The organism is Pseudomonas fluvialis (assembly GCF_002835605.1).
Classification (GTDB): Bacteria; Pseudomonadota; Gammaproteobacteria; order Pseudomonadales; family Pseudomonadaceae; genus Aquipseudomonas; species Aquipseudomonas fluvialis.
In genome coordinates this window covers 56,128-227,130 of sequence record NZ_PIYS01000002.1, presented here as the reverse complement: position 1 = coordinate 227,130, position 171,003 = coordinate 56,128, and the positions used below count along the sequence as shown (strand labels likewise).

General features: G+C 60.8%; 161 protein-coding genes, 1 tRNA gene, 2 other RNA genes and 2 pseudogenes (1 of these 166 only partly in view). 42 read left to right on the top strand and 124 right to left on the bottom strand.

Annotated features, from left to right (window positions below; translation table 11 throughout):
• The 16 genes from ccoO to CW360_RS01700 all read left to right on the top strand — a co-directional run.
• Window positions 1–593 (top strand): cytochrome-c oxidase, cbb3-type subunit II (gene ccoO, locus CW360_RS01775; protein ID WP_101192526.1); only part of this gene is annotated, 593 nt, incomplete at its 5' end.
• 6 nt (window positions 594–599) lie between these two features.
• Window positions 600–788 carry a cbb3-type cytochrome oxidase subunit 3 gene (locus tag CW360_RS01770; RefSeq protein ID WP_093985352.1) on the top strand — a complete coding sequence of 63 codons (189 nt, stop codon included), beginning with the start codon at window positions 600–602 and terminating at the stop codon, window positions 786–788.
• Window positions 785–1,705, top strand: coding sequence for a cytochrome-c oxidase, cbb3-type subunit III (ccoP, locus tag CW360_RS01765; RefSeq protein ID WP_093985307.1), 921 nt, complete (start codon window positions 785–787; stop codon window positions 1,703–1,705). Before CW360_RS01770 ends, ccoP begins: the two co-directional genes overlap by 4 nt.
• A gap of 127 nt (window positions 1,706–1,832) precedes the next feature.
• On the top strand, window positions 1,833–3,245 hold the full coding sequence (ccoG, locus tag CW360_RS01760; RefSeq protein ID WP_101192525.1) for a cytochrome c oxidase accessory protein CcoG: 1,413 nt from the start codon (window positions 1,833–1,835) through the stop codon (window positions 3,243–3,245).
• 12 nt (window positions 3,246–3,257) lie between these two features.
• On the top strand, window positions 3,258–3,764 hold the full coding sequence (locus CW360_RS01755) for a FixH family protein (RefSeq protein WP_101192524.1): 507 nt from the start codon (window positions 3,258–3,260) through the stop codon (window positions 3,762–3,764).
• A 7-nt stretch (window positions 3,765–3,771) separates the two neighbouring features.
• Window positions 3,772–6,225: a heavy metal translocating P-type ATPase gene (locus CW360_RS01750; protein WP_101192523.1), complete on the top strand. Its 2,454-nt coding sequence runs from the start codon at window positions 3,772–3,774 to the stop codon at window positions 6,223–6,225.
• On the top strand, window positions 6,222–6,431 hold the full coding sequence (ccoS, locus tag CW360_RS01745; protein ID WP_093985311.1) for a cbb3-type cytochrome oxidase assembly protein CcoS: 210 nt from the start codon (window positions 6,222–6,224) through the stop codon (window positions 6,429–6,431). The genes CW360_RS01750 and ccoS overlap by 4 nt, the downstream gene beginning before the upstream one ends.
• Entirely contained in the window at window positions 6,421–7,098 is a 678-nt protein-coding gene (locus CW360_RS01740; protein WP_101192522.1) for a sulfite exporter TauE/SafE family protein, read from the top strand. Before ccoS ends, CW360_RS01740 begins: the two co-directional genes overlap by 11 nt.
• Before the next feature lie 120 nt (window positions 7,099–7,218).
• Window positions 7,219–8,583, top strand: coding sequence for an oxygen-independent coproporphyrinogen III oxidase (gene hemN / locus CW360_RS01735; protein ID WP_101192521.1), 1,365 nt, complete (start codon window positions 7,219–7,221; stop codon window positions 8,581–8,583).
• Between the two features lie 270 nt (window positions 8,584–8,853).
• Complete coding sequence (gene fnr, locus CW360_RS01730) at window positions 8,854–9,588, top strand: fumarate/nitrate reduction transcriptional regulator Fnr (RefSeq protein ID WP_093985314.1); 735 nt, start codon at window positions 8,854–8,856, stop codon at window positions 9,586–9,588.
• Window positions 9,589–9,737: 149 nt separating this feature from the next.
• Window positions 9,738–10,286 carry an adenine phosphoribosyltransferase gene (locus CW360_RS01725; protein ID WP_093985315.1) on the top strand — a complete coding sequence of 183 codons (549 nt, stop codon included), beginning with the start codon at window positions 9,738–9,740 and terminating at the stop codon, window positions 10,284–10,286.
• Window positions 10,287–10,573: 287 nt separating this feature from the next.
• Window positions 10,574–10,870 carry a cytochrome oxidase putative small subunit CydP gene (gene cydP, locus CW360_RS16885; protein WP_093985316.1) on the top strand — a complete coding sequence of 99 codons (297 nt, stop codon included), beginning with the start codon at window positions 10,574–10,576 and terminating at the stop codon, window positions 10,868–10,870.
• A complete protein-coding gene (locus tag CW360_RS01715; protein WP_101192520.1) occupies window positions 10,848–12,413 on the top strand; it encodes a cytochrome ubiquinol oxidase subunit I in 1,566 nt (521 codons plus the stop codon). Before cydP ends, CW360_RS01715 begins: the two co-directional genes overlap by 23 nt.
• Before the next feature lie 10 nt (window positions 12,414–12,423).
• Window positions 12,424–13,566 carry a cytochrome d ubiquinol oxidase subunit II gene (gene cydB / locus CW360_RS01710; protein ID WP_093985318.1) on the top strand — a complete coding sequence of 381 codons (1,143 nt, stop codon included), beginning with the start codon at window positions 12,424–12,426 and terminating at the stop codon, window positions 13,564–13,566.
• A 49-nt stretch (window positions 13,567–13,615) separates the two neighbouring features.
• Window positions 13,616–13,723: a cytochrome bd-I oxidase subunit CydX gene (gene cydX, locus CW360_RS01705; protein WP_093985319.1), complete on the top strand. Its 108-nt coding sequence runs from the start codon at window positions 13,616–13,618 to the stop codon at window positions 13,721–13,723.
• Entirely contained in the window at window positions 13,713–14,006 is a 294-nt protein-coding gene (locus CW360_RS01700; RefSeq protein WP_101192519.1) for a cyd operon YbgE family protein, read from the top strand. Before cydX ends, CW360_RS01700 begins: the two co-directional genes overlap by 11 nt.
• 3 nt (window positions 14,007–14,009) lie before the next feature.
• Here the strand turns inward: CW360_RS01700 and CW360_RS01695 are convergent, their stop codons facing one another.
• Window positions 14,010–14,693: a glutathione S-transferase family protein gene (locus tag CW360_RS01695; RefSeq protein WP_093985321.1), complete on the bottom strand. Its 684-nt coding sequence runs from the start codon at window positions 14,691–14,693 to the stop codon at window positions 14,010–14,012.
• A 195-nt stretch (window positions 14,694–14,888) separates the two neighbouring features.
• On the opposite strand from CW360_RS01695, the gene chrA reads away from it, so the two are divergent.
• Window positions 14,889–16,094, top strand: coding sequence for a chromate efflux transporter (gene chrA / locus CW360_RS01690; RefSeq protein ID WP_101192518.1), 1,206 nt, complete (start codon window positions 14,889–14,891; stop codon window positions 16,092–16,094).
• A 13-nt stretch (window positions 16,095–16,107) separates the two neighbouring features.
• Here chrA and CW360_RS01685 read toward each other — a convergent pair whose 3' ends face one another.
• From CW360_RS01685 to ffs (CW360_RS01655), 7 genes are all read right to left on the bottom strand, one after another.
• Entirely contained in the window at window positions 16,108–17,454 is a 1,347-nt protein-coding gene (locus CW360_RS01685; protein WP_101192517.1) for a glutamine synthetase family protein, read from the bottom strand.
• 33 nt (window positions 17,455–17,487) lie between these two features.
• Window positions 17,488–18,045, bottom strand: coding sequence for an XRE family transcriptional regulator (locus CW360_RS01680; RefSeq protein WP_093985324.1), 558 nt, complete (start codon window positions 18,043–18,045; stop codon window positions 17,488–17,490).
• Between the two features lie 121 nt (window positions 18,046–18,166).
• Entirely contained in the window at window positions 18,167–19,315 is a 1,149-nt protein-coding gene (locus tag CW360_RS01675; RefSeq protein ID WP_101192516.1) for an acyl-CoA dehydrogenase family protein, read from the bottom strand.
• A gap of 182 nt (window positions 19,316–19,497) precedes the next feature.
• Window positions 19,498–20,097: a recombination mediator RecR gene (gene recR, locus CW360_RS01670; protein ID WP_101192515.1), complete on the bottom strand. Its 600-nt coding sequence runs from the start codon at window positions 20,095–20,097 to the stop codon at window positions 19,498–19,500.
• A gap of 87 nt (window positions 20,098–20,184) precedes the next feature.
• Complete coding sequence (locus tag CW360_RS01665; protein ID WP_101192514.1) at window positions 20,185–20,511, bottom strand: YbaB/EbfC family nucleoid-associated protein; 327 nt, start codon at window positions 20,509–20,511, stop codon at window positions 20,185–20,187.
• 10 nt (window positions 20,512–20,521) lie between these two features.
• Window positions 20,522–22,525 carry a DNA polymerase III subunit gamma/tau gene (gene dnaX / locus CW360_RS01660; RefSeq protein ID WP_101192513.1) on the bottom strand — a complete coding sequence of 668 codons (2,004 nt, stop codon included), beginning with the start codon at window positions 22,523–22,525 and terminating at the stop codon, window positions 20,522–20,524.
• 143 nt (window positions 22,526–22,668) lie between these two features.
• An RNA gene (gene ffs, locus CW360_RS01655) (signal recognition particle sRNA small type) lies at window positions 22,669–22,765 on the bottom strand.
• A 607-nt stretch (window positions 22,766–23,372) separates the two neighbouring features.
• On the opposite strand from ffs (CW360_RS01655), the gene CW360_RS01650 reads away from it, so the two are divergent.
• Entirely contained in the window at window positions 23,373–23,957 is a 585-nt protein-coding gene (locus tag CW360_RS01650) for a recombinase family protein (RefSeq protein WP_101192512.1), read from the top strand.
• A 51-nt stretch (window positions 23,958–24,008) separates the two neighbouring features.
• On the opposite strand, the gene CW360_RS01645 is transcribed toward CW360_RS01650, so the two are convergent.
• The 3 genes from CW360_RS01645 to CW360_RS01635 are packed head-to-tail and all read right to left on the bottom strand — an operon-like array spanning window position 24,009 to window position 29,901.
• On the bottom strand, window positions 24,009–27,191 hold the full coding sequence (locus tag CW360_RS01645; RefSeq protein ID WP_101192511.1) for a type I restriction endonuclease subunit R: 3,183 nt from the start codon (window positions 27,189–27,191) through the stop codon (window positions 24,009–24,011).
• Between the two features lie 15 nt (window positions 27,192–27,206).
• Window positions 27,207–28,367 (bottom strand): restriction endonuclease subunit S, encoded by a 1,161-nt coding sequence (locus tag CW360_RS01640; RefSeq protein WP_101192510.1) that lies wholly within the window; start codon window positions 28,365–28,367, stop codon window positions 27,207–27,209.
• A 1-nt stretch (window position 28,368) separates the two neighbouring features.
• Window positions 28,369–29,901: a type I restriction-modification system subunit M gene (locus CW360_RS01635; RefSeq protein WP_281255596.1), complete on the bottom strand. Its 1,533-nt coding sequence runs from the start codon at window positions 29,899–29,901 to the stop codon at window positions 28,369–28,371.
• A gap of 1,098 nt (window positions 29,902–30,999) precedes the next feature.
• Here CW360_RS01635 and CW360_RS01630 point away from each other — a divergent pair.
• The gene (locus CW360_RS01630) at window positions 31,000–31,818 is read left to right on the top strand and encodes an antA/AntB antirepressor family protein (RefSeq protein WP_212633276.1); all 819 of its coding nucleotides are present in this window, start codon (window positions 31,000–31,002) and stop codon (window positions 31,816–31,818) included.
• Window positions 31,818–31,961, top strand: coding sequence for a hypothetical protein (locus CW360_RS16880; RefSeq protein ID WP_170307340.1), 144 nt, complete (start codon window positions 31,818–31,820; stop codon window positions 31,959–31,961). Before CW360_RS01630 ends, CW360_RS16880 begins: the two co-directional genes overlap by 1 nt.
• Before the next feature lie 260 nt (window positions 31,962–32,221).
• On the opposite strand, the gene CW360_RS01620 is transcribed toward CW360_RS16880, so the two are convergent.
• A complete protein-coding gene (locus CW360_RS01620) occupies window positions 32,222–32,596 on the bottom strand; it encodes a MarR family winged helix-turn-helix transcriptional regulator (protein WP_101192508.1) in 375 nt (124 codons plus the stop codon).
• Window positions 32,597–32,982: 386 nt separating this feature from the next.
• Here CW360_RS01620 and CW360_RS01615 point away from each other — a divergent pair, with 386 nt between their 5' ends.
• The 3 genes from CW360_RS01615 (at window position 32,983) to CW360_RS01605 (ending at window position 34,118) form a co-directional block, all read left to right on the top strand.
• The gene (locus tag CW360_RS01615; protein ID WP_101192507.1) at window positions 32,983–33,291 is read left to right on the top strand and encodes a hypothetical protein; all 309 of its coding nucleotides are present in this window, start codon (window positions 32,983–32,985) and stop codon (window positions 33,289–33,291) included.
• A gap of 84 nt (window positions 33,292–33,375) precedes the next feature.
• Window positions 33,376–33,666, top strand: coding sequence for a hypothetical protein (locus CW360_RS01610; RefSeq protein ID WP_101192506.1), 291 nt, complete (start codon window positions 33,376–33,378; stop codon window positions 33,664–33,666).
• A complete protein-coding gene (locus tag CW360_RS01605) occupies window positions 33,666–34,118 on the top strand; it encodes a PIN domain-containing protein (RefSeq protein ID WP_101192505.1) in 453 nt (150 codons plus the stop codon). The genes CW360_RS01610 and CW360_RS01605 overlap by 1 nt, the downstream gene beginning before the upstream one ends.
• Before the next feature lie 63 nt (window positions 34,119–34,181).
• On the opposite strand, the gene CW360_RS01600 is transcribed toward CW360_RS01605, so the two are convergent.
• From CW360_RS01600 to ffs (CW360_RS01595), 3 genes and pseudogenes are all read right to left on the bottom strand, one after another.
• Window positions 34,182–35,165 carry a site-specific integrase gene (locus tag CW360_RS01600; protein WP_245874643.1) on the bottom strand — a complete coding sequence of 328 codons (984 nt, stop codon included), beginning with the start codon at window positions 35,163–35,165 and terminating at the stop codon, window positions 34,182–34,184.
• Window positions 35,166–35,525: 360 nt separating this feature from the next.
• Window positions 35,526–35,594: pseudogene (locus CW360_RS17395) on the bottom strand (hypothetical protein); the annotation flags it as partial.
• Between the two features lie 143 nt (window positions 35,595–35,737).
• Window positions 35,738–35,834, bottom strand: an RNA gene (ffs, locus tag CW360_RS01595) — signal recognition particle sRNA small type.
• Window positions 35,835–36,052: 218 nt separating this feature from the next.
• On the opposite strand from ffs (CW360_RS01595), the gene CW360_RS01590 reads away from it, so the two are divergent.
• Window positions 36,053–36,334: an HU family DNA-binding protein gene (locus CW360_RS01590; protein ID WP_093985329.1), complete on the top strand. Its 282-nt coding sequence runs from the start codon at window positions 36,053–36,055 to the stop codon at window positions 36,332–36,334.
• Window positions 36,335–36,380: 46 nt separating this feature from the next.
• On the opposite strand, the gene fpr is transcribed toward CW360_RS01590, so the two are convergent.
• Window positions 36,381–37,160, bottom strand: a complete 780-nt coding sequence (gene fpr, locus CW360_RS01585; RefSeq protein WP_093985330.1) for a ferredoxin-NADP reductase — start codon at window positions 37,158–37,160, stop codon at window positions 36,381–36,383.
• 108 nt (window positions 37,161–37,268) lie between these two features.
• Here fpr and CW360_RS01580 point away from each other — a divergent pair, with 108 nt between their 5' ends.
• Entirely contained in the window at window positions 37,269–38,195 is a 927-nt protein-coding gene (locus CW360_RS01580) for a LysR family transcriptional regulator (protein WP_101192503.1), read from the top strand.
• Here the strand turns inward: CW360_RS01580 and CW360_RS01575 are convergent, their stop codons facing one another.
• Both CW360_RS01575 and erdR read right to left on the bottom strand, forming a co-directional pair.
• A complete protein-coding gene (locus CW360_RS01575) occupies window positions 38,196–38,561 on the bottom strand; it encodes a diacylglycerol kinase (RefSeq protein WP_093985332.1) in 366 nt (121 codons plus the stop codon).
• Between the two features lie 14 nt (window positions 38,562–38,575).
• Window positions 38,576–39,226: a response regulator transcription factor ErdR gene (erdR, locus tag CW360_RS01570; protein ID WP_093985333.1), complete on the bottom strand. Its 651-nt coding sequence runs from the start codon at window positions 39,224–39,226 to the stop codon at window positions 38,576–38,578.
• 123 nt (window positions 39,227–39,349) lie between these two features.
• Between erdR and CW360_RS01565 the strand changes: the two genes are divergently transcribed.
• Entirely contained in the window at window positions 39,350–40,228 is an 879-nt protein-coding gene (locus CW360_RS01565; RefSeq protein WP_093985334.1) for a DMT family transporter, read from the top strand.
• Here the strand turns inward: CW360_RS01565 and CW360_RS01560 are convergent, their stop codons facing one another.
• Window positions 40,229–40,960, bottom strand: coding sequence for a tRNA-uridine aminocarboxypropyltransferase (locus tag CW360_RS01560; RefSeq protein ID WP_101192502.1), 732 nt, complete (start codon window positions 40,958–40,960; stop codon window positions 40,229–40,231).
• Between the two features lie 107 nt (window positions 40,961–41,067).
• Between CW360_RS01560 and CW360_RS01555 the strand changes: the two genes are divergently transcribed.
• Window positions 41,068–41,463 carry a PA3611 family quorum-sensing-regulated virulence factor gene (locus CW360_RS01555; protein WP_093985336.1) on the top strand — a complete coding sequence of 132 codons (396 nt, stop codon included), beginning with the start codon at window positions 41,068–41,070 and terminating at the stop codon, window positions 41,461–41,463.
• A gap of 12 nt (window positions 41,464–41,475) precedes the next feature.
• Here the strand turns inward: CW360_RS01555 and CW360_RS01550 are convergent, their stop codons facing one another.
• Together CW360_RS01550 and CW360_RS01545 are read right to left on the bottom strand one after the other, a co-directional pair.
• Window positions 41,476–41,679 (bottom strand): hypothetical protein, encoded by a 204-nt coding sequence (locus CW360_RS01550; protein WP_093985337.1) that lies wholly within the window; start codon window positions 41,677–41,679, stop codon window positions 41,476–41,478.
• Window positions 41,680–41,715: 36 nt separating this feature from the next.
• Window positions 41,716–44,121 carry a phosphoketolase family protein gene (locus tag CW360_RS01545; RefSeq protein WP_101192501.1) on the bottom strand — a complete coding sequence of 802 codons (2,406 nt, stop codon included), beginning with the start codon at window positions 44,119–44,121 and terminating at the stop codon, window positions 41,716–41,718.
• 127 nt (window positions 44,122–44,248) lie between these two features.
• Between CW360_RS01545 and CW360_RS01540 the strand changes: the two genes are divergently transcribed.
• Complete coding sequence (locus tag CW360_RS01540) at window positions 44,249–45,652, top strand: MBL fold metallo-hydrolase RNA specificity domain-containing protein (protein WP_101192500.1); 1,404 nt, start codon at window positions 44,249–44,251, stop codon at window positions 45,650–45,652.
• A 27-nt stretch (window positions 45,653–45,679) separates the two neighbouring features.
• Window positions 45,680–46,759: an LOG family protein gene (locus CW360_RS01535; protein ID WP_093985340.1), complete on the top strand. Its 1,080-nt coding sequence runs from the start codon at window positions 45,680–45,682 to the stop codon at window positions 46,757–46,759.
• A 52-nt stretch (window positions 46,760–46,811) separates the two neighbouring features.
• Here the strand turns inward: CW360_RS01535 and CW360_RS01530 are convergent, their stop codons facing one another.
• The 5 genes from CW360_RS01530 to CW360_RS01510 all read right to left on the bottom strand — a co-directional run bounded on the left by CW360_RS01530 (window position 46,812) and on the right by CW360_RS01510 (window position 50,963).
• Window positions 46,812–47,252 carry an acyl-CoA thioesterase gene (locus tag CW360_RS01530; RefSeq protein ID WP_101192499.1) on the bottom strand — a complete coding sequence of 147 codons (441 nt, stop codon included), beginning with the start codon at window positions 47,250–47,252 and terminating at the stop codon, window positions 46,812–46,814.
• A complete protein-coding gene (locus CW360_RS01525; RefSeq protein ID WP_093985342.1) occupies window positions 47,249–47,899 on the bottom strand; it encodes a bifunctional 4-hydroxy-2-oxoglutarate aldolase/2-dehydro-3-deoxy-phosphogluconate aldolase in 651 nt (216 codons plus the stop codon). Before CW360_RS01525 ends, CW360_RS01530 begins: the two co-directional genes overlap by 4 nt.
• A 1-nt stretch (window position 47,900) precedes the next feature.
• On the bottom strand, window positions 47,901–49,712 hold the full coding sequence (gene edd, locus CW360_RS01520) for a phosphogluconate dehydratase (RefSeq protein WP_392529422.1): 1,812 nt from the start codon (window positions 49,710–49,712) through the stop codon (window positions 47,901–47,903).
• A gap of 42 nt (window positions 49,713–49,754) precedes the next feature.
• Window positions 49,755–50,426, bottom strand: a complete 672-nt coding sequence (locus CW360_RS01515) for a 6-phosphogluconolactonase (protein ID WP_157825242.1) — start codon at window positions 50,424–50,426, stop codon at window positions 49,755–49,757.
• A gap of 75 nt (window positions 50,427–50,501) precedes the next feature.
• The gene (locus CW360_RS01510; RefSeq protein ID WP_101192496.1) at window positions 50,502–50,963 is read right to left on the bottom strand and encodes a hypothetical protein; all 462 of its coding nucleotides are present in this window, start codon (window positions 50,961–50,963) and stop codon (window positions 50,502–50,504) included.
• A 159-nt stretch (window positions 50,964–51,122) separates the two neighbouring features.
• Here CW360_RS01510 and CW360_RS01505 point away from each other — a divergent pair, with 159 nt between their 5' ends.
• The 3 genes from CW360_RS01505 to CW360_RS01495 all read left to right on the top strand — a co-directional run bounded on the left by CW360_RS01505 (window position 51,123) and on the right by CW360_RS01495 (window position 53,378).
• A complete protein-coding gene (locus CW360_RS01505; RefSeq protein WP_101192495.1) occupies window positions 51,123–51,431 on the top strand; it encodes a PepSY domain-containing protein in 309 nt (102 codons plus the stop codon).
• 337 nt (window positions 51,432–51,768) lie between these two features.
• Entirely contained in the window at window positions 51,769–52,896 is a 1,128-nt protein-coding gene (locus CW360_RS01500) for an alkene reductase (protein ID WP_101192494.1), read from the top strand.
• Window positions 52,897–53,072: 176 nt separating this feature from the next.
• Window positions 53,073–53,378, top strand: a complete 306-nt coding sequence (locus CW360_RS01495; RefSeq protein WP_093985348.1) for an ArsR/SmtB family transcription factor — start codon at window positions 53,073–53,075, stop codon at window positions 53,376–53,378.
• Between the two features lie 45 nt (window positions 53,379–53,423).
• Here the strand turns inward: CW360_RS01495 and rlmE are convergent, their stop codons facing one another.
• Window positions 53,424–54,044 carry a 23S rRNA (uridine(2552)-2'-O)-methyltransferase RlmE gene (rlmE, locus tag CW360_RS01490; RefSeq protein WP_093985349.1) on the bottom strand — a complete coding sequence of 207 codons (621 nt, stop codon included), beginning with the start codon at window positions 54,042–54,044 and terminating at the stop codon, window positions 53,424–53,426.
• A gap of 220 nt (window positions 54,045–54,264) precedes the next feature.
• On the opposite strand from rlmE, the gene CW360_RS01485 reads away from it, so the two are divergent.
• Both CW360_RS01485 and CW360_RS01480 read left to right on the top strand, forming a co-directional pair.
• The gene (locus CW360_RS01485; protein WP_101192493.1) at window positions 54,265–55,887 is read left to right on the top strand and encodes an NAD(P)/FAD-dependent oxidoreductase; all 1,623 of its coding nucleotides are present in this window, start codon (window positions 54,265–54,267) and stop codon (window positions 55,885–55,887) included.
• Window positions 55,884–56,609 (top strand): TrmH family RNA methyltransferase, encoded by a 726-nt coding sequence (locus CW360_RS01480; RefSeq protein ID WP_101192492.1) that lies wholly within the window; start codon window positions 55,884–55,886, stop codon window positions 56,607–56,609. The genes CW360_RS01485 and CW360_RS01480 overlap by 4 nt, the downstream gene beginning before the upstream one ends.
• Window positions 56,610–56,700: 91 nt before the next feature.
• On the opposite strand, the gene CW360_RS01475 is transcribed toward CW360_RS01480, so the two are convergent.
• The 10 genes from CW360_RS01475 to CW360_RS01430 form a co-directional block, all read right to left on the bottom strand.
• Window positions 56,701–56,790: transfer RNA gene (locus CW360_RS01475), tRNA-Ser, on the bottom strand.
• Window positions 56,791–56,900: 110 nt separating this feature from the next.
• Window positions 56,901–57,905 (bottom strand): RNA polymerase sigma factor RpoS, encoded by a 1,005-nt coding sequence (gene rpoS, locus CW360_RS01470; protein ID WP_101192491.1) that lies wholly within the window; start codon window positions 57,903–57,905, stop codon window positions 56,901–56,903.
• A gap of 177 nt (window positions 57,906–58,082) precedes the next feature.
• The gene (locus tag CW360_RS01465; protein WP_101192490.1) at window positions 58,083–58,925 is read right to left on the bottom strand and encodes a peptidoglycan DD-metalloendopeptidase family protein; all 843 of its coding nucleotides are present in this window, start codon (window positions 58,923–58,925) and stop codon (window positions 58,083–58,085) included.
• 7 nt (window positions 58,926–58,932) lie between these two features.
• Window positions 58,933–59,868, bottom strand: coding sequence for a polyprenyl-phosphate transporter (locus CW360_RS01460; protein ID WP_101192489.1), 936 nt, complete (start codon window positions 59,866–59,868; stop codon window positions 58,933–58,935).
• Window positions 59,869–59,886: 18 nt separating this feature from the next.
• Entirely contained in the window at window positions 59,887–60,522 is a 636-nt protein-coding gene (locus tag CW360_RS01455) for a protein-L-isoaspartate(D-aspartate) O-methyltransferase (protein ID WP_170307342.1), read from the bottom strand.
• 38 nt (window positions 60,523–60,560) lie between these two features.
• Window positions 60,561–61,310, bottom strand: coding sequence for a 5'/3'-nucleotidase SurE (gene surE / locus CW360_RS01450; protein ID WP_093987171.1), 750 nt, complete (start codon window positions 61,308–61,310; stop codon window positions 60,561–60,563).
• Window positions 61,298–62,356 carry a tRNA pseudouridine(13) synthase TruD gene (gene truD, locus CW360_RS01445; protein WP_101192487.1) on the bottom strand — a complete coding sequence of 353 codons (1,059 nt, stop codon included), beginning with the start codon at window positions 62,354–62,356 and terminating at the stop codon, window positions 61,298–61,300. The genes surE and truD overlap by 13 nt, the downstream gene beginning before the upstream one ends.
• Window positions 62,353–62,826 (bottom strand): 2-C-methyl-D-erythritol 2,4-cyclodiphosphate synthase, encoded by a 474-nt coding sequence (gene ispF, locus CW360_RS01440; RefSeq protein ID WP_093987173.1) that lies wholly within the window; start codon window positions 62,824–62,826, stop codon window positions 62,353–62,355. The genes truD and ispF overlap by 4 nt, the downstream gene beginning before the upstream one ends.
• Before the next feature lie 136 nt (window positions 62,827–62,962).
• The gene (fghA, locus tag CW360_RS01435; protein WP_101192486.1) at window positions 62,963–63,811 is read right to left on the bottom strand and encodes an S-formylglutathione hydrolase; all 849 of its coding nucleotides are present in this window, start codon (window positions 63,809–63,811) and stop codon (window positions 62,963–62,965) included.
• Window positions 63,812–63,821: 10 nt separating this feature from the next.
• Window positions 63,822–64,934 carry an S-(hydroxymethyl)glutathione dehydrogenase/class III alcohol dehydrogenase gene (locus CW360_RS01430; RefSeq protein ID WP_093985677.1) on the bottom strand — a complete coding sequence of 371 codons (1,113 nt, stop codon included), beginning with the start codon at window positions 64,932–64,934 and terminating at the stop codon, window positions 63,822–63,824.
• A gap of 106 nt (window positions 64,935–65,040) precedes the next feature.
• Here CW360_RS01430 and CW360_RS01425 point away from each other — a divergent pair, with 106 nt between their 5' ends.
• Window positions 65,041–65,937: a LysR family transcriptional regulator gene (locus CW360_RS01425; protein ID WP_093985678.1), complete on the top strand. Its 897-nt coding sequence runs from the start codon at window positions 65,041–65,043 to the stop codon at window positions 65,935–65,937.
• Here the strand turns inward: CW360_RS01425 and ispD are convergent.
• The 10 genes from ispD to metE form a co-directional block, all read right to left on the bottom strand.
• The gene (gene ispD, locus CW360_RS01420) at window positions 65,910–66,620 is read right to left on the bottom strand and encodes a 2-C-methyl-D-erythritol 4-phosphate cytidylyltransferase (protein ID WP_101192485.1); all 711 of its coding nucleotides are present in this window, start codon (window positions 66,618–66,620) and stop codon (window positions 65,910–65,912) included. The two genes, CW360_RS01425 and ispD, sit on opposite strands and share 28 nt — an antisense overlap.
• Complete coding sequence (gene ftsB / locus CW360_RS01415; protein WP_371870537.1) at window positions 66,617–66,898, bottom strand: cell division protein FtsB; 282 nt, start codon at window positions 66,896–66,898, stop codon at window positions 66,617–66,619. Before ftsB ends, ispD begins: the two co-directional genes overlap by 4 nt.
• A 129-nt stretch (window positions 66,899–67,027) precedes the next feature.
• Window positions 67,028–68,317 (bottom strand): phosphopyruvate hydratase, encoded by a 1,290-nt coding sequence (eno, locus tag CW360_RS01410; protein ID WP_101192484.1) that lies wholly within the window; start codon window positions 68,315–68,317, stop codon window positions 67,028–67,030.
• A 54-nt stretch (window positions 68,318–68,371) separates the two neighbouring features.
• A complete protein-coding gene (gene kdsA, locus CW360_RS01405; RefSeq protein WP_093985681.1) occupies window positions 68,372–69,217 on the bottom strand; it encodes a 3-deoxy-8-phosphooctulonate synthase in 846 nt (281 codons plus the stop codon).
• Window positions 69,214–70,845, bottom strand: a complete 1,632-nt coding sequence (locus CW360_RS01400) for a CTP synthase (protein ID WP_101192483.1) — start codon at window positions 70,843–70,845, stop codon at window positions 69,214–69,216. The genes kdsA and CW360_RS01400 overlap by 4 nt, the downstream gene beginning before the upstream one ends.
• Window positions 70,846–71,032: 187 nt before the next feature.
• Window positions 71,033–72,331, bottom strand: coding sequence for a tRNA lysidine(34) synthetase TilS (tilS, locus tag CW360_RS01395; RefSeq protein ID WP_101192482.1), 1,299 nt, complete (start codon window positions 72,329–72,331; stop codon window positions 71,033–71,035).
• A gap of 70 nt (window positions 72,332–72,401) precedes the next feature.
• Window positions 72,402–73,352: an acetyl-CoA carboxylase carboxyl transferase subunit alpha gene (accA, locus tag CW360_RS01390; RefSeq protein ID WP_101192481.1), complete on the bottom strand. Its 951-nt coding sequence runs from the start codon at window positions 73,350–73,352 to the stop codon at window positions 72,402–72,404.
• Between the two features lie 98 nt (window positions 73,353–73,450).
• A complete protein-coding gene (gene dnaE, locus CW360_RS01385; protein ID WP_101192480.1) occupies window positions 73,451–76,981 on the bottom strand; it encodes a DNA polymerase III subunit alpha in 3,531 nt (1,176 codons plus the stop codon).
• Window positions 76,982–77,058: 77 nt separating this feature from the next.
• Entirely contained in the window at window positions 77,059–78,033 is a 975-nt protein-coding gene (locus CW360_RS01380; protein ID WP_101192479.1) for an alpha/beta fold hydrolase, read from the bottom strand.
• A 125-nt stretch (window positions 78,034–78,158) separates the two neighbouring features.
• Complete coding sequence (gene metE / locus CW360_RS01375) at window positions 78,159–80,453, bottom strand: 5-methyltetrahydropteroyltriglutamate--homocysteine S-methyltransferase (RefSeq protein ID WP_101192478.1); 2,295 nt, start codon at window positions 80,451–80,453, stop codon at window positions 78,159–78,161.
• 110 nt (window positions 80,454–80,563) lie between these two features.
• Between metE and metR the strand changes: the two genes are divergently transcribed.
• The gene (gene metR / locus CW360_RS01370) at window positions 80,564–81,484 is read left to right on the top strand and encodes a transcriptional regulator MetR (protein ID WP_101192477.1); all 921 of its coding nucleotides are present in this window, start codon (window positions 80,564–80,566) and stop codon (window positions 81,482–81,484) included.
• A gap of 2 nt (window positions 81,485–81,486) precedes the next feature.
• Entirely contained in the window at window positions 81,487–82,176 is a 690-nt protein-coding gene (tsaA, locus tag CW360_RS01365) for a tRNA (N6-threonylcarbamoyladenosine(37)-N6)-methyltransferase TrmO (RefSeq protein ID WP_170307341.1), read from the top strand.
• Between the two features lie 11 nt (window positions 82,177–82,187).
• On the opposite strand, the gene CW360_RS01360 is transcribed toward tsaA, so the two are convergent.
• The 6 genes from CW360_RS01360 to CW360_RS01335 form a co-directional block, all read right to left on the bottom strand.
• Window positions 82,188–82,658, bottom strand: coding sequence for a phosphate-starvation-inducible PsiE family protein (locus CW360_RS01360; protein ID WP_093985690.1), 471 nt, complete (start codon window positions 82,656–82,658; stop codon window positions 82,188–82,190).
• Window positions 82,659–82,757: 99 nt separating this feature from the next.
• Window positions 82,758–85,133, bottom strand: a complete 2,376-nt coding sequence (gene ligA / locus CW360_RS01355; protein WP_101192475.1) for an NAD-dependent DNA ligase LigA — start codon at window positions 85,131–85,133, stop codon at window positions 82,758–82,760.
• A 103-nt stretch (window positions 85,134–85,236) separates the two neighbouring features.
• Window positions 85,237–86,058 carry a cell division protein ZipA gene (gene zipA, locus CW360_RS01350; protein WP_101192474.1) on the bottom strand — a complete coding sequence of 274 codons (822 nt, stop codon included), beginning with the start codon at window positions 86,056–86,058 and terminating at the stop codon, window positions 85,237–85,239.
• Window positions 86,059–86,295: 237 nt separating this feature from the next.
• Complete coding sequence (gene smc / locus CW360_RS01345) at window positions 86,296–89,784, bottom strand: chromosome segregation protein SMC (protein WP_101192473.1); 3,489 nt, start codon at window positions 89,782–89,784, stop codon at window positions 86,296–86,298.
• Window positions 89,775–90,452 carry a GntR family transcriptional regulator gene (locus CW360_RS01340; RefSeq protein WP_101192472.1) on the bottom strand — a complete coding sequence of 226 codons (678 nt, stop codon included), beginning with the start codon at window positions 90,450–90,452 and terminating at the stop codon, window positions 89,775–89,777. The genes smc and CW360_RS01340 overlap by 10 nt, the downstream gene beginning before the upstream one ends.
• Before the next feature lie 37 nt (window positions 90,453–90,489).
• A complete protein-coding gene (locus tag CW360_RS01335; RefSeq protein ID WP_101192471.1) occupies window positions 90,490–91,536 on the bottom strand; it encodes an AraC family transcriptional regulator in 1,047 nt (348 codons plus the stop codon).
• Window positions 91,537–91,681: 145 nt separating this feature from the next.
• Between CW360_RS01335 and CW360_RS01330 the strand changes: the two genes are divergently transcribed.
• From CW360_RS01330 to CW360_RS01320, 3 genes are all read left to right on the top strand, one after another.
• Window positions 91,682–92,683, top strand: a complete 1,002-nt coding sequence (locus tag CW360_RS01330) for a 2Fe-2S iron-sulfur cluster-binding protein (RefSeq protein WP_101192470.1) — start codon at window positions 91,682–91,684, stop codon at window positions 92,681–92,683.
• 10 nt (window positions 92,684–92,693) lie between these two features.
• A complete protein-coding gene (locus CW360_RS01325) occupies window positions 92,694–93,866 on the top strand; it encodes an alkane 1-monooxygenase (protein ID WP_101192469.1) in 1,173 nt (390 codons plus the stop codon).
• A gap of 72 nt (window positions 93,867–93,938) precedes the next feature.
• Window positions 93,939–94,784: an ion transporter gene (locus tag CW360_RS01320; RefSeq protein ID WP_101192468.1), complete on the top strand. Its 846-nt coding sequence runs from the start codon at window positions 93,939–93,941 to the stop codon at window positions 94,782–94,784.
• Window positions 94,785–94,812: 28 nt separating this feature from the next.
• On the opposite strand, the gene ccmI is transcribed toward CW360_RS01320, so the two are convergent.
• The 9 genes from ccmI to ccmA form a co-directional block, all read right to left on the bottom strand.
• Window positions 94,813–96,018: a c-type cytochrome biogenesis protein CcmI gene (gene ccmI / locus CW360_RS01315; RefSeq protein ID WP_101192467.1), complete on the bottom strand. Its 1,206-nt coding sequence runs from the start codon at window positions 96,016–96,018 to the stop codon at window positions 94,813–94,815.
• Window positions 96,015–96,515, bottom strand: a complete 501-nt coding sequence (locus tag CW360_RS01310; RefSeq protein WP_093985700.1) for a cytochrome c-type biogenesis protein — start codon at window positions 96,513–96,515, stop codon at window positions 96,015–96,017. The genes ccmI and CW360_RS01310 overlap by 4 nt, the downstream gene beginning before the upstream one ends.
• Window positions 96,512–97,051 (bottom strand): DsbE family thiol:disulfide interchange protein, encoded by a 540-nt coding sequence (locus CW360_RS01305; protein ID WP_101192466.1) that lies wholly within the window; start codon window positions 97,049–97,051, stop codon window positions 96,512–96,514. Before CW360_RS01305 ends, CW360_RS01310 begins: the two co-directional genes overlap by 4 nt.
• Window positions 97,048–99,021, bottom strand: coding sequence for a heme lyase CcmF/NrfE family subunit (locus CW360_RS01300; RefSeq protein ID WP_093985848.1), 1,974 nt, complete (start codon window positions 99,019–99,021; stop codon window positions 97,048–97,050). Before CW360_RS01300 ends, CW360_RS01305 begins: the two co-directional genes overlap by 4 nt.
• Before the next feature lie 17 nt (window positions 99,022–99,038).
• Window positions 99,039–99,494: a cytochrome c maturation protein CcmE gene (ccmE, locus tag CW360_RS01295; protein WP_093985702.1), complete on the bottom strand. Its 456-nt coding sequence runs from the start codon at window positions 99,492–99,494 to the stop codon at window positions 99,039–99,041.
• The gene (ccmD, locus tag CW360_RS01290; RefSeq protein WP_093985703.1) at window positions 99,491–99,667 is read right to left on the bottom strand and encodes a heme exporter protein CcmD; all 177 of its coding nucleotides are present in this window, start codon (window positions 99,665–99,667) and stop codon (window positions 99,491–99,493) included. Before ccmD ends, ccmE begins: the two co-directional genes overlap by 4 nt.
• A complete protein-coding gene (locus tag CW360_RS01285) occupies window positions 99,664–100,419 on the bottom strand; it encodes a heme ABC transporter permease (RefSeq protein ID WP_101192465.1) in 756 nt (251 codons plus the stop codon). The genes ccmD and CW360_RS01285 overlap by 4 nt, the downstream gene beginning before the upstream one ends.
• A gap of 77 nt (window positions 100,420–100,496) precedes the next feature.
• Entirely contained in the window at window positions 100,497–101,168 is a 672-nt protein-coding gene (ccmB, locus tag CW360_RS01280; protein WP_093985705.1) for a heme exporter protein CcmB, read from the bottom strand.
• Window positions 101,165–101,800 (bottom strand): cytochrome c biogenesis heme-transporting ATPase CcmA, encoded by a 636-nt coding sequence (gene ccmA / locus CW360_RS01275; RefSeq protein WP_093985706.1) that lies wholly within the window; start codon window positions 101,798–101,800, stop codon window positions 101,165–101,167. The genes ccmB and ccmA overlap by 4 nt, the downstream gene beginning before the upstream one ends.
• Before the next feature lie 139 nt (window positions 101,801–101,939).
• Between ccmA and fliK the strand changes: the two genes are divergently transcribed.
• Window positions 101,940–103,469: a flagellar hook-length control protein FliK gene (gene fliK, locus CW360_RS01270; RefSeq protein ID WP_101192464.1), complete on the top strand. Its 1,530-nt coding sequence runs from the start codon at window positions 101,940–101,942 to the stop codon at window positions 103,467–103,469.
• Window positions 103,466–103,816 carry an EscU/YscU/HrcU family type III secretion system export apparatus switch protein gene (locus CW360_RS01265; protein ID WP_101192463.1) on the top strand — a complete coding sequence of 117 codons (351 nt, stop codon included), beginning with the start codon at window positions 103,466–103,468 and terminating at the stop codon, window positions 103,814–103,816. Before fliK ends, CW360_RS01265 begins: the two co-directional genes overlap by 4 nt.
• 35 nt (window positions 103,817–103,851) lie before the next feature.
• Here the strand turns inward: CW360_RS01265 and CW360_RS01260 are convergent, their stop codons facing one another.
• The 62 genes and pseudogenes from CW360_RS01260 to flgD form a co-directional block, all read right to left on the bottom strand.
• On the bottom strand, window positions 103,852–104,241 hold the full coding sequence (locus tag CW360_RS01260) for a DUF2802 domain-containing protein (protein WP_093985849.1): 390 nt from the start codon (window positions 104,239–104,241) through the stop codon (window positions 103,852–103,854).
• A gap of 10 nt (window positions 104,242–104,251) precedes the next feature.
• Window positions 104,252–104,731, bottom strand: coding sequence for a chemotaxis protein CheW (locus CW360_RS01255; RefSeq protein WP_093985709.1), 480 nt, complete (start codon window positions 104,729–104,731; stop codon window positions 104,252–104,254).
• A 99-nt stretch (window positions 104,732–104,830) separates the two neighbouring features.
• Window positions 104,831–105,619, bottom strand: a complete 789-nt coding sequence (locus tag CW360_RS01250) for a CheW domain-containing protein (RefSeq protein ID WP_093985710.1) — start codon at window positions 105,617–105,619, stop codon at window positions 104,831–104,833.
• A gap of 67 nt (window positions 105,620–105,686) precedes the next feature.
• Window positions 105,687–106,475 (bottom strand): ParA family protein, encoded by a 789-nt coding sequence (locus CW360_RS01245; RefSeq protein WP_093985711.1) that lies wholly within the window; start codon window positions 106,473–106,475, stop codon window positions 105,687–105,689.
• Window positions 106,476–106,559: 84 nt separating this feature from the next.
• Window positions 106,560–107,402, bottom strand: a complete 843-nt coding sequence (gene motD / locus CW360_RS01240; protein WP_101192462.1) for a flagellar motor protein MotD — start codon at window positions 107,400–107,402, stop codon at window positions 106,560–106,562.
• A gap of 11 nt (window positions 107,403–107,413) precedes the next feature.
• Window positions 107,414–108,154: a flagellar motor protein gene (locus tag CW360_RS01235; RefSeq protein WP_093985713.1), complete on the bottom strand. Its 741-nt coding sequence runs from the start codon at window positions 108,152–108,154 to the stop codon at window positions 107,414–107,416.
• Window positions 108,154–109,263, bottom strand: a complete 1,110-nt coding sequence (locus tag CW360_RS01230) for a protein-glutamate methylesterase/protein-glutamine glutaminase (RefSeq protein ID WP_093985714.1) — start codon at window positions 109,261–109,263, stop codon at window positions 108,154–108,156. Before CW360_RS01230 ends, CW360_RS01235 begins: the two co-directional genes overlap by 1 nt.
• A gap of 42 nt (window positions 109,264–109,305) precedes the next feature.
• Window positions 109,306–111,579: a chemotaxis protein CheA gene (locus CW360_RS01225; RefSeq protein ID WP_093985715.1), complete on the bottom strand. Its 2,274-nt coding sequence runs from the start codon at window positions 111,577–111,579 to the stop codon at window positions 109,306–109,308.
• Between the two features lie 11 nt (window positions 111,580–111,590).
• Complete coding sequence (locus CW360_RS01220) at window positions 111,591–112,379, bottom strand: protein phosphatase CheZ (RefSeq protein WP_093985716.1); 789 nt, start codon at window positions 112,377–112,379, stop codon at window positions 111,591–111,593.
• 19 nt (window positions 112,380–112,398) lie between these two features.
• Window positions 112,399–112,773 (bottom strand): chemotaxis response regulator CheY, encoded by a 375-nt coding sequence (locus CW360_RS01215; RefSeq protein WP_170307339.1) that lies wholly within the window; start codon window positions 112,771–112,773, stop codon window positions 112,399–112,401.
• Window positions 112,774–112,855: 82 nt separating this feature from the next.
• Window positions 112,856–113,602 (bottom strand): RNA polymerase sigma factor FliA, encoded by a 747-nt coding sequence (gene fliA, locus CW360_RS01210; protein ID WP_093985718.1) that lies wholly within the window; start codon window positions 113,600–113,602, stop codon window positions 112,856–112,858.
• Window positions 113,599–114,435: a flagellar synthesis regulator FleN gene (fleN, locus tag CW360_RS01205; RefSeq protein ID WP_093985719.1), complete on the bottom strand. Its 837-nt coding sequence runs from the start codon at window positions 114,433–114,435 to the stop codon at window positions 113,599–113,601. Before fleN ends, fliA begins: the two co-directional genes overlap by 4 nt.
• Before the next feature lie 72 nt (window positions 114,436–114,507).
• Window positions 114,508–115,791: a flagellar biosynthesis GTPase FlhF gene (gene flhF / locus CW360_RS01200; RefSeq protein ID WP_101192461.1), complete on the bottom strand. Its 1,284-nt coding sequence runs from the start codon at window positions 115,789–115,791 to the stop codon at window positions 114,508–114,510.
• 15 nt (window positions 115,792–115,806) lie between these two features.
• Window positions 115,807–117,930: a flagellar biosynthesis protein FlhA gene (gene flhA / locus CW360_RS01195; protein WP_101192529.1), complete on the bottom strand. Its 2,124-nt coding sequence runs from the start codon at window positions 117,928–117,930 to the stop codon at window positions 115,807–115,809.
• A gap of 92 nt (window positions 117,931–118,022) precedes the next feature.
• Window positions 118,023–119,159: a flagellar biosynthesis protein FlhB gene (flhB, locus tag CW360_RS01190; protein ID WP_093985722.1), complete on the bottom strand. Its 1,137-nt coding sequence runs from the start codon at window positions 119,157–119,159 to the stop codon at window positions 118,023–118,025.
• Window positions 119,160–119,936, bottom strand: a complete 777-nt coding sequence (gene fliR, locus CW360_RS01185) for a flagellar biosynthetic protein FliR (RefSeq protein ID WP_093985723.1) — start codon at window positions 119,934–119,936, stop codon at window positions 119,160–119,162.
• Window position 119,937: 1 nt separating this feature from the next.
• Window positions 119,938–120,207, bottom strand: coding sequence for a flagellar biosynthesis protein FliQ (gene fliQ / locus CW360_RS01180; protein ID WP_093985724.1), 270 nt, complete (start codon window positions 120,205–120,207; stop codon window positions 119,938–119,940).
• Between the two features lie 12 nt (window positions 120,208–120,219).
• Window positions 120,220–120,939: a flagellar type III secretion system pore protein FliP gene (gene fliP / locus CW360_RS01175; protein WP_245874646.1), complete on the bottom strand. Its 720-nt coding sequence runs from the start codon at window positions 120,937–120,939 to the stop codon at window positions 120,220–120,222.
• Between the two features lie 35 nt (window positions 120,940–120,974).
• Window positions 120,975–121,400 carry a flagellar biosynthetic protein FliO gene (gene fliO / locus CW360_RS01170; protein WP_101192459.1) on the bottom strand — a complete coding sequence of 142 codons (426 nt, stop codon included), beginning with the start codon at window positions 121,398–121,400 and terminating at the stop codon, window positions 120,975–120,977.
• A 4-nt stretch (window positions 121,401–121,404) separates the two neighbouring features.
• Entirely contained in the window at window positions 121,405–121,881 is a 477-nt protein-coding gene (gene fliN, locus CW360_RS01165) for a flagellar motor switch protein FliN (RefSeq protein ID WP_093985727.1), read from the bottom strand.
• Between the two features lie 41 nt (window positions 121,882–121,922).
• The gene (gene fliM, locus CW360_RS01160) at window positions 121,923–122,894 is read right to left on the bottom strand and encodes a flagellar motor switch protein FliM (protein ID WP_093985728.1); all 972 of its coding nucleotides are present in this window, start codon (window positions 122,892–122,894) and stop codon (window positions 121,923–121,925) included.
• 12 nt (window positions 122,895–122,906) lie between these two features.
• Complete coding sequence (fliL, locus tag CW360_RS01155) at window positions 122,907–123,428, bottom strand: flagellar basal body-associated protein FliL (protein WP_093985729.1); 522 nt, start codon at window positions 123,426–123,428, stop codon at window positions 122,907–122,909.
• A gap of 189 nt (window positions 123,429–123,617) precedes the next feature.
• Window positions 123,618–124,904: a flagellar hook-length control protein FliK gene (locus CW360_RS01150; RefSeq protein WP_101192458.1), complete on the bottom strand. Its 1,287-nt coding sequence runs from the start codon at window positions 124,902–124,904 to the stop codon at window positions 123,618–123,620.
• 65 nt (window positions 124,905–124,969) lie between these two features.
• Complete coding sequence (locus CW360_RS01145) at window positions 124,970–125,323, bottom strand: Hpt domain-containing protein (protein WP_093985731.1); 354 nt, start codon at window positions 125,321–125,323, stop codon at window positions 124,970–124,972.
• A 30-nt stretch (window positions 125,324–125,353) separates the two neighbouring features.
• On the bottom strand, window positions 125,354–127,003 hold the full coding sequence (locus CW360_RS01140) for an ATP-binding SpoIIE family protein phosphatase (protein WP_245874645.1): 1,650 nt from the start codon (window positions 127,001–127,003) through the stop codon (window positions 125,354–125,356).
• Between the two features lie 55 nt (window positions 127,004–127,058).
• Window positions 127,059–127,364, bottom strand: a complete 306-nt coding sequence (locus CW360_RS01135) for an STAS domain-containing protein (protein ID WP_093985733.1) — start codon at window positions 127,362–127,364, stop codon at window positions 127,059–127,061.
• Between the two features lie 79 nt (window positions 127,365–127,443).
• Window positions 127,444–127,893: a flagellar export protein FliJ gene (fliJ, locus tag CW360_RS01130; RefSeq protein WP_101192456.1), complete on the bottom strand. Its 450-nt coding sequence runs from the start codon at window positions 127,891–127,893 to the stop codon at window positions 127,444–127,446.
• Between the two features lie 12 nt (window positions 127,894–127,905).
• Window positions 127,906–129,264 (bottom strand): flagellar protein export ATPase FliI, encoded by a 1,359-nt coding sequence (gene fliI / locus CW360_RS01125; RefSeq protein WP_093985735.1) that lies wholly within the window; start codon window positions 129,262–129,264, stop codon window positions 127,906–127,908.
• Window positions 129,254–130,069 carry a flagellar assembly protein FliH gene (fliH, locus tag CW360_RS01120; RefSeq protein WP_101192455.1) on the bottom strand — a complete coding sequence of 272 codons (816 nt, stop codon included), beginning with the start codon at window positions 130,067–130,069 and terminating at the stop codon, window positions 129,254–129,256. The genes fliI and fliH overlap by 11 nt, the downstream gene beginning before the upstream one ends.
• Window positions 130,070–130,085: 16 nt before the next feature.
• Window positions 130,086–131,099 carry a flagellar motor switch protein FliG gene (fliG, locus tag CW360_RS01115; protein ID WP_093985737.1) on the bottom strand — a complete coding sequence of 338 codons (1,014 nt, stop codon included), beginning with the start codon at window positions 131,097–131,099 and terminating at the stop codon, window positions 130,086–130,088.
• Window positions 131,092–132,882 (bottom strand): flagellar basal-body MS-ring/collar protein FliF, encoded by a 1,791-nt coding sequence (fliF, locus tag CW360_RS01110; RefSeq protein ID WP_101192454.1) that lies wholly within the window; start codon window positions 132,880–132,882, stop codon window positions 131,092–131,094. The genes fliG and fliF overlap by 8 nt, the downstream gene beginning before the upstream one ends.
• Window positions 132,883–132,896: 14 nt before the next feature.
• The gene (gene fliE / locus CW360_RS01105) at window positions 132,897–133,226 is read right to left on the bottom strand and encodes a flagellar hook-basal body complex protein FliE (RefSeq protein ID WP_101192453.1); all 330 of its coding nucleotides are present in this window, start codon (window positions 133,224–133,226) and stop codon (window positions 132,897–132,899) included.
• 185 nt (window positions 133,227–133,411) lie between these two features.
• Complete coding sequence (locus CW360_RS01100) at window positions 133,412–134,785, bottom strand: sigma-54-dependent transcriptional regulator (RefSeq protein ID WP_101192452.1); 1,374 nt, start codon at window positions 134,783–134,785, stop codon at window positions 133,412–133,414.
• On the bottom strand, window positions 134,773–135,975 hold the full coding sequence (locus CW360_RS01095; protein WP_170307338.1) for a sensor histidine kinase: 1,203 nt from the start codon (window positions 135,973–135,975) through the stop codon (window positions 134,773–134,775). The genes CW360_RS01100 and CW360_RS01095 overlap by 13 nt, the downstream gene beginning before the upstream one ends.
• 153 nt (window positions 135,976–136,128) lie before the next feature.
• Window positions 136,129–137,598, bottom strand: coding sequence for a sigma-54 dependent transcriptional regulator (locus CW360_RS01090; RefSeq protein WP_101192450.1), 1,470 nt, complete (start codon window positions 137,596–137,598; stop codon window positions 136,129–136,131).
• 214 nt (window positions 137,599–137,812) lie between these two features.
• A complete protein-coding gene (gene fliT, locus CW360_RS01085; RefSeq protein ID WP_101192449.1) occupies window positions 137,813–138,109 on the bottom strand; it encodes a flagellar protein FliT in 297 nt (98 codons plus the stop codon).
• An 18-nt stretch (window positions 138,110–138,127) separates the two neighbouring features.
• Window positions 138,128–138,514, bottom strand: coding sequence for a flagellar export chaperone FliS (fliS, locus tag CW360_RS01080; protein WP_101192448.1), 387 nt, complete (start codon window positions 138,512–138,514; stop codon window positions 138,128–138,130).
• A gap of 113 nt (window positions 138,515–138,627) precedes the next feature.
• Window positions 138,628–139,017 carry a flagellar export chaperone FliS gene (gene fliS, locus CW360_RS01075; protein ID WP_093985745.1) on the bottom strand — a complete coding sequence of 130 codons (390 nt, stop codon included), beginning with the start codon at window positions 139,015–139,017 and terminating at the stop codon, window positions 138,628–138,630.
• Between the two features lie 3 nt (window positions 139,018–139,020).
• Complete coding sequence (gene fliD / locus CW360_RS01070) at window positions 139,021–140,451, bottom strand: flagellar filament capping protein FliD (protein WP_101192447.1); 1,431 nt, start codon at window positions 140,449–140,451, stop codon at window positions 139,021–139,023.
• 92 nt (window positions 140,452–140,543) lie between these two features.
• Window positions 140,544–140,915, bottom strand: coding sequence for a flagellar protein FlaG (locus CW360_RS01065; protein ID WP_101192446.1), 372 nt, complete (start codon window positions 140,913–140,915; stop codon window positions 140,544–140,546).
• Between the two features lie 77 nt (window positions 140,916–140,992).
• The gene (locus CW360_RS01060; RefSeq protein ID WP_101192445.1) at window positions 140,993–142,168 is read right to left on the bottom strand and encodes a flagellin; all 1,176 of its coding nucleotides are present in this window, start codon (window positions 142,166–142,168) and stop codon (window positions 140,993–140,995) included.
• Window positions 142,169–142,409: 241 nt separating this feature from the next.
• Window positions 142,410–147,242 (bottom strand): glycosyltransferase, encoded by a 4,833-nt coding sequence (locus tag CW360_RS01055; protein ID WP_245874642.1) that lies wholly within the window; start codon window positions 147,240–147,242, stop codon window positions 142,410–142,412.
• 62 nt (window positions 147,243–147,304) lie between these two features.
• Window positions 147,305–148,354 (bottom strand): NAD-dependent epimerase/dehydratase family protein, encoded by a 1,050-nt coding sequence (locus CW360_RS01050; RefSeq protein ID WP_245874641.1) that lies wholly within the window; start codon window positions 148,352–148,354, stop codon window positions 147,305–147,307.
• Window positions 148,355–148,362: 8 nt separating this feature from the next.
• Window positions 148,363–149,661, bottom strand: coding sequence for an FkbM family methyltransferase (locus tag CW360_RS01045; protein WP_157825241.1), 1,299 nt, complete (start codon window positions 149,659–149,661; stop codon window positions 148,363–148,365).
• Window positions 149,661–151,061, bottom strand: a complete 1,401-nt coding sequence (locus CW360_RS01040) for a glycosyltransferase family 2 protein (protein ID WP_101192442.1) — start codon at window positions 151,059–151,061, stop codon at window positions 149,661–149,663. The genes CW360_RS01045 and CW360_RS01040 overlap by 1 nt, the downstream gene beginning before the upstream one ends.
• A 78-nt stretch (window positions 151,062–151,139) precedes the next feature.
• Window positions 151,140–152,270, bottom strand: a complete 1,131-nt coding sequence (locus tag CW360_RS01035; RefSeq protein ID WP_101192441.1) for an FkbM family methyltransferase — start codon at window positions 152,268–152,270, stop codon at window positions 151,140–151,142.
• A 220-nt stretch (window positions 152,271–152,490) separates the two neighbouring features.
• Window positions 152,491–153,471: an IS5 family transposase gene (locus CW360_RS01030; RefSeq protein ID WP_101192440.1), complete on the bottom strand. Its 981-nt coding sequence runs from the start codon at window positions 153,469–153,471 to the stop codon at window positions 152,491–152,493.
• Window positions 153,472–153,528: 57 nt separating this feature from the next.
• Window positions 153,529–154,164, bottom strand: coding sequence for an HAD family hydrolase (locus tag CW360_RS01025; protein ID WP_101192439.1), 636 nt, complete (start codon window positions 154,162–154,164; stop codon window positions 153,529–153,531).
• On the bottom strand, window positions 154,161–155,993 hold the full coding sequence (locus CW360_RS01020) for a thiamine pyrophosphate-binding protein (protein WP_101192438.1): 1,833 nt from the start codon (window positions 155,991–155,993) through the stop codon (window positions 154,161–154,163). The genes CW360_RS01025 and CW360_RS01020 overlap by 4 nt, the downstream gene beginning before the upstream one ends.
• A gap of 1 nt (window position 155,994) precedes the next feature.
• The gene (locus CW360_RS01015) at window positions 155,995–157,509 is read right to left on the bottom strand and encodes an N-acetylneuraminate synthase family protein (RefSeq protein WP_101192437.1); all 1,515 of its coding nucleotides are present in this window, start codon (window positions 157,507–157,509) and stop codon (window positions 155,995–155,997) included.
• Window positions 157,506–158,830: pseudogene (rfbH, locus tag CW360_RS01010) on the bottom strand (lipopolysaccharide biosynthesis protein RfbH). The gene CW360_RS01015 and the pseudogene rfbH overlap by 4 nt, the downstream one beginning before the upstream one ends.
• A gap of 49 nt (window positions 158,831–158,879) precedes the next feature.
• The gene (locus CW360_RS01005; protein ID WP_101192436.1) at window positions 158,880–159,926 is read right to left on the bottom strand and encodes an NAD-dependent epimerase/dehydratase family protein; all 1,047 of its coding nucleotides are present in this window, start codon (window positions 159,924–159,926) and stop codon (window positions 158,880–158,882) included.
• 52 nt (window positions 159,927–159,978) lie between these two features.
• Window positions 159,979–160,749 carry a glucose-1-phosphate cytidylyltransferase gene (gene rfbF / locus CW360_RS01000; RefSeq protein ID WP_101192435.1) on the bottom strand — a complete coding sequence of 257 codons (771 nt, stop codon included), beginning with the start codon at window positions 160,747–160,749 and terminating at the stop codon, window positions 159,979–159,981.
• A 163-nt stretch (window positions 160,750–160,912) separates the two neighbouring features.
• Window positions 160,913–162,169 (bottom strand): flagellar hook-associated protein FlgL, encoded by a 1,257-nt coding sequence (gene flgL / locus CW360_RS00995; protein WP_101192434.1) that lies wholly within the window; start codon window positions 162,167–162,169, stop codon window positions 160,913–160,915.
• Between the two features lie 120 nt (window positions 162,170–162,289).
• Complete coding sequence (gene flgK, locus CW360_RS00990; RefSeq protein ID WP_101192433.1) at window positions 162,290–164,440, bottom strand: flagellar hook-associated protein FlgK; 2,151 nt, start codon at window positions 164,438–164,440, stop codon at window positions 162,290–162,292.
• 3 nt (window positions 164,441–164,443) lie between these two features.
• On the bottom strand, window positions 164,444–165,595 hold the full coding sequence (gene flgJ / locus CW360_RS00985; RefSeq protein WP_101192432.1) for a flagellar assembly peptidoglycan hydrolase FlgJ: 1,152 nt from the start codon (window positions 165,593–165,595) through the stop codon (window positions 164,444–164,446).
• A gap of 10 nt (window positions 165,596–165,605) precedes the next feature.
• Entirely contained in the window at window positions 165,606–166,742 is a 1,137-nt protein-coding gene (locus tag CW360_RS00980) for a flagellar basal body P-ring protein FlgI (protein WP_101192431.1), read from the bottom strand.
• Window positions 166,743–166,755: 13 nt separating this feature from the next.
• The gene (gene flgH / locus CW360_RS00975) at window positions 166,756–167,472 is read right to left on the bottom strand and encodes a flagellar basal body L-ring protein FlgH (RefSeq protein ID WP_101192430.1); all 717 of its coding nucleotides are present in this window, start codon (window positions 167,470–167,472) and stop codon (window positions 166,756–166,758) included.
• A gap of 17 nt (window positions 167,473–167,489) precedes the next feature.
• On the bottom strand, window positions 167,490–168,275 hold the full coding sequence (gene flgG, locus CW360_RS00970) for a flagellar basal-body rod protein FlgG (protein ID WP_093985753.1): 786 nt from the start codon (window positions 168,273–168,275) through the stop codon (window positions 167,490–167,492).
• Between the two features lie 46 nt (window positions 168,276–168,321).
• Window positions 168,322–169,065, bottom strand: a complete 744-nt coding sequence (locus tag CW360_RS00965) for a flagellar basal body rod protein FlgF (RefSeq protein ID WP_093985754.1) — start codon at window positions 169,063–169,065, stop codon at window positions 168,322–168,324.
• Between the two features lie 245 nt (window positions 169,066–169,310).
• The gene (locus CW360_RS00960) at window positions 169,311–170,846 is read right to left on the bottom strand and encodes a flagellar hook protein FlgE (protein WP_101192429.1); all 1,536 of its coding nucleotides are present in this window, start codon (window positions 170,844–170,846) and stop codon (window positions 169,311–169,313) included.
• 27 nt (window positions 170,847–170,873) lie between these two features.
• A protein-coding gene (flgD, locus tag CW360_RS00955; protein ID WP_093985756.1) for a flagellar hook assembly protein FlgD crosses the window boundary here: on the bottom strand, window positions 170,874–171,003 show its final stretch. 542 nt of this gene lie beyond the right edge of the window; the window shows 130 of its 672 coding nt (coding positions 543–672); the start codon falls outside the window, past its right edge — the gene reads right to left on this strand; its stop codon occupies window positions 170,874–170,876.

Below are 171,003 nucleotides of genomic sequence, written 5' to 3'. Positions count from 1 at the left end.
TCGAGAAGAACGTCGGCCTGCTGGCCCTGTTCATGGTCCTGGCCGTCTCCATCGGCGGCCTGGTGCAAATCGTCCCGCTGTTCTTCCAGAACGAAGTGAACGAGCCGGTAGAAGGCATGAAGCCCTACACCGCCCTGCAACTGGAAGGTCGTGACATCTACATCAAGGAAGGCTGCGTGGGCTGCCATTCGCAGATGATCCGTCCGTTCCGCGCGGAAACCGAACGCTACGGCCACTACTCGGTCGCCGGTGAGAGCGTCTGGGACCACCCCTTCCTGTGGGGTTCCAAGCGGACCGGTCCGGACCTGGCCCGCGTCGGCGGCCGCTACTCCGACGACTGGCACCGTGCGCACCTGTACAACCCGCGCAACGTCGTGCCCGAGTCGAAGATGCCCGCCTATCCCTGGCTGGTCGAAAACACCCTGGATGGCAAGGACACTGCCGCCAAGATGAAAGCGCTGCGCACCCTGGGTGTGCCCTACAGCGCCGACGACATCGCAGGCGCACGTGAAGCCGTACAAGGCAAGACTGAAATGGACGCCCTGGTTGCCTACTTGCAGGTTCTGGGCACCTCTATCAAGAACAAACGGTAACGCATGATGGATATCGGGACACTTCGTGGCCTCGGCACCCTGCTGGTGTTCGTAGCCTTTATCGGCGTCGTGCTGTGGGCCTACAGCAACAAGCGCAAATCGAGCTTCGACGAAGCGGCCAATCTGCCCTTCGCCGACGAAGAGACCCGCACCCCTTCGCGTGACGAGCACTCTTCCAGGAGCAACAACGAATGACCTCATTCTGGAGCTGGTACATCATCCTCCTGACAGGCGGCACCCTGGTGGCGCTGACCTGGCTGATCTTTGCCACCCGCAAAGGCCAGCGCAAAGACACAACCGAAGAAACCCTTGGCCACGCCTTCGATGGCATCGAGGAATACGACAACCCGCTGCCGCGCTGGTGGTTCATGCTGTTCGTGGCCACCCTGGTATTCGCCGTGGGCTATCTGATCCTTTACCCGGGCATGGGTACCTGGAAAGGTATTTTCCCGGGCTACGAGGGCGGCTGGACCCAGGTCAAGCAGTGGGAAAAGGAGATGGACAAGGCCGACGAGAAGTACGGGCCGATCTTCGCCAAATATGCCGCGATGCCCATCGAGGAAGTCGCCAAGGACGAGCAGGCATTGAAAATGGGCGGTCGCCTGTTTGCTTCCAACTGCTCGGTATGCCACGGCTCCGATGCCAAGGGCGCTTATGGTTTCCCCAACCTGACCGACCACGACTGGTTGTGGGGCGGTGAGCCAGAGGCCATCAAAACCACCATCCTCAATGGTCGCCAGGCTGTCATGCCGGCCTGGGGAGAAATCCTTGGCGAGCCAGGCATCCGCAATGTTGCCGGCTATGTGCGCAGCCTCTCTGGCCTGAAGAATCCTGAAGACCTCGGCATCGACATTGCCGCAGGTCAACAGATCTACCAGACCAATTGTGTAGTCTGCCATGGTGCTGAAGGCAAAGGTATGCAAGCCATGGGGGCGCCGAACCTGACCGACAAAGTCTGGTTGTATGGCTCCAGTTTTGCCCAGGTGCAGCAAACCCTGCGCTATGGCCGTAATGGCCAGATGCCCGCCCAGAAGGACTTCCTTGGCAATGACAAGGTGCACCTGCTGGCTGCGTACGTGTATAGCCTGTCGCAGAACAATAAAGATCAATGATCCTGTCCAGAGGTGCGACAGCCTGTCGCACCTCTTCTCAGACAGACAGGCGTACCATTAATGCAGTTATAAGATTATTCCTGCAAGTTATAAGCAGGAGTCTCATAAACCGCCGTGGTAAGCCGTGATGACTGAACAAATTCCTGTAAAAAACATAACCCCGAATGGCAAGGGCAACGCTGGCGTTGATCTCTATGCCAAACGGCCGGCCATCTACACCAAGGCCTTTACCGGCCTGTTCCGCACTATCCGCATGGGTGGTGGCGCACTTCTGTTCATCCTCTACTTCGGCACTGTCTGGCTCAACTGGGGCGACCGCCAGGCCGTCTGGTGGGATCTGCCCGGCCGCAAGTTCCATGTCTTTGGCGCAACCTTCTGGCCGCAGGACTTCATGTTGCTGTCCTGGCTGCTGATTATCTGCGCCTTCGGCCTGTTCTTCATTACCGTCTTCGCCGGACGCGTGTGGTGCGGTTATACCTGCCCACAAAGTGTCTGGACCTGGGTATTCATGTGGTGCGAGAAAGTCACCGAAGGTGATCGCAACCAGCGCATGAAACTCGACAAGCAGCCCATGAGCGCCGAGAAGCTGGCACGCAAGACAGCCAAGCATTCACTGTGGTTGCTGATTGGCCTGGTCACCGGCCTGACCTTCGTGGGCTATTTTGCGCCCATCCGTGAACTGATCCCGGAACTACTTAATGGCCAGGCCAATGGCTGGGCCTATTTCTGGATTGGCATGTTCACACTCGGCACCTACGGTAACGCCGGCTGGCTGCGTGAGCAGGTCTGCATCTACATGTGCCCTTATGCGCGCTTCCAGAGCGTGATGTTCGACAAGGACACGCTAATCGTCTCCTACGATGCCGGACGCGGCGAAAATCGCGGCCCGCGCAAGAAGGATGCCGACTACAAGGCTGACGGCCTGGGTGACTGTATCGACTGCAAGATGTGCGTGCATGTATGCCCCACCGGCATCGACATCCGCAATGGCCTGCAAATTGAATGCATCGGCTGCGCAGCCTGTGTCGACGCCTGCGACAGCATCATGGACAAAATGGGCTACCCGCGTGGCCTGGTCAGCTACACAACCGAACACAATCTTTCCGGACAGAAGACCCACCTGCTGCGCCCGCGCCTGATAGGCTATGCCATCGCCCTGTGCGTAATGAGCAGCCTGTTCGGCTATGCAGTGTTCAACCGTTCGCTGACGGAGCTCGACGTACTCAAGGATCGCGTGCTGTATCGCGAGAACGAAGAAGGGCGCATCGAAAACGTTTACACCCTGAAGATCATGAACAAAGCCCAGCGCGATCTTACCTTCAGCATCACTGCCAGCGGTCTGGATGGCCTGGTCTATGAAGGCAAGCAACAGGTCGCCGCCAAGGCGGGCGAAATTCTCTCGCTGCCTGTCGAGCTGTCGCTGGATCCGGAGAAGCTGCCCTCGAGCACCAACACCATCGCCTTCACAATCCAGGCGGTTGAAGACCCGAGCATCAGCGACGAATCCGAAAGCCGCTTCATCGGTCCCACCCTGCGCTAATCAAGGAGCCCCATGTCGCACGCTGACGATCTTTCTCTGCAGCCCTGGTACAAGCAGTTCTGGCCGTGGTTCATCATCGGCATACTGCTCTCCTCGGTCATCCTCGGCCTGTCGCTGCTGACCATCGCCACGCGCGGTGCCGACACACTGGTCGTCAGCAACTACTACGATGCCGGCAAGGGCATCAACCAGTCGCTGGACCGGGAGAAGTTTGCCGAACAGCTGTCCATTCGTGGACAGCTGAGCCTGGACAACGCCACCGGGACCGCCGAGTTGCAGCTGGAGGGCTACAGCAATCCGCAGCAACTGGTGCTCAACCTGATCTCGCCGACCCAGGAAAGCAAGGATCGCCGGGTCATCCTGCAGCCTGTCGAAGGCAAGCGCTATCGCGGCTTGCTACAAGATGAGGTAGAGGGTCGTCGCTTCGTGGAAATCCTCGGCGAAGAAGGTGGGCGTCAGTGGCGACTGTTCGAAGAGGAAGAGCTGGTCGATGGCCAGGTGATCCTCCTCGGTCACTGAACGTTCCATGAGTGCCCCCCTACCCTGCTACCACTGCGGCTTGCCGGTTCCGCCCGGCAGCCGCTTCCAGGCCAGCGTACTGCAGCAGACGCGAGACTTTTGCTGTCCGGGCTGCCAGGCCGTTGCCGAAGCCATCGTCCAGGGTGGCCTTGAAAGCTATTACCAGCATCGTAGTGAAACCGCCAGCAACCCCGAAGCCCTCCCGCGCGAACTGGCTGACGAACTGGCACTCTACGATCGCGCTGAAGTACAGCAACCATTTGTACGCCATGAGGGTGAGCTGGCCGAAACCTGCCTGTTGATCGAAGGGATCAGCTGTGCCGCCTGCGGCTGGTTGATCGAACGCCACCTGCGTACCCTCCCAGGCATCGCCGAGGCCCACCTCAACCTATCCAACCAGCGCCTGCAGGTGCGTTGGCAGTCCAGCCAGCTAGCCCTAAGCGGCATCCTCAAGAGCCTGCGGCGCATCGGCTATGCCGGGCATCCCTATCAGCCTGACCAGGCGGCCGAGCAACTGCACCAGGAAAATCGCCGTGCGCTTCGCCAGCTGGGTGTCGCCGGGCTGCTGTGGATGCAGGTAATGATGGCCAGCATGGCCACCTGGCCTGAGTTCAACCTCGACCTGTCCAGCGATATGGACCGCATCCTGCGCTGGGTCAGCCTGTTCCTCACCACGCCCATCGTTTTCTATTGCTGCACCGGCTTTTTCAAGGGTGCGCTGCGCGACCTGCGCACCCACCACCTGACCATGGACGTGTCGGTTTCCCTGGCCATTGGCGGCGCCTACCTGGCCGGTATCTGGTCAACGGTCAGCGGGCGTGGCGAACTGTATTTCGATGCCGTGGGTATGTTCGCCCTGTTCCTGCTGGCCGGACGCTACCTGGAGCGTCGTGCCCGTGAACGCACCGCCGCAGCGACCGCGCAGCTGGTCAACCTGCTGCCGGCCTCCTGTCTGCGCCTGGATGCCGAAGGTCATAGCCAGCGCATCCTGCTCAGCGAACTGCGCCGTGACGAACAGGTGCTGGTGCCGCCTGGTACCTTGCTGCCGGCCGACGGCATCATTCTCAGCGGACAATCGAGCATCGATGAATCGCTGCTCAGCGGTGAGTACTTGCCCCTGCCTCGCCAACCGGGTGATCGCGTGACCGCCGGCACACTGAATGTCGAAGGCCCGCTGACCGTACAGGTAGAGGCACTGGGCCAGGACACTCGACTATCCGCCATCGTCCGCCTGCTGGAGCGCGCGCAAAGCGAGAAACCGCGCCTGGCCGAACTAGCCGATCGCGTCGCACAGTGGTTCCTCATTACAGTGCTGATCGTCGCCGCGTTGGTTGGCCTGGTGTGGTGGCAGATCGACAGTGACCGCGCCTTCTGGATCGTTCTCGCCCTGCTGGTGGCCACCTGTCCCTGTGCCTTGTCGCTGGCCACCCCAACCGCGCTGACCACCGCTACCGGTGCCCTGCACCGTGCCGGCCTGCTGCTGACCCGTGGCCACGTGCTGGAAGGCTTGAACCATATCGATACGGTGATTTTCGACAAGACCGGCACCCTCACCGAGGGCCGCCTGACCCTGCGTCAGGTCGTGCCACTCGGAGCACTGGACAGTACACAGTGCCTGGCGCTGGCTGCGGCACTGGAAAATCGCTCAGAACACCCCATCGCCCGGGCATTCGGTCGTGCACCGCAAGCGGCAGAAGAGGTACGCAGCGAGCCAGGCAAGGGACTGCAGGGGCAAGTGGAGGCCCGCACGCTGCGTATCGGCCAGGCCGATTTCGTCTGTGCCCTGAGCGGCCAGATCGTGCCTGCCATGCCCAGCGATAGCGGCCAATGGCTGCTGCTGGGTGACCAGCAAGGGCCGCTGGCCTGGTTTGGCCTGGATGATCGCCTGCGCCAGGATGCCCCGGCACTGCTGGCAGCCTGCCGGGAACGCGGCTGGCAAACACTCCTGCTGTCCGGTGACAGCTCGCCGATGGTGGCCAGTGTCGCCGCACAACTGGGTATAGATGACGCACGCGGCGGCCTTACCCCCAATGACAAGCTCGCCGTACTTCGCCAGCTGCATGCCGAGGGTCGCCGTGTACTGATGCTCGGTGACGGCGTCAACGACGTGCCGGTGCTGGCTGCCGCCGATATCAGTGTTGCCATGGGCAGCGCGACCGACCTGGCCAAGACCAGTGCCGACGCGGTATTACTCAGTAATCGCCTGGACAGCCTGATCAGCGCCTTCGTCATGGCCCGTCGCACCCGGCGGATCATTATCGAGAACCTGTCCTGGGCCACACTGTACAACGGCCTGATCCTGCCCTTCGCCGCACTGGGCTGGGTGACCCCGGCCTGGGCAGCCCTGGGCATGTCGCTGAGTTCGTTGCTGGTGGTTGTCAACGCCCTGCGCCTGCAAGCACCTGACAAGGCGCCCAGTGCAACGTCCCACCCTCAGGCCCCCGTCCCGGAGTCCGTATGACCGCTCTCTATGTCATGATCCCGATTGCCGTGATCGTGGTCGCTCTGGCTATCTGGCTGTTCTTCTGGGCGGTAGATAGCGGCCAGTATGACGACCTCGAAGGCCCCGCACACAGCATCCTCTTCGATGACGAAGACCCAGCTCACCAGGCTGGACAAGCCGAGGCCAAGGGGCAGACAGAGGAAAAATCCTCGCATGACGCTTGAGCTGGTCATCCCCGCACTGGTACTCGGGCTACTGGGTGGCGGGCATTGCCTGGGCATGTGCGGCGGCCTGATGGGCGCCCTGACCCTGGCCATTCCGGCGCAGCAGCGCAGTCGTCGCCTGCGCCTGCTGCTGGCTTACAACCTGGGCCGCATCCTCAGCTATGCAACTGCCGGCTACCTACTCGGCCTGGCCGGCTGGGCCTTGGAGAACAGCCCACTGGCCATGCTGTTGCGCGTACTGGCAGCCCTCCTGCTGATCGCCATGGGCCTGTACCTGGCCGGCTGGTGGCATGGCCTGACGCGCATCGAGGCGATCGGTCGCGGACTCTGGCGGCACCTGCAACCCCTGGCCAGCCGACTGCTGCCCGTCAGCAGGCTGCCGCAGGCCTTGCTACTCGGTGCACTGTGGGGCTGGCTGCCCTGCGGGCTGGTCTACAGTACCCTGCTGTGGGCCGCCAGCCAGGGCAGTGCGCTGGACAGCGCGCTGCTGATGCTGGCCTTCGGCCTCGGCACCTGGCCGGTTCTGCTCGCCAGCGGCCTGGCCGCCGAGCGCCTGCTGGGCTTGCTCCGGCAGCGGGGTATACGTGCGGCTGCCGGCCTGCTGGTCATAGTGTTCGGCCTGTGGAGCCTACCCGGCCCACACCAGCATTGGCTGATGGGCCACTGAGCAGAGATTGCAGCGGACAAAACTTGCGACTTTTTGTCCCTTGACACAAGTCAAGTATTCCCTGGCGACTACCCCCTAGACTGGGCGCCATCGAATGACTTTGTCCTGGGTCGACTTTGCATGCTTGACGCCATCCGCTGGGATGCAAATCTCATCCGCCGCTACAACCGGGCCGGACCAGGCTATTGCTCCTACCCGTTGCAGCGACAGTTCCATGAAGATGTCAGCTCCTTCGAGCTACTGCATGCCCTGCGCGAAAGCCGCAAGGCACGTCGCCCGCTGTCCCTGTATGTCCACCTGCCCTTCTGCAACAGCGCCTGCTTTCATTGCGACCGTCTGCGCATCGTTACCCAGGATCGCGAACTCGCCGCACGCTACCTGCACTACCTGCAGCGGGAAATCGACCTGATCAGTTGCCACCTCGACCGTCAGCAGCAGGTCGAGCAACTGCATCTGGGCGGCGGTACGCCGACGTTCTTCAACCAGGAAGAATTGCGTCAGCTGATGGCTCATCTGCGGCAGCGTTTTACCCTGCTCAATGACAGCAGCACCGACTACAGCATCGACGTCGATCCGCGCTCTGCCTCCTGGTCGACCATGGGCCTGCTCCGCGAGCTGGGCTTCAACCGCGTCAACCTGGGCGTGGAAGACCTGGCCCCGCAGGTGCAAAGCGCCGTCAATCGCCAACAGAGCCTGGAGCAGACCTGCAATCTGGTAGAGGCCGCGCGCACCCTGCAATACCGCTCGATCAACATCGAGCTGACCTATGGCTTGCCACAGCAAACCCCGGAAAGCTTCGCCCATACCCTGCAGACCATCATGGCCCTGCAACCCGAGCGCTTGTCGCTACGCCACTATCAGCATCGTCCAGAACGTTTCCCGCTGCAGCAACGCATCAATGCGCTGGAGCTGCCGGGCGACGCAGGCAACCTGGCCATGCTGGAAAATAGCATCGAGCAGCTGACCCGCGCCGGTTATCGCTACATAGGCCTTGAACAGTTCGCCCTCAACGATGACGAGCTGGCGATTGCCCAGGAAGATGGCCTCCTGCAACGCAACGTGCATGGCTATACCAGTCACGGGCACTGTGACCTGATCGGCCTGGGCGTCTCGGCCATCAGCCAGGTGGGTGACCTGTACTGCCAGAACACCTGCGATCTCGAGCAGTACCTGACCCAGTTGCACAACGCCCAACTGAGTACCTGCCGCGGACATACCTGCAGCCTGGATGACCGCCTGCGACGCCACATCATCCAGCGCCTGCTGTGCGAGTTCGAGCTGGAGTTCAGCGATATCGAAAAGCCTTTTGGCATCGACTTCCGCAGCTACTTCGCCGACATCTGGAACGACCTCCAGCAAATGGCCAACGACGGCCTGATCGAACTGTGCGACCGGCGCCTCGATATCACGGCTTCCGGACGCCTCCTGGTGCGCTCGGTCTGCATGCTCTTCGATCGTTACCGCAAACCCCTGGCCTGCGCCTGAATCCTGCGACACGTCGTCGCTGACGTGCGCCACTTCACACCCCGCGACAACTGCAGGAGCTGCCTGACAGCAGACCACGCACGCCCGCACAAGCGCCGTCTGGCGCGGCTAGCAGGCCGGTTGTGGCAGACACCCACGCCGCAACTGATCCAGATCACTATGCGTCGCGGCCAAGCTATCGATAATCTTGCGGGGGGGAGTATGTCTAGCGGTGTAAGCCGCAGTGGGTTAACCTTGCTCGCACGTTAGCCCAGCCCCAAGGAACTTGCGATGAAAGAGCCGATCAGGGTTCGCACAACCCATCAAGCTCACTGCAACGACTGCAGCCTTGCACCGCTCTGTCTGCCGCTGTCGCTGAACATGGAAGATGTCGCCACGCTCGACGCGATCGTCAAGCGCGGACGCCCGCTGAAAAAAGGCGAATTCCTGTTTCGCCAGGGTGACCACTTCAATGCCATCTTTGCCGTACGCTCGGGCAGCCTGAAAACCTTCAGCGTTACCGATATCGGTGAAGAACAGATCACCGGCTTTCACCTGCCCAGCGAACTGGTTGGCCTGGCTGGCATGGACACAGAAGCCTATCCGGTGTCCGCACAGGCACTGGAAACCACCTCGGTCTGTGAGATTCCCTTCGACCGTCTCGACGAAATTGCCATCCAGCTGCCACAGCTGCGTCGCCAGCTGATGCGCGTGATGAGCCGGGAAATCCGCGACGACCAGCAGATGATGCTGCTGTTGTCGAAGAAGACCGCTGACGAGCGTATTGCCACCTTCCTGGTCAACCTGTCGGCACGCTTCCAGGCACGCGGCTTCTCCGCCAACCAATTCCGTCTGGCCATGTCGCGCAACGAAATTGGCACCTATCTGGGCCTCGCCGTGGAGACCGTTTCCCGGGTGTTCACCCGCTTCCAGCAGAATGGCCTACTGGAAAGCGAAGGCAAGGAAGTACGCATTCTCGACCCCATCGGGCTGTGCGCCCTGGCCGGTGGCAGCGCCGACCGCTAAGCCGCTGGCAAGCAACAACAACGGCCTGCACAGTCCACCTGTGCAGGCCGTTTTGCCATCCGGGCACGACGGACTTGATTTTCAACATGCAGTGTACAGGCGTACACGCCTATACTTCGCCGTCAACACGCGTTAACAGGTTTGTCTTCATGATCTTCGACGAATTTACCGTCAAATCCCTGATCCGTCCGGTGCCCGACTTTCCCAAACCCGGGGTCGTCTTCCGCGACATTACCCCGGTTTTCCAGTCACCGCGTGCCCTGCGCATGGTGGTGGACAGCTTTGCCCAGCGTTATGTGGAAGCTGACTTCAGCCACATCGGCGCCATGGATGCCCGCGGCTTCCTGCTTGGCAGCGTGCTGGCCTATCAACTGAACAAGCCACTGGTACTGTTCCGCAAAGCCGGCAAGCTGCCCGCCGACGTGCTAAGCGAAAGCTACCAGACCGAATACGGCGAAGCCTTGCTGGAGGTACATGCCGATAGCCTGTGTGACGGCGACAAGGTGCTGCTGCTCGATGACCTGATCGCCACCGGTGGCACGCTGCTGGCCGCTGCACGGCTGATTCGGCGCATGGGCGCCGAGCTGTTCGAGGCAGCCGCCATCATTGACCTACCGGAACTGGGTGGCTCGCAAAAGCTGCAGGATATGCACATCCCCACCTTCACCCTCACCGCCTTCGCCCTCGACGATCGCTGACAGAGCGCGGCAAGACAGCACAACTCGCTGCTCCAGGTAGGCCTTTGCACTGCGCGGCAATGCGTACGGCCTGCCCGGACAGCCTTCTGACAGCCCGCCACGTCCAGTCCCCAGTCAGCTCGCCCCTACCAGCACCCTGCAAACGCCCGCTCACCAAGGCAGGCCAAGCTGTACGCGACAAAAACGCCTGCGACAACACACCGCACACCCCATTGGCGATTATTGATTGAGCAGGTGGCTTTGCTACGACTAAAGTAGTACCGCGCAATACCCCACAGAGTATAAAGATGACAGCCTCTCCGTCGCCCAAGCCATGCACTACCCAGGCGGCCACATCGGCGCACGCAGGCCCTTCATCCTCACCCTGGCGAATCCCCCTGGTTCGTGAAATAGCGGTGATCGCCCTGATCAAGCTGGCTGTACTGCTGGCCATCAAGGCACTGTGGTTCCCCTCCCCGACCCTGCCGGTGGACGGTAGCGAGCGCGTCAGCCAACACCTGTTGACCGATACCCCGCAGCCGCCTGTTTCTTCTCGCCCTGCCGTATCCAAGGAGTACCGGGATGATCTCGGAACAACTCGTTGACCTATCGCGTTTGCAGTTCGCCATGACTGCCATGTACCACTTTCTCTTCGTCCCCCTCACACTCGGCCTGGCCTTCCTGCTGGCCATCATGGAGTCGGTCTATGTGATGACCGGCAAGCAGGTCTATCAGGACATGGTGAAGTTCTGGGGCAAGCTGTTCGGCATCAACTTCGCCCTCGGCGTCACCACCGGGCTGACCATGGAGTTCCAGTTCGGCACCAACTGGGCCTACTACAGCCACTACGTCGGCGACATCTTCGGCGCGCCGCTGGCTATCGAAGGGCTGATGGCGTTCTTCCTCGAATCAACCTTCATCGGCCTGTTCTTCTTCGGCTGGGAACGTCTGTCCAAGCTTCAGCACCTGGCCGTTACCTGGCTGGTTGCCCTGGGTTCGAATCTTTCGGCTCTATGGATTCTCATCGCCAATGGCTGGATGCAGAACCCGGTAGGCGCCGAATTCAACATCGACACCATGCGCATGGAGCTGACCGACTTCTCGGCGCTGCTGTTCAACCCGGTAGCGCAGGTCAAGTTCGTGCATACCGTAGCCGCCGGCTATGTGACAGGTGCCGTTTTCGTGCTGGCGATTTCCAGTTACTACCTGCTCAAGCGCCGCGACCTCGGCTTTGCCCGGCGTTCCTTCGCCATCGCCTCGGCCTTCGGCCTGGCGTCGATTCTCTCGGTCATCGTGCTGGGCGACGAATCCGGCTACGAGATTGGCGATGTGCAGAAGACCAAGCTGGCCGCTATCGAGGCCGAGTGGGATACCCATGAAGCACCGGCCGCGTTCACATTGTTCGGTCTGCCTGACCAGCAAGCCATGCGCACCGACTATGCCATCCGTATCCCCTATGCACTCGGCTTGATCGCCACCCGTTCGCTGGACGGCGAAGTGACCGGCATCAAGGACCTGCTGATACAGCACGAGGCGCGTATCCGCAACGGCATGCAAGCCTACGCGCTGTTGCAGCAACTACGCAGCGGTGATCGTAGCCCGGCCACGCTGCAGGCCTTCGACGCCGTGAAGGCCGACCTCGGCTATGGCCTGCTCCTGAAGAAATACACCGAGCAGGTGGTCGATGCCACGCCTGAGCAAATCGCCCAGGCCAGCCTCGACACCATCCCGGATGTTGCCAGCCTGTTCTGGACCTTCCGCATCATGGTCGGCTGCGGTGTGCTGATGCTCGCGCTGTTTATCTGCGCCTTCTGGGCATCCGCCAAACGCAATGAGGAGCACAAGCCCTGGCTGCTCAAATGGGCGCTGTTCAGCCTGCCCTTGCCATGGATTGCCGCGCAAACCGGCTGGTATGTCGCGGAGCACGGCCGTCAGCCCTGGTCGATTGGCGAAGTACTCCCCACCCACCTGTCGGTATCCAGTGTGTCCACCACGGACGTCTGGGGGTCGCTGATCGCGCTGGTGGCTTTCTACAGCGTGCTGCTGGTCATCGAGATGTACCTGATGATCCGCTTCGCGCGCCTTGGCCCAAGCAGCCTGCATACCGGCCGCTACCACTTCGAACGCACACAGCCGGCCATCGCCTGAGGAGAATGCCATGCTCGATTATGAAAGCCTCAAGCTGGTCTGGTGGATACTGGTCGGTGTCCTGTTGATCGGCTTTGCCCTGACCGATGGCTTCGATCTGGGAGCCGCCGCACTGTTGCCGCTGCTCGGCCGCGACGATGAAGAGCGCCGAGTCATCATCAACACCATCGCCCCGCACTGGGACGGCAACCAGGTCTGGCTGATCACCGCGGGCGGCGCCTTATTCGCCGCCTGGCCGTTGGTCTATGCCGCCTCGTTCTCCGGCTTCTACTGGGCAATGCTGGTCGTGCTGTTCGCCCTTTTCGTGCGCCCGGTCGGCTTCGATTACCGCAGCAAGCTGGAGAATACCCGCTGGCGACAGAGCTGGGACTGGGGGCTGTGCATCGGCGGGCTGGTACCGGCGCTGGTGTTCGGCGTGGCCTTCGGCAACCTGCTGCTGGGCGTGCCGATTCAGTTCGATGCCGACCTGCGCGTCAGCTACCACGGCAACTTCTGGCAGCTGCTCAATCCCTTCGGCCTGTTGGCAGGACTCGTCAGCCTGAGCATGCTCTGCCTGCACGGTGCCACCTGGCTGGGCATGCGCAGTGAGGGCGCCATCGCCCTGCGCAGTCGCCGTGCCGCACGGTACTGCGCGGTGCTTTACCTGGCCAGTTTTTCGGCTGCAGGCCTGTGGCTATGGCTGGGTGACATTCAGGGCCTGCAACTGGTCAGCGCAGTTGACGGTAACGCTGCCAGCAACCCACTAGCCAAGCAGGTGGCCGTGGGCAATCCGGGTTGGCTGGACAACTACAGCCGCCAACCACTCAGTCTGATCGCGCCATTGCTTGGCCTGGCCGGGGCCGCACTGGCCTGGCTCGGCGCCAGTGGCCGCCTGTTTGGCTGGGCATTCCTGGGCTCCAGCCTGGCCATCATCGGCACGCTGTGCACCGCAGGCTTTGCCTTGTTCCCCTTCGTCATGCCGTCCAGCATTGATCCGCAATCGAGCCTGACCCTATGGGATGCCGTATCCAGCCACAAGACGCTTGGCATCATGTTCGTAGTGGCCTGTCTGTTCGTCCCACTGATCCTGCTCTACACCCTGTGGAGCTACGCCAAGATGTGGGGCACGGTGACTACGGCACAAATCCGCAACAACCCCCACGGTCTTTATTGAAGCTAAACGGGCGATGCTACGCATCGCCCGCTGACGAGGAGCCTGACAGATGTGGTATTTCACCTGGATTCTTGGCGTATTACTGGCCTGCAGCCTGGCCATCATCAATGTCCTGTGGCTGGAAAGCACCCAGGATCTCGACAGCCATGAGCCGTAACAGACACTGGCTACAGCATGCGCTGGCGCGCGCTGTATCGCTGCTGCTGGCCAGCCCGCTGGCCCTGCTGCTGCTGATCCATCCAGCCGCCATGCTGGATAGCCAGGGGCGCTACAGCCATGGCTTGCTGATGCTGGTCATGCTGGGCATTTCCGGCGGTTTCGTGCATGGCGTGGGTTTCGACCCACGCCCGCTGCACTGGCGCCTGCTGTTCGGCCCACTCTGCGCCTGGCCACTACTGCTCTTGGGCTATGCGCTACTCTGGCAGGCGCAAACCACCTAGCCGTTACAGCCCCAGCACCGGACCACCCTTGGCCAGGGCGCGCTGATAAGCCGGACGTGCCTGCAGGCGCGCATGGTAGGCGCCCAGGCAGGGCGACTCGCTGGCCTGGCCACGCGCCAGCAAGGCTTCGATGGCAAAACTCATCTGGAAATCGGCCATGCTCAGTTGCTCACCGGCAAACCAGCGGTGCGTGGCCAGATGTGCTTCGATAAATGCCTGCGCGCTGCGCAGGTTCGGATCGATCAGGCTGGCTTGCACCTTGCTGCACAGGCCTCGCGCGATGGGACGCACAAAAAACGGCATAGGCTTGTTGGGAATCACCGTGAACACCAGCTTCATCACCAGCCAGTTCATCAACGACCCTTCGGCGTAATGCATCCAGAAGCGACACTGACGATGTGCCGGTGTACCAGGCGCAGGCTGTAGACCAGCCAACTCGCCACTGGCCTGGCTGGCGTAGCGTTCCACCAGATACTCGATGATTGCTCCGGACTCGGCGATGACTTCATCGCCATCCGTGATCACCGGCGACTTACCCAGCGGGTGGACAGCCTTCAGTTCTGCCGGTGCCAGGCGCGTCAGCGGATCACGGCGGTAAACCTTCAACTCATAGGGCACCCCCAGCTCTTCCAGCAACCAGAGGATGCGCTGCGAGCGCGAGAATTCGAGATGATGCAGGGTCAACATGGGGCAGTTATCCAGAGCAACCAAGGTGCGCCACGTTAACCAGACAGAATGCCGGCTGACAACGCTCATTCAGCAACGGATGCAGCCAGCATAGGCAGGCGGCATGATGCACAGTCACAAAACCGTCATCGCGGCTCGGCAGACTCGACCCGCCACGTTAAGCTGCCATCAGTTTTCTTCCTGATCATTTCCCCTATGTGCAAACCCCTAGCTGCGCCAGACTCGCCCTGGCAGGTTTTCCTGATTTTCCTGCGCCTGGGGCTAACCTCCTTCGGCGGCCCCTTGGCCCATCTGGGCTACTTCCGCCAGGCCCTGGTGGTGGAACGCCGCTGGCTCGACGAGGCACGCTATGCCGAACTGGTCGCGCTCTGCCAGTTCCTCCCCGGCCCCGCGAGCAGCCAGGTAGGCATGGCCCTGGGCCTGCAACGTGCCGGCTATGCCGGGGCCCTGGCCGCCTGGTGCGGCTTCACCCTGCCCTCGGCGGTGCTACTCATCGGCTTTGCCCTGGGTCTGCAAAACTGGTCGGACAGCCTGCCAAGCGGCGTACTGCAGGGCCTGAAGATCGTCACCGTGGCGGTAGTCGCCCAGGCTGTATGGGGCATGGGGCGTAGCCTCTGCCAGGGCGTGCGGCGGGCCAGCCTGATGGTGTTGGCCTGTCTGCTGATCTTGCTCTGGCCTTCAGCGTGGAATCAGCTGGTGGTCATTGGTCTGGCGGCCCTGGCCGGCATGCTGTGGCTGCAGGCGCCTGTCGAACCTGCTGCTGCGCCTGGCTCGCACGCCGCCGGCGCAGGTCCGGCATGGCTCTGCCTGCTGCTGTTCATCGTACTGCTGTTCGGTCTGCCACTGGCGGCCGACTCCAGTCAGTGGCAACCGTTGCAACTGGTGGATGCCTTTTACCGTGCCGGCTCCCTGGTGTTTGGTGGCGGCCACGTAGTGCTGCCGCTACTGCAGGCCGAAGTGGTACCCAACGGCTGGGTCAGCAACAGTGATTTTCTTGCCGGCTACGGCGCTGCGCAGGCGGTACCCGGTCCACTGTTTACCTTTGCCGCCTTCCTCGGTGCCGTCCAGCACGGCCCGTTGAATGGCTGGAGTGGCGGCCTGCTGTGCCTGCTGGCAGTGTTCCTGCCGTCCTTCCTGCTGGTCGCCGCCGCCCTGCCCTTCTGGGATCGCCTGCGTCACCTGGCCCTCATGCAGGCCGCCATGGCCGGGGTGGGTGCGGGGGTGGTCGGCCTGCTGCTGGCTGCGCTCTACCAGCCGATCTGGCATAGCGCGATTGCCGGCCCGCGCGACCTGGCGCTGGCCTTGCTCGCCTGGCTGGCTCTGCAGTACTGGCGCCTGCCGGCCTGGCTGGTGGTGCTGGGCTGCGCACTGTGCGGCGGCCTGCTCGGCCTGGGCCACTGACAGGCCGAGCAGGCTACAGATACCACTGGTATTCGCGTGGGCTGATTGCATGGAGAAAGGCCAGGTGATCCTGGCGCTTGTTCTCGCAATAAACCATCACGAACTCACGCCCCAACGCCGCCTGCACGGCAGCGCTGTGCTGCATGTTGCGTACGGCCTGCAGCAGATCAAGAGGGAAGTCGATGCCGCTGTGACGGTCCTCATTGAGCGGGGCAATGGGTTCACAGCCGGCCTGCAAGCCATGCTCGATGCTGGCCAACAGCGCCGCCAGCACCAGATAAGGATTGGCGTCGGCTCCCGGCAAACGGAACTCCAGGCGCAGGTTATGCGGATCCGCATCGGGAATGCGGATACAGGCATCGCGATCTTCGTAGCCCCAACTGGCCTTGCTGGCCGCGTTGACCGCCGCACCCAGGCGCCGGTAACTGTTGTGATTGGGCGCGTAGATCGGCATCAGCTGCGGCAGCAGCGCCAGGCAGCCGGCCACCGCGTGGCGCAGCGGGCGTTGCTCATCGGCTGCCAGCAGATTGGCACCGGCCGCATCGTACAGGCTGACATGCACATGCATGCCGCTGCCGGGGTACTGCAGGTAGGGCTTGGCCATGAAGCTGGCCCGATAGCCATGCTGACGTGCCACGCCACGCGTGCTGCGACAGAACAACGCCGAACTGTCGGCCGCCTGCATGGGATCCTGGCAATGGTTGAAGTTGATCTCGAACTGCCCAGGGCCGATTTCCGCAGTGATCACCGTAGCATCGATACCCTGCAGGCGTGCCGTGGCGGTCATGTCATCGAGTACATCGGCAAAACGAGACAGCCGCTCGATGTGCATGCTCGGCTGGTCATCGGCATCACCGCCATAGGGGTCGTGCGGGTACTGCGGCAGCCCCTCCTTGAGTGCCTTGTCGAACAGGTAGAACTCCAGCTCGAAGGCCACCACCGGATGAATGCCGCGTGCAGCAAGACGCTGTACCACTCGTGCCAGCACCTCACGGGGCTCAAACTCGATAGGCGCGGCGGTGCCATCGGAGGTGATCAGCATCTGCCCCAGCGGCTGGCTTTCCCAGGTCACCGGGCGCAAAGTGCCAGGCACCAGACGGCGCAGCGCATCCGGGTCGCCATCATGAAAGCAATAGTCGCCAATTTCATAGAGACCGCCCTGCGCGCCCAGCAGCACGCAATTCTGCGGCAGCTTGAGCGGGCTGCCGGCGGCCACCTTCTCCAGCAGTTCGATGGGATAGCGCTTGCCATAGAAATGCCCGGGAATGTCCAGGCAGATCAGGTCGACAAAGCGAACTTGCGGGTACTGCTGGCGAAATTGCCGGACTTCACTGAGCAGATCGGGAAAACAGGCTGTCATTGTTATTGTGTCCTGCAGGTGGCGAAGAAAACGTCAGGTGTATACCCACAACACGCGCGCCGGACTGTCGCCGAGGTTGGCATAGCGCAAGCGGGCATAACTGGGGATCTGGAAGGCATCGCCCGGGCCAAGGGTCACGCACTGTTCCGGCTCACCGAGCCACAGGGTGAGCTGCCCGGACAGCACGAAGCCGCCCTGTTCGGAACGGTCCTGCATCTGCCGCTCACCGCTCAGCGCGCCCGGCTCGAGCAGGCTGTCGAGCAAGGTAAAGGCACCCTGCAGGGTCGGCGAGGCCATAATGTCGGTAATCCCGTGGGCCAGGTACAGGGTGCGCCGCTCATGGGCCCGCGTCACCCAGGCTACGGCGCGTGGCTGGCTGAGGCTGTAGAAATAGCTGGTCGGCACATCCAGTGCTTCGCTGATGGCCGTCAGGTCGGCCACGCTGGGCTGGGACAGGCCGCGTTCGACCTGGGAGAGAAAGCCCACCGAGCGGCCGATGCGTTCGGCCAGCTGGCTGAGCGTAAGCTTTTTATGCTTGCGTAGATCGTGAATCAGGATGGCCAGTGCGGCCATCTCTTCCTGCTTGTCCATGGCGAAAGCCTATGGCGCGGCACACCCGCGCCTCATGAAATTGGCAAACTGCAATTTCATGAAAATCTAGGCTTATTTTTTCACAAAAGCCAATGCCGTTTCGGCATGGCCTGTCTGCACACTACAAACCCATCTGCTTACTGATGATCTCGTTCATCACTTCCCGGGTGCCTCCGCCAATCGACAGGATGCGGTTATCCCGATACAGCCGCTCGACCAGCGACTCTCGCATGAAGCCCATGCCACCGAGTATCTGCGTGGCGTCGTAGGTGATGCGATCGGACACATCGGTGGCAAAGTTCTTGGCCATGGAGATTTCCTTGATCACGCTCTTGCCGGCCGCCATCTTGGCCGCCTGCCGGTAGGTGAACTCGCGCGACACCTCCAGCTGCGTGGCCATTTCGGCCAGGCGGTGCTTGAGTACCTGGAACTTGCCGATCGGCTTACCGAAGGCCTGCCGCTCATGCGCCCAGCGCGTGGCCTCTTCCAGTGCCAGCTGCGCAGTCATGTTGGCCATGATCGCCAGGCTCAGCCGTTCGCTCTGGAAGTTCGCCATGATCCCGGCAAAACCCATGTTTTCCACGCCGATCAGGTTATCCACCGGCACCTTGCAGTCATCGAAGAACAGTTCGGCGGTATCCGAGCACCACCAGCCCATCTTTTTCAGCGAACGCCCAACGCTGAAGCCTGGCGTGCTCTTTTCGATCAGCAACAGACTGACGCCGCCAAAACCGTCGCCGCCGGTACGCACGGCTACCGTGTAGTAGTCGGCACGCACACCGCTGGTAATGAAGGTCTTGCTGCCGCTTACCCGGTAGTAGTCTCCCTCACGCAGCGCACGGGTCTTCAGGCTGGCCACGTCAGAACCGCCAGACGGTTCGGTAACCGCCAGGGCCATGATCTTCTCACCGGCCAGCACCTCGGCCACCACCCGGTCACGCAGAGCCGGCTTGGCCCACTTGAGCACTGGCGGCAGGCCGATATCCAGTGAGCCGAGCCCGGCCACCAGGCCACCCGAACCGCAACGCATCAGCTCTTCACTGGCGGCCACCTTGGCAAACAGATCGCCCTCGTAACTGCCACCAAAGCGCTCCGGATAACCAATACCCAGAATCCCGGCAGCACCGGCCTTCTGATACAGCTCGCACGGGAAGCTCTCAGCCTCTTCCCAGTCGGCAATATGCGGAAGAATTTCGCGCTCGACGAATCGGCGCACGCTGTCACGTACCTGCTGGTGCTCGGCGGTGAAATATTCCTGAAAGGCGGACATGACGGCTCCTGGGCACATAAAAGAGTAAGTGCCAGGACTATAACCAAGCGCTTGCTTGGTTAACAAGAAGGCATTCTCGCCAGCTAAGCCGTCATAACTGCCAGAAGCTACGCAGGTTGCAGACTACAACCACTGTCATGCTGCGTATGAGCTGCTGCGCACTGCCTGGAGTTACCCTGCACTCAGCCAAGCATGGGCCGCCGGCCGGCCAGAGCATGCGCCAGGGTACCGCCATCCACCAGTTCAAGCTCGCCCCCCAGCGGCACACCGTGGGCAATACGCGTCAGTGCCATCCCTTTACCTTGCAGCGACTGGGCGATGTAGTGCGCAGTCGCCTCGCCTTCCACCGTGGGATTGGTGGCGAGGATGATCTCGGCAAACTGCCCGGATTCGATACGCTGCAGCAGCTCGGGAATACCAATGGCCTCCGGGCCCAGGCCATCCAGGGGCGAGAGGTGACCTTTGAGCACAAAGTAGCGGCCGCGATAGCCGGTTTGCTCCACCGCATAGACATCCAGCGGCCCTTCCACCACGCACAGCAGGTTGTCGTCACGCCGCGTATCACTGCACAGGTTGCACAGCGCCTCCTCGCTGAGGGTGCGGCATTGCTGACAATAACCGACCCCCTGCATGGCTGCCGCCAACGCCTGCGACAGGCGCAGGCCACCGCTGCGATCGCGCTCAAGCAACTGCAAGGCCATGCGTTGCGCGGTCTTCTGCCCGACGCCGGGCAGGATGCGCAAGGCGTCGATCAACTGGCGAATCAGCGGGCTAAAGCTCATGACACCTCAGGCGAAAAAGGCAAAGAAGGAGGAAGGACGCCCGTCACAAACGCTGTTCGACGTGCCTGACGGGCGCTGGCAACGGCCTCAGAAGGGCATCTTGAAGCCTGGGGGCAACTGCATGCCGGCCGTCATGCCGGACATTTTCTCCTGGCTGTTCTGCTCGACCTTGCGTACCGCGTCATTGAGCGCGGCGGCAATCAGGTCTTCGAGAACCTCCTTGTCTTCCTGCAGCAGGCTGTCATCCAGGCTGACGCGCTTGACGTCGTGACGCCCGGTCATGACCACGCTCACCAGCCCGCCACCGGATTGCCCGGTGACCTCGGCGTTGGCCAGCTCTTCCTGCATTTTCTGCATTCTTTCCTGCATCTGCTGGGCCTGTTTCATCAACCCGGCCATGCCACCTTTCATCATGTCGTTGTCCTCAGCTGTTCAGGGGTTCGATGGAGTCGGCGCGCAACGTGGCACCGAACTGTTGAATCATTTGCTGGACCAGCGGGTCGGCGTGGATCGACGCCTCGGCGGCACGCTGGCGCTGGGCGCGCGCCGCGGCAGCCGCTTGCGCTGGCGTCTGTTGCTGCGGTGCAGCCACTTCAACACGCACCTGCAGTGGGCGACCCAGCTGCTGGCGAATCGCATCGCCCAGGCGCTGCAACTGGGTATTGTTGAACAGCGCACTGTGCGCCGGGTCCAGATGCAGCAGCCAGTCATCACCTTCGGCACTGACCAGGCTGCAATTGGCGGCAATGCTGCCCGTCAGCCCGCTCAGCCCCAGACGCGGATAAAGTGCCAGCCACTCCGCCGCCAGGCCGCTGGCAGGTGCCACGGCCAGCAACTCACTGGCCTGCGGCAGCACTTCTTCTTCCTCGGCAAAGTGATAGTCGAGGCTTTCGCCATCCGCTTCGTAATAGTCGTAATCACCCGGCGGCGGCTCATCGTCGTCCGGCGCTTCGACCAATGCTGCGGGCACAGGCGTGGATACAGGCAAAGACTCAGGCGCTGCCGGTACAGCCTGTGAGGCGCTAGCGCTCTGCTCCGCAGAAACAGGTTGCGCGGACGCCTCTTGCGTTTCGAGCACAACATCGGGCTCAGGCTCAGGCTCAGGCTCAGGCTCAGGCTCAGGCTCAGGCTCAGGCTCAGGCTCAGGATTGGCGGCCTGCCAGGGCAGGTCAAGCCCAGCAGACACTGCGCTGGGCGAGGCTGACGGGGTTTGCGGGACGGGTGCCGCCGACGCCTCGGCCACCACGGCGGCCGCCTGGACCACCGCCTGAACCGGCGAAGACGTGGTGGTCGCACGCTCCGCCTCAGACTTTAACGGTGTACTCGGCGGTATCAGGCTGGTGCCGGCCGGCCGAAAGGCCAGCATGCGCAGCAGGGCCATTTCAAAGCCGCTACGCGGGTCGGGCGCGAGAGGCAAATCGCGACGGCCGATCAGACCCATCTGGTAGTAAAACTGCACGTCCTCGGCCGGCAACGCCTGGGCCAGCGCCAGCACACGTTCGCGATCGCCCTGGCCGTTATCTACCGCATCCGGCAACACCTGGGCAATCGCCAGGCGATGCAACACATTGAGCAGCTCGGCCAACACCCCGTGCCAATCCGGGCCCTGTTCAGCCAGCTGGCGAACAGCCTCCAGTAAGGCCCGCGCATCACCGGCCAGCAAGGCTTCCAGCACCCCGTAGACCTGTCCGTGATCGAGGCTGCCAAGCATCGCACGCACATCGGCCGCCAGCACCTTGCCTTCGCCAAAGGCAATCGCCTGGTCGGTCAGGCTCATGGCGTCGCGCATCGAACCATCGGCCGCACGCCCCAGCAACCACAGCGCATCTTCCTCAAAGGGAATCTGCTCGGCTTTGAGCACATGAGCCAGGTGTTCCACGACACGCTCGGGCGGCATGCTCTTCAGAGAAAACTGCAAGCAACGCGACAGAATGGTCACCGGCAGCTTTTGCGGGTCGGTGGTTGCCAGCAGGAACTTGACGTAAGGCGGCGGCTCTTCAAGGGTCTTGAGCAGCGCATTGAAGGAATGCCCGGAGAGCATGTGCACTTCGTCGATCAGGTAGACCTTGAAACGCCCACGACTGGGTGCGTACTGCACGTTTTCCAGCAACTCACGAGTATCTTCGACCTTGGTACGACTGGCCGCGTCCACCTCGATGAGGTCGACAAAACGGCCTTCATCGATTTCCCGACAGATCGAGCATTGCCCGCAGGGCGTGGCGCTGATACCCGTTTCGCAGTTCAGGCACTTGGCGATGATCCGCGCAATGGTGGTCTTGCCCACGCCACGGGTACCGGTGAACAGGTAGGCATGGTGCAGACGCTGACTGTCCAGAGCGTTGACCAGGGCTTTGAGCACGTGCGCCTGGCCGACCATCTCGCCGAACGAACGCGGACGCCATTTGCGTGCAAGAACCTGATAACTCATGGAAAACCATCACCGGCAAAATCGCTGAAGGCGCCATGCTAGCGGAGCGACGGGCAAATTGCACCCAAGCCGCAGCGGCGAAAGGCAAAGGTGAGCAATGAAGCGAAAAGCGCAGGCAGAATAGCTGCAGAAGATGGAGGCGGCCCCGCCAGCCACACCCCGGCACACGATGTCACCGCTGCGGCTGCTCCCTTCCGGGCCTGACCGGGTTCACGGCTGATCGTTGCGAGGGGAAGGCCTGAAAGCCTCGCCATTCCTGACTTCTAGCGTTTTCTGCTCGTCGCACGACTATCAATCGGAGACCACATTCTATAGCGCTGACATGAGCCTTTGGGAGCGCTTTGGATCACCGTTTCGGATCACTTCTGGATCCCTTTTGGATCACTTGGCCACACCCCACCGGCCATTTTTTGCAAAAAATGCGAGCCCCTATCCATCGAGCCGTCCCACTCGATTCCCCCCGGTACCCACCCCTCCTCGCCTGAAAAAACAGGGCACCCCCTCCCCGATCAAACACGATGCTCAGGCTTCCCTGTCGACAGCGAGGGTGAGCCGGGGCACGACGACCACCCACGGGCCTCGATCTCACTTCCATGTGAACGAGTAGCGCGCTCTGGCCAGAGGTCTCGATGGAAGGACAGATCAGCCCGCAAGACCGCGAGATGGGTTCCCGTGCGTACTAAGGGAGTGGATCAGAAGGTGTGAACCCGTAACCAAGCAAACCGCCTCCAGAGGACAACGAGAGAATGCGGCTTCCGCATGGATCGCTTCTGTTGAAAATCACGGAGCCATCATGCACCATTCTGACCCTAGATAACGATCCATCTGGAGGTTGGAGTATCTATTCATGACTGCAGTACTTGCCTATGTCCGCGTCAGCACTTCTGAACAGAACAACGAAGCCCAGCGCCACGCCATCAGCCAGCGCTACAACATCCATGAGTGGTTCTCCGACGAGGCCACCAGCGGGGCCACCAAGGCTCTGCAACGCGAGGGCTTCAAGGCACTTCATGCCTACGCCAGGAAGGGAGACACGGTTGTCGTGGCAGCCATCGACCGCCTAGGCAGGGATACCATCGACGTACTGGAAACAGTGGAAGCTCTGAAAGCCAAGGGCGTGACCGTGGTCTCGATGCGCGAAGGCTTCGACCTCTCCAGCGCAGTCGGCAAGGCCATGCTCACCATGCTGGCTGCGGTAGCTGAGCTGGAGCGGGCCAATATCAAGGCACGTCAGATGGCCGGGATCGAGCGAGCCAGGGCACAGGGCAAGAAGCTGGGGGCACCGAAGGTGATCGATGATCAGGCCGTGGCCATCTGGAGGAAGGAGAACGAGGCCAGCATTGCGGATACCGCCAAGCACTGGGGGATCTCAACTGCTGCCGTGAAGCGGGCTTGCAGAGCGCTGCGAGTGCCACAGGGGGCAGCCGTATAGGCGAGGTTGCGTGTTTGGGGGGGCATTATTTTTTGCTCCCCCAAAGCACCGTTACCGCATGGCCGAGTACACGCTCTCACCAGCCCCGTAGTAGCTCGTGAAGATGTGGTGGAAGGCCAGCTCGCACTTCTCGTTGTAGATCCCCTCGTCGTAGCTCTCAGGCAAGCCCCGGTCGAAGACGATCTCCAGAGTGCGCCGCACATCACTCCTGGCTCTGTCTTTCTTGCGCCAGTCGAGCACCAGCTTCTCGGCCTTCAGTGTCTCCAGAAGCTCCTTACAGACCTTCTTCACCTGCGCCCTTTCCTTATCTGCAAGTTCAGGTACTGGCTTGGTCAGGATGTCGAACAGAGCCAGCTCTTCCTCCGAGAGGTTCTCGCGGATAGCTCGTTGATCCTCGACCTGCAGATCAGCAGTCAGATCCACCAGCTCCTTGAAGAACACCTCGATGTTCAGGCTGCCAGAGTTGTAGGCGTCGATCAGCTTCTGGAACTTCTCCATGAAGTCCTTGCGAGTGGGGTTCTCGGTCAGCATGGTTTCCAGTTTCATGCTCAGCAAGGCCCGGAGCTTCTCGGCCTCGGTGCGTTTGCGTCCCTGATTGAACTTCTCCTTGAGCTTCTCGAAGTCGATCTGGCTGAGGTCATGCAGTGGCTGATCGTCGTCTTCCTTGATGATGTAAGGCACCGGAGCGATGGAGCGATCCAGCAATTCCTCGACCTGCTGCATTACCTCGGAGATGTCGACAGGAGGGGCCAGTGCTTTGATCTTCTGGGCAATCACGGAGATCAGCACAGCATCAGAAGCAAGCTCATTGGCATCAGGATCAGGAAGAATCGCTCTGTAGACCCGAGACACAATACGGGCCTGACTCATGAAGCTGTTCTTCGTTTCCTCATTGGCAATCAGTTGCTCAACCGCATCATCCAGCTTGGCAACCTTCTCGAAGCCTTGAGCATCCTTGATGGCCTGGACATTCACACCATGCTCGGACAGGAACGAGATCCCCCTGGCAAGCAGGTGCTTCAAGTACTCGACCAGCTCGGCCTTGTTCTTGATTGGCTCACCTTCACCACCTTCGCCAGAAGAAGCCCCACCGTAGATCGCCAAGGCTTCCTGCAGTTTACGGAAGACCCCCACATAGTCGACGATCAGCCCCGCTTCCTTGCCCGGATACTTCCGGTTGGCCCGAGCGATGGTCTGCATCAGGGTGTGGTTCTTCATCGGCTTGTCGAGGTAGATGGTCGAGCAAGACGGTACATCAAAGCCGGTGATCCACATGGCGCACACGAAGACCAACCGCAGCGGATCCTTGGAGTCCTTGAACTTCTCGCCCAGGTTCTCCTCATTCATGCGCTTACGGTGCGGGATGATGTCCAGCCCTTTGTCGGCCAGCTCCTTCACCTCGTTCTGACCTTGGGAGACGACCACCGCCATATCGGTCGATGTCATCACCTGGATCTTGTGCTGCAGCTCTTCCTGCTGCTCCTTGGGAGCCTTTGCAAGTTGAGCCTTCAGTTCAGCCAGATACGTCTTCCAGTGATCCTGAACCTTGTTGTACATGCGAACGGCGGTGGCCTTGTCGATGCACACCAGCATGGCCTTGCCCTGATAACCACGTCCAACGAAGTGGTTCACCAGATCCTTGGCGATGGCTTCAAGGCGATCTTCTCGGGTGATCAGGTGGTACTCACGGGCGAAGACCTGCTCAACCTTGCGCTCCTGCTCCTCGTCCAGCTCGGCCTCTTCGAGTAGCGCCGCCATGTCCTCGTTGAGGTTGTCATTGATGAGCTGCATCTCGGGAATGCGGTTCTCGTAGTACAGCGGAACCGTGGCACCGTCAGCGATGGACTGGCCGAAGTCATAGACGGAGATGTAGTCACCGAAGACCTCTTTGGTCTTCTCCTCGCCAGCCATCAGTGGCGTCCCGGTGAAGCCCAAGAAGGCGGCATTGGGAAGTGCCGTCCTCATGTTCATGGCCAGGGTGTCGTACTGAGAACGGTGAGCTTCGTCCGTGATGACGATGATGTCCTGGCGATCAGAGAGCTGCGGGTAGACCTCGCCCTTCTTGGTGCCGAACTTCTGGATCAGCGTGAAGACGTAGCGGTGGTCTTCGCTGAGCAACTGCTTGAGGTGAGCACCGCTGGTGGCATGAGCCTCGACCTCACCCACAGCACCTGTAGCGGCGAAGGTCTTGTAGATTTGCTCGTCCAGTTCGTTGCGGTCGGTGACGATCACGAACGTCCAGTTGCCTGGGATCTTGCGTAGGATCTTCTGAGCGAAGAAGACCATCGACAGAGACTTGCCTGACCCCTGGGTGTGCCAGAAGACGCCCAGCCGCCCAGCCTGATCCTTGGGGCGATCCTTGGTGCGCCAGACCTCGGCGATGGCCTTATTGACCCCCAGGTACTGGTGATTCTTGGCGATCTTCTTGATCACACCACCAGCCACGTCCTCGAAGACGGTGAAGTTCTCGACGATATCCAGCAGCCTGGAAGGCTCACCGATGCCCCTGATGGCCGTCTCCAGGGAGACAACGCCCTTCTCACCTTCATCGTTGATCCGCTTCCACTCGAACAGATGCTCCCACGGGGAGAAGGTACTACCCACCACCGTCTGAGAACCGTTCGACAGCATCAGTGCGCCGTTGTAGGTGAAGAGCTGCGGGATGACCGTGCGGTAGTCGGTGAGGTTGTCGTCATAGGCGGCCTTGAGCGTCTTGTGGGTCGCCTTCAGTTCAACGAACAACAGCGGGATACCGTTCACGAAGCCCAGCAGGTCGGTGCGCCGGGTGTGGTAATCCCCTTTCACCCAGAACTGGGAGGCGAGGAAGAAGTCGTTCTCCTCGACATTGCCCCAGTCGATGACCCTGGCCACCTTGAGTGTGTTGTGCCCATGCTCATCGGTGACCGAGACAGGTACTCCATCCTTCAGCAGCCGGTAGACCTCCTGATTGGCGTTGACCGGCAGCAGCTTGGAGCGATCTCGGGCTAACTCCTCGACCACTAGATTGATGGCCTCGCTAGGCAGATCAGGATTGAGCTTGCTGAGCGCAGCCCGCAGACGCCCCTCCAGCACCACATCCTGCTGGGTCTGGCGACCTTCGCTGGAGGAACTACCTGTCCACTCTGCGTAGAGGTTCCCAGTTTCCCAGCCGAGAGACTCGAACAGCGCAATGGCTGGCTGCTCGACCAACGTGTCCTCGGAGTAGTCGTGCGAATGCGGTGCTGCTGGACTCATGCGCCTGAACTCCTTTTAGGTCGGCATGGGGATATCAGATACGTCGATCTCACCGGAGATTAGCTTGGGGAGGAGAAGATCACGTTGCGCTCGGAGGTTGGCGTTCTTCCTGTAAAGAGCAAAACATAGTGTCAAAAACGGAGTCACGGCCATCTCGAATTGCTCGTGTACCTCATCAGAAGCCCTCAATAACCTGAACTTCTTTATCACATCCTGACTAATGTTTTGCTGCGCAGCGCCGGCTCTGAGATCAATCAGAGCTTGACGCCTGGAAAAAAGACTTAGATAGGCGTAGCCCCACCCGCAACCTTGACTATTTGGCAGGATCGCACAACAGGCCTGATTCGTTGCAGACTCTTCTTGAAGAACTCCCAAACGACCAATAGTCGCGCCATACATAGCAATCAGTACAGTATTGCGAGGGAATAGCTTTGCTGACGATTTTTTAAGCCCCTCCTCACTGATCCTCTCCTCAGTATCGAAGACAGGACAATCCTGGAGTTCTTTTGTTTTTACCCAGCGATAATCACTGCCATAAAAATCAGGATTCTTGCGACTCGGAGTTCCTCCCGACCCTGTTCGGTAGATATCGCCCAATGGAAGGAAATCCCAGCCTTCAGGAATGAACCCAAACTCACTCTCCTTGAACTCCACCCCCTCATGTCCAGGAAAGCGGAACTGAACGAACCACTCCTCGTACAACCGCCGCGCCATTTCTTCGAGGATCTCGATGCGGCGCGTGTTGTTTTCGATGAGGTCGTCGTAAACTGAGAGGATTGACGCGATCTGGCTCTGTACAGCAAGCGGCGGTATTAGAAACTCTATCGGCTTCAAGCGAGACTGAGTCAAGAGGGGTTGTGCAGCCCCCCCTGCGTACCTATTAAGATCAGCGTGCTTCAACAAGTAATATAAGAACTTGAGAGTCACGCTATCTTCGACGGCCTGTACAACTATTGTGTTATCAGACGGCCAAAACCTACCCTCACACAACTCAACAGCGCCACAGTATGCCCCAACCCTTCCTAGTATCAGAGAGGACTCATACACCCATTCGTTAGCGCCACCGATTATTCCGTTAGCGCCATAAACTGGAAACTCACCAGAAAGCCCTGGCTTAATTGACTTGCCATTTTTGAACTTGGCGATATCACCAAAAGGCTTCAGAGCCCACCCCATGCTAGCGCCCCCCAGCCAATATCGCTGTAATACTCTCTGCGACGGACGCCTCAAGCTCTCTAGACTCGGCGTTCAGAACTTCCAGCTCCTCGGCAAGCTCCTCTAAACGCTCCGTGAAGTCGATATCCTCAGCCTCTGTAGTTGCCGCTCCTACATACCGCCCAGGATTCAGCGACCAGCCTTGCGCCTCAATCTCTTCCCGAGAGGCGACCTTGCATAGTCCCGGCACATCCACGTAACTATCGCCCAGTCCTCTCTCGGCCAGTAGTTCAGTGCTGCCTTGCTCCAACTCCGGGGCTTCACCACGGTATAGCCGCACGATGTTGGCTAGAAACTCGATCTGTTCCGGCAGCCAGTCACGGTGTGCCCGGTCGATCTGCCGGTAGATGTGGCGAGCGTCGATAAATAGAACCTTGTCTGCGCGCTCTGCATCACGCTCTTTCGCCCTGTCGAAGAACCAGAGCGTGCAAGGCAGAGTCACGGTGTAGAAGAAGTTCGAGCCGACCGAAACGATTACATCAACTGCGCCGCTCTCGATGAGCTTCTGCCGAATCACCTGCTCGCTGCCTCGGGCATCACCTGCCGAGTTCGCCATTACGAAACCAGCACGACCGTTCTTGTTCAGCGATGCGTAAAAGAGCTGGATCCAGAGGTAGTTGGCGTTGTCGGTCTTCGGTACGCCGAATGGGAACCGCAGGTCGCCCTCAAGACGCTCCTTATCGACACCCGATACGTTGAACGGCGGATTGGCCATAACAAAGTCGAAGCGCCCACCATCACGAGTTACGGCCTCATGCGGGTCTTCGTAGTAGGTGTTGGCAACACGCACATCACCCGACAAGCCATGCACAGCCAGGTTCATCTTGTTCAGATTGACCGTGACCTGCTCTTTCTCGGTGCCGAAGATGGAGATTTCTTCCATCGCCGTCTTGTGGTGGCGTTTCACGAAGTCAGCCGACTGGGCGAACATGCCGCCGGAACCACAAGCCGGGTCAAAGATTCGGCCATGGAACGGCTCGATGATCTCGACGATCAGCTTCACGATGGACTCGGGGGTGTAGAAGACCCCGCCTTTTTGGCCTTCCTTCAGCGCGAAGTTGCCCAGGAAGTACTCGTAGACCTTGCCGAAAGCGTCCCCGCTGAGATCCACAGGCCCGAGCAGCTTGATCAGCTCCAGCAGCACCTTGTTGCCAAGCTGGACGTAGTTGCGAGGCAGAGCGCCTTTGAGGTCGACGTTCTCTTCCTCAACGGCCTTCATGGCTTCGTTGATCGCCAACCCGATGACATCTCCCTCGGTGAGGCTCTGCAGATAGGAGAAGCGGGCCTTCTCTGGCAGGAAGATCACGCCCTCGGCCAGATAGTCATCCTTGCTGACCTTGCGGCGACCACCAGAGCCAATCGGCCCCAGCTTCTCTTCGGCAGCGGCGTACATCTTCTCGGCATATCGCAGGAAGATCAGCCCCAGGACAGGCACCGAGAACTCCCCCGGCCTCAACCCCGTGTTGGCCCATAGTTGGTCAGCTACAGCCCACAAACGCTTCTCTACATCTCCAGTGACCAAGGCACATCTCCACGCAGTAATACAGAAATGCCGAGAGCTTACTACAGACGTGAACCGATCAAACGCGTGGCTATAACCGGAGCAGACCAGAGTGCCATCACGCGCTCCGTTACCAAAGAGAAGCAGCCAGCTTGCCACCAAAGCGCTGTTAGCAAGATCGCAGCACGTTCGACGAAGATCGATTAACACACAGTTATGGAGGAAAGAACGCGCAATCTCGCACGTTCGATCTTCAACCATGACGCTCGATCTTCACCGCCGCAAACCGCCGGAGGAGCTGATCGAGCCAGGGAAAGGCAACAGCCCAGCGAGGCGACCGCCGAGTACCTACTGCTACTTTGAGCTTCAGGCGTACAGCCCCTCTCACTGCCCCGACAGATCGGCCAGCAGTCACGGGTGATGACGAACCTGACATAGCTGGCTGAGAGGTGATGGCACTCAGTCGAGGCTGGCTACCTGCGATGACTCGCGGGGTGTAGCGGTGGATGGCGAAGCCACTCTATGAGTGTCTTTGAGCTGTCCTTCATCCATGGTCATTACCATCAATCCATCAATGAAGAACGAAGCAATGAGACAGCATCAAGCCTGTCTTGCGGAGGACACTGGCAGGTGCTCTTCAAGCTGCACCGCAAGTTGCTCTTGATGCCTCCCCAACTCTGCTGACACAGGATCGATGATTACCGATGACGATGTTGTCAGTGACCATCCCCGTCAGTGGTTGTCAGGAAGTCCAAGCCCCTCTGTCAGTCCACCTCCTGCTCATCTTCATGCACCTCCAGATGACTCCGCCCAGGAGTTTCCCCTTTCGCCTCTGTCATCCATCAGCCCTGGCCTCAGCACAGTAGCGACCTAGGCAACCACTGCTGCCCAGGCTTTGGCCCATGGATGGCATCCAGGCACCGGGGAACTCCTGGGCAAGTCACCAAGCATCAACCCTGCATCCCTTGCAGATTCCCCTCAAACCCAGCCCGTTTTGTCCAGCCGTCCGAGCCGTCCATGTTTCCCCTGGTGTGGGGAGCTGGTGGCATGGATGGAAGGGACTCTGACGGCTGAACAAAAAGGAAACGCACCATGAAAAGCAAACGCACTGGCAAGACCTTCAACTACACCCCGGCTGACTGCCCGAAGCACGTCATGCAGACTCTTGGCTTCACCGACGAACAGGCCGAGAGGATGATCCGGGTTCGCCGGATACTTCCCTTTGTCGAGAGCAGAACAGAACCATGCATTGACGCCCGGAAGCTGTGGGAGAACATTGGCAAACCCTGGGGGAAGTTCCCCAGTTGGACAGATCATGAGGCAGAGACTTTTTCCGTGTTCATGGAAAAAGGTGAAGTGACCCCACACACCACGGCGACCAAGGGCCGCCCAAGAACAGACTACTCGCTCAGTCGCAACTGCTCAGCCCATCTGGCAATGATGGCAAGGACTACTGAGGGAGACGCTGTCCGCTCGTACTTACTCGACTTGGAAGAGCTGGCCTTCAAGCTCATCCGCTACACCCCGATCCGGGGCTCCATGCTCACGGAGATCGACAATCAGGTCGCTCATCGGGCGTATGTCATCGCTGGCGAGAAGGCTAAGTCTGGAGAGCTACCAAAGAGCATCGTCAGGCAGGAGGCTATGTCGATGAAAGCGTGCCTGATGTCGCTCGTATGCCGAGTGATGACCGGACTGTCCGCCAGCGAATGGCGAGCCAAGATAGGCCGCCCCATTCGGGACTCGCTTAACGCCGATGACCTCAATCAATACAGCCGAGCCTATGACGCCGCCCTGACCATGCTGGCTGGTGGCATGACACTGTCGCAGATCGAGGCAGTACTGAACCAGCCCTACGGAAACAGCGTCGACCCGAGCGACTACATCAAGACCCAAGCGGAGGTAGCCTGATGCGTCTGCCTGAACTGATCTTCCTGGGCGCTCTGTTGCTCTGGCCTTTGGTTCCCCTGGTCTATCTGCTCTGCATCGCCTGGCAGACCGACTTCAAGTTGGTTGCTCGATCCAAGCAGAGAACCTCAGAAGGGTCTCGCTGATGAAGAGCATCGCCAGCGAAGTGAGGAAGGCAAGGAGCCGGAGAGCTTCGGGCTTGGCTACGACTGCCGGAGGCACCGTCCAACATCCGTTGCTGAGCGAGATCCTGGCCGCAGACAAACGCAGATGGAAAGCAGCCCAACAGATGAACCTTCCGGTGCTCCGGCTGGCACCAACAAGCAGCGACTAACAGAACCCCCATCACCCTTCGCCTGGAGAGCCAGGAGGCCGACTTATCGGCTTGGTGCTGGGGGTTATTTTTTTACCGTGCCGCCTTCGAGAACGACGACAGTCGAACCGGGTTCATCACCGCCTCGGTCAGGGAGACGGCCAGTTGCTTCCCCTTATCGGTCAAGTGGACGACCTTCCTGCGACGCTCCATCGGATCTGGCGTTGCCACTATCAGTCCGAGTCCTGGCTTTTCGAGACGGTGCCACTCCGACAAGGCCGACACATTCCTTGAGCAGGACGCTTGGCTCATCCCGAGATTCGTCTGCAGATCCGTCATCGTGCAGCCTGGGTAGATCGCCGAATAGAGAAACAATGCAGCACCTTGTGATGGCATCTCAGGGTCAACGGCACGGAACTCTTCTATCGCTTTGAAAAGCTGGACAAGGGCATACCGATCATAAGCCATGTGCGTCACGCTCCGTCCTTACCGAAATAGAAGCCAGAGCCATTCCAGGCCAACTCAAAGCACCTTGGCATTCGGACGTACACGTCACCGATGAATAAGCAAAGACGTGCTTTGCCAATAGAGACGCTGAAGCCAAATTGATTGCCGCTCATTGGCTGAAACCTCCGATTCATTTGTCGTGTTCGCTACAGATAGCAAACCGTATCGGGGCGCTTCAACGTTTCCACTTTCGCGTTATTTACAGTGCTGAATTAAATGCACAACCCAATAGTTGGCAGCGCCAGTCTGTATAAGGACTGCAGCGGCATCGAGCCCGAACCGACCAGTCCAACTAACCGCACACGCATAGTTCGTCTCTCGACGTTACCTCCCGACGAGAGGCCCACATGATCCAGCTCAACAAGATCCTCAAGACCTTCACCAAGACCATCGACCAGCTCGAACAACTGACCACCACCAACAACATCGAGGCAAGCCGTAACACCGAGCGGATCGACCGACTGCAGAAGAAGAACCTGATCCTGATCGCGGAAGCCCAGGCGGCTAAAGTGACCGCCGAGCCGATGGCGATGGCGATGGCGATGGCGATGAAGGTGCCCCGGTTTCCGCGTGGCGCTCAGGCGCGCAAGGAGAGGCTGCTTGAAGCTGAGCTGCAGAGGCTCGCAAGGAGCGTCTTAGGACAAGTGCCAAGTTAACGACCTAGATGGTACCCTAACTGATAACAAGGGATGCCAGATGATAGGCATCCCCCCCTTCCTCTGCCACACAGGAATAATCGAATGCCCGTTGATCTCAAAGGAGCTGTAGCAGTAGCTATTGATGCCATTAGCGATTTGTTTGGCAGCCAAGGCATTACGAACGTATTACTTGAAGAAATCGAACCGTCGGGTGCTGGGCAGTGGAAAGTAACCATCGGTTTCGATCGTCCCGCCGACGCGTCGGACTCCCCGGCCGTCTCTCTGAGCCAAGGTTTGATGGCACTTGCCCGCCGGGGCAGAAAGTACAAGGTCGTCCTGGTTGATAGAGAAACTGGCGAAGTAGACGCAGTTCGTGATCGCCAATTCGAGTAATGAAGACGCTATTGCTAGACACCAATTTACTATTGGTTTGGACTGTTGGCCAATACGACAGGCAGGTCATTGAGAAACATAGAAGAACAAATGGTTATCGTATTGAAGACTTTGAAATGCTATTGCTGTACGTCGGGCAGTATCAGCGCATGGTCTCTACGCCAGGCATCCTAACGGAAACAAGCAATTTGATTGCTCAAACCGCTGAGCCGCTTGATAGAAAACTAAAAGGATTCATGGCGGAGCTTATTAGCAGCTTTATTGAAGTACATCAGCCCTCAACAAACTACAACTTGACGCCAGAGTTTTCTGAACTTGGCATGACCGACGCCGGCATCGTTTATCTATCTGAACCAGCAGACATGGTTCTAACAGTGGATTTGAAATTGTACTTGAGCTGCCTCTCGAAGGATCTGAACGTTGAGAATTTCAATCATTACAGATTTGCTTGATTGCCGCCCACTCTTAAGCACCATGGGTAACCTTACCCCGGTCAAAGGCTATGAGTAGTCAAATCAGCTCATCCATGCCACAGCATCAAAATCCACCGCCTCCACCACCGGAGCCAGTACTTCCGGCCTAAAGTCCTTCCCGTATCGACTGAAGGTGATCCCGCCGCTTTGGTGGCCAAGAATGCCGCCAACCAGCGATTCGACTATTCCCTTCTGCTTCAGGTGATCAGCAAGCGTGTGGCGGAAGCTGTGGAAGTCTTTTCGCTCTGCCCCATCACGGAAGCCCAACTGGTCACGAACCCGAGTGAACCACTTGGAGGGAGCGGCAGCGTAGCCATGCGACTTGTGCAAGGTCAGCTCCGCGAAAAGACGTTGGTGGCCAGCCTCCCGCTGTGCTTGGACAAACTCAAGGAACCCCAGCGCTTTCAACTTCGAGTGGATCGGCACGAGCCTTTCCGAGGTGACGGTTTTCAGCTTCTGATCGGGTCTGGTCGCTCGGATGTGTAGGCAGTCGATACCATTGATGCTGACCACGTCATCCAGATAGAGCTGGCATAGCTCATTGAGTCTCGCCCCGGTGTACAGGCCGAGCAACGGTAGCCAGTACTTGTGCGGCTGAGCTGAGTTGGCTGATGCGTAAACCTGCTTCGAGAACAGACGGCGCAGATCGTCCTCGCTGAAGACGCTGCGCTCCTCGCTGACCTTGCCGCGCTTTCTGACTCGAAGCCCATCGAAGGGATTGCGCTCGCAGTAGCCCTCACGAATGGCGTAGGAGAAGAAGGTTGTCAGGTTCTTCACATAGTTGTTGAACGTAGTATGGCTGATCGTGCTCGTTGCCGTCTTGATGATCTCCTCCAAGGACTGGCCTTCGGGGAGCTGATTGAGACGCGGGGGCAGCTTGAGGGCTGTCTCGCGGAACTTCCTGGCATCCTGGCGGGTGATCAGGTCAATGGGCATGTCACCGATGATCCGCACCAGTAGGGATGCAACGGATCGCTTGTCGTCGATGGTCTTGGTCGAGACGCCTTCCTGCTCCTGCTGCCCCAAGCACTCCTCGACCACCTTGGAGAAGCGAGGAGACGTACTGGGCGAATCTGGTACTAACCCCATACCCTGACCTGAAGAGGCTCTTGTAGAGGCTCTGCGGAGCTTCTGAGAGCCCTCTGCCGCTCTACCCTGCCCGACCTCGCCATTCGCTCCGGACTGCCCCCGCCAGGACGCTCCAGTAGCCGCCATCTCTACCAACTGCTGCTGACGGAGCCATGAGGCCCAACTGGCGACTCTCTTGCCTCCAGCCTCCCAGCCACCCCGCAAGGCATCAAGGCAAGGCCGAACACCTTGAAAGGCTTGGGTGTATAGGCGCTGAACCTGCAGGAGCAACTCACGGCCACGGATCAAGGCTTCGCGCTTGCAACGGGTCTGCAGGGAGCGACGGATCTCGGCACAGGGGAACAACGGACGAAGGACTTCTGGCACCACGATCCTGAAATAGAAGACCGAGTGTCGGGACAACCAGAGGTAGGAGGGAACGGTTGGCACGGTGGATCACCCTTTGGATCACTCGCGTGTCTCAGGGCAAAAAACCGTTAGAAATCAATTATTTACATAAATGGAGGCGGCCCCGCCAGCCACACCCCGGCACACGATGTCACCGCTGCGGCTGCTCCCTTCCGGGCCTGACCGGGTTCACGGCTGATCGTTGCGAGGGGACCGACAGGACCGCCATAACGACACCCGCCTGGCGGCGAGCGGCGCCATTGTACCGGCTTACCGGCAAGTTACAACCGTTGCGTGACATGCTTGGCCAGAAGCCTGGGGTGCGACAATTAGGCCGAGGTATTTTGTACTGCCCAGGGTACGCAAGCTGGGTTAGAGTGCGGGCTTGGCCCGTGCCGCCGACAGGCACGAGCACCGACTTATGGATGGAGCAGAGCATGGCCCTGAATAAAGACCAACTGATTACCGACATTGCCGAAGCCACCGACCTGAGCAAGACCAGCGTACGCGCGGTGCTCGACCAGCTGGCTCAGATTGCCGCGGACGAACTGGAACACAGCGGCGAAATCACCCTGCCCGGCCTCGGCAAGCTGAAGGTTGGCGAACGCCCGGCACGCACCGGCCGCAACCCGCAAACCGGTGCAAGCATCCAGATTGCCGCCAAGAAGGTCGTCAAGTACGTGCCGGCCAAAGCACTGGCCGACAGCCTCAACGCCTAACAGCAGTTTTGCAGAGGCCTGCCGCGCTCGCGGCAGGTTGTGCAGCTCACTTCTCGACGAACGCTCGTTCGATCAGATAGTCCCCGGGCTCGCCCAGGCGCGGGGAAATCTTCAGCCCGAACTCATCCAGCACCGCACTGGTTTCATCCAGCATGCTCGGGCTGCCACAGATCATCGCGCGGTCATCCTGCGGATTGATCGGCGGCAGGCCGATGTCTGCGAACAACTTGCCACTGCGCATCAGGTCGGTCAGACGCCCCTGGTTCTCAAAGGGCTCGCGGGTGACGGTCGGGTAGTAGATCAGCTTCTCGCGCACCGCCTCGCCAAAGTATTCGTTGTTGGGCAAATGCTCGGTAATGAACTGGCGGTAGGCCACCTCGTTCACATAACGCACCCCATGCACCAGGATCACCTTGTCGAAGCGCTCGTATACCGCCGGGTCCTGGATGACACTGATAAAGGGAGCCAGCCCAGTGCCGGTGGACAGCAGGTAGAGGTGCTTGCCCGGCAGCAGGTCGTCAAGCAACAGGGTGCCGGTGGGTTTCTTGCTGATCAGGATCGGATCACCTTCCTTGAGGTGCTGCAACTGCGAGGTCAGCGGACCATCCGGCACCTTGATGCTGAAAAACTCCAGGGTTTCCTCATAGTTCGGGCTGGCAATCGAGTAGGCACGCAACAACGGACGGCCAGTCTCCTGCTGCAAACCGATCATCACAAACTGGCCGTTCTCGAAACGCAGCCCTGGGTCACGGGTGCATTTGAAGCTGAACAGGGTGTCGTTCCAGTGATGCACGCTCAGCACGCGCTCGATGTTCAGGTTACTCATTGCCAGGGCTCCGCACAGCGATAGATCGAGGGGTTGCGCAGCATTCTAGGGAGCGGCACTCTATCCGTTAATCAGATAGTAAAGATAAGGCTTATCGAGAATACAGATATGAAGTTCACCCTGCGCCAGCTTGAAGTCTTCACCGCCGTAGCCAGCCACGAAAATGTCTCGCGCGCAGCCGAACAGCTCTCGCTCTCGCAGTCTGCCACCAGCACCTCACTGGCAGAACTGGAGCGACAGTTCGATTGCCAGCTGTTCGACCGCCTGGGCAAGCGCCTACTGCTCAATGCACTGGGTCGGCAACTGCTCCCCCAGGCGGTGGCCCTGCTCGACAGGGCTCGGGAAATCGAACAGCTGCTGCATCGTCATAGCGGCTACGGCTCCCTATCGGTAGGGGCCACCCTGACGGTTGGCAACTACCTGGCGACCCTGCTGCTCGCGCACTTCATGCAGCGCCATGGCGACTGCCGTGCCGCACTGCATGTGCACAACACCGCCAGCGTGGTGCAGCAGGTCGCCAACTTCGAGCTGGATCTGGGACTGATTGAAGGGGACTGCCAGCATCCGGACATCATCGTCGAGCCCTGGGTAGAGGATGAACTGGCCGTATTCTGCGCGCCTCACCACCCCCTGGCACAACAGCCCAGGATCAGTCTGGACAGACTGTTCGCACAGAGCTGGATCCTCCGCGAGCAAGGCTCCGGCACCCGCCTGACCTTCGACCGCGCCGTGCGCCACCACAATCGCCCCTTGAATATCCGTCTGGAGCTGGAGCATACCGAGGCCATCAAGCGCGCCGTGGAGTCAGGGCTGGGCGTGGGCTGCATTTCCCGCCTGGCGTTACGCGACGCGGTACGCCGTGGCAGCCTGGTGATCCTGGAAACCCCTGAGCTCGACCTGCGCCGGGCGTTCTGCTTCATCTGGCACCGCCACAAGTACCAGAGCGCGGCGATGCGCGAGTTCCTCGAACTGTGCCGGGCGCTCACCGCTGGCGTCAGCCGCAGCGATCAGATCGTACTCCCGGAGATTGCCTGATCAACCGAGCAGGACAATAGCCCACACGGCCGCAATCAAAGTGAGGGCACAGAACTGCGCAGCACTCCCCATGTCCTTGGCATTTTTCGACAGGGGATGCCGCTCCAGAGAGATACGATCGACAGCCGCTTCCAGCGCCGAGTTGAGCAACTCGACGATCAGCGCCAACAGGCACACCGCTACCAGCAGGGCACGTTCACCACGACTTACGGGCAAGTACAGTGCCAGCGGCACCAGCAGCAGGTTGAGCCAAAGCAACTGGCGAAACGCGGCTTCGCCCGTGTAGGCCGCACGCAAGCCAGCCAATGAATATCCGGCCGCATTGAGAACGCGCCGCACGCCAACCTGACCCTTGAAGGGCGACATACTCGACACCCCGGTCAACTGGCCGGCACGGACTCCATCTGCTGCAACAGCAACGCGGCCTGGGTTCGGGTACGCACGTTGAGCTTGCGGAAGATGGCCGTGACATGCGCCTTGATGGTTGCTTCCGAGACATTCAGCTCGTAGGCAATCTGTTTGTTGAGCAGGCCGTCACAGACCATCGCCAACACACGAAACTGCTGCGGCGTGAGACTGGCCAGGCCTTCACTGGCGGCACGTGCTTCGGCGCTCAACGCAGCCCCTTCCTGCAACTGCGGCGGCCACCAGACATCACCATCCAGCACCGCACGCACCGCCTCCTGCAGCACCGGCAAGGCACTGGATTTGGGGATGAAACCGCTGGCCCCGAACTCATGAGCTCGCGCCACCACGGCCGCCTCTTCCTGAGCGGAAATCATCACCACCGGGATCTGCGGATATTGTCCACGCAACAACACCAGGCCGGAGAAGCCATAGGCGCCTGGCATGTTGAGGTCAAGCAACACCAGATCCCAGTCGCTCTTCTGTGCCAGGCAGGCTTCCAGTTCGGCAATGCTGGCCGCTTCGACCAGATTGACCTCGCCGGCCAAGCCTTGGCTCAGCGCCTGATGCAGGGCGCTGCGAAACAACGGGTGGTCATCGGCGATGAGGATATCGAAAGCAGCCATGGGCAATTCCCTGTGTTTTTGTTGTGCGGCCGAAAAACCGGCACAGCATGCCGAGCGATGACGGGGTGGTCAAGTTTGCGCCTTTGCGGCAAAGTCTGCGCCTTTTCCGCACGAGCACAACACATGAACCGCCAAGCCCTGCGCGCCGATCTACTGATGCTGCTGACCGCGATGATCTGGGGCTCGGCCTTTGTCGCCCAGCGCCTGGGCATGGACTTCATTGGCCCCTTCCTGTTTACCGCTCTGCGCTTCTGCCTGGGCGCACTGATTCTGTTGCCGCTGTTCCTGCGCAAACCGCGCCATCGGCCGGCCGAGCCGCTCAACCGGGGACTGTTACTGGGCGGCATCGTCATGGGCCTGGCCTTGACGGTAGGTATCAACCTGCAACAGGTCGGCCTGCTGTTCACTACGGTCACCAACTCGGGCTTCATTACCGGGCTGTATGTCATCGTCGTGCCCTTGCTGGGCCTACTGATTGGTCAACGCGCCGGCCTGGGTACCTGGCTGGGCGCCAGCCTGGCGGTGGTTGGCATGTTCTTTCTCAGCGTCGGCGAAAACTTCCAGGTAGCCTCTGGCGACTGGCTACAACTGGCTGGTGCCTTTGTCTGGGGGCTGCATGTATTGCTGGTCGGGGTGTTCGCGCAGCGCCACGACCCGATTCGCCTGGCAGTCATCCAGTTCGCCACCTGCGGCCTGATCAGCCTGCTCCTGGCTGTACTACTGGAACCGATTGTCTGGTCGGCCATCGTCCAGGCCGCACCGGCCATCCTCTATGGCGGCATCATCGCGGTAGGCATCGGCTACACCCTGCAGGTAGTTGCCCAGCAGCACGCGATTGCCTCGCATGCGGCCATCCTTTTCTCACTGGAAGCCGTGTTTGCAGCACTGGCCGGCGCGTTCTTTCTCGATGAATCGCTGGCCTTGCGCGGTTATTTCGGCGCCGCGCTGATGTTCATCGGCATGCTGGTTGCACAACTGTGGCCACGCCGGCTAGCCAACTGATCAGCCGGCTGCTGGCTCGATGCAGGCTGCCAAGGCTTCGTGGGCGGCACTGCGCGGATTCAGCGGCCAGGCACGCTTGGCGGCGATATAGCGCTCGGTGAACACTTCCAGGTAAGCCTCCACTACGGCAGCGGCGCGAGGCGCGCCGGCCAGTTCCAGGCATAACCCGGCCACCTCCGCCGTACACAGATGCTCGGCATACTTGGAACGACGCAGTCGGTAACGCGACAGTTGCTCAGGCTGCAGGCTGAGCACCGGGAAGCCCTCCAGATAAGGGCTCTTGCGGAACATCTTGCGCGCCTCGCTCCAGGTTGCATCGAGCAGGATGAACAGCGGTTTCCCCGCGGTTTGCTCCGTAGGCAAGCTGTGCAGCACCCGCTGCGGCTCGACATATTCACCGGGGAACACCACATAGGGTTGCCACTGTGGATCAGCCAGCAACTGCAGGAGCGCCGGGTCAACCTCGGTACGCGACCAGCCAAAGGCAAAGGTGTCGGGCAACAGGTCGGCAATCAACCAACCGGTATTGCTCGGCTTGAGCGGCTCCACATCATGCATCAGCAGGCACACACCCGCATCGGCCTGCACGCGCGGGCGCAACTCACACATGCAATAGCTGGGCAACAAACGACAGCCGGCACAGCGCTCACAACGTGAACCACGTGCCAGGAAAGGTCGACTGCTGCGTGCCAGGCGAGCGGCACGCAGTCGGGATACAGCATGCTCGGTCATGCAAATACTCGACAAAAACCTGCCGCCCAGGTCGGGCAGGCAGACAAGGCGCGCCAGTTTAGTGACAATGAGTACCTACAACCAGTCAGCGAACCCGGAAAACCACCATGCTTCGACCGATGCTCGTACTGCTGTGCAGCCTGTTGCCACTCACCAGCCAGGCTGCGTCGCTGAAGACCCACGAACTCGAGCAGCTACTGGCACAGGTAGCCCGAGCCAGCAGCCAGGGAACCCCACGTGCGATCAATGAAGATATCCTCGACCAGGGCTTCCAGGCCGAAGGTCGCACCCTGATCAACTACCTGAGCGTGCGTGCCGAGCATGCCCGACAGATGCAGGCCAATCCCGATGCAGTACGTCGTCAGCTACAGGCCAGTGTCTGTGCCAATCCCGGCTTCGTACGCCTGCTGCGCCAGGGCGCGCAGTTGCGCTATGAATTCAGCGAATACCGCAGCAATCGCCCGGTGATCCGCGAGCAATTCAACGCAGCAGACTGCCCGTAATCAGGCACTGTCTCAGTCCGCTTTCTTCTGCACCAGGGGCTGCGCCTGCTGTTCCTGTTGCAACTCACTGAGCAGCGAGTGCAGGAAACGGGAGCGTCGCAAGCCGCCCTCCAGGCGTCGGATGCACTCGTCTTCCAGCTCACTGTGGTTTTCCCGCGCCGCCTGCAACAGCAGGCGGTACAGGTCCAGATCCACTTCCAACGTCAGCTTGGGCATGTTTTTCGTCCTTAAAATGCCACAGGGTGTACCCGCTTAACGCACTACCCGAGGGTCTCCCTTGCCAGCCACGGCAGCAGCCTCCTCCTGGGTCAGCAACGCCGTGCGCGGCAAGTCCAGCAAACGGGCACTGGCTGCCAGAACATTAGCCCAGCTGGCACGATTGGCAAACTGCATACCCGCCTCATCCAGCGTGCCGCCGCGATTGCGATAGCCCAACACGGCGCTGCTGGCTGCATTGGGCAACAACGGCCAAAGGTGGCCACGCGCCACTTCGGGGCGCATATGCGTCAGCAGAATGCGCTTCTCGCAAGCCGCAGGGAACAACTGTTCAACCAGTTCGGCAGGCGCCAGCGCGGCCTGCTCCCAGGTATCACGCGGCGCACGAAAACGTCCGGGCTCCTGCAGATATACCAGACGATAGGCAAAACCTGCCTCACCCAGACGAGTGGCAGCCCGACGCATCTGCGCCAGCTGGTAACTGCCATTGGCAATCAGCAGCAGAGGTTCGTTGCCCGCCACCTCCTCCACCAGCAGGGCACCATCGCGGGCCAGTTGCTCGGCCTGTAGCGGGGTGAAATGACAGGGTTGCTCACGCTTGGGCGCCACCACGCAGGCCAGTTGCCCGCGCGCCTGGTAGATCCCCGGCAAGAGTGCCAACAGGCTGTTGTGGTCTGCCGGAAAGAGCACCCGCAGCATGTCGCTCATCTCGCCGAGCAGGGCTTCACAAAAGGTAGTGTCCTGGTGGGATTGCTGGTTCTTGCCGTTCTCCCAGGTGTGCGAGGTAGCCACCAGCGGCCAGCCCAGCCAGCCGGCCGGACGGCCCACTTCCTTCTGCTGACGGGCATAGATGATGCTTTGCCGCACCGCACCCAGCATCTTCGGACAGAACGCCTCATAACTGGCAACCAGGTTCAGACCGCCCTGATTGGCCAGGCAGGCCGAGACCACCGCTTCTTCATTGAGCGCGGTGATGACCTTGCCATCCAGTGCTTCCAGCTCGCTCTCCGGTTGGCATACCCGATGACGCAAGGCTGCCAGCACGCCGCCCAGGCGATTGCTGGCCAGCTCGTCGGGATTGCCAACACGCGGGCGCAACTGCGGGTTGAGGGCCACCAGGTCAACAAAGAAACGATCCAGCGCCGCCATCGGCGAGCAGGCTTCTTCCCGGTAGTGCAGAGAGGGCAGCTGTGGTGCCTCGGGACGGCGATTGGCCAGCGCGGTATCCCGCTCGCTGACCCGTCCCTGACGCGCGCCGATCAGTCGCTGGCAGGCCTGCTGCAACTCCTGTGGCGGCACCCAGAGCGGTGCGGCATGTTCGTTGAACAACGCGCGCGCCTGTACATCGACATGCGGATTACCCGGCAACGGCAGGTTATGCGCGGCGTTGCTGCCGGCACCATAAAAACCAAAGCCCTTGAGGGTTTCGGCAATCCCGTAAGGGATCGGCAGCGGGTAATGCAGAATGCCACTGCGCAGCTCCTCGACGCGCCGAGTCAGACGCTGCTCCATTTCCCACAAGGCGCACACAAAAGCAGCCGGATCGCGGCCATCGAAGTGGATGGGGTCGAAGCCACAGCGCGCCAGATGCTGGCTGAAGCCCAACAACCCTTCATGGGTACCCATTTCCGTACGCTGTTCGATGCGCCGCCCATTGGCGATCATCACCGGGAAGGCCTGCCCGCAATCCTCGGCACGCCACCAGCGCGGAATCCAGTCACTGCCGCGCTGCTCCTCGGCCGCCCCATCGGACAGGAAGGCCACCAGTTTTTCCCCAGGCAGAGGCATGTGCGCGTATTGCAATTCGGCGAAGCCCAGGTAGCCACCTTCGATGACACCACCCGCCGTATGCGGATTGACGTGACTACCCAGTGGCGCCGCAGGGCTGCCATCCGCGGCCTGCGCATAGCCATAGAAATCCGTCAGCAAGCGTTCGGCAGCGTCCTCGCTGCCCTGGTAGCGGGCTTGCTGTTCGGCATGCTGGTTCTGCAACAACAGGTTGATGGCCTCGATGGCCGCCACGCAGTGCCCCTGCCCCATCAACCAGGCGCGCGTCTCGCCGGTCAGGGCATTGAGGGTCAGATAACCTGCATAGGCCGGCACCATGTTCAAGGCGCCGCCGGTGTGTCCTTCCGGCTGGGGCTTGAAATCTTCGGCGGCCAACGGTGCGCCATCCCAATGCAGGCGGCGCGCATAGGTCATATGGACGACCAACCAGAGCCCCGCGGCACTGACCCGATCCAGCGCAGTCAGCAATTCGTATACCGTAGCCAGGTCAGGCTGCTGGCCAGCCTGTACCAGTTGGTGAGCCAGGCGATAAACCGCTGCCTGGGTCGGCAGGCTATGCTGGATCACCCCGTACCCCTGGCGCCAGCGGGCAAAGGTGGCTTCTGTGGCGGCGTGCGCATCCAGTTCGCTTTGACTGGGGAGCAACTGTGACATGATGGGTCTCCATTGCAGAACTGGCAGCAGTCTAGACCGATACGCCCAGGGTGGCGCTGACCTGCATCAAGGGCCGGCCTGCCACACTCTGGCAAGCTGCAGCAGAAATACATGACGGAGAACACGCATGGCCTTGCTGACCTTTCTCGGAGCCATCCAACAGGTAACCGGCTCCTGCTACCTGATCGAAAGCCGCGACGGCGCCAAGGTGCTGCTGGAATGCGGCATGCGCCAGGGGCGCCGCGAAGATGTGGAAGGCAACCGTGCGCCCTTCCCCTTCGACCCTGCCAGCCTGCAGGCGGTGGTGATTTCGCACGCTCACCTCGACCACAGCGGGCTGCTGCCGCGCCTGGTAGCCAGCGGCTACAACGGCCCCATCTATGCCACCGAAGCCACCTGCGAACTGCTCGAACTGATGCTGCTCGACTCGGCGCATATCCAGGAGCATGACGCCGAGTGGGAAAACAAGTGGCGCGCACGCAGTGGCAAGCCCCCGGTGGTGCCGCTGTACACCACGCTGGATGCCGAGAAGACCCTCAAGGCTCGCCGCCCCCTTCCCTACGAACAGGCCACCGAAGTCGCCCCCGGGGTCAGCATCACCTACCACGATGCCGGGCACATCCTCGGTTCGGCCATCGTCGAAGTAGAGATCCACGACCACCACCTGACGCGTCACGTGGTGTTCTCCGGCGACCTGGGCAACACCTGTTCGCCGCTGATGCGTAACCCCAAGACACTCAAGCGTGCCGACCTGGTACTGATGGAATCAACCTACGGCGACCGTGACCATCGCTGCAGCGAGGCCACCCTCGACGAACTGGCTGAAATCCTCCAGCAAGCTCATCGCGATGGTGGCAATGTGCTGATTCCGTCCTTCGCGGTTGGCCGTACCCAGGACCTGATCTACCACCTTGGGCGTTTCTACCAGGAAGGCCGTTTGCCGCAGCAGGCCGTATTCCTCGACAGCCCCATGGCGATTCGTGCCAACGCCATCTACTCGCGCAACTATGACCAGTTTGCCGAGGCCGACCTGGCCATGCTGCGCGCCAAGAACGTCAAGCGCGTGGAGGACTGGCTGCCCATCCTGCGCTGCACGCCAACCCCGGAAGAGTCGATGGCCATCAACCGCATCAAGAGCGGCGCGATCATCATCGCCGGCAGCGGCATGTGCACCGGCGGAAGGATCGTCCACCACTTCAAGCACAACATCTGGCGCCAGGAATGCCATGTGGTTTTTCCGGGCTTCCAGGCCCGCGGCACGCTGGGCCGCAGCATTGTCGACGGCGCCGAGTTCATCAAGGTGCTGCACCAGCGCTTTGCCGTGCGTGCCAAAGTGCACACGCTGGGCGGTTTCTCCGCGCATGCCGGCCGCGCGCAACTGATCGACTGGGTCAGCCATTTTGACCACCACCCCGAACTGTACCTGGTACATGGCGAGCTGGAGAAAATGCAGGCCCTGCAAAAGACCCTCAAGGAGCAGTTGAACTGGGACGCGAGCATCCCGGAACCTGGCGAGCAAATCGCTATCTGAAGCCAGAAATAACGCAGGAGGAAACGCATGCCCTTTGAAGCTGACGACTACCTGTCGCGCCACTTCCAGACCAGTGGCGTCGACCTCAACCGCAAGCTTGATGAGCTGATCAGTCTGGCCGTCCCGCCGGGCAGCCCCAACCAGGCGCTATACCGGGAAATGCTGCTGAGCGTGACGCGCATGGCGCAGGCTGACCGCAACCGCTGGGACGCCAAGATCATGTTGCAGACCCTGCGCGAGATGGAGTCGGCCTTCAGCCGCCTGGAACAGTTCAAACGTCGCCGTAAGGTCACGGTGTTCGGCTCAGCCCGTACGCCAGGCAGCCATCCCCTCTACCAACTGGCCCGCGAGCTGGGACGGCATCTGGCCGAGCTGGACCTGATGGTGATTACCGGCGCGGGCGGCGGCATCATGGCCGCGGCCCACGAAGGTGCCGGACGCGAAAACAGCCTGGGATTCAATATCACCCTGCCCTTTGAACAGGGCGCCAATGCGGTGGTGGACGGCACCGGCAACCTGCTGGAATTCCACTTCTTCTTCCTGCGCAAGCTGTTCTTCGTCAAGGAGGCCGATGCCATGGTGCTCTGCCCGGGCGGCTTCGGCACCCTCGACGAGGCCCTGGAAGTACTGACACTGGTGCAAACCGGCAAAAGCCCGCTGGTGCCCATCGTGCTGCTCGACCAACCAGGCGGGCAGTACTGGCATGGCGCACTGCAATTCATGCGCGAGCAACTGGAGGCCAATCACTACATTCTGCCCAGCGACCTGCAGCTGATGCGCCTGGCACACAGTGCCGAGGAAGCCACCCAGGAAATCGCCCGTTTCTATCGCAACTTCCACTCGAGCCGCTGGCTGCGCGAGCTGTTCGTGATCCGCATGAACCACCCGCTAAGCGAGACGGCACTGGCCACCCTGCACAAGGAGTTTGCCGACCTGTGTGTCGAGGGCGGTTACCAGCAGCGCGCCTATTGCGAAAGCGAGAGCGATGAGCCGGAGTTTTGCGAGCTGATTCGCCTGGCGTTTCGCTTCAACGCCCGTGACCATGGCCGACTGCGCGAACTGGTCGACTTCATCAACCTGCCGCAAAACTGGGCACAAAACGGCTAGCCGCCATGCGCGGGTTCTTTTGCGCTCAGCTGAGGAGCCAGGGCTTGCCTGGCTAGGCCGGCAGCAGGGCTCGCCCATAGCCCTCGACAAACTCCGGCGGCATGCGTTTGGGCCTGCCGCTGGACAGCTCGATACACACGAAGGTGGTGCGTGCGCGCAACAGGGTGGCGGCATCACGACTGCGCCGCAGCTGGAAGTGCCGGGTCATTTTCAAACGCTGGTCAGACTCGATGATCCAAGTCGCCAGCTGCAGTTCGTCCCCCTGGTAGGCACTGGCCAGGTAATCGATTTCGTGGCGCAACACCGCCATGGCGCGATCGAGGCGTCGGTATTCCGCCAGATCCAGCCCCAGGCTTTGCGAATGACGCCAGGCACAACGCTCCAGCCAACTGACATACACCGCATTGTTGGCATGCCCGAGGCCATCGATATCCTCGGCCTGCACCTGCAGGTCGATCACAAAGGGCGCATCCACCCAGTCCCAGCCACTCATGCCGGCACCTCCAGGCTGCCCGCCAGTTGCCGGGCCTCCACAGCCAACTGGCTGATCTGATCCCAGGCGCGCGCGCGCACCAGGCTGTGCGGGGCAATCCAGGTCCCGCCGACACAGGCAACATTCGGCAAGCGCAGGAAGGTCAGCAGGTTATCGGCTGTCACGCCCCCGGTAGGGCAGAAACGAATGCCGGTAAACGGCCCCTTGAAGCTCTTGAGCATTTTCACACTGGTGGTGCCGTTGGCCGGAAACAGCTTCAGCGAGCGATAGCCGTATTCCAGGGCCAGGAGCACCTCGGAAGGCGTCATCACCCCTGGCAGATAGGGCAACCCACAGTCTTCCGCCGCCGCGGCCAGGCGCTCGGTACAGCCAGGACTGACACAGAACTGTGCACCGGCATCACGGGCCTCGGCAAATTGTTCGGTATGGATCAGCGTCCCCGCGCCCACCAGCAGCTCGGGAAACTGCCGGCGAATGGCCTGCAGCGCCTCCAGGGCGCGCGGCGTGCGCAGGGTGACTTCAAGCACCTCTATCCCTCCGGCCTGCAAGGCGGCGGCCAGGTCAAGCGCCAGGTCAACTTCCTCGATCACCAGCACCGGCAACACCGGGCGGGCGCGCTGCAATACCTGCTCCATCGTCAAGCTCATCTCAGTCATCCTCGTTCGGGCAACAGGCGCCCTGGTCGGCCGGGCCTACCAGGCGTCGCTGGGCGGCAAACAGTTCCAGACCATAGCCACTCGCCAACGCAGCCGCAGCACGCGCTGGCAAACGCTCGGCCAGTTGCTCATCCGGCACATGCAGGTGCAGGCAAGCGCTGTGCGCATCCAGGCTGATCAGGTCACCGTCGACGACCTGGGCCAATGCGCCACCGGCTGCCGCTTCCGGAGTCAGGTGCAAAGCCGCCAGCACCTGACCGGAGGCCCCCGACAGACGCCCGTCGGTAAGCAGGGCAACGCGCTGCCCGGCCGCCTGCAGGTTGGCCAGCAGCGGCATCAGCTTGTGCAGTTCGGGCATGCCATTGGCACGCGGTCCCTGGAAGCGCACCACCAGCACCAGGTCACCTTGTAGTGCACCGTTGGCATAAGCCTCCAGCACCGCGGCCTCGCTGGCAAAGACGCGGGCTGGTGCACAGATTTGCCAGTAGGCCGGATCAACTGCACTGGTCTTGAGCATGGCCCGCCCCAGGTTACCCTGCAGCAGCAGCATGCCTGCTTCGTCAGCAAAAGGGCTCGTACACGGACGCAGGATATCCGCAGGCGGCGGCGTGTCGGGTAATTCACGCCAGGCCAGACGCCCTGCCGCCAGCCAGGGTTCACGACAATAGTCCTGCAAGCCGTGCCCGGCGACGGTGGCGACGTCGCCGTGCAGCAGGCCCCCATCGAGCAGCTCGCCGAGCAGCCAGGCCGGGCCACCGGCGGCCTGAAACTGGTTCACATCAGCAGCACCATTGGGGTAAATGCGCGCCAGCAATGGCACCACCTTGGACAGGGCGGCAATATCTTCCCAGCGCAGCTCATAACCGGCAGCGCGGGCAATCGCCGGCAAGTGCAGGCAGTGGTTGGTCGATCCGCCACTGGCCAGCCAGGCCACCACGCCATTGACCAGCACCCGCGCATCAAGCATTTCAGCCAACGGCAAGGGGCGCGCGCCATGGCGGCTGTTGTGCACGATCAGGCGTGCGGCTTCGTCGGTCAGCGCCCCACGCAACGGCGAGTCTGGCGGCACAAAGGCACTGCCCGGCACATGCAGCCCCATAGCCTCCATCAGCAACTGATTGCTGTTGGCCGTACCGTAAAAGGTGCAGGTGCCTGCGCCATGGTAAGCCGCCAGCTCCGCTTCAAGCAGTTCTTCGCGGGAGGCTTCGCCACGCGCATAACGCTGACGCACGTCGGCCTTGGCCTTGTTCGGCAAGCCGGACGCCATAGGACCCGCTGGCACGAACAGTGCCGGCAGGTAGCCGAAGTGCAGTGCGCCAATCAGCAGGCCAGGAACAATCTTGTCGCAGACCCCGAGGTACAGCGCGCCATCAAAGATGCCGTGGCTCAAGCCAATGGCGGCTGCCTGGGCGATCAGGTCGCGAGAGAACAGCGATAGCTGCATGCCCGCCTCACCCTGGGTAATGCCATCACACATCGCTGGCACACCGGCGGCAAACTGGGCGCTGGCCCCCAGGCCGAGCAGGGTCGCCTTGAGTTGCTCGGGATACTCGCGCAACGGGGCATGCGCCGACAGCAGGTCGTTGTAGCTGGACACTATGCCGATATGCGCGGAGCGCCCCTGGCGCATGATCAACCGGGCCGATTCATTCTGCGCAGCCAGGGCATGGGCCAGGTTGGAGCAGCCCAGCGCCTGCGGCCTGGGTCGCTCGCGGGCCCCCTGCATGCGCTGCAGGTAAGCACTGCGCCGCGCCTGGGAGCGCAGCTCAATGGCCGCAGTGATCTGCTCGACGTGGGGATTCAACATGCTCTTTCCCAAGGCTGGCGAGAGGCCCAGTGTAACCCGTCAGGGTGCCCAGTAGACTGTCAGTGGACGATCACTGGCCGCCAACAGACGGGTAATCGGCAACGCGGCATAACACTGCGGCCGGGCCTGAATCTGCTGCAACAAGCGTTGCTTGGCCGTGCCGAACGCCAGCAGGCCCAGCCACTGGCTGCGTAACAGCAAGCCCAGCTGCAGGCTTATGCGCTGCACAGGCGGCTGCGCGGCGAGGCTGATGCAGGCCGCCTCGCCGCAGGCGGTCTGATCATCCAACGGAGGAAACAGCGAGGCCACATGACCGTCTTCACCCATGCCCAGCAACACCGCACTGAAGGGCGCCCAACTAGCCAGCTGCTCTCCCCAGTTCTGTGCTGCCTGTTCGATATGCTCGGCCTGTCGAGGATCCAGCACAAAGGCCTGTGGCAAGCCGCTGTACAGTAGCCGCCAGTTGCTCTGTGGCGCATCCGCCGCCACCCAGCGCTCGTCGGTCGGACTGATACGCAGCGCACGCCAGTCCAGCTCCTGCTCGGCCAGCAATGGCAACAATGCGGCTGGCGAACTGCCCCCGGGCAGCAACAGACTGACCATATCCTGTTCCTGCTGCGCTGCACGCAGCAGACGCCCGAGATCGTCGGCCAACTGTGTCAGACAGGCTTCGCGCGAGGTAAATATTTGCCAGGCTAGGTGGGCGGTCATGCGGCCATCCAAAAAGAAAGTCTTGGACATCATGCCTGTTGCGCAGGCTGCCCGTCGCCCTCGACCAAGGTCGGGTCAGAGGAAAAAGTTATTCTCGGCATGACAGTAGCCGGCCCCCTTCCCCGCTTTGCAACGCTCGACGAAATAACGTTTGGCTGCCTTGCGGCAGTCACGATAACTCAAGGACCCGGCACGGTAGTTGGCACACACCGAGGCGTAGTCGATCCAGCCATCCTGACTGCGCCAATGCGCGGTAAAGACCTGGCGACTGCGGTCATGCTGCTGCCAGTAGACCTTGGCCTGCTGCTTGACCCAGCGCGGCGGTGCCGGCTTGGCCGCGACCGGCAGGCGCGCTGGCGGCTGCATGCGATTAACAGCCGGTCGCGGCTGGTAGTTATACGTATTGAAATCGGTTTGCCGTGATGCGGCCTGCTCTTGCGCCTGCACATCGCGCTGCCACTGCAACGCCGGTTCCTCTCCGGCCAGCGCCTGGCCGCCCAGCCATAACAGCATCAGCCCCTGCATGATCTTGTGCATCCTGCACCTCCTGCTCCGTGATGACGGCCACCCTGGCCGCTACAGCAACGCTAGCACAGCATTACGCCAAGCACTGGGCCGTATATTCAGCTTGAATTCAGCCAGTATGGCTAAGCTGTCCTCACTGAAACGCAACATCCAGCCAATGAGGAACCTGTCATGAACAAGCTGACTACCCTGTTTACCACCACCCTGCTGATCGCCACCGCCGGCCTGGCCCAGGCCCGCGACCTCGGTCCGGACGAAGCGCTGCGTCTGCGCGATGCCGGCACCATCCAGTCCTTTGAAAAACTCAATGCGGCGGCACTGGCCAAGCACCCGGGCGCCAACGTCGAAGAGACCGAACTCGAAGAAGAGTACGGTCGCTATGTCTACCAGGTAGAGCTGCGCGACGAGAAAGGCGTGCAGTGGGACATGGAGCTGGACGCCAGCACCGGTGCCATTCTCAAGGACCAGATGGACGACTGATCGGAGACCGTCCCGTGCCCCCGCCACAGCCGTGTGGCGGGGTTTTCGTTGTTTAACCTGCCGGCTCACCCTCCTGGTTGCCCAGAGGCCACAGCACGGGCCACCGCACAAGATCATTCGCCAGCAACCAGCCAGGTATAGTCAGCCGCCGTCATGCCAAGCGACGTCTGGGTGCTTACCGACAGCATTGTTGCTGACAATTCTGTATATTTGCATTTCTCGATTTGACGATTATTATGCCGGCGCCTTGACGGTTGCATCAGCCTGGATAGGCCGGCTGGGCTGACCAGCCGCTTTCCACGCCATTAAATATATTTTTCGAGATATCAAGATTAATATGAGCCACTTTCCTGCACTCTTCACTCCTCTGCAGTTGGGCCCCTACACCCTGCGTAATCGCATCGTCCTGCCTCCGCTGACTCGCTCGCGCAGCGCACAGCCCGGCAATATCGCCAACGAATTGATGGCCGAGTACTACCAGCAACGCAGTAGTGCGGGTTTCATGGTCAGCGAAGGTACACAGATCGAGCCACGTGGCCAGGGCTACGCCTGGACACCCGGCATCCACAGCACCGAACAGATTGCCGGCTGGCAAAAGGTTACCCGTGCCGTGCATGGCGCCGGCGGCGTGATCTTTGCCCAACTCTGGCATGTTGGCCGGGTTTCCCACACTGCCTTGCAACCCGAGGGTCAGGCACCGGTAGCGCCTTCGGCGATTCCCGCCAGTCAGGTCAAGGTGTTCATTGAAACCGCGCCGGGTAGCGGCATGCTCAGTGAGCCCTCGATGCCCCGCGAACTGACTACCGCCGAGGTACGCGAACTGGTCCAGTACTATGCACAAGCGGCGCGCAATGCCCTGCAGGCTGGCTTCGACGGTGTAGAGCTGCACTGTGCCAATGGCTATCTGGTCAACCAGTTCATCTCCGCCCACAGCAACCAGCGCAGCGATGAGTACGGCGGATCACTGGACAATCGCCTGCGCTTTCTCCGCGAGATCACCCAGGCAGTCGCCGAGGTCGTCGGTCCACAACGCCTCGGTGTGCGTTTCGCGCCGCTGTTTAGCAGCACCGACGAGGAACGCGTCTATCTGGGGTTGGTAGAGGATGATCCCCAGGCCACCTACCTGGCCGCCATACGGCATCTGGAGGAGCTGGGTATCGCCTACCTGTCGCTGGCCGAAGCGGACTGGGAAGGCGCCGAGGAACTGCCGGAGAGCTTCCGCTGGGCAGTACGGCGGGCGTTCAGCGGGCGCATCCTGTATGCCGGGCGCTACGATGCACCACGTGCAGCAGCGGCCATTGAAGCCGGCTGGGCCGACCTGATCGGCTTCGGTCGTTCTTTCATCGCCAATCCCGACCTGCCAACGCGCATCGCCAATGGCTGGCCGCTCAATGCGCTGGACAGTGCCAGCATGTACGGCGGCACGGCACAGGGCTACACCGACTACCCGCGTTACACCGGCTAGACGCCGCGTGGCTTCTGCGCACGACAGCCAGCGAACGAGCGGAAAAATATCGTAAGATCGCCGGCAACCCGCCCTGCGCAGCATGCGTCCGGCGGATTGCCGGCAAGCCTCCTGCGATCAGGCAACCTGCCGGAGTATTTCATCCACCGAACAGACCCGCAGCGGCCCCTGCCCCCATGACTATCGATGTTAGCGAAGCGCTGAAGGCGCTAGACAACCCTACCCGCCTGGCCATCCTCAGCCTGCTCAAGGAGCCGCGCAAGAACTTCCCTGAACAGGAAGTCGATCCGCAACAGATAGGTGTTTGCGTGAGCATCATTCAGGAGAAGATCGGACTCTCGCAGTCCACCACCTCCAACTACCTGACCATCCTGCAACGCGCGCAACTGGTCAGCTCACAGCGCATCGGCCCTTGGACCTACTACAAGCGCGACGAAGCGAAAATCCAGGAACTCCTGCTGGCCCTGCAGGAACGTCTCTGAGCCGGGCGCAGCGCAACAGCAACAGTTTTTAGTGACTACCGCGCGTCAGCCCTTGAAGCCTTTCGCGACCAGATACACCTCACGCGAACGTGGGCGTGAAGCCTCTGGCTTGCGAATCATCACCTTCTCGAAAGAGCTGCGCACATCGCGCAGAAATTCGTCAGAACCCTCGCCCTGGAAGACCTTGACCGCGTAGTTGCCACCCGGCTTGAGTACCTGACGTACCATGTCCAGGGTCAGTTCGACCAGGTACATCGAAGCGGCCTGGTCGGCCGCTGCCACGCCACTGATGTTGGGCGCGATATCGGAAATGATCAGGTCCGGCTGGCGACCATTGAGCTTGGCGAGGATCTGCTGAAACACAGCTTCATCGGTGAAGTCGCCCTGGATGAAGTCGACGTTGTCCAGCGGGTCCATTGGCAGGATATCGCTGGCGATGACCCGACCATGATCACCGACGATCTTGCCAGCCACCTGTGACCAACCTCCTGGCGCCGATCCCAGATCCATGACCAGCATGCCCGGGCGGATCAGCTTGTCCTTGTCGTTCAGCTCGATCAGTTTGTAACTGGCGCGCGAGCGATAACCGTCCTTCTGTGCGCGTTTCACATAAGGATCGTTGACGTGTTCATTCAGCCAGCGGCTACTGCTTTTGGAGCGTTTCATGGGGACGACCGGACAATGCGGAAATGGGCAACACATGCCCTGAGAAATTCAGAACAGGTTCGTGTTGCAGGCAAATTGGCGGCAATTATAAGCGGATAATCGCCCATGGGCTAAATGCCCGGCGCTGAGCCCGCCTGACAGCCTGCCGGAGCACAGGTACAATCGCGACCTCCCACCCTTTCTATTCTCCTTTGCCGGAGTCACCGGCCAGGATTTCCCCATGATTCGCCTCACCGAGCTGTCCCTGCCCCTCGATCATGCTGCTGATGAATTGCCCCAGGCCATTGCCCGCCGCCTGGGCATCTCCGCCGCCGAGCTGCTGAACTTCAGTGTATTCAAGCGCAGCTACGACGCGCGCAAGAAGAACAGCGTGATCCTGTTCATCTACATCATCGACCTGGAAGTGCGCGACGAGGCGAGTGTGCTGGCGCGCTTCGCCGACGACCCGCACGTTCGCCCGGCACCGGACACGAATTACTACCCGGTCGGCCAGGCGCCGGCCGGCCTGAGCGAGCGCCCTATCGTGGTGGGTTTCGGCCCCTGCGGGTTGTTCGCCGCGCTGCTGCTGGCGCAGATGGGTTTCAAGCCGATCGTCTTGGAGCGCGGCAAGGATGTGCGCCGGCGCACCAAGGACACCTGGGCACTCTGGCGCAAGAAAACCCTGACTGCCGAGTCCAACGTGCAGTTTGGCGAGGGTGGTGCTGGCCTGTTCTCCGACGGCAAGCTGTACAGCCAGATCAAGGACCCGAAGTTCTACGGCCGCAAGGTGATGCACGAGTTCGTCCGTGCCGGCGCGCCGGAAGAGATCATGTACGTCAGCAAGCCACATATCGGCACCTTCCGCCTGACCGGCGTGGTGGCGGCCATGCGCGAAGAGATCATTGCCCTCGGCGGCGAAGTACGTTTCGAGAGCAAGGTGACTGATCTGCTGATCAACGACGGTCAACTCGAAGGCGTAGTACTGGCCAACGGCGAAACCCTGCGCAGCCGCCATGTGGTGCTGGCGCTGGGGCACAGCTCGCGCGACACCTTCCGCATGCTGCACCGCCAGGGCGTATTCATCGAGGCCAAGCCCTTCGCCATCGGCTTCCGTATCGAGCACCCGCAATCGCTGATCGACCAGGCGCGCCTGGGCAAGTACGCCGGCCATCCGGAGCTCGGCGCCGCCGACTACAAGCTGGTCTACCACGCCAAGAACGGTCGTGCCGTATACAGCTTCTGCATGTGCCCGGGCGGCACCGTGGTGGCCGCCACCTCCGAGCCGGAACGCGTGGTAACCAACGGCATGAGCCAGTACTCACGCAACGAGCGCAACGCCAACGCCGGCATCGTCGTCGGCATCAACCCGGAACAGGACTTCCCCGGCGGCCCGCTGGCCGGCGTGGAGTTCCAGGAGCGCCTGGAGTCGCGCGCCTATGAACTGGGTGGGCGTGACTACTGCGCACCGGCGCAACTGGTCGGCGATTTCATTCGCGGTGTGCCATCGAGCGAACTGGGCGAGGTGGAACCTTCCTACAAACCCGGCGTGCGCCTCGGCGACCTGGCAGCGTCGCTGCCTGACTACGCCATCGAGGCCATTCGCGAGGCACTGCCGGCCTTCGGCAAACAGATCCGTGGCTTCGACCGGGACGACGCGGTACTCACCGGCATCGAAACCCGCACCTCGTCGCCGGTGCGCATCACCCGTGACAACGAGACCCTGCAAAGCCTCAACCTCAAGGGCCTGTACCCGGCCGGCGAGGGTGCCGGCTACGCCGGCGGCATCCTCTCGGCGGGGGTAGATGGCATCAAGGTGGCCGAAGCGATAGCTCGTTCGATGCTGGCCGAGCACAGCCCGCAATGAAACTCGACGACATCAAGAAGCTGCAGCAGAAGAAGTACCGCGCCGAATTCGGCCACTTCCTGGTAGAGGGCGAGCACCTGCTGCTGGAGCTACATAAGGCCGCAGCGCGCAACCCTGCGTTGCTCGCCAGCCAGCTCTATGTCACCGCCGCCTATCAGCACTGGGAAAGCCCGTTCAAGACCCAACTGATCAGCGAACGACAGATGGCGCAGATCGCCGACACCCATACACCACAAGGCATTCTCGCCGTGGTGCCCATGGCAGCACTGACAACAACGGCGGCGACTACGCCTACACGGGCCGTCTACCTGCACGAAATCCAGGATCCGGGCAACCTTGGCACCATCTTGCGCACGTTGGCCTGGTTCGGCGGTTTCCGCTGCCTGCTCAGCCCCGGCAGCGTCGACCCCTACAACCCCAAGGTGGTTCGCGCCAGCATGGGGGCTATTTTTCATGTTCCCCTGGAGCTGGAGGTAAACTTGGAATCTCTGGCCAGTCGATTCCCACGCATTGCCTGCCTGGACATGCAAGGCGAGCCGGTGCAGTCGCCAGCCTTTGCCCGCTTCGACTGCTATCTGTTCGGCAACGAGGCGCGCGGCGTTCCCCGCGAACAGCTGACATCCCTCTACGCCCGCCCCTTCACCATCGCTGGTTGTGGCGCGATCGAATCACTCAATCTGGCGACAACGGTAAGCCTGTGTGCCTATGAGCTGAAAAAGTAAGTGTGTAGAACGGCACGCTTAACGCAGAGTCTTTCGCAAGTGCCATATAAACAAAAACCCCGGTGAAAAATCACCGGGGGTTTTGTTTATATGGCGGGAAGATAGGGATTTGAACCCTAGGTGCCATTGCTGACACAACGGATTTCGAATCCGTCCCGTTCGACCACTCCGGCATCTTCCCGAACGGCGCGCATGATAGCAGCAGTCGCGCCATTGGCGAAGCCCTGCGCAGCACTTTTTTCCGGAATTTCAGCTATTTGCCCTGCCGCTCAGCGAGCAGCAGGGTGATCGCTACTGGAATAGTGCATCGCTGGAAAGGCCGTTGGCCTCGAAGATTTCCCGCATACGTTTGAGCGCTTCGACCTGGATCTGCCGGACGCGCTCACGCGTCAGGCCAATTTCACGCCCGACCTCTTCCAGCGTGGCACTTTCATGACCACGCAAACCGAAACGACGCACCACCACATCGCGCTGTTTCTCACTCAGCTCGCCCAGCCATTGATCGATACTGGCGTTGAGATCATCTCCCTGCAGCAACTCACAGGGATCACTGGGACGCTCATCCGTCAGGGTATCGAGCAGCGTCTTGTCCGAGTCCGGCCCGATCGATACATCCACCGAGCTCACTCGCTCATTGAGCCCGAGCATACGCTTGACCTCCGCCACCGGTTTTTCCAACAGGTTGGCGATTTCTTCGGGTGATGGCTCATGATCAAGCTTCTGCGTCAGCTCACGAGCGGCTCGCAGGTAGACATTTAGTTCCTTGACCACATGGATAGGCAGGCGAATCGTGCGCGTCTGATTCATGATGGCGCGCTCTATGGTCTGGCGAATCCACCAGGTGGCATAGGTGGAGAAACGGAAACCCCGCTCGGGATCGAACTTCTCCACGGCACGAATCAGGCCCAGGTTGCCTTCCTCGATCAGGTCGAGCAGCGATAAGCCACGATTGATATAGCGCCGGGAAATTTTCACCACCAGGCGCAAGTTGCTTTCAATCATGCGCTTGCGGCCGGCCGGATCGCCTTTCTGCGCCAGGCGTGCGAAGTGCACTTCTTCCTGGGCACTGAGCAGAGGGGAAAAGCCAATTTCATTGAGATACAGCTGGGTGGCGTCCAATGCGCGGCTGTAATCAATGTACTTGTGTTGACTGCTGGCAGTGGCCCGTGTCTTGTTGACGAATACGGGGGCTTCGCTGCCCGATGCTTCGCTGTCGCTCATGACGTCTTCCGCTTCGAGAAGAAGCAGATCGTCGTCAACATCAAACTCCGGCGTTTTTATTTTTTTGAGTGCCATGTTTGTTGCCCCATGCTGAGTTGTCCAACCGGCCTGCGCTGCTCTTCCGTGACAGCGGCAGGCCCGTCCCCTGCGTGCGTGGCAAAAGTGAAGCTAGGATCTGTGCGGTTGTCTCCGCATCGACACGCCCTTAACCCCGTATAGCTGGCGTGTGTTGAATCTGGCAGACCTTGAAGGTCAACGACGTGGCAGGTACTGCAAGGGGTCTACAGGTTTGCCCTGGCGGCGAATCTCGAAGTGCAGCTTCACCCGGTCGGTTCCTGTGGAACCCATTTCAGCAATGGCTTGCCCGGCCTTGACCCTTTGCCCCTCCTTCACCAAGAGCCTGCGGTTATGTCCGTAGGCGCTCACGTAGATATCGTTGTGCTTGATGATCACCAGTTCGCCATATCCGCGCAAACCGCTGCCGGCGTATACCACCGAGCCATCAGAAGCAGCCAAAACAGGCTGGCCCAATTCACCAGCGATATCAATTCCTTTATTCAAACTGCCGTTTGAGGCAAAACGGCTGAGAACCGCGCCACTAGCCGGCCAGGCCCACCCGCCTACGACCTTTGGAGGGGCAACCGGTGGGCTCGGCGGTTTGCTTGCGGGAGGCGGAGCAACCACCACGGGGGCAGACACAGGCGGTACGACACGCGGCGGCTGGCTGACTACCGGTGGATTCCTGGGGATGACCGGTGGCGCCGTGCGTACAATTTGCGGCGCAGCCTGTTGCCCATCGAAACGAATGACTTGTCCAGGGCGAATCAGATAAGGAGGCGCGATCTGGTTGCGTGCCGCCAGGGCCTTCCAGTCCCAGCCGAAACGAAAAGCGATGGAATACAGGGTATCGCCACGCTGCACCACATACTGCCCCTGGGTTACGGGTTGCCGACTCTGTGCGGCATGACCTGGCGAGCGATCGACCACCTGTACCGTCCCGCTTTGCTTGCCCGCACAGCCGGCCAGCAGCAGGCTGCACAGGCCAAGCACGGCTAGCTGTCGCGAAAAGGCATGCTCTATCAATGCTGTCGTCATAATCCCGTCAGTCTCTCTCGCCACTCAGCGATAGGCGCTTGGCCAACCATTCCAGCCCCAGCACCAAGGTGATACCACCGGCCGCCAGCAGCAAGGCTGCCAGCAACTGCGGATCAGTGTCGAACTGCAAGGCGAACTGAGTCGGCCAGAGGTTTTCCTGCAATACCGGCTGCGACACACCGCTGCTATCGGTACGCCAGCTCAAGGTCTGCTTCCACGGCCAAACCTTGTTCAACGACCCCACCATCAGACCAGTCAGGAAAGCCAGGGTCATGTCGCGCCAGTGCTGCAAAAGCCAGCTGAGTACCCGGGCAAAACTCAACAAGCCCAGCACGCAACCCGAGGCGAAAAGCAGCAAGATATCCAGCTGCAAGTTTTTGACAGCGCCCAGCACCAGCGAATAAAGGCCCAGCAAGACCAGAATAAAACTGCCGGAAATCCCAGGCAGGATCATCGCGCAAATCGCCACGGCCCCGGCCAGGAATACAGTCAACGGCGTGCCTTCCAACTGTACCGGCGCGGCCACTGTGATCCACCAGGCCAACGCTCCCCCCGCTACAAAACTGGCCACGCGCGTCAGGTTCCAACGTTGTACCTCACGCCCGACCAGGTAGGTGGACACCAGGATCAATCCGAAGAAAAACGACCAGATGGCAATCGGTTGGCTCACCAGCAGCCAGGTAATCAGCTTGGCCAGCGACAACACGCTCAGCAGAATGCCGCCGAACAACACCAGCAGGAAGGTGGCATTGGCTTCTCGCCAGGCCTCCTGTACACGCCCGCGCAGCAGCAAAAGGCCAGCCTTGGGCAATTGAGCCAGCGACTTGAGCAGCTCATCGTAAATTCCCGTGATGAACGCCACGGTACCCCCGGACACACCCGGCACCACGTCCGCTGCCCCCATGGCCATACCCTTGAGAAACAGCAATAGATAACGCTTCATGGTTCCTTCCATTGACGATCAGGCCAGCGGCCCATTGAGCAGCGGCACGAAGCGCACCGCATCCAGCACATGGCGGGTATAGCCCTGTTCTTCACGGGTGATCAGCAGCAACTCCTGCACATCGCCTGCGCCTACCGGAATCACCAGGCGCCCACCAGGCGCCAGCTGCTCCAGCAGCGCTTGCGGCACCTCGGCGGCCGCTGCGGTAACGATGATGGCGTTATAGGGCGCCAGCGCCGGCCAGCCTTCCCAGCCATCCCCCCAGCGGAACACCACATTACGAATATTCAATTCGGCCAGGCGTTCCTTGGCGCGGTCCTGCAGAGCCTGGATACGTTCGACAGAGAACACCCGCTCGACCAGCTGCGCCAGCACCGCTGTCTGATAACCGGAGCCCGTGCCGATCTCCAGCACTTTGTCGAGCGGTCCGGCAGCCAGTAACAACTCGGTCATCCGCCCGACCATGTAGGGCTGGGAAATGGTCTGGTTGTGACCGATCGGCAAGGCAGTGTCTTCATAGGCGCGATGCGCCAGGGCTTCGTCGACGAACAGGTGACGCGGCGTACGCCGGATGACTTCCAGCACATGCGGATTGCTCAGGCCTTCCTCGTAAAGGCGCTCAATCAGTCGCTCGCGCGTGCGCTGCGAGGTCATGCCGATGCCATGACGCTGCAGGTGATCATGCCCACGCATCAGAACAGCCCCTCCAGACCATTGGCCAAACCGCTGAACGCCTCATGGAAGGTACGATCCAGCTGCAGCGGGGTAATCGATACATAGCCCTGCATGACCGCATGGAAATCAGTGCCGGCCCCACCATCCTCGGCATCGCCGGCTACCGAGATCCAGTAGCCCAGCTTGCCACGCGGATTGGCCACCTTGACCGGAGCGGCGGCACGGGCACGATGGCCCAGGCGGGTCAGTTGCACGCCACGGATCTTCTCCAGCGGCAGGTTGGGTACGTTGACGTTGAGGACAGTACGTGGTGGCAGATCAAGCCGTTCGTGAGCCGCCACCAGCAGACGGGCGAAATGTGCCGCCGTAGCCAGGTTGTCGGGCTGCCGCGAGACCAGCGAGAAGGCAAACGCCGGCTTGTTCAGGAAACGCCCTTCCAGGGCTGCCGCCACGGTACCGGAATAGAGCACGTCGTCACCCAGGTTGGCGCCCAGGTTGATACCTGACACCACCATGTCCGGGGTCTGTTCCAGCAGGCCGTTGAGCCCGAGGTGCACGCAGTCGGTGGGCGTGCCGTTCAGCGCAATGTAGCCATTGGGCAGCGTACTGGGATGCAGCGGCCGGTCCAGGGTCAGCGAGCTGCTGGCGCCACTCTTGTCTTCCAGCGGCGCGACGATGACGCACTCGCCCAGGTCGGCCAGCGCCGCATGCAGCGCAGCGATGCCCGGCGCCATGGCGCCGTCGTCATTGGATATCAGAATTCGCATGGAGTATCCGTCTGCCCCGCCGGTAGCAGATCGACCAGCTCGCGCACCAGGGCAGTGGCGAAGCATCCGGCCGGCAGGACGAAAGCCAGTTGCAAGATGTCAGGAGCGGGATAATGCCACGTCAGGCGCGCAATGGGGAGGCGCAGAATGCGCCGTTCGTGCGCCATGCCCGCCTTGGCCAGCCAGGCCACCAGCGCAGGTTCGGCCTGGGCAATCCGTGCTTCCAGAAGCTGCATGTCGCCCTCTGCGCTACTACTGCCCTCGCCCCACAGCGGGCCGGTAGGGTGCAGATCGAGTCGCGCCAGACGCTCATCGGCGCAATCGGCTTCACCCGCCAGAAAAAAGCTGCGGCTGTCGGTAAAGGCCAACAGGTCGCCCGGCTGTGCCAGCTGCCAGCTGCCATCGGCAACGCGCGCGGCCAGAGCCTGGTTGAACAGGTAGCTGCGCGCCGCGGACAACAACCGCGAGCGCAGGTTGCGCTGCACCGGCAGCTCAGCACGCTCGGCATACTGCCGCGCTTCGTGCAGATTGCCGCCCTGGTGACCGAAACGCTGCACACCGTAGTAGTTGGGAATACCCTGGCGAGCGATCTGCTGCAGACGCTCGTCAAGCGCGCTGTGATCAGCCTGCAGGGCCGTCAGGCGCAGGGTGAAACCGTTGGCGGCGTGCGCGCCACGCTGCAGTTTACGGTTGTGTCGCTGCTGACTGAGAATGCGCAAGGCCGGCCCCTCGGCATCCTGCAACTGCGGATCAGCCTTACCCGGCAGATGCAGGCTGAACCACTGACGAGTCAGCGCCTGGCGATCCTTCAGCCCGGCATAACTGACCAGGCGGAGCGGCAGACCGGCGGCACGCGCCAAACGTCGCGCAGCGTCCTCGGTATTCAGACCACGCTTCTCCACCCACAGCCACAGGTGCTCACCCTGCCCGCTGAGCGGGATATCCAGCACCTCATCAACCTGGAAGTCTTCGGCGCAGGCCTTAAGTTGCGCCCGCCCACAGGCTGCACCATAGGCACGCGGCCCGAGTAGCTGAAACTCGTTCATGCGCTCACCAGCAGAGCCACGGCATGCACGGCAATGCCTTCCTCGCGCCCGGTGAAACCCAGCTGTTCGGTGGTGGTGGCCTTGACGTTGACCTGATCCAGCGCGACCTGCAGATCCTCGGCAATGCACTGACGCATGTTCTCGATATGCGGGGCCATCTTCGGCGCCTGGGCTACGATGGTGGCATCGACATTGCCGACGCGGTAGCCCTTGGCCTGGACCAGGCCAAGCACATGACGCAGCAGCACACGGCTGTCGGCGCCCTTGAACGCCGGGTCATTGTCGGGGAAATGCTTGCCGATATCGCCGAGGGCCACCGCACCGAGCAGCGCATCGCTCAGGGCATGCAGCAGCACATCGCCGTCAGAATGGGCAATCAATCCGCAACGGTGGGGAATACGCACCCCGCCCAGGGTAATGAAGTCGCCCTCGCCAAACCGATGCACATCGTAGCCATGACCTATACGCATAAGAAAACGCCCTGAAAATGCCAGGGCGCGATTCTAACTGAAAGCTGCAAGCTGCAAGCTGCAAGCTGCAAGCGCATCATCCTGGCGCTCGACCTGAGGTTGGCATGTCCTTTTGCGCCTACCTGCAACTGGCCGCCTATGGCTGCCGTAAAGCGGCCGCATGATGACGCAGGTGGTCCTCGATAAAGCTGGCGATGAAGTAGTAGCTGTGGTCGTAACCCGGCTGCAGACGCAGGGTCAGTGGATAACCTACCGCCTCGGCCGCCACCTTGAGCGCCTGGGGCTTGAGCTGGGTGTCAAGGAAGCTGTCCGCCTCGCCCTGATCAACCAGGATCGGCAGCCTCTGCGTAGCACTCGCCAGCAGTGTGCAGGCATCCCACGCCTGCCAGGTGGCGCGATCCTCGCCCAGGTAGCGGGAAAACGCTTTCTCGCCCCAGGGACAATCCTGTGGATTACTGATCGGCGCGAAAGCCGACAGCGAGCGATAACGCCCCGGGTTGCGCAGCGCACAAACCAAGGCACCATGCCCGCCCATGGAGTGCCCGCTGATACCGCGCCGCTCACTAACCGGCAAGTGCGCTTCGATCAGCGCCGGCAGCTCATGCACCACGTAGTCGTGCATGCGGTAGTGGCGCGCCCAGGGCTGCTCGCTGGCATTCAGGTAGAAGCCGGCGCCGAGACCGAAGTCCCAGGCGCCATCCGGATCGCCCGGCACACCTTCGCCTCGCGGACTGGTGTCCGGCGCCACCAGCACCAGTCCCAGCTCGGCAGCGACGCGCTGGGCACCGGCCTTCTGCATGAAGTTCTCATCGGTACAGGTCAGCCCCGAGAGCCAGTAGAGAACCGGCAAGCGCTCCCCCTGCTCGGCCTGCGGTGGCAGGTAGACGGCAAACTGCATGTCGCAATCCAGCGTGCTGGAGCGATGGCGATAGCGCCGGTGCCAGCCGCCGAAACTGCGGTTACTGGAAAGAAGTTCCAGAGTCATCGCGGCGCCCTCAGAAGTGGATGACCGTACGGATGCTCTTGCCTTCGTGCATCAGCTCGAAGGCGCTGTTGATCTCGTCCAGGCCCATGGTGTGGGTGATGAAGGTATCCAGGGGAATCTCGCCCTTCTGCGATTTCTCCACATAGCCCGGCAGCTCGCTGCGCCCTTTCACGCCGCCGAAGGCGCTGCCGCGCCACACCCGTCCGGTGACCAGCTGGAACGGGCGGGTGCTGATCTCGGCGCCGGCCGGCGCCACGCCGATGATGGTCGACTCGCCCCAGCCCTTGTGGCAGCACTCCAGCGCCGCACGCATCAGCTGCACGTTGCCGACGCACTCAAAGGAATAATCGACGCCGCCATCGGTCATCTCGACGATCACCTCCTGAATCGGCTTGGCGTAGTCCTGCGGGTTGACGAAGTCGGTGGCGCCCAATTCACGCGCCACGTCGAACTTGGCCGGGTTGATATCGATGGCAATGATTCGCGCGGCCTTGGCCATCTTGGCGCCGATGATGGCTGCCAGGCCGATACCGCCCAGGCCGAAGATCGCCACCGTGGAGCCCTCGCTGACCTTGGCGGTGTTGAGCACCGCGCCGATGCCGGTGGTCACACCACAGCCGAGCAGACAGACCTTCTCCAGCGGTGCTTCCTTGGGAATCTTCGCCAGGGAGATTTCCGGCAGCACCGTGTACTCGGAAAAGGTCGAACAGCCCATGTAGTGATAGACCGGCTGGCCCTGGTAGGAGAAGCGCGTGGTGCCATCGGGCATCAGGCCCTTGCCCTGGGTGGCGCGCACCGCCTGGCACAGGTTGGTCTTGCCAGAAGTGCAGAATTTGCACTCGCGGCATTCGGCCGTGTACAGCGGGATCACGTGATCACCGACCGCCAGCGAGGTCACCCCCTCGCCCACCGCCTCGACGATGCCACCTCCCTCATGACCAAGGATGCACGGAAACACCCCCTCGCTGTCCTGACCGGACAGGGTGTAGGCGTCGGTGTGGCACACACCGCTGGCGACGATACGCACCAGTACCTCGCCAGCCCTGGGTGGCGCCACGTCGACCTCGACGATCTGCAGCGGCTGGTTGGGGGCAAAGGCCACGGCGGCACGGGATTTGATCATGGGAAAGGCTCCTGCAGGCGTTCTGAAGTGACGCCAGTGTAGATCACTGCCAATTCAGGGATAATCCGTCGCCCTACAAAACATTATTGCCAATAAGGAATAATCCATGAATCGCTGGGATGGTCTGGATGAGTTCGTCGCGGTCGCCGAATGCGGCCAGTTCGCGGCGGCCGGTAAACGCCTGGGACTGTCTACCTCGCAGGTCAGCCGTCAGGTCGCACGCCTGGAAGAGCGCCTGCAGACCCGTTTGTTCTACCGCAGCACCCGCCGCGTGGCGCTGACCGAGGCCGGACAGACCTTCCTGCTGCACTGCCGCCGCCTGCAGGATGCCCGCGAGGAAGCACTGCGTGCCGTGGGTGACCTGGCCGGTGAGCCCAAGGGGCTGCTGCGCATGACGTGCGCAGTCGCCTATGGTGAGCGCTTCATCGTGCCGCTGGTCAACCAGTTCATGTCCAGACACAGCCAATTGAGGGTAGATATCGAGCTGGACAACCGGCCACTCGACCTGCTGCAGGAAGGCCTGGACCTGGCTATCCGCCTGGGTCGCCTGCAGGACTCGCGCCTGGTAGCCACGCGCCTGGCGCCGCGGGTTATGTACCTGTGCGCCGCGCCGACCTACCTGCAGCGCGCCGGCCAGCCGGCCAACCTGAGCGCGCTAAGCGAGCACAACTGCCTGATTGGCAGCAGCGACCTGTGGCATTTCCAGGAGCAGGGCCGTGAAGTACAGGTGCGGGTAGCCGGCAACTGGCGCTGCAACAGCGGGCAGGCAGTCCTCGATGCCGCACTGCACGGCGTTGGCCTGTGCCAACTGCCGGACTACTACGTGCAAACGCATCTGCGCAGCGGCGCGCTGGTTTCCCTGCTGGAGCACCTGCGCCCGCCGAATACCGCCGTGTGGGCGCTGTATCCGCAACAACGCCACCTCTCACCCAAGGTACGTCTGCTGGTCGAGCACCTGCGCGAAGGGCTGTCTGCTCAGGCGTCGCGCAGCGCCCAGCGCTGACGAAGCCATTCGAGATCCTCCGGGCGGGTCACCTTGAGGTTGTCGGCACGCCCTTCGATAAGCAGCGGCGCCTGTCCGGCCCACTCCATGGCCGATGCCTCATCGGTAATCGCCACCCCCGCCGCCAGTGCTTCGGCCAATGCCTTGCGTAATGCTCCCAGGCGGAACATCTGCGGTGTGTAGGCCTGCCAGATGACACTGCGATCGACCGTTGCGCAAACTCGCCCGTCCGCCCCCGCACGCTTCAGCGTATCCCGCGCCGGCACGGCCAGCAGGCCACCTACCGGATCATCCGCCAGACTGTGCAGCAGCTTGTCCAGATCGCTGCGCGCCAGGTTGGGACGCGCCGCATCATGCACCAGCACCCAGCCCTCGGCCGGCGCCCCTATCCCGGCCAGATAATCCAGGCCGGCCAGCACCGAGTCGGCACGTTCAGCGCCGCCCCGCACGCGCTGGATACGCGCGTCGGCAGCGCAAGCCAAGGTTGGCCACCAGGGGTCGTCAGCGGCCAGCGCCAACACCAGGCCACGCAAGTGTGGATGGTCGAGAAAGCCGCTCAGACTGTGTTCGAGAATCGTGCGCCCAGCCACTTGCAGATATTGCTTGGGGCGATCCGCACGCATGCGGCTACCGATACCGGCAGCCGGTATCACCACCCAGAAGGCAGGCAGGTTATCCATCACTGCGCCAACTGGTAGAGGGTCTCACCCTCTTTAACCATGCCCAACTCATGGCGGGCGCGCTCTTCGACGGTTTCCATACCGCTCTTGAGTTCCAGCACTTCGGCTTCGAGGATGCGATTGCGCTCCAGCAGGCGCTCGTTCTCACCCTTCTGCTCGGCAATCTGCTCCTGCAACGCACGAATCTCCGCCAAGCCGTTGTCGCCCAGCCACAAGCGATATTGCAGGCCGGCAAGCAACAGGCACAACGCGAAAAACAGCCAGAACGGAGCTTTCGACATGATGGGGAGGGCTATCCATAAAAAAGGGCAGCAGGCACAGAAGCTATGCCGGAGCGCTGCCCTTTTAGCATGTTTACCGCGGCAGGCAAATTCCCACCCCACAGGCCTTGCAGCTGTGGGGTGGCAGGATCAGCCGCGGAACTCGGCGCGACCCTTGTAGGGTGCCTTGCCAGCCAACTGCTCTTCGATACGCAGCAGCTGGTTGTACTTGGACACGCGGTCGGAGCGGCACAGCGAGCCAGTCTTGATCTGGCCTGCGGCAGTACCCACGGCCAGGTCGGCGATGGTGCTGTCTTCGGTTTCGCCGCTGCGGTGCGAGATCACCGCGGTGAAGCCAGCGGCCTTGGCCATCTGGATGGCTTCCAGGGTCTCGGTCAGCGAGCCGATCTGGTTGAACTTGATGAGGATCGAGTTGCCGATCTTCTCTTCGATGCCACGCTTGAGAATCTTGGTGTTGGTAACGAACAGGTCGTCGCCAACCAGCTGCACCTTCTCGCCGATCTTGTCGGTCAGGACTTTCCAGCCAGCCCAGTCGGACTCGTCCATGCCGTCTTCGATGGAGATGATCGGGTAGCGCTGGGTCAGGCCGGCCAGGTAGTCGGCGAAACCTTCGGCGCTGAACACCTTGCCTTCGCCAGCCAGGTCGTACTGACCATCCTTGAAGAACTCGCTCGATGCGCAGTCCAGGGCCAGGGTGATGTCGGTGCCCAGCGTGTAGCCGGCGTTGGCCACGGCCTCGGCGATGGCGGCCAGGGCATCTTCGTTGGACGCCAGGTTCGGCGCGAAGCCGCCCTCGTCACCCACCGCGGTGTTCAGGCCACGGGCCTTCAGCACGGCTTTCAGGTGATGGAAGATCTCGGCGCCCATGCGCAGGGCGTCGGCGAAGTTCTTGGCGCCAACCGGCTGGACCATGAACTCCTGGATATCAACGTTGTTGTCGGCGTGCTCGCCGCCGTTGATGATGTTCATCATCGGCACCGGCATGGAGTAGACGCCCGGGGTACCGTTCAGATCGGCAATATGCGCGTACAGCGGCACGCCCTTGGCCTGGGCGGCAGCCTTGGCCGCGGCCAGGGACACGGCGAGGATGGCGTTGGCGCCCAGCTTGGCCTTGTTCTCGGTACCGTCGAGCTCGATCATCGCGCGGTCCAGGGCCTGCTGATCAGTCGCGTCCTTGCCCAGCAACAAGTCACGGATCGGCCCATTGATGTTGGCTACGGCCTTCAGCACGCCCTTGCCCAGGTAACGGCTCTTGTCGCCATCACGCAGTTCCAGCGCTTCGCGGGAACCGGTGGAAGCACCGGATGGCGCACAAGCGCTACCGATGATGCCGCCTTCGAGGATTACATCGGCTTCCACGGTGGGGTTGCCACGGGAGTCGAGAACCTCACGACCCTTGATGTCGACGATTTTTGCCATTGTAGTTGGTACTCCGTTGGGTAGCTGCGAAGCTTCAGGCTGCAAGCGGCAGGCTCAAGCGGTTTCGATAGTTGGGAAGCTCTTGACCAGGTCATCCAGCTGCTTGAGCTGGCTGAGGAAGGGCTCCAGCTTGTCCAGGCGCAGGGCGCAGGGGCCATCGCACTTGGCGTTATCCGGGTCCGGGTGCGCCTCGAGGAACAGGCCGGCCAGACCCTGGCTCATACCGGCCTTGGCCAGATCAGTGACCTGAGCACGTCGTCCACCCGCCGAGTCGGCACGGCCACCCGGCATCTGCAGGGCATGAGTCACGTCAAAGAACACCGGGTAGTTGAACTGCTTCATGATGCCGAAGCCGAGCATGTCTACCACCAGGTTGTTGTAACCGAAGGAGGAACCACGCTCACAGAGGATCAGCTGATCATTACCGGCTTCCTCGCACTTGCGCAGGATGTGCTTCATCTCCTGCGGGGCGAGGAACTGCGCCTTCTTGATGTTGATCACTGCACCGGTTTTGGCCATGGCCACCACCAGGTCGGTCTGCCGCGACAGGAAGGCCGGCAGCTGGATGATGTCGCAGACTTCGGCCACTGGTGCGGCCTGGTAGGGTTCATGCACATCGGTAATCACCGGCACGCCGAAGGTCTTCTTCACTTCCTCGAAGATCTTCATGCCCTCTTCCAGGCCAGGGCCACGGAAAGAGGTAATGGACGAGCGGTTGGCCTTGTCGAAGCTGGCCTTGAACACATAGGGGATGCCGAGTTTCTCGGTGACCCGCACGTATTCCTCGCAGGCGCGCAGCGCCAGGTCGCGCGACTCGATGACGTTGATACCGCCGAACAGCACGAATGGCTTGTCGTTGGCAATGTCGATATTGCCAACGCGAATGGTCTTCTGACTCATGCCTGATGCGCCTTCTGGGCCAGCGCAGCATTGACGAAACCGCTGAACAACGGATGACCGTCACGCGGCGTGGAGGTGAACTCCGGATGGAACTGGCAGGCCACGAACCACGGATGATCCGGCGCCTCGACCACTTCAACCAGCGCACCATCGGCGGAACGACCGGTGATATTCAGACCGGCCTGCTGCAACTGCGGCAACAGATTGTTGTTCACTTCGTAGCGATGGCGATGGCGTTCGACAATACGCGCCTTGCCGTAGCAGGCATACACATTGGAACCCTCCAGCAACTGGCACTCTTGGGCACCCAGACGCATAGTGCCGCCCAGGTCGGAGGCATCGGTACGCACCTCGACGCTACCGGCAGCATCCTGCCATTCGGTGATCAGACCTACTACCGGGTGGCTGGAGTTCGGATCGAACTCGCTGGAATTGGCATCGGCCCAGCCCAGTACGTTACGTGCATATTCGATAACCGCGACCTGCATACCCAGGCAAATACCCAGGTAGGGGATCTTGTTCTCACGGGCGTACTGCACGGTGCGGATCTTGCCTTCCACGCCACGCAGGCCAAAGCCACCCGGCACCAGAATGGCATCTACGCCCTGCAGCAGGTCGGTGCCCTGGGTTTCGATATCTTCCGAGTCGATATAACGAATATTGACTTTGGTGCGGTTCTGGATGCCGGCATGGCTCATCGCCTCGATCAGCGACTTGTAGGCATCCAGCAATTCCATGTACTTGCCGACCATGGCAATGGTGACTTCCTTCTCCGGATGCAGCTTGGCATCCACCACACGATCCCACTCGGACAGGTCAGCTGGCTGGCATTGCAGGCCGAAACGCTCGACGACGATGTCATCGAGGCCCTGAGCATGCAGCACACCAGGAATCTTGTAGATGGTATCGACGTCTTCCAGAGCGATGACCGCGCGCTCTTCGACATTGGTGAACAGCGCAATCTTGCGCCGCGAAGACAGGTCGATCGGGTGATCGGAGCGGCACACCAGCACATCCGGCTGCAAGCCGATGGAACGCAGTTCCTTGACCGAGTGCTGAGTCGGCTTGGTCTTGGTCTCGCCGGCAGTGGCAATGTACGGCACCAGGGTCAGGTGCATGAGCATGGCACGCTTGGCACCGACTTCCACGCGTAGCTGGCGAATCGCCTCGAGGAAGGGTTGCGATTCGATATCACCCACCGTACCGCCGATTTCCACCAGAGCCACGTCGGCATCACCGGCACCCTTGATGATGCGGCGCTTGATCTCGTCGGTGATATGCGGGATGACCTGAATGGTCGCCCCCAGGTAGTCACCGCGACGCTCCTTGCGCAGCACGTACTCATAGACGCGACCGGTGGTGAAGTTGTTGTTCTGGGTCATGGTGGTGCGGATGAACCGCTCGTAATGGCCCAGGTCGAGGTCGGTTTCCGCGCCATCGTGGGTGACGAACACCTCACCATGCTGGAACGGGCTCATGGTACCCGGATCGACGTTGATGTACGGATCCAGTTTGAGCATGGTGACCTTCAGGCCCCGCGCCTCCAGGATAGCCGCCAGTGAAGCCGAAGCGATGCCTTTCCCCAAAGAAGAAACAACACCACCCGTGACGAAAATGTAGCGCGTCATGAAAAATCCTAGAAGTCAGCGTTCAAGCGGTCAGGCCGCCGGGGTGAAAGCACAGGCTGGGAAAACCAGCCTGAAATAAGCTAGCCGCTGCGGGTTCCGAAGGAAACCACAGAAGCACTAACAAGACGGGAGCGTAGTCTACCGGAAAGGCCTCGCCAGCTCAATTATTGCCACTGCGGCATTTTGCTCACGACGAAGGCGGCGGCTGCCACTGCACCTGCCAGTCACCGCACTGCCGGCCATCCAGACCGGCCAGCCCCGCCACCGCACGCAACTGTCCGTCGATGGCCAGCAGCGGCCAGCGCTGCCGGAGGAACGCTGGCACGTCACGCTCGTTGAACAAACGCTTGAGATCGCGCTGACCACGCCCAGGCAGACAGAGCAGCTCGCCACCGCGCCGGTAATGCACGCTTACCTGTCCAGCCGGCAAGACGCCCTGCACATGCAGCACACCATTCCCCGGCAATGCCAGAGACGTTTGTCTCGTCCAAGCCGGCGGTTCCTCGGGCGTCACGCACCAGTCACCGGACAACCAGAAGAGCCGCCCGGCACTGCGGCGCAACTCGCCAGCGTGCAAGCGCCACACGGGCTGGCGATCCTCGCCGGCGTCACGCAAGGCTTCCCAGCCGGCCCAATGGGCTGCATCCGGTAGCAGAGTTCGCGGCGCCAACCAGTGCCGCAGGGCATTGCGCTGACGGGCCGGGGGCAGCGCGCGCAGCGGCGCCAGTGCCAGCTGCGGCAAGCCCAGCCAGTCCCAGGCAGCGGGCTGTTGCGCTGCGGCCAGGTCGGTTACCGCCAGCTCATCCAACAAACCCTGCGCCTCAGCGGCCTGTTCGGCACAGCGGCGCAAGCTGGCGTCCACGCCTGGCCAATGCTCACGCAGGGCCGGCAAGACCTGGTGACGCAGGCGGTTGCGCGTGAAGCGCAGATCCAGATTGCTCGGGTCGTCCACCCAGCGCAACGCATGCTGTTCGGCATAAGCCGCCAGCGTGGCGCGCGACTCGTTGAGCAGCGGGCGGAACAGCCAGCCAGCAGCCAGCGGCCGCGCGCTCGGCATGCCGGCCAGTCCGCGCACGCCGGTGCCACGCAATAGGCGTTGCAGCACGGTTTCCACCTGGTCGTCGGCATGCTGGGCGAGCAACAGCAGCTCACCATCCTGCAGCTGCGCCCCCAGCGCCGCATAGCGTGCCTGGCGCGCTGCCTGCTCCAGACTGGCCTCACGCAGCACCTGCACCGCGAGCACCTCAAGCGGTACCTGCCAGGCCTCACAGCAGGCCTGGCAGTGCGCCGGCCAGTCTTCCGCTACGGTCTGCAGGCCATGCGCCACATGCAGGGCACGCAGAGGCGGCAAGGCATGCTGCTCACGCAGGCGGCTCAGTGCATGCAACAGCACCAGAGAATCCAGCCCGCCGGACAACGCCACACTCCAGCGCGGCGCGCCACGCCAGGCGGAAAGGGCTTGCAGGAGGCGATATTCGAGGGACATGGCGCGGGCCGGATGGCAGGGAAGCACTGCGCCAGGCCAGTCAGCCAGGCGCAGTGAGGAGAGGTCGGACTCAGGCGACGCCGAAGCTCATCAGCTTCTCGTAACGCCGGGCCAGCAGCTCGCTGCTGTCCAGGGTCGCCAGGGTGTCCAGCTGTTCAAGTAGCTCGTTGCGCAAGCTCTCGGCCATTGCCGCCGGATCACGATGGGCACCACCCAGCGGCTCACTGATCACCTTGTCGACGATGCCCAGGCCTTTCAGACGCTCGGCGGTAATACCCATGGCTTCGGCCGCCTCCGGCGCCTTATCGGCGGTTTTCCAGAGAATCGAAGCGCAGCCTTCCGGGGAAATCACCGAGTAGGTCGAGTACTGCAGCATGTTCAGGCGATCACACACGCCGATGGCCAGCGCACCGCCGGAGCCGCCCTCACCGATGACCGTGGCGATGATCGGGGTTTTCAGGCGGGCCATGACCCGCAGGTTCCAGGCAATCGCCTCGCTCTGCCCGCGTTCCTCGGCATCGATGCCCGGATAGGCGCCCGGGGTGTCGATGAAGGTGAGGATCGGCAGCTTGAAGCGCTCGGCCATTTCCATCAGGCGGCAGGCCTTGCGGTAGCCTTCCGGGCGCGGCATGCCGAAGTTGCGGCGTACCTTCTCGCGCACATCGCGGCCTTTCTGGTGGCCGATGACCATCACCGGACGATCATTCAGGCGTGCTACGCCACCGACGATCGCCGGGTCGTCGGCAAAGTGACGATCACCGTGCAGTTCGTCGAACTCACTGAACAGCTGTTCGATGTAGTCCAGGGTATAGGGGCGGCGCGGGTGGCGGGCCAACTGGGCAATCTGCCAGCTGCTCAGGTTGCTGAAGATACTGGCCGTCAGGCTGCGACTCTTGTCCTGCAGGCGGGCAATCTCGTCGCTGATGTTCAGCGCATTGTCGCTGCCCACCAAGCGCAACTCTTCGATCTTGGCCTGCAGGTCGGCGATCGGCTGTTCGAAATCGAGAAAATTCGGGTTCATCGGCTTTCCGTCGTGCTCATGGGGCCTGTGGCCGGTTCCTGTCAGCGGTCTACCTTAAGGGATAGACCGCGCGTGGTCGATACTGCGGGCTGGGCCTGTCAGCGGTAGTGCAGGAAGACGTTGTCTTTGCCGAACTGGTCACGCAGGGTCTGCAGCAACAGGTCGGCCGGCTCCACCTGCCAGGCCTCCCCCAGGCTGAGCAGGGCACGTGCCTGTTCACCACTGTACTCGATGGCCAGCGGACAGCCGCCGCGATGGCGTGCCAGCAACTCGCCCAGCCAGCGCAGACGGTCACCTTGCAGCTGCTGATGCGACAGGCGCAGGCGCAGGCTGTCGGCCAGCCCGGTACGCGCCTCCTCCAGACTCATCACCCGCTTGGCGCGCAGGCGCAAGCCACCGGAGAAGTCATCGTTGCTGACTTCGCCCTCGACCACCACCAGTGCGTCGTTTTGCAGCAGCGCCTGGTTGCTGGCAAAGGCATCGGCAAACAACGAGGCCTCGATGCGTCCGGAGCGGTCGTCAAGGGTGATGAAGCCCATTTTGTCGCCCTTCTTGTTCTTCATCACCCGCAGGTTGACGATCATCCCGGCTACCGTCTGGGTGTCGCGCGCCGGTTTGAGTTCGACGATGCGCTGGCGGGCGAAACGGCGGATCTCGCCCTCGTACTCGTCGATCGGGTGGCCGGTCAGGTACAGGCCCAGGGTGTCCTTCTCGCCTTTCAGGCGTTCCTTGATCGACAGCTCGCGGGCCTGCCGGTGGTTGGCGTAGACATCCGCCTCCGGCTCGGCGAACAGCCCGCCGAACAGGTCCATGTGTCCACTCTCAGCACTGCGCGCAGTTTGTTCGGCAGCCTGCACGGCCTCTTCCATGGCCGCCAGCAACACCCCGCGATTGCGGTCGAGGTTGGCCTGGTAGGCCTTGGCCTCGTCATGGAAATACGGTCCCAGGCGATCCAGCGCACCGCCACGGATCAGTGCCTCCAGGGTGCGCTTGTTGATGCGTTTGAGATCGACCCGCGCGCAGAAATCAAACAGGTCCTTGAACGGCCCAGCGGCATTGCGGCATTCGACGATGGCTTCCACCGGGCCTTCGCCCACCCCCTTGATCGCGCCCAGGCCATAGACGATGCGCCCCTCCTCGTCCACGGTGAACTTGAACTCGGAGTTGTTCACATCCGGGGCGAGGATGCGCAGCTTCATGCTGCGGCACTCCTCGATCAGCGTCACCACTTTCTCGGTATTGTGCATATCCGCCGAGAGCACCGCCGCCATGAAGGGCGACGGATAGTGCGCCTTGAGCCAGGCGGTCTGGTAGGACACCAGGCCATAGGCCGCCGAGTGCGATTTGTTGAAACCGTAGCCGGCGAATTTTTCCACCAGGTCGAAGATGTTGCCCGCCAGCTCGCCATCGATGCCGTTGTTGGCGCAGCCTTCGATGAAGCCGCCGCGCTGCTTGGCCATCTCCTCGGGCTTCTTCTTGCCCATGGCGCGGCGCAGCATGTCCGCACCACCCAGGGTGTAGCCGGCCATCACCTGGGCGATCTGCATCACCTGTTCCTGATAGAGGATGATGCCGTAGGTGGGCGCCAGCACCGGCTTGAGGCCTTCGTACTGGTAATCGGGGTGCGGGTAGGACACTTCGGCACGACCGTGCTTACGGTTGATGAAGTCATCCACCATGCCCGACTGCAGCGGCCCCGGGCGGAACAGTGCCACCAGGGCGATCAGGTCTTCCAGGCAGTCCGGCTTGAGCTTCTTGATCAGCTCCTTCATGCCGCGCGATTCCAGCTGGAATACCGCGGTGGTCTCGGCTTTCTGCAACAGCTGGTAGGTTGGCTTGTCGTCCAGCGGAATGAAGTCGATGTTGATCAGCTCGGCATCGCTGGCGCCCTTGGCGCGCTGTTCGCGATGGATGGTTTCCAGTGCCCACTTGATGATGGTCAGGGTACGCAGGCCAAGGAAGTCGAACTTCACCAGGCCGGCCGCCTCCACGTCATCCTTGTCGAACTGGGTGACCAGGCCGCCACCCTCCTCGTCGCAGGCAATCGGCGCAAAGTCGGTCAACTTGGTCGGTGCGATCACCACGCCCCCGGCGTGCTTGCCGGTACCACGGGTGATGCCTTCGAGCTTGAGCGACATCTCCCAGATTTCCGCGGCTTCCTCGTCGTGCTTGAGGAACTCGCGCAGCGGCTCCTCCATTTCGTAGGCCTTCTCCAGGGTCATGCCGACCTCGAAGGGGATCATCTTCGACAGCTTGTCGGCCAGTCCGTAGGACTTGCCCTGCACCCGCGCCACGTCGCGCACCACCGCCTTGGCCGCCATGGAACCAAAGGTGATGATCTGGCTCACCGCGTTGCGCCCGTACTTGTCGGCCACGTAGTCAATCACCCGATCACGGCCGTCCATGCAGAAGTCGACGTCGAAGTCGGGCATGGAGATCCGCTCGGGGTTGAGGAAGCGCTCGAACAGCAGGTCGTAGGCCAACGGATCGAGATCGGTGATCTTCAGCACATAGGCGACCAACGAGCCGGCGCCCGAACCGCGCCCCGGGCCAACCGGCACGCCATTGTTCTTGGCCCACTGGATGAAGTCGGCAACGATCAGGAAGTAGCCGGGAAAGCCCATCTGAATGATGGTGCCCAGCTCGAATTCCAGGCGGTCGACATAGACCTGCCGCTTCGCCTCATAATCCGGCGTGTCCCTGGGCAGCAAGACCTGCAGGCGCTCTTCCAGCCCCTGGTAGGAGGCATGACGCAGGTAATCGTCGATCCCCATGCCGTTGGGCGTGGGAAAGTCCGGCAGGAAGTAGGTCCCCAGCTGCACGTCGATATTGCAACGCCGGGCGATTTCCACGGTATTTTCCAGCGCCTCGGGCAAGTCACTGAATAGCTCGGCCATTTCCTCCGGGGTCTTCAGGTACTGCTGGTCGGAGTAGTTACGCGGCCGGCGTGGATCGTCCAAGGTGCGCCCTTCGCCGATGCACACGCGGGTTTCGTGGGCCTCGAAGTCATCCTGCTTGAGAAAGCGCACGTCATTGGTCGCCACCAGCGGCGCACCACACTGCTCGGCCAGAGCCACCGCCGCATGCAGGTACTCCTCATCGCCAACCCGGCTGGTGCGCTGTACCTCAAGGTAGAAACGTTCAGGAAACACTGCCTGCCACTCGGCCCACAGGGCTTCGGCCTGAGCCATGTCGCCCGCCAGCAGGGCCAGGCCAATCTCGCCTTCACGAGCGCCGGACAGGGCGATCAACCCGGCGCTGGCCTGTTTCAGCCAATCACGCTGGATCACCACCAGGTCGTTGTGCTGACCTTCGGTCCAGCCACGGGAAATCAGTTCGGTCAGGTTGCGGTAACCGCCAGCATCCATGGCCAGCAGGGTCAGGCGGGTCAGCGGGCCATCCTCGTCGCGGCTGGCTAGCCAGATATCCGCACCGCAGATCGGCTTGATACCGCCGCCCATGGCGGTCTTGTAGAACTTCACCAGCGCGCACATGTTGCTCATGTCGGTCACTGCCACCGCCGGCATACCGGCAGCCGCCACCGCCTTGATCAGCGGTTTGACCCGCACCAGGCCATCGACCAGGGAGTATTCGGTGTGCAAACGGAGATGAACGAAACGGGCGGTCATGGCAATCCTGTAGCCTGGAAAAACGCAGGCGCGGATTGTAGCCCAAGCCGAACCCGCTGCGGGTTCTGTCCGCTGTGTCAGCCGCGCCCGCCATGTGCCTGCAGGTGCGGCAGCACCGCGCCGAGCAGAGCCTGTTTGAAAGCTCCCTGGAAGCGATGTGCCAGGCCGGGAATCAGCACCAGCGCACTTCCACGCACATGTGCCGCGACGTGCACGCCATGCATCACCGGCAACAACGGATCGGCCGTGCCATGCACCACTAGGGTGGGCACGCGCAAGCGACGCAGCAACTGCACGCGACTGGGCTCGGCGAGAATGGCCAGCAGCTGACGCTGTACGCCTTCCGGGTTGAAGGCCCGGTCGTAGGCGCGCGCCGCCTCGGCCAGCAAGTCCGGCCGCGCATCGGGCAATAGCGGGCTGCCCAGCGCGGCCAGCAACTCGGCCTGCTGGGCCAGTACCTGGGCGCGACTGCTGCCGGTGCGCCGCGCCAGGAGATCCAGCAGCGCTGCGCTGGGCGGCGGAAGGCCATGGTCACCGGAACTGGTCATCAACAGCGTCAGGCTGATCACCCGCTGCGGGGCCAGGTCGGCAAGGTGCTGGGCAATCATCCCGCCCATGCTTGCCCCAAGCAGGTGAAAGCGCGGAATGTGCAGGTGATCCATCAGCGCCAGGGCATCAGCGGCCATGTCGCGCAGGCTATAGGGCGCCTGCAGGCTAAGACCGAGCCGATAACGCAGCACCTGGTAACTCAGGTTGGGGGTTGCCGGAATCGGCTGCAGGGTACTCAGGCCGACATCGCGGTTATCGAAACGAATCACCCGCAGCCCCTGGGCACACAGGCTCTGCACCACCTCGTCAGGCCAATGGATCAACTGCCCGCCCAGGCCCATGACCAGTAACAGCGCAGGGTCCTGCTCACGGCCGATGCTCTGGTAGGCCAGGCGCAGGCCATCCAGCTGCAGGTAACGGGTAGCCACCTGGGGCGAACAGTGAGCACCGGCCAGGGCCGGCAAGGCCAGGCTGAGCAGCAGGCCGAGTAGAACAGCGCGCATAAGGGGACATCCAGCTGGACACGGCCTTGCACCGTGCGACAAAGCCGGCAGTCTGCCGCCCTCGCCGTCACGCCACTAGCACAGCAGCGTGACGGTTTGGTGACAGCCGACCAGTGGCGCGTCACTCAGCCGGCCAACTCACGACGCAACTGGCGCGCCGCCGCCACCATGTTCGCCAGGGCCGCCTCGCTTTCCGCCCAGCCACGTGTCTTCAGGCCACAGTCGGGGTTCACCCACAGGCGCTCCACGGCAATCCGCCGCGCGGCCTTGCGCAGCAGCTTGAGCATCTCGCCGCTATCCGGCACGCGTGGCGAGTGAATGTCATAGACGCCCGGACCAATCTCGTTGGGATATTCGAAACGCTCGAAAGCGTCCAGCAGCTCCATGTCCGAACGCGAGGTTTCGATGGTAATCACGTCGGCATCCATGGCCGCGATGGCTTCGATCACGTCGTTGAACTCGCTGTAGCACATGTGGGTGTGAATTTGTGTCTCGTCGCGCACTGCCGAGGCGCACAGGCGGAACGCTTCACTGGCCCAGGCCAGGTAGTGCGACCAGCCTGCCCGGCGCAGCGGCAGCCCCTCGCGGAAAGCCGCCTCGTCGATCTGGATGACCCCTATGCCAGCGGCTTCGAGGTCAACCACCTCGTCACGAATGGCCAGCGCCAGCTGACGCGCCTGTTCCTCACGGGACATGTCATCACGCGGAAACGACCACATCAGCATGGTCACCGGCCCGGTCAGCATGCCCTTCATCGGTTTGTCGGTGCAGCGCTGGGCATAACTGATCCAGTCCACCGTCATCGGCCGTGGGCGGGACAGGTCACCATAGATGATCGCCGGCTTGACACAGCGCGAGCCGTAGCTTTGCACCCAGCCAAAACGGGTGAAGGCATAGCCATCGAGCTGCTCGGCAAAGTACTCGACCATGTCATTACGCTCGGCCTCGCCATGCACCAGCACGTCCAGACCCAGGCGCTCCTGCACCTGCACGGCATGGCGAATCTCGCTGTACATGGCCTCGCGGTATTCCGCCGCGGACAACTTGCCGGCCTTGAAGGCCTGGCGCGCCAGGCGGATCGCCGAGGTCTGCGGGAAGGAACCGATGCTGGTGGTGGGAAACAGTGGCAGGTTGAGCCGCGCGCGCTGCCGGGCACTGCGCTCGACAAAGGGCGACTGGCGCTGGCAATGCTGCGCAGTGACGGCGGCCACACGCGCCTGTACCGCTGGCTTATGGATGCGTGGCGAGGCGCGACGGCTTTCCTGCACCTGGCGGCTCTCCGCCAGCGCGGCCTGCACCTCGACGGCCTGCGGCTCGCCCAGGGCCTTGGCCAGCACGGCTACTTCGCGGCACTTCTGCACGGCAAAGGCCAGCCAGCTTTTCAGCTCGACATCCAGCTTGTCCTCGCGGGACAGGTCCACCGGGCAATGCAGCAGCGAACAGGACGGCGCCACCCACAGCCGCTCCCCCAGACGCTCATGGGCCTGCTGCAGGATAACCAGCGCGGCGTGCAGGTCACTGCGCCAGACATTGCGCCCGTCGACCACGCCCAGCGACAGCACCTTGTAGGCCGGCAGGCGGTCGAGGATGGCCGGGAACTGCTCCGGCGCACGCACCAGGTCGATATGCAGACCATCCACCGGCAAGCCGGCGGCCAGGCCGAGGTTGTCTTCCAGGCCGGCAAAGTAGGTGGCGATCAGCTTCCTGCCCGGCTCCTTCTGCAGCAGGTTGTAGGCGCGCTCGAAAGCCGTTTTCCAGTCCTGCGGCAGGTCGAGGGCGAGGATCGGCTCGTCGATCTGCATCCACTCGATGCCTTGCGCGGCCAGGCGCTGGAGGATCTCGCCATAGACCGGCAACAGACGCTCCAGCAGGTCGAGCTTGTCGAACGCCGGCCCCTTGCATTTGCCCAGCCACAGGTAAGTGAGGGGACCGATCAGCACCGGCTTGAGGGCATGCCCGAGGGCCCGTCCCTCCGCCACCTCCTCGAACAGCTGCTCCCAGCTCAGGGCGAACGACTGCTCCGCGCTGAACTCAGGGACCAGGTAGTGATAGTTGCTGTCGAACCACTTGGTGAGCTCCTGGGCATGCGTAGCGCCGCAACACCCCCCCTGACTGACGCCCCGCGCCATGCCGAACAGGGTGTCCAGGGTCGGCCGGCCGCTGTGCGGACGGAAACGTTCGGGAATCACCCCGAACATCAGCGAGTGGCCGAGCACCTGGTCATACCAGGCAAAGTCTCCGACCGGCAGCAACTGTATGCCGGCCTCCTTCTGCAACTGCCAGTGCTCGGCGCGCAGCCGCTGGCCCACTGCGCGCAGTGCCGCTTCATCCAGCTCCCCCTTCCAGTAGGCCTCCAGGGCCTTCTTCAGTTCGCGGTCGCGGCCGATACGTGGAAAGCCGAGGTTATGTGCCAATGCCATGGGATAGTGCTCCTTGTCTGTGAATGACGACATTCTCGACAAGCCCATACACATGAGACAAACTCAATGCATTCTTGATCATCACAAGTTTTTCTCATTGAGAGCCGCTCATGCTGGAAATACGCCACCTGAAGACCCTGCACGCCCTGCGCGAAGCCGATAGCCTGGTTGAGGCGGCCGAACGCCTGCACTTGACGCAATCCGCGCTATCCCACCAGTTCAAGGAACTGGAAAGCCAGCTGGGCCTGACCCTGTTCATCCGCAAGACCAAGCCGGTACGTTTCACCAGTGCCGGCCTGCGCCTGTTGCAACTGGCCGACGAAGCCCTGCCGCTGCTGCGCGGCGCCGAGCGCGACCTGGCGCGCCTGGCCGGCGGTACCGCAGGTCGCCTGCACATGGCCATCGAGTGCCACAGCTGCTTCCAATGGCTGATGCCGACTATCGACCAGTTCCGCGATGCCTGGCCGGAAGTCGAGCTGGACCTGGCCTCGGGGTTTTCCTTCGCCCCGCTGCCGGCGCTGGCGCGTGGCGATCTTGACCTGGTGGTGACCGCCGACCCGGTGGAAATGCCCGGTATCACCTACGTACCGCTGTTCACCTACGAGGCCCTGCTGGCGGTTGCCAACCAGCACCCCCTGGCCAGCCGCCCCTATGTGCAGGCCGAAGACCTGGCACGGGAAACCCTGATCACATACCCCGTGGAACGCGACCGACTGGACGTCTTTACCCGCTTCCTCGAGCCGGCCGATGTCGAACCGGCGCAGGTGCGCACCTCGGAGCTCACGGTGATGATGATGCAACTGGTCGCCAGCGGGCGCGGCGTATGCTGCCTGCCCAACTGGGCACTGCACGAGTACAGCTCGCGTGGCTATGTGACCGCCAAGCGCCTGGGCGACAAGGGCCTGTACTGCACGCTGTTCGCCGCGATTCGTGCCGACATGCTCGATGCGCCGTTCATGCGTGATTTCCTGCTCACCGCCAAGGACACCTCCTTTGCCACCCTGGCCGGGGTCAGCGCGGTGCGCGGATGAGCATGCCACCCTACAGCGTCAGCCCGGTCGGCATCCTGCATTCCTGCTTCAAGGAAAAATTCGCCATTCCGCGCCAGCCACAACTGGCCCCGGCGGCCCGCGGCATCCTCGAACTGCTGCCACCGTTCAACACTGGCGAGGCCGTGGCCGGCCTCGAGCAGGTCAGTCATGTCTGGCTGATTTTCCTCTTCCACCAGGCGCTGGAAGACAAGCCGCGCCTCAAGGTGCGCCCGCCCCGCCTGGGCGGCAACCAGAGCATCGGCGTATTCGCCAGCCGCGCCACCCACCGCCCCAACGGTATCGGCCAGTCGGTGGTGCGCCTGGACAAGGTGGAGGCCGGCCGCCTGCACCTTTCCGGCATCGACCTGCTGGACGGCACGCCGATCCTCGACATCAAGCCCTATGTGCCCTATGCCGACAGCCTGCCCGAGGCACGCAATGCCATTGCCCCGCAGGCGCCGCAAGCCATTGCCGTCAGTTGGCAGGCCGCCGCCCGCCAGTCCGCCGTACAGCATGCCCAGCGCCTGCAGCAGCCGCTCTGCGAGCTGATCGAACAGTGCCTGGCGCAGGACCCGCGTCCGGCCTATCAGCAACCCGACGCGCAACGCCGCTACGGCGTACGCCTGTGGGATGTGGAGGTGCACTGGCACTACCCGCAGCCGGGACATATCTGTGTGCTGGCCGTGGGCTGAGGCACCGCCTGTCAGGTGCGTGCCTTGCTGCTCACCAGCCAATAGGTAATGCCCAGCGCCAGGACAATGCCAGCAATGCCGAACAGATAACCCGGCTCGATCACGCTGGTATCGAGCACGATCACCTTGCGTGCCACGGCCATCAGTGCGGTGGCAATCACCAGCTTGACGTGTATGACGTCGTCACGCAGGTACAGGGTGATATTGGCGAAGATCTCGATGGCAATGAGCACCGCCAGGAAGGCGGCGAACACGGCAAAAATATCATTCAGGTTGAGCAGCATGAACGGCGGCGCCATCAAGCGCTGGTACAGCACCATCACCACGTCGGCTATGCACCACATGATCACCAGCACCATGAGGATCGCCAGCAGGCGAATCATCTGGCGAATGACCGCATGCAGGTGACGGAGCAGCGGGTCACTCTGCAGTTCGCTGAGATGGTTATCCGGTGCTTCGCCCGGCGGGGTTTCTGTCGACATGCTCAACCTCCTTGCGACGCGGCGTGCTGCCCTGTCTTCTTACTAGCACAGGCTGCACGTCTTGCCGCAAACGGATGATTACCGCATGCAACCAGCCACTCACTCGTCGCACTGCTCCGCCAGTTCCTGCAAGGTGCTCAACAAGGCCTCTTCATCGAGTACCCGGATACCCAGCTCCGCCGCCTTGGCCAGCTTGGAACCGGCACCAGGGCCGGCCACCACGCAGTGGGTCTTGCTCGAGACCGAACCTGCCACCTTGGCACCCAAGGCCTCCAGCTGCTGCTTGGCCTGGTCACGGCTGAGGCTTTCCAGGGTTCCGGTGAGCACCCAGGTCTGCCCGAGCAGCGGCAGGCCACCGGCCTGGCGCCGCTCACTCAGCCAGTGCATACCGAAGGCCTGCAACTGGGCGTCGATATCCTCGGCGCGACGCCGCTGCTGCGGGTCGGCAAAGAACTCGCGCAGCGCCTGCCGGGCTTTTTCGTTGAGCCCCTTGCACTGGGCCAGCGTCAGCCAGTCCTGACTGAGCGCAATCAGCGCTTCCAGACTGCCCGTCTGCTCCGCCAGCAGGCGTGCACCGGTGCTGGCGATACCTGGAATGGCCAGTTTTTCCAGCAGCTCGGCCAGGCTGGCGCAGGCCGTGAACTCGGCGGCCAACTCGCTGCTTTGCTGCGGCTGCACGCCATGTTCGAGTAATTCGTTGATCACCTGGCGGTTGTGCGCGTCGGCAAAGAAACTGTGGATTTCATGCGCCACCTCCTGCCCCACATCCGGCAACCAGGTCAGCACCTCGGGCAGCGCCTGGCTAATGCGCGGCAAGTTACCCAGCGCGCGAGCCAGCAGCTTGGCGGTTTCCTCGCCGACATCGGGAATCCCCAGGGCAAAGATGAAGCGCGCGAGACTTGGCTGGCGGCTCCCCGCAATCGCCGCCAGCAGGTTGCGCGTGGACAACTCGGCAAAACCTTCCAGGGCCAGCACCTGCTCGTGAGTCAGGCGATACAGGTCGGCCGGCGAATGCACCAGCCCGTTGTCGACCAGTTGCTCGACGATCTTTTCACCGAGGCCATCGATATCCATGGCGCGTCGCGAGACGAAGTGGATGATCGCCTGCTTGAGCTGGGCTTCGCAGGACAGCCGGCCTACGCAGCGATACACCGCGCCCTCGCTGAGGCTGGCGCGACCCTTGCTGCGCTTGACCAGCTGGGTGCGCTCCACTGCCGAGCCGCACACCGGACACTGTGCGGGAATCTGCACAGGCCGCGCATCGGCCGGACGGCGCTCGGGCACCACCGCCATGACCTGTGGGATCACGTCGCCGGCACGCCTGATGATCAGCGTATCGCCGATCATCAGGCCCAGCCGGGCGACTTCATCCATGTTGTGCAGGGTGGCATTGGACACGGTAACCCCCGCCACCTGCACCGGGCGCAGGCGGGCCACCGGGGTCACTGCGCCGGTGCGACCTACCTGAAACTCCACATCGAGCAGTTCGGTCAGCTCTTCCTGGGCGGGAAACTTGTGGGCGATCGCCCAGTGTGGGCTACGCGCACGAAAGCCCAGCTGCTGCTGGTCTTCCAGGCTGTTGACCTTGAACACTACGCCATCGATGTCATAGGCCAGGCTTTGCCGGCGCGCGCCGATCTCTGCGTAGTAGGCCAGGCAGGCATCCACGCCACGCGCCAGGCGTAGCTCGCGGCTGATCGGCAGGCCCCAGGTCTTGAGCTGCTCGAGCATGGCGATATGGCTGGATGGCAGGTCGGCGGCGTACTCGCCAACCCCGTAGGCACAGAACTCCAGGGGGCGGCTGGCAGTGATCTTCGGGTCCAGCTGGCGCAGGCTGCCGGCGGCCGCATTGCGCGGATTGGCAAAGGTCTTGGCACCGGCATCCACCTGGCGGGCATTCAGGGCCTCGAAGCCGGCGCGCGGCATGAACACCTCGCCGCGTACTTCCAGGCGCGCCGGCCAGCCACTGCCCTGCAGGCGCAGGGGAATCGTACGAATGGTCCGCACATTGGCGCTGATATCCTCGCCGGTACTGCCATCGCCCCGCGTGGCGCCGCGCACCAGCAGGCCATCGACATACAGCAGGCTGACGGCCAGGCCGTCGAGCTTGGGCTCGCAGCTGTAATCCACTTCAGCGCCGCCGCCAAACAGGTCACCCGGCGGCAGGCCCAGGCCAGCCTGCACGCTGCGGTCGAAGGCGCGCAGGTCGTCCTCGCTGAAGGCATTGTTGAGGCTGAGCATCGGCACGCTGTGCTGCACTTCGGCAAAGGCCTGCAAGGCACTGCCACCGACCCGCTGCGTCGGCGAGTCGGCACTGATCAGCTCGGGATGGGCCTGCTCCAACTGCTGCAACTCACGGAACAACCGGTCGTATTCGGCATCCGGAATGCTCGGCTCATCGAGCACGTAGTAGCGGTAGTTGTGTGCATCCAGCTCATGGCGCAGGGCGCTGATGCGTTGGGCGGCGTCAGTCATGGCAAATAAGCCTCAAGCGGCAAGTTGCACGCGGCAAGAAAGCAAAAAGCCCCAAGCCGAGCGATTAACCTGTGGCTTGAGGCTTGTAGCGTACCGCGGTGGTCTAGCGTTTCTGGGTCATGTGCTTGCGTTCGAAATCGACGATACGCTGGCGGTAGTGCTCGATGGTCTGCGCAGTCAGCACACTGCGCTGGTCGTCCTTGAGGTCGCCTTCCAGCTCGCTGGCCAGCTTGCGCGCCGCTGCCACCATCAGATCGAAGGCCTGCTTGGGGTAACGCGGGCCGGGCAGGCCGAGGAAGAAGCTGACCGCACGGGTGCTGAACAGGTCCATGTCATCCAGGTCGAAAGTACCCGGTTTGACACCGTTGGCCATGGAGAACAGCACTTCACCATTGCCGGCCATGCTCTCGTGGCGATGAAAAATGTCCATCTCGCCAAAGCGCAGACCACTTTCCAGGATGCTCTGCAGCAGCGCCGGCCCCTTGAAGCCTTCCGGATGGCGGGCCACCACATTGATCACCAGCACTTCCTCTACCGGCGGCAGGTCTTTCTGGCTGTTCGCGGCCGGCTTGGCCGCGGCATTTTCCTCGACCGGAGTGAGCAGGGTCGGTACCGGCTCCTCGCTGTCCAGCTCCAGGTCGCCCTGGCGAGGCTCGACACCACGGCGCTTGTTGATGTCCTTGGCGCTGAACGACGGCAGGTCCTGCTCGTCGAAGGTCGGTTCCTGGTCACGCTTGACCACGCGTACCGGGCCGAGCAGGTTGGGATCGACCGGTTCGTCATCCGGCAATTCACTCAGGCTGCGGTCAAGCTTGAACTTGAGCTTGCCCTTGCCGCCACTCATACGTCGCCAGCCGTCGAACAGGATGCCGGCAATCACCACGACACCGATGACAATCAACCATTCACGCAAGCCAAAATCCATGTGCGTCACTATCCCCGAAAAAAGATGAAAAGGGCATTGAGCGGGGCTTGGACCCCACCTCACCGGACGATTCGCATGCTCCCGGAAGCCACTGCAACACGCTGTTCTGCATGGCGTTTTTGAGCACGGTAAAAAAGTGTGCCTAAGCTAGCATGAGCCACGCCCTCTTTGCACCGTCTGGCGTTACTCCACGCGCATTGATTTGCATCACTTTTTGCTACGGGGCGGGCTGATCGCTCAACTTTCCACCAACTGCATGGCCTCGGCCACATCCACCGCCACCAGGCGCGAGCAGCCTGGCTCGTGCATCGTCACCCCCATCAATTGCTCAGCCATTTCCATGGCGATCTTGTTGTGGGTGATGTAGATGAACTGCACCTTCTCGGACATCTCCTTGACCAGCCGGGCGTAGCGGCCGACGTTGGCATCATCCAGCGGTGCATCCACTTCGTCGAGCATGCAGAACGGTGCCGGGTTGAGCTGGAAGATGGCGAACACCAGGGCCAGCGCGGTGAGTGCCTTCTCGCCACCGGAGAGCAGGTGGATGGTGCTGTTTTTCTTGCCCGGTGGACGCGCCATGATGGCCACGCCGGTATCCAGCAGGTCCTCGCCGGTCAGTTCCAGGTAGGCGTGACCGCCGCCGAACACCTTGGGAAACAGTGCCTGCAGGCCGGCGTTGATCTGCTCGAAGGTGTCCTTGAAGCGGTTGCGGGTTTCCTTGTCGATCTTGCGGATGACGTTTTCCAGGGTCTCCAGCGCCTCGACCAGGTCGTCGTTCTGCGCGTCCAGATAGCGCTTGCGCTCGGACTGCTGCTGGTACTCGTCGATCGCCGCCAGGTTGATCGCACCGAGGCGGGCAATACGTCCGGCCAGCTGTTCCAGTTGCTGCTCCCAGGCCAGCTCTGCGGCCTCTGCCGGCAGACTGGCCAGCACGCCATGCAGGTCATAGCCATCGCTGTGCAACTGCTCGGCCAGCGCCTTGCGCCGTACATCCAGCCCTTGCCAGTCGAGGCGCTGCTGTTCGATCTGACCGCGCAGCAACTGGGCCTGCTGTTCGGCCTGGCTGCGGCGCTTTTCCTGCTCGCGCAGCTCACGGTCGGCATCATCCAGGGCATGCCGCGCCAGGCGCAGTTCATCATCCACGGCCAGACGCCGCTCAAGCAGCTCTTCCAACTTCAGACGCAGCTCTTCGAGGGGCGCTTCGCCCTCCTCCAGGTTCAGCTGCAATTGTTCGCGGCGCTCGATGCTGCGCTCGAACTGCAGCTCCAGACGCTCCAGGGCCTGGCGGGTGGACACCTGTTGGGCCTGCAGGGAGCCCAGGCGCAAGGCCAGCTGGTGGGCATGATCCTTGTGCTGGCGGGCAGTTTGCCGCTGGCGGTCGAGCTGTTCGCGCAACTGATCGCGACGCCCCAGCAACTGTTCGCGCTGCTCGCTGTCGCTGGCCATGCTGTCCAGGGCATCCTGCAGGGCCAGGCGCGCTTCGCCCAGTTGTTCCTGCTCCACAGCCTGCTGTTCAACCAGCTCGGCCTGCTCCTGCTGCAGGCGCTCACGGCGCAGCAGGAGTTGTTCGTTGCGTGCCTGCAGGGCCGACAGGCGCGCCTGCAGATCAGCCAGCAGGCGTGCCTGTTCAGCCAGTTGCCGGCGCTGCTGGTCACGCTGCTGCTCCAACCTGTGCTGCTGCTCGCGCAACTGCTGCAGCCGGGCATCCTGCTCGTCGAAGCGCTGTTCGGCCTGCGCACAGGCGTCCTGCAGGTCCGCAATCTCCTGGCCACGTGCCAGCAGGCCGCTGTCACTGGCAGCAGCACGTCGCACCCGCAGGAAGTGCCGTCCCACCCAGTAGCCATCGCGGCTGACCAGGCTCTCCCCGGCTGCCAGACCGGCGCGCGCCGCCAGGGCCTGTTCCAGGCTGTCCACAGTACGCACCTGAGCCAGCCAGGGTGACAGATCAAACGCAGCCTGTACTTTATCAAGCAGGCTGCCCGGCAGCCTGATGCCGCCGGCATTCAGCTGCAACAGGCGCAGCTCACCCTCGCTCAGGCTGGCCAGCGGCAGGCTGGCAAAGTCATCCAGCAATAGCGCCTGCAGGTCGGCACCCAGCACGGTTTCCACCGCCAGCTCCCAGCCGGCCTCGACGCGCAAGCCTTCGGCCAGGCGCGGCCGTTGCGTCAATCCTTGCTCATGCAGCCAATCACTTGCCCCCTGCGCGGGGTTCAATGCGGCCTGTTGCAGCGCTTCCAGCGAGGCCAGCCGGCCATTCAGCCGCTGCAGCTCGCCCTGGGCCTGCTGTTGCGCTTGCTGGGCCTGCTGCAACTGCTCACGCACCTGCAGCAACTGCTCGCCGGTCAGTTGCTCGGCGTCCTGCAATATGAGCTGCGCCTGCGCTGCCTCAGCATGCTGCACCTGCAGCGTCTGCAGCTCCGCCTCCTGCGGCGCGCTGGCCAAGTGCGCCTGCTCATCGCGCAGACGCCGCTCCCGCTCGCCCAGGCGCTCCAGGCTCTGTTCCAGTTGGCTGATCCGCGCCTGCTGGACTTCCGCCTGGCGGCGCGGCTCGGCACTGCGCTGGTTGAAGGCGTCCCACTGTTCCTGCCAGGCGTGCATGGCCGCTTCGGCCTCTTCCAGCGCCGCAGCACCTTCTTCGGCCGCCGCACTGGCTTCCTCCTGCTCCGGCAGCAACAGCTCCAGCTCTTCTTCCAGAGTGGCCAGCAAGGTGCGGTCATGGCCCAGGTGCGACTCGGTTTCCAGACGCTGCCGCTCCGCCTCGCGCAGGTCGTCCTGCAACTGACGCAGACGCTGCTGGCCATGCTGGATGGCCTGTTCGACACGGGCAATATCGCCGCCCACCGAGTAGAAACGCGCCTGCACCTGGTTGAAGCGCTCGGACAGTTCATGATGGCCGTCGCGCAGGCGCTCGATGGCCGCATCGGCATTGCGCTGTTCGGCCTGCAGGGCCTCGTAGGCCACCGCCTGGTCGCCGATCATCGCTTCGCGCTGGCCTGCCTGGAGGTTCAGCGCCTGCCACTTGAGCGCGGCCAACTGGGCCTTGAGCTGACGCTCCTCGGCCTTGTATTCCTGATACTTTTCCGCCGCCTGAGCCTGGCGATGCAGGCGTTCGAGCTGACGTTCCAGCTCCTCGCGCAGATCGGTCAGGCGTGCCAGGTTCTCATGGGTACGCCGGATACGGTTCTCGGTCTCGCGACGGCGCTCCTTGTACTTGGAGATGCCTGCCGCTTCCTCGATGAAATTGCGCAGGTCCTCGGGCTTGGCTTCGATCAGCTTGCTGATCATGCCCTGCTCGATGATCGAGTAGCTGCGTGGCCCCAGACCGGTGCCGAGAAAGATATCGGTGATATCACGGCGCCGACACTTGCTGCCGTTGAGGTAGTAGCTGTTCTGCCCGTCGCGGGTGACCTTGCGGCGGATGGATATCTCGGCAAAGGCAGCGTATTCGCCAACCAGCGAATTGTCGCTGTTGTCGAAAATCAGCTCGATGGACGCCTGGGTCACCGGCTTGCGGGTGTTGGAGCCATTGAAGATGACGTCGGTCATCGACTCGCCCCGGAGGTTCTTCGCCGAACTCTCGCCCATCACCCAACGTACGGCATCGATGATGTTGGACTTGCCACAGCCGTTGGGGCCGACGACCGCGGCCATGTTGCTGGGAAAACTGACTGTGGTGGGATCGACGAACGACTTGAAACCGGCCAGTTTGATGCACTTCAGGCGCATGGGGCGCTCTCGCTGTCCGCCAGGGCATTCAGCACCAGGCTGCAGTTGTGCCGTACATAGGCTTCCAGCAGCTGTACCGCGCGCTGTTCGTCGCGGATCAGCAGCAACGGCAACAGCGCATCGAAGGTTTCCACCAGGCGGCGCATTTCCGAACGGCGCCGCTCAAGGATCAGGTGGTAGGTGCGACTGACCGCCGGCAAGAGATTTTCCAGGGTCTCCTGCAGGAAAGGGTTGTCGGCGAAGGGAAAGGCGGCACGCATCAGCTCGAAGCTATGGCTGACAAAGGCATCAATGTCGTCCTTGGCCAAACAAGCGTGCAGGCGCTGCTGGATGTCCTCGAAGACCTGCAACTGGGCCGGTTCGCGCCAATTGCGCAGGGTCGCCCGGCAGAGCATGGCATAAAGCTGGGCAAGTAATTCGTAGAGGCTGCGCACATGGCGCGGACTCAGGGCACTGACCTGGGCGCCGCGATGCGGGAGAATTTCCACCAGATGCCGGCGCTGCAGGATCAGCAGGGCTTCGCGCACTGAACTGCGACTGACCTGCAGTGCCTGGGTGACCTTGACTTCGCCTATGCGCTCGCCGGCCGGCAATTCACCACGAATGATACGCTCGGCCAGATGCTGGGCGATCTGCTCGGCGAGGCTGTCCTGTGCCTTGGCTGTCATGGCGCTCTCTGTGGCTGGGGGCGTGCGGGGGCGCAGTCTAGCAAGGGCGTGCGTCGTTCTGGTAGCCCGCTGGCGCCTGGCAGGCCGAGGGTGGAACGCCTTGCCAACGCTTGAAGGCACGGCGGAAGTTGGCTACATCGCGGTAACCCAGGCTGCACGCGATCGCCTGGATACTCAGCCGGCCGGCCCGCAGGTGTTCCAGGGCCAGGCGATGACGCAACTGGTCGAGCAACTGCTGGAAGGATGAGCCTTCGGCCTGCAGATGACGATGCAGGGTGCGCGGGGTCATGTGCAGCAGGCGCGCGGTGGCCTGCAGACCAGGTAGTGCCTGCTGGCGCTCCAGGAGCAGACGCTGCACGCGGGTGGTCAGGCTGCCCTGCGCCTGGCGAGCCGTATCAAGTCGCAGCAGTTCACGCTGACACAGCTGTTCGGCTTCGCGAAAGGCTTGCGGATCAGCCAGTTGCAAGGGCTGGTCGAGCAGTGCCGCGTCCAGGGTTACCGCCGCCCAGGGCTGGGCATAGCGTACCGGGCAGCCAAACAGCTCGCTGGCCAGGGCGGCATAGGCCGGCTCGGCAAAGGGAAAGCTGACCTGGCGCAAGCGCACACCGCCTGGGCTGAGGGCGACAAACAGATTGCTGATCGCCAGCAGCACCGCCTCCAGCAAGCTATGTTCGCTGCGCCCCAGCGCGTACACGCTGCGCACCTGCAGATGCAGACAACCCGCTGCAGGCTCGGCCAACTGCTGCAGGGTCACCAGCGAGGTACGCAGAGCCAGGTACTGTTCGACCAGGCCAATCGCCTGACGTAGCGATTCGCTCTGCAGTGCCGCGTAGCCGAGGATGCCATGACTGCCCACACGCAGGCGCTCGCCAAGCAACAAGCCGAAGGCCGGCTCGCCGGTAGCCTGCAGCGCAGCCTCCAATAGGGCACGCAGGTGCGTCAGGTCGGCCATGAACGCACTGTCGGCCAACTGCGCCGAGTGCAGTCCGGCCTGCCGCAGGCAATCTTCGACATCCCCGCCCATCACGGCGATCTGCTCGACAACCAGCCGCAGGTATTGCACCGGCAGGGTGAAGCGACTCATGGCGGGCTCCCGTGGCACGGCAAGGTGGCCACAATGTCAATTAATGACCCCTTTATGTCAACCGTACACCTCCACCCACGCGGCACACACTTTCTATGCTGTAAGCACTTCCGTGAGATCTTCTCTTGTCTATCGAGGAATCTGCATGTTCGCCTTCTTGCGGCGCGCGCAACCCAGTCAGGCGCAGGTCAACCAGCAATCCATCCAGGTAGCACCTGGCGAGTCACTGTTGCAGGCTGCCTTGCGCCATGGCCTGGATTTCCCCCATGGCTGCCGGGTAGGCGCCTGCGCCAGTTGCAAGTGCCAGCTACGGGCCGGCCAGGTGCGCGAACTGACCGACAGCAGCTATGTACTGAGCGCCGCCGAACGTGCAGCGGGCTACATCCTGGCGTGCCAGAGCGTGCCGCAGGGAGACATCCGGGTGAGCCTGGCTGAACCGATGCGCCAGGTGGCCGGGAAGATTACCGGCCAACGGGCACTCACCCGGGACATCATGCACTTACAGGTACAACTGGCCGAACCACTGGACTATCGCGGCGGGCAATACGCCGAGCTGTGCCTGGACAGTCTGCCCGGCGTATGGCGCTGCTATTCCTTCGCCAGCCCGGCCAGCCCTGACGGCCAGGTCAGTTTCTTTATCCGCCGCCTGGCCAACGGGCGCTTTTCCGCACGCCTGCACGACGACTTGCGCGGCACAGGCCTGAGCCTGCGCGGCCCGCGTGGCGAGTGCTACCTGCGTGCGGGTCATGGGCCATTACTCCTGGTGGCTGCCGGCAGTGGACTGGCGCCCCTTCTCGCCCTGCTGCAGGAGGCGCTGGCCGATGGCTGCCAGCGTGCGGTACGGCTGTTGTTCGGCGCCCGCCGCCAGGACGACCTGTATGCCCTGGAGCAGATCGCCCAACTCGCCAGGCAGTGGCCGGGCACCTTCAGCTTTACCCCGGTGCTCTCGCAAGAACCCTGCGACAGCAACTGGCGCGGCGCACGCGGCTCGCTGCTCGCGCAACTGCCCCAGCCAACGAGCAGCGATACCCAGGCCTACCTGTGCGGGCCTGTTGGCCTGGTTGAGGATGTCAGCCAGCACCTGCAACGCCAGGGCCTGGCAGCCGCGCAGATTCACAGCGACCCGTTCAGCCCCGCCAGCGACTAGGAGCGCCACCATGAGCCTGCTGCATTACCTGAAGTTTCTGCTGTTTCATGCCACCGGCCTGCTGGCCATACTTGCCCTGTTGGCGGGCGGCGCCTGGATCAGCTATGGCCTGCTGGCCATCCTGCTCATCTTCACGCTCGGTGATGCATTAGGCGGCGACGACACCAGCACACCGCTGTATCGCTATCCGGCCCTGCTGACCCTGCAGCTCTGGACTGCATTGCCCCTGCTGGCCACCTTGCTGTTCGTCGCCCTGTGGAGTGTCAGCCGCACGGATGTGCTGGGCTTCGGCGCCTGGCTGGGCGGACTCAGCGGCTACGACCTGCTGGGCGCACGGCAGGAGACCTGGACAGGGCACTACCTATCAACCTGGCTGCTCTGTGGCCTGATGATCGGCATGCTCGGCACCATCACCGCCCATGAACTCATCCACCGCACCTGGGACCCGCTGTCCTTGTTGATCGGGCGCTGGTTGCTGGCCTTCAGTTTCGACTGCGCCTTCGCCATCGAGCATGTCTATGGTCATCACCGCTATGTCGCTACCCACCTGGACCCGGCAACCGCACCACGCGGGCGCAGCGTCTATCGACATATCCTGCTGTCCACCCTGCACGGCAACCGCAGTGCCTGGCAGATCGAGCGGCAGCGCCTGGCGCGCCAGGGCTGGCAAGTGTTTGGCTGGCACAATCGGCTGCTGCGCGGCTACCTGATGAGCCTGCTGCTGGTCGGACTGGCCTATCTGATCAGTGGCTGGCCGGGCACCTTGCTGTTCATCGCCAGCGGTTTGTGTGGCAAGGCCTTGCTGGAAATCGTCAACTACATGGAGCACTACGGATTACTGCGCGATCCACACCAGCCGGTACAGCCGCGCCACTCGTGGAACAGCAACAAGCGCCTGAGCTCATGGGCCATGTTCAATCTGACCCGGCACTCCCACCATCATGCCCAGGGTGAGCTGCCTTATACCGCACTGCAACCCATGCGCGACGCTCCACTCATGCTCAGCGGCTATCTCAGTACACTCCTCGTCACCCTGCTGCCGCCGCTCTGGCACCGTCTGATGGCGCCACGCCTGCTGGACTGGGATCGTCAGCAGGCCAGTGCAACGGAACGCCAACTGGCTGCCGAGGCCAACGCTCGCAGCGGCATTGCCGCACTGCGGCCGGCGAGCAGCAGGCGCTGAGCACACCAGGTGATTGCCGGGCATAGCTGGCGGCGGCACACTGCCGCCAGACAGACCACCCGGAGCCCTGCCATGCCTGCGCCATCCCCGCTGCGCGAAACCCTTTACCAGGTGATCTTCCACGTCGACACCGCGGCCGGACGACGCTTCGACACCTGGTTGATTGTGCTGATCCTGGCCAGCCTGCTGGTGGTGTTGCTGGACAGCATCGAAGTCATCCAGCAGCGTTATGGCCTGTGGTTCAACCTGCTGGAGTGGGGCTTTACCCTGTTCTTTGCCGTGGAATACCTGCTGCGCCTGTACTGCTCACCACGCCCGGCGCGCTACGCCTTCAGCTTCTTCGGCCTGATCGACCTGCTGGCCGTGCTACCGGCGTTCATTGCCCTGTTCTACAGCGAGGCCCAGCTACTCATCGTGATCCGGGTGATCCGCCTGTTGCGGGTCTTTCGCGTACTCAAGCTGCGTCACTACCTGGTACAGGCCAACTTCCTGCTCAGCGCGCTACGCGGCAGCCGACAGAAAATCATCGTGTTCCTGCTCAGCGTATCAACCCTGGTCACCGTATTCGGTGCGCTGATGTACGTCATCGAAGGCCCGGAGCACGGCTTCAGCAGTATTCCCAAGGGCATCTACTGGGCGGTAACCACCCTGACCACGGTAGGCTTTGGCGATATAACCCCAAAGACCGCGCTCGGCCAGACCATCGCCACACTGGTCATGATCACCGGCTATTCGATCATTGCCGTACCCACCGGCATCTTCACTGCCGAGCTGGCCAATGCCATGCGCCAGGACAATGGCCTGCACCTGGCCCATGCCTGTCCCCGCTGCCACAAGGCCCAGCATGAAGCGATGGCCGCCTTCTGCAGTCGTTGCGGCAGCGCCTTGTACCCTGCCCCAGCGCCGCAGCCAGACTGACCAGGCGGCCAGCTGGCTAGCCTATCGATCAGGGCGCGCGGTCAATCACCAGGCGCACTGCGGCCTCACCCAGCGGTGCAGCTTCGCTGACCGCCTGCCACTCACCCTGGCTGGCATTGCCGCTGCGTGAAATGCGCGCCACGGCCTGCAACTCGCCGGCGCCCTGCAGGGTTTGCCCGGGCAACATGATGTCGGCATCGCTGAGCGTCACACTGAGCGGCAGGTCGGCCACCTTGAGACGCTTGACGGCCAGCGGCATCGGCCCGCTGGCCGGTGCACGGACAAACACGAACAGGCTGTCATCGGCTGCCACTTTGTCCTGCAAGGCCGGAGCCAGGCTGACTTCGATACGAATCTGCGCCGAGCTCTGCACCGCCGCAGCGCCAGCAGGCGCCTCGCCCTGCTCGGCAGCCGGCAGGCGTGCACGGGCCGCCTCGATACCACTCTGGATCGCCTGACGAGCCGGGTCATTGGCCGCCAGGCCATCGACCACGCGCTGCCAGTAGCCGATGGCTTCGGCAAACCGCTCATTCTCGAAGGCGTCGATACCCAGCAGGCCCAGGCTGGTCTGCTCCTGCGGATTGGCCTTGAGCGCTTCGTCGACCAAGGCCTGGATCTGCTCGTTCCACTGCCGGTCGGCGGCAAAGTACAACGCCTGCGCCCACAAGCCGAGCAGATCAGGCTCGCGCCCGGACAGCTCGACAGTACGCTGGAAGGCGCTCGCGGCTTCACCCAGGCGGTTGGCCGCCATGTAGCCACGCGCCAGGAAGAACCAGGCCTCTACCGAGGCCGGCTGATCCTTCACCGCCTGCTCCAGACGCACCACCATCTCATCCAGGCTCTGCGGCATATTCTGGCGCTGCTCTACGGTTTCCTGCACCTGCGTGCTGGCCCCCCAGTGCAGGTAAAGGGCATAGCCCAGCACGGGCATCAGCAAGGCCATGACCAGCGGCAGACCACGTCCCAGCGGATTGCTCTGCAGGCGCTCTTCGACGCCGGTGTCCTCGAGCAACTCACGGCCGGCTTCGGCCTTACCCGCCTCCAGCTGCTCGGCGCTGAGCGTGCCGGCATCATATTGCGCCTGCAGCTCGGCCAGGCGCTCCTGGTACAGGCTGACGTTCAGCGCGGTACGGTCTTCTTCGGTCTGTGCACGACGCCCGCGCACGATGGGCAACAACAGATAGGCCAGAGCGATCAGCAGCAACAGGCCGGCGGCAAGCCAGAATAGGGTCATGGGTCTTTTCGTTCCTGATCAGCGGAAGAAGCAGCATTGGCGGCCAGCAGCGCCTGCAGCCGCGCCTGCTCGGCGGCATCCAGTTGCGCCTGGCTGGCCGCCTGGGCTTGCGGGCGACGACGACGGACGATCAGCAGCAGCACCAGCAGTCCGCCGACCAGCAGCACACCCGGGCCGAACCACAGCAAGGCGGTGCTGCTGTTAAGCGGCGGGCGGTACAGCACGAAGTCGCCGTAACGGTCCACCAGGTAGCTGATGATTTCGTCATTGCGCTTGCCTTCACCGAACATGCGGAAGATTTCCCGACGCAAGTCCATGGCAATCGGCGCATCCGAGTCGGCGATGTTCTGGTTCTGACACTTCGGGCAACGCAACTCGCTGGTCAGCTCGCGAAACCGCTCGCGCTCATGGTCGTTGCGAAACTCATAGGTATCAATGGCAGCCTGAGCTGCCGTGGCGCACAGCAGCAGGGACAGCCCCAGGGCACGCAGAATCATGGGGTCGCCTCGTCGAGCAGTTGCTGATAGAGCGGCGCCAGCTTGCTGCGCCAGACGTTTTCATCGATGGCCCCGACATGCTTGGCGCGGATGATGCCCTGCTTGTCGAGCAGGAAGGTCTCCGGCGCGCCATACACGCCCAGGTCAATGCCCAGGCTGCCCTGCGGGTCTTCTATGTTGAAGCGGTAGGGATTGCCCAGGCGCTGCAGCCACTCGCGTGCCGCGGCACTGTCATCCTTGTAGTTGATGCCGTAGATGGCCACCCCCTGTGCGGCCAGGCGATTGAGCATCTCGTGCTCGGCCTTGCAAGTCGGGCACCAGGTCGCCCAGACATTCAGCAGCGCCGGTTGGCCCTTGAGCTCATCACTGTTGATGATGCGCCCCGGCTCTTCCAGCGAGCCCTGGCTGAAACTGGGCAATGGCTTGTCGATCAGCACCGAGCGCAGTTCCTTGGGGTCCAGGTACAGGCCGCGGTAGAGAAACACCGCCATGAGCAGGAATACCGCCAACGGCAGCAGCAGCATCGCCCGCTTCATGCCGTCACCCCCTGTGCGCCCAGTGCCTCGCGGACACGCTGGCGCACCTTCAGGCGATAGCGTTTGTCGAGCGCCGCCAGCACGCCACCCAGGCACATCAGCAAGCCACCCAGCCAGATCCAGCGTACGTAGGCCTTGATGTGCACGCGCACGGCCCAGGCGCCCTCTTCCAGCGGCTCACCCAATGCCACGAACAGGTCACGGGTAAAGCCGGCGTCGATGCCGGCTTCGGTCATCGGCATCTGCTGCACGGTGTACAGGCGCTTCTCCGGGCGCAACACGGCCAGTTGGCGACCCTCTTCCAGGACGCGCACGGTGGCCTTGTCGGAGATGAAGTTGGGCCCTTCAAAGTGCTCGGCACCTTCAAAAACAAAGGTATAGCCACCCAGCTCCAGGCTTTGCCCAGGCTCCATGCGCAGGTCACGTTCCTCGCTGTAGTGGCTGACCATGACGATACCCACCGCACACACCGCGACGCCCAGGTGGGCCATCTGCATGCCCCAGTAGCTCGGCGTCAGGCTGGACATGCCACGCAGCAATCCCTTGTGACGGGTCTTGTCGAGCAGGTCGCGCACCCCGGCCAGCACCACCCAGGCGGCCAGGAACACCACGGCCAGCACGGCCCAGTTGAAGTCACCGAGCAGCACGCAAGCCAGTACGCCCAGCGCCACGCTGGTCAGCAGGACCGGCGCCAGCATGCCCAGCAACCAGCGCATCGGGGTGTCCTTCCAGCGCACCAGCACACCGACCGCCATGGCCAGCATCAGTACGGCCATCAGCGGCAGGAACAGCGCATTGAAGTAGGGCGGCCCCACCGACAGCTTGGCGCCGGTGGTGGCATCGAGAATCAGCGGATACAGGGTACCCAGCAGGATGGTTGCGGTAGACACCACCAGTACGATGTTGTTGGCCAACAGCAGGGTTTCCCGCGACCACAGGGCAAAGCCCGAAGCCCCCTTGACCACTGGCGCGCGCAAGGCAAACAGGGTCAGTGAGCTACCCACGACCAGCAGCAGGAACACCAGAATGAACAGGCCACGTTCAGGGTCGGTGGCAAAGGCATGCACCGAGGTCAGCACACCGGAACGTACCAGGAAGGTGCCGAGCAGGCTCAGCGAGAACGCGGCGATGGCCAGCAGCACGGTCCAGCTCTTGAACACGCCACGTTTTTCCGTGACGGCCAGCGAGTGGATCAACGCCGTACCTACCAGCCAGGGCATGAACGAGGCATTTTCCACCGGGTCCCAGAACCACCAGCCACCCCAGCCCAGCTCATAGTAGGCCCACCAGGAGCCCAGGGTAATGCCGATGCCCAGGAAGGCCCAGGCCACCACGGTCCAGGGACGCGACCAGCGCGCCCAGGCGGCATCCAGACGTCCGCCGAGCAAGGCGGCAATGGCGAAGGCAAAAACCACCGAGAAGCCGACATAGCCCATGTACAGCATCGGCGGATGGAGGATCAGGCCAATATCCTGCAGCAGCGGATTGAGATCGCGACCATCGGCCGGAACATGCGGCAACAGGCGCTCGAAGGGATTGGAGGTGACGATGAGGAACAGCAGGAAACCGATGCTGATCATACCCATCACGGCCAGCACACGGGCCAGCATGACTTCCGGCAGCTGCCGGGAAAATACCGACACGGCCCAGGTCCAGCCGCCGAGGATCAACCCCCAGAGCAGCAGCGAACCTTCGTGGGCACCCCATACCGCGCTGAACTTGTAATACCAGGGCAGCGCCGAGTTGGAGTTGTTGGCCACGTAGGCCACCGAAAAATCATCGACCATGAAGGCCCAGGTCAGGCAGGCGAAGGACACCGCCAGCATGAAAAACTGCCCACGCGCCGCTGGCACCGCCAGGCTCATCCACAGGCGGTCGCCACGCCAGGCACCCAGCAACGGCAGGGTGGCCTGCACCAGACTCAGGCACAACGCCAGAATCAGCGCCAGGTGACCGAGTTCAGGCACCATCAGTTGAAAAGCCATCATCAATACTCCGCGGCCTTGGCCGGCTTGCTCTGCCCGCTTTCGTTGAGTGCCTTGGTCACTTCCGGCGGCATGTAGTTTTCGTCGTGCTTGGCCAGTACTTCGTCAGCAATCAATTCACCGTCATCATTCAGTCGGCCCAGCGCGACAATGCCCTGCCCCTCACGGAACAGATCGGGAAGAATGCCGCGATAACGCACCGTGACATTGGCCGCGTAGTCGGTGACCACAAAGGCCACGTCCAGCGAGTCGGCCGAACGCTGTACCGAACCTTCCGCCACCATGCCGCCGGCGCGGATGCGCGTGTGCGCAGGGGCTTCGCCATTGGCAATCTGTGTCGGCGAATAGAACAGGTTGATGTTCTGCTGCAGGGCGACCAGCGCCAAGGCCACGGCGATGCCCACACCGGCGAGCAGGCCGAGGACGATGAACAGGCGTTTCTTACGTTGCGGGTTCACTGCGCACCCTCCCGGCGCAGACGGCGCGCCTCTTCCTGCAGATAACGACGGCGCGCCAGCAGCGGCAGCGCCACATTGAGCAGCACCACCAGGAAGCTGATGCCGTAGGCGGACCAGACATAGGGGCCATGGCTGCCCATGGCGAGAAACTCGGAAAACGAGGCAAAACTCATCGAACCTTCTCCAGCAAGCGGCTCATCTCGGCCTTGACCCAACTGGTGCGCGCTTCCCGGCGCAGCACTTCCAGACGCATGCGCATCAGCAGCACGGCACCAAAGAAGCAGTAGAAACCCAGCACCATCAGCAGCAGCGGCAGCCACATTTCCGGTGCCATGCTGGCCTTGCCGGTGACGGTGAAGGTGGCAGGCTGGTGCAGGGTGTTCCACCAGTCCACCGAGTACTTGATGATCGGGATATTCACCGCCCCCACCAGCGCCAGCACGGCACAGGCCTTGGCGGCACTGTCACGGTTGGTGATGGCCTGGCCCAGCGCAATCACCCCGAAATACAGGAACAGCAGAATCAGCATGGAAGTCAGCCGGGCATCCCACACCCACCAGGCGCCCCAGGTGGGCTTGCCCCACACGGCACCGGTCAACAGGGCAATGAAGGTCATCCACGCGCCAATCGGTGCTGCCTGCTGCAGCGCCACATCGGCCAGTTTCATTTTCCAGACCAGGCCAACCAGGCCTGCCACGGCCATCATCAGGTAGCACGACTGGGCAAGAAAGGCGGCGGGCACGTGGATGTAGATGATGCGGAAGCTGTTGCCCTGCTGGTAATCCGGCGGCGCAAAGGCCAGCCCCCAGACCGTACCAACCAGAATCAGCAGGATTGCCGCGACACTCAGGCCGCGCAGCCACAGGCTGCTGATTTCATAGAACCACTTGGGCGAGCCCAGCTTGTGAAACCAAGTCCAATTCATGGTCTGACTCATCATCTCGCTAATTACTGGATGAAGCCCACGCTTCATGCCTCATTCACATCGCCCCGCAGAGCGGTTCACTCACCGACGCTGATGGTCAGCCCTGCCGCAATGGCAAAGGGGGTCAACGTCACCGCCAGTGCCGTCAGGCTACCCAGCCAGAACAACTGCCCCACCGCCGGCAAGCCCTGCAATGCGGCCTGCATGGCACCACTGCCGAGGATCAGCACCGGGATGTACAGCGGCAGGATCAGCAAGGCCAACAGCAACCCACCGCGTTTGAGGCCCACGGTCAGTGCCGCCCCCACCGCGCCGAGCAGGCTGAGAATCGGCGTACCCAGCAACAGCGACAGCAACAGCACCGGCACGCAACGTCCTGGCAGGCCCAGCATCAGCGCCAACAAGGGCGCCAGCAGAACCAGCGCCAACCCGGAAAACAGCCAGTGCGCGCACACCTTGGCCAGCACCAGCAGAGGCAAGGGGTGTGGCGACACCACCCACTGCTCCAGCGAACCATCTTCGAAATCACTGCGGAACAGGCCGTCCAGCGACAACAACACGGCGAGTAGTGCCGCCACCCAGATCAGCCCGGGCGAGAGGGTCTGCAACAACTGGGTCTCCGGGCCAACGGCCAGGGGAAACAGGGCAATCACAATGGCAAAGAACACCAGCGGGTTGGCCAGCTCAGCCGGTCGCCGGCACAGCAGCCGGGCCTCACGCTTGAGCAACAGGGTAAAGACGTTACTCATGCGGCGATCTGTCCCAAATCAAGTTCCCGGTAACCTGCCGGCTTGTCCTGCAGGTTGTGGTGTGTGGTGAGAATGACCAGCCCGCCCTGCTCGCAGTGGGACGCCAGATGGCGCTCCAACTGGGCTACACCGTGCTTGTCGAGGGCCGTGAACGGCTCATCGAGAATCCACAGGGGCGGTGCCGGCAGGTACAGTCGGGCCAATGCCACGCGGCGCTGCTGGCCCGCGGAGAGGGTATGGCAAGGTACATCCTCAAAACCGCGCAGGCCCACGGCGGCCAGCGCCTGCCAGATCGCCTCGCGGTCCTGGGTGACGTGCAGGGCGCTCAGCCACAAGAGGTTTTCCTCGGCGGTCAGCAGCCCCTTGATACCGGCGGCATGACCAATCCACAACAGGTTGCGCGCCAGGGCATGACGTTGGGTATGCAGCGGCTGGCCCTGCAGGAGAATCTCCCCGGCCGTGGGCTGCATCAGTCCGCACAACAGGCGCAGCAGGCTCGTCTTACCACTGCCGTTGGGACCACTGATCTGCAGCATTTGCCCGGGCAGCAACTGCAGGTCGAGATGCTCGAAGAGCAAACGCCAGTCGCGCTCGCAGGCAAGTGACTGGGTTTCGAGGAAGGGACTGGTCACGGCACGGCGCCTGTCAAGGTTCAAGTCGGGGGTGCTACGGCCGCTATACTGGGCGTACCCTGGGCGGCCAAAGTGAGCGGCATTATACACAGCCGCCGGAACGCTCTAAGCACGCATTTTCAACAGGTTGTAACCCGCCATGGTGGAAATCAGCAGCACCCGCGCCACCCCACCCTGCCCGCCGCTACGCCCATCAGTCGGCAGCGTCGAGCTGGCAGTACGTCTGCTGCAACCACTCGATCAACTGCTCGAAGCGGGCCAGACAGCCAAAGCGGAAGTCCTCCAGCTTCGCGAGGCCGCCAACAGTTTCCAGTTGGTATTGCGCCTGCAACTGGACAACGGCCAGAGCAGTACCCTGCAGGCGCAGAGCAGCCGTCCCCTGCCGATCGGCGAGCAGGTCCTGCTCACCGCACTATCCGCCACCCAGGCCAGTCTGCGCCCGCAAGGTGCCGCCAGTCAGGCGCTGCAACAGCTCGACCTGCACTTACTGCCGACCGGCAGCCTGTTGCAGGGCAAAGTGCTCGACAGCCAGTCACAGCTCGACGCACAAGGCCGTCAACAGTTCCGAATCGTGCTCAGCCTACTCAACACACCGCTGGCCGGACGCCAGCTGCTGATCGACTCACCACAACCGTTACCCAACGGCAGCCTGCTCACCGCACAGGTACAGGGCAGCCAGCAGTTGCTGTTCCTGCCGCTGAGCCAACAGCTCGATCAGCTGGCTGTACAGCAACAGCTGCAAGGCCAGCTGGCCAACCAGGTCTCACTACAACCGCTACTCAAGGCGCTACCCGCCCTGCTACAGGCCAAGGGCCTGCCGGAAGGCGTGCAACAGAGCCTGCGACAATTATTCGCAGGCCTGCCCGAGCTGGAGCAGTTGAGCAACCCCAAGCAATTGGCCCAGGCCATGGAGAATGCCGGCAGCCTGCTGGAAAACCGCTTGTTGAGCGGCCAGCTCGGCACGCTGCCACACGACTTCAAAGCCAACCTGCTGCGCCTGCTCGGCCAGCTTCTGCCACATAGTCCGCAACAGGCTCTGGCACAGGCGTTCAGTCTCGGCCAGGGCCAGGGTAGCCAGGCCCTGCCGGCCTTCTTCCGCCAGGCACTGGGCGCTCTGGGCCAGAGCAGCACTCGCCAGCCTGCAGGCTTTCCCCTGCCAACGCGCCTGCTGCAGGACATGGAAGGCGAAGCTGATCTGGAAACCCTGCTAAAACTCGCAGCGGCGGCGGTATCCCGTTTGCAGAGCCATCAACTGGCCAGCCTGGCGCAAAACCAGACACTGCCCGATGGCACTCAGCTGACCACTTGGCAAATGGAGCTGCCGGTACGCCAACAGCAGGACATCGTGCCCGTGCAGGTGCGCGTCCAGCACGAGGAGCCTGACCAAGCCAGTGAACGGGAAAGCCTCTGGCGGCTTGATCTGGCCTTCGACCTGCCGCCACTGGGCGCCTTGCAGGTACAGGCACAGCTGCTGCGCGGCACCCTGAGCAGCCAACTGTGGGCCGAGCAGGCCAGTACTGCTTCACTGATCGAGCAGGAACTGGAGCACCTGCGCCAACGCCTCAAGGCCGCCGGCCTACAGGTTGGCGAACTGGCCTGCCGGCACGGCATGCCAGCTCAGGGGGCAAGCACACAACTCAGTCATCGCTGGGTGGATGAAACCGCATGAGCACGAGCAAGCATCAGGCACCACGCCAGGCCATTGCCCTGCGCTACGACGGACGCACTGCGCCGAATCTGACCGCCAAGGGCGATGACGAGCTGGCTGAGGCGATTCTCGCCATTGCCCGGGAATATGAAGTACCGATCTACGAAAATGCCGAACTGGTCAAACTGCTCGCTCGCCTGGAACTGGGCGAGGCCATTCCCGAAGCGCTGTACCGCACCATTGCCGAGATCATCGCCTTTGCCTGGCATTTGCGCGGCAAATGCCCGCTACCTCGCGGCACCGCCAGCGACACTGGGGAAGACGGTTTGCTCTGCCTGGCAGGGCCAGGCGGCAGGAAAGACGTTTAACCGCACAGCAGGGAAACAGAATGCCCAGGAAAACACTAGCCGCGGGGGGCCTGATGCAGCCTGCTGATCAACTCGGCCTCGGCCTTGCTCAGACCGCAGGACTGGGTGAGGTCATCGACACTGGCCCCCATGCCCACTAGGCGCGCGGCCTGGGTGAAGGACAGTGAACTGGGATCGCGCTGCTCGATCTGGTTGAGTTTCTCCGGCAGCGGCGCTACCACCCGGCGCAACTCATAGAGTTCTTCACCCATACGGATGCTGCCGGTCAGGTAGGTATCCAGGCGCTTGTTCAGCTCGCGCAGGCGCTGTTCAAAACCACGAGCCTGCACCTGCTGCTGTTCAGCCTGCTCACGCAGGCGGCGGGCCAACCACAGGCAAAACCCCAGTAGTCCGGCGCACAGCACCAGCAGGCCGCCCAGCGCCATTTCCAGCAACTCAGATACTCTCCAGCTCGGACCACTCTTCCTCGCTCATCATCTTGTCGAGTTCAACCAGAATCAGCAGCTCGCCGTTCTTGTTGCACACGCCCTGGATGAACTTGGCGGATTCGTCGTTCCCGACATTCGGTGCCGTTTCTACTTCCGACTGGCGCAGGTAGACCACCTCGGCCACGCTGTCGACCAGGATACCCACCACCTGCTTGTCCGCCTCGATGATAACGATGCGGGTATTGTCGGTAACCGGCGCAGAATCCAGGCCAAAGCGCTGGCGGGTATCGATAACCGTCACCACGTTGCCACGCAGGTTGATGATGCCCAGCACATAGCTAGGCGCGCCCGGCACCGGAGCAATCTCGGTGTAGCGCAGCACTTCCTGCACCTGCATCACGTTGATGCCGTAGGTTTCGTTATCCAGGCGGAAAGTCACCCACTGCAGGATGGGATCTTCGGAACCTTGTGCTGAACTCTTCTTCATGTTCCCTAGCCTCGTCTTGAGCCGCCAGCGGCGGCGAACGTGGGTACCAATCCCACTGTTGTATTCACTATAGCCGGCCTCACGGCCCGCTTGTCACCTTCAGGTTGCCATGCGCTTGACCGCACCGCTGGCAATCAACTCAGCCAGCGCGGTGACGTCCAACAAGGCACACATGTGTTCAATCACCGTGCCAGCCAGCCATGGCCGCTGTGCACGCTGCGCACGCCACTTGATCTGTGCCGGCTCCAGGCGAATGGAACGACTGACCTGATGCACCGCCAGCCCCCACTCGTAACCCTGCACGGATATTACGTACTGTAGCCCTTCGCGGAAATCCTCACGATAGCGTTCCGGCATCACCCAGCGGGCCGTGTCGACCACTTTCAGGTTGCCTGCCTGACACGGCAGGATGCCGAGAAACCACTCAGGCTGGCCAAACAACGGGGTCAGCTCCTGTCCGTCCAGCGGATAGATACTGCCCAGGCACACCAACGGCACCGCCAGGGTCAAACCGGCCACATCGAACAGCAGGCATTCGAAAGCCTCCTCTCCCCAACTCGGACGTCCCTCCAGGGACAAGGGGTTATGCGGCGGAACAGCCGGCGCCTCGACAGCAGCCTCGACGAGTGGCTCGGCCAACGCCGCTGACAGAGGCTCGGCGGGCGGCTCTACAGGCGCAACAGGCAGATCAATACGCGCAACGGGCTCGGCTAGCGGCGCCGCGCTGGCAAGCAGGCGCGCATCACGCACCTGTTCCTCCAGTACGGCAGCCTGGAACTCATCCAGTTCGGCCTGCTCCAGCTCGACCGCCGCCTCCTGCAGCAGGGCATCCAGATAACTCTGCAACGCCAGCTGCGGACGGGTGGCAGTTACCGGCACACGATTCATAAAGCCATCCAACCTTCTTCAATAGTCACTCTATCGGCCATGTCGTGGAGATTCTTGAGCCCAGCCCTCAGGCTACCTGCGTGACACCCTGTTGGCTGAGCAGGTGCTTGAGCAGTGCTCGGTAGGCAATCACCCCGCGACTTTTCGCATCGAACTGCGAAGGGGTCTGTCCTGCCCGACTGGCATCACGCAGGCGCGTATCCACCGGTATATAGGCAGGCCACAAGTGTTCTGGATAGGCATTGCGCAATGTACGCAGGGTCTGCAAAGAAGCCTGGGTACGCCGATCAAACAGCGTCGGCACGATGCTGTAGGGCAATGCCTGCTTGCGCGAACGATTGATCATCTGCAAGGTGCTGACCATGCGCTCCAGGCCTTTGACAGCGAGGAATTCGGTCTGCACCGGGATCACCAGCTGCTGGCAGGCTGCCAACGCATTGACCATCAGCACGCCAAGCAGCGGCGGGCTGTCGATGATGGCAAAGTCGTACTGCTGCCAGAGTTGCGCAAGACTCTTGGCAATCACCAGGCCCAGGCCACTCTGCCCCGGTGACTGACGCTCCAGGGTTGCCAACGCCGTGCTGGAGGGCAGCAGGGCCATGCGCTCATGGCTGGTCGGCAACAACAGGCTGGCCGGCAGCCCTTCAGCCACCTGGCCGTGGTCGAGAAACAGATCGAAACAGCTATGTTCCAAAGCGTCGGGATCATGCCCGAAGTAACTGGTCATCGAACCATGCGGATCAAGATCGACCAGCAACACGCGCTTGCCGGCATCGGCCAACAAGCCCGCCAAGGCAATGGACGTAGTGGTCTTGCCGACCCCACCTTTCTGATTGGCAACTGCCCAGACTCTCATCGTACGCTTCCAGCCGGCCCGCAGCGGACCTGCACAGGTCAACCGCAGCCAGGCCGCGAATGACAGGGAATTGACGGACTGCGCTTAAGGCGCAGAGCTTGCAGGAGCATTTGCAGGTTGCGTGCCAGCTCGTTGCAAGGCCGCGTCCGGAGTGGCATTGCCACTGCCTACGCCACTCACACTGCGGCGCACTTCGAGATTGCGTGACACCACCAGCACTACCCGGCGATTACGCGCTCGCCCATCCGGCGTGGCATTGTCGGCTACCGGCTGAAATTCGCCATAACCCACTGCAGCCAGGCGTGACGGATCAACTCCGTCCATCGCCAACAGGCGCACGATACTGGCTGCACGAGCAGTAGACAGCTCCCAGTTGCTGGGAAACAACACCGTACTGATCGGCACGTTATCGGTAAAACCCTCCACGTGCACCGGGTTCTCGTAAGGCGCCAGAATCTTGGCGACCTTATCGATGAGCACGAAGCCGTTCTCGTTGGGAATGGCATCACCACTAGAAAACAGCAGATTGGAGTTCAGCTCGATCTCTACCCATAACTCGTTGCCACGCACCGTCAATTGGTCACTGGAGATCAGGTCACCAAAGGCTTCACGTACGCTGTCGGCAATGCTGACCAGCGGGTCTGTGGGCGCGTCAGGGGCGCCTGTGCCCTGCTGTTGCTGCTCGCCCTGCTCGGGGTTGAGCAACACCGCCGGCTCCTCGCCAATGGGAATCGGCCGAATGGCGCGTTCGGGCTGGTTAAACACACCCACCAGCGAGTCGGAAAGAATCTTGTACTTGCCCTCATTGATCGAGGAGATCGAATACATCACCACAAAGAAGGCAAACAGCAAGGTAATGAAGTCGGCGTAAGAAACCAGCCAACGCTCATGGTTTTCGTGTTCTTCTTCGATGCGGCGACGCGCCATGGCTCGCTCTCCTAGCCAATGAAGCCCTGCAGCTTCAATTCGATGGAGCGCGGATTTTCGCCTTCGGCAATCGACAACAGCCCTTCCAGAAGCATTTCCCGGTAGCGCGACTGGCGCTGGGCAATCGCCTTTAGCTTGTTGCCGATCGGCAGCAGCAGCAGGTTGGCCATACCGACACCATAGATGGTGGCGACAAACGCCACGGCAATGCCACTGCCCAACTGGCTGGGATCGGCCAGGTTGCCCATGACGTGGATCAGACCCATCACCGCGCCGATGATGCCAATGGTCGGTGCATAGCCGCCCATACACTCGAACACCTTGGCCGCCTGGATGTCACGCGCCTCCTGGGTATACAGGTCGACTTCGAGGATGCTGCGAATCGCTTCCGGCTCGGCACCATCGACCAGCAACTGCAAGCCCTTGCGCGCATAGGGGTCCAGCTCGGTTTCGGCAATCGGTTCGAGTCCCAGCAGGCCTTCCTTGCGCGCCGTCATGCTCCAGCCGACGACCTTGTCGATGCCGCCCAGCAGATTGATACGCGGCGGTAGGAAGATCCAGCCAACCACCTGCAAGGCACGTTTGAACACCGGAACCGGCGTTTGCAGAAAAGCCGCCCCCAGTGTCCCACCCACGACAATAAGCGCCGCGGGGCCATTGAGCAGTGAACCGACATGCCCGCCCTCGAGAAAGTTGCCGCCGACTATCGCCACGAAGGCCAGCACCAGCCCGATGACGCTCAACACATCCATCAGATACAGGCCTCGGCCAGGTGCCGACCGATGTCATCCAGGCTGTATACCGCATCGGCCAGATTGGCCTTGACCACCGCCATGGGCATGCCATAGATGACACAACTCGCCTCATCCTGCGCCCACACCTGGCTGCCACTCTGTTTGAGCAGGCGCGCTCCTTCACGACCATCGGCGCCCATACCCGTCAGCACCACGGCCAGAACCTTGTCGTTATAGGACTTGGCTGCCGAACCAAAGGTAATGTCCACGCAGGGCTTGTAGTTGAGGCGCTCATCACCCGGCAGAATCTTCACCACGCCACGGCCATCGACCATCATCTGCTTGCCACCGGGAGCCAACAAAGCCAGCCCCGGGCGCAGCACATCGCCATCCTCGGCTTCCTTGACAGAAATTCGACAGAGCTTGTCGAGGCGCTCGGCAAAAGCCTTGGTAAAGGCAGCCGGCATGTGTTGGATGAGCAGGATCGGCGCCGGAAAATTGGCCGGCAACTGAGTCAGTACGCGTTGCAAGGCCACCGGCCCCCCCGTGGAGGTCCCAATGGCCACCAGCCGATAGGATTTGCGCTTGGGTGCCGGGCTAGTCGCTGCGGGGGCAACCGACGCGCTCTGACGCACACTGCCTGGCGAGGCACTGCTTGCTGCACTCGGACGTGGCGCTACGACAGGCGCGCTGCTCGGCACAGCAGGCTGCGGCTGACTGGCGCGCCGATTGCTACGGGCAATGGTGTGGATCTTCTCGCAGAGCAGTTGCTTGACCTTCTCCGGGTTGCGCGAGATGTCTTCGAAATTCTTCGGCAGAAAATCCACCGCACCGGCATCCAGGGCATCGAGCGTTACCCGTGCGCCTTCGTGGGTAAGCGAGGAAAACATCAGTACCGGGGTCGGGCAGCGCTGCATGATGTTCTTCACTGCCGTGATGCCGTCCATCATCGGCATCTCGTAATCCATGGTGATCACATCCGGCTTTAGCGCCTGGGCCTGCTCAATGGCTTCACGACCGTTGGTCGCGGTGCCGACAACCTGGATATTGGGATCGGCACCGAGGATTTCCGACACCCGACGCCGGAAAAAACCGGAGTCGTCCACCACCAGAACCTTGACAGCCATACACTCTCCTAACAGGCAGCAGACATCACTACTGCCAAACAATCAGATTCGACGTGCGTAGCGCTTGAGCATGCTCGGTACGTCGAGGATCAGGGCGATACGACCGTCGCCAGTAATGGTGGCGCCGGACATGCCAGGCGTGCCTTGCAGCATCTTGCCCAGTGGCTTGATCACGACTTCCTCCTGGCCAACCAACTGGTCGACCACGAAGCCGATACGCTGGCTGCCTACGGTGAGGATCACCACATGACCTTCGCGCTGATCTTCCTGGAAAGCATGCGGCACCAGCCAACGCTTGAGGTAGAACAGGGGTAGCGCCTTGTCACGGACGATCACCACTTCCTGGCCATCCACCACGTTGGTACGCGACAGATCGAGATGGAAGATCTCGTTGACATTGACCAGCGGGAAGGCAAAAGCCTGATTTTCCAGCATGACCATGAGTGTCGGCATGATTGCCAGCGTCAAGGGCACCTTGATGACGATGCGCGAACCCTGGCCTTTTTGCGAGAACACGTTGACCGTGCCGTTGAGCTGGGAAATCTTGGTTTTCACCACATCCATGCCCACGCCACGCCCGGACACGTCGGAAATCTCCGTTTTGGTGGAGAAACCGGGAGCGAAGATCAGGTTATAGCACTCCAGATCACTCAGCCGATCCGCAGCATCCTTGTCCAGCAGGCCTTTCTCCACGGCCTTGGCACGCAGCACATCGGCATCCATCCCTTTGCCGTCGTCAGTGATCATCAGCAGAATGTGATCGCCTTCCTGCTCCGCGGACAACACCACTCGACCGGTACGAGGCTTGCCCGCCGCCTCGCGTTCCTCCGGTGTTTCCACACCGTGGTCAACAGCATTACGCACCAAGTGCACCAGTGGATCAGCCAAAGCCTCGACCAGGTTCTTGTCGAGGTCGGTTTCTTCACCCACCAGCTCCAGATTGATTTCCTTCTTCAGGTTGCGCGCCAGATCACGCACCAGGCGAGGGAAACGCCCAAAGACTTTCTTGATGGGCTGCATGCGGGTCTTCATGACCGATGTCTGCAAGTCAGCCGTCACCACATCCAGATTGGACACGGCCTTGGCCATGGCCTCGTCTTCGCTGTTCAGGCCAAGACGCACCAGCCGGTTACGCACCAGAACCAGTTCACCCACCATGTTCATGATTTCATCCAGCCGTGCGGTATCGACCCGCACGGTGGTCTCTGCTTCACTGGCCGGCTTGTCGGCAGCCGCCGGGGCAGCAGCCCGGGCAGCTGCGGGCGCGGCGGCAGCGGGTACCGGGGCAATCGCTGGCTTACTGGCAGCTGGCTTGGCAGGTTCTGGCTTGGTCGATGTTGTCGCCGGCTTTGCCGCGCTGACACTAGCTTGGGCATTGGCTGGCTCAGCGGCTTCGGCCGGCGGCACAAACTTGCCCTTGCCATGCAACTGATCTAGCAAGGCTTCGAATTCGTCATCGGTAATATTGTCGCCTGCCGGCACTGCAGGGCTGGATGCCGCTAGCGGAGCTGCCGGAGCCACGGAAGGGGCAGCAGGCGCTTCGTCAACGACAAACTTGCCCTTGCCGTGCAATTGATCAAGCAGTGCCTCGAACTCGTCATCGGTGATCTCGTCACCGCCTGCCACGGCAGCAGCGGGTGCTGGCGCAACAGGGGTAGCAGCGGCAACGGGTGCAGCAACAGGCGCCGAGCTATCGACAGCGAACTGTCCCTTGCCATGCAACTGATCCAGCAGCGCCTCGAACTCGTCGTCGGTAATCTCGTCGCTACTCGCTGCTGCTACCTCGTTTGCTGGCGCCGGGGAGCTTGGAGCATCGGCCGCTTGCAGCAGTTGCTCGAACTCGTCATCGCTGACTACTTCTGCAACGTCTTCGACCGGAACCTCAGCCGGCTCGACAGTGGCAGTCTCGCCCACATCCTCATCACCGCCGGGCTGCGCCAGGCGTGACAAGGCCGCCAAGAGGTCTGGATGCGCCGGGGTTGGCTCGCAGCGCTCACGCACCTGGCTAAACATCTCATTGACCGTATCCAGCGCCTGCAGGACCACGTCCATCAGATCCGAGGTTACGCGGCGTTCACCCTTACGTAGGATGTCGAAGACGTTCTCGGCAATGTGGCAGCACTCGACCAGCGCATTGAGCTGGAGAAAGCCTGCGCCACCCTTGACCGTGTGGAAGCCGCGGAAAATGGCATTGAGCAGGTCCATGTCATCCGGACGGCTTTCCAGCTCGACCAGTTGCTCGGACAAGTGTTCGAGAATCTCGCCAGCCTCTACCAGAAAGTCCTGGAGGATTTCTTCATCGGCGTCGAAGCTCATGCAGGTGCTCCCTAGAATCCCAGACTGGATAGCAGATCATCGACGTCGTCCTGACCGGACACCACGTCTTCACGCTTATCGGCATGGATCTGCGGACCTTCACCCCGGGAAGGCTCTTTTTGTTGTGCTTGTTCGCTGCGCAACTGCTCACGATCATGATGAATACCGGCAAAACGGTCGACGTGACTGGCCATCAACACCAGTTTGAGCAAGCTGTTCTCCACGTCGGCCACCAGCGCGGTGACTTTCTTGATCACCTGACCGGTCAGGTCCTGATAGTCCTGAGCCAGCAGGATATCGTTCATCTTGGCACTGAGCTGGTCGGCATTGTGTTGACTCTGGCCAAGGAACTGTTCGACACGCCTGGCCAGATCACGAAATTCTTCGGCCGACATTTCCCGGCGCATGAAGCGCCCCCAGTCATTGCGCAGGCCTTGCGCAGCCTGGCTCATTTCGCCAAGCAGGGGCGTGCTTTCTTCCACCAGGTCCATGGTGCGATTGGCGGCCTTCTCGGTCATTTTCACCACATAACCCAAGCGGTCCGTCGCATCAGCAATCTGCGACACTTCCTGAGCATGTGGCGAGGCCGGATCGATCTGGAAATTGACGATGGCGTTGTGCAGCTCACGGGTGAGCTTGCCGACTTCCTGGTACAGGCCGCGATCACGGACCTGGTTCAATTCATGGATAAGCTGGACCGCACCGCTGACATTGCCCATTTCCAGGGTCTCGATCAGCTCACGGGCATGTGTTTTCAGCGTCGACTCCAGGTCAAGCGCATTTGCTTCGTTGTACGCCATAGTGCCCTCGCGGCAGACATCAGCCGTTGACCCGCTCGAAAATCTTGTCGATTTTTTCTTTCAACACCTGGGCGGTGAAGGGCTTGACCACATAACCATTCACCCCGGCCTGCGCCGCTTCGATGATCTGGTCGCGTTTGGCCTCGGCAGTCACCATGAGCACCGGCAAATGCTTGAGCCGCTCATCAGCACGCACCGCACGCAACAGGTCGATACCGGTCATACCGGGCATGTTCCAGTCGGTGACCAGGAAGTCGAAGCTGCCACTCTGCAACATGGGCAACGCCGTAGTGCCGTCGTCGGCCTCGGACGTATTGGTAAAGCCCAGGTCACGCAAGAGGTTCTTGATGATCCGTCGCATCGTCGAAAAATCGTCAACGATGAGGATTTTCATATTCTTGTCCAAGTCGACCTCCGTACAGTCTCAAACGCATTCCCCTGGAATACGCCCTCTCATTCGTAAAACCGGCGGCTGATCAGCTCGCCCGCCACTCACTGAGCCTAGCGCGCAAACGTGCCGCGCATTGGCTATGTAGCTGACTGACGCGGGATTCGCTGACCCCCAGCACTTCGCCGATTTCCTTCAGGTTCAATTCTTCATCGTAATACAGGGCCAACACCAGGCGTTCACGCTCCGGCAGCGCACCGATGGCCTCACTCAACGCCTGCTGAAAACGCGCCTCTTCCAATTCCTGTCCCGGCCCACCATGGCTACGCGCCATATCATCACGGCTGCCGCCCTGATCGCCGTCCTGCAGCAGGTCGTCGAAACTGAACAGGCGGCTGCCCAGCGTGTCGCTCAGAATGCCGTAGTAATCTTCAAGACTCAATTGGAGTTCGGCCGCAACCTCTTGATCTTTAGCGTCTCTTCCCGTTCTTGCCTCGATGGCACGAATTGCTTCGCTGACCATACGCGTATTACGGTGTACCGAGCGGGGCGCCCAGTCGCCCTTGCGCACCTCGTCGAGCATGGCGCCACGAATGCGGATGCCGGCATAAGTTTCAAAACTGGCACCCTTGCCGCCATCGTATTTTTTCGAGGCTTCCAGCAAGCCAATCATGCCGGCCTGCATGAGATCCTCAACCTGCACGCTGGCCGGCAGTCGGGCCAACAAGTGATAGGCAATGCGCTTGACCAACGGCGCATAGCGCTCGACCAACTGATGCTGTGAGTCCTGCGCCTGCGCCTTACTGTACATACGAAGTCCACTGGCTGCTGTCATAGGGCCGTTCCCGCCGTCGAAGGCTGCACCAAACGCTCGACAAAAAACTCCAGATGGCCGCGCGGATTGGCCGGCAGCGGCCAACTGTCGACCTTCTGGGCAATTGCCTTGAACGCCAGGGAGCACTTCGAACGCGGGAAGGCTTCGTAGACTGCGCGCTGTTTCTGCACAGCCTTGCGGACCGACTCGTCGTAAGGCACGGCGCCCAGGTATTGCAGGGCCACATCGTCGAGAAAGCGATCGGTTACCTTGGTCAGTTTAGCAAACAGATTGCGGCCTTCCTGCGGGCTATGGGCCATGTTGGCCAGCACGCGGAAACGGTTCATGCCGTAGTCGCGATTGAGCAACTTGATCAACGCATAGGCGTCGGTGATCGAGGTAGGCTCATCGCAGACCACTACGATCACCTCTTGCGCCGCACGCACGAAGCTGACAACGCCGTCACCAATGCCGGCGGCGGTATCCACCACCAGTACATCGACGTTATCGCCAATCTCGCTGAAGGCCTGGATCAGGCCTGCATGCTGCATGGGCGATAGCTGTACCATGCTTTGCGTGCCAGACGCCGCGGGGACGATACGAATGCCTCCCGGCCCCTGGATCAGCACATCCTTGAGATCGCACTCGCCATTGATCACGTCAGCCAGGGTCCGCTTGGGCGTCAGGCCGAGCAGTACATCCACATTGGCCAACCCCAGGTCGGCGTCCAGCAGCATCACCCGCCGCCCCAGATCGGCCAGCGCCAGCGACAGATTGACCGATACATTGGTCTTGCCGACGCCGCCCTTGCCACCGGTTACCGCGATTACCTGTACGGGATGCATACTGCCCATTTCTCCACACACCTTGTAGGGCCAAAGGCCGCTGACTATTTCTTCTGTGACCCTCAGAGGGCCGGCCGTCAATTACCCGGCGCGCAGTGTTGACTGCTGGTACAAGCCGGCAAAAGCGCCTGCCATCACGTCTTCACTCGGTTCTTCCGGCAGCTGCAGGCTGACCGCACGACTAACCAGCTGATGACTCTTGGGCAGCTGCAAATCATCCGGAATCCGCGGACCATCGGTGAGATAGGCTACCGGCAGTTGCTGGCCTATGGCCAGCTCCAGAACCTCTCCCAAGCAGGCTGCCTCATCGACCTTACTGATGATGCAACCCGCCAGACCACAACGTTTGTATCCATGGTAGGCGGCTTTGAGCACTTGGCCCTGGCTGGTAGCCGCCATAACCAGGAAATTTTTCACTTTCAACCCGCGATTGGCCAGCGCCTCCAGTTGCAGGCGCAACGCCGGGTCATTAGCCGGCAGGCCTGCCGTATCGATCAGCACCAGCTTCTTGCGCGCCAACGGCGCCAACACCTGGCTCAGCGACTGCCCAGGATCAACCTGCAGTACCGGCACATTGAGAATACGCCCAAGGGTCTTGAGTTGCTCATGGGCACCGATGCGAAAGCTGTCCATACCCACCAACGCCAGCCCCTGTGGGCCATGCTTGAGCACATGACGCGCGGCCAGCTTGGCCAGGGTGGTGGTTTTGCCCATGCCGGCGGGACCGACCAGAGCTACCAGACCGCCTTCTTCGATCACTTCCTGCTCGGGAATGCGAATGGCATGCGCCAGGTGCGCCAGCAAAAGACGCCAGGCTTGACGTGGGTCGTTGATCCGCGCCACACGCTCCAGCATCTGACGGCTCAGCTCAGCAGACAGCCCCAGGCGTTGCAGGCGCCGCCATAGACTGGCCTGCTGAGGTTGGCGACTCTGCAGCTGTCCCCAGGCAATGGAACCTAACTGCACTTCAATCAGCTCACGCAAGCCGTGCAACTCGGCACGCATGGCATCCAGGGCCTGCTGGTCGGCCGGCGACGTGCTGGTACGCGACGTCATGGCTGCCGGCTTGCGTTCCGCAGCTGCGTTGGCGGCAGCAAATAGCTGGCCATTCTGGCTAGCTTCCAGAGTACGGTTATCCAGCTCGCTACGCGCCGCAGCAATTTTTGCCTGGGTAGCGCGCAGCTCCTGCTCCAGCTGTGGATTGGCCTGACTGGCCGGCGGCATCTGCACATCCAGCGCCGCGGTCAGCTCGACCCCACCGGCCACACGGCGGTTGCCAAGGATGCAGGCATCGGCACCCAGTTCATCGCGCACCAGCTTCATGGCCTGGCGCATATCGGCGGCGAAGAAACGTTTGACCTGCATGAGCGGAGCCCTCGATTAGTTCTGTCCCACCGTAGCTACGATGGTCACCTGCTTGTTGTCCGGGATTTCCTGGTAGGCCAGTACATGCATGTTCGGCACCGCCATGCGCGCAAAGCGCGAGAGCATCGCCCGAACCGGTCCTGCCACCAGAAGAATCGCCGGCTTGCCCAGGATTTCCTGGCGCTGCGCGGCTTCGATCAGCGAACGTTGCAGCTTCTCGGCCATACCCGGCTCAAGAAGGATGCCGTCTTCGCTGCCTTGTCCGGCCTTCTGCATACTGTTAAGCAACAACTGTTCCAACCTTGGTTCCAGGGTAATCACCGGCAGCTCCGGCTCAAGCCCCACAAGGCTTTGCACGATGGCACGGGCCAAGGCAACGCGCACCGCGCCAACGATCGCGGCGGGATCTTGACTCCTCGGCGCCACAGTGGCGATCGCCTCGGCGATGGTGCGGATATCACGCACCGGCACCTGCTCCTGCAGCAGCGCCTGCAACACTTTGAGCAACCCGGACAGGGAAATCAGCCCCGGCACCAGCTCTTCGGCAAGCTTCGGCGAACTCTTGGCCAGCACCTGCAACAACTGTTGAACCTCTTCATGGCCCAATAGCTCATGGGCATGCTTGTTGAGCACCTGGTTGAGATGGGTTGCCACTACGGTGCTGGCATCCACCACGGTGTAGCCCAGTGATTGAGCCTGATCACGCTGGCTGGCATCGATCCACACCGCCTCCAGACCAAACGCCGGATCCTTGGCGGCAATGCCGTTGAGACTGCCAAATACCTGGCCAGGATTGATTGCCAATTCGCGATCCGGATACACCTCGGCCTCAGCCACACTCACCCCCATCAGGGTCAGACGATAGGCATTGGGCAAGAGATCGAGGTTATCCCGGATATGCACCGAGGGCATGAGAAAGCCCATGTCTTGCGACAGCTTCTTGCGTACGCCCTTGATGCGCGCCAGCAACTGGCCGCCCTGGTTACGATCGACCAACGGAATGAGTCGATAACCCACTTCCAGGCCGACCATATCGACCGGCATCACATCGTCCCAGCCCAGCTCCTTGACTTCCGCCGGACGCTGCGCCACCGCCTGCTCCTGCTGCACGGCCAACGCCTTGCTTTCCGTCTCGCGCACCTGCTTCTGGCGATGCCAGATCCAGTAGGCACCACCGGCTGCCAGCAAACCCAGACCAATGAAGGACACGTGCGGCATGCCAGGCACCAGGCCCATGGCAATCAGAATGGCCGCAGACACCGCGAGTGCCTTCGGCGAGGCGAACATCTGTCGATTGACCTGTCCACCCATGTCTTCCGAGGTGGAAACACGTGTCACCATGATCGCCGCAGCGGTCGACAGCAGCAGCGAAGGGATCTGCGCCACCAGACCGTCACCGATGGTCAGCAAGGCATAGACCTTGCCGGCATCGACGAAACTCATCTGGTGCTGAGCCATGCCGATGGCGATACCACCGATCAGGTTGATGAACAGAATCAGCAAGCCTGCCACTGCATCACCGCGCACAAACTTGCTGGCACCATCCATCGAGCCATAGAAGTCAGCTTCCTGGGAAACTTCCGAGCGCCGCGTTTTGGCCTCTTGCTGATCGATCAGGCCGGCGTTGAGATCGGCATCGATCGCCATTTGCTTGCCGGGCATGGCGTCCAGGGTAAAACGCGCGGAAACCTCGGAAATACGCCCGGCGCCCTTGGTGACCACCACGAAATTGATGATCATCAGGATGGCGAAAACCACCGCACCTACTACGTAGTTGCCGCCGATCACCACCTCACCAAAAGACTCGATCACCTTGCCGGCCGCATCGCCGCCTTCGTGGCCATTGAGCAGCACGACACGCGTAGAGGCTACGTTGAGGGCCAGGCGCAACAACGTGGCCACCAGCAGGATGGTCGGGAACACCGCGAAATCCAAAGGGCGCATGGCATACACGCAGACCAGCAGGACAACGATGGACAGGGCAATATTGAAGGTAAACAACACGTCCAGCAGGAAGGGTGGCATCGGCAAGGTCATCATGCCGAGAATAGCCAGCAGCAATAGCGGCACACCGAGGTTGCCGCGACTGAGGTCTGCCATATTGCTGCGCAGATTGCCGATCAGTTGACTGCGATCCACTGCCACCTTGTATCCCCTGCCCATTCAAACTTTTGACGCCACCCGGCGCGTTACAGGGGATATCGCAAGAAGTATTCCAACTTTGCCAAAGATCAGCTGTCGCGCTGCAGATCCGGCGGAATCGGCAAGTCCGGCAGCGGCCCGGGACGCTTACCCTTGCCGGCGCGGAACTGCTTGAGCTGATAGACGTAGGCCAGCACCTGGGCCACCGCCAGGTACAAGCCGGCGGGGATTTCCTGGTCCAGTTCCGTGGAATAGAACACCGCCCGCGCCAGCGCCGGCGACTCCAACAACTCGACACGATGTTCCTGGGCAATTTCGCGGATTTTCAGGGCCAGGAAGTCTCCGCCCTTGGCAACCAGGCGCGGTGCGCCCCCCTTGTCGGCATCGTACTTGAGCGCCACGGCAAAGTGCGTCGGGTTGGTGATCACCACATCGGCCTGCGGAACCTCCTGCAACATACGGCGCTGGGCCATTTCATATTGCAGTTGGCGGATACGCGACTTGACCTCGGGCTTGCCCTCGGTGTCCTTGAACTCGTCGCGCACCTCCTGCTTGGTCATCATCAGCTTCTGTTTGTGATCCCATAGCTGAAAGGGCACGTCGATAGCCGCGATAAGGATCAGACTGCAGGCCATCCACAAGGAACACCAGCCAACAATCTGCGCGCTGTGTGCAATAGCCTGCGGCAGGGGCTCATGACCAATCGACAGCAGGTCATCCTGATTGGCCATCAACACCGCAACCGCCACCGTTAACACGACCAGGAACTTGCCAACCGCCTTGCCCAACTCCACCAGCGCCTGAACCGAGAACATGCGTTTAAGGCCGGACAAGGGATTCATCCGACTGAACTTGGGCTGCAAGGCTTCGCTGGAAAACAGCCAGCCACCCAACGAAACCGGGCCCGCCAGGGCAATCACCAGCAATGCCATGATCAGTGGTGCCAACAGTTCCAGGGCCAGCTTGCCGGTAGCCAGCAGGTACAGCGCCATGTAGCGTTCATCCAGCAGGACTTCCCGTGACAATTCGAAGTTGCCGCGCATGATGCCCAGCAAGGCATCAGCCATGCCTGCGCCAAACACCAGCAAGCCACCGGCGCCCCCCAGGGTTACCACCAGCGTATTGAGCTCCTTGGAGCGGGCGATCTGGCCTTTCTTGCGCGCCTCTTCCAGGCGCTTGCTAGTAGGCTGTTCGCTCTTGTCGGCGCCACTCTCGCTCTCGGCCATCTAGCGTACCTGTGCCAGTTCACGCAGCCACAACAACGCCTCGCGGGCCAAGTCCTGGTACTGCGCCAGAATATCGGCCATACCCAGCCAGACGATGACCAGTCCCAGAACCAGGGTCAGCGGGAAGCCAATCGCAAAGATATTCAGTTGCGGTGCCGCGCGGGTCATCACGCCAAAGGCGATATTGACCACCAGCAACGCAGTGATCGCCGGCAGCGCCAGCAGCAACCCGGCACCCAGCACCCAGCCCAGGCGGCCAGCAATCGCCAAATAATGATCCAGCAACAAGCCACTGCCCACCGGCAAGGTTACGAAACTCTCTGCCAGAACCTCGAATACCACCAGGTGACCGTTCATGGCGAGAAACAGCAAGGTCACCAGCATCAGCAGGAACTGGCCCAGCACCGCCACGGAAATACCGTTGGCCGGATCGACCATCGAGGCAAAGCCCAGGCCCATCTGCATGGCAATCATCTGCCCGGCCACCACGAAGGCATGAAAAAACAACTGCAGGGAAAACCCCAGCAATGCCCCGACCAATACCTCCTGGCCGATCCACAACCAACCTTGCAGACTGAGCGCATCAATCTGCGGCATGGCTGGCAACACCGGCATCAGCACCAGAGTAAAGGCCAGCGCCAGGTACATACGCACACGCACCGGCACCAGTTGCGTGCCGATGACCGGCATGACCATCAGCAAGGCGGCAATGCGAAAAAGCGGCAGCAGGAAACTGGCTACCCAGCCGCCGATCTGTGCATCACTCAGCGCCAGCATGTCAGCCGATCAGCTGCGGAATGTTGTGGATCAACCGTTCGGTGAACTCCATCAACTGGGTAACCAGCCAGGGCCCGAGCACCACCAGGGTAATCAGCATCACCAGCAGACGCGGCAGAAAGCTCAGGGTCTGTTCGTTGATCTGCGTGGCGGCCTGAAATACGGCAACCATCAGGCCGACAATCAGGCTGGGTACTACGCAGACGGCGACGATCAGCGAGGTCAGCCAGAGCGCTTCACGAAACAGGTCAACAGCAATTTCCGGGGTCATGCCTGTCCCTCGCTAAAAGGTGCCGAAACTGCCGGCCAACGTGCCGATGATCAACGCCCAGCCATCAACCAACACGAACAGCATGATCTTGAATGGCAGGGAAATGATCAGCGGCGACAGCATCATCATACCCATCGCCATGAGAATACTGGCCACCACCATGTCGATGATCAGGAACGGAATGAAGATCATGAACCCGATCTGGAACGCGGTCTTCAGTTCCGAAGTCACAAAGGCCGGCACCAGGATGGTCAGCGGCGCCTGCTCCGGGCTGGCAATATCGGTACGACGTGCCAGACGCACAAACAACTCCAGGTCGGAGGCGCGGGTCTGTGCCAGCATGAATTCCTTGAGCGGCACTTCGGCACGTGCCAGCGCCTGCTGCGCCGGCAGCTGCTCGTTGAGATAGGGCTGTAGCGCCTCGGCGTTGATCCGCTCGAACACCGGCGCCATGATGAACATCGTGAGAAACAGCGCCATGCCTACCAGCAACTGGTTGGACGGCGTCTGCTGCAAACCCAGCGCCTGGCGCAGGATGGAAAACACGATGATGATCCGTGTAAAGCTGGTCATCAGCATGACAAACGCCGGGATAAAGCTCAGCGCCGTCATGATCAGCAGGATCTGCAGGCTGACCGAGTATTCCTGCTGGCCTTCGGCGTTGGTACTCAGGGTAATCGCCGAGATTTTCAGCGGGTCGTCAGCCGCCAGAGCCAATGGCCCGAATAGCATCAGGCCCAGCAGCAGAACGAATCGCAGGCAGCACTTCATGGTTGATCCTTGGGCACGCGCCCCAGGGCTTCCATCAGCCGCTGGGCAAATTCAGGAGTGGCTGGCTGGTGATCCGCCAGGCTGACCGGCGTTTTCAACACATGCAACGGGGTGATTCGACCCGCGGTCAGCCCCAGCAACAGTTGTTCCTCGCCGACCTGCACCAGCAACAGGCGCTCGCGCGGACCCAATGCCTGGCTGGACAACAGACGGATGACCTGCCCACCACGCGGCGTGATCTGTTGCACACGGCGCAGCAGCCAGGCCATCGCAAAGATCAAGCCGAGCACCAGCAGCAAGCCCAACAAGAGCTGCAACAACGAACCCACCCCACCGCTCACCGAAGCATTGGCCGGCCCCTGCGGGTTGGCCAGGGCCACACCACTGACGAGCCAGGCCACGCCAAGAATCAGGCTACGCATGGCCTTAACGCAGCTTCTTGATACGTTCACTGGGGCTGATCACGTCGGTCAGGCGAATGCCGAACTTCTCGTTGACCACCACCACTTCGCCGTGGGCGATCAGCGTGCCGTTGACCAGCACATCCAGCGGCTCCCCGGCCAGACGATCCAGCTCGACCACCGAGCCCTGATTGAGCTGTAGCAGGTTGCGGATGCTGATCTCGGTGCTACCCACCTCCATCGACAGGCTCACCGGAATATCGAGAATCACATCCAGGTTGGGGCCTTCAAGCCCCTGCGGGACGTTGCTGATCTTCGGCGCGGCGCCGAACTCCTCCATGGGCGCACGCGGCGCCGCCGGAGCTGAAGGGGCAGCCGGCGCCTGGTTCATTAGCGCATCGATATCATCCTGGCTGGCCTCATCACCCGCCTCGGCCAACGCGGCCGCCCACTCATCGGCCAGAGCCTGTTCTTCGGGGGAAGTTGCTTCTTCGTCTGCCATAAGCCGACCTCATCCATTCGCTAGTAAGAGTAAGCTGCTGGTCAGCGCGGTCGCTCGACCGGCTCCAGCACTTGCAGCGCCAGGTTGCCCTTGTGCGCGCCAAGCTTGACCTTGAAGGTCGGCACGCCATTGGCGCGCATGACCATGTGTTCGGGCAGCTCCACCGGTATGACATCACCGGGCTGCATGTTGAGAATCTCGCGCAGACGCAAGTTGCGCCGCGCCACCGTGGCCTCCAGTGGCACCTTGACGTCCAGGACGTCTTCGCGCAGGGCCTTGATCCAGCGTTCGTCCTGATCATCCATGTCCGACTGGAAGCCCGCATCGAGCATTTCGCGGATTGGCTCGATCATCGAGTACGGCATGGTGATATGCAGATCACCCCCACCACCATCCAGTTCGATGTGAAAGGTGGATACCACTACTACTTCACTGGGACTGACGATATTGGCCAGCGCCGGGTTGACCTCGGAGTTGATGTACTCGAAATGCACATCGAGCACTGCATGCCAGGCCTCGCTGAGATCCTTGAAGGCCTGGTCAATGACCATGCGCACCACGCGTAGCTCGGTAGGCGTGAACTCACGCCCCTCGATTTTGGCGTGGCGACCATCACCGCCAAAGAAGTTGTCCACCAGCTTGAAGACCAGCTTGGCATCGAGAATGAACAGCGCGGTACCGCGCAAGGGTTTCATCTTCACCAGATTGAGGCTGGTCGGCACATACAAGGAGTGTACGTACTCGCCGAACTTCATCACCTGCACGCCACCCACCGCGACATCCGCCGAGCGGCGCAGCAGGTTGAACATGCTGATGCGGGTATAGCGGGCAAAACGCTCGTTGATCATTTCCAGGGTCGGCATACGTCCACGGACGATGCGATCCTGGCTGGTCAGGTCATAGCTCTTGACGCTACCTGGCTCACTGTCGCTCTCGGTCTCGACGATGCCATCGTCGACCCCATGCAACAGGGCATCGATCTCATCCTGGGAAAGCAGATCCTGAACAGCCATCCGGGCCGGCTCCTACTGCAAGACAAAGTTGGTAAAAAGCACTTGCTCGACCACGCCGTCACCGACTTCCTTCTTGGCCAGTTCCTGCACCGTGGTGGTGGCCTGTTGGCGGAGCATTTCCTTGCCGACGGGCGTCATCAGGCTGTCGAAATTCTGGCTGGCGAACAGCATGTTGAGCTGATTGCGCAGTAACGGCAGGTGTACTTTCAGCGCATCCAGCTTGGCCTGGTCGCGCGCCATCAACGCCACGCTCACCTGCATATAACGCTGCCGTCCGGCATGGCTGATGTTGACCACGAAAGCTGGCGCCACATTCTCATAGATGGCCAGCTGCTTGACGGGGGCCGCAGGCGCTTCGCTCTTGGCCTCGGCCGGCGCATCATCCTTCTTGCCCAGGAAGAACAGCGTCCCCCCCACCGACAGACCAACCGCCAACAGCACCACCACGACAATGATGATGATCAGCTTGAGCTTGCTTTTGCCTGCCGGCTTTTCGTCGCCATCCGGCGCTGCGGCTTTTTCTTTCTTCGCCATGCCAATAATCCGTCGCTAGTCGACCTTTTCAGGCGTAGTTACCAGGTGAGAGCAAGGGTTGTGCCAGACACCTGACCCTGCCCGCAACTCTAGCGTCCCGTACCCGCCGCGCCTACCCCTGACAGCTATTCTTGCCGATAAACAAACGGCCCCTTAACAGGGGCCGCCGTTGGTGTGCGTCATGTACGCTCAGGCGTAATAGTCAACCAGTCCCAAGCCTATGCGACCGGGCTGACTGTGCACTTCGCTAACCCCCTGCAACAGCAGCGGATCGGCTTCCCTGTCGTTGCGTCCGGCCGTTGCACCACGCCCCTCCTCGCCCTGCCCCTGCCAACCGCGGCCTGGCGACTGGTCGGATACATTGACATCCAACTGGGTCATGCCCTGCTGGTTGAACATCTCCCGCAGGCGATGCAACTGGGTTTCCAGGGCATCACGGACGTTGGCATTGGCACTGGCAAAGGTAATCTGGGTCTGCTCCTGATTCAGGCTGATACGCACTTCAAGGCGTCCCAGCTCCGCTGGGTTCAGCTCGATCTCGGCACTTTTCAGATTCTGGCTGGACATCCACATCACCTTGTCCACTGCGCCCTCTGCCCAACCCGGCTGTTGCAGATTGAGCGCTGCACCGGGCACTTGCGGGAGTACCGGTGAAGCCACTCGTGCAGTATTGAGATTATTCTGCGCAATCGCCTGACTGAGCACGCTAAGCCGTGCCTCCAGAGGCTCAGCACGGGGCAGCGAGGCGTTGCTGAGCGGCTGCTCAAGCTGTCTGCTCAGGCTCTCCACGTTTTCTGGCAGCCATTGCTCCACGTGGGGATCACTGCCCGCATTTTCTTCCAGCAGTTCACTGGCGGCCTGCGCCGGCGCCCCGCTGCTACTGGCCAAGGCCGCCTGGCGCTGGGCTATATTGAGCGTGCCGTTTACCTGCAGCTCGGCCTCGGTAGATGGCTTACTGATCTGATCCTGAAGCACAGACGCCGGCTGCGCACCGAGCACGACAGCATCCAGCAGCAAATCAGCGGAGTCTTCCTCAGCCTGGTCAGACAGCTCAGACTGGGCTGCAGCCAGCGGCAGATCAGCCGCAGCGCTTTGCTCCCCCTCTTGTCCGGTCAAGCCAAGCAACAACAGTGGGTCCAGTTCCGCCAAGGCTGACTGATCATCGACGACAGCCGGCAGATCACCGCCTGGCGGGGCATCGCTCGGCAAACCCTTGCCATCAGCGGCAAGCGTATCGCCGTCATGTTGCGCCGGTTTGCCGTCACCGGCGCGCTCAGTCGCACCACGTACCTCTCCAGTCGCGCTGCGTGAAGCAGCCTCACGACGCTCCGGCGCCTGGTTCTGGCGCTCGCGGGCATAGACATTGGAAAAATCATCGCGCCCAGGCTGGGCGGGCTTTTCCGCCGTCTTCGCCGGGGCATAGCGAGGTTTGACCTCGACATTCATCTGCAGCAGCAGATCAGGAGCAACGGCCATGAGCTGTCTCCGTTCCAGGGTTTAGGTAACGGATAAAAAGCAAGGATCGGGCCAGGTTTTACAGATCAGTTGGCGTAGCGTTGACGCTCGCTCTTGAGCAGGATCCGCACGATGGCAAACTCACGGGCAATCTGCTCAACAAGGGCGGGGGCCTGCTCCAGTTGCTCACGGCGCGCACAGTCTTCCAACTGCTTGCACAGGCCGGCCAGCAGGCTGGCGCCCATGTTGCTGCAACTGCCCTTGAAGCTATGCGCGGCCAGACGCAGGGCTTGCGCGTCGGCCCCCTCAAGCCCCTGCTGCAAACCTCGCAGCCGCTCTTCGGAATCGACGATGAAGGTATCCAGCAACACCGGGTACTCGTTTTCCATCACGTCACGCAGCGTTGCCAGTACACTGCCTTCCAGGTGTTCAGCTGCCATCCGCCCGTCTCCTTGCTGCGCGCTGGCGGATTATGCCTGAGCCGGCCAATGGAACTCTACGCTCAGACAGCGCTGAGCCGCTTGCCAATGACAGGCATCCGCCAGTTTTCTGACCAACGCCAAACCACGTCCACTCAACGCATCCTGCGCCTGCGCCGGGGGATGAGCCAGCTGCTCGCTCAGTCCGCTACCACTGTCTTCCACCTGCACACGCAGGCAGCCACCGCCCTGGGCCGCACTACGCACCTCGAACAAAACCCGCACATAACCTTCAGTCAGGCTGGCCAGACCGGCACTACGCGCCTGGTAGTAGCGAGCAAAACCTTCGGCATCGCGCTTGAGGCGAGAGTCCAGACCCAATACGCCATGTTCCAGGGCATTCGAATACAACTCGGCGAGTACCGTATACAGCTGTCCAGCCCGCGCGCGCAGCGGTTGCACCTCCAGCAACAACTGGAGAAGAAATGGCAGCGGATTGTAGTGGCGAAGGCTTTCGGCACGGAACTCGAACTGCACGTTCCAGTCATGCAGAGTACTGCCACCACTCCCTGCCAGGCTTAGCGCGGGACGCTGTAGCCGTGCCTCATCGACCCACTCCACCTCCAGCAGACTGAGATCATCCTTGCTCTGCCCATGAAAGTCGGCCAAGGCTTGCTGGATTTCCGCAAACAGACTGGTCGGCTGCCGATTCGCCAGCAAGAGCTCACAAAGCCGCTGCTCACCAAACAACTCACCCTCGGCATTGCTGGTTTCCAGGACGCCGTCGGAAAGCAGGAAGATGCGATCGCCCTGCTGCAACGGATAGGCTTCGCAGGCAGGATTGAAAGCGCTTTCGTCAAGGATCCCCAACGGCAAGTGCCGGGAAACCAGCGGCTGCAAATGACCATCCATGGAGCGCCGCAGGTAGCCATCCGGCAACCCACCATTCCATACCTCAAGCACCCGGCGCTGAAAACTCAGGTTGAGCAATGCGGCGCAGCAGAAGACCCCCACCGGCAGGATACGCTTCAGCTTGGCGTTCATCTCGCGCAGGATATCGGTCATGCCGAAACCCTTGGCGGTCATGCTGTAGAACACTTCAGCCAGCGGCATGGCACCAATAGCCGCGGGCAAGCCATGCCCGGTGAAGTCACCGAGCAACACGTGCATGCCTCCCGAAGGCTTGAACGCCGCCAGCAACAGATCACCGTTGAACAGCGCATAGGGTGATTGCAGGTAGCGGATATTCGGTGCATTCAGGCAGCCAGAGTGCGCCACCTTGTCGAAGACCGCCTTGGCAACGCGCTGCTCGGTCAACAAGTGCTCGTTATGCCGGGCAATCAGGTCGCGCTGTTCCAGCACCGTGGCCTGCAGTAGGCGCAGGCGGTTCATTGCCTTGATCTTGGCGTCGAGGATTTCCCGGTTGTAGGGTTTGGCCAGAAAATCGTCGCCGCCGGCCTCCAGGCAACGCGCCAGGGCTTCGCTCTCGGTCAGCGAAGTCAGGAAGATGATCGGTACCAGGGTCTGCCCGGCCAGTTGCTTGATGCGCCGGGCCGCCTCGAAACCGTCCATAACCGGCATCAGTGCATCCATCAGCACCAGTTGCGGCTGCTCCTGCTGGAACAAGGCGACAGCTTCCAGGCCATTGGCGGCGGTCAGCACACGATGCCCCTGGCGACTGACGATGGTCGACAAAAGCATGCGGTCGGCCGGGCTGTCCTCGGCAATCAGGACCGTCAGCCGGTTGTCCACGGAGTCAGGCAATGCTGAACAGTTGCTCGAAGTTGGAAATGGCCAGGATCTTGCGTACATCGGCGTTGCAGTTGATCAGCCGAATATCTGCACGATCGCCGCCTGCATAGTCACGCAACAACAGCAACATGCCAAGCGCCGAGCTGTCGAGGTAGGTGGTATCTCGCAGGTCGACCACGTAGCGCTTGGGGGTTACCTCAACACGCTCGTAGGCATTGCGAAACTCTTGATGAGCACCAAAATCGAAACGTCCCTGGATACTGATGTGTAGCTCCTGTCCATCGGCCGAAGGCTGGGCAAGAATGGCCATGGATGACTCCTTGTTTGAATGTATTGAGCCCTGAGGCTGGCCTCAGGTTTAGCACTCGCCGCCCGCGAGAACAAGCCTCTCAGGGCGTATCTCGTTGGTTTAGGCGCTGTGCCAACTCGTCCAGCAGGCGCTGTTCACGGCGATCCTCGGCCTGGCGCGCCTCATCACGGTAGCGCTGCACCAGTTTACGCAGGCCTTCCAGACGCACATGTTTCTGTTGCCAGAGGTCTCGTGCACGCTGCTGATTGTCACGCAGCCAGTCGATGCTACGCTGTTGTTGGCCAATGGCGACTTCCAGCTGACTGAGAAAGCGCTGGTAATTCATCAACCATTGCCCACTGACGCCCTGACTGCCCTGCTGCAGCCACTGCTGCTGGTAATCGTGACGATAGCGCTGCAGTTCGCCCAGTTTCACTTCACCCTGGCGCAACTGCTCCTGACTACGCGCCAGGGCACGCGCGGCATCCTGTTCTTCACGCTCGGCCATCTGCACCACTGGCAGCAGGCGTTCGGCTCGTTTGAGGCTCATGGCGGGCGTCTATCAACCGGCCTGGGGCGTGGACAACACCCCGACCAGGCGCTCCAGGCTGCGTGACAGCCCCTCGCTTTCCTGTAGGCCCTGGCGCAGGAACGCCTGCATGGCTGGCTGCACAGCCAACGCCTGATCGGTCTCACGATCCGAGCCCGGCACATAGGCACCCACGCTGATCAGATCACGGCTCTGCTGCAGGCGCGACCACAGTTGCTTGAAGCGTTGTGCCGCCTGCAGGTGTTCCGGGCTGACCACTTGCGGCATAACCCGACTGATGGAAGCTTCGATATCGATCGCTGGGTAATGGCCTTCCTCAGCCAGCCGTCGGGACAAGACAAAGTGCCCATCCAGCACCCCGCGTGCCGAGTCGGCAATCGGGTCCTGCTGGTCGTCGCCCTCCGACAGCACGGTGTAGAAAGCGGTAATCGAACCGCCACCCTGCTCAGCATTACCCGCGCGCTCAACCAGTTTCGGCAGTTTGGCAAACACCGATGGCGGATAACCCTTGGTGGCCGGCGGTTCGCCGATGGCCAGGGCGATCTCGCGCTGTGCCTGGGCAAAGCGCGTAAGTGAATCCATCAGCAACAGGACGTTCTTCCCACGATCACGGAAGTACTCGGCGATGCGCGTGCAATACATCGCCGCACGCAGACGCATCAGCGGCGCATCATCGGCCGGCGAAGCCACGACCACTGCGCGTTTAAGCCCCTCTTCGCCGAGAATATGCTCGATGAACTCCTTGACCTCGCGACCACGCTCACCGATCAGGCCCACGACAATGATTTCGGCCTCGGTGAAACGCGTCATCATGCCCAGCAATACCGACTTACCCACCCCGGTACCGGCAAACAAACCCAGGCGCTGCCCACGCCCCACGGTAAGCAGACCGTTGATGGCACGAATGCCTACATCCAGTGGTTGGTCGATCGGATGCCGATTAAGCGGGTTGATGGTCGGACCGTCCAACGGCACCCAGTCCTCGGCCTTCATCCCCCCCTTGCCATCCAGGGCGCGCCCGGCACCATCCAGCACCCGGCCCAGCATGCTCATGCCCATCGGCAGACGGCCAGCATCCGGCAAAGGCACCACCCGCGCACCCGGGGCAATACCCGCCAGACTGCCAGTCGGCATGAGGAAACTCTTGCCGCCGGCAAACCCCATCACTTCGGCTTCGACCTGCACCGGGTGATAGCTGTCGTCATTGATCACCAGGCAACGACTGCCGATGGCTGCACGCAACCCCTCGGCTTCCAGAGTAAGACCGATCATGCGCAGCAGACGGCCCTCCACCACAGGCTGCTGGGGCAACTTGAGGGCCTCGGCATAGCCGCCCAGGCGCCGCGCAAAACTACTGCGCTCAAGGCGCATCGCCAGTCTCCAGATCAAGCTGGATATCCGCCGGCGGCACATGGGCTGCCTGCAGACGCTGCTGTTCATAAAGCTGCTTGATGGCCTCGTTCAGGCGCGTTTCGATCGTCGCATCGATACGGCTGTGCTCCGTCTCGATACGGCAGCCACCCGGCAGCAGACTGTCGTCCTCAAAGATCCGCCATTGCTCGGCATGCCGTTCACGCAGCGCCTTGACCAGTTCGAAATCCTGCGGATTGACATACAGGGTGATGTTGCCGGCGCCCATTGGCAGTAACTTGAGCGCCCCCTGCAACACCTGGCGCAACTGGCTGGAATCGCTGTGCAATTCGCGCTGGATGACTTCGCGGGACACGCGGATCAGTACATCCAGCAGCGCCTGTTCCAGTTGCTGGTCCTGCTGGGCAATGGGCTCGAAGAGGTGTTCCATCAACTGCTCCAGGCGTTGCACTTTAGCCTGCAGCTGCACCTCGGCTTCCTGGCGCGCCTTGACCTGCCCGGCATGCAGGCCGTCACGCTCGCCGACACTAAAGCCTTCGTTGTAGGCCTCCTGGTAGACCTCCTGACGAATGGCCTCCAGCTCCTCGAGGGTCAGGGGCTTGACCTCTTCAAGCGGCACATCTTCACCCTGTGCGACAGGCTCGGCGAGCCGTGACGACTCGGCGTCCACCAGCTCCTCAGCAGTCCCGCTAGACGGCAGCAGGCTGCTCACGTCACCCTCATCAAAACTGGGCAACGCCCAGCGATCGAAGGCCGCCAGATCCTTGGCGCGAATCAACTCACTGGGATTTTCCTTGGCGGCCATCAACGACTACTCCGCATCAGATCATCGCCTCGCCACCGGCACCACCGAGAACGATCTCGCCGGATTCGGCCATACGCCGGGCAATGGTGAGGATTTCTTTCTGCGCGGCTTCCACCTCGCTGACCTTGACCGGCCCCTTGGCTTCCAGGTCGTCGCGCAGCAACTCGGCAGCACGCTTGGACATGTTCTTGAAAACTTTTTCCTTGATCGCTTCGTCGGCCCCCTTGAGCGCCAGCACCAGCACATCGGACGACACCTCGCGCAACAGTGCCTGAATCCCCCGGTCGTCGACATCGGCCAGGTTGTCGAAGACAAACATCAGATCCTCGATCTGCGTCGACAGGTCCTCGTCCACTTCGCGGATCGAGTCCATCAGCTGTCCCTCTACCGAACTGTCGAGGAAGTTCATGATATCCGCCGCGCGCTTGACCCCACCCAGGTTGGCCCGCGTGGTGTTGGCAGCCCCGGAGAACTGCTTCTCGAGAATCTGGTTGAGTTCTTTGAGGGCTGCCGGCTGCACGGTATTCAATGACGAAACCCGCAGGACAATATCCAGACGCACCTTGTGATCGAAATTACTCAGCACTTCGGCGGCCTGGTCCGGGTCCAGATAGGCGACCACGATGGCCTGGATCTGCGGATGTTCATAGCGAATCACGTCGGCTACGGCACGCGGCTCCATCCACTTCAGGCTATCCAGACCACTGGTACTGCCACCCAGCAGAATGCGGTCGATCAGGTTGCCGGCCTTGTCCTCGCCCAGTGCCTGGGTCAGCATCTTGCGGATATAACCATCGGCACCGACGCCCAGGCTGGTCTGATCACCAACCACCTCGACGAACTCGCTCATCACCTGCTCGACCTGCTCGCGCTGGATATTGCGCATCGCGGCCATCGCCACACCCACCCGCTGCACTTCCTTGGGGCCCATGTGGCGCAACACCTGCGCAGCATCGGTCTCACCCAGCGAGAGCAGAAGAATAGCGGCCTTGTCGACCTTGTTCAGCTTACCGGGGCGATTGTCACTCATCGGCGTTAATCCACTCTTTGACTACCTGAGCCACACGACCCGGGTCTTCGGCGACCAGGCTCTTGATGGCATTGAGTTGCGCCTCGTAGCCCTCGGTCGGACTGGGCAGCATGATACTGCTCGGACCACCCAGACTGACACGGTCCTCGCTAAGCTCGCCACCCAAACCCTCCAAGTCACCCAGCTCGACATCGCCACCCCGTCCACCTTCGCCCGCACCAGAACCCTTACCGGGATTGATGATGGTGTTGAGTACCGGGCGCAGCACACCAAACACCAGCACCAGGATAAACAACACGCCAAGCACCTGTTTGACGATATCCCAGAACCACGGCTGGGTGTAGAAGGGAATCTCGGCCAACTCCTCGCCGGTCATATCGCTGAATGGCGCATTGATCACGCTGACGCTGTCACCACGGCTGGCATCAAACCCGACGGCATCCTGTACCAGGCGGGTGAAGCGCGCCAACTCCTCGTTACTCCAGGGCTGGCGGGTAACCGCGCCACTTTGCGGATCAACCTTGATCTGATCATCCAGCACCACCGCTACCGAGAGACGCTTCAGGCGCCCCTGCTGCTGGCGGGTATAACTGATCGAACGGTCCAGCTCGAAATTGCGCGTAGTCTGATCACGCTTGTCGGCCGGGTAAGGTGCCAGCATGGGCTGGCCGGTGGCCGGATCAATGACCTGCTGGCCATTCGCGTCAAGCAACGGCTGTCCCGGCGCCACTGCCCCGGCGGGAGCAGCCGCGGCAGCCTGCTCAGGCGCTGCCGCGGCACCCGGTGGCTGGTTACTCAAGGCACCGGGCACCCCTTGCGGCCCCAGCGCCGATGACCGCTGTTCCTTGAGCAGTTGCTCGCTGCGTAGCGCCGGCTGATCCGGGTTGAACATTTCCGACGTCGATTCCACGGCACTGAAATCCACGTCGGCAGACACCTCTGCCTTGTAGCGCCCATTGCCCAGCACAGGCTGCAGGATGCTGTGTACGCGCTGGGTAAACAGGCTTTCCATACGCCGGCTGTAGTCGTATTGGCGCCCGGCGATAGTCAGCTCGGATAGCTCCTGCTGATCAGAGAGCAGATTGCCTTTCTGGTCGACCACAGTGACTTGCGACTTATCCAGCTCAGGCACGCTAGTGGCCACCAGGTTGACGATGGCCGTTACCTGCCCCGGCTCCAGCGCTCGCCCAGGATAAAGCTCGACCAGTACCGAAGCGCTGGGCTTTCGCTCATCACGCACAAACACCGAACTCTTGGGGATCGCCAAATGTACACGGGCAGCCTTGACGTTGTTGAGGCTGGCCACGGTACGCGCCAGCTCTCCTTCGAGGCCTCGCCGATAGCGAGTGGCCTCCATGAACTGACTGGTCCCCAGGCCTTGTTCCTTATCCAGCAATTCAAAGCCGATGGTGCCGTCACTCGGCGCAATACCCGCACCCGCCAGACGCAAACGCGCCTGTGCCAAGTCATCGGCCTTGACCAGTACTGCGCCGGAGTTTGGCTCGACGCGGAACGGAATATTGGCGGTATTCAGTGCCTCGACCACCTGATTGGCGTCCATACCCGACAGGCTGCCATACAGGGGACGGTAATCCGGCTGCTGCGACCACAACACCACGGCAAAACCGATGGCTACGCTTGCCGCCAGCCCCACCAGCAAGCCTAGCTGGCGCAACATCGACATCTGTGCCAGGTTGTCCAGGAAGGCCAGGCCCAACAGCGGCTTACCCGAGGTACTTGCTTCGCTTTTGACCGGCATATTTTCCACTGCTGCTTCAGCCATGATTCAGCCCACCCTCAAACCGGCATCTGCATGATGTCTTGATAGGCCTGGACGACCTTGTTGCGCACCTGGGTCAGCGCCTGCATGGAGACACTGGCCTTCTGCGAAGCAATCATCACATCCGCCAGGTCAACCCCGCCCTGTCCCATCTCGAACGCAGTAGCCAGCTGGTTAGCCGCCTTCTGGGTATCGCTGACCTTGTTCACCGCCTGACCCAGCAGATCGGAGAAGCTCGGCGCACCGACCTCCTGAGGCTGCTCGAGTGGTTTTGCGCGCGCCATGGCATCCATTTGCATGGCACGCATTTCCAACATCAGGCGATTGAATTCGACACCCTGGCTCATCTGATCCTCCTGGCCGCATTTTTTTTGACGCGCTGCGGCGCTTTAAGAAGGTCTTTGCAACAAGGATGCCAACAAACCTGCGATGCAGATTCAGAAAGCGTTAGCGCAGGGAGGTACCAGCCAGAGACCTGGCCCGGTCAAATCGGTACGGCCTGTTCACCTGCACGGGTCAACCATGCAGGCTCCTAGCCGAAGAGATAGGCATCCACATCCAGACCGGCATCACGCATCTGCGCCAGCTTGTGGCGCAGGGTACGCGGGCTGATCCCCAACCGTTCGGCCGCCTCGCGACGGCGCCCCCGCTCGCTTTTCAGAGTAGCCATGATGTGCTGGAACTCATGCTGACGCCGTGCATCATCCAGAGGCTCGTCCCGCTCGACAGCGGCCGTCACACCTGGCAGCGCAACAGCAGCTATACGGGTCGGCACGGCGCTCGGCGCACCCTGCAGGCACAGGTCGGCGGCCTGGATCACCCCGCCCTGCTGCAAAATCAATGCGCGCTGCATAGCGTTATCCAGCTCACGCACATTGCCTGGCCAGGCGTGCGCGAGCAGCGCCTGGCAGGCCGAGTCACCCAGCTGCACAGCGGCCATGTGCAGCTTGGCCGCATGGCGCCGCAACAGGCGCTCGGCCAGGGGCAGGATATCCGCCGGACGCTGGCGCAACGGCAGCCAGGCCAGCGGGAACACTGACAGGCGATAGAACAGGTCTTCACGGAAACGCCCCGCACTCACTTCCGCCTGCAGGTCACGGTTGCTGGTGGCCAGCACACGAATATCCAGCTGAATGGCCTTGCGTGCGCCCACCCGCTCCACTTCGCGCTCCTGCAGCACGCGCAGCAACTTGGCTTGCAAGGCCAGGGGCATCTCCGAGACCTCATCAAGCAGTAACGTGCCGCCCTGCGCCAGTTCGAACTTGCCCGGCTGGCTCTGTACCGCGCCGGTAAACGCGCCTTTCTCATGACCGAACAGCGTCGCTTCCAGCATATTCTCGGGGATCGCTGCGCAATTGATGGCAATGAAAGGTCCCTGGCTGCGGGGTGACTGCTGATGCAGATAACGCGCCAGCACTTCCTTGCCACTGCCCGACTCCCCGGTAATCAACACCGTGCTGTCACTGCGCGCCACCCGCGCCGCCAGCTCCAGCAGCTGCCGACTGCTGGCCTCGACCGCAACCGGGCCGTCATCTTCCTGCAACTGGCCGCGTGCATGACGTGCCACCTCCTGCAGCAACTGACGCGGCTCGAAGGGTTTGACCAGATAATCCTGCGCACCCTCGCGCATCGCCGATACCGCACGCTCGACACTGGCATAGGCGGTCATCAGCAAAACCGGCAACCAAGGCTGCTGCTGGCGAATTTGTTGCAGCAACTGATGGCCATCCATGCCCGGCATGTTCACATCACTCAATACCAGACTGAACGACTGGCGCGTCAACTCAGCCAGCGCCTGCTCAGCACTGGCGCAGGGGCAGACGGCGTAGCCGCCTAGTTGTAGCGTTTCGCCGAGCGCCTCGCGCAAGGCCGCATCATCCTCGACCAGCAGAATCAACGGGGACATGAGAGCACCTCGCTTGCCGCCACCAGCAGGGGCAGCTCCAGCACCGCGCAGGTACCACGCCCCAGACGTGAGAACATCAGCAGCCGGCCGCGATGAGCTTGCGCCACCGCCTTGACGACCGCCAGCCCGAGCCCCGTCCCTTGCGGCTTGCTACTCACCATCGGCTCACCCAGCTGCTGCACAAGCTGGGCCGCCATGCCCGGGCCATTGTCGCTCACGCACAGGCGCAAGTGCTCACCACGCCGGTACAGATGCACCTTGATGCGCAGCGGGCCTGGCGCAGACTGGCAGGCATTTTCCAGCAGGTTGTGCAACGCGCCCAGCAAGACATCGCGATGGCACACCAGCAAGCCATCGCGTGCATCGCATTGCCAGCGTACCTGCTGCCCTTCCAGCAACTGGGCACTGGCCTCGCGCAGGGCAAACAGGCATTGCGCTGGGGTCAGGCGGTCAGGCAACGGCAGGTCGCCACGCGTAAAGACCAGCATGTCACGCACCTGTCGCTCCAGCTCATGCAGGCGCTCCTTGAGTCGTGCGGCAAAGCGCTGCTGCTGCTCCACAGGAAGCGTCTGCTCAGCCAGGTGACTGGCATACAGCAAGGCGGTAGATAGCGGTGTGCGTATCTGGTGGGCCAGCGAAGCAACCATGCGACCTAGCGCAGAGAGCCGGGCATGCCGTGCCAGCTCATCCTGCAAGCGACGAGTTTCCGTCAGATCGGTCAGCAGAATCAGCTGCCCCGGCTCACCGGCCAGCGAACGCGTGGCCAGCGACAGGCGACGTCCGTCCTGTAGGGAAATTTCATGGCCATCATCGGCACGCGGCGCGAAACTACGCTGGATGACTTCCCGCCAGAACACCCCCAGCAGCGGCTCGCCCAGCAACTCAAGCGCCAGCGGGTTGGCCTCGACCACCCGACCACGACCGTCCAGCACCACGACCCCACCCGGCAGGATATCCAGCAGGCTCTGCAGACGCTGGGCCAGGCGCTCCTTTTCTGCCAGCTGCTCCAGACGCTCGGCACTGGCCTGGGCCAATTGCCCCTTCAGCTCGCTGACGCGGGCTTCCAGCAAGCCATAAGAGTTGCCCAGCTGCAGCGACATCTGCTGCAACTGTTCGACACGCTGCTGGAGCTGGTTAGCCGCTTGCTGCTCATCGGCAACAGGACGCAGGCTGTAAGGGTGCATGCTCATGCTCGGCTCTCGCATCAAAGGCCTACCGTCGAAAAACGGTCAGCCACGTTCAGTTGCGAGAATCACTGCAAAGCCTGTGCCCAAAAAATAAGCCATTAAAATCAATGGGTTATTTTAAAAACAAACAATCAGCGCCAAGAAACCGGCATACAGTTACTCAGCCTCATCATCCTCGTCACGCCGATTCATGCCGTACTTGCGCATCTTCTCGACCAAGGTGGTACGCCGGATACGTAAGCGCTCGGCGGCGCGCGCCACTACCCCGCCCGCATCATCCAGGGCCTGCTGGATCAGGTCTTGCTCCAGGTTGCCCAGGTATTCCTTGAGGTCGATACCTTCCGGCGGCAGCAACGCGCCACTTTCCAGGCTCGGCAAATTACCCATCAACGCGTCACGCTCCTGCAACTCCTCACGCAGGCTGGAGAGCTGCTCGTCCTCATCATCGACATGCCGGAATTTCTTCGGCAGCTCGGCCACGCCGATCACTCCGTAGGGGTGCATGATGGCCATGCGCTCAACCAGGTTGGCCAGCTCGCGTACGTTACCCGGCCAGTCATGCCGACACAGCGACATGATGGCCGCCGAGTTGAAGCGAATGGAACCACGCTTCTCATGCTCCATGCGCGAAATCAGCTCGTTCATCAACAGAGGAATGTCCTCGATACGCTCGCGCAACGGGGCCATCTCGATGGGAAAGACATTCAGTCGGTAGTACAGGTCCTCGCGAAAACTGCCCTCCTCGATCATCTTCTCCAGATCCTTGTGGGTGGCGGCGATGATACGTACGTCGGCACTTTGCGTTTTATTGCTGCCTACCCGCTCGAAGGTCCGCTCCTGCAGTACGCGCAGCAGCTTGACCTGCATCGGCAGCGGCATATCGCCAATTTCATCGAGGAACAGGGTGCCACCGTTGGCCAACTCAAAACGCCCGGCACGGCTACTGATTGCCCCGGTAAAGGCACCCTTCTCATGGCCGAACAGTTCGCTTTCCAACAGCTCGGCGGGAATGGCCCCACAGTTGACCGGTACAAAAGGCGCCTCACGTCGCTTGGAGTGATAGTGCAGGTTGCGCGCTACCACCTCCTTACCGGTTCCCGATTCGCCAAGGATCAGCACGCTGGCCTCGGTATCAGCGACCTGCTGCATCATCTGGCGCACTTGCTGGATGGCACGACTGGTACCTACCAGGCTACGGAACAGATTCGGCTCGCGCTGACGGCCACGCTCACGAGCCTGGTCGTACATTTCACGGTAGACCTGGGCACGGTGCAGCGAATCAAGCAGCTTGTTGTAGCTGGGCGGCATATCCAGGCTGACCAGAATGCGTCGGCGCAAGTCTTCCGGCCATTGTGCCGCCGGTGCTTCACCGACCAGCAGGATCGGCAGAAACTCATCACGCTCGCCTAACTGGCGCAGCAGCTCCAATACCCCTCCCTTGCCATCAACTTGTCCAACCAGCGCGACCGACAAGGTACGCCAGTCTGCCAGGCCATCAAGCAGCGAGGGCCATTGCTGGCTGCTAGCGGCCAGATGCTCCTCACCCAGGAAGTTCAGAATGACGCCCAGGTCATGACGACGCGTGGCATCATCATCGATCAACAGAATCTTGGTTTCTCGCCACATGGCTTGGCTTCTGACTCAACGACGGTAAGAGAAAAGGCTGACACGGGCAGCCTGCCGCTAGGCTGAATAGTCAGCCCCGCCGGCAATTGGCCACTAGTAAAGTCAAAAGACCGACAAGAGTCAATTTAATGGCGTGAAATTTCTGAAAATACTGAAAGGATACTGCGCAGGATCAAGCCTGGCGTGCAGCTTGCCTGCACGCCGTAACAGTGCCTCAGCCAAACAACTGATACACCTTGGCGCCCTGTTGCGACTGATTAAGCTGCAAAAGCTCACTGGCCAAACGTTGCTGCTCGCTCTGACAGAGCTGCACCAACTCACGGTAAAGGGCCAACAATTCTTCGAGACGGCCACGCAGCTGTGCTTCGTCACGCACCGACTCATCCATGGCTTCATCAACCAGTGCCCGGCACTGCTGATCCAGCTCACCAATAGCCGCCCAGTCACGTGCCGCCAAGGCTGCACGCAATGCGCTGCCCGTTTGTTCCAGACGTTGTACCGACAGGCTCATGGCTGTGTCCCCAACGGGTTAGATCTGATTGGCAATGCCATCCCAACCGCTTTTTACTTCACGCAGCAGGCCGGCCACTTCATCGATGATAGCCACATCATTACTGCGATTGGCCTGCAGCAGGCGGCTACTCATGTACTCGTACAGGCTATCCAGATTGGCCGCCAGCTCACCACCCTGACGCAAGTCGAGCCCTTCACGCAAGCCGCCAATGATGGCAATCGCCTTGCCCAGCAACTCGCCCTTCAAGGCTACCTGATCACGCTCCATCGCTCCCTTGGCTTGCGCCAGCCGACTGAGCCCACCCTCCATCAACATCTGAATCAGTCGATGCGGGCTGGCATCGAACACCTGCGCCTGGGTATTGACCGTTTGGTACTGCTTGAGGGCTGCCATGGCATTCATGATGACTCCGCACGATGTGTGTTGCTGATACTTGGTTATCGGCAAACACACGAAAAGCTTGAGTCAAAACAACAGCTAACAGCGCACTTAGGGCCATGGCCGCGCCTGGACAGTCAGGCCGGCGACACCGGCTCGACTTCGGGCCCGATAGCATCCCAGGCCGACTTGATCTGTTCCAGGAGCGCAGTCACCTCATCCAGGCTACGCGGTGTGCGATCCAGCGCCACACCCGCCAGGCGACGAGTCATATAGTCATACAAGGCATCCAGGTTGGCGGCAATTTCCCCACCCAGTTCTTTGTCCAGGCTACCTTGCAACACGCCGATGATATCCAGGGTATTGCCAACCGCCAGACCACGAACCTCTGGGTTGCCTTCCTGCAAGGCATGGCGGGCCAGGGAAAGACGATCCAAAGCCCCCTGTAGTAATATCTGCACGGCACGATAAGGTGTCACGTCCTGCTGGGTCTTGACGGACTTGTAGGTATCGATGGGGTTGCTCACGCCTTACTCTCCCTTGACCACGCCCGGCAAGCTCTTCAAAGCCTGGGCCAGCCGGTCACTAGTACTGTTAAGTTGGCCAACCAGCGAGCCCATCGCATTGAACTGCTTGAGCAGTCGATCCTGCACCTTGGTCATACGCAGGTCCAGCGCATCTTTCTGCTTGTCGACATCCTTTATCGTGGCCTGCAGGCTGTTCATGCGCTGTTCCAGCACGCCCCCCGCCTGCACATAGCCACTGATACGCTTGTCCAGACGGTTCATCAGCCCCTGCTCCCCCGTAAAGAAGCCTGCCATGGCGTCATAATTCGCCGCAAGCTGCTTATCGAAGCGAGCATCATCAATCTTCAGGGTTCCATCGCGCTGTGTGGTAATCCCCAGATCAGCAAGCGTCTTGATCGTCTCACCAGAGCTGCTGCTACCCAATTCACTTCGCACGCCATTGACCAGCGTACGAACGGTTGCATCGCCTACCAATCCACCGACCACTGGGGCACTGTCACCGACTTTGGTGACATTGGTTAGCTGATTGCTGGTGGTGATGAGTTTGTTATAGGCATCAACAAATTTCTTGACGGTACTTTTCACGCCCGCCGTATCCTGTCCGACCGTTACAGTCAGCGGTTTACCCGCTTCAGTCTTGGCCAGCAAGTCGAGGGTAACATCAGGTATTGCATTGCTCACGGTATTGGTTGGGCTGAACAGTGTCAGGCCATCCACGGTAAATTCGGCATCGGTAGCACGCGTCAGGAAGCCAGCCGCCGCGCCGCTGACCGCTGCGAGACTGCCGACAGGATTATCCGGATCAGTACGATCAATACTGCCGATACGCAGATTACTCAGTGCGGCGTCGGCTGTTTCGATATAAACGTCCTTGCCAGCACCGGTCTCCTTGCTGGTCAGCACCAAGCGCGAGGTGCCACCTGCAGGATCGTTGACGATATTGGCAGAAATACCTTTGTCCTTGAGCGCCTCGTTGAGCTTGTTACGCACAGCTACCAGATCATCGCCTGCAGACAATGCGACATCGGTCGCTTCACCATCCGCCCCCAGACGCACCTGCAACGAACCACCACTAGCCAGGGTGGTTGTTGATGCCATGCTTTGCGTCGCAACCTTGCTGGCGCTAGCCAAGCCTTTCACCTCAACCTGGTAAACCCCCGCCAAGGCATTGGTAGTTGCCGAGCCTGTGACCATCGCCGTATTCGAGGAAGTAGCCGTACGCTTGTCGAACAGGGACTCTTTATTGAGATCCTTGAGCGCCGTCTGCAGATCACTGATGGAGCTCTTCAATTGCCCCAGGGCTGAGAATTTGGTGGTGCTGGCCTTTTCCAGTCGCGCCAGCTGTGCATCCTTGGGCGCTCGCTCGGCATTGACCAACGCCTTGACGATGCCCGAGATATCCATACCGGAGCCAATACCTGTGATACCTGCCATCTTGTCCACCTCGTCAATTAGCTGACGTTCACACCCAAGTCCCCTGAGCAGTCAAGAAACATGCCAACAATCCAAGTCTAGCAAGGCCTAGCTCAGGCTTCGGCCTTGAACAGCAAACTACGAGCTTGCTCCAGACTCTCCGCCAGACGCAACGCTTCCTCGGAGGGAATCTGACGAATCACCTCCCCCGAACTGCCATCGGTCACCTTGACCACAACGCGTCCGGTCGAGTCATCCAGCGAGAAATTCAGATTACGCTGAATGGTCTGCACAAACTGCTGAATGCTGGAAACAGCTTCGGCGATCGGCGGCTGTTTATCTTCGGCCGGCAGCTGTTGCTGGCTGGCCGTCGCTGCCGGCTGGGTTTCGACAGCGGCCTGTGCGGCACGCGCCGAGATGCCAGGCTGACTGCGCTGCGCAGCAGTGTTCGTTGCAGCGGCACCAGCAATACTGTTGATATCCATAACCTCACCTCACATGGCAAGACGGGGAGTAGCGCCAAGCACTACCCCCCGTGGTTCAAGCTAACCGCCTTTCTAGCTTAACGCAGGAGGCTGAGGACCGCCTGCGGCAGCTGATTGGCCTGAGCCAGGATCGCAGTACCGGCCTGCTGCAGCACCTGGTTCTTGCTCAGGTTGGCTGTTTCAGCGGCGAAGTCAGTATCCTGGATACGACCGCGGGAGGCCGATACGTTCTCGCCGATGTTCTGCAGGTTAGCAATGGTCTGGTCGAAGCGGTTCTGCACCGCACCCAGGTCAGCACGCTGCGCGTCGATCTTCTGGATCGCCTGGTCGATGACCAATACAGCCTCCTGTGCACCCTGCACAGTACTGATATCTACTTCAGACATCTTGCTGGTAGCTGCAGTAGTAGAAGCTGCGGTACTAGCCCCACCGATGGTGATACCCGTGCCGCCAGTCAGGGTTTGAGTGATGTTGCCGGTCAACGCATTGGCCGTACCATCGCTATCCAGGCCCGACATCAGGGTGATGCTACCGTCATCTTGAACGAAGGCACCCACACCCATGTTGGCATCGTTGATTGCAGTGGCAATCGACTGGTTCACCGCCGCAGCATCGTCACCTACCTTGATCTTCGCGGTGACGCTGACAGCGCTGCCATTGACAGTCAGACCGACGGCAATCGAGCCCGAAGCGGTAGCGGCAGTACCCGTTGCAGTTGCCAGAGTGGTTTCGTAGAAATCACCATCCAGCGAGTCAGTGCTCATTTCGTCGATCTTGACGCTGATGGTTTCGTTAGCGGCACTACCTACTTGGAAGGTGGTGGTCTCAAACGAACCGTCCAGCAGCTTCTTACCACCGAAGGTGGTAGTGTTGGAAATACGGTCCAGTTCCTTCTTCAGCTCGGTCACTTCGGAATTCAGTGCCTTGCGCTCGCTTTCGCTGTTCGAACCGTTGGCCGATTGCAGCGACAGGTCACGCATACGCTGCAGGATGGCAGTCGACTGCTGCAGTGCGCCTTCCGCAGTCTGCGCCATCGAAATGCCGTCGTTGGAGTTCTTCACCGCAACATTCAGACCATTGATCTGGCTGCTGAGGCGGTTAGCGATTTGCAGGCCTGCCGCATCGTCCTTGGCGCTATTGATGCGCGAACCGGTCGACAAACGCTGCAGCGAGGTATCCAGCGCGGCGGAGGACTTGTTCAGATTGCGTTGAGTATTCAGGGACGCAATGTTGGTATTGACGGTAAGTGCCATGATATGTGTCCTCCATCGGACCTAGCTCATTTGCCTTAGGTTGCGACTCAGGTTTGCAAGTCAGACAACCTATGAGATCGCGTTCAACTCTTGTAACGGCTGCACCAGAAGAAACTTTAGGGCCTGATGCAAACTTTTTTCAGCGTCTCGGCAGATCTGTCACCAGCGACTGCCAACGGGCCTTACCTCCTGTATCGCCGGCATACGGAAAAACTTTAACCCCGCTTGGCAAACATCATCTTCATGGCCGCCAGGCCTTAAGCCAGGCATCCAGCGCATCACCCTGCAGCATCCAGTCACGCAGCACCACATCACGCAACTCATCGCCCTGGCGCGCCGTGGCCTCCATATCGGCAAGATGCATGCGAATCGCCTCAACCCAGTCGCGGAAGCGATTCTTCACGCGCATCACCGGTAAACCATCTTCGCGGTAACAACGCACATCACTGCAGATAACCGGCACGCCACAGGCACCGTACTCCAACAGGCGCAGGTTACTCTTGCAGTCGTTGAACAGATTCTGCTCGACCGGTGCCAGCGCCAGATCGAGATTCAGCCCTGCCAGGGCGGCCGGATACTGCTCTATTGCCACGCCTGGGTGAAACTCATGGACATAGGGACGCAAGCTGTCCGGGCACATGCCCATGAAGACCCACTCCACCTCGCCGGCCAACTCACGCACCACGTCAGCGATCATCTCCAGATCACCGGTGTGCCCCGCGCCACCCGCCCAGCCAACCCGTGGTTTGCGTGAAACACCACGCTGTCCGGGGCGCACTTCAGCCCACCAGGAGACCGGCAAACGGTTACCCACCACGCGAATATCCTCGTGTAGTCCTGCCAACGCTTCCGCCAGTGCAGGCGTCGACACCACCAAGCGATCGACATAGCCCAGCCCTCGACGCAGGGATTTCAGCACATCCCTGGGCATGGCTTGGCGATAGGCACTTTTCATCGGCAGATTGGGCAGATAGTCATCCAGCTCGTAAACCTTGAAGGCGCTGGAAAACTGCTGCATGCGGCGCATGGCATCCAGTCGTTCATCACCAATCTGGCGCTGCAAGATGATGGTATCCGGGGCGTAGCGCTGTAGCTCGATCACGGACGGCAAACCATCGGCAAGCAGTCCCTCAATGCATCCGGCCTGTTTAAGCGCCTTGAAAGGCTGGATCACCCGATAATGACCACAGCCATAGCGATCCGCAGGATGTGCCAAGACAACGGGCAACGGTTTCCAGGACTGTAAAGGACGCCAGGACCAGGCATTGCTTTCCAAGGCAAACCCACCGGCACGCTGCAAGGATAGATTGGGGTTATAGGCTGGATCCTGCGCCAGCAGCGGTAGCCAGCGTGCATACAGTGCGTCCTGCTCAAGCGGCGTGCACAACGACTCAGACTCGCGCTCAAGCAACAGACACGCCTGAGCCGCCCAAACGGTCAGATAACCTGCCTGACGAACCCGCAGACAAAGGTCGACATCCAGAAAACACTCGGGTACATCCTCGGCCATACCTGCCACCGACAGGTAAAGCTCACGCCGCACCAACAGGCAGTCTCGGCTGACCGCACTGTAGTTCTGATCGACTTGCAGACGCTGCATATAGCCGGCAGCATCAAGGGACTCGCCAACGAAAGGACGCCCCGCCACGCCCTGCAGGCCGAGAATCAGCCCGGCATGCCGTACCGTACCATCGGCTGCCAGCAGCTTTCCTCCGACGACCCCCACCTCGGGACGCTGCCCATGGTTGAGCAACTCATCCAGCCAGTCAGCCTGAATAACCGCCGTTTCTGCAGCCAGCAGTAGCAGGTAGTCGCCGAGCGCCTGCTGCGCTGCATGATTAAGCGCGCCGGCCAAACCCTGTTTGTCCGCTGCCCACAGCACGCGAAGGCGCGCTTCGCCCAGGCTTTCCAAGGCCTGCAGCCACTGGCGCACCTCAACGGCAGCGGCATCCGTCTCCACCAGCAATATCTCGTAATGCGCATAGCCGGTGGTTTCCATCAGGGTTTCCACGCAGCGCTGCAAACTGGCCAAACGGCTACCAGTAGCAATCAACAGAGAAACCCCGGGCTGTTGGTCATGCCCGTAACGCAGGCAGTAACGCCCTGGCTGCCTCGCCACAACCTGTGCCTGGGTATAGCCACGCGCTCGCAAGTGCTCAAGGATGGCCTGCTGTTCGGCTTCACTATTGCGCAACACCGGCATATCGGTCACCAGCCAGGGTTCCGCCACATGCCCCAGGCCAGCCAGCCCACCGCTCGTGATCAGACGCAGAATCAGCTCGAACTCGGCAGCGTCTCCATAAGCAGCAGCCAAACCACCGGCCTGCAGTATGACCTCACGACGAAACAGCCAGTGACGAGCCATGCCTGCCGGAAAGCTCAGCAGGTAATCAAGATTGAAATCCGGACGCAGTGCCGCCCCCAACTGACCATCGACCTGGCGGTACACTTCATCGCCATAGATAGCCCTGCAATCCGGTGACTCCAACAATTCTAAAGCCGCCAACAGCAGGCCGCTTTCAGTCAACTCGTCCCCGGCATCCAGCAGCATGAACCAATCAAATGCGGCATCACCCAGCAATCGATTGACTGAGGCACACCAATCGCCTGCCTCAACTGCCAGCCAATCGACGCCGTCTTCATGCAGTGCTTCCTGGCGCAATACCACAACTTTTACAAGCAGTCCCTGAGTTGCCAAATCCCGCAAAGAGGCCAGGCTACGCGCCAATTTCTCGCTGTCCCCAGCCAGGTCGCGCAGCAATATGGCAAACACCGGCAGGCTCAACTGATTCGCCAGACGCTTTTCGATCAACTGCCACTGCTGCTCGGTGGGTCGACGCCGAGCCAGCCAGTCACGCAGGGTAAAGGTCGCCGGCTTGCTGGACAGACGCTGCAAAAGCTGCTGACGCTGCTGGCATACGGCATCATTATCAGACGCGGGGTAACGGCGATAAATCTCCCGATACAAGGGCAGAAAGTTCTTCTGCTCGCGAGCCAGCATATGCTCGGCACTGCCCGCAGACTCACGCACGCGGACCTCGCTGGTCACCTGCGGGAGGTGGACAAAGGAATAACGCGCCGCCAGACGCAACAACATGTCCCAGTCTTCAAAAGCCGTCAGGCGGGTATCGAACTCGCCCACGCTTTCAAGCATCCCGCGCGGATGAGCCCAGGTATTGACCGGGATATAGTTCTGCACACGCAAACGATCGGCATCAAACACGTCATGCAGGAAAGGTCGACTACGACTGAGTTCGATACGCCGGTCGTCTTCCAGCTGCTCACTGACATATTCAACCGCGCTATACAGCACCGCCTGAGGGTGCTCGACAAAGCCCTGCGCCAAGTTGGCCAGATGCTCGGGCAGGTAGATGTCGTCATCATCGAGATAGGCGATATGGCGACCACGCGCCAACCGCAACCCGGCATTCCGGGCAGCCGACAAACCGCGATTACGCCCCAGATACACATAGGTGATCGGGAAGTCCCAGGACTGTAAGAGTGTTTCCACCGGCTCGCCATGGTCGTTGACCAGCACCACCTCAAAATCCTGCAAGGTCTGGGCAGCCAGGCTGGCCAAGGCGTCCTTGAGCAGCCGAGGCCGGTTATAGGTGGTCAGAACAATGCTGAACAACGGCGTTTCATGCTCGATTGCCTGGTTCTCCAGGCGATCAATGAGCGCTCTGGCACGATCGCCCAACGCCGACTCCAGCTCATCCGGATATTGCCCCAGGCGCCTGGCGATATGCGCAGCCACCTCCCGCTCGCGGCCTTTGAGGTGATGCTGGGCGTTGCGCTGAAAAACACCCTCGACAATCGTCAGGTGATCAGCAAGCGGGGCGGTCGAGATATAGAAGTGCCGCTGAGAGTGCTGCGCCCCATGCCAACGATAACTGACGCCTGGCGTACATATATAGGCAAAGTCAGGGTACTGCTCGGCCATCTGAATCGCCATATCCCAATCGCCCGCACCCAGTGTTTGCACAGGGCGCCACGTTTTATAAAAAATATCGCGCCGATAAATGACTGCAGAGGGCGCCATGTAATTATCGTATATCAATAAATCAGCAACTTCATTGCGACCGCCAACGTAATCCGCGGCGTAGTAGCCTGGATGCCTAGGCTTTTCTAAAGTCTGCCCTTGTACGTCAACCCATGTGATCGCGGTGTAACCAACTGCAACCTGCGGGTTCGCTTCCAGCACAGGCAACAGTCGCGCCAAATGACCTTCGTTAAAATAATCGTCGGCAGATAAAAATACGAAGTACTTTCCCTTCGCAATGAGCCGCCCTTTCTCCCAATTATAAGCAGCACCACAGTTGCTGCGGTTACGCATGTAGCGCACGCGCGAATCATGAGCAAATTCCGCCATAACCTGAGGTGTTTCATCGGTAGAAGCATTATCTAGCACTAGAATCTCTAGACTATCTAAGCCCTGATCCAAAACCGACTGAACACACTGCCGAATGAAACGCCCATAGTTATAGCATGGAATAACTACACTCATTACCGGCCGAACATCACGAACTTTAGCAACATCTAGCGCAATAGCGGCAGTCACCCTATTGAGCCAGTAATCCGCCGAGAGGTGATAAACATCATAAAGCTTGGGCTGCGGAAATAAAGCCCACTTTTCTGGGGAAGAGCAAGAAGTATCCACAACGACTCTAGAATCAAGATATATCCACTCATCACCATAACTAGGCACTTGTGGTGCAAATATAGTGGCAAATGCTGTAGGATTTTCCAGCATCGAAAGCTGGAATTCTTGAAGAATGATCAGATACTTACGTACCGATGGTGGAAGCCGGAGCATAGGCTGCCCATGCCAATCATACGCAATAAGAAGAAGCCCATCATAGTCGAGCGAATCCACACCAGCCAGCTCAAACAAAAAACCATTGCCCGCTCCATATAGCACCAACGGCTCCAGCGGCATTTGCCGTTTGATGGCCGCCCAATCCATATCAGACAACACAAAGATTTTTTCAGTGGCGATGGAAAAACCAGCAAAGCCAATATGAAAAGGTTCTCCATGACAGCGCCCTCCCGATATCGATGACCAATCTGTCATATCATATTCATTCCAATTTGCACTAAAAAATTCTCGAGAGGACAAAAGAAACCATCACTAACTCATACCTGGCTTTTTAACCAGCGCGCCGTATCATCAATCGACTCATCCAAAGAACTCCAGGGCGCAAGCCCCAGAGCTCGGGCCTTAACAATATTAGGCACATAATAAGATTCACTGGCAGTTTCCGCCCCCATACAGATAAGCTTTTTAGCTGGTGCCAATCGCATCTTTATGCGCTGAGCCAGTTCACTAATACTGATAACTGAATCAGAGCCAACGTTGTAAGCCTCTCCCGGCCGCCCATAAAGCAACAAGAAAAGTAGCCAGGCAGCCAGATCAGCCCCGTGCAGATAGCTGCGCATAGAAAGCCCCCTAGACTTGATCACGATTGCATCTCTATACAACGCATCCTTGACGAAATTACCGAATGCAAAATGCCCATCCGGCGGCAACCCTGGCCCTGCGAAGGTAAAACAGCGTGTCAATATCGGCTCAATCGAGAACTCTTTCGCATAAATAACGGCCATTAACTCCTGCACCCGCTTAGCCTCAGAATAAGCACTACCAACAAAGGTACAGTCACAAGCCGACGGTGAATCCTCTGCTGCCGCCCGACCAAGATGAAGAGCACCATACTGCGCCCCAGATCCCGTCAGAAGTATTCGCCGCGCACCATGCCGGACGGCAATATCCAAAACCTGACGGACACCACAGACCACTGTATCGAACAAGGCCAATGGCTGTGCATGCGCATGCTGAGAAGTATCAGTAGCAGCATGTAGCACCAAATCAATTGGCCGACCACGCAAAGAGAGCGAATTCCGAATATCACAGGCCAGCCAGTGTACCCATGGGCAAAGGCGATACTCGGGATGCCTTGAAAGAAATCTCTCCGGGTCACGCGAAACAACAGTGACTGATATATCTAAACCTTGCTGTTCAAGCTTATACAACAAAGCAAGTAACCACTTCCCGAAGAAGCCAGTCCCACCCGTAAGCAAAAGATGTTTACCACTCAAACCACAAGCAAGTGAATCCATTACCGGAATGCGTAAAAGCGCAGACTGAACCACATCAGAAACTGGAGACAGCGGAAAAGTACTATGCATCCCAACTCTCAGTAAAAATACAATGTCACATCTTCAAGTATATCAGCATACAGACGAATACCCACGCGATAATCAGGACGAATAGCTAATACAGCATCGATCAGCGCCCAATAGTCACTAGCCCTATGATACGCGCACACAGCAATTACTGGCTTATCTCGATAAATTAGACCTTTAGCACCTCGTAACGCCCGCTCCTCCATGCCTTCTATATCCAATTTTAAGAATCCAATCTTATCAACCACCACACTATCCAGAGGCACCCCTTGAATATATGACACAATACTTGCAGGGATTACGCTTTCTCTTTCATTTGTTACATCATAAGACAAACATGACTGATAGAGAAAACGACTTGGGAGTTCATCCAACCCCATATTAAAGAGCCAGACATTTGACCTATCCGAATAAAATTTTAGCGCTTCATAGTAGGCAGGTATTTCTGGCTCAAACAACCAAGCCTGCTTCACAGGACCGAATAGCATCTCCAGCCTTTGTAGAGTGTCACCGGTTGCAGCACCTGCATCAACAAAGCACTGCACATTTTCTTCACAGACGAAATCGGGATCAAAATACTCCTCGACATAGGGGGATTTCACAGCCTCTGCCAAGCGGATTGATAAGTTCGTACGCATCCCTATCAGACTATCAAACACCTTACGCGACCGCTCATCTTCCAAGCGGAGGAACGCCGAAATAAAACGGAAACGGTCACGTACTGGAGCATCAACAAAATTAGCAAACGGCTCTGTTATATGCTGCATATCCAGCGCATAGAGAAATTCGCTCATATTAATCAAACGAATTCGCGGCACAGAAGATAGCTGATCCCAGATTTCATTACTGTAACGCCCACTAGCAACCAGCACCACCGCCCCCTCAAGAGAGACGCTGGCCGGAGACGTTACTAGTACACCCTCAACACGACTTCCCTGCTTGACAGGATCATTATCCAAAAACCCTTTGATATCAATACCATATTCAAGGGCGTTTCGTGCAAGTTTCAATCCTATTTTGTAGGCGCCAAATAGATAAACCCCCTCGGCCAACCATTGCCGTACAACATCCCTACGCTGCCTAGCATACACAAGACAATCATCATCGAGTAAAGCACGAACATAGGGGAATCTATCAAGATCCTTCAACACTTCTAGCTGGCTAGAGTTATTTATTAAAATGGCATCCTGCGCCTCCAGCAAAGACGCCTGCGACCACCTGACAGGCACGACACTACCACATGGGAGCTGGAGGGATACTGTTACTCCAGCTGCATAACCGGGAATTCCTTCTTTAATAGCAAGTACCATCAGATCACCTCTTCTGCTGTCATAGCAAAATCTTTCCATGACCTTATGGGCGTCACTGCATCATAGGCCCGTAACATTTCTATTGTTTCAACCTCACTATCGCGCTCTGAACTAAGAATAATCAGCTCCACTGGATCACTGCATGTAGTAAGCCATGAATGAGCAACAATAGGACAACCAAACCATACCTGCCCTTGACGCTGGATGTTAGAATCTAAACAACAGACAACTTGCACTCCTGCCTCCCGAGCCTCAAAAAGCAAAAGTGCAGCAATGAAAACACTACCCAAAACAACCACTCTTGAATTTTTTGGCAGTGTCGAAAAAATATTACCACCTGCACAACGATGCTTCGCCCAACGATACAATGCAAGCATCCATGGCCGTTCTTTCACATCGCACAAGCGAATCTCATTCAAAATTGAACGAGCCACACCTTCCCTATTCGTCTGCAATGAAAAAACAATTAAGGGCAAAAGATAGATCAGCGATTGCACATTGTTCGCCGAATTTAAAATCCCCTTCTTCAGCAAAAGTTCCATTTGTTTCAACAACGTACGTTCACTCCAACTCTTCGCGCTCATAACTATGTCCTGAGCCTGAAAGCGAACAATCTGATTCTGAAATATCGCCTCATAAGCCTGCAAATCAGGAGCCTTACGCATGATACGTAAAAGAGCGCGAAACAGATTTAGCGCTGTTCTTGCCAAATGTGCGTTGTTAGTTTCCTGTGCTGAATGCCTCCGATAGCGCAGCAGCGGCTCGCTCAAGAAAGCCACAGCCCCCGAAAGGTTCATCTGCGCAGGTAGAATCTGATCTCCTTCATCAGTTGCGCGCCTTGTGGATACTCCAGGCGATCCAAGATACATGTTCCGAATATGCCTCTCCGAGAGCAACCGATGGGAGAAAATCATACTACTAGGTGGATGCCAAAGAATTGCTTCTTTAGTGCTTACTATATACTCACCAACTTCATATATACGATCCTCTCCAACAGGAGAAATACTGGGCTGCAAAACCGCACCCTTCCCATCAATTACAGATGCATTTGTCCAAACTGCCGTAATATCAGGACGAGCCTCGATAAGAGCCATCTGCTTCTGCAGCATCTCAGGCTCCATAATGTCGTCATCATGAGTGACAAGAATACGTTGCCCACGCGCGATCCTGATCGCACTCAAGAAATTGAATACAGCAGTATGCCCCGGAGGATTGCGAACATACCGCAAACGCTCATCCTTTACACTCAAGACAATAGATGGCGTTTCATCAGTGCTGCCATTATCCAGAACAAGCAACTCGAAATCACGATACGTTTGATTTAGTATCGCCCGCAATGACTCTTCAAGATAATTCGCACGATTATAGGTCAACAGCGCAACTGTAAGCGGAATTTGCATACAAAACCCAATATATTGACGTCATCCAAAAGGAGGACCACTCACCTAGCATGTCAAACACTAGCAAGTGAAAATATATCAAACTGCAAATAACTGAATATCATAAAGCTTATCGTACGGCCCAGACCAACCCATTTGACGATAATAAATCTTGTACTCTGGATTTATTTTCTTTATCAACAATGGGACCTCCCACAAATGCCTGAGATGGTGATGATTCGATATTATCAACCTTGGCTTATCTTTCTTAAGAATCTGCGCAGCCCCTTCGAGCGCAGGCCCTTCATATCCTTCAATATTCAACTTTATAAATGTAACTCGCTCCAAAATACCTGAAGCATCCAAAGTTGTTATATCGACCTGATCCCCACCACCATCCGGCGAAATATAACCACTCAGATCAGACCCCGATAAATAAGAAACACAGGCAACAGCACCAAGCCCCTGCATACGAGCATCAACAAATCCCTCAGCACCATAATTCTCCACGGTTCGCAAGAGGCCAGAGAAATTATTACGCTCCGGTTCAAAGCAATAAAACTTACCTTTGACACCTGCTTTCAAATAACGCCTCAGAGAACTACCATCATGTGCACCACCATCAATGACAACCTCACACTCGCTGACATCATCACTGATATCAGTAGGAAATCCCAAGGCATTCATTTTAAATCGACGAAATCCTGCCAGGTAACTAGGATCATATGTAATACGGTAGGACAGAAATTTCTTTAGATCAGCTTTCGAACGCTCATCCTCCAAAATATTCAGAGTACTAATCAACTCATCATGATGCTTCTCAATCTCGAAAACATCTGAATCCCAATTAACCACAGAATTACCTTGAGATCCAAACACACCACTCTCTATTCCTTTTGCATACAGCACCTGCTTCGCAGGTAAACCGACAACACCCAACAACTGCCACCTGATTTCTTGATAGGCTTGAGACGCAATGACGACCTTTATCGCATTATCTTTGAAAAATTGCTCTTGTAAATAGCTTTGATCAACTACGGGAAGCCCGCAACACTTCCTCAGCATCGGGTCATTATCGCAAAAGAACAAAACCTGCGCATTGGAATACTGAGTCAAGTAGCGGTAAAGTTTCTCCCCGTTTTCATTACCTCCCCAGATAACAAGCTTTGAGTCTCTAGCAAACTCTTGCAGCAGCTCAGTTTCAATATGCAATGTCTTTTTAATTTTCATTAATTACTCCTTAAATAATCAGATCTATTGCAATCTTCAAAATCATTCCAGTACTCAGAATGGTCTGAGGTAGGGAAGGTCTGAAGTAGCTGGGTATTTCGCGTCAACTTCAGCCCTTGCCGATTTTGAAAGCGGGCAATCGATCAAAAAACGGACAGATAGCCCACTCATTTCTCCTTTTTTGGCCGTCGCGAGCATCTCGCTGCGGCCATTTCCCACATTACAGGCGCACCTCTCCTGCGATGGCAATCAAATGTCGACGTGCCATCCACAGGTTCGACAGTGCGAACAGTGTTATCAGCTGCGCGGTGTTCTTGGCCAGGCCGCGGAAGCGTACCTTCACGTAACCGAACTGGCGCTTGATCATCCGGAATGGGTGCTCGACCTTGGCCCGCACCTGCGCCTTGGCCTTTTCGATCTTGCGCTTGGCTTTGTAGAGCGGGCTGTTCTTGCCGAGCTTTCTGTAAGTGCTGCGACGCGCCGCGACCTGCCAGATCACTTCGCGGCCCGCATGTTCTGAGCGCTTTTCGACCCCGGTGTAACCGGCATCGGCGCAGACAACGTTCTCCACGCCATGCAGCAGTTTGTCGACCTGGGTGACGTCCGCCACGTTGGCCGCCGTGCCAACCACGCTATGCACCAGCCCCGACTCGTCATCCACGCCGATGTGGGCCTTCATGCCGAAGTAATACTGGTTTCCCTTCTTGGTCTGGTGCATTTCCGGGTCACGCTTGCCCTCCTTGTTCTTGGTCGAACTTGGCGCATTGATCAGCGTGGCATCGACGATAGTGCCTTGGCGCAACGACAAACCTCGGTCTCCCAGGTAGCCATTGATCACAGCCAGGATGCCGGCAGCCAGTTCGTGTTTCTCCAGCAGGCGGCGGAAGTTGAGGATGGTGGTTTCATCCGGAATGCGCTCCAGGCTCAGTCCGGCAAACTGGCGCAGGATGGTGGTCTCGTACAGCGCTTCCTCCATCGCCGGGTCGCTGTAGCCAAACCAGTTCTGCATCAGGTGAATACGCAGCATGGCCAGCAGAGGATAGGCGGGCCGACCACCTTCGCCCTTGGGGTAATGCGGCTCGATCAAGGCAATCAAACCCTTCCACGGCACCACCTGATCCATCTCGATCAGGAACAGCTCTTTACGGGTCTGTTTGCGCTTGCCGGCGTACTCGGCGTCGGCGAAGGTCATCTGCTTCATGAAAGTACTCGGGTAGCGGGATGTTCGACGTATTTCACCAGATTCGGAAAGTCTTTTTCAGGTCACCCCTAAGCGCTGCAGTACCTGTACCATCGCCTGCAAGGGATTTTCCTGTTCGGTAAAAAAACCATACCCCCAGGCTACCGGCCAGAACGCCACGCCGTTTGCCGCGGCGGCCCGGCCATCGGCCTCGGTGTCGCCGACATAGAGCGTCGCCTCTGGCGCAATGTCGAAATCGTGCAGCAAGGCGGCGATCATGCCGTTCTTGTCGGTATAGCGTTGCGGCTGGGAGTCACTGGCGAATACCTCGGCAAAAAGCGCCTCCCAGCCCAGCGCGGCGATGATCCGACGCGTTGGCAGAAGGCGCTTGTTGGTAGCGATGGCCAGGGTGAAGCCCTGCGCGCGCAGTTGTTCCAGAACATCCTGGCAGGCAGCATAGGCCGGGGTTTGCAGGCAGGCTTCGGTATCGTAGATATTCTTGAAGCTGGCCTCGAGCGCATCGAGCACTACGGGATCACTCTGGCCGCTCAGGGTTTCCAGCGTCTGCCGCAGAGGCGGCCCGATCAGGCTGGCATCGATGCTGCGGCAGGCGTCCAAGCCATGCACCTGCAGGACACGCTCGAAACAGTTGAGGATGGCAGGCGCGGAGTCGACCAGGGTGCCGTCGAAATCGAACAGGATATGAGTCTTCATCGTGCCGCCTGCTGCCTCACCTGGCGCGACACCGGGGAGAGCTTGCCGTCCATTTCCGCCTCCAGCACCTCCAACGGCAACAACGGACTCATGTCCTCCAGCGGCATCGAGGTCATCGAGCCGTCGGCCTGTGGTATGGCGGCAACCTTCGGACTCAGCGCCTCATCATTGAGCAGCATCACTTCCACGATCATCGGGCGCGGTTGAGCCATCGCCTCCTTTAGTCCTTGGGCCAGTTCGGACGCATCGCGAATGCGCTTGAACGGCAAGTGGTAGGCACGTGCTACCTCTTCCAGGTCCGGCATCCACAATCCAGCTTCGGGGCCGGTACCGACGTAGCGGCCTTCGAAGTAATTGCGCTGGGTGTTGCGAATCGAGGCGTAGCCGCCATTGTTCATCACCACCAGGCAGATAGGCAGGCCGAAACCACGCAGGGTAGCCAGCTCCTGAAGGTTCAGTTGCAGGCTGCCGTCGCTCTCCACCGCCACCATTGGCTTGCGCCTGTTGGCGAAACAGGCACCGATGGCCGCCGGCAAGCCGTAGCCCATCGCACCTAGCCCCGAGGTGAGAAATACGCGCTGACCAGGCCGGTTGCGAAAGACCGTGTAGAACACTTCCACCGCCAGCCCGGAGCTACCGGTGCTGACCAGGGTATTGGCCGGCACCGCATCGGAGAGCGCATCGGCGAACTGGAAATGGCTGATCGGCCCGCTGGCCGGGAAGGGTTTGCCATCGTTGACGCTATAACGCGCTTTCCAATCGACACAACGCTCCAGCCACTGTGGACGGCGGAATTCGGAGTTACCGACCACGCCAGCCAACGTGCCGATGAAGCTGGCCGCATTGCAGGTGATGGCCACGTCGATGTCCATATCAAGCTTGGCGATCTCGTTGGCATCCACGTCCACCACCACTTTGCGTGCACTACGTGCGAAATCGCGCGGCGCATAGGCGGTGATGATGTTGTCCAGGCGGCAGCCGATAGCGATCAGCAGGTCGGCGTTCTGGATCGCGAAGTTTGGCGCACGCAGCGCCACCACGCCGGGACGTCCCACATAGAGCGGATGCTCGTAGGGCAGCAGATCCATGGCGTTCCAGGTGGTCACCAGCGGTATGCCAAGCGACTCGATCAGCACCCGGAAAGCGTTTGCCGCACCACTCAGGCGTACCCCGTGACCCGCGAGAATCAGCGGACGCTGGGCACCTTCCAGCAGGCCGCGCACCTGCGCCAGTAAGGCCGGATCGAGTTCTGCCGCAGGCGCCTGGTCAGGCTGCCAGCCCTCGAGGGTATTCGGGTCAATGGGCGCGCCCTGCACGTCCAGCGGTACATCGAGCCACACAGGGCCGGCACGGCCGTCGCGGGCGAGGAACACAGCACGCTCCAGCTCGCGGCGAATGTCCTCTGGGCGTTCGATGGTCACGGCGTACTTGGTGATCGGCTCGACCACGCTGACGATGTCCACTTCCTGCACACCCTTCTGCCGCAGCGGTGCACCGCGCAGCAGGTCGGCCCGCTTGACCTGCCCGGAAATCACCAGCAGCGGCACCGATTCGATCCAGGCGCCGGCCACGGCGGTTACCACATTGGTCGCACCCGGCCCGGTAGTGACCATGGCCACGCCAAGGTTCTCGTTGATCCGGCAATAGGCTTCGGCGGCAATCGCTGCGGCCTGCTCATGATGGCAGGCCACCACCTGCAGACGCGGATGTTTGCCGACCGCGTCGTTGAGGTGCATGGCACCACCACCGGGCAGCAGGAAGACATGCTCCACGCCCTGCCCAGCAATGAAATCGGCGATGTAATCGGCAACACGATAAGGGCTCAGCACGTCAGTCCATCCAGTAACTCAAGAGGGTTTTACGATCCCGATTGGTGTTGATCGTTTCGTCGGTATAGAACGAATCGTCGCTGTAGTGCGTGGAGGACAGCTCTTCGATGATGACGCCGCCGGCACTGTAGAACGCATGGCGCACGCCCGGCTCGACGGTGACCACATCACCCGGTCGGCACAGGCGCTCCACGCCGTTGAGCTTGAGGGTCATTTCCCCGTGCAGGACATGGAAGGTTTCTTCCTTCTGCTGGTGATATTGCTCAGGGTGGCTTTGACCCGGCAACAGCATGAGCAGCTTCTTGCAGTAGCTGCGATTGACTACGGTGAGCATAGCCATTCCCACCTGGTCAAAACGATCCAGACCATAGTGGTGAGAAATTTCCAGATCTACTCGCGCGGGCACTACCACATGACTAGCGGCCAACTGCGTGCGCACACGCTGGACGATTTCCCAGACCTTGGCACGCATGTCGCGCAGGCTGGCATTGTTCGGGGCCAATGCGTCATCGGCAGCGATGTCCGCCTGGGCGGTGAAGATGGCGTACTTCGACCAGTCACTGGCGGTGTACTGACCGTCCTGCGGCGGGAAAGCGAAATACACGTCCTCGGCTCGGACTACCTCGCCGGCGGAAAAAGTCCGACGGGCGAATACGCCACGCTGCAGGGAACGCAGACTGGCTCGCTCGACCGGGTTATCCGGCTTGCGCTGCGCGCCCTCGCCACACAGCAGCAGCGCACGCTGGGCAGCGGCAAGCCAACGCGCAACCTGCTCGGGGCTGGCCGAATAGGCGTTGAGCGGGTATTGCTCGGTGGGCAACCCTACGTGCTTCTCGAACACGCGCGCGCCCTTGGCCAGGGCCATCTGCACGATATCTGTACTGTCAGGGTCTTCATGCGTGGAAAAGCCGACGCGCACACCGGGGTAACGACGCTGCAGGAAGTCGATTTGCGATAGGTGCAAGTGGGCGTCAGGCGTCGGGTATTCACCCACGCAGTGCAGGATGGCGAAATTCTTGTTGCGATGGGTCAGGAAGCTCACCAGACGATCAACCTCTTCCAGGCTTGCGCCGGCGGTTGAAACAATCAGCGGACGATTGGTCTGTACCACACGCTCAAGCAACGGCCAGTCGCTCATCGAACAACTGGCGATCTTAATTGCATCCAGGTCTTGCTCTTCGATTACCCCCACCGACACTTCATCGAATGGCGTGGACAGACAGAGGAAGCCGTTGGCACGGATTTCCTCTACCAGCGCATCGAACTGCTCGCGCGACAACCGCGTTTCGTTGAAGCGCTTGATGTATTTCAGATCATCCCGGCCCTGCATTGCCGGGTGAATAAACGTATCCAGATCACGGTATTGCAGCTTGAAGGCGAACTGGAACGGAAACGCCTTGCACACCTCGGCGAAGGCTCGGATCAACGCGATCCCATGCGCCGGATCACCCATGTGATTGTTGGCCATCTCCAGGATGAACAGCGGACGGTTGAACAATGCAGATGATGTACTCATTCGCCTGTACCCCGCTTCAAGAAGGATTCAATGCTGCTCGCGGCATGCTCCAGATAGGCTTCATCCAGGCCGGGCCACAGGCCAATCCAGAAGGTATCGCGCATGACCTTATCGGTCACACTCAACTCCCCCGAGACACGGTATTGCTGGCCCTGCATGTACGGTTGGCGAGTCAGGTTGCCGGCGAACAACAACCGGGTGCCGACTTTCTGTGCATCCAGGTAGCGCAGCAACTCGACACGCTCGGCACCGCAATTGTCGCGTAGGGTGATCGGGAAGCCGAACCAGGAGGGATCGCTGCCGGGCGTCGCATGCGGCAGGATCAATTGATCGGAGCTGCCGGAAAGGCGCTCACTCAGCCAGGCGAAGTTACGCTTGCGCGCAACGATGAAGTCATCCAGCCGGTCCATTTGCGCCAGGGCACAGGCCGCCTGCATGTCGGTGATCTTGAGGTTGTAGCCCAGGTGCGAGTAGGTGTACTTGTGGTCGTAGCCTTCCGGCAGATCGCCCAACTGCCAGCAAAAGCGCTTGCCACAGGTGTTGTCTTCCCCCCCGCGCAGTAGCAGTCACGTCCCCAGTCGCGGAAAGACTCGATGATGCGCTTGAGCAGCGGACTGTCGGTGAAGACTGCCCCGCCCTCGCCCATGGTGATGTGATGCGCCGGGTAGAAGCTCAGGGTACCGATATCACCGAACCCGCCCACCTGGCGACCTTCGTAGAGAGAACCCAGTGCATCGCAGCAATCCTCGATCAGCCAGAGTCCATGGCGGTCGCAGAGCTCGCGAATGACCTTGAGATTGAAAGGATTGCCCAGCGTATGGGCAAGCATGATGGCCTTGGTCTTCGGACTGATGGCCGCCTCTACCAGCGCCGGATCAATGTTGTAGGTACCCAGTTCGACATCCACGAATACGGGTACCGCGCCAAATTGCAGGATAGGGTTGACCGTGGTCGGGAAGCCGGCGGCAACGCCGATCACCTCGTCCCCCTTGCGGATCGCCCGCTCGCCGAGACGCGGCGAGGTCAGTGCAGAAAAGGCCAGCAGGTTAGCTGAAGAGCCTGAATTGGTGGTCAACACGCAACGTCGACCAAGGTAACGGGCCAGGCGTTTTTCGAAGGCCTCGTTGAAGCGACCGGCAGTCAACCAGCCATCCAGGACGGCTTCGGTCATGGCCTGCAGCTCGCCTCGGCCGAGCACCTTCCCCGAGGGAGGGATCGGGGTTTCACCGGGAACGAAAGATCCCTTGGCCAGGAACTTGTCGGCATATCGCCCAACCAGCTCCCCGATTTGCTGGCGCAATTCTTGTTCTTCGCTATTCATCCGCTGCTTTCTCAATCTTGTGAAGTATCAACCGCTCTGATCACCCGGTTCAGAGCCAGTACAATTCGCGACTCAAACGACGCTCGGCTATGTGGTTTTCCAGGGTGTTGAGACGCATCAACCCGGATAAGCGGAAATTCTCGTCGGTGAAATCAAGCGCCTGCATGCCCTCCACCAGCTCACGAATGGACTGAGCCAGCATGACCTGCGGCTGATGGTCGGGGGCAAGCTCCTTGTAAAGCGAAAAATCGACTCGGTAAGAGCGCTTGTCAGGCGGTGCTGCGGTATTGATGCTGACGGTAGTTCCCGGCAAGGCGCTGGCAACTGCGTTGGCGAGGTCACGCACTTGGTAATTCTGCTCGTCGGAACCCACGTTTACCGCCACATAATGCCCGGTCTGCTCCGTATCGCGTCTCAGGGCCCACAGCATGGCTCGCGCCATGTCCTTCACATCGATGAGCGGACGCCAAGGCGTCCCGTCGCTTAGGACGGTGATGTTGCCCGTGCTGAGCGCCGACGCGACGAAGTCATTGAGCACCAGATCCAGCCGCAGTCGGTCAGACATACCGCATGCGGTTGAGAAACGTAGGGAGGTCATGCACGTGGCAGAGCTCGCACACAAGGACTCCAACGCCTGCTCGGTAGCAGCCTTGGACCTGGCATAGGCCGTCAATGGATTGAGCGCATCCTTCTCCTTGCGCGCTTCCTCGCCTGCAAAGCCGTACATACTGCAGCTAGACGCGAATACGAAACGCCCAACACCCTGCTCGGCCGCACGCCGGGCCAGATCGACACTGGCCTTGAAGTTGATGTCTTCGGTGATGCTCTCAAATTTGTTGCCAATCGGGTCGTTGGAAACCGCAGCCAGATGAATGACCGCATCCATGTCTTTCAACAGGCTATCGGGAATGGATCGGATGTCACCGAAGTACTGGCAATCCAGGTTCGTCTCCGGAGCGCGCTTCTCGGTAGTCAGGCAATGCGCGAAAAATCCACTGTCAAAACCAGCCAAGTAGACCCCGGCGATCTCTCGGCGTAGCACCTTTACCAGCTCCGACCCCACATATCCCATGTTGCCAGTGACCAAAACTCTCATTGTGCAGGTAGTCCTTAAATTCGTTAGCCAGGATAAGTGAGTTTTAAAAGGCTCAACGCCACACCTGCCATTCTGCCTGTCCTCGGCTCCAGCGCTCTTCCAGCAGAGTGCGATCCCGCAGGGTATCCATCGGCTGCCAGAACCCACGGTGCAGATAGCTCATCAGCTGGCCACTCTCGGCCAGAGTCCGCATAGGCTCCTGTTCCCAGATGGTCGCGTCGCCCTCGATGTAGTCGAGCACCGCCGGCTCCAGCACAAAGAATCCGCCATTGATCCAGCTGCCATCCCCTAGCGGTTTTTCCTGGAAGCCTCTGACCTGCTCACCCTGTACATCCAGGGCACCAAAGCGGCCTGGCGGCTGCACGGCAGTAACTGTGGCCAGGCGACCATGCTGTCGATGAAAAGCCAATGACTGGGCAATATCGATATCGGCCACCCCGTCACCATAAGTCAGGCAGAAGGTTTCTTCGCCCAGGTATTCGCGCACGCGCTTGAGACGCCCGCCTGTCGCGGTGCTCTCCCCGGTATCCACCAGGGTTACCCGCCACGGCTCGGCCTTGTGGTTATGGATATGCATGCGGTTTTCCGCCATGTCGAAGGTAACATCGGACATGTGCAGGAAGTAGTTGGCAAAGTATTCCTTGATGACATAGCCCTTGTAGCCCAGGCATATTACGAAGTCGTTGATACCGAAGTGCGAGTAAATCTTCATGATGTGCCAGATGATCGGCTTGCCACCAATCTCGATCATGGGCTTGGGACGCAGATGGGACTCTTCGCTGATGCGCGTGCCCAATCCACCTGCCAGGATGACTGTTTTCATAGATTCGCCTGAGTCGTCCGTGAAGGCCGACAGTTCATTGACTCACTGTCCATGCATAGCAAAACACATGCCGCACCCTGCAGGGTGCCAGCCTATGTCTACCCCGTATAGAACGCGTGAGAGTAACAACCAGGCGGAGAAAAGGTCTAGAAGAGCTCTGCTGTTATAACTTGTTGAATAAGCTCAATCCGGCAATCTTCACATAGCTCTGCTGTGCCGCTTCCAGAATGATGGTTTCGAAAGACAAGCGAGACAGGGCCTCGGCGTAGTCCAGCTCACGCAACTGAGCCTGGATTCCCTTGTTGACCAAGGTCACATCCTCGTTGTCGGTCTGCGTGGTTTCCACAATGTTCAGGCGTGCACCGATTTCCCCACGGACACCATCGAGCGTCACCATGGCATGGTCGAGATTGGTCAGGCCAAGGGCCACCGCATCACGCACCTGCAGGTTTCCTTCCGGGGAATCAGGGGCCTGTAGCAGCACCTGGCGCAGCTGGGCAATGGTATCCAGCACCCCCTGTTTCTGCACATCAACACCTCCGACCTGGCGCGCTACCACCTGGACGGTTTCACCACCTGCCGGAGTACCATCGAAATTCACTACAACGCCACGGAACACCAGCTTGTTGGCCTTGACCGGATCCTCCTCCACAGTACCGGTCGCCAGAGGCCCCGTAGAAGGGATCGCGTGAACCTCATAGCTGCGCGGATCAACCGTATCGAAACGGATTTCTATGCCATTGGCAGGGAATGCCGGCGTCGAGGAAAATGCCACTTCATCCTGTACCAGCGGTGTACTGACGCGCAGCCCTGGCAAACCCGGCGCCCCGGGCGGAGCCAATTGCAGACGCCCGGCATCGGTGATATTGACGAAGGTCTTCTTGCCGTTGTCACTGATGGGAATATCCAACGAGCTGGCGATCTGGATCTTGCGCTGCCCTTCATCTCCCTGATACGCATAACTGCCGTCAGCCTGCCGGACAAACGGCTGGGTTTTACCCTGGAAGCCGGCAAACAGGTACTCACCGCGGGCATTGCGGGTGTTCATCAAGCCCAGCAACTCATCCTCGCGCTCCTGCAGTTCTGCGGCAATAGAGGCGCGATCCTTGCTGCTCAGTGCGCCATTACCGGCCTGCACAGTCAGCTCCCGCACACGCTGCAGGATGGTATTGGCCGAGCTGAGGGAGATTTCCTCCTGGGTCAAACTGTTCTTGGCGGCAGTCAGGTTATCGCTGTACTGGGTCAGCACATTCTGCTGTTGTTCCAGCTGTAGCAGGCGTACCGAAGCTACCGGATCATCGGCCGGGGTCAGGATCCGGTTGCCCGTGCTGATCTGCTCCTGGGTACGCGCCGCATTGGCATAGTTGCGCTGCAGCCCCGTCACGCCATTGCTGAATGCCTGCAAGGTTGAGATGCGCATAGAAAGCCTCTTGTCGCCATGGGAGTCTGCCTCCCGTCCACTTCAACAAGTCCAAGAGTGGGCTTGCCGCTGTATCGACTGGCCAACCAACAGCCAGTCTTCACCTAATTCGTCCGGCGCTTACCTGAAGGTCCCGATCAGGGTATCGAACAGGCTGCGCGCAACTTGAATGATTTGCGCCGAAGCCTGGTAATACTGCTGAAACTTGATCAGGTTGGCTGCCTCTTCATCCAGGTTGACCGCTGACAGCGAATCGCGATTGTCCGTCGCCTGCTTGAGAATCGCACTGGTAGCGGTATCGTCGATCCGCGCCTGGGCAGTCAGCGTACCGACGCGTTCCACCAGATCGCCATAACCATCGGTAAAACTAACCCCGGCCACCAGACCATTGGGCCCGGAGCTGACACCCACCACCTGAGCATTCTGCAGGTCGACGAGACGCAGAGCATTACGGTTGTCCGAAACGCCACTGAGGTTCTGCCCCACACTGAAACGATCTCCCTCGACCGGGCGACCACTGAAGGTTTGTTCGACGGTATAGCTCTGGGTTACCCCACCGCTGGTCACCACAATCGCATAACTGAGGTTATTGCTTTGCCCGGGGGTCACGTTCAACCCGGTAATCGGTGTAGGCGCCGGGGCTGGAGCTGCCGGCGGAGGGGGCGAGGTTTGTGGCACGCTGGTAATACTGACCCCGGCAGGCAGCGGCGTGACAAACTCCAGCTGATTGGTCGCCTGGTTGAAACGCAATTCGATACTGCCCAACGCCTGCAGGTTCTGCAGGCGCAGCGGGTCGGAAACGAAGTTCTGCTGCGGCAGGCTGGCCGGATCGATCACCAGGGTCACGTTTGGCTGACCGATCACGCCATTACCGGCATTCTGCAGATTGGCCTGGCTACGCAGCGGCGCAGCAAATGCCAGCTGATCGGGTTGATCCAGCACGCTGCTGATATCCGCCGCGCCACGTCGCGTCGGTTGCAGGAGAAAACGATCACCGGCATTGGGGGTGCCCGTCAGGTTGACGGTAATGCCCTGATCCACGCCATTGTCATCACTCAGACGCAATCCGCCCGCACCATCCGCGCTGACCGTCATCACTGCATTGTCACTGAGGCGCCGTGCGGTATAGCCGGCAGGCGCGGAAACCCCGTGATACTCCAGGCGATAGTCGCTGGCAGTCAGCAACTGGCTATCACGGATACTCACCGAGGCATCCACGCTCGAAATGTTGTCGGCATACGGCCGCGCCCGCAGATCAGCCAGCTGCGCGTCATTCAGGTTATTGAACAGCGCCACCCCATTATCCTTGACCCCGACATTACCCTTGAGGTCGAGCCCCTGGCCCAACTGGGCGTTGATTTCGCTGTTCATGGCGATAGCCAAACGGCCTACGCTGTTGAGCGTGGCATCCAGCACCTCTTCACGATAACGAATCAATCCGCCCAATTCACCGCCGGATAGCTGGGTGGTCACCGCCTGCCGCGAGGAGCCACTGACAAAGTCAATCTCGAAGCGGGTTGGATCACCACGACCAATCACCGCCTCCAGCTTGCTCACCGTATTGCCAACCACCAAGGGCTGGCCACTGCCGATAAACAGGTTGTAGGTGTTGTCATCCTGCGGCACCACGGTCACACCGATATAGGTCGACAGCTGGCGAACTGCTTCTTCGCGGGCATCCAGCAGGTCATTGGGTGCCGCCCCATTGGCAGCGGCCACGGCAATGGCATCGTTCAGCTGACCGATCGAACCGGCAAGCCGATTGATCTGCTCGGTCGTGACCTGCATCTGCTTGTTGATGAATTCGTTCTGGCTGGCCAGGCGGTCATAGATGGTATTGAAACGCCGTGCCAGGCCTTCGGCCTCGGACAGCACCAGCTGTCGTGCCGGAATATTGGCGGGATCTTCCGCAGCCGTCTGCAACGAGGAGAAGAACTGTTGCAGCGACGGCGTAATGCCGGTGGTATTGCCGGCCAGCAGCGAATCCAGCTGCTCGATCTGACTTTTGTAGGACTTCACGTCACTATTGAGTGCCGTGCTGCTGCGCAGCTGGGTACTCAGGAACTCGCTGTAGCTGCGACGGATATCGACCAGGGTGGTCCCGGAGCCGATATAGCCCGAACCACTGAACTGCGGCACGCGAGTAGCTTGCACGGTGTCCTGACGGCTAAAACCAGGCGTATTGACGTTGCTGATGTTGTGGCCGGTAACCGTCAGCGACGTCTTGTTGGCGGCCAGGCCGGAAAGGCCAATATTGAGAAGGTCTGCCATGGCTTAGGTCCGCTGTTGTGCCGTCGGGCGGCTGGCATCGGCTACCCGCTGGTAGGTGTCCAGTTGGCGGGCGATCTGGTTGACCTTGCGCGCATACTGCGGGTCGGTGGCATAGCCTGCCCGCTGCAGCTCACGCATGAACTGTTCGGGATTGGCGGTCTGCTGCAGGGCGGTACGATAACGTCCGTTGCTTTGCAGGAAAGTCACATAGTCATCGAAGCTCTGCGCCAGCGAGTCGTAGCTACGGAAGCTGGCGCGCTCCTTGATCGCCTGGCCATTGTAGTACTCGGTGGTCATCACCGAAGCGGAAGCGCCCTTCCAGCCGTGCGACTTGATACCGAACAGGTTATGGCTGCTTTCCCCGCCCTGTTTGATGATCGACTTGCCCCAGCCAGTTTCCAACGCTGCCTGCGCCACCAGATAGCGTGGGTCGACACCTATCTTGGCAGCGGCCTGCTCGGCCATAGGCATCAGGCTGGCTACGAAATCGGCTGGCGTATCGAAGTTGAGCACCTGGCTGCCCTGCGTCTGCAAGGGGCGTTCAGCAGGTGCCGCATAACTGCGCGCAGGCACCCAGTCACGCGCCGCCAATTGTGGGGGCTGTGCCGCATCCATGGCGACCTGCAAACGCTCACTGCCGCGTCCTGGCAGGGCCAGGCGGCGCTGGTTAAGCAGCCGCGAGTCGTCGCGGGCGGCCTCGCCGGCAGCCGGCAGACGGCTGTTCAGCGCGGCCTGTGGCGAACTGGGCCAGGCGCTCGGGGTATTCATCTGGCTGACGGTTACTGCCGGCGGCACGCCTGCCGAGCCTTCTTGAGCAAAGGGATTGGGCCGGCTGGCACGTTCCTTGAGCTTGCTCATCTGCCGCACCAGTACATCGGCCAGGCCAATGCCGCCCTCCTTGGCCAGGGTCACCGACAGTTGCTGGTCATGCATATCCTGGTAAGTCTTGCTCTCGCTGCTGTTGAGGAAGTTGCCTTCGGCAAATACCTCGTTGCCGGCACGCATGGCCTTGAGCATCTGGTTGATGAACAGCGACTCGAACTCCTGCGCGGCCTTTTGAATATTGGCTTCGCTGTCGCCCCCCACCTTGTACTGGCCCAGGCGGTTGAGGTCGCTGTATGCACCGGAGTCGATGCCGGACGTGCGCGCTTGCATGGCCGCCTCCTCAGATCACGATCAGATCGGCCTGCAGTGCGCCGGCCTGCTTGAGGGCTTCGAGAATCGCCATCAGGTCGGAAGGCGCTGCGCCTACCTGGTTGACTGCCCGGACGATCTCATCGAGGGTCGTACCCGGGCCAAACTTGAACATAGGCCGCGCCTCCTGCTCGGCATTCACCCGCGAGCGCGGCACCACCGCGGTTTCACCACCGGACAGCGCCTCGGGCTGGCTGACAATCGGATCTTCGGTGATGGTCACGGTCAGGCTGCCGTGGGTCACCGCCGCCGGCTGAACCTTGACGTTCTGGCCGATGACGATGGTCCCGGTGCGCGAATTGATGATCACCTTGGCCACTGCCTGGCCCACCTCGACATCCAGGTTTTCGATGATCGACAGGTAATCGACGCGCTGTCCGGGGTCGGCCGGTGCGCTGACACTGATCGACGCGCCATCCAGCGCCCGGGCCACGCCCGGGCCGAGCAGTTCGTTGAGGGTATCGACGATATTCTTGGCAGTGGTGAAATCCGGACGGTTGAGGTTGAGCACCAGGCTGTTGCCCTGGTCAAAGCCACTCGGCACCGCACGCTCCACCGTGGCCCCGGAAGGAATACGCCCGGCGGACGGTACGTTGACGGTGATCCGCGAACCATCGCCACCCTGGGCGTCGAAGCCACCGACCACCAGGTTACCCTGGGCCACCGCATAGACGTTGCCATCGATGCCCTTCAGCGGCGTCAGCAGCAGGCTGCCACCGCGCAGGCTCTTGGCATTGCCGATCGACGACACGGTGATATCGATGGTCTGCCCGGGCTTGGCAAAAGCCGGCAGCTCGGCATGCACCGATACCGCCGCGACGTTCTTCAGTTGCACGTTGCCACTGCCGGCCGGCACCTTGATACCGAACTGTGCCAGCATGTTGTTGAAGGTCTGCAGGGTGAAGGGCGTCTGGGTGGTCTGGTCACCCGTGCCATTCAAGCCGACGACCAGGCCGTAGCCGATCAACTGGTTGCTGCGCACACCCTGGATGCTGGCCAGATCCTTGAGACGCGCCGCCTGCACGGGTGCGGCAAGCATCAGCCAGAGCAGGCCAAGTACGGCCACCAGGCTGTAGGCAGTACGGGAATGGAAGCTGCACGGATTCATCACTGCCACCTTGTCAGAACGGCCACATCGGGCTCATGAAGAAACGATCCAGCCAACCCGGCTGGCTGGCGTCAGCAAACGAGCCGGTGCCCGAGTAGGTAATCCGCGCGTTGGCAATACGGGTCGACGCTACGGTGTTGTCCGTGGCGATGTCGTCAGCACGCACCAGACCGGCAATGCGCACCAGCTCATCCCCGGTATTCAGGGTCATCCACTTCTCGCCGCGCACCATGAGGATGCCGTTGGGCATGACTTCGGCCACGGTGACGGTGATCGAGCCGCTCAGGCTGTTGCCCTGTGCCGCCTTGCTGTCGCCCTTGGTGCTGCGCGTACCGCCGTACTCCACGCCCAGCGTCAGATCGTCAGCCTGCAGCGGATTGAGGCTTCCCTGCAGCGGGTTGGCCAGGGACACCCCACCACCGAACAGCGAGGTCACCCCCATGTTGGTGTTGCTGTCCTTGGACAACTGGGCATTGGCGTTCTTGCTGGCCTGGGTCCGCTCGTTGAGGGTGATGGTGATGATGTCGCCTACCCGGAACGCCTTGCGATCGTCATACAGGTTGGTCTCGAAGCCCGCCTGGTAGATGGCACCACTGTTCTGCGCTGGTGGCAGCGGGGTACGCGGCATCACCGGGGCATAGTAGGGGTCATCCGGCTTGGGCTGCGACGCCACACAGGCGGCCAGCAGCAGGCTCAAGCTCAACAGCGACAGCAATTTGGCGGCAGGCATGACAATCACCTCAAGACTCAGAGTTGCTGGGTGATGAACGAGAGCATCTGATCCGCGGTGGACACCACCTTGGAGTTCATCTCGTAAGCGCGCTGGGTGGTGATCATGTTAACCATCTCTTCCACCACACTGACGTTGGAGTTTTCCAGGGTGTTCTGCAGCACCGTGCCCAATCCGGTCAGACCCGGCGTACCGACCTGCGGTGCACCACTGGCGCCGGTCTCCAGGAACAGGTTGTTGCCGATCGCCTGCAGGCCCGCCGGATTGATGAAGTCGGCCGTCTGGATATTGCCGATCACCTGCGGCTGTGGATCGCCAAAGGTGGTCACCGACACCGTGCCGTCTTCACCGACCATGAAGGTCTGCACCTCGGGCGGCAGCACGATGGCCGGCTCCAGGGCAAAGCCGTTGGAGGTCACCAGCTGGCCGTCGGAGTTGAGGTGGAAGCTGCCGTCACGGGTGTAGGACACCGTGCCATCGGGCAGCAGCACCTGGAAGAAACCGCGGCCATTGATCGCCATGTCCAGCGGCTGCTCGGTGGTCTGCAGGCTGCCGGCCGTGAAGATCTTCTGCGTACCGACGATGCGCACCCCGGTACCCAGCTGCAAGCCGCTGGGCAACTGGCTGTCCTGACTGGACTGGCCACCTGGTTGGCGACGAATCTGGTACAGCAGATCCTCGAACTCGGCACGATCACGCTTGAAACCCGTGGTCGAGACGTTGGCCAGGTTGTTGGAAATGGTCGTCAGGTTCATGTCCTGGGCGGACAGACCGGTCTTGCTGACCCACAGTGCCGGAAGCATGGTTACTCTCCTCGGGCGTCGGATTCATGACGCCCTTATCTACTCATCAGCTCAGTTGCATGACCCGTGCCATAGCCGCGGCATTGTCCTCGGCGGTACGCATCATCTTCACGTGCAGTTCGAACTGTCGCGCCAGCGACAGCATGGAGGTCATTTCATCGACCGCATTGACGTTGCTCGACTCGACGAAGCCCGACACCATGCGCACATTGGCGTCGGCATCCTGCGGCTGGGTCGCGCCCTTGACGCGGATCAGGCCATCAACGCCTTTCTCCAACTGCTTGGGATCGGGGTTGACCAGCTTGATCCGGTCGACCTCGGCCAGCACATTGGGCGCTTCACCCAAGGCACGAATACTCAGCGTGCCGTCCTGGCCGATTTCGACCTTCTCCTCCGGCGGCACCAGGATCGGCCCGGCGTTGCCCAGCACCGGCAGACCGGCACTGGTACGCAACTGACCGAGCGCATCGATCTGCAGACTGGCCGTACGCACGTAAGCTTCGCTGCCATCGGCAGCCTGTACGGCAATCCAGCCCTGCCCTTCCACCGCCACGTCCAGGTCTCGCCCGGTTTCCTGCAGGCTGCCCGGCGTAAAGTCGGTGCCGGGACGTTCGCTCATAGCATAGGCACGCGCCGGCAGACTTTCGCCAAACACCGGCATGGAGCGGGCCTGCTCGAAATCACGGCGAAAACCACTGGTGGATATGTTCGCCAGGTTATTGGCGTGGGCGCGCTGAGCCAGGGTGTTCTGACTGGCGCCGGTCATGGCGATATAGAGCATCTTGTCCATGTCTGATCTCCGCTGCAGGCCTCGGCCAAGAAAGGGATGAGCAAACAAATGCACAAGTCATGCCATTCTTTTAAATAAAAATAAGCTATTGATTTAAAAGAAAAATAAATAAAGCAAAGGAAAATCTGAAAAGACAAGCGGCGACAGAATGCCGGCGGCGGCAAGCGACTTTTGCCGGCGCATACAAACAGACACTCGCCAGCATTCCACCCTGCGGCGAAACGCTGGCGAGCGTCTGTCAGTCACTAGCGGATGTTGAGAATGGTCTGGGTAACCGCACTCTCGGTTTCGATGGTCTTGGCATTGGCTTGGTAGTTCCGTTGCGCCACGATCAGATTGACCAGCTGATCCGACAACTCGACGTTGGAGTCTTCCAGCGCGCCAGCCTGCAAAGCCCCCAGCGTACCGGTGGCAGGTGGGTTACGCACCGGCTCACCTGACTCGAAGGATTGCACCCACTGGGTTTTACCTACCGGCGTCAGCCCCTGCACATTGGCAAAGTTGGCCAAAATGATCTGCCCCTGAATCATCGACTGGCCGTTGGTATAGCGCGCAAACACTTCGCCCGTTTCAGCAATTTCCAATCCAGCCAACTCGCCGGTGGTGTAGCCATCCTGACTCACCCGGTTGACGGCAAAGGCGCTGGCAAATTGCGTAGCATTACGCATATCCAGATTCACCCCCTCCACATTGGCATTGGCACCGTTTGCCACCGGCACGGCGGGCGTACCATTGTTGAGGTTAGCGGGGGTCCACTGGCGGAGATTGAGCGTGCCATCGGCATTCAACTGCCAGAAGTCATTGGCATCTGGCGGCGTGGCCGGCACGGCATTGGGGTCATACACACCGGTAATCGGCTGCAAACGACCCACGGCGTCAAAAGCCAGGTTGGCACTAATAGGCGACTGGGCACCTACGCGGGCCACAGCTGCTGCCACATCTGCTGCACTAGGCGGCGGCGCGGAGGCCAGCAAGGCACTGACCTCGGTATTCATGTCGGCATAGAAGTCGGAAGCGGGATCCAGCGTGCCCAGCGCAGCAGCCAATACGGCAGCCGGTGCCGCACCACCTGCCGCTGCCGTGGTGGCAGCAAGGTTGGGTGCGCCAGCCAAGGGATGTGCTCCGTCGATCAGCACGTTCATCGTCCAGTTATTCGGCCCGGTCTTGACGAAATACTGGGTAAAAACGTGCGCATTACCCTGGGAGTCGTAAATGTTCAGCGAGGTTGATGAGTTGTAGGTGGTCGGATCATCCGCTCGGAAGGGGGCATTGACCGGCACGGTATTGGTCGAGTTGAGGTTGTAAACCTGCTCGATGCTCGAGGTAGGCCGAGGATCCTGGCTAGCCGTACGAATCTGCAGATTACCCACGACCCCAGGTTGCAGTACGCCATTGGCGTCGACCGTATAGCCCTGCAGGTTGTAGCCAAAATTATCGACCAGGAAACCATCCTTATCGGTTCCGAAGTACCCGGCACGGGTATAGCTCAAGGCACCGTTGTTGCTGACCTGGAAGAAACCGTTGCCGTTGATCGCCAGGTCAAGCGCATTCTGCGTGTAGTTGATGTTGCCCTGATTGAACAGTTGCGACACATCCGCCAGCAATACACCACTGCCTTGCGGGTTCTTGCCCGTACCCAACACCGAGGACGCATACACATCAGCGAACTCGGCACGCGACTGTTTGAAACCAACGGTACCGGCGTTGGCAATGTTGTTGCCCGTAACGTTGAGGTCTTTGGTGGCAGCACGCAGGCCGCTGAGACCGATATTGAAAGACATCTTCGTCTCCTTTGCCGCGAGCGGCGCTTACTGACCGATGATCTGCACCTTGGACAGGCCGATACTGCCAATGCCTGCCAGGTTCAACATGAGTTCGCCGCCGTTTTGCGGCAGTACAACGCTGTCGACATTGGCCGGCAGCATGGTGTAAAGGCCT

Coding starts and splice junctions, on each gene's coding strand:
- CW360_RS01770 (WP_093985352.1), top strand. CDS start 600: ATGGATATCGGGACACTTCGTGGCCTCGGCACCCTGCTGGTGTTCGTA.
- ccoP (WP_093985307.1), top strand. CDS start 785: ATGACCTCATTCTGGAGCTGGTACATCATCCTCCTGACAGGCGGCACC.
- ccoG (WP_101192525.1), top strand. CDS start 1,833: ATGACTGAACAAATTCCTGTAAAAAACATAACCCCGAATGGCAAGGGC.
- CW360_RS01755 (WP_101192524.1), top strand. CDS start 3,258: ATGTCGCACGCTGACGATCTTTCTCTGCAGCCCTGGTACAAGCAGTTC.
- CW360_RS01750 (WP_101192523.1), top strand. CDS start 3,772: ATGAGTGCCCCCCTACCCTGCTACCACTGCGGCTTGCCGGTTCCGCCC.
- ccoS (WP_093985311.1), top strand. CDS start 6,222: ATGACCGCTCTCTATGTCATGATCCCGATTGCCGTGATCGTGGTCGCT.
- CW360_RS01740 (WP_101192522.1), top strand. CDS start 6,421: ATGACGCTTGAGCTGGTCATCCCCGCACTGGTACTCGGGCTACTGGGT.
- hemN (WP_101192521.1), top strand. CDS start 7,219: ATGCTTGACGCCATCCGCTGGGATGCAAATCTCATCCGCCGCTACAAC.
- fnr (WP_093985314.1), top strand. CDS start 8,854: ATGAAAGAGCCGATCAGGGTTCGCACAACCCATCAAGCTCACTGCAAC.
- CW360_RS01725 (WP_093985315.1), top strand. CDS start 9,738: ATGATCTTCGACGAATTTACCGTCAAATCCCTGATCCGTCCGGTGCCC.
- cydP (WP_093985316.1), top strand. CDS start 10,574: ATGACAGCCTCTCCGTCGCCCAAGCCATGCACTACCCAGGCGGCCACA.
- CW360_RS01715 (WP_101192520.1), top strand. CDS start 10,848: ATGATCTCGGAACAACTCGTTGACCTATCGCGTTTGCAGTTCGCCATG.
- cydB (WP_093985318.1), top strand. CDS start 12,424: ATGCTCGATTATGAAAGCCTCAAGCTGGTCTGGTGGATACTGGTCGGT.
- cydX (WP_093985319.1), top strand. CDS start 13,616: ATGTGGTATTTCACCTGGATTCTTGGCGTATTACTGGCCTGCAGCCTG.
- CW360_RS01700 (WP_101192519.1), top strand. CDS start 13,713: ATGAGCCGTAACAGACACTGGCTACAGCATGCGCTGGCGCGCGCTGTA.
- CW360_RS01695 (WP_093985321.1), bottom strand. CDS start 14,693: ATGTTGACCCTGCATCATCTCGAATTCTCGCGCTCGCAGCGCATCCTC.
- chrA (WP_101192518.1), top strand. CDS start 14,889: ATGTGCAAACCCCTAGCTGCGCCAGACTCGCCCTGGCAGGTTTTCCTG.
- CW360_RS01685 (WP_101192517.1), bottom strand. CDS start 17,454: ATGACAGCCTGTTTTCCCGATCTGCTCAGTGAAGTCCGGCAATTTCGC.
- CW360_RS01680 (WP_093985324.1), bottom strand. CDS start 18,045: ATGGACAAGCAGGAAGAGATGGCCGCACTGGCCATCCTGATTCACGAT.
- CW360_RS01675 (WP_101192516.1), bottom strand. CDS start 19,315: ATGTCCGCCTTTCAGGAATATTTCACCGCCGAGCACCAGCAGGTACGT.
- recR (WP_101192515.1), bottom strand. CDS start 20,097: ATGAGCTTTAGCCCGCTGATTCGCCAGTTGATCGACGCCTTGCGCATC.
- CW360_RS01665 (WP_101192514.1), bottom strand. CDS start 20,511: ATGATGAAAGGTGGCATGGCCGGGTTGATGAAACAGGCCCAGCAGATG.
- dnaX (WP_101192513.1), bottom strand. CDS start 22,525: ATGAGTTATCAGGTTCTTGCACGCAAATGGCGTCCGCGTTCGTTCGGC.
- CW360_RS01650 (WP_101192512.1), top strand. CDS start 23,373: ATGACTGCAGTACTTGCCTATGTCCGCGTCAGCACTTCTGAACAGAAC.
- CW360_RS01645 (WP_101192511.1), bottom strand. CDS start 27,191: ATGAGTCCAGCAGCACCGCATTCGCACGACTACTCCGAGGACACGTTG.
- CW360_RS01640 (WP_101192510.1), bottom strand. CDS start 28,367: ATGGGGTGGGCTCTGAAGCCTTTTGGTGATATCGCCAAGTTCAAAAAT.
- CW360_RS01630 (WP_212633276.1), top strand. CDS start 31,000: ATGAAAAGCAAACGCACTGGCAAGACCTTCAACTACACCCCGGCTGAC.
- CW360_RS16880 (WP_170307340.1), top strand. CDS start 31,818: ATGCGTCTGCCTGAACTGATCTTCCTGGGCGCTCTGTTGCTCTGGCCT.
- CW360_RS01620 (WP_101192508.1), bottom strand. CDS start 32,596: ATGGCTTATGATCGGTATGCCCTTGTCCAGCTTTTCAAAGCGATAGAA.
- CW360_RS01615 (WP_101192507.1), top strand. CDS start 32,983: ATGATCCAGCTCAACAAGATCCTCAAGACCTTCACCAAGACCATCGAC.
- CW360_RS01610 (WP_101192506.1), top strand. CDS start 33,376: ATGCCCGTTGATCTCAAAGGAGCTGTAGCAGTAGCTATTGATGCCATT.
- CW360_RS01605 (WP_101192505.1), top strand. CDS start 33,666: ATGAAGACGCTATTGCTAGACACCAATTTACTATTGGTTTGGACTGTT.
- CW360_RS01590 (WP_093985329.1), top strand. CDS start 36,053: ATGGCCCTGAATAAAGACCAACTGATTACCGACATTGCCGAAGCCACC.
- fpr (WP_093985330.1), bottom strand. CDS start 37,160: ATGAGTAACCTGAACATCGAGCGCGTGCTGAGCGTGCATCACTGGAAC.
- CW360_RS01580 (WP_101192503.1), top strand. CDS start 37,269: ATGAAGTTCACCCTGCGCCAGCTTGAAGTCTTCACCGCCGTAGCCAGC.
- CW360_RS01575 (WP_093985332.1), bottom strand. CDS start 38,561: ATGTCGCCCTTCAAGGGTCAGGTTGGCGTGCGGCGCGTTCTCAATGCG.
- erdR (WP_093985333.1), bottom strand. CDS start 39,226: ATGGCTGCTTTCGATATCCTCATCGCCGATGACCACCCGTTGTTTCGC.
- CW360_RS01565 (WP_093985334.1), top strand. CDS start 39,350: ATGAACCGCCAAGCCCTGCGCGCCGATCTACTGATGCTGCTGACCGCG.
- CW360_RS01560 (WP_101192502.1), bottom strand. CDS start 40,960: ATGACCGAGCATGCTGTATCCCGACTGCGTGCCGCTCGCCTGGCACGC.
- CW360_RS01555 (WP_093985336.1), top strand. CDS start 41,068: ATGCTTCGACCGATGCTCGTACTGCTGTGCAGCCTGTTGCCACTCACC.
- CW360_RS01550 (WP_093985337.1), bottom strand. CDS start 41,679: ATGCCCAAGCTGACGTTGGAAGTGGATCTGGACCTGTACCGCCTGCTG.
- CW360_RS01545 (WP_101192501.1), bottom strand. CDS start 44,121: ATGTCACAGTTGCTCCCCAGTCAAAGCGAACTGGATGCGCACGCCGCC.
- CW360_RS01540 (WP_101192500.1), top strand. CDS start 44,249: ATGGCCTTGCTGACCTTTCTCGGAGCCATCCAACAGGTAACCGGCTCC.
- CW360_RS01535 (WP_093985340.1), top strand. CDS start 45,680: ATGCCCTTTGAAGCTGACGACTACCTGTCGCGCCACTTCCAGACCAGT.
- CW360_RS01530 (WP_101192499.1), bottom strand. CDS start 47,252: ATGAGTGGCTGGGACTGGGTGGATGCGCCCTTTGTGATCGACCTGCAG.
- CW360_RS01525 (WP_093985342.1), bottom strand. CDS start 47,899: ATGAGCTTGACGATGGAGCAGGTATTGCAGCGCGCCCGCCCGGTGTTG.
- CW360_RS01515 (WP_157825242.1), bottom strand. CDS start 50,426: ATGACCGCCCACCTAGCCTGGCAAATATTTACCTCGCGCGAAGCCTGT.
- CW360_RS01510 (WP_101192496.1), bottom strand. CDS start 50,963: ATGCACAAGATCATGCAGGGGCTGATGCTGTTATGGCTGGGCGGCCAG.
- CW360_RS01505 (WP_101192495.1), top strand. CDS start 51,123: ATGAACAAGCTGACTACCCTGTTTACCACCACCCTGCTGATCGCCACC.
- CW360_RS01500 (WP_101192494.1), top strand. CDS start 51,769: ATGAGCCACTTTCCTGCACTCTTCACTCCTCTGCAGTTGGGCCCCTAC.
- CW360_RS01495 (WP_093985348.1), top strand. CDS start 53,073: ATGACTATCGATGTTAGCGAAGCGCTGAAGGCGCTAGACAACCCTACC.
- rlmE (WP_093985349.1), bottom strand. CDS start 54,044: ATGAAACGCTCCAAAAGCAGTAGCCGCTGGCTGAATGAACACGTCAAC.
- CW360_RS01485 (WP_101192493.1), top strand. CDS start 54,265: ATGATTCGCCTCACCGAGCTGTCCCTGCCCCTCGATCATGCTGCTGAT.
- CW360_RS01480 (WP_101192492.1), top strand. CDS start 55,884: ATGAAACTCGACGACATCAAGAAGCTGCAGCAGAAGAAGTACCGCGCC.
- rpoS (WP_101192491.1), bottom strand. CDS start 57,905: ATGGCACTCAAAAAAATAAAAACGCCGGAGTTTGATGTTGACGACGAT.
- CW360_RS01465 (WP_101192490.1), bottom strand. CDS start 58,925: ATGACGACAGCATTGATAGAGCATGCCTTTTCGCGACAGCTAGCCGTG.
- CW360_RS01460 (WP_101192489.1), bottom strand. CDS start 59,868: ATGAAGCGTTATCTATTGCTGTTTCTCAAGGGTATGGCCATGGGGGCA.
- CW360_RS01455 (WP_170307342.1), bottom strand. CDS start 60,522: ATGACCTCGCAGCGCACGCGCGAGCGACTGATTGAGCGCCTTTACGAG.
- surE (WP_093987171.1), bottom strand. CDS start 61,310: ATGCGAATTCTGATATCCAATGACGACGGCGCCATGGCGCCGGGCATC.
- truD (WP_101192487.1), bottom strand. CDS start 62,356: ATGAACGAGTTTCAGCTACTCGGGCCGCGTGCCTATGGTGCAGCCTGT.
- ispF (WP_093987173.1), bottom strand. CDS start 62,826: ATGCGTATAGGTCATGGCTACGATGTGCATCGGTTTGGCGAGGGCGAC.
- fghA (WP_101192486.1), bottom strand. CDS start 63,811: ATGACTCTGGAACTTCTTTCCAGTAACCGCAGTTTCGGCGGCTGGCAC.
- CW360_RS01430 (WP_093985677.1), bottom strand. CDS start 64,934: ATGATCAAATCCCGTGCCGCCGTGGCCTTTGCCCCCAACCAGCCGCTG.
- CW360_RS01425 (WP_093985678.1), top strand. CDS start 65,041: ATGAATCGCTGGGATGGTCTGGATGAGTTCGTCGCGGTCGCCGAATGC.
- ftsB (WP_371870537.1), bottom strand. CDS start 66,898: ATGTCGAAAGCTCCGTTCTGGCTGTTTTTCGCGTTGTGCCTGTTGCTT.
- eno (WP_101192484.1), bottom strand. CDS start 68,317: ATGGCAAAAATCGTCGACATCAAGGGTCGTGAGGTTCTCGACTCCCGT.
- kdsA (WP_093985681.1), bottom strand. CDS start 69,217: ATGAGTCAGAAGACCATTCGCGTTGGCAATATCGACATTGCCAACGAC.
- CW360_RS01400 (WP_101192483.1), bottom strand. CDS start 70,845: ATGACGCGCTACATTTTCGTCACGGGTGGTGTTGTTTCTTCTTTGGGG.
- tilS (WP_101192482.1), bottom strand. CDS start 72,331: ATGTCCCTCGAATATCGCCTCCTGCAAGCCCTTTCCGCCTGGCGTGGC.
- accA (WP_101192481.1), bottom strand. CDS start 73,352: ATGAACCCGAATTTTCTCGATTTCGAACAGCCGATCGCCGACCTGCAG.
- dnaE (WP_101192480.1), bottom strand. CDS start 76,981: ATGACCGCCCGTTTCGTTCATCTCCGTTTGCACACCGAATACTCCCTG.
- CW360_RS01380 (WP_101192479.1), bottom strand. CDS start 78,033: ATGCGCGCTGTTCTACTCGGCCTGCTGCTCAGCCTGGCCTTGCCGGCC.
- metE (WP_101192478.1), bottom strand. CDS start 80,453: ATGGCATTGGCACATAACCTCGGCTTTCCACGTATCGGCCGCGACCGC.
- metR (WP_101192477.1), top strand. CDS start 80,564: ATGCTGGAAATACGCCACCTGAAGACCCTGCACGCCCTGCGCGAAGCC.
- tsaA (WP_170307341.1), top strand. CDS start 81,487: ATGCCACCCTACAGCGTCAGCCCGGTCGGCATCCTGCATTCCTGCTTC.
- CW360_RS01360 (WP_093985690.1), bottom strand. CDS start 82,658: ATGTCGACAGAAACCCCGCCGGGCGAAGCACCGGATAACCATCTCAGC.
- ligA (WP_101192475.1), bottom strand. CDS start 85,133: ATGACTGACGCCGCCCAACGCATCAGCGCCCTGCGCCATGAGCTGGAT.
- zipA (WP_101192474.1), bottom strand. CDS start 86,058: ATGGATTTTGGCTTGCGTGAATGGTTGATTGTCATCGGTGTCGTGGTG.
- smc (WP_101192473.1), bottom strand. CDS start 89,784: ATGCGCCTGAAGTGCATCAAACTGGCCGGTTTCAAGTCGTTCGTCGAT.
- CW360_RS01340 (WP_101192472.1), bottom strand. CDS start 90,452: ATGACAGCCAAGGCACAGGACAGCCTCGCCGAGCAGATCGCCCAGCAT.
- CW360_RS01335 (WP_101192471.1), bottom strand. CDS start 91,536: ATGAGTCGCTTCACCCTGCCGGTGCAATACCTGCGGCTGGTTGTCGAG.
- CW360_RS01330 (WP_101192470.1), top strand. CDS start 91,682: ATGTTCGCCTTCTTGCGGCGCGCGCAACCCAGTCAGGCGCAGGTCAAC.
- CW360_RS01325 (WP_101192469.1), top strand. CDS start 92,694: ATGAGCCTGCTGCATTACCTGAAGTTTCTGCTGTTTCATGCCACCGGC.
- CW360_RS01320 (WP_101192468.1), top strand. CDS start 93,939: ATGCCTGCGCCATCCCCGCTGCGCGAAACCCTTTACCAGGTGATCTTC.
- ccmI (WP_101192467.1), bottom strand. CDS start 96,018: ATGACCCTATTCTGGCTTGCCGCCGGCCTGTTGCTGCTGATCGCTCTG.
- CW360_RS01310 (WP_093985700.1), bottom strand. CDS start 96,515: ATGATTCTGCGTGCCCTGGGGCTGTCCCTGCTGCTGTGCGCCACGGCA.
- CW360_RS01305 (WP_101192466.1), bottom strand. CDS start 97,051: ATGAAGCGGGCGATGCTGCTGCTGCCGTTGGCGGTATTCCTGCTCATG.
- CW360_RS01300 (WP_093985848.1), bottom strand. CDS start 99,021: ATGGTGCCTGAACTCGGTCACCTGGCGCTGATTCTGGCGTTGTGCCTG.
- ccmD (WP_093985703.1), bottom strand. CDS start 99,667: ATGAGTTTTGCCTCGTTTTCCGAGTTTCTCGCCATGGGCAGCCATGGC.
- CW360_RS01285 (WP_101192465.1), bottom strand. CDS start 100,419: ATGAATTGGACTTGGTTTCACAAGCTGGGCTCGCCCAAGTGGTTCTAT.
- ccmB (WP_093985705.1), bottom strand. CDS start 101,168: ATGAGTAACGTCTTTACCCTGTTGCTCAAGCGTGAGGCCCGGCTGCTG.
- fliK (WP_101192464.1), top strand. CDS start 101,940: ATGGTGGAAATCAGCAGCACCCGCGCCACCCCACCCTGCCCGCCGCTA.
- CW360_RS01265 (WP_101192463.1), top strand. CDS start 103,466: ATGAGCACGAGCAAGCATCAGGCACCACGCCAGGCCATTGCCCTGCGC.
- CW360_RS01260 (WP_093985849.1), bottom strand. CDS start 104,241: ATGGCGCTGGGCGGCCTGCTGGTGCTGTGCGCCGGACTACTGGGGTTT.
- CW360_RS01255 (WP_093985709.1), bottom strand. CDS start 104,731: ATGAAGAAGAGTTCAGCACAAGGTTCCGAAGATCCCATCCTGCAGTGG.
- CW360_RS01250 (WP_093985710.1), bottom strand. CDS start 105,619: ATGAATCGTGTGCCGGTAACTGCCACCCGTCCGCAGCTGGCGTTGCAG.
- CW360_RS01245 (WP_093985711.1), bottom strand. CDS start 106,475: ATGAGAGTCTGGGCAGTTGCCAATCAGAAAGGTGGGGTCGGCAAGACC.
- motD (WP_101192462.1), bottom strand. CDS start 107,402: ATGGCGCGTCGCCGCATCGAAGAAGAACACGAAAACCATGAGCGTTGG.
- CW360_RS01235 (WP_093985713.1), bottom strand. CDS start 108,154: ATGGATGTGTTGAGCGTCATCGGGCTGGTGCTGGCCTTCGTGGCGATA.
- CW360_RS01230 (WP_093985714.1), bottom strand. CDS start 109,263: ATGGCTGTCAAGGTTCTGGTGGTGGACGACTCCGGTTTTTTCCGGCGT.
- CW360_RS01225 (WP_093985715.1), bottom strand. CDS start 111,579: ATGAGCTTCGACGCCGATGAAGAAATCCTCCAGGACTTTCTGGTAGAG.
- CW360_RS01220 (WP_093985716.1), bottom strand. CDS start 112,379: ATGGCGTACAACGAAGCAAATGCGCTTGACCTGGAGTCGACGCTGAAA.
- CW360_RS01215 (WP_170307339.1), bottom strand. CDS start 112,773: ATGAAAATCCTCATCGTTGACGATTTTTCGACGATGCGACGGATCATC.
- fliA (WP_093985718.1), bottom strand. CDS start 113,602: ATGACAGCAGCCAGTGGACTTCGTATGTACAGTAAGGCGCAGGCGCAG.
- fleN (WP_093985719.1), bottom strand. CDS start 114,435: ATGGGCAGTATGCATCCCGTACAGGTAATCGCGGTAACCGGTGGCAAG.
- flhF (WP_101192461.1), bottom strand. CDS start 115,791: ATGCAGGTCAAACGTTTCTTCGCCGCCGATATGCGCCAGGCCATGAAG.
- flhB (WP_093985722.1), bottom strand. CDS start 119,159: ATGGCCGAGAGCGAGAGTGGCGCCGACAAGAGCGAACAGCCTACTAGC.
- fliR (WP_093985723.1), bottom strand. CDS start 119,936: ATGCTGGCGCTGAGTGATGCACAGATCGGCGGCTGGGTAGCCAGTTTC.
- fliQ (WP_093985724.1), bottom strand. CDS start 120,207: ATGACCCCGGAAATTGCTGTTGACCTGTTTCGTGAAGCGCTCTGGCTG.
- fliP (WP_245874646.1), bottom strand. CDS start 120,939: ATGCTATTCGGGCCATTGGCTCTGGCGGCTGACGACCCGCTGAAAATC.
- fliO (WP_101192459.1), bottom strand. CDS start 121,400: ATGCGTAGCCTGATTCTTGGCGTGGCCTGGCTCGTCAGTGGTGTGGCC.
- fliN (WP_093985727.1), bottom strand. CDS start 121,881: ATGGCAGACGAAGAAGCAACTTCCCCCGAAGAACAGGCTCTGGCCGAT.
- fliM (WP_093985728.1), bottom strand. CDS start 122,894: ATGGCTGTTCAGGATCTGCTTTCCCAGGATGAGATCGATGCCCTGTTG.
- fliL (WP_093985729.1), bottom strand. CDS start 123,428: ATGGCGAAGAAAGAAAAAGCCGCAGCGCCGGATGGCGACGAAAAGCCG.
- CW360_RS01150 (WP_101192458.1), bottom strand. CDS start 124,904: ATGGCCGTTGCTCCTGATCTGCTGCTGCAGATGAATGTCGAGGTCAAA.
- CW360_RS01145 (WP_093985731.1), bottom strand. CDS start 125,323: ATGGCAGCTGAACACCTGGAAGGCAGTGTACTGGCAACGCTGCGTGAC.
- CW360_RS01140 (WP_245874645.1), bottom strand. CDS start 127,003: ATGCTTTTGTCGACCATCGTCAGTCGCCAGGGGCATCGTGTGCTGACC.
- CW360_RS01135 (WP_093985733.1), bottom strand. CDS start 127,364: ATGGCCATTCTTGCCCAGCCTTCGGCCGATGGACAGGAGCTACACATC.
- fliJ (WP_101192456.1), bottom strand. CDS start 127,893: ATGAGCCTCAAACGAGCCGAACGCCTGCTGCCAGTGGTGCAGATGGCC.
- fliI (WP_093985735.1), bottom strand. CDS start 129,264: ATGCGCCTTGAGCGCAGTAGTTTTGCGCGGCGCCTGGGCGGCTATGCC.
- fliH (WP_101192455.1), bottom strand. CDS start 130,069: ATGGCCGCCAAGGAAAATCCCAGTGAGTTGATTCGCGCCAAGGATCTG.
- fliG (WP_093985737.1), bottom strand. CDS start 131,099: ATGAGTGACAATCGCCCCGGTAAGCTGAACAAGGTCGACAAGGCCGCT.
- fliF (WP_101192454.1), bottom strand. CDS start 132,882: ATGGCTGAAGCAGCAGTGGAAAATATGCCGGTCAAAAGCGAAGCAAGT.
- fliE (WP_101192453.1), bottom strand. CDS start 133,226: ATGAGCCAGGGTGTCGAATTCAATCGCCTGATGTTGGAAATGCGTGCC.
- CW360_RS01100 (WP_101192452.1), bottom strand. CDS start 134,785: ATGTCCCCGTTGATTCTGCTGGTCGAGGATGATGCGGCCTTGCGCGAG.
- CW360_RS01095 (WP_170307338.1), bottom strand. CDS start 135,975: ATGAGCATGCACCCTTACAGCCTGCGTCCTGTTGCCGATGAGCAGCAA.
- CW360_RS01090 (WP_101192450.1), bottom strand. CDS start 137,598: ATGTGGCGAGAAACCAAGATTCTGTTGATCGATGATGATGCCACGCGT.
- fliT (WP_101192449.1), bottom strand. CDS start 138,109: ATGAGCCTGTCGGTACAACGTCTGGAACAAACGGGCAGCGCATTGCGT.
- fliS (WP_101192448.1), bottom strand. CDS start 138,514: ATGAATGCCATGGCAGCCCTCAAGCAGTACCAAACGGTCAATACCCAG.
- fliD (WP_101192447.1), bottom strand. CDS start 140,451: ATGGCAGGTATCACAGGTATTGGCTCCGGTATGGATATCTCGGGCATC.
- CW360_RS01065 (WP_101192446.1), bottom strand. CDS start 140,915: ATGGATATCAACAGTATTGCTGGTGCCGCTGCAACGAACACTGCTGCG.
- CW360_RS01060 (WP_101192445.1), bottom strand. CDS start 142,168: ATGGCACTTACCGTCAATACCAACATTGCGTCCCTGAATACTCAACGC.
- CW360_RS01055 (WP_245874642.1), bottom strand. CDS start 147,242: ATGACAGATTGGTCATCGATATCGGGAGGGCGCTGTCATGGAGAACCT.
- CW360_RS01050 (WP_245874641.1), bottom strand. CDS start 148,354: ATGCATAGTACTTTTCCGCTGTCTCCAGTTTCTGATGTGGTTCAGTCT.
- CW360_RS01045 (WP_157825241.1), bottom strand. CDS start 149,661: ATGGTACTTGCTATTAAAGAAGGAATTCCCGGTTATGCAGCTGGAGTA.
- CW360_RS01040 (WP_101192442.1), bottom strand. CDS start 151,061: ATGCAAATTCCGCTTACAGTTGCGCTGTTGACCTATAATCGTGCGAAT.
- CW360_RS01035 (WP_101192441.1), bottom strand. CDS start 152,270: ATGAAAATTAAAAAGACATTGCATATTGAAACTGAGCTGCTGCAAGAG.
- CW360_RS01030 (WP_101192440.1), bottom strand. CDS start 153,471: ATGAAGCAGATGACCTTCGCCGACGCCGAGTACGCCGGCAAGCGCAAA.
- CW360_RS01025 (WP_101192439.1), bottom strand. CDS start 154,164: ATGAAGACTCATATCCTGTTCGATTTCGACGGCACCCTGGTCGACTCC.
- CW360_RS01015 (WP_101192437.1), bottom strand. CDS start 157,509: ATGAGTACATCATCTGCATTGTTCAACCGTCCGCTGTTCATCCTGGAG.
- CW360_RS01005 (WP_101192436.1), bottom strand. CDS start 159,926: ATGAGAGTTTTGGTCACTGGCAACATGGGATATGTGGGGTCGGAGCTG.
- rfbF (WP_101192435.1), bottom strand. CDS start 160,749: ATGAAAACAGTCATCCTGGCAGGTGGATTGGGCACGCGCATCAGCGAA.
- flgL (WP_101192434.1), bottom strand. CDS start 162,169: ATGCGCATCTCAACCTTGCAGGCATTCAGCAATGGCGTGACGGGGCTG.
- flgK (WP_101192433.1), bottom strand. CDS start 164,440: ATGGCAGACCTTCTCAATATTGGCCTTTCCGGCCTGGCCGCCAACAAG.
- flgJ (WP_101192432.1), bottom strand. CDS start 165,595: ATGCAAGCGCGCACGTCCGGCATCGACTCCGGTGCATACAGCGACCTC.
- CW360_RS00980 (WP_101192431.1), bottom strand. CDS start 166,742: ATGAATCCGTGCAGCTTCCATTCCCGTACTGCCTACAGCCTGGTGGCC.
- flgH (WP_101192430.1), bottom strand. CDS start 167,472: ATGCCTGCCGCCAAATTGCTGTCGCTGTTGAGCTTGAGCCTGCTGCTG.
- flgG (WP_093985753.1), bottom strand. CDS start 168,275: ATGCTTCCGGCACTGTGGGTCAGCAAGACCGGTCTGTCCGCCCAGGAC.
- CW360_RS00965 (WP_093985754.1), bottom strand. CDS start 169,065: ATGGACAAGATGCTCTATATCGCCATGACCGGCGCCAGTCAGAACACC.
- CW360_RS00960 (WP_101192429.1), bottom strand. CDS start 170,846: ATGTCTTTCAATATCGGTCTCAGCGGCCTGCGTGCTGCCACCAAAGAC.